Origin of the sequence: Nonomuraea sp. JJY05 (assembly GCF_043496855.1) — a bacterium.
Lineage (GTDB): Bacteria > Actinomycetota > Actinomycetes > Streptosporangiales > Streptosporangiaceae > Nonomuraea.
Map to the genome: position 1 here is coordinate 112,418 of NZ_JBIEIS010000007.1, position 227,886 is coordinate 340,303.

The window sequence follows — 227,886 nt, forward strand, 5'->3', positions numbered from 1 at the left end:
GGCCCGCTCGGCCACGTCGTCGGGGCAGATCGCCACCACCGCCACGTCGTGCGGCACCCGCCGGTTGAGCTGCCGCAGCGCCGCCAGCACGTGGCTGACGGCGGCCTCGTTGTGCACGACCAGCCCGGACAGGCCGGGGCGGTCGAGGAGCAGGCCGCGTACGGTCTCGTACACCTCGTCGAACGTCTCCTCGCACGGCAGCGCGACGCCCTGCAGGCCGTGGGCGGCCACCGCCTCCACGAACCCTTCGCGCGTCCGGCGGGCGAACCCCGTCCCCCGCTCGTACACCACCGAGGGCGCCCCGAGCAGCGCGATCTCCTCGTGGCCGCGTTCGGCCAGGTGATCGACGCACCGCGCGCCCGCGGCGGCGAAGTCGAGGTCGACGCAGGTCAGCCCGGCGGGCTCGGCGGGGAAGCCGATCAGGACGCTCGGCTCGGCCAGCTCGCGCAGCAGCGGCACCCTGCGGTCGTCCAGCTCGACGTCCATGAGCACCAGCGCGTCCACCAGCGCGCTCGCGGCCACCCGCCGGATGCCCTCGGGGCCCTCGTCCGCGGTCAGCAGCAGCACGTCGTGGTCGAACCGGCGCGCGGCCGTCACCACGGCGCTGGCGAAGCGCATCAGGACGGGCACGTGCATGCCCGCCCGCAGCGGCAGCACCAGCGCGATCACGTTGGAGCGTTTGCTGGCCAGGGCGCGGGCGCCGGCGTTGGGGTGGTAGCCGAGCGCGCTGATGCTGTCGAGCACCCGTCGCCTGGTGTCGGCCGAGATCGTCCGCTTGCCGCTGAGCACGTAGGAGACCGTGCTGACGGCCACGCCCGCGTGCTTGGCGACCTGGGCGATCGTGACCGTGCGCCCGCTCAAGCCCCGGCTCCGAAGTCGAGCCGGGTCAGCGTCACGCCGTCGTTCTCGAACACGACGTAAAGATCGTGTACGCCGTCCGCGGCCGCGAGCGAGGAGGTGACGGCGTGGTAGCCGTAGCGGTCGGTCCTGGGCACGGGGAGGGTGGCGAGGGCCTCGCCGTAGAGGGGGTCGCCGCGGCGGATGGTGATCATGCCGCCTTCCGTGCTGCCCGCCGTCGCCGCGCACGTCGTGGCCCCGCTGAGGTCGACCTGCCGGAAGAGGATCCAGGCGCCCTCCGCGTCGGACCTGACGGCGTCGCCGTCCATCTTGGTCTCGTCCACGAACGTGATCGCGTCGTACTCGTCGTGCGCCGCGGCGCGCAGCAGGCCCGACTGGGGCGGCACGGTCTCGCCGTCCACCTCGAAGCGGGCGCTCAGGCGCAGGTCGGTGGCGCTGCGGCCGACCATGAGCTGGTGCGGCGCGCTCTCCACGACGAACCTGCTCCTGGTCACGTCCCAGAACGCCAGCTCCGGCACCGGCAGGGTCAGGCTGACGGCGCGGCTCTCACCGGGCGCCAGGCGGACCTTCTCGAAGCCACGCAGGCGCCGCAGCGGCTGCTTGACGCGGGAGCGCTGCTGGTGGGTGTAGAACTGGACGACCTCCACGCCCGGGCGCGGGCCGGTGTTCGTCACGGTGACGCGGGCCCGCACCACGTCGCCGTCCAGCTGGACGCGCAGGTCGGCGTACTCGAACGTCGTGTAGCTCAGGCCGTGGCCGAACGGGTGGAGCGGAACGCCGCGGAAGTACAGGTACGTGGCGTCGGAGGCGATGATGTCGTAGTCGAGCAGGTCGGGCAGCTCCTGCTCGGAGCGGTACCACGTCTGGGTCAGGCGGCCCTCCGGGTCGGCGTCGCCGAAGAGCACCTCGGCCAGGGCGTGGCCGTACTCCTGGCCGCCGTGGGCCGACCACAGCACGGCCGGGACCTCGTCGTCGGTCCAGGTGAGCGGGTAGCCGCTGGTGATGACCATGACGGTACGGGGGTTCGCCTTGCGCACGGCCCGCACCACGTCGTCCTGCCCGGGGGCGAGGGCCAGCGTCATGCGGTCCTCGGTCTCGCGGCCGTTCACGAGGGGGTGGTCGCCGACCACCACGACCGCCACGTCGGCCGCGGCGGCCAGGCGGGCGGCCTGGTCGGTGCCGCTCCTGACCACGTCCATGGCCAGCCAGACCGCCTGGTCGGCGTCGTCGACCAGGCGCAGCACGCCGTCGTCGCCGGCGCCGACGTAGCAGCCGGTCGAGATGTGGCGCAGGGCGAGCGTGCCGCGCGGCCGCTCCTCCGTCCGGAACGTCTGGCGCACCTCCCACCCGTTGGGCCCCGGCTGGTCGTTCACCAGCGTGACGCCGTCCACCGACACGAACCGGCCGGTCGCCACGGCCCGCAGCGCGTAGGCCCCGCCGCCCCAGTCGAACAGGTCGAACGTGCCCGCCTCCGATCCCAGGCTCAGCGGCCCGCCGGCCGGATCGGCGGACACCGGTCCGGCCTCGGCGGTCAGCGTCACCCGGTCCACGGCCTCGCAGAACACCGTCTCGCACCGCTCGCCCACCCCCTGGCGGGCGGTGACCGCGTACGGGAGGGTGCCGCTGTACCAGTCCTCCAGGAGCGCGTCGCCGAGCTGCCCGATCACCGCGACCTTGGTCACGCCGTCGAGCGGCAGCAGCCCGTCGTTCTTCAGCAGCACGAACGAGCTGCGCGCCGCCTCCCTGGCCAGCGCCTGGTGTTCGGGGCAGTTGACCACGTTGTCGCTGATGTCGTCGTACGGCGTCGCCGGGTCGAACTCCCCCAGCCTGAACCTGATCGACAGCGCGTGCCGCACGGCCTGATCGACGTCCTCCTCGGCCAGCAGGCCCTGGGAGAGCGCGGCGCGCAGGTGGCCGAGCGTGGCCTCGGAGCGGTCGTCGTCCTGGGTGAAGCTGTCGAGCCCCGCCTTGATCGCGTGCGCGTACGCCTCGGGCAGGGTGTCGTGGTAGCCCTGGAGCGCGGTGAGGTTGCCCGGCGCGTACGCGTCGCTGACCACCAGCAGGTCGTCGGGCGCCCACGCGCGCAGCGCCTGGCCGATCAGCGGGCTGAGGTGCGCGGGGCGGCCGTTGACCAGGTTGTACGACGGCATGACCGCCACCGCCACGCCCTCCTCGATGGGAGGCCGGAAGGCGGGCAGCTCGTACTCGCGCAGCACCCGCGGCGGCAGGTTGCTGGAGGTCGTGCAGCGGTCGGTCTCGTTGTTGTAGGCGAGGAAGTGCTTGAGCGTGGGGGCGGTCTTGAGAACGTCGGGAGCGCTCCCACTCAGTCCGCGCGCGTAAGCCGTGGCCATCACGCCGGTCAGCCACGGATCCTCGGAGTAGCCCTCCTCGTTGCGCCCCCAGCGGGGGTCGCGCAGCGGGTTGACCACCGGGGCCCACACGTTGCGCCCCGCGCCCGCCGGGTCCTTGTGGTGGAAGGCCAGCACCTCGTCGCTGGTGGCCTCGCCCACCCTGCGCACGAGGTCGGGATCCCACGTCGAGGCCAGCCCCACGGCCTGGGGGAACACGGTGGCCGGTCCCAGCCAGGCCAGCCCGTGCAGCGCCTCGGTGCCGGTGCGGAACGCGCCGAGGCCCAGCCGCTCGACCGGCGCCTGGTACTGGTGCAGCAGGCTTACCTTCTCCTCAAGGGTGAGGCGGCGCACCAGGTCGTCGATCCGGTCGGCAATCGGGATCTCTGGGTCGAGGAAGGGTTCTTGCATGGTCATCCCTCTGAGAGTGTCGAAGCGCTTCGACGACCGGCCTGGGGAAGTTACACGGACATTTCGATGGGTTGACTGAAGAGTGCACTTCCCGGTGACCCAGGTCAAGGGACTCGGGGCAATCTCCCCGAATCAATGGAGTCGAGCACCCTCGCGGCGCCGCCCAGCGCGGCCGCGTCATGGCCCAGCGTCGAGGCCACGACCTGGCAACCGCCCGACTCGGAGGCGATCACGCGGTCGTCCATCTCGTCCTGGACGGCGGGCAGCAGCCACGGCGCCAGCGGGACGTAGTAGCCGCCGAGGATGACCACCTCGGGATTGAGCAGGTTGGCCAGGATCGACACGCCCCTGCCCAGGCTCCGGCCCACCGACTCCAGCGTGGCCAGGGTGGCCGGGTCGCCGGCGCGGGCGAGCCGTACGGACTCCTCGATCTCCACCTGGATCTCGGCGGGAGAGGGGTCCTTGCCCAGCACGGCGCCGATCCCGGCCATGACCTCCAGGCAGCCGCGCCGCCCGCAGTGGCACTCGGGACCGTCGGGATCGAGCTGGACGTGGCCGATCTCGCCGCTGTAGCCGAGGCGGCCGCGGCGCAGCCGCCCGTCGAGGATGATCCCCGCTCCCACGCCGATCTCGCCGGTGAGGTAGACGAGGTCGGAGGCCCCCGCGTGCGCGCCGAAGCGCTGCTCGGCCAGGGCTGCGAGGTTGGCGTCGTTGTCGACCTGGATCGGGAAGCCGGGGTCGCGCAGCGCCTTGGTCAGGTCTCCGCCGAGGTCGGCGTCGCGCCAGCCGAGGTTGGGCGCGATGCGTACGGTGCCCTGCACGTCGACCAGCCCCGGCACGGCCACGGCCAGGCCCAGGACCTGGCGCTCCTCCCTGGCCATGCGGTTGACCACCCGCCGGATGATCGCGCCGACGCCCGCGATCCCCTGGTTGACGGACTCGCCGCCGCCGAACGAGCGCCGCCACGTCAACAGCCGCTCGCCCGCCAGGTCGGTGGCCACGGCGGAGACGTAGTCGACGTTGATCTCGACCCCGATCGCGGCGTACGGCGAGCCGTCCAGCACCAGCATCGTGGCCGGCCGGCCGACCCGGTTCTCGGTCAGCCCCGTCTCACGGACCAGCCGCCGGTCGATGAGGTCCGCGACGAGGCTGGAGACCGTCGCCTTGTTGAGCCCGGTGGAGGCCGCGATGTCGGCCCGCGAGCAGGGCGCGTGCTCCCGGACGAACCGCAGCACGACCGCGAGGTTGGTGGCCCGTACGTCGGCGAAGTCGGCCGGCTGAGGGCCGGTCGTAGAAGTGATCAAAATCAGCCCCGTTCCCGCCAAGAGATGACCCCAGCATGCCGCATCCCGGGCTCCCTCCACCAACAGGAGTCGATGCCGCGGATCTTCTCATCGGCACCAACTGTGACGTCGCGATCCCTTGTGGTCACGGTCACAGTCTACTAATTTGTTTGGTCGCAATACCAACTAATTTTCATGAGGCCATCCCCACTTGGAGAAGGGAGCGGGCCATGGCAACCAACACGTCCCGCCGCGGATTCCTCGGCCTGGTCGGTGCGAGCGTCCTGGTGGCCGGCTGCGCCGAGAAGAAGCAGCTGTCCAAGGGTACGGCCGTGGCGGCCGACAAGCTCAAGAGCCTGGTGCCCACTCGGATCCCGTTCGAGATCCCCGGGCTCAAACCCGATCTGCCCGGCAGCGAGTTCGTCGCCCCCGGCTTCCTGACCCGCCCGGCCGACATGGTCCAGGCCGTCACCACCAAGCCGCTGACCAGCGGCAAAGAGGTGACCGCGATGACGCCGCTGTGGGGCACCGTGCCGCCCGGGCCGGGCAGCAACTCCTACTACGACTACATGACCGAGCGCCTCGGCGGCGTCGTGCGCTTCAATATCTCGGACGGCAACACGTACGGGCAGAAGCTCAGCACCCTCCTGGCCAGCGGCGACGTGCCCGAGATGGTCTGCGTGCCCCAATGGGAGCTCATCAAGATCGCCCACTTCACCGAGGCGGCCAACAAGCTCTTCGCCGACCTGGGCCCCTACCTGGCCGGCGACAAGGCCAAGGAGTTCCCCCTGCTGGCCAACTACGACACGGCGGCCTGGCAGTACAGCGTCTTCGGCGGCATCCTGCAGGGCATCCCCTGGCAGAACGCCCCGTTCCCGTTCGCCACGTTCGTCCGCGGGGACCTCCTCAAGGACCTTGGCCTGGAGCACCCCAAGAGTGCAGACGACCTGATGACGCTGGGCAAGGCCATCACGGACCCGAAGAAGAAGCGCTGGGCGTTCGGCAGCATCGACGACGAGGTCCAGCGCGCCTTCGGCGCTCCGCGGGAGTGGCGGAAGAAGAGCGACGGCACGCTCGAGTACAAGTACGAGACCGCCGAGTGGGCCGCGCACGTCGAGTTCATGGCCAAGCTCTTCTCGAACGGGTACGTCCACCCGGACGTTGTGGCCAACAAGGACGCCGACAACAAAGCCATCTTCGGCAGCGGCCAGACGGTCGTCTACTGGGACGGCCTCGGCGCCTGGCACGAGAACCTCAACCGCTTCCTGCCGGACAACCCCAAGTTCAAGATGGAGATCGTCAACCCCTATCCGGCGCACGCGGGCGGCACGCCCATCGTGTGGCGCAACGAGCCCGCGAGCATGTTCGCCTTCATCAGGAAGGGCCTTGGGGACGCGCGCACACGCGAGCTGCTCGCCCTGGCCAACTGGACCTCGGCACCGTTCGGGACGCAGGAGTACGACCTCGTCACCAACGGCGTCGAAGGCAAGCACTACACGGTCGACAACGGCGCCATCAAGCAGACGGCGCTCGGGCGCAAGGAGGTCGCGCCCACGTACATGTTCCTGTCGGGCCGCCCGAACGCCAACGCGACGAGCGAGTACAAGGAGCTCGTGCAGTCGCTCTACGACTGGCAGGTGGGTGCCGCGAAGCTCCTGTCCAACGACCCGTTCGTGGGGCTCCGGGTGGAGACGCCGTCGAAGATGGCCGGGCTCGTCACGCCCATCGAGGACAAGATGCAGGAGATCTACCGGGGTAAGCGGCCGGTCTCCGAGTGGCCGAAGGTCGTCAAGGAGTGGCAGGAGCAGGGCGGGAACGAGGCGCGCGAGTTCTACATGAAGGTCGCGCGGGAGAACGGCAGGCTGTGACGTTGGGTACCACAAGGGGCCTCTCATGGGCGTGACGACCGCCAGGCGGACGACCCGGCGCCCCCTGAGCGTCGCGGCCAAGCCCCACGAACTGACCTGGCGGGCCAAGCTCCGGCGGGACTGGCCGCTGCTCGTGATGAACCTCCCGATGCTGCTGCTCGTCCTCGCCTTCTGGTGGATCCCCGCCCTGGGCAACGTCATCGCGTTCCAGGACTACAACCCGTACACCGACGGGATCGCCGGGTCCCCGATCATCGGCTTCACCAACTTCGCGCTGCTCTTCCAGGACCCGCAGTTCCTGCGCGCCATCGCGAACACCCTGTCCATCACGGCCTTCCAGCTCGTCTTCTACTTCCCCGTGCCGATCATGCTGGCGCTGCTGCTCAACAGCATCGTCTCGGCCCGGCTGAGGGCGTTCGTGCAGGGCGTGGTCTACATGCCGTTCTTCTTCTCCTGGGTGCTGGTCATCGCCATCTTCCAGCAGATGTTCGGCGGGGCGGGGCTGCTGGCCCAGATCCTGCGGGAGCAGGGCCACCAGGGCGTCGACTGGATGACGAACTCGGACACGTTCATCCTGCTGATCACGTCCCAGACCGTCTGGAAGGACGCGGGCTGGGGGGCGATCATCTTCCTGGCCGCACTCAGCACCATCGACCCCAACCTGTACGAGGCCGCCGCCGTGGACGGGGCCCGCCGGTGGCGTCGCATGTGGCACATCACGCTGCCCGGGCTGCGCCCGGTGATCGTGCTCCTGCTGATCCTGCGGCTCGGGGACGCGCTGAACGTTGGATTCGAGCAGTTCATGCTGCAACGCAGCGCCGTCGGCAGCCAGGCGTCCGAGGTCTTCGACACGTTCGTGTACTGGTCGGGCCTGCGTACCGGGGACCTGGGCTACGGGGCGGCGGCCGGGCTGTTCAAGGGCCTGGTCGGGCTGCTGCTCATCGTGGCGGCCAACCGGGTCGCGCACACGTTCGGCGAGCGAGGGGTGTATTCGCGATCATGACCGTACTCACCTCCCGGAAGCCCTCCCGGCTCGCGCCGTGGGAGGAGCGCCCGTCGCCGGTGGGCCAGCTCGGCAAGGGCACGCTGATCACGCTGATCGTCGGGGCGATCCTCGGCCCCCTCTACACCATCGTCCTGACCAGCCTCAGCTCGGCCGCCACGGTCAACCGCGCGGGCGGGCTGGTGCTGGTGCCGGAAGGGATCACGTTCGAGGCGTACGAGCAGATCTTCTCCGACACGGTCGTCAGCAGGGCCGTCCTGGTCAGCACGGGTGTCACGGTGGTCGGGACGCTCATCAGCGCCGGCGTGAGCATCCTGGGCGCGTACTCGCTCTCGCGCCCGGGCTCATTCCTCCACCGCCCGCTGCTGTTCAGCGTGCTGCTGATGTTCGTCTTCTTCCCCGGCATCATCCCGGTCTACCTGATGGTCAGCGGCCTGGGCCTGAAGGACAGCTACTGGTCGCTGATCCTCCCGACGGCCGTCTCGGCGTTCAACGTGGTGGTGCTGCGCTCGTTCTTCATGAGCATCCCGGGAGAGGTCCTGGACAGCGCCCGCATCGACGGGGCGGGCGAGTTCCGCATCCTGTGGCGCATCGTGCTGCCCATGTCCAAGGCGGTCACGGCCGTGGTGGCGATGTTCTACGCGGTCGGCTACTGGAACTCCTGGTTCAACTCGATGCTCTACATCGACGACACCAGGAAGTGGCCGCTGGCGTTGATCCTGCGCCAGTACGTGGTGGACTCCAACCCACTGCCCAGCGCCACGGCGGGCGTGACCGGCGACGCCCCGCCGACGCTCGCCATCAAGATGGCCATCGTGGTCATCGCCGTGATCCCCGCCCTGATCATCTACCCCTTCGTCCAGCGCCACTTCACCAAGGGCGTGATCGTCGGCGCCATCAAGGGCTGAAAGGAAGACCTCGCCAGGGGGACAGAGCCGGTCGGGCGTCGCCGAACCCCTGTGGCACAGTTTCACTGTGGCGTTTGACGAGCTGCCGGACTGGCTACCGGCGTGGTGTCTGGACCATCTCGGGGACCGGCCCGCCGGCGTGCTGTTCCGGCAGCAATCGATGTCGACGGTGTTCGGTCTCCGGTTGGCCGGCGGTACGGACGTCGTGGTCAAGGCCCGCGACGACGACGGCCGGGCGGGGGCATGCGTTGCGGCGCAGGCCCGGCTGGCCGGGAACGGGTTCCCTTGTGCCCGCCCGCTCACGCCGGTCGTCGGCGTCGGTCCCCTGGCCGTGCACGCGGAGGAATTCCGCCCTGGAGGAGAGGTGTTGCGCGGGGACGCGCCGGACGTCGCTGTGCGCTACGCGGAGGTCTTCGCCCGGCTGATGACCGCGCTGGCCGACCTCGCCGTCACGCCGCCGCTGCCGAATCCGCGCTGGGTGCGGTGGGATCACCCGGATCCCGGGCTGTGGCCGTCGATCGAGTCGCTCGACGAGAAGGACCAGAGTCTCGTGCCCGCCTACGTCATGGATACCGCCGAGCGGGCCCGCCGGAGGATGCTGGCCGCCGACCTGCCCCGCGTGCTGGGCCACGCCGACTTCGAGGCGCACAACCTCCGGTGGCACGACCAGCGGGTGTGGACGGTGCACGACTGGGACAGCCTGGCCTGGCAACCGGAAGCCGCCCTGGTGGGAGCCGCGAGTGCGGTGTTCCCCAAGATGGGACCGGCCACCCTGCCGCCGATCGAGAGTACCGAGGCGTTCCTGGCCGCCTATCAGGACGCCCGGGCCCGCTCGTTCACCGCCGAGGAGCAGCAGGTCGCATGGGCGGCCAGCCTGTGGCCGGCGGCTCACGACCTCCGATGGGAAGCACTCCACGGCTACACCGCGGTGTCCGGCAAAGCACTCTGGGCACAAGCGGCCGAACGCCTCCGCCGGGCGGACGCCTGAAGACCGCCTGCGCCCGAACGGGTAGGTTCCCCTTAGATTCGTTCGACTTCGAGCACGAGCTTGCCGGTGGTGTGGCCGGACTCGATGCGGCGGTGTGCCTGTGCGGCCTGCTCCAGCCGTAGCGACTCGACCTGCACCCGGAGCTCCCTGCCGGCGGCCGCGGCCACCGCCCGGTGCAGCGCCCGGCCTGTCTGTGCGGGGAAAGCGGCGGAGAAGGCGGCCAGGTTGAACCCGGAGACCGTCTTGTTGGTGAACCACAGTTCGTTGGCCGAGATTCCGACGTCCTCGGCGCCGGAGGCGTTGCCCATCACCACCATCCGGCCCATCGGCGCGAGCAGGTCCAGGCTGCCGCGTCGTGCCGTACCGCCGACCATGTCCACCACGACGTCGAACCGCCCGGCCTCGGCCACCTGCTCGCGCAGGACGACCTCGTCGTAGCCGAACGCCCTGGCTGTCCCGATCTTGGCGGGGCTGCCCACGGTGCCCACCACGCGACCCGCGCCCAGCAACCGGGCGACCTGACCGAGCTGGCTGCCCACGCCCCCGGCGGCGGCGTGCACGAGCACGCTTTCCCCCGGTTCGATGCGGGCCACCCGGTCGAGCACGAGGAACGCGGTGGTGCTGTTGGAGGGCAGCGCCGCCGCGACGCCCAGCCCCAGCTCGTAGCCTTCCAGCGGGGCCACCAGGTCGGCGGAGGTGACCACCGCCTCCGCGTAGCCACCGCTGTCCACGATCGTCAGCGCGGCGACCGGCTGGCCCACGCGCAGCCCCTCGACGCCGGGACCGAGCGCCCGGATGCGGCCGGACACCTCGATGCCGGGCACGAAGGGCAGCGGTACGTCCACCACACCCTGCCGGTAGAGGATCTCGGCGAAGTTGGCGCCGGCGTAGGCCACGTCTATGGAGACCTGCCCCGGTCCGGGCTCGGGGAGCTCGACCTCGTCGAGGCGGAGGACGTCCGCGCTGCCGAATTCGGGAATCGTGATCGCCTTCATGCCGTCCATCGTGCTGGAACGGCATGGGGCGAAACAGTGTCAGCTCATCCTGGGTGTGCCACCACCAGGCTTTCCACCTTCGCCTTGGTGTCGGTGTCGGGATGCGGCGTGTGCAGCACCACGTTGAGGTCCGCACGATCCGGCAGCCGGAACAGCGAGTACTCGAAGACGAGGTCCCCCACTTCGGGGTGAGTGATCGCCTTGATCCCCTGGGAGCGGGAACGGACCTCCGGCCGGGCCCACAACTCGGCGAACTCCGCACTGGCGTCGCACAGCTCTGCGGCGATCTGCCCGAAGATCGGATCGTCGGGATAGCGGGCCGCGCCGGCACGGAAGTCGGCCACCATGTCCGGGGCGAACTCGTGCCACGCGGTGAACCTGCCGCGGTAGATCGCATGGGTGAAGAACGCCACCATGCAGTTGCGGACATCGCCGTCGAATCCGAACACCCACCTGGCCGCGTCGTTCATCGCCACCAGGTTGTAGTGCCGATCCAGCACGTGCGCCGGGTTGGGCATCCAGGCGTCCAGCACCGCGCGCAGCTGCCGGCTCACCGGCGCACCCGGCCGGCCCGCGGGGTCCGGCGGGTTCAGCCCGGCGAGCACGTACAGGTGCGCCCGCTCCGCCTCGTCGAGCTGCAGCGCGCGGGCGACCGCGTCCAGCACGGCATCGGAGACCTTGATGTCGCGACCCTGCTCCAGCCAGGTGTACCAGGACACCCCTACTCCGGCGAGCACCGCCACCTCTTCCCGGCGCAGTCCCGGGGTACGGCGGCGCCCGCCGGCGGGCATACCGGCGTCGGCGGGGGTGAGGGCCTCCCGCTTGCCACGCAGGAACTCTTTGAGCTGGTCGCGGCGGCCTTGACTGGCAGTCACAAACACACCATAAGCGACCAAATCGCGAGCCCCGTCACGCTCGTGCGCTCAGCCCTCGTACTCGACGACGGGCCGCACGTCCACGCTGCCGTAGCGGGCGGTGGGGATCTTCTCTGCCCATGAGGTGGCGGCGTTGATGTCCGCGACGTCGACGACGTACAGGCCGGCGGCGATGTCGCCGGACGTGGACGTGACCCCGTCGTCCACGACCGTGGCATCATCGCGCACGCTCACCGTCCGGCCGGCGCCGGCCTCGTGGAAGCCGGCCTCGTACACGAAGACGCCGGCGTCTCGCACTTCCTTGTCGTAGGCGAACCAGGCCGGCACCTCTGCGTCCGTCGGGCCCGTCGCGGCGGGGTCGTACCGGTAGACGAGGGCGAACTTGGGCATGGTCCAGCTCCTGTGCTCACTGAGGTGGGTAGGCGGTTGCCCTCACGCTATGAGAGATTCACCCGCCGGACTTGTACAGAAGCGACAAGGGCTCGTCCGGGTCCGGGTGCTGCAGTTCGGTCGCCGTACGGCCCATGAAACGGGTGAGTGAGCGGGAGAGGTGCGGCTGGTCGTAGTAGCCGAGCCGGTGCACCACCTCCAGCGGCGCGACGTCCTCGCCGAGGAGCATGGCCGCCTCCCTGGCGCGCTCGATCTGCCGGATCGCCCCCTGCGTCAGCCCGGTGGCGGCGACCACCCGGCGCTGCACCGAGCGGGTGCTCAGCGGCGGGGCGTCGTCGCCCGCGACGACCTCGGTCACCAGGGGGTCGCGCACCAGGATGCCGGCCCGCACGAGCCGGTTCACGAAAGTCTCGGCGTTGTCGAAGTCCGGCAGCTCCCACTTCTCCCCCTGCAGCACGAACGCGTCCGAGGTCACGTGCGGGGACAGCACGGCCGAGTCGACCAGGCGCTGGACCGGCAGGTGCGGCATGGACGAGCCGTGGGCGAAGATGATCCCGAACGCGGAGCCCTCCGGAGCCATGTCCACCGTGGTCGGCTTGGTCTCCGGCCCGCGGATCGCGACGTGCGCGCGCCCGCGGTGCTCCCAGACGACCAGCTCCCAGTTGGAGTTCGCGACCGAGTGCATCCGCTTGGCCGTGGTGACGCCCTCGCTGCGGTAGACCCGCTCGATGTAGGGCGAGTCCGACGACCGATCCTCGTTCTCCAGCACCACTGCATTCTCGCCAGATCACCGCAGAACACGCTACTCAGGCCGCTGGGAGGGGGTTCTGGCCGAGCAGGCGGTGGCCGTTCTCGGCGGAGGTCCGTACGGCGGCGAAGCCGTAGGCGGTCATCGCGGACTCGTACTCCGCCAGCGCCTGGGCGAGCGGCCGGCCGGCGGCGGCCGCGCCGAGGGCGGCGGCGAGCTCGCTCGCGTCCCGCAGGGCGGTGTTCGCGCCGATCCCGCCCGCGGGGCTCATCGCGTGGATGGCGTCCCCGAGCAGCGTGACGTTGGTGGCCGGCCAGGGCTCGATCGGCACGCTGGTACGCAGCACCAGGGCGAAGACCGTGGACGTGTCCCAGTGGTCGATGATCGCCCGGACCCGGGGGTGCCAGTCCTCGATCGCCCGCAGGGTCAGGGCGCGCAGTTCGGTCCCCGGCATGGCGCGCAGTTCGTCGTCGGGCGGCAGGAGTTCGTGGCGGGCGCCGAAGGAGCAGGTCATGTAGTCCTGGGTGGCGGCCAACCCGGCCTCGGGAGCGAGCCTGGCGGTGGCCTGCGGCACGGGCTCGGGGAACTCCACCGGGGCGACGCCGACGAAGCTGCCTTCAGGGCCGATGATCGGGGTGAACACGGCGAACATGTCGTCCAGGAACAGCTCGCGGGTCCGCGCCGTGAGCGGCACCTTGCCGTACAGCTGCCGCAGGCCCGTGTCCACTACGCGCGCGTGCGGCAGGTACTGCCTGCGCACCGGGGAGTTGACGCCGTCCGCCGCCACGAGCACGTCTCCGGTCGCGGTGGTGCCGTCGGCGAAGTACGCGGTGACCCGGCCGTCGGCGCCGGCCCGGTAGTGCGTGAACCGCTTGCCGAACCGGAGCGCGTCCGTCAGGCCCGAGAGCAGGATCCGCCGCAGCGTCAGCCGGTCGACCGCCAGGTGCACGCCGCCGTCGGACGGTTCCAGGAGCGTGAGCCGCTCCAGCCGGTGGTCGAAGACAGGCGTGCTGGTACGCGGCAGCCCGGCCGTGGCGCGGAACAACCGGTGCAGCCGTTCGGGCAGGTTCGCGGCCAGGGCCCGGTCGCCGTGCTCGTCGATGTGGATGCGGTAGCCCTGCTGCCGGGAGGTCAGGGAGTCGTCGCTCTCGTACACGGCGACGCCGACGCCTGCCTGCCGCAGCCCTTGCGCGAGGCACAGCCCGCCCAGCCCCGCACCGATGACGATCACGTGCATGTCCCGCTGTCCTCTCGTCCGATCTTCCCTAGCAGTGCGAGGGAGACTCTAACACTGCTAGGGAATGCCTTGCACTGCTAGATTGATGGACGGCAGACGGAGGAGTTCGCGCATGGCACGTCAAGAACCCGGTTTTCCCGGTGGCATCGAGGAGACCGAGCCGAGGCTGGACCGCGCCCAGATCGCCCAGGCGGCGCTCGACCTGCTGGACGAGCACGGCTTCGACGCGTTCAGCATGCGCAAGCTCGCCGTGGCGCTCGACATCAAGTCGCCGTCGCTCTACTGGCATGTGCGCAGCAAGGACGAGCTCTTCGACCTGCTGATCGACGTGGTCCTGGGCAAGTGCCGGCTGCCGGCCGACGGCGACCGCCCCTGGAGCGAGCGGCTCGCCGGCATCGGGCTCGAGCTCCGGCAGGTCCTCCTCGCCCACCCCGCGGCCACCCGCCTCCTGCCGGGCAGGGTGCCCTTCGGGCCGAACGGGCTGCGGCTGGCCGACCACATCCTCGGCATCCTGCGCCAGGCCGGGTTCGACGACCGGCTGGCCAGCTACGGCTACCTGCTGCTGCTGTTCTACGTCACCGGTTTCGCCGGCCAGGAGATCGCTTTCGGCAAGGGCCCCGACAACCCCACCCGCCTCGCCCAGATCACCGGTTTCCTGCGCGAGCTGCCCGCCGACCGCTACCCCCACGTGAGGGCCGTGGCCGACGAGCTCACCGGCACCCCCGGCCTCACCCGCCGCTTCGAGCTGGGCCTGGCCGGGATCCTCAACGAGCTGGACCGCGAACGTGGCGAATGACCACCGAACACGAAGACCTGGCCACCTCGGGCGGCCAGGTCGTCCTCATGAAACAGCAGGAGCGAAGCCCCTGCCGATCAAGCCTCGCTCAGCGGCGACGGCGGTTGGAACGGCTGCTACTGTCGCTGTTGATCTTCTTCTTCGGCCCGAGTGGATTCGGCCCAGGAGGCTCCATGACCACGGGCAAGATCCTCGCAGCGGACATGTAACGCGGGAAGATCATGGTTCGCTCCTTTCCAGAATACGTTTGGAGCGGTCGAAGGACTGGAGCGCACATCCCGACCAACTATTCGGACATACCCCTCATACAGCCACGTTACCCCGCAAATCATTCCTTGGCTCGGCCGCGTCCGATGCTCCGGCCTCGGGGGCCCTTGGGACGTTCAGCCCACTGCAATCCGATTGCATGGCCGGTTAAAAATACTCCCAAACGTCACTGCCGGCGGAGGAGGATACGACGGATGCGGTTCGCGGTGCTGGGGCCTGTGCGCCTCTGGCGAGGAGACGTCGAGCTGAACTCGGGTCCTCCGCAGCAACGCGCCCTGCTGGCCCTCCTGCTGGCGTACGCGGGACGGCCCGTGAGCCTGGACGAGCTGGTCGACGCCCTCTGGGGGCAGGACCCGCCGTCCAGCTCGGTCAACGTCGTCCACAGGTACGTGGGCAATCTGCGCCGGTTGCTGGAGCCTGGGCTGCCGCCCAGAGCGGAGGGCGGCTGGCTGCTGCGGGGCGCGGGCGGCTACCGTCTGAAGGCCGACGCCGGCACGCTCGACCTGCTGCGCTTCCGCCACCTGGCCGAACAGGCCCGCTCGGCCGCCCCGGCGCAGGCGGTGGAGCTGTACGCGGAGGCGCTGGCCGTATGGCAGGGGGAGGCGGCGGCGGGCATCCCGGCCGAGGTGCGGTCCCGGCCGGTGTTCGCCGCTCTGGAGCAGGAACGGATCACGGCCGCGCTGGCGGCGGCCGACGTGGCGCTGGAACACGGCGGGATGGTCGGGCTGCTGCCCGCGCTGCGGGCGGCGGCCACCCGGCATCCGCTGGACGAGCGGCTGCAGGCCAGGTTGGTGCTCGCCCTGGCCGGCACCGGCCGCCAGGCCGAGGCGCTGGACACCTGGCAGGCGGTCCGCGACGAGCTCGCCGAGGAGCTGGGCATCGAACCGGGGCCCGAGCTGCGCGCCGCCCAACAGCGCGTGCTGACCGAGACCGCCGGGCCCTTGAGGGAGACGACCGCCCTCGCCGTGTCGCCGGCGGGCGAGGTGACCAGGCTCGCGATGGCCCCGAAGGACGAGGCGCGTGCGGCGGGCGAGGCGGGCGCCGTGGTCCGGCCCGCGCAGCTGCCCGCCGATCTCGCCGTCTTCGCGGGCAGGCGGGCCGACCTGGTCAAGGCCCTCGCCGTGCTCGACGGTGACGCGCTGAGGACGGTCGTGATCAGCGCCATCGGCGGAATGGCGGGCGTCGGCAAGACGACGCTGGCGGTTCACTGGGCGCACCAGGTGGCCCACCGTTTCCCGGACGGCCAGCTGTACGTGAACCTGCGCGGCTTCGACCGCCTGGGCTCCGCCATGGACTCCACCGAGGCCCTGCGGAGCTTCCTGGAGGCGCTCGGCGTGCCGCCGCACCGGATCCCGGTCGCGGTGGACGCCCAGGTCGGGCTGTACCGGAGCCTGCTGGCCAGGCGCCGGGTGCTGATCGTGCTGGACAACGCCCGCGACGCCGAGCAGGTACGCCCGCTGCTGCCCAGCAGCCCCGGCTGCCTGGTGCTGATCACCAGCAGGGACCGGTTGCCGGGCCTGCTGGCGACGGAGGGGGCGCTTCCGATGACGCTGGACCTGTTCCCGGCCGAGGACGCCCGGGAGTCGCTGGCCAGGCGGCTCGGCGAGGAGCGAGTCGCGCGGGAGCCGGAGGCGGTGGACGAGATCGTCGAACGCTGCGGCGGCCTGCCGCTGGCCCTGGCCGTGGTGGCCGCCCGCGCCGCCGCCAACCCGGCCTTCCCGCTCGCCGCGATCGCCGCCGAGCTACGCGAGACGCACGGAACGCTGGACGCCTTCGCGGACGGCGATCCGGCCGTCGACGTGCGGGCGGTGTTCTCGTGGTCGTACCGGTCGCTCAGCGCGGCGGCGGCCCGCCTGTTCCGGCTGCTGGCGCTGCATCCGGGGGCTGATGTGAGCGCCGGGGCGGCCGCCGCTCTCGCGGGCGAGCCCGTACGGCGGGCGCTGAACGAGCTGACCAGGGCCAGCCTGCTCACCGAGCACGCTCCCGGCAGGTACGCCGCGCACGACCTGCTGCGCGCGTACGCCACCGAGCTCGTGGAGGGCTCCGAGGACGATCGGGACGCGGCCGTACGGCGGCTGCTCGACCACTACACGCAGCAGGCGCACGGGGCCTGCAGGAAGTTCGCCCCGTTCTGGGTACGCCCGGAGCTGGGCCTGCCCGTGCCGGAGTTCGACGACGACCGGCAGGCGCTGGCCTGGTTCACGGCTGAGCACTCCGTACTGATGTCCGTGGTGGAGCTGGCGGCCAAGGGCGGGTTCGACACGCACAGCTGGCAACTGGCCTGGGCGCTGGAGCGCTTCCTCGATCAGCAGGGCCACTGGCGCGACTGCGCCGCCGTACAGCGCCACGGACTCGCCGCCGCCCAGCGGCTGGGGCACAAGACCGCGCAGGCGCACCTGCATCGGGCGCTGGCCCGCGCCTCCGCGCGGCTCGGGGAGTATCACGTGGCCTGGCCCGGCCTCCGGCGCTCGCTGGAGCTGTACGAGGAGCTGGGTGACCTGGCAGGGCTGGCCACCGCCCACCGCAGCCACGCGTGGCTGCTCGACCGGGTCGGACGGTACGAGGAGTCGATCGCACAGGCCGAACGGGCGCTCGACCTGTACGCGATCACCGGCAACCCCGCCGGCGAGGCCAGCATGCTGCACGCGCTCGCCTGGACCCACATCAGGCTGGACCAGGACTGCCGGGCCGCCACGTACCTCCAGGACGCATTGATCAAGCTGAACGGCCTGAGCAACCGCTACGGCGACGCGGGGGTCTTGGACGGCCTCGGCTACGCCCTGCACCGGATGGGCGAGCACGACCGGGCCGTCGTGTACTACCGGCACGCCCTGGCCCTCTACCGGGACGTCGGCGACCGCTACAACGAGATCGGCACCCTACGCCACCTCGGCGACAGCCACCGCGCGGCCGGCGACCACGACGCGGCCCGGGACTCCTGGCAGCGCGCCCTGGACCTGGTCGACGAGGTCGTCGATCCGGCGACGGCCGACGAGATCCGCGACAAGCTCCTCCACCTCGACCTGCCCGACCTGGTGGCCGCCGAGCGCCGCGTCAGACGCTCCTGCCGCGGCGGCCCCTGACCACCTCGGCGATATTTTGCTACTTGTGGAGCGCCAGATCGAGCGTGACCTCCTGGAGGAGGCGCTGCAGGAACGAGGCGACTGCCGGCCCGATCCCGCAGCCGTTGCGGGATGAGGCGGCGGAGCTGTTCCGCAGTGCCAAGTCGGCGCCCGAACTCCAGGGGGACAACGAACGGCGCGCACGAAATGGAGGCGCAGGACCTCCATACGAAGAACGATCGCCGGAGTCTGATACAGCTCCCTGCTGAACGCCACGGCGTCAGAATGCCGAAGCCTCGAGCTGAGCCGGGGTGCGGTGACTACCGGCGTTCGCCGCGCTGGTGTGGCGTGCTTTCAGGCGGCGAGCTGACTCGAAGCAGGTGTCCGTCCGGATCGTGAAGACGCATCTCGTACATTCCCCACGGACGTACGGCCGGCGTCCGCGATGTCCACGCCCCGTGGGTTTGTGCCCGGTGCCGATGAACGTTAGTGGACATGCCCTTCTTCTGCTCGCGGGCCGGCTCGTCGCTGCGGGCGACAAGGCACGTGACCGACCGTTCGGCTGAAACGGCCCAGCGCCGGGAGAGCGCGAGAGGGCTGGGACGCCCTCTCGCCCGGGGGCTCGTGGCGAAGCTGCGAGCCCCCGATGGACACGTCCGAGCGCCAGCGAGGGCCGCTCGGGGCGGGCTCCAGCGGGCCCACCCGGTAACCGGGTAACGGGTGGGTGCTGGAGCGCAGCGAGCGGGGGTTTCGGTTTACGCCGGGGTGCAGGTGAGGGTGGTGGGTGGGGTGTTGGTGCCGGTGTAGGTGCCGGTGAAGCCGAACGACGTCGTCCCGTTGGGCGCCAGGGTGCCGTTGTAGCCGGCGTTGACGACGCTCACGTTGGCGCCGGTCTGGGTCGGGGTGCCGCTCCAGAGCTGGCTGATCTTCTGGTCTCCCGGCCAGGCCCAGGTCACCTTCCAGCCCGTGATCTGCGCCGCGCCCGTGTTCTTGACGGTGACCTCAGCCTGGAAGCCGCCCGACCACTCGTTCACTCCCTTGTACGTCGCCGCGCAGCCCGACCCCGTGGTGGGGGTGACCGTCGGGGTCACGGTGGGCGTAACAGTGGGGGTCACGGTGGGCGTGACAGTCGGGGTCACGGTCGGGGTGACGGTGGGTGTGACGGTCACCGGCGGGCCCGTGCGGTCGCCGTACAGGATGCCGCGGCCGTTGGTGCCGACGTAGACGCGCCCGTACACCCGGGGGTCGCCCGTCAGGGCCTCGCCCATGTTGCCCCACTGGTGCTTGTCGTCGTTGATGCGCGCCCAGTTCGCCCCGGCGTCGTCCGAGCGGTACAGGCCCGTGACGCCGCCGATCGTGGCCACCGCGAAGACCGCCATGTACGTGCCGCCGGGCGCAGCCTTACCGAAGCCGACGTTCACCGAGCTGGTGATGCCCGGCAGCTTCGTGAAGGACGCGCCGCTGTCGGTGGAGTGCCACAGGCCGCCGTCGCCGGCCAGCCACACGTCGCCCTCCTTGCCCGGCACGGCCTTGATCTTGCCGCTGGTGGGCAGGCCCGAGGCGGCGGTGGCGGTGAAGGTGGCGCCGCCGTTGGTGCTGACGTAGAGGCGGCCGCCGTTGAAGCCGTAGAACTTCGTCGCGTTGACGCGGTCCGACTCCACGATCGCCCCCGTGGGCAGGCCGGACGCCTGCTGCCAGGAGTTGCCGTACCCCACCGAGTAGACCGGCGTGACGCCCTTGGGCGCCCAGACGAAGCGGGAGCCGTCGGCGGCGGCCGCCACCGTGCCGCCCTCGTCGATGCCGCCCGGCTCCGTGCCCTGGAACCAGTTGGCGCCGCCGTCCGTGGAGAAGGCCACGTGGCTGTCGTTCGGGCGGTCGGAGTCCTTGAAGTTGCCCGCCCTGACCATGATCGACGGGGATTTCTCCGCGTAGTCCAGGCTGGTGGTCGAGGTGAAGATCGGGGCCGTGAACATCATCGACGGCACGGCGTCCAGGTTCGTGTGGCGGAAGCCGCCGATGTCGCCCAGGGCGCTGACCAGGGACGCGCCGCTCGGCGGGCTGATCAGGTCGAGGACGGCCGTCTCCTCCAGGCCCTTGGCCATGGGCTTGATGGTGAACTGGGTGCCCGAGTCCCACTTGGTCAGGTCCTCGGTGCCGTAGAGCGTGGCGCCGGTACCGTACATCATCCTGTTGGAGTCGAGCGGGTCGATCTCCAGGGACTCCGTCATCCAGCCGAGCTTGGGCGTGACCTCAGGGGGCTGCGGGTTGGTGCCGAAGGTCAGCCACGGATTCTCCGAGATGTCCTGCTTGTAGCGGAAGCTGCGGTTCGGGTACGAGGTCCAGTCCCACACGCGGGTCCAGGTCGCGCCGGAGTCCGTGGACCGGAAGAAGATCACGTCCGGCCACCAGGAGATCTGCGTCGCCACCATGATCGTGCCCGGCTTCTGCCGGTCGACGGTCAGGCCGCTGTAGCCGAAGTAGTCGTCGGAGCTGGACGACGGGATGGGGCTGATCTGGGTCCAGGTGCCGGTCGCGGTGGCGTAGCGCCACACGTCGCCCTTGGCGCCGTCGTACGGGCCGCCGGTGTCGCTCGTCGCGATGTAGAGGTAGCCGTTGGCGGTGTCCAGCACGCCCTTGTGGGCGAGGTAGCCGGTCGGCTGCCCGGCCACGCGTGACCAGGTGGCGCCCGCGTCGGTGGTGCGGTAGACGCTGTTCTCCTTGTCGGCGACGCCCACGTAGATGGTCTTGGTGGCGGTGCCCTTGGTGGACGAGCGCGGGTCGTAGGTCACCCAGACGACGCCCGGTTTGTGGCTCAGGTAGCCGGTGGAGTCGTTCGGGTCCTGGGCGTAGTTGCCCGGGTTCGGGAAGCTGGCCACCTTAGCCCAGGTGGCGCCGTAGTCGGTGCTGCGCCAGAGCCCGTTGCCGTTGGGGGTGCCGAGATAGAGGACGCTGTTGTTGTTCGGGTCCACCGACAGGGCCTCGCCCATGCCGCGGCCGGGCATGTTCCCGCCCAGTTTGAAGGGCAGCGGAGTGACCTGCCAGTTGTCGCCCTTGTCCGTCGAGCGCAGGATCGCGCCGTTGTTGGGGTCCCAGCTGTTGGTGTACATGCCGACGGCGGCGTACACCCGGTTGGTCTGCACGGGGTCGGTGGCGAGGCTGATCACGCCGTTGTAGCCCCACTTGTCCCAGCCGGCCCAGTCCAGCAACGGGGTCCAGGACCTGGTCGACTGGCTCCACCGGTACGCCCCGCCGATGTCGGTGCGGGCGTAGATGAGGTTCTTCTCCGTGGGGTTGAAGATGATGCCGGGCACGAAGCCGCCGCCGTCGATCCTGACGTTCTTGTACGCGTACGGATCCGAGGCGACGGCCGAGACCGGTGACATCCGCACGATCGCCGCCACGAGCAGGACGGCGGCGACCGTGAACATGACCAATAATCTTCTTCGCATGCGCGGCTCTCCCTTTCCAGGCACGCCGGACCGGCGCCCCAAAGGCTTCAGATGACCGCCATGCACGAGCAGAGTGCAGGGACCCTGACCGTCACCGCGCCTTCGCGCATGAGCTACTCAAGAAGGCTCACACACGGGCGCGCCGACGGTCAATAGTTTGGACGTGCAACGAATTAAGGAAGCAACCATGGACTTTCCTGAATTCCGGGTCGACGGGAAGGTCGCCCTGGTCACAGGGGCGGCCAGGGGCCTCGGGCGGGCCGTCTCGCTGGCTCTCGCCAACGCCGGGGCCGACGTCGCCATCGGCCTGCGGGACATCGGCGAGGACGGCGGGCTGACCGGCGAGATCACCGGGCTGGGACGCGCCGCGCTCCCCCTCCAGATGGACATGACGGCGCCCGGCCAGATCTCCCAGGCGGTGGAGGAGACGCTCGGCCGGTTCGGGCGGATCGACATCCTGGTCAACAACGCCGGCGTCGCCCCGGGCAACCCCGCCGAGGACGTCACAGAGGAGGACTTCGACCGGACGCTCGCGGTCAACCTGAAGGGCACCTTCCTGGCCAGTCAGGCCGTGGGCCGGGCCATGATCCGGCAGGGGCACGGCCGGATCGTGAACGTCGGCTCCCAGGCCGGCGAGGTCGCCCTGCCCGGCGAGTCCGTCTATTGCATGACGAAGGCGGCCATCGCCCACCTGACCCGCTGCCTGGCGGTCGAGTGGGGGCCGCACGGCATCACCGTCAACAACGTGGCCCCGACCTTCATCCGCACCCCGGGCACGGCCGAGGCCCTGTCGGACCCGGCGTTCGAGGCGGACGTGATCGAGCGGATCGCGGCGCTGCACCGCATCGGCGAGCCCATGGACGTGGCCGGCGCGGTGCTGTTCCTGGTCTCGCCCGCGGCCTCCCTGGTCACGGGGCACACACTGGTGGTCGACGGAGGGTGGACGGTCCGATGAGCAAGGAGTTCGAGGACGCCTTCGAGGGCGACCGGCTCGACGAGACGAAGTGGGTCCCCTCCTACTTGCCGCAGTGGACGACCCGCGAGGCCGCGGCGGCCCGCTACCGGCTGGGGGACGGCCGCCTGACGCTGCTGATCGAGGAGGACCAGCCGGCGTGGGCACCCGAACGGGAGGGCGGCCTGCGGGTGTCCTCACTGCAGACGGGCCTCTTCTCGGGGCCGGCCGGCAGCCGGATCGGGCAGCACGGCCGCGGCGCGGTGGTCCGGGAGGAGCAGCCCGAGGCCCGGCTCTACACCCCTCGATACGGCCGGATCGAGATGCGGGCGAAGGCGATCGACGACCCGAACTGCATGGTCGCCCTCTGGATGATCGGCTTCGAGGACACCCCCGAGCGCTCGGCCGAGATCTGCGTGGCCGAGATCTTCGGCCGCGACGTCAAGCCGGACGAGGCACGGATCGGCATGGGCCTGCACCCCTTCGGCGATCCCCGCATCACCGACGACTTCACGGTCGAGACCTTGCCGATCGACGCCCGGGAGTTCCACGTGTACGCCGCCGACTGGACCCCCGACCACGTCTCCTTCCACGTGGACGGCGTGCACGTCAGGACCGTGAACCAGTCGCCGGACTACCCGATGCAGCTCATGCTCGGCATCTACGAGTTCCAGCCGGGCGGCACGTACCCCAAGGAGTTCACAGTCGACTACGTTCGCGGGTCCTCGTAGCCGCGGCCCACAGCGCGATCGCGATGTAGAGGACCTGCTCGGGGATCCGCTCCCAGAGCGGGGTCACGTCCTGGCCGGCGAGGGCGGCGTACACGTTCGCCGGCAGCAGGGCCACGAAGAGCAGCGCCAGGCAGATCCCGGCGGCCCTGCGGGTCCCTTCGAGCACCAGCCCGGCCGCGCCGGCCAGCTCCAGCACGCCGGTCAGATAGACCACCAGGGCCGGAAACGGCACGAACGGCGGCACCATGGCCGCCAGGTCGGCGTGGTTGGGCATGAAGGTCACGCCCGCAGGGACGAAGTGCGCGCTGGCCGTCATCACCAGCATGACCGCCAGCCCATGAGCGGCGCTGACGCGCCAGGTGACGAACCTGGCCACGCCCAGGGCGCCCAGCAGCCGGAACACCAGTGTGGCGACCAGCAGAACGATCACTGTCATCACAGCCCCCAATTGGATAGTTCAGTTATCTAGAAGAGATAGATAGCACAACTATCCAATGGAAGGCAAGTGGGGTTCCGTGGCGGCCATGACCATGCTCATGGCCGCCACGCAACGTCATCGGGCGAGCGCGAAGTCCTTGATCCGCAGGTCACCCTTGAACACGAGGTACAGGTTCCCGCCGCCCGCCTTGACCGTGGCGGTGGCCGTACCCCACTGGTAGACGCCGCCGGTCGCGGGCACCTGGACGGTGCCCAGCAGGGCGCCGGTCGGCGAGCCGGAGCGCAGCTCCAGCGAGCCGCCGCTCACCGAGGACACGCCGGCCGTGAAACGGGAGCCGAAGGAGGCGCCGGTGAAGGAGATCCAGTCCCCCGCCGACCCTTCCACGGCGTCGCCGCCGGCCTTGGTCTCGTCCGCGAACGTCACGCCCGCGTAGTCGTCGAAGTCCATCGCCCGCGTGGTCTTGGCCAGGTCACGCACGGGGATGGTCTCGCCGGAGACCCGCAGCGTGGTGGACTGGCGGATCTTGTCGGACGCCGAGCCGACGAGCACGTCGTGGGTGGCGCTCTCCACGGCCCACTTGCCCCGCGTGTAGTCCCAGACCGCCAGGTCGGACTTCTTCAGGTTGAAGGTCACCGTACGGCTCTGGCCCGGGTTCAGCGTGACCCGCTGGAAGCCGCGCAGCTGCTTGACCGGCTGCTTGAAGCGGGACTCGCGCTGGTGGGTGTAGAGCTGGACCACCTCGTCGCCCTTGACCTTGCCGGTGTTGGTGACCTTGACGCTCACCTTGTTGCCCTGGACGGCCAGTCCCTGGTAGCCGAACGAGGTGTAGCTCAGGCCGTGCCCGAACGCGTAGAGCGGCTTGTCCTTCCCGTACAGGTACGTCATCCCGGTCTTGGCCAGGTCGTAGTCGTAGATGCTCGGCAGGTTGTCGGTGGCGGGCCAGGTCTGGGTGAGCCGGCCGGCCGGGTTGACGGCGCCGAAGAGCACGTCGGCGACGGCATGGCCGGTCTCCGGGCCCGCGTGCGTGGTCCACAGCAGGTTCGGGGCGTCCACGATGACCGGGTAGCTGGTCTCCAGGACGACGACCGTGCGCGGGTTGGCCTTGCGCACGGCCTCGATCAGCCGCCGCTGCCCCTCGCCGAGCTGCAGGTTGGAGCGGTCGTGGACCTCGCGCCCCGCGACGAACGGGTTGCTGCCGACCACCACGACCGCCACCTCGGCCTTGGCGGCCTGCGCGGCGGCCTCGGCGACGCCGTCGGAGACGACCTCCTTGCCGAACTTCGCCGCCTGCTCCTTGGTGCCCAGGCCGAGCGTGCCGTCGGCGGAGACCGTGACGTAGGGCTCGGGCAGGCCGTACCAGCCATCGCCGGTCTCGTAGCCCGCGTACCTGATCAGGTAGCTGCCGTCGGCCTGTGCCTGGAGCTCGAATTGCTGCTGCACGTACCAGCCGTGGGGCTGGTCGTCGTCGGTGTCGAGCGAGCGCCAGTCGCCGCCGAGCAGCTTGCCGTTGCCCGCGTTGCGCAGCGTGGACACGCCGCTGGTCCAGTCGGTCAGGTCCCACTCGGAGGCCGCGGTGGGCGCCGTGTCGGCCAGGGCCGCGTTGTCGTCGGGCCCGGTGCCGGTGGCGGTGATGTACTTGCCGGAGGCCAGGTGCTTGAGCGCGATCCGCTCCAGCCCGGTGCCGGTGCTCACGTCGGCGACGCGCTCCTTGATCCCGTCGAGCGGCGTCACCTGGTACGGCATGGTGCCTCCGTACCAGTCGTGGTACAGCGTCCCGGCCAGCGGCCCGACGACGGCAGCCGACTTCGGCCCCTTGAACGGCAGGGCGCCGGAGTTGCGCAGCAGCACCGCCGCCTTGCCCGCCGCCTCCCGGTTGAGCTTCTGGTTGGCCGGGCTGTTGATCACGTCCTTGGTGATCTTCTTGTACGGCCCGCCGTCCGGGTCGAAGTGCCCCAGCCGGGTGCGGATGGTCAGGACGTTCCGTACGGCCCGGTCCACATCGGCCTGCGTGATGAGCCCCTTGTCGAGGGCGGCCGTGAGGTGCTCGGCCAGCGGCCCGGGGTTGTTGTCGTCGATGGTGAAGCTGTCGAGCCCGGCCTTGAGCACCGCGGCGAAGGCCTCGGGCTTGGTGTCGTAGTACTTCTCCAGGTCGGTGAGCGCGTGCGGCCCCCAGGCGTCGCTCACGTTGTAGAGCGTCTTGTCCGTCCACGACCTGACCGTGGTGCCGAGGTCGGGGTTGACGTGGTTGGGCCGCCCGTTGACCAGGTTGTACGACGCCATGACCCCGGTCGCGGCGTTGGCCGAGATGGCCGCCTTGAAGGCCGGCTCGTAGTACTCGTGCTTGAGCTTCGGCGTCAGGTTGGAGGAACTGAGGCTGCGGTTGGTCTCGTTGTTGTAGGCGAGGTAGTGCTTCAGCACGGGCGCGGTCTTCAGATAGAAGGGGTCGTCGCCCTGCAGGCCCTTGCCGTAGGCCGTGGAGATCGCCCCGGTCAGGAGCGGGTCCTCCGAGTAGCCCTCTTCGTTACGGCCCGCCCGCGGGTCACGCAGCAGGTCCACGACGGGCGCCCACACCTGTAGGCCCCACACGGTCGGGTCCACGGCGTTGTAGCCGCGGGCCTCGTCGCCGACGGCGGAGCCCACCTTCTTGATCAGCGCCGGGTCCCACGTGCTGGCCAGCCCCACGGCCTGCGGGAACATGGTGCCGCTGGCGAGCTTCTGGCTCCACTTGTCGTTGAAGTCGTTGGACCAGGCAACGCCGTGCAGCGCCTCTGTGCCGTTCTTGTGGTAGGCGATGCCCAGCCGCGGGATGGCCGCCTGCGACTGGTGCAGCAGGCCCAGCTTCTCCTGGAGCGTGAGCCGGCCGAGCAGGTCGTCGACGCGCTGCTCCACCGGCAGGGCCGGGTTCTGGAACGGGAAGCCGTCGGCCTGCGCGGGAGGTACGGCCAGCAGCGAGGCCGCCAGCGTGAGAGTGGCCAATAGCGGGATTTTTCGCATCAATGGTTCTCCATCACTTGATGGCGCCGACCGTCACACCTCGGGTCAGCGTGCGCTGGAAGATCAGGAAGAAGGCGACCGCCGGCAGGAGGCCGAGCAGCGCCGAGGCGCTGGACATCGTGGCGTCCATGTACTTCTCGCCCTGCAGCACGGCGAGCGCGACGGGCACCGTCTGGGTGTCGTTCGAGATCAGGAAGATGAGCGGTAGGAAGAACTCGTTCCAGGTCCAGATGAAGAAGAAGATCAGCAGCACGTTGAGGGTGGGTCTGCTGATCGGCACCACGATCCGCCACAGGGACCGCAGCCGCCCCGCGCCGTCGATCGCCGCCGCCTCCAGGATCTCCTTCGGGAACTGGCCGAGGACCGCGCTCAGCAGGTACGTGCCGAACGCCGCCTGGATCACCGTCATGACGATGATCACCGACAGCTGCGTGTCGTACAGGCCGACGGCCTTGGCCATGTAGTACAGCGGGTAGGCCAGCGCCTCCTGCGGCAGCGTGTTGGCCACCAGGAACAGCGCGAGGATCGACAGCCGGCCCTTCACCCTGCCGATGCCCAGCGCGTACGCGTTGAGCACCGACAGCACGACGGCGAGCACGGCCACGGACGCGCTGATCAGGAGGCTGTTCCAGAGTTTCGTGCCGAAGTCCACCCGGTTCCAGAAGTCGACGAGCCCCTGGAGGTAGAGCCCGTCGGGCAGGCTCAGCGGGCCGTCGGAGCTGTACTCGGCCGGCGACTTGACCGCGTTGATCGCCACGATCGCGAACGGGAACACCATCGCGACCGCCAGCACGACCAGCGAGAACAGCACCGCCCAGCGCCCCGGGCCCCTCATTGCTCACGCTCCTGGACCCGCAGGAACAGGAACGTCACCACGATGATGATCAGCGCCAGCACCGTGGCGATCGCGGAGCCGTACCCGACGTTGCTCTTCTGGAAGAAGTTCAGGTACGAGAAGTACGACGGCACCATCGTCGCGTTGCCGGGCCCTCCGCGGGTCAGCACGAAGATCGGCCCGAACACCTTGAGCGCGGCGATCGTACACGTCAGCAGCACCACGAAGATCTCCGGCCGGATCTGCGGGATCGTGATGTGCCAGAATCTGCGCCACCACGAGGCCCCGTCGATCTCGGCCGCCTCGTAGTAGGCCGGGTCCACGCGCTGCAGGCCCGCCATGAAGATCACCACCGGGTATCCGAGCTGGAACCAGACCATGACCGCCATGACCGTGGCCAGCGCCAGGTCGGGATCTCCGAGCCAGTCGAGGTCGAGGCCGAAGATCTGGTTGATCGCGCCGTACGACGGGTGCAGCATCCAGCCCCACACCACGCCGGCCACCGCCACCGGCAGCACCTGCGGCAGGTAGTACATGGCCCGCAGCGCCGAGGCCGTGCGCGCTCCGAACTTCTTGCCGATGTAGTCGAACAGGGCGGCCGCCAGCACGAGGCCGATCGCGGTCGGCACGATGGCCATGGCCACGATCAGCCCCACGTTGTGCTGGAACGACTGCCAGAACCGCTCGTCCTTCAGCAGCCTGGTGTAGTTGTCGAACCCGATCCACCTGGGCGTGCCGACCCCCGACCAGCGGGTGAAGCTCGCGCCCACGTTCATGAGGAACGGCACGACGATGACGACCAGGAACAGCAGCAGGCTGGGGACCAGGTAGAGCCAGTATCCCCTCGTGCGTACCCTCATCTAGTTGCCAATGTCGGCGAGGTTGTCCTCGTACGGCTTGGCGATCTCGTCCAGCACCGCGGCCGGGGCCTTGCTGCCGTTGATGAGGTTCTGGATCCCGGCGACCAGCACGTCGTAGTAGCCGGGCGCCGGCCAGTCGGGGTAGAAGGCCAGGCCGTCCTGACTGGTGAGCTTGTTAAACGTCTCGATGAGCTCCTTGCTCTTGGCGTCGGTGATCGCGGTCGGGTCCGCGGCCACGGGGACGCCGCCGGAGTTGCCCAGCAGGTTCTGGATGTCCTTGCTCATCGTGATGTCGATGAAGTCGTAGGCCAGGTCCTTGTTCTCCGACTTCTCGGGCACGACCCAGAGGTTGCCGCTCGAGCCCGGGGACATCGTGGCGCCGGGGAAGAGGAAGTGGCCCCACTCGAACTTCTTGATCTCCGAGGCGAAGCGGCCGTACCACCAGCTACCGCTGATCATCATGGGGAACTTGCCGTTCATGAACGCCACGCCCATGTCCTCGGCCTTCAGCCCGGACGAGTTCTTGGCGATGTAGCCCTTCTTCACCCAGTCGGCGAAGGTGTCGGCGCCGTAGGTGAACTCGGGGCCGTGGAAGTCGACCTTGCCCTTGTAGGACTGGAAGGCCTCCAGCCACGGCTTCTGCGCCTTGGTCAGCGCGAGCTGGTAGAAGATCTGCTGGGCCGGGTACTCGGCGCCGGCGGTGCCGATGGGGGTCACCCCGGCCTTGACGAACGTGTCCATCGCGGCCGTGAACTGCTCGAACGTCGTCGGCACCTGGACCTTGTGCTTGTCGAACAGGTCCTTGTTGTAATAGACCATCACGAACTCGCCGTAGTTCGGCACGCCGTACCACTTGCCCGAGCCCATGACGCCGCGGTCGTCGTACTTCGCGGTGGTCTGCAGGCCGCCGGGCAGCAGCTTGTCCCAGCCGCGCTTGGTGGCCTCCTCGCTCAGGTCGGTGAGCAGCCCCTGCTTGGACAGCAGACCGGCGGTGGCGTTGCCCTTGTTGTACTCCATGATGTCGGGCGCCTCGTCGGAGTTGAGCACCATGCTCGCCGTCTTCTGGATCTGTTCGAAGCCCTTGGCCTCGAACTTGATCTTCACGTTCGGGTGCGACGCCTCGAATTTCTTGATCGCTTCGGTCCACGCCTTGCCCATGGCGCTGTCGGCCGACTCGTAGTGCCAGAGTTTGAGAGTCCGCGGCTGGTTGCTGCTCTGGGCGGACGGAGCCTCCGAGCCGCCCGAGCCGCACGCCGACAGGACCAGGACCGCGACGGCGAGCGCCGCCGCGGCTCTTGACTTCACCATGATCCCTCCAGGGGGTGTTACGAAATTTCGGCCCGCGCGGGAGCACCGGCCACCGGGGCTATCTCGACCCCGGTGACGCGCTTCGGGCCGGTGACGGCGACGCGCAGCACATCGCCGTCCCTTGTGGCGACGGCGACCGTCACGCCGTCCGCGTCGTGGATTTCCGCAGTCGCGTCGCCGCCCCCGAAGGCGACGAGAGTGATCTCGGCCGGCACGTCCACCGTGTCCCCTGGGTCGGTGACCATCGGGATGAGCGCGCCGTGCCGGACGAAGAGGGGGATCTGGTCGAGCGGCTTGCCGACCGTGACGTAGCGGGAACCTTCCAGCACCTCACCCGTCCAGTAGTCGACCCACGTGCCGCGCGGAAGGTACACCTGGCGGGTGCCCTCGGGCGCGATCATGGGGGCGACGAGCAGGTCCCGGCCGAGCAGGTACTGCAGGTCGGCCTGCCAGGCCACCGGGTCGTCGGGGTAGTCCACGCACAGGGCCCGCATCATGGGCGCGCCGGTGCGGGCCGCCTCGACGGCCGCCGTGTAGATGTAGGGCATCAGCCGGTAACGCAGCTTCAGCGCGCTGACGGCCTGCTCCTCGACGGCCGGGAACTCCCACGGCTCGCGGGTGGTCGTGCCGTGCAGGCGCAGCAGCGGGGAGAGCGCGCCGAACTGGGTCCAGCGCACGTACAGGTCGTCGGTGGGCCGGCCGGTGAAGCCGCCGGCGTCGTGGCTCCAGAACGGCACGCCGGACAGGCCGTGCGCGAGGCCGCCCCTGATCGTGCTGCCCATGGCGGCGTAGCTGGTGTAGGTGTCGCCGCCCCACTGGGCGCTGTGGCGCTGGCCGCCGAGGTAGGAGGAGCGGGCCCAGACCAGCTCGTGGCCGTGCACCTCACGGGTCACGGCGGCGACGGCGTCGTTGAACAGCAGGGTGTAGACGTTGTGCAGGTCGGTGCCGCTCATGCCGTTGAAGGCCACGGAGTCGGCGGGCACGCCCTCGGCGAAGTCGGTCTTGAACGTGTCCACGCCCTGGCGCAGGAGGTCGCGCAGCAGGCCCTGGAACCATTCGACGGCCTGCGGGTTGGTGAGGTCCACGATCCCGCACGCCGGGAAGGAGCCGTGCCAGCAGTCGGCGACGTAGGTCTCCCCCGCCTGATTCTTCAAGAAATATCCGGCATCAGACGCCTGCGCGAAGGCCGGGCTCAGGTGGGAGATATACGGATTCATCCACAGACAGACCCGGAACCCCATCCCCTTGAGCTCGGCCAGCATCGCGTCCGGGTCGGGGAAGTTCACGGGGTCCCACTGCAGGTCCGACCAGTGCCCGTCGCTCTGCCAGTACGTGTCCAGGTGCAGCACGTCGCACGGGATGCCGCGCTCCCTGATCGTCCGTGCCCTGGCCAGCACCCGCTCCTGGCTGTCCACGCAGAACCCCGAGGAGATCCACGTCCCGAACGCCCACTTCGGCGGCAGCGAGGGGCGGCTGGTCAGCAGGTCGTAACGGTCCAGCACCTCCGACGGCGTCGGCCCGGCGATCACGTAGTAGTCCATCACGTCGTCCGGCACGAGGATCTGCACGACGCTGTGCGTGGACTGGCACACGTCGAACTCCGTCGGGGCCCCGCTGTCGACCAGCACCCCGTAGCCCTTGCTGGAGACGTACAGGGGGATGTTCTTGTACGCGCGCTGCGACTCGGCGCCGAAGGCGTCGAAGTTCCACATGAGCGGGCGCTGGCCGCGCTTGTCCAACCGTGTGAACGACTCCCCGAACCCGCTGAAGGCCTCGTCGGGCGCGGCGGCGAAGCTCTCGTGGTAGGCGACGGGGCCGTCGTTGACGCTGGAGCGGCCGAAGGGCAGCGTACGCAGCCGTCCGCTGATGTCGGTGTGCCCCCGATCCTGCTCGACCAGCGTCCTACCGGTCGCGTCCGTGAACCTCAGGTGCCACGGCGCCAAGCTGATCTCGGCCCGCAGCGAGCCCGCGTCGATCACGATCGGCTCGCCCGGCGCGACCCCGGCACGTGCCCCTGGATACGTGCCGGGGGTCACCAGGGAGATGGCCCCTTCCGAGCGCGGCCTGGCGGTCGCGTCCTCCGACAGCCGCACCCGGATGACTCCCTCACCGGCCACTCCCACCTGGACGACCAGCGTCTCCTCCGCCGTGGTGACCGCTTTCACCATCACCTCGGCGCCGTCGGCCGCGACCAGCTCCGCGGTGGTCACCGCCGACAGACCACCCTCGCCTCGCCCGCGAACCGGAAGCTCGGGCGGATCCGCGACGAAGTACTCATGCGCGACCAATGGGGGGCGATAGGGCATGGAAGCTCCTTATGAACAGCTGCGCCAAACTCGTGAATTAGTTTGCTGTCCATACCAACAAACGTCAACGGTATCCGCCCCATCACGTCCCCAAGTCAAGAGAGACACAGGTCACATCCGGTGGGTGTTACATCTCCGCCGGGCCGTGTGTCTTGGGGGTGAAAACAGCAGACAGAAGGAACGGAAAGACATCATGAGCAAGGTCTGGTTCGTCACCGGTTCGTCGCGCGGCCTCGGCCGCAACTTCGTCGAGGCCGCCCTGTCCCGGGGCGACAAGGTGGCCGCGACCGCGCGGACCACCGGAAGCTTTGACGAGCTGGTCGCCGCCTACGGCGACGCGGTGCTCCCGCTCGAGATGGACGTGACCGACAAGGCCGCCGTCTTCGAGAGCGTGAAGCGGGCCAAGGAGCACTTCGGCCGTCTGGACGTCATCGTGAACAACGCCGGTTACGCCCAGGTCGGCGCGATCGAGGAGCTGACCGAGCAGGAGCTGCGCGACCAGATGGAGACCAACGTGTTCGGCGCGGTGTGGGTGATCCAGGCCGCGCTGCCCTATCTGCGCGAGCAGCGCTCGGGGCACATCATCCAGCTGTCCTCGGCGGCCGGGGTCATCGCCATGCCGCTCGGCGGCGCGTACCACGCCTCCAAGTGGGCCCTCGAAGGCTTGAACGAAGCCCTCGCCGGCGAGGTCGCCGACTTCGGTGTCAAGGTGACCATCATCGAGCCCGGCGGCTTCGCCACCAGGTCCGGCAAGAACCCGGACCCGCTCGCCAACGGCCACATGGCCCAGGCCGACCCGGCCTACGACGGTCTCCGCCGGCGCCTCGGCGCGATCGCCGGAAAGCAGCCCGCAGGCGACCCCGCCGCCGCGGCCCAGGCGCTCCTCAAGCTCGTCGACTCCGACAATCCGCCCCTGCGGGTGCTCTTCGGCCAGGGCTTCTACCCGATGATCCAGCAGGCCTACGCCGACCGGCTCAAGACCTGGGCCGACTGGCAGGATCTTTCAGCACAGGCGCAGGGCACGCCGGCCGCCGGCACCCAGCGCTCGGCCACGGAGAAAGACGACAGATGAGCGATCAGACCACCAACCCGGCGACCGAGACCTTCCTCTCCTACCGCAACCTGCTCTTCACTGTCGCCTACGAGATGCTCGGCTCGGCGGCCGACGCCGAAGACGTCCTGCAGGAAACCTGGCTGCGCTGGGTCAAGGCCGATCTGGATCAGGTGCACGACCAGCGCGCCTACCTGATCCGGATCACCACCCGGCAGGCGCTCAACCGCCTGCGCAGCATGAAGCTCCGCAGGGAGGCGTACGTCGGCTCCTGGCTGCCCGAGCCGCTGCTCACGACGCCGGACGTGGCCGAGGACGTCGAGCTCGCCGAGAGCGTGTCGATGGCGCTCATGCTCGTCCTGGAGACGCTGTCGCCGACCGAGCGCGCCGTCTTCGTGCTGCGCGAGGCCTTCGCCGTCGGCTACGACGAGATCGCGGCCGCCGTCGGCAAGAGCCCGGCGGCCGTCCGCCAGATCGCCTACCGGGCCCGCCAGCACGTCGAAGCCCGCCGCCCGCGCGAGGCGGTCTCCCCGAGCGAGACCCGGGCGGCCCTGGAGTCGTTCCGGCGCGCGCTCGAAGCCGGGGACCTGCAGGGGCTGCTGGACGTGCTGGCCCCCGACGTCGTCCTGGTGAGCGATGGTGGCGGCATCAAGCAGGCCGCGCCCCGGCCCGTCGTCAGCGCCGGCAAGGTGGCCCGCTTCATCGTCGGCGGCATCGGCAAGGCCGGCGTCGCGCTCACCGGTGAGCCCACCGTGGTCAACGGCAGCCCGGCACTCATCCTCCGCGTGGACGGCGAGATCGACGGCGTCGTCGCGATCGGTGTCGGGGACGGCCGCGTGACCGGCCTCTACTACGTCCGCAACCCGCACAAGCTGACCCGCATCGCGTCCGAGACCCCGCTCACCCTGCACTGAAGAGACCCATGACCGGGAGGTCGTTCATGACGAAGAGCGTTACCGGCCTGCAGTTGCCGGTCGAACGCGGCTGCCCGTTCGCCCCGCCGGCCGAGTACGAACGGCTGCGCGAGCAGGCGCCGATCAGCAAGGTCCGCCTGGCGAGCGGCACTGAGGTGTGGTGGGTGTCCGGGCACGAGGAGGGCCGTGCCGTCCTCGCCGATCGCCGCTTCTCCTCCGACCGGCGCAAGGACGGCTTTCCGCTCTTCAACGTCGATGCGGAGACCCTGGAGCAGCTCCGCAGCCAGCCGCCGTTGATGGTCGGCATGGACGGCGCGGAACACGCCGCGGCCCGGCGTCCGCTGATCGGCGAGTTCACCGTGAAGCGGCTGGCCGCGCTGCGCCCGCGGATCCAGGCCATCGTCGACCGGTTCGTCGACGACCTGCTCGCCACCGGCCATCGCCCGGTCGACCTGGTGCAGGCGCTGTCCCTACCGGTGCCCTCACTGGTCATCAGCGAACTGCTCGGCGTGCCCTACACCGACCACGACTTCTTCCAGAGCTGTACCGCCGTGGCGGTGCGCCGGACCTCCTCGCCGCAGGACCGCCGGCGAGCCTTCGCCGAACTGCGTGCCTACATCGACGACCTGATCACCCGCAAGGAGGCCGAACCCGGCGACGACCTGTTCAGCCGGCAGATCGCCAGGCGACGCCAGGAGGGCACCCTCGACCACGCGGACCTGGTGAGCATGGCCTTCCTGCTGCTGACCGCCGGCCACGAGACCACGGCGAACATGATCTCGCTCGGCGTGATCGGGCTGCTCACCCGCCCCGAGCAACTGGCCCTGATCACGGCCGACCCCGGCAGAACGCCCCTGGCCGTGGAGGAACTGCTGCGCTACTTCGCCATCGCCGACACGGTCGCCGCCCGGGTGGCCACCGAGGACGTGCGGATCGGTGGGGTGAGCATCAAGGCCGGCGAGGGCGTCATCGTCTCCGGCCTGTCGGCCAACTGGGACCCGGCGGTGTTCAAGAATCCGGCCGAACTGGATGTCGAGCGCGGAGCCCGCCACCACCTCGCCTTCGGCTTCGGCCCGCACCAGTGCCTGGGCCAGAACCTGGCCCGGATGGAACTGCAGATCGTCTTCGACACGCTGTTCCGCCGCATCCCCACCCTGCGGCTCGCCGTACCGGTCGAGGACCTGCCGTTCAAGACCGACGCCGTCATCTACGGCGCCTACGAACTCCCGGTCACCTGGTGACCGGCCCTGCTGCCGTCAGGGTTTGAAGGCGGCCGCGTGCTCCTGCGCCCAGGTGGCGAACGTGCGGCCGGGCCGCCCGATCAGCCGCTCGAGGTCCGCGGTGACCTCGGTCGGAACGCCGTCGTTCGCGCGCTGCCAGTCCAGCAGCGCGTCGGCGAGGGGGCCGGACACGTAGTCGGCCATCTCCGCCTTCCACTCCTCGCGGGTGACGTGCCGGATGGCGATGTCCTGGCCGGTCACCCGGCCGAGGATGTCGATCTGCTCGGCGCAGGTGATCGACTCGGGGCCGGTCAGCGCGTAGGTCCGGCCGCTCACGGCGGGGTCGGTCAGGACGGCGGCGGCCGCTTCGGCGAGGTCGGCCTCGTGGATGGGATCGTTGTAGGACCCCGGGTAGGGCAGGCTCACCGGGGCACCGGCCTTGATGGGCCAGGCCCAGGCCATGGCGTTGCCGGCGAAAGCGCCAGGACGCAGCAGCGTGCTCCGGACGGGGGCGGCGGTCAGGGCCCGCTCGACGTCGAGGTGGGGCCTGGCCAGCGGGTGGGTCTCGGCGTCCGGGGCGAGCACGGCGGACGACGAGAGCAGCACGATGTGCTCCACTCCGGCGGTGACGGCCTCCTTCACGAAGGCGTCGATATGCGAGGGCTCGGCGTACAGGAAGATCGAGCTGACACCCGCGAGGACGCCGGGGAAGGTGGCCGGGTCGGTGAGGTCGCAGGTGGCGATCGACGGGTCGCCCGGACGGCTTGAAGCAGGGCGGACGGGCAGGCCGCGCTGACGCAGGAGGGCGATGAGCTCGGTGGCGACAGCGCCACGAGCCCCGGTAACAAGAATGGTCATATCGGGACATGCCTTAAGATGTGAGCATGACGCAAAAAGTGCGTCACGCAAAGGTTGTGTGACGCACATAAATGTGAGGCATGGGACTGTCAGGTGTCAAACCGAGCCGAAACGCTGAAGCAGATCATGGACGAGAGCCAGCGGCACTACGCGGCGTACGTGCTGTTCAACCAGGCATTGGCCGACCACCTGCGGATTCACTCCACCGACCTGCAGTGCGTGGCGCTGCTGGATCTGGAGTCGGGGCCGGTCAGCACCGGCGAGATCGCGCGGCTGACCGGCCTGACGCCCGGCTCCGCCACCCGCCTGGTGGATCGGCTGGAGAAGGCGGGCCTGGTGGTGCGGCACCCGGACCCGGCCGATCGCAGGCGGGCCCTGGTCGCCCTGGCGCCCTCGGCGCAGGAGAGGATCGGCGCGGCCTGGGAGCTACCGGGCAAGGCGTTCGGCGAGGTGCTGGAGCGGTACAGCGACACGGAACTGACCGTCATCGCCGACTACCTGCACCGGGCCGCCGAAGTGGGCCGCGCCCAGGCCGATCGCCTCGCCAAGGAGAGCTGAAGGGGTCAGATGGCGACGCCCGGCTGCATGAGGCGGCGGGCGGCCTCGGTGATGGAGCCCGAGAGCGACGGGTAAACGGCGAACGTGTGCGCGAGCTGATCGACGGTCAGCCGCTGCTGCACCGCCACGGACACCGCCAGGATCAGCTCGGAAGCGCGCGGCGCCACCACCACGCCGCCCAGCACGATCCCGGTGTGCGGCCGGCAGAACAGCTTGACGAAGCCGTCGTTGAACCCCTGCATCTTCGCCCGCGCGTTGGTGGCCAGGGGCAGTTTGACCACGTTGGCCTCGATCTCGCCCGCCTCGATGGACTGCTGGGCGACCCCGACGGCCGCGATCTCCGGGTCGGTGAAGATGTTGGAGGCCACCGTGGCCAGCCGCAGCGGCTGGACGGCCTCCCCGAGCGCGTGCCAGACCGCGATGCGCCCCTGCATGGCCGCCACCGAGGCCAGCATGAGCACGCCCGTGCAGTCACCGGCCGCGTAGACGCCGGGCGCGGAGGTGCGCGAGACCTTGTCGACCTTGATGAAGCCGCCCTTGTCGAGCTGGACCCCGGCCTCCTCCAGGCCGATGCCGGCGGTGTTGGGGATCATGCCGACCGTCATCAGCGCGTGGGACCCCTCGGCGGTGCGGCCGTCCTCCAGGGTCACGACCACGCCGTCGTCCGTGCGCTTGACCGAGGCGGCGCGCGAGCGGCCCATGACGTTCATGCCGCGCCGGCGGTAGACCTCTTCGAGGACCTCGGCGCCGTCGGCGTCCTCGTTGGGCATCATCCTGTCGCGGCTGGAGACCAGCGTGACCTCCGAGCCGAGCGAGCGGTACGCGCCCGCGAACTCCGCGCCCGTCACGCCCGAGCCGACCACGATCAGGTGCTCGGGCAGCTCCTCCAGGTCGTAGAGCTGGCGCCAGGTGAGGATGCGCTCGCCGTCGGGCTCGGCGCCGGGCAGCACGCGCGGCGTCGCGCCGGTGGCCACGATCACGACCTCGGCCTTGATCGTACGGTCGCCCGCCCGGACCACCTGCGGGTCGACCAGCCGCCCGCGCGCCCTGATGATCTCGACGCCCTCGGCCTCGACCCGGGTGGCGATGTCGGCGGACTGGGCCTGGGCCAGCTCCTTCACCCGTTTGTTGACCAGCGGCAGGTCGACCCCGACCACGCCCGCGTCGCCGTCGGGCCCGCCGGAGAACGCCACGCCCAGCGACGGCGCGTCGAGCAGCGCCTGCTTGCGGACCGAGGTCGCGATCAGCGTCTTGGAGGGCACGCAGTCGGTCAGCACGCACGCGCCACCCGGGCCGTCCTGCTCGATCATCGTCACCTGCGCGCCTAGCTGCGCGGCCACCAGCGCCGCTTCGTAGCCGCCAGGTCCGCCACCGATGATCACGATCCTCGTCACGTAACCCATTGTCCCGCATGGTATCGGTAAGGCTGCAACTGGGCCGTTGCCACCCGCACACGCCCGATACAGGGCGGACAGCGGGTTCAAGATCAGGTCGGCTGCTATCATGCCGCTCGGTGACGGAGGGATGACACGTCGTCCCCACATCCGAAGGGATGGACCGAGTCGGCCGCCCAGCGTGGCAGGATGGCGCGGTAGCCGGATGACGTGCAGCACCCGCCGAGAGGGGTGGACCGTGGCGTGGCTTTCAGGTCCTGCAGGAAAGCCGAATGAGCCCAGGCTTTATGCCGCGTACGGCTCGAACATGGACCCGGAGCAGATGGCCATGCGCGCTCCGCACTCCCCCATCTGGGGTGTCGGCTGGCTGACGGGCTGGCGGCTGACCTTCGGCGGCAGCGACCCCACCTGGGAGGGCGCGATCGCCACGATCGTCGAGGACCCCGACGAGCACGTGTTCGTGGTGCTCTACGACGTGCCCGACTGGGAGGAGACCTCACTCGACCAGTGGGAGGGCGCGCTGCGCGGGGCGTACCACAAGGTGCGGCTGCGGGTGCAGACCCTCGACGGGGAGGTCGTGGCCTGGTTCTACGTGCTCGACGGCTACGAGGGCGGCCTGCCGTCGGCCCGCTACCTCGGCAGCCTGGCCGAGGCGGCGGAGCGGGCGGGCGCCCCCGACGACTACGTCAAGGAGTTGCGGGAGCGCCCCTGCACCTCTTACGGCGGTTAACGCAGCGGCTGGTCCTTGGTCTCCTTCAGCACGAAGATGTAGACCAGCGTCGAGATCAGCGCCAGCGCCGACATGTAATAGGGGAACACCCCGACGTTGCCGGCGTCCTTGAGCGCGGTGCCGATGAGCGGCGCGGTGCCACCGAAGATCGCCACAGTCAGCGAGTACGGGAAGCCGGCGCCGGCCGCGCGCACCCTCGTCGGGAAGAGCTCGGAGTTCACCGCGGCCGAGATCGAGGTGAAGCAGCCCAGGAACAGCATGCCGATCAGCTGCACGGCCAGCAGGCTCCCGAACGAGTTGCCCAGCGTGCTGAGCAGCGGAACCGGCAGGACCACGAACGCGACACCGAAGGTGATCAGCATCGGCTTGCGCCCGATGCGGTCCGACAGCATGCCGAGCAGCGGCTGCAGCACCATGAAGACCAGCAGCGAGATCGTGCCGACCAGGAGCGACTGCGCCGGGTCGAACTTGACCGTGATCTGCGCGTAGATCGGCAGGAAGCTCGTCCAGGTGTAGTACGCCACGGTGCCCGCGATCGTGATGCCGACGATCGTGGCGGCCGCCCTCGGGTAGCCCACCAGGAACTCGAACAGCTTCGGCCGCTTGACCTCACCGCGCTGGATCTCCTCGGCCACGGCCGAGGTCTCGTCGGCGCCCTTGCGGATCCACAGGCCCACGAGGCTGATCACGGCGCCCACGATGAACGGGATGCGCCAGCCGTAGGAGGCCATGTCCTCCTTGATGAGGATGGAGGCGAGCAGCGCGGCCAGCCCGGAGGCCAGCAGCTGGCCGATGGTGGTGCTGACGTACTGGAAGCTCGAGTAGAGGCCGCGCCGGCCGGGCGGGGCCGACTCCACCAGGAACGTGGTCGCGGCGGCGAACTCACCGCCCACGGACAGGCCCTGGATGAGCCTGGCGAGGGTGAGGATGATCGGCGACAGGAGGCCGACGGCCTCGTACGTCGGCGTCACGCCGAGCAGCAGCGACCCGACACCCATCAGCACGATCGTGAAGGTCATCGCGGCCTTGCGCCCGAACCTGTCGGCGAACGCGCCGACCAGCAGGCCGCCCAGCGGGCGCATGAAGAAGCCCACCGCGAACACCCCGTAGGCGCTCAGCAGCGCCACGAGGCCGCCCTCGCTCTTGGGGAAGACCTGGGCGGAGAAGTACGTCGCGAGGAACGTGTATGCGTACCAGTCGTACCATTCCACGACGTTGCCGATGCTGGCCGCCATGAGCTGGCGGACACGACTCTTCGGAATGCCGACCGGTGATTGTGCCACGGGGGAGGTCGCCACGGGGGGCTCCTTTGCTGCAAAGTGCGGAGATGGCTTACTGTGCAGTTGGACGACCGAAACAGTCAAATCTCTGGCCAGATATTTACAAACCCGACACAGAACAGGTTGCAGGTGGACGTTCTCGACCGGCGCCTCGTCGCCGCGCTCCAGGTCAGCCCGCGCGCCTCATGGGGCGAGATCGGCCGGGTCGTCGGCGAGCACGAACGCACGGTCGCCAGGAGGCTGCAGCGCCTGATCTCCGAGGGGATCGTCCGGGTCACGGCCATTTACGATGACCTGCGCACCGGCCACGGGCGGCCCGTCCACCTGCACGTTCACGTACGCCCCGGCACGGCGGGCAAGGTGGCCGAGGCGCTGGCCGACCGGCCCGACACGCGCTCGGTCTACGCGCTGACCGGCGCCGCCGACATCGGCTGTGAGCTGGTCTCCCCGTCCCGCGAGGATCTGCACCACGTACTGGCCACGCAGATGTCCGAAATCTACGGCGTGCGGCAAACGCAGGCCCAGGTCGTGCTCCACACGTTCAGGACCGTGGCCGAGTGGCACGCGCCCTACCTCAGCGAGGAGGAGGTGCTCGAGCTACGGCCCGCGCCCCCACCCGAGTGCCTGCCCGACGAGGAGGGCCTGTCGCCCCTGGAGGAGGAGATCGCCCGGCTGCTGGCCGCCGACGGCAGGATCGCCTTCACCTCCGTCGCCGAACGCCTCGACGTCTCTGTGCCGACCGCGCGCAGGCGGGTGACCTCGCTGATCGAGCGGCGCCTGCTGCTGCCGCGCGCCGAGGTGGAGCCCGCGCTGCTCGGGCTCGAGGTCGAGGCCATGCTGTGGCTGAAGGTCCGGCCGTACGGGCTGGACCTGGTCGGGCAGCGGCTGGCCGGACACCCCAGCGTGCGTTACTGCGCCGCCACCTCGGGCACCCATTCCCTCATCGTGCAGGTCGTGGCCGCGCACGAGGCCGACCTCTACCGCTTCATGACCGGCGTCGTCGGACAGTACGACGAGATCACCGACAGCGACCTCACCCTGATCACCCGCGCCTACAAGCGCGGCCACCTTCACAAGTCCGGATTGCTCACGTTGGATCACCGTTGGGAGAAGACGCCATGACACCCGCCGAGAACGAGGTCGCCGACCTTTGCGCAGAGCTGATCCGCGTGGACAGCAGCAACTACGGGGACGGCACGGGCCCCGGCGAACGGGCCGCGGCCGAGGTCGTCATGGCCAGGCTGGCCGAGGTCGGGATCGACTCGACGTACATCGAGAGCGAGCCCGGCCGCGGCAACGTGATCACCCGGGTCGAGGGCACCGACCCGTCGCTGCCCGCCCTGCTCGTGCACGGGCACCTCGACGTCGTGCCCGCCAACGCGGCCGACTGGTCCGTCGACCCCTTCGGCGGCGAGGTGCGCGACGGCTACATCTGGGGCCGCGGAGCCGTGGACATGAAGGACATGGACGCGATGATGCTGGCCGTGCTGCGCCAGCTCAAGCGCGACGGGCGCCGGCCGCGCCGCGACCTCGTGTTCGCGTGGGTGGCCGACGAGGAGGCCGGCGGCGTCTACGGCGCCAAGTACCTCACCGCGAACCACCCCGAGCTGTTCGAGGGCGTCACCGAGTCGATCAGCGAGGTCGGCGGCTACTCGCTGGAGGTGGACCCGTCGCTGCGGCTCTACCTGATCGAGACGGCCCAGAAGGGCCTGGCCTGGATGAAGCTCATCGCCGACGGCACGGCCGGGCACGGCTCGATGCTCAACTCCGACAACGCCGTCACCGAGGTCGCCAAGGCCGTGGCCAGGATCGGCGACCACGACTGGCCGCTCACGTACACGCCGACCGTGCGGCAGTTCCTCACCGAGGTCGCCGACGCGTTCGGGATCCCGTTCGACGAGGACGACCCGCAGCCGATCCTGGACAGGATCGGGCCGCTCGTCCGCTTCGTCGGCGCCACGCTGCGCAACACCACCAACCCGACGCAGCTCAACGCCGGTTACAAGTCGAACGTCATCCCCGGCCAGGCCACGGCGGTGGTCGACGGGCGGTTCCTGCCCGGGTTCGAGGAGGACTTCTTCAAGACCGTCGACTCGCTGCTCGGGCCGAAGATCCGGCGCGAGTTCGTGCACCACGACATCGCCCTGGAGACGACGTTCGACGGGGCGCTGGTCGAGTCGATGATCGCGGCGCTCAAGGCCGAGGACCCGGCGGCGCGGGCGATCCCGTACTGCATGTCGGGCGGCACCGACAACAAGACGTTCTTCGCGGACCTGGGGGTGCGCGGGTTCGGCTTCGTGCCGCTGCGGCTGCCCGCCGACATGGACTTCGCCTCGATGTTCCACGGCGTGGACGAGCGGGTGCCGGTGGACGCCCTGCAGTTCGGGGTGCGGGTCCTGGACAGGCTGCTCCTAAACTACTGAGTTGTGACCAACGACGCATACACCCTGGCAGATGAGGCCGCCGCGGCTCTCAAGAGCGCGACCGGCCTCGGCACCTTCGACGTGGCGCTCGTCATGGGGTCGGGGTGGGTGCCCGCCGCCGATGCCATCGGCGAGACGGTGAGCGAGGTCCCGTTCACCGATCTGCCCGGTTTCCGCGCGCCCGCCGTGGCGGGGCACGGCGGCAAGATCCGCGTCGTGCGCACCCTGGCGGGGCGGCACGCGCTGGTGTTCCTCGGGCGCACGCACCTCTACGAAGGGCTCGGGGTGGACGCGGTCGTCCACGGAGTGCGTACGGCGGCTGCGGCCGGCGTACGCACGCTCGTGCTCACCAACGCCGCCGGCGGCCTGCGCCCCGAGACGCAGGACGTCGGCGACCCGGTCCTGATCAGCGACCACATCAACCTGACCGGGGCCAACCCGATCACCGGCACCACGTTCATCGACCTCACCGAGGTCTACTCGCGCCGCCTGCGCGAGCTGGTGCGCGAGGTCGACCCGAGTCTCTCCGAAGGGGTGTACGTGGCCTTCCGCGGGCCCACGTACGAGACGCCGGCCGAGATCCGCATGCTGCGCACGCTGGGCGGCGACATGGTGGGCATGTCCACCGTCCTGGAGGCCATCGCCGCCAGGGAGGCGGGCCTGGAGGTGCTCGGCCTCTCCCTGGTCACCAACCCCGGCGCGGGGCTGGCGGGCGAGCCGCTCAACCACGAGGAGGTCCTGGAGGTCGGCCGGGCCACGGCGGCCCGCATGGGCGTCCTGCTCGCCAAGGTGGTGGACCGGCTGTGAATGCCGACCTGGTGGGTGCGGCCCGGGAGTGGCTGGCCCAGGACCCGGACCCGGAGACGCGCGACGAGCTCTCCCTGCTCCTGGACGCCGGCGACCTGGAGGCGCTGCGCGACCGGTTCGGGGCCAAGCTGGAGTTCGGCACGGCGGGTCTGCGGGGTGAGCTGGGCGCGGGTCCCAACCGGATGAACCGCGTCACCGTCATGCGCGCCGCCGCGGGCCTGGCCCAGGTGCTCGGGCCGGGCAAGCACGTGGTCATCGGCTACGACGCCCGTCACAAGTCCGATGTGTTCGCCCGTGACACGGCCGCCGTCCTGACGGGCGCCGGGCTGCACGCGTCCCTCCTGCCGGGTCCGCTGCCGACGCCCGTGCTGGCCTTCGCCGTACGCCACCTCGATGCGGACGCCGGGGTCACGGTCACCGCCAGCCACAACCCGCCGCGCGACAACGGCTACAAGGTCTACTGGGGCGACGGCTCCCAGATCGTGCCCCCGGTCGACAGCGAGATCTCGGCGGCCATCGACGCCGTCGGCCCGGTGGACCGGCTCCCGCTGAACGGTCCCGGCACGCTCACAGTCCTCGGCGAGGGCATCGTCGAGGACTACCTCGCCGCCGTGACCTCCCTGCCCCTGGGCGAGGCCCGCGACCTGCGCGTGGCGTACACGCCCCTGCACGGCGTGGGCGCCGCCACGCTCACCGGCGCCTTCCTGGCCGCCGGCTTCGAGACCCCGGTGGCCGTCGAGGAGCAGCGCGACCCCGACCCCGACTTCCCCACGGTCTCCTTCCCCAACCCGGAGGAGCCCGGGGCGATGGACCTGGCCATCACCCTGGCCGCCAAGCTGGACGCCGACCTGGTCCTGGCCAACGACCCCGACGCCGACAGGTGCGCGGTGGGGGTCCCGCTGCCGGGCGGGACGTGCCGCATGCTGACCGGCGACGAGGTCGGCGGCCTGCTGGCCGAGCACGTGATCACCCAGACCACGGGCGACCGCATGGTGGCCACCACCATCGTCTCCTCGACCTTGCTGAGCAAGATCGCCCAGGCGCACGGGGTCCGCTACGGCGAGACGCTGACGGGCTTCAAGTGGATCATCAAGGCGGGTCCGGGGCTGGTCTTCGGCTACGAGGAGGCCATCGGCTACAGCGTCGGCTCCGACGCGGGCCTGCCCGTCCGAGACAAGGACGGGATCGGGGCGGCCCTCACGGTCGCGGCCGTCGCCGCGGCGGCCAAGCGCTCCGGCCGCACGCTGCTGGACCTCCTGGACGACCAGGCCCGCCGCTACGGCCTGCACGCGACGTCGCAGCTCTCCTTCCGGGTGTCCGACCTGTCGCTGATCGCCGACGCCATGACGCGCCTGCGCGCCCACCCTCCGGCCGCGCTGGGCGGCCGGGCGGTGACGCGTACGGACGACCTGTCGAAGGGCGACGGCGGCCTGCCGCCCACGGACGGGCTGCGATACCTGCTGTCGGGGGACGGCCGCGTGGTCGTCCGCCCTTCGGGCACGGAGCCCAAGCTGAAGTGCTACCTGGAGGTGGTCGTGCCGGTGACGGGAGAGGTCGCGCAGGCCCGCGAGCAGGCCGCCCGCGACCTCGCCGCCCTGAAGGCCGACCTCTCCACTTCTCTGGGCCTCTGACCCGGTTCCCGGGGTCACCCACCAGCACCGTCCTTCAAGGGGGATTCCGGCAGCGCCCTCTGGGAGCACCTCGATCTGAAAGCCGGCGACCATGAGCTTCGGTGAGAGCTGCCGATGCCCGCGGCCAACGGCATCTTCATCGGCGGGCTGAGTCGCGTGACGCCGCCAAGTCTCATTCGTGAGACCAATGCAGATACAAGGGCCATGAAGTCCATGCACTAGTACCAAAGTCTCAGTTAGTCTCATTCCTGAGACCATAGGGAGGAGCGATGGAGCCGTTCATCGGCAGGCGACGAGAGCTCGCCGTTCTCGGTCGGGCCCTTGAGAAGACGACTCGTCATCGGTTTGACCGACCTGGGCGCGCGCTCCTCATGCGGGGGCGCCGCCGAGTCGGGAAGTCCCGGCTGGCAGAGGAGTTCATCCGGCAATCACAGTTGCCCCACGTCTACTACACAGCCACCGGTCAGACGCTCGGCAGGGAACTCCGCACCTTCATTGAGGAGGTCCGCGCGTCGAACCTGCCCGCCGCGTCCGTCTTCGACGACAAGCAACCCGAGTCATGGCATGACGCTCTGTCCCTCCTGGCCCAGGCCCTGCCGGAGCACTCTCCCAGCATCGTGGTCATCGACGAGCTTCCGTACCTCATCAAGGCTGATCCAACGTTGGAGGGTGTGCTCCAGAAGCTCTTCGACAAAAAATTCTCCAGACGGCCTGTCCTGTTGCTCCTCATCGGCTCGGACCTGTCCATGATGGAGGCGATCAACACCTATAGCCGCCCCTTCTACCAGCGAGCCGCCGATTTCGTAATCAACCCTCTCACGCCATATGACGTTGGGCAGGCGCTCGACCTGCCCTCGGCGGATGCGTTCGACGCACATCTGGTTTCGGGCGGACTGCCGATGATCTGTGAAGAGTGGCCCAAGGGCGGTTCGCTCTGGACGTACCTGCAGCAAGCACTCGAAGACCCACTCTCGGCCTTGATAGTCAGCGGAGAGCGCGCTCTGGCTGCCGAGTTCCCGCCCGAAGCGCACGCTCATCAAGTCCTCAATGCCATCGGCTCCGGGCAGCGCACGCACTCCAATATCGCGGCCGCCACCCAAGACATCCCCCGTGCGACGATGAATCGCGCACTCCAACTGCTCCTGGAGAAGCGCATGATCGCCGTGGACAGACCGCTGTCGACGCGCCCATCGCGTGACTCGCGATATCGCGTGATCGACTCGCATCTGCGGTTCTGGATTTCCTTCATTGGATCCCGCCTGACCGACATCGAACGTGACCGGGGAGACAAAGTCCTGGAGCGGATCCGCCTTTCGTGGACATCATGGCGAGGAACGGCCATCGAACCCCTGATCCAGGAATCTTTCCGCCGCATGGATGACCTGCCCGACGGGACCGGGGCGATCGGCGGATACTGGACCAGGACCAACGATCCCGAGATCGATATCGTCGGGGCCGATCGGGAGCCGGTTGCGAAGGCGATCACCATGGTGGGCTCCGTGAAGTGGCTTGAGGACCGGCCGTTCGACCATCATGATCTGAGCGAGCTCATCATCCACCGCTCCAAGATGCCTGGAGCGGACACTTCCACGCCTCTCTACGCGATCTCCCGCAGCGGGTGCCGCGTGGAAGGCATCGCCCACATCACTCCAGAGAAACTGCTCGACGTCTGGCGATGAGGGCGCCCTTGGTCCAACCCGCGCGGATTCCGTCCTTCGGATCCGGTACCGGAGGCGACCATAGCCTCCGTCCAGAGACGAACTCGGGCGGTGTCCCCTCGGTTCTGGCGATGAGGGTCTCGATTTGACCGTTTTGCTGGGCGGGCTTGCGACCGGGGAGCGTGAGGGGAAGGGAGTCCCCTCACGGGGGTGGTGGTTCTTCCCCCCACATGGCGCTGGCTGACCCTCCACGCGCGAAGCGCGCCCCTGGCGAAGGCGATGCTTTTGGGCTGGGGGTGTGGGGGGCCGTGCCCCCCCCACAAGGCGCTGGCTGAGCCCTCCGCGCGAAGCGCGCCCCTCGGGAAGGCCGTGCTTTCAGGCCAGGCGGAACTGGAGGTCGGTGTCCCAGTTGTTCAGGTCGGGCTCGGCCAACGGGTTGGTCTTGTAGAACTCCAGGCGGCAGCCCCAGTGCTCCGTCCCGTCCTTTTCGGTCATGTCCCAGGTCAGGCCCTGCTCCTCGGCCCATTTCAGCAGCCCGGAGGTGACGTCCATCAGCTGGTCCGGGTGGCCGTGGTGGGAGGTGGTGACGTAGCGGCCGGCGGGCAGGACGTCGGCGAAGATCTCGCCCTCGCCCGCCACCGGCGCCGGAACGGGCACTCCCGCCTGCACCACCAGCCGGTCCTCCGGCATGTTGATGCTGTCGTACCTGAAGAACGGGGCGTCTGCCGGGGACACCCCGCGCTCGGCGAGCCAGCCGATGAGCTCACCGATGCGGTCCCCGACCAGGCCGAAGCTGGTCATGGTGATGGTCTTGCGGATCCCGATGTAGGGACGCTCGGGAAATTCGACGATCTGTGGCATGTCGTGTTCCTCCTTCATCCTTCTGTACGGAGCGCGGGGTCGAAACTCATCGGCAGGTCGAAGAAAGGGAACAGGCCAGGGTCCAGGTAGGTGGTCGCGCCCGCTATGCGACCGTCCGCGACGTCCAGGATGACCAGGGCGAAGGCCTGGCCGTCCACGTACTGCCCGAAGGCCGGGGAGCCGTTGGCGCGCGTGGGCACGAGGTGGGCACCGGCGCACGGTGCTCCGGAGGCGAGCAGGACCGCCCGGATGTGCTCGCGCCCGCGCAACCACCACGTGAACGGCGGCATCGACATCGTCGCGTCCTCGGTCAGGAGCGACACCAGGGCGTCCACGTCGTAACGCTCGAAGGCCTCGACGTAGCGGGCGAGCAGTTTCTCGTCCTCCACCTGGCGGTCGGCGGGCTCCATGGTGGGGAGGCGGGCGTACGCCCGCTGCAAGGTGCTGTTGACGGACGTGACCGTGGTGGACAGGAGGGTGGCGGTCTCGGCGGCGGTCCACTTCAGGACGTCGCGGAGGATGAGCACGGCCCGCTGCCGGGGTGGGAGGTGCTGCAGAACCGCCACGAAGGCCAGCCGGACGGTCTCCCTCGCGACCGCCAGTTCCTCGGGGCTGAGCCGGCTGTCCGGGATGGGGTGGATCCAGCGTTCGGGAGGGAGCGGCGCGCCGAGGTCGGTGCCCGGGGTGGCGGCCGGGGTCAGGTCCATGGCGCGGGCGCGGCGCTGCGGGCCCCGCAGCATGTCGAGGCAGATGTTCGTGGCGAGGTGGAAGAGCCAGGCGCGCAGCGGCCCGCGCGCGGCGTCGTACGTACGCCACGCTCTGACGAACGCCTCCTGCACCGCGTCCTCGGCCTCGAACCCCGAGCCGAGCATGCGGTAGCAGTAGCCCGTCAGCTCGGCCCGATGCCGTTCGAGCTCCGTCGTGTCCACTATGCCGGCGTCACCTCGATCTGGAGCTCGGTGACCCATTCGTCGAGGTTCTCGGGGCAGTGCAGAGAGATCTCCCTGGCCAGGCCCAGGGAGCGGTAGCCGTTCTCCTCGATCCAGTGGGCCAGCGTCTGGAACGTCGGCCCCACCGCCTCCATCGGTCCCTCGTGGATGATCGCGGCCGCGGTCTCGATGGGAGGCAGGTCGACGATCTCGAAGTCGTAGGGGCCGGGCGGGACGGCGACCGGCAGGCACGTGTGCACCATGACGGAGCCGTCGTCGTCCGGCACGTAATAGGCCAGGGCAGGGGCCACGATACTCACTCCGGCGGCCTCCACCCGGCGGCAGGTCTCCTGGAACAGCGGCTTGATGACCGGGCCGATGTCCTCCCCCTCGTAGCTGGCCGCCCTGGCGCTGAGCTCGGCGACCCGGACCGGGCCCACTCTCTTGAGCATGACCTCGGCCGTCCTCATGTACCCCTCGGTCTCGATCGTGCGCAATCGCGTCTCGACGCCTCGGAGCCTGGCCAGGTCGGCGCTGATCTGGGCTTCGAGCTGGGCGCGGCGCAGCCGTACCATGCCGTGCAGTTCCTCCGTGCTCACCTTCTCGTCGAGGATGGCGCTGACCTGCTCCAGCGTGAAGCCGAGGTCCTTGATCGCGACGATGCGGTTGAGCCGGGACAGCTGCGCGGCCTGGTAGGACCGGTAGCCGGTGACGGGGTCCACGTGCGCGGGGCGCAGCAGGCCGATGGCGTCGTAGTGACGCAGCATGCGTACCGAGACCAGCCCGAGCCTGGCGAAATCTCCGATGCTGAACATGACGGCTCCAGGTGTAGGGCCTGACACGGTGTCAGGGTCAACCTATGGCGATTTTGGGAAGCATGGGGTATTTTTCCTGCCATGGACGACCGAACGTTCGGTAGGACCGAGGATGCCAACCGGCGGATCAGGACGGCGGCGGTCCTGCTGTTCGCCCGGCGGGGTTACGCGGCCACGAGCATTCGCGACCTGGCCAAAGCGGTCAACATGACAAACGCCGGGATATATCACCACGTGACGAGCAAGGAATCCCTGCTCGCCGACCTCATGCGCGTCGCCCAGCAAGGGCTGATCGACGCCACGGAACGCATGCTGGAGAGTGTCCGCAGCCCCACCGACCGCCTCGCCCTGCTGATCGGCTCCCTCACCTCCGTCCACGCGCTCAGCCCCATGACCAGCCGCGTCATGGACGGCGAACTGCGCTCCCTCACTCCGGGCTCCGCCGCCCACGACGAGATCATCGCCCTGCGCGACGCGTACGAGGCCCACTGGAAGGACGCCCTCGCGGACGGCGTCGCCCAGAGCGTGTTCCGCGTCGCCGACCAGAAGCTGACCCGCCTCGCCCTGATGTCCATGTGCACCGGCACCAGCGAGTGGTACCGCCCCGACGGGGACTCCACGCTGGAGCAGGTGTGCGCCGAGTTCGTCACGATCGGCCTGGCCGCCGTCCGCGCGCCCGCCCCGGCCGAGGCCACCCTCGACCTCTCCCTGCTGCCCGACTTCCCGTGGGAGCCGCCGGATGCACGCAACGATCCCCGACCTGATGAGGCACGCCGCTAGCACGTACGGCACGCGCGAGTTCCTCCGCTTCCCCGACACCTCGCTCACCTTCGCCGACGCCGACGCCCGGTCCGACGGCCTGGCCGCCGCCCTGATCGACAAGGGCGTCCGCCCGGGCGACCGAGTGGCGATCATGATGGACAACATTCCCGACTGGCCGCTGAGCTGGCTGGCGGTGCTCAAGGCGGGCGCGGTCACCGTGCCGGTGAACGTCCGCTACCGGGCCGCCGACCTGGAGCACGTCCTGCGCGACTCGGGCGCCGTGGCCACCCTGACCACCGAGCAACACGCCCCGCACATCCCGGGTACGGTCTACGTCCTCGACGCGGAGTCCCGTGACCAGCGCCCGGCTTTGACCCACGAAATCGCGAATTTTCAGTACACGTCGGGGACCACCGGCTTCCCCAAGGCCTGCATGCTCACCCACGACTACTGGCTCAGGACCGCCCGGCTGATCGCCGAGCAGGCCCGCCTGCGCGACGACGACGTCATGCTGATCGCCCAGCCGTACTCGTACATGGATCCGCAGTGGGCCACCCTCTTCTGCCTCGTCGGCGGCATCCCCCTCGTCGTGCTCCCCCGCTTCTCCGCCTCCGGCTTCTGGGCCTCGGCCCGGGAACACGGGGCGACGCTCACGTACGTACTCGGCTCGATGCCCCTCCTCCTGCACAAGCAGCCGCCCCACCCCCACGACCGCGACAACCGGATGCGCCTCGTGCTCTGCTCGGGCATCCGGCCGGACCTGCACCAGGCGTTCGAGGAGCGCTGGGGCGCGCCGTGGCGCGAGCTGTACGGCTCCACGGAGAGCGGTCCCGACCTGGGGGTGCCCATCGACGCCGTGGAGACGGTCGGCACCGGCGCCATGGGGCTCCCGTACCCGGGCAAGGAGGTCACGCTGGACGAGGAGACCGGCGAGATCCTGGTCAGGGGCACGCCCATGATGAACGGCTACTGGAACCATCCGGAGGCCACCGCCCACGCGTTCAGGGGAGGCTGGTACCACACGGGCGACCTCGGCTTCCGCGACGAGCACGGATACCTCCACCATGCCGGGCGATTGAAGGACATGGTGCGCAGGGGCGGCGAGAACATCTCGTGCGCCGAGGTGGAGGGCGTGCTCACCCAGCACCCCGCGGTACTCCAGGCCGCCCTGGTGCCCATCCCCGACGACCTGTTCGGCGAGCTGCCCAAGGCGTTCATCCAGCTCCGCCCGGGGCACGCCCCCGACGCCGAGACGGCCGGGAGCATCATCGGCCATGCCAGGGAGCGGCTGGCCCGCTTCAAGATCCCGGAGTACGTGGAGTTCGTGGCGGAGTTCACGCTCACCCCGTCGTCCCGCATCGAGAAGCGCCACCTGCTCGATCCCGGACGGGACCAGCGCGCAGCCCCCGCGGTGTTCACGGGCCTCACCCCGTGAGGCCGGCTCGGTCGCCGAGGAGCCGCCACCTTCCCTCGTCCCTCTGGTCGCTACGCTCCCGCCGCTCCTCAGTCCAGGCGGCGGCGCTCCCTCGCAGCGTTCACGGGCCTCACCCCGTGAGGCCGGCTCGGTCGCCGAGGAGCCGCCACCTTCCCTCGTCCCTCTGGTCGCTACGCTCCCGCCGCTCCTCAGTCCAGGCGGCGGCGCTCCCTCGCAGACCCAAGGAGAGATCATGATCGAAGTGACCGAACGCGACGAGGTGGCCATCGTCACGCTCGCCCGCCCGGAGAAGCTCAACGCCCTCACCGCGGGCATGCGCCGCGACCTGGCGGCCGCGATCCGCGCGTGCGGCAAGGACGGCAGGGGCGTCGTGGTCACCGGCACCGGCCGGGCGTTCTCGGCGGGAGAGGACATCCACGAGGCCGCCGGAAAGTCGCTGGTCGAGGAGGTGGAGCTCTTCCACGACATGACCAGGGCGGTGCTGGAGACGCGGGTCCCGGTCGTGGCGGCGGTCAACGGCCTGGCCGTGGGCGGGGCCGCCGAGTGGACGCTGTGCTTCGACACCCGCATCGGCACCCCGGCGACCGAGTACTTCCTGCCGGAGAACCACATCGGCCTATCCGTCTCGAACGCCTCCAGCTACCTGCTCCCCCGCCTGGTGGGCGCCAGGGCGCTGAAGATGGTGCTCGACTCGACCCGGATGACCGCCGAGCAGGCCCTGGCCACGGGCCTGCTGGACGAGATCGTCCCGGCGGAGCGGCTGCTGGAGGCGGCGATCGAACGCGTACGCCACTGGACACGGCCGGGCACGGCCACGGCGGTCCACCTGGCGCTCCTGCGGCCGTCCCTGGACGAGGTCGAGCGCGCCTTCGCGAGGGAGACGGAGGCCGCCAGGCAGGTGGAGGAGTCGGGCATCGCCCATGAGGGCATGTCGCGCTTCGTCAACCGGGCTAGGCGATGACGATCGCCACAACCAGCAGGACCACCGCCGCCACCAGCACCGCGATGGAGTCGTAGGACCACGTGACCCGGGCCGGCGCCGCCTCGTCCGCACGGTGCCTGGCCGACTCGGCGCGGTCGCGGATCTGGTCGCCCACCCAGTCGGCGTGCGTCTTGCCCGCGAACGCCTCCACGGCCGCCTGCTCGGCCTTCGACAGCGTGGGCTCGGTGCTGAAGCGCCCACGCTGCTGCCTGGGCGCTCCGCGCCGCTGCGCCTTGGCCCGCTCGCGCGCGCTGCTCATCGGCGTCCACAGCCGCAGCACGCGCTCGTCGCCGTACTGGACGTTGATCGAGTGGGACACCGTCACGTCCTCGACCGAGGCCCACGGCAGGAACGTCGTGCGCAGCGGGTTGCGCCCGATCAGCCCCGCCTCCGTGAACACGGTGGCGGGGCGCATCGCGATCACGTAGACCAGCGCGGTCAGCGCGCCGAGCACGGCCAGCGCCACCAGCGACGACTTGCCGGTGTAGTGGGCGATCAGGTCCCAGACGTTGAACGCGACGAAGGCCAGCCACACCCAGGCGAGCACGAACGCGGTCTTGGACCGGTAGGTCTGTTTCACGGCTGCCACTTGAGCTGCGCGAACCCCGGCTTGATGACGCCGTTGATCAGTGCCAGCCGCTCGTCGAACGGGAGGAACGCCGACTTCATCGCGTTGACCGTGAACCACTGCAGGTCGTCCCAGCCGTAGCCGAACGCCTCCACCAGCTTGGCGAACTCCTGCGACACGCTCGTCGAGCTCATCAGCCGGTTGTCGGTGTTGACCGTGACCCTGAAGTGCAGCCGCCGCAGCAGCCCGATGGGGTGCTGGGCGATCGACGGGGCGGCCCCGGTCTGCAGGTTGGAGGTGGGGCACATCTCCAGCGGGATGCGCTTGTCACGCACGTACGCGGCCAGCCGTCCCAGCTTGGCGGAGCCGTCCTCGGCCACGGAGATGTCGTCGATGATCCGTACGCCGTGGCCGAGCCGGTCGGCGCCGCACCACTGGATCGCCTGCCAGATCGACGGCAGCCCGAACGCCTCGCCCGCGTGGATGGTGAAGTGGGCGTTCTCCCGCTGGAGGTATTCGAACGCGTCGAGATGCCGCGTGGGCGGGTAGCCCGCCTCGGCCCCCGCGATGTCGAACCCCACCACGCCCACGTCGCGGTAGCGCACGGCCAGCTCGGCGATCTCCATGGACCGCGCCTGGTGCCGCATGGCCGTCAGCAGCGTGCCGACCCGGATGCCGCGCCCCTCCGAGCCCTGCCTGAACCCTTCGAGCACCGCCTCGACCACCTGGTCGAGGCTCAGCCCGCGCGTGGTGTGCTGCTCGGGCGCGTAGCGCACCTCGGCGTAGACCACGCCGTCGTCCGCGAGGTCCTGAGCGCACTCGGCGGCCACACGGACGAGCGACTCGCGCGTCTGCATGACCCCCACGGTGTGGGCGAACGTCTCCAGGTAGCGCTCGAGCGAGCCGGAGTCGGCCGCCTCCTCGAACCAGTGGCGCAGGCGGTCGGGATCGTCAGTGGGCAGCCGATCGTAGCCGGTCTCCCTGGCCAGCTCGACGATCGTCTCGGCGCGGAGCCCGCCGTCGAGGTGATCGTGCAGCAGCACCTTGGGAGCCCGCCGGATCTCGTCAAGCGTGGGACTCATCTGGCCATGATAGGGCGTCCCTCGCGTACGGTTCAGTCACGCCCTGCGCTCTCCGCGGAGAAGGCCGGCAGGCACACCGCGATGTACTCGGCGCCCTCGGGACCTGCGCTGTAACGGACCTTCTCCCCCGGCGAGGTCACCACCGACTGCCCGGCCGCGACCTCCGTCGTGCCCTCGGCGTGCTCCACCATCACCAGGCCGCGCAGCACCACCGTGTACTCGGTGAACTGCGGCCGCTGAGGCGGCTCCTCCCAGCCGGGCGGGGCGGTCATGTGCGCTATGGAGATCCCGTCGTCGCCGCTGCTGACGCGGCCGATGTGCTCGTCGATGAGCTTGCCGCCGGGTACGGGTATGCGGGCCGGGCCCTCGATCTTTCTCACCACGACGTCAGTGTGCCACGTCGATGATCAGGCGGCTGGGACCGCCCTGCTCCTTGACCTGGAACGCGGCCTTCCTGGCCAGCACCAGGCCGATGCCGACGCGGCCCTCGAAGTCGCCGGTCCTGACGACGTCGGTGAGGTTGAGCAGGCCGGTGCGGAACACGGGACCGCCGTTCCAGGTGGGCTTGCCGTCCGCGTCGTGGGCGTTCGCCGGGAAGAGCGTGACCTGCAGGTACGCGCCGCCGCTCACGTCCATGGGCTTGCCCGAGCCGTCCTCGACAAATTCGTCCACCCACTGGACGCCGTAGCCGGGAACCTTGCCCTTGAGATCGATGACCAGGCGGTCGTAGGTGTCATGACCGGCGAACCGGACGGCCGTGACGACGGCGGGCTCGATCCCGTCGCGCTGGACGTCCACCTCGGCCGTGCTCGTCGGCGTGTCGGGCCCTGGCCGGTCCGTCCGGGTGGCGGCCGGCTGCTCCGGCACGGCGGTCTGGGTGACCTGGCCGCAGGCGGTGAGCAGGGCCAGGCAGGCGAGCGGAGCGAGAACACGGGAGCCGGACGGGCGCATACCTCCAAGATGCCCGGCCTGCGGTCCCGCATGCGACCGGGCTTCCTGCCCTGCCGAGTACCCTGATCACCCCACGAGGAGTTATATACGTGAAAAAGTCTGGCGATTTATCGATCTTTCTGGCCAACTACTCGCCGTCGTTCGCGCGGACCGCGTACCTGCTGACGGGTGACGCGGACCGGGCCCGCGAGCTGGCGGTCGAGGCGCTGGTCACGGCGTGTCGCCGCTGGTCCGCCATCCGCTGGGGCCGGCCGGCCGTGGGGGTGCTGCGGGAGCTGTACGCGCGCTTCCTGGCCGCCGCGCCGCCTCCCTCACCCGAGGAGCACCCGCTGGCCACGCTGCCGCCCACGGCCCGGGCCGTGCTCGTGGCGCGCTACCACGACGCGCTGCCGCCGGAGCAGGTGGCCATGGTGACGGGCCTGTGGACCGCCGCCCTGGACGAGGAGACGCACCAGGCCCTCGCCCACCTCCGGGACGCGCACCCCGAGCTCTTCACCCGCGACGAAACGCCGGATCCCCCGGAGCAGGACGGCGACGCGCAGGAGACGCCGCGGACCGCCCCCGATCCGGATGGCGGTGACGCGCAGGAGACGCCGTGGACCGCCCCCGATCCGGATGGCGGTGACGCGCAGGAGACGCCGTGGGCCGCCCCCGAGCCGGATGACGCGGCGGAGACGGCCCCGGTCCAGGGGGCGGACACCGACGAGCCCGGCCTGCGTGCCGCCCTGATCCGCATCGCAGCCGGCATGCCGCACACCAACCTCTCCGAGCTCGTCCTGACCCGCATCGGCAGGCGGCGCAGGACCCGCCTCACCCTGTGGGCGGCCGCGTCGGCGGGGGCGGTCGGCGCGTTCGCGGCCCTGGCCGTGATCGCCGTGAGCAGCCTGGCGGGCAGCCTGGAGAGGGCGGCCGGTGACAGCAGCGCCGCCCTCACGCCGCCGGACGAGGTCCCGATGGCGCTGCCGGACAAGCTGAGCGACCCCATCCGGTACGCGTACACGGACTACTGCGAGGACGTCTCGTCCGACCCCGGTGACCCGCGGCCCTGCGGCCAGTGGCGGCTGATGACCCTGGCGGGCAAGGAATGGCGGCTGCACACCGCGCGGGCCGGCTACGACGAGGAGACGCTCGTCCCCCTGCCCCTCGCCATCAGCCAGGACGGCCACCGCCTGGCCTACCGGCATCTCGACGGCTCGTACGTCGTGCACGACCTGCCGACGGGCGTCGTCAAGAAGATCGGCATCGAGCACGCGGAGACGCCCTCGCACCTCACCTCCTCGCCCGACGGCCGGTACTTCGCCCTCGACTTCGGCGCCGCCGACGGCGCGATGCTCGACTTCGACACCGGCGCGACCCAGCACGTCAGCGGAACCAAGATCAAGATCCTGGCCGTGGGGGACAACGGCACGTGGGTGGTCAGCGACGAGGTGGACGTGAACGACGTACCGGGCCACGCGTCGGTCGCCACCCTCACGGTCCAGGGCGCGAAGCGCCGCACGGGCGGCTACCGCATCGACCCCGGCCTGTTCGGGCACGGCGCCGCCCTCTCCCCGGACGGCCGCACGCTGGCCCTGGTGTCGGCGGACGAGCGGCTCGTCACCATGAACGCGCGCACCGGCCGCGTCTCCGGCTCCCGCGCGGCACTCGACGACTACGGGGTGATCGCGGTCGAGCGCTGGCTCAGCGCCGACGAGGTTCTCGTACGACAGCCCGACGAGGACGACGAGGACGCCTACCTGACCAGGGTCGACGTCCGGTCGGGCAAGAGCGCGGGCTACGGGGAAGAGGAGGAGGTCGGCTACGACTTCCCGCTCGGCGCGCTGGAATGACGAGAAGGGCCCCGCCGAGGCAGGGCCCTTCTGTGAACAACGCTGGTCAGACGGTCTCGTAGACCTTGACGTTCTCGCTCTCGACGGCCTGCGCCTTGCGGGCGCGCAGCCCGGTCGCCGAGATCGCCAGCCCGACCAGGGCCAGCACCAGCGAGACCACGATCGCCGAGCGCAGCGAGCCGATCGAGAGCGTCTCACCGCCGCCCGAGGTGAGCACGGCGGTGACCACGGCCAGCACGATCGCGCCGCCCACCTGGCCGGAGGTGTTGAGCAGCCCGGAGGCCAGCCCCTGCTCGTCGTCGTCCACGCCGGTGGTGGCCTGGATGTTCAGCGAGGGGAAGGACAGCGCGAACGCGATGCCCATCAGGAGCATGCCCGGGATGACCATGCCGCCCAGGCTGGGGTCGCGGTCGATGCCGAGGAACATCGCGTACCCGCCGGCCAGCGCGGCGGAGCCGATGACGATCAGCTTGCCGGTGCCGAACCTGTCGGCGAAGTCGCCCATCTTGGTCGAGGTGAGCGCGACCAGCAGGCCGGCGGGCAGGAACGCCAGGGCGGTGCCCAGGGCCGACCAGCCGAGGAGGTTCTGGAAGTACTGCATCGCCACGAACTGGAAGGCGACGTACGAGCCCATGAGGATGAGCAGCCCCAGGTTGGCGCGGACGATGTGACCGGAGCGCAGGATGCCGAGGCGCACCAGCGGGTGCCGCATCCGCAGCTCGGCGAAGACGAACAGGCCGAGCAGGACGGCCACCGCCACCAGCGAGCCGATGGTCTGCAGCGAGGCCCAGCCGGCCTCGGGCGCCTGCACGACCGTGAACACCAGCAGCAGCATGGACGCGGTGATCAGCACGGCACCGAGCAGGTCGTGACCGCCTTCGGCCCGCTCGTCACGGCCGCGCAGCACCTTCGGCGCGATCAGCAGGGCGATGATCGCCACGGGGACCGGCATCAGCAGCGTCCAGCGCCAGCCGATCTCGGTGAGCAGGCCGGACATCACAAGGCCGAGCGAGTAGCCACTGGCGCCGCAGGCGGTGAAGATGCTCAACGCCCTGTTGCGCTCGGGCCCCTCCGGGAAAGTCGTCGTGATGATCGACAAGGCCGCGGGGGCGGTGAACGCGGCGGCCACACCCTTGACGAACCGGGCCGCGATCAACAGCCCGCCGTCGTCCACAATGCCACCGAGCAACGACGCCACGGCGAAGACACCCAAAGCGACCAGGAACACCCTGCGCCGCCCGAGCAGGTCGGCGGTCCTGCCCCCGAGCAACAGAAGACCGCCGTAGCCGAGCACGTAGCCGCTGACCACCCACTGCAGAGATGAGGTACTCAGGCCCAGATCATGCTGAATGGCAGGCAGGGCGACACCGACCATCGAGACGTCAAGGGCGTCAAGGAAGATCACTGCGCAGAGCACGGCAAGCGCGCCCCAGCGGGATGAGGAAGAGGACATGGGACAGAACAATACATGCGGTTGCATCTAATGCAAACGCATTTAATGCCGTTGCATAAGTTTTAGCGAAGTGGTAACCTCCGCGACATGGACGAGGAGTTCGTGGTCGACACCTGGCATTACGTCCTGGCCAAGCACGCCAAGGCCATGTGCGCCCTGGAGCGCGAGCTGGGGGATCGGCATGGGCTGGGGCCCAGCGAGTTCGAGGTGCTCGACCGGATCGTCCATCATGATCGGAAGCTGCGCATCCAGGAGCTCTGCGACGAGGTCCACCTGAGCCAGAGCGCCCTGTCCCGGGTGGTGGCCCGCCTGGAGAAGGCCGCGCTCGTGTCGCGCGGGGTCTGCGACGCGGACCGGCGGGGGGTGTTCGTGTGCATCACGGACGAGGGACGCGCCCGCCACGCCGAGGCGCTCCCGACGCAGCGCGCCGTCCTCTCGGAAATCTTCGCCGACGCCCCGGCCCTCGCCCGCTGACACCCCCGCGCCTAGCCGCAGCGCCCCTTCCCGAAGACCCCCACCCGCAACGGCCCCGCCGAGCGTGGCTGGTGTCCTTTGGGGTGAGAGGGGGGATGCGGCGAGACGGCCCGGTCGGCGAGGCGTTCCTCGGGGGCGGAGTGTCAGGGTGCGGTGATGCGGTCGATGACCAGGGGCAGGTGTTCCTCACTCGCCGAGCCCACCGCGTAGCCGCCCTCCAGCGCCTCCAGAGCGCGCTCGAACCGAGCCGTCTCATCGGCGTGCAGCGTCATCAGCGGCTGCCCCGCCCGCACCAGGTCCCCAGGCTTGGCGTGCAGGGTGATCCCGGCCCCGAACGACACCGGGTCCTCCTTGCGCGCCCGGCCGGCGCCCAGGCGCCAGGCGGCCAGGCCCACGGCGTACGCGTCCAGCCGGTTCAGCACCCCGGATGAGGGCGCCTCCACGGTCAGGGTCTCGGCCGCCCGGGGAAGCAGGGCGTCCGGATCGCCGCCCTGCGCCACGATCATCCGCCGCCACGCGTCCATGGCCGACCCGTCGGCGAGGGCCTTCGCGGGGTCCTTGCCGGACGACACCCCGGCCGCCTCCAGCATCTCGCGCGCCAGCCGTACCGTCAGCTCCACCACATCGGCGGGGCCGCCGCCGGCGAGCACCTCGACCGACTCCGCGACCTCCAGCGCGTTCCCCACGGCCAGGCCCAGGGGCCGGTCCATCGCGGTGAGCAGCGCCACCGTGCGCACCCCGGCGTCCGTCCCCAGGGCGACCATGGTCTCGGCCAGTTCGCGAGCCGCCGAAGGCGTCTTCATGAACGCCCCGGAGCCCACCTTCACGTCGAGGACGAGCGAGCCGGTGCCCTCGGCGATCTTCTTGGACATGATCGACGAGGCGATCAGCGGGATCGACTCGACGGTGCCGGTGACGTCGCGCAGCGCGTACAGCTTCTTGTCGGCGGGTGCCAGCCCCGACCCGGCCGCGCACACGACCGCGCCCGCCGAGCGCAGGACCTGCAGCATCTCGTCGTTGGAGAGCGAGGCCCGCCAGCCGGGGATCGACTCGAGCTTGTCGAGCGTGCCGCCGGTGTGCCCGAGCCCGCGCCCCGAGAGCTGCGGCACGTACGCCCCGCACGCCGCCACCAGGGGAGCCAGCGGCAGCGTGATCTTGTCGCCCACGCCGCCGGTCGAGTGCTTGTCGGCGGTGGGCCGGTCGAGCGCGGACCAGTCCATGCGCTCGCCCGAGCGGATCATGGCCTGGGTCCAGTCGGCGATCTCGCGGCGGTTCATGCCGTTCAGCAGGATGGCCATGGCCAGCGCGGACATCTGCTCGTCGGCCACGCCGCCGCGCGTGTAGGAGTCGATCACCCAGTCGATCTGGGCCGTGGTCAGCTCGCCACCGTCCCGCTTGGCGCGGATGACCTCGATCGCGTCCATTCAGGCGCTCCGGCTGAGATCCTGGGGGCCGAACGCGTACGGCAGGATCTCCGCCATCCGCTTCGGCCCGTCCACGGTCTCGACCAGCAGGTCCTCGCCGCCGAACTCGTACAGCACCTGACGGCAGCGCCCGCACGGCATCAGCAGCTCACCGTGCCCGTCCACGCAGGTGAAGGCCACCAGCCGGCCGCCGCCCGACGCCTGCAGCGCCGACACCAGGCCGCACTCGGCGCACAGGCCCAGGCCGTAGGAGGCGTTCTCGACGTTGCAGCCGGTGACGACCCGCCCGTCGTCGACCAGGGCCGCCGCTCCCACGGGAAACTTCGAGTACGGCGCGTACGCGTTCCGCATGGCCTCCGCGGCCTCGAACCGCAGGCCGTCCCAGTCGATGGTGCTCAATGTTGTTCTCCCCGGCGGTAGCGCACGCCGTCGGCCTTGGGCATTCGCAGTCGCTGCGAAGCCACCAGGAGCACGAGCAGCGTGAGCACGTGTGGTGTGATGTAGACGAACTCGTTCGGCAGCTGGTCGACGGTCAGCCAGAGCCAGAAGAGCACGACCATGCCCGCGGCGGCGGCCGCCATCAGCGTATATTCCCTGGCACTGCCGGCCGCGAGCTCGGCGGGCCGGTCGGGCGACAGCATCCGGCGGACCCTCATGATCAGGTAGATGAGCAGCAGCACGGCGCCGAACAGGAGGAACGAGGTGATCGCCCCGGTGCTGCGCAGCTGCAGACCGTCGGCGTAGCCGAACAGCGAGGCGCCGATGGCGAGCCCGCCGGGGCGCCAGTTGCCGAAGATCATGGCGGCCAGGCCGATGAAGCCGCGCCCTTGCGTCTGGCCCTCGACGTACTTGGTGGAGACGAAGACCAGGAACACGCCACCGAGCCCGGCGAAGGCACCGGAGATGACGACCGCGATGTACTTGATCCGGTAGACGTTCACGCCCAGCGACTCGGCCGCCCACGGGTTCTCGCCCGCCGAGCGCAGGCGCAGCCCGAACGCGGTGTGCCAGAGCACGAAGTACGTCACGGGCAGCAGCAGGACCGCCAGGATGACCAGCACGTTCACTTCGTGCGTGAGCCCGCGCAGGATGCCGGCGAGGTCCGAGAGGAGGAACCAGTGGGTCCCTTCCAGCTTGCCCAGGAGGTCGGGCCCGTCGGAGAGCAGCGGCAGGCTGGGCTCCGGCGCGGGCGAGATGATCGCGGGCGAGCTGGTGATGCCCGCGCCCGCCTCCGCCGCGGGGGTGCCCTCCTTGTAGAACACCTCGGACAGGAAGCGGGTGATGCCGGGGCCGAGCAGGTTGATCGCGACGCCGCTGATGATGTGGTCGACACCGAATGTCACGGTGGCGACGGCGTGGATGAGGCCGCCGAGCGCGCCGCCGAGCAGCCCGGCCAGCAGCGCGGCCACCGCGCCCCACTGGTATCCGGCCCAGCCGGCGAACCAGGTGCCGAGCACCATCATGCCTTCGAGGCCGATGTTGACCACGCCGGCCCGCTCGGCCCACAGGCCGCCGAGGCCGGCCAGGCCGATCGGCACCGCCAGCATCAGGGCCGCGGCGAACGTGCCGGACGAGGTGATGTCGTTCTGGCCGGACACGACGCGGACCAGCGACATCAGCAGGATGAGCGCGGCGACTCCGATGAGCGCCACGTGGTACTTGCCAAGCCTGGTCATGCTGCCACCTCAACCGGGGTCTTCCTGCCGAGCTCCTGGGCGGCCCGCCGCTCTTCGAGTCTGAGCGCGAGCCGGTTCGTCACCTCGTTGGCCACGACGACCAGCAGGACGATGACGCCCTGGATGATCGTGATGACGGACGGCGGGACGTTCGCGATCTGCAGCGCGCCCTGCGCCCGGTCGAGGAAGGCGAACAGCAGCGCGGCGACCGCGATGCCGACCGGCTTGTTCCTGCCGAGCAGCGCCACCGCGATGCCGAGGAAGCCCAGGCCGGCGGTGAAGTTGGAGTTGAAGGCGCCCTTGTCGCCGAGGATCTCGGGCAGGCCGATGAGCCCGGCGATCGCGCCGGACAGCACCATCGCCGCGATGACCATCTTCTTGGGGTTCACGCCGGAGGCGAGCGCGGCCGGGCCGTTGAGGCCGCTGGCCTTGACGTTGAAGCCGAATCTGGTCCGCTCCAGCACCACCCAGATCACCACGCCGAGCACGATCGCCACGAGCAGGAAGCCCCACAGGCCGCCGCCGCGCGTGGGCGGGAGCAGGCCGAATCCGTCGAACAGGAAGTTCAGGTTGGGGAACATCGCCGACTCGGGCAGCTGCGGAGTGGTCGTGGTGAGCTGGCCGGCGGCGCGCTGGCCCGCGAAGGGGCCGCGTACGAGGTAGGACGCGATGTTGATCGCGATGTAGTTCAGCATGATCGTGGCGATGACCTCGTTCACGCCTCTGGTCACCTTCATGACCGCGGGGATCAGCGCGTAGAGGCCGCCGACGGCCGCGGCGACCACGATGATCACCGCGATCTGGATCGGCGCGGGCGCCTCGAACGTCGAGCCCACATACGCGGCGACGATGGCCGCGAGCCGGTACTGGCCCTCCACGCCGATGTTGAAGAGGTTCATGCGGAAGCCGACGGCCACCGCGAGACCGGCGATGAACAGGGGCACGGCCCGGTTGAGGAAGGTCGCGATGCCGTTGGAGACGGCCCGCGGGGTGGCGCCGAAGTCGAAGAAGGCGGCGAACGCGTCGAGCGGGCTGGCGCCCGCCGCGACGATCGCCACGCTGGAGATCGCGATCGCGAGGACGATGGCGACGACGGCGCCCGCCACGGTGAGCAGCGCCCGGTTGAGCCCGGCGGGCATCACGTCTCCTCATTGCCGGCGATGGCGCCGGTCATGTAGCCGCCCAGCCGCTCGGGCGTGATGTCGGAAGGGTCGAGCGCGGCTACGAGCCGCCCGCGGTAGATCACCCGGAGCGTGTCGGACAGGCCGATCAGCTCGTCGAGGTCGGCGGAGATGAGCAGCACGGCCAGCCCGGCGGCCCTGGCGTTGCGCAGGTGGTCCCAGATGGCGGCCTGCGCGCCGACGTCCACGCCTCTGGTGGGGTGGGCGGCGATGAGGAACTTCGGCTCGCCGCTCATCTCGCGGCCCACGATCAGCTTCTGCTGGTTGCCGCCCGACAGGGCCAGGGCCAGCGTGTCGACGCTGGGCGTGCGGACGTCGTAGTCCTTGACGATGCGCTGGGTGTCGGCCTTCGAGGCCCGCCGGTTGATCCAGATGCCGCTGCGGGCGGGCTTCCTGGTCTGGTGGCCGAGCACGCGGTTCTCCCACAGCGAGGCCTCCAGCAGCAGGCCTTGGCGGTGCCGGTCCTCCGGGATGTAGCCGATGCCGGACTCTCTGCGCTTGAGCGTGGTCCATTGGCTGATGTCCTGGCCGTCCAGCTCGATGCTGCCGTGCGCGGGCCGGATGCCCATGATCGCCTCGATCAGCTCGGACTGGCCGTTGCCCTCGACGCCGGCGATGCCGAGGATCTCGCCCCGGTGGATCTCGAACGACACGTCGTCGAGGAGCAGCCGCTTGCCTTCTTCGCGCAGCTTGGCCAGGTCGGCGGACGGGTGGTAACCGTCGGCCTCCATGGTGACCTGGGCGACCCGCAGCGTCACGGCGTCGGTGACCGTGGACTCGCGGGTCTCAGGCGTGGGCAGCTCGCTGCCGACCATCAACTCGGCGAGCTGGCGGGCGGTGACCTCGCGGGGGTCCACGCTCGCGACCGTGGTGCCGCGCCGGATCACGGTGATCGCGTCGGCGATGCCGAGCACCTCGTCGAGCTTGTGGGAGATGAAGATGACGGTCAGGCCGTCGGCCTTGAGCTCGCGCAGGTTCTGGAAGAGCTCCTCGACCTCCTGCGGCACGAGCACGGCCGTCGGCTCGTCGAGGATGAGGATGCGCGCGCCCCGGTAGAGGACCTTGAGGATCTCGACGCGCTGGCGGTCGCCGACGCCGAGGTCCTCCACGAGCTTGTCCGGGTCGACCCGCAGGCCGTGGCTCTCGGCCAGCTCGGTGATGCGCCTGCGTGCGGAGGCCGTGTCGAGCATGCCGGCCTTCTTCGGCTCGGCGCCGAGGACGATGTTCTCCAGCACGGTCAGGTTGTCGGCCAGCATGAAGTGCTGGTGGACCATGCCGATGCCGACGCCGATGGCGTCGCTCGGCGTACGGAAGCTGACCTCGGCGCCGTTGATCCTGATGGTGCCCTCGTCCGGCTTCTGCATGCCGTACAGGATCTTCATCAGCGTTGACTTGCCCGCGCCGTTCTCCCCGACGATGGCGTGCACCGTCCCTGGTTCGACGGTGATGCGGATGTCGTGGTTCGCGACGACACCGGGGAAACGCTTGGTGATGCCCTCCAGCTCTACAGCGGGTTTCGCCGTGGCCAGGGTGTCAGCACTCATTTCGCCTCTCCTAGCGGGGGGCGGGGGATAGACAGAAGGCCCGAAGTGGGGACTCCGGGCCCTCAGCTGTCACTCCTACCCCGATTACGGCTTCGACGGAACCGTGATTTTGCCGTCGACGATGTCCTTCTTGGCCGCGTCGAGCTTGTCCTTGATGTCGTCGATCTCGCCGCCGGTGGTGGACAGGCCCACGCCGTCGACCTTGAGGTCGTACGTGATGTTGGAGCCGCCCTTGGCACCGCCCTGGAAGGCCTTGATGAACTCGAACACGCCGACGTCGACGCGCTTGAGCATCGAGGTCATGATGACGCTCTGCAGGTCGGTCTCCTTGACCGTCTGGCGCTGGTCGGAGTCGACGCCGATGGCCTTCTTCTTGGCCGCGGCCGCCGCCTGGAAGACGCCCAGGCCCGAGTCGCCGGAGGCGTGGTAGACGATGTCGGCGCCGTCCTGGTACATCTTCTCGGCCGCGACCTTGCCCTTGTCGGGGGCCTTGAAGCCGGAGAAGTCACCGTCGGGGGTGAGGTACTTGATGTCGATCTTGGCGTCCGGCTTGACCGACTTCACGCCGGCCACGAAGCCCGCCTCGAACTTCTTGATCAGGTCGTTCTCGACACCGCCGACGAAGCCCACGTGGTTGGACTTGGACTTGGTGGCCGCCGCGACGCCCGCCAGGTAGGAGCCCTGCTCCTCGGCGAACAGCAGGCCGGTCACGTTGGGCCCGTTGGAGGCGGAGTCGACCACCGCGAACTGGATGTCGGGGTACTCGGCCGCCGTCTTCTTGATGTCGTCGCCGTACGCGAAGCCGACGCCGATGATCGGGTTGTAACCCGCGTCGGCGAGCTGGCGCAGCAGGTCACCGCGGTTGGAGCCGTCGGCCGCAGGGCTCAGCTCCTTGATGTCCGCCTGGAGGTCCGTCTTGGCTTTCTCCAGACCGGCGTAGGCCGCGTCGTTGAAGGACTTGTCGCCCCGGCCGCCGACGTCGAACGCCAGACCCACCTTGAGCGCGCCCTTCGCCGCCTCACTGCTCGCGCCGGCGCTGCTCGGCGCCTCGCTGGCCGTGGTGCCCCCGCCACCGCCGCCACAGGCGGCAACTGCCATGAGCATGACCCCGGCTACCGAGCCGATCGCCATCCTGTTGAATCGCTTGCCGAGCAAGGCGACTCCCTTCCCTTTCCCCGTCGTCTTCGCCGCTGTCGATACTTCATCGCACGCGCGAAGCACGTACGGCACCTGCACGGAAGATAGTTGCTTGACCAGGGCGAACCAAACCAGCACACAGGGTCGCAACCGCTCCGTTATCGACATCACTCGCGTCCGTGACCTGAAGGACGAATCCAACGCAATCCCAGACACATGGAAAGTTTTGCCCAACTTTGACCCCTTGTGCCGGCGCGGATCATGACGGAGATTCCGACAGACGGTGGAAACCTGATCTCGGAGCCCCGTATGCATCCTTGGAAGGCATTGACCGTGCCGCTGGCCACGCTGCTCGTCGTGGCCCTGAGTGGAACCACGCCCGCCACGGCCGGCACCCCGGCCATCAAGATCGAGAACAACGCCACCCAGCCCGTCTTCTCCCGCGCGGACGCCGTCAAGCAGACGGTGTTCGTCGATGTCGAGGGCACCGACAGCGACAACGACGGCAAGCCCGACCGGGTCGCCGTCGACATCCTGCGCCCCAAGGAGACCGACCAGGGCCTGAAGGTCCCGGTCATCATGGAGGCCAGCCCGTACTACGCCGGCGGCAACGACGTCCCCAACCACCCCGTGGACGTGGACGCGAACGGCAACCCGCTGCCCGCCCTCGCCGCGGCCAGGAACAAGCTGGCCGCCGAGCCCTTCGACGGCTACTACGACAACTACTTCCTGCCCCGCGGCTACGCCATCGCGCTGGTGGAGAACCTCGGCAGCGGCCGCGCCACCGGCTGCCCCACCTCCGGCGACCGTAACGAGACGGCCGGCCCGAAGGCCGCGATCGACTGGCTGAACGGCCGCGCCAAGGGCTTCGACGCCGACGGCAACCCGGTCGAGGCCACCTGGTCGACGGGCAAGGTCGGCATGATCGGCGTCTCGTACAACGGCACGCTGCCCAACGCGGTCGCCACGACCGGCGTCGAGGGCCTCAAGACGATCGTGCCGATCGCCTCGATCTCCAGCTGGTACGACTACTACCGCGCCAACGGCGGCGTGCTGGCACCTGGCGGCTTCCAGGGCGAGGACCTGGACGTGCTCGCCAAGTACGTGCTGACCAGGCAGGACGGCCAGGCCGCCTGCGGCGCGCTGATCGACGGGATCACCACGGCCCAGGACCGGATCACCGGCGACTACAGCGCGATGTGGGACGCCCGCAACTACCTGAACGACGTCGGCAAGGTCAAGGCCAGCGTCTTCCTGGTGCACGGCCTCAACGACTGGAACGTCAAGACCAAGCAGTTCGCCCAGTGGTGGTACGCCCTGGCCAAGCGGCACGTGCCGCGCAAGATCTGGCTGCACCAGGGCACCCACATGAACCCCTTCAACCTGCGCACGGTCGAGTGGCTGCGCCAGCTGCACGGCTGGTTCGACCACTGGCTGTACGGGATCGACTCGGGCATCATGCGCGAGCCGCAGGCAGACGTGGAGATCGCGCCCGGCCAGTGGGACCGGCACGCGTCATGGCCGCTGCCCGGCGCGGCCACGGTGCCGCTCCGGCTGGGCTCGGGCTCGAAGCTGGGCCTGCTGCCCGGCCCGCACTCGGCCAGGGAGTCGTTCGTGGACCAGAAGGCCAGGACGGCCGAGCAGCTGGTGGAGGCCACGGGGTCCGATCCGAACCGGCTGGCGTACGTGACCGGCGATCTGCCCGCCGACGTGCGGATCTCCGGAACCCCGACGGTGTCGGTGCGGGCCTCGTTCAAGGACGGCGCGTCGCCGTACCTGACGGCGCTGCTCGTGGACTACGGCACGGACGTCCGCGCGAACGGCTCGCTGGTCTCGACCGGCCAGTCCTACTGCTACGGCGAGGGCGTCCCGGGTGACACGGGCTGCACGACGCTCAGGACGCTCGGCACCGCCACCACCCCGTACAAGATCGTCACCAGGGGCTGGCTGGACGTCCGCAACCGGCACCGCCCGGACCGGACCGAGGCCCTGCGCCCGGGCAAGGAGTACACGTTCACGTGGGACTTCCAGCCGACGGACTACCTGTTCAAGAAGGGCCACCGGCTGGGCCTCGTGATCATCTCGACCGACTTCGACTACACCCTGCGTTACCCGCCGGGCACGAAGATCACAGTCTCGCCCGGGCAGTCGTCGCTGCGACTGCCCGTGGTCTTCGGCAAGCTGCTGTAGGGACTAGGCCATCGCGGTGGTGGTGACCGTGTCGAGCGGGCCGACCTCCCACAGCGCGGTCAGCGCCGTGGCGGCCATGACGCGCACGCCCATCGCGATGGCCTTCTCGTCGACGTCGAAGGTGCCCTGGTGGATGTCGTACGTCACGCCGTCGGGCGAGCGCGTGCCCAGGCGGGCGAACGCGCCGGGGATCGACTCGAGGTACCAGGCGAAGTCCTCGCCGCCGAGCGACTGCTGGGTCGGGACCACCGCGCCCGCGCCGAGCACGCGCTCGGCGGCCTCGGCCAGCATCTCGACGCTGACCTCGTCGTTGACGACCGGCGGCACGCCACGCGTGTAGTCCATCTCGGCCTCCACGCCGTAGGCGCCGGCCACCGACTCCAGCAGCGACTTGATCAGGTCGGGCGCGGCGTGCCAGGCGCCCTCGTCGAGGCAGCGGACCGTCCCGGCGGCCAGGCCGTCGTCGGGGATCGCGTTGGCCGCCGTGCCGGCCTCGACCTTGCCCCAGACCAGGCTCAGCGAGGAGCGCGGGTCGACCCGGCGCGACAGGGCGGCGGGCAGCTCGGTGAGGATCTTGGCCAGTGCGAAGACCAGGTCGGCGGTCAGGTGGGGACGGGCGGTGTGCCCGCCGGGACCCGACACCCTGACGACCAGCTTGTCGCATGCCGAGGTGATCGGGCCGGCCTTGAGCCCGACCTGGCCGACGTCCACGCGCGGGTCGCAGTGGAGGCCGAAGATGCGGTCGACGCCGCTGATGCCGCCCTGGGCCATGACCTCGAGCGCGCCGCCGGGCAGCTCCTCAGCGGGCTGGAAGATCAGGCGCACCCGGCCGGGCAGCAGGCCGGCGGCGGCCTGCTGGGCAAGGAAGAGCGAGGTGCCGAGCAGGACCGTGGTATGCACGTCGTGGCCGCACGCGTGGCAGACGCCGGCCACAGTGGAGCGGTAGGGCGCGTCCTTCTCGTCCTGCAGCGGCAGCGCGTCGATGTCGGCGCGCAGCGCGACGGTCGGGCCGTCGCCGCTGCCCACGTCGCAGATCAGCCCGGTGCCGCGCGGGAGCACCGAGGGGGTCAACCCGGCGGCGGTGAGCCGCTCGGCGATCCGCTGCGTCGTGCGATATTCCGCGAAGGCCAACTCAGGGTGCATGTGCAGGTCGCGGCGGAACGCCACGAGATCCTGCTCGGTCTCCGCCAGGAACGCGTCGAGTTCCCCCCGAAGCTCACGTCCCCGCATATGTCACCGTCCCGTCCATGCCGCGCGCACCAATATGTCTGACCACCGCGGCTCATCCGCTGTGAAAGCTCGTCATCCCGCCGTGGCCTCCCGGTCGAGCGGCCACTCGGCGGATCAAAAAACACACCCACTGGTCGGGGTGCGCGAGATCGTCAGCATGGGCTTTGCGTTCGCCTGTCGCGAGCGCCGCTGCAGCCCGGGAGCACAGCGGTCGGCCGTGAGCCCGATGGCGATGCTTCGACTTTATCGCCCCGGCGCAAGTCCGCGGTGACAGATACTCCAAAAGTTCCTGCGAGCATGTCCGTAACCCCAGGTGGTCACGGTCTGTGAACATTCAGGTGATCCGGAAATGGTCACAACGGATCAGTAGATCATGACCCAACGCTGCCAGTTCAAACGTGGTCAGCGATTCCGAAACCTGTCACCTTCTGTCATGGTCATGACACTTCGGCGATGGCTGCATTTGAGAAGAATGCGTGTTTCACTCGCAATATGATCACTAATATCCCGTTCGGGGAGAAGTATGCTGGGTTGAGCATCTTCAAGCCGAGCGAGGGGACCCTGGTGGTCGTACCCTCGCTCTCCCTTCCACAGGATGAGCTCCGCCGGATCACTGGGGCCAGGTCCTACGAGGAGCGGCTGCTGTTCCTGCTGCTCACGCTCCGCGAGCCCGGGGTCAAGGTGGTCTACCTCTCCTCCGCGCCCATCGATCCCGACATCGTCGACTACTACTTCGCCTTCCTGCCGGATCCGGATGACGCGGCCAAACGGCTCACGCTGATCAGCCTCGACGACCCTTGGTCTCAGCCGCTGACCAAGGCCCTGCTCGCCCGTCCGGACGCGCTGGAGCAAGTGCGCGCGGCTGTCGAGGGCGACGCCTGGCTGGTGCCGTTCGTCCTGAGCGAGCTCGAGGAGGAGCTCGCCTCGTTACTCAACGTCCCCCTCTACGGACCGGCCACCGCCCTGGCCTATTACGGCTCCAAGAGCGGGGCGCGCGAGGTTGGGCACGAGGCGGGCGTGCCGATGGCGCGGGGCTTCGGCGACGTCCGGCACGTGCTGGAGATCGAGGAGGCGATCGAGGCCCTGCCGGGCGAGCGGGTGATCGTCAAGCTGAACGACGGCTACTCCGGGCTCGGCAACGCGATCGTCACCAAGGCCGACAGGTCGCTGACCAGCTTCTCGGCCTCCGGCGAGACCTGGGCCAGCTTCACCGCGAAGATCAGGGACCGGGGGGCGGTGGTCGAGGAGTTCATCGAGCATCGGCCGCTGTACTACCCGAGCGCCCTGGCCTGCATCACGCCGGGCGGCACCGCGCAGGTGCTGGCCACGCACGACCAGGTGCTCGGCGGGCCCAACGGCCACGTCTACCAGGGCTGCACGTTCCCCGCGGCGCCCGAGTACCGGGCCGAGGTGGGCTCGGCCGCCGAGCGGATCGCCGGCGTCCTGGCCGATCGGGGCGTGGTGGGGATATTCGGAATGGACTTCTTCGCGCTGAAGGCCGACGCCGGGTACGCGGCGCTGCTGTGCGAGATCAATCTGCGGATCGGCGGCACCACGCATCCGTTCGGCGCCGCCGTGCTGACGACCGGGGCCACGTACGATCCGGCCACCGGCCTCCTCATGTCCGGAAATCAGCCGAAGTTCTACACCGCGACCGACAATTGCTCATCGACTTGCCTGCGCGGGCGCGGCCCGGGCGAGGTCGTGCGCATGGCCGATCGGCTCGGGATCGGGTTCGACGCGGAACGGCGTACCGGGAACGTCTTCCACCTGCTCGGGGCCGTCCCCGAGCACGGGAAGCTGGGCTTCACCTCGATCGGCGACTCCCGGGAGGAGGCGGACGAGCTGCACGCCCTCACCCGGCGTCTCCTATGCGGCCCGTGACCCCCTTGCCGCTGCTCCCGCGCAGCCCCCGCCAGCCGATGATCCCCAGCACGACGGCGAGGATGATGTTCACCGCGATCAGGATTCCGTGCACCACGTAGAAGCTGGTCGGATGCCCGTCGGCCAAGTTAAACCCGAGGTTCACCCACTCGAAGATCATGAATGCGCCCAGGATGATGAGGAATCCGGCGATCTTTCGTGACATCAGCGCCTCTCTAGTATCGAAGGTGGATCAACGGGGGATGTGTCGCCACATGGGCATTCACTCGAAGCTACGCTGAGATCGCCATGTGGACGAAACTCGTGCCGGTCACGGCACTCATCGCCTCGGTCTCGCTCACCGGCGGGACCGCATATGCCGCTCCGACGACACCCGTCGGAGGTGAGGCGCTGGGCAGCCGCGGCCTGGTGGCGCCCGAGGGCGTCAAAGCACCACCCAAGACTCAGGCTACGTCGTACGTCATCGCGGACGTGGACACGGGTGAGGTGCTCGCGGCCAAGGACCCGCACGGGCGCTACCTGCCGGCCAGCACGCTCAAGACGCTGACCGCGCTCACGCTCATCCCCAAGCTCGACAAGGACCGCAAGATCCGGCCCAGCCAGAACGCCTGCAACCAGGAGGGCACGGCGGTCGGCCTGTCGGTCAAGGCGACGTACAAGATCGACGACCTGTTCAGGGCGCTGATGATGTCGTCGGGGAACGACGCGGCCATGGCCCTGGCCGAGACGAACGGCGGCCTGGCCAAGACCATGAGCGACATGAACGCCACGGCCAAGCGGCTGCAGGCGTACGACACCGTGGCCAAGACGCCCAGCGGGCTGGACAAGCCGGGGCAGAGCAGCTCGGCGTACGACCTGGCGCTGATCGCCCGCGCCGGCCTCGCCAATCCTGCTTTCCGGGGATATATCAGCACGAAGACTTCTAAGTTCCCCGCGCCCAAGGGCTACTACGAGATCAGCAACCACAACAAGCTGCTCTGGCGCTACAAGGGCATGATCGGCGTCAAGAACGGCTGGACCTCGAAGGCCCAGGGCAGCTTCGTCGGCGCGGCCACCCGCGGCGGGCACACGATCGTCGTGAGCATCATGCGGCACGAGGGCTACTTCTGGGAGGAGGTGGCCAAGCTGCTCGACTGGGGCTTCTCGGTCAGGGGCAAGACCCAGGCGGTCGGCCGGCTCGTCGACCCGCTCCCCGAGGTCCAGGCCGCCCCGCGCTCCTCGGCTGCGCCGGCCTCCAAGGTCACGCCCGCCGCCCAGCCGCCGCTGCTGGACACGGCCGCCTCCAAGCAGACCGACTCCACGAAGACGATCGGGGCCGCGGTGATCGGCGGGGGGCTGCTGTTCGGGTTGATCTGGCTGGGATTCGGCATCCGCCGCCGGCGCGGCCGCTCACGCACCTGACGTGCCCCTTCGCAGGGCCCAGGTGTCCGGGTTCAAGGACGGGACCGGGGACGGAGAAGGCGGCGGGCAGCGGCCGGCGGTGGCCGTCCAGGCGGCCACGTAGAGCACGAGCCTGGCCGAGAAGTTGATCCAGACGAGCAGCCCGACGATGACGGCGAACGTCCCGTAGACCGGGTTCGTCAGCGTCTGCCCGAGCAGCAGCGTCGCGGCCTGCTTGAGCACCCCGAACCCGATCGCGCCCAGCAGCGCCCCCCTGGCGATCAGCCGGAACGGCCGGGTCGGCCGGTCCACCCACCCGAGCAGGATCAGGAACAGCAGCCAGTCGGCCCCCACGCTCGCCGCCACGCCCGCGAACCGCAGCCCCCAGGTGGCCGGCGCCGACTCGCTCCCGAAGACGAACTCCATGACCTTGTCCGTGGCCGTGGTGGCGAACCCGGCGACCAGCACGGACGCGATCATCGTGGTCCCGATCAGGATGATCGAGGCCAGGTCGCGCAGCTTGCCGACGAGGAAGTTGAGCGGCGGCGCGGTGGTCATCGACATCTCGCGCAGGGCACCGCGCAGCGCGTCGAGCGCGCCGAGCCCAGCGTAGAGCAGACCGAGCAGACCGATGGCCCCGGCGGTCTGCCTGGCCGTGGCGATGGCGTCGAGGTTGAGCTGGGTGGCGATGCCGGGCAGCCGTTCGATGATCGCCTTCTCCAGCGCGTCCCTGGTGGCCTGGCTGGTCGCCACCACGAACCCGAGCACCGCGTACGAGAGCGCCACGAGCGGGAAGAACGACAGGAACGCGTAGTAGGTCACGGCGCCCGCCAGCGTGTCGCCGGACTGGTGCTGGTAACGCCGCACCGCCCTGACCAGATGGTCTAACGCCGGTCGCCGTTCCCGCCAGCGGCGCACCTTGCCGCGACCCCAGGCCTTGACCGCCCCGATCCGCTTCATCACGCTCGCCATCACGCGCCTCCTGGGGACCCACTACCCCGGCGCCAGGGCGACGATCAGGGGTTCGCCACCATATCCGCCGATTCGATCAGTGTGGAGAGGACCGCCGTCAGATCGTGGTGGAGCAGCCGCCCGTCGCGCTTGACCACCCGCCCGCCGACCAGCACCGTGTCCACGGCGCTGGTGTCGGCGTTGAGCACGACGGCGCCGATCGGGTCGTGCGCCGCCGCCATGCCGAGCGTGTCCGTACGCAGCAGCACCAGGTCTGCCTGCTTGCCCGGCCGCAGCGAGCCGATGACGTCCGCGAGGCCCAGCACCTGGGCGCCCTCGAAGGTGGCCATGCGCAGCGCGTCGCGGGTGGTGAAGCCCATCCCGGCGCCGTCGGGGAGGCCGCGTTCGAGCAGGTGGGTCGTACGCATCAGGCTGAACATGTCTCCCGGCGCGCACACCACGGTGTCCGCGCCGAGGCCCGTCGGGACCCCCGCCGCCCGCAGCCGCCCGGTGGCGGGATAGCCGAGGCCCAGGTTCATCTCGTCCACGGGGGCGAGCGAGGCGGAGCCGCCGGCGGCGGCGATGCGACGCAGCGCCTCGTCGGTGTAGTGCAGCGCGTGCACGAAGGTCGTGGGGGTGGTCAGGAGGCCGTTCGCCTCCAGGAACGCGAGCCCGCGCTCGGCGCTCTCCTGGCCGTGACCGCCCAGGTGCGCGGTGACGGGAAGGCCGAGCTCGGCCGCCACCCGCCACTCCTCCAGCGCGCGCTCCTCCCCCACGATCTCCGGGCCGAGCGCCGCGACCACCATCGTGACCAGCCCGGACGCGCAGAAGAGCGAGTCGTGGACCCGCCGGGTCTCCTTGGTCAGCTCACCGGAGTCGCCGCCGTAGCAGTAGCCGAACACGGCCCTGATGCCGGACTCGCCCAGCGCCCGTACGGCCGCGTCGGTGTGGTCCGGGCTGAACTGGACGTGCGACCAGTCGAGCAGCGTGGTGATGCCCGCGTCCAGGCACTCCAGCGCCCCCGCGAGGTTGCCCGCGTAGACGTCCTGGGGGCGGTGGCGGGGGGCGAGCTCGGCGAGGACCCGCCGCAGGTAGGTGTCGAACGTGATGTCGGGCGCGACGGCCCTGATGCCCGCCTGCCAGGTGTGGCGGTGGGTGTCGACGAATCCGGGAAGCACGATCCGCCCGGTCGCGTCGATCACCTCCGCACCCGGGACGTCCGGCAGGCCGGGGCCCACTTCGGCGATGAGGCCGTCCTCGATCCGCACGTCCACGTCGCCCAGCACGACGGGCTCGGGCTCGGTGTCCACGACGACGCCGTTCCTGATCAAGATCGTAGATGTCATGCTCGAAAGCTTAATAAGAAGCTTTTCAGAAAGCAATATTGCGACAGGTATCCTCGATGGCGTGAATAGCGATGAGGTCGACGCGCTGGTCCCCCGCTGGAAGGAGGCGGGCCTGTCGCCGTCGCTCATCGCCGCCCTGGAGCTCAGCAAGCGGGCGGCGCGGCTGCACCTGGTGTTCGACCAGGCGATCAAGGCCGAGCTGGCCGAGCTGGGGCTGACGTACGCCGAGTTCGACGTGCTGGCCGCGCTCAGCCGGGCGCCGGCGTACCGGATGAAGCCGAGCGAGCTGTCGAAGGCGCTGTTCCTCACGTCGGGCGGGATCAGCAACGTGCTGCAGCGGCTGGCTGCGGCGGGATACGTCGAGCGCGAGGCCAACGCGGGCGACGCGCGCAGCCGCTGGGTCCAGCTCACCGAAGAGGGGCGGCGCATGGCGGAGGCCGCGCTGGTGGCCTCGGGGCGGGCGCACGAGGAGGTGGCGGGCGGGATCCCGGACGAGGCCGTGCGGGAGGCGGCCGACGCGCTCCGCGAGGTCCTCTCCCGCGTCGGCCGCCGCCGCTACCGCTGACCCCGGCTAGGAGGTGCTCTCCCGCAACCCGTGGCGGGCCGCCCAGCCGGCGATCGCGGCGGCGATGGCCTCGGGGCGGTCCTCGGGGGCATGGTGGCCGGCCGGGCCGCAGTGCGCGGCCTCCAGGGCGGCCATGTTCGCGGCGCACCAGGCGGCCACCCCCTCCCCGATCAGCAACGTCGGCGAGGAGTCGAAGGTCAGCAGCAGCTTGGGCACGTCAGGGCTGGCCGCGAGCCACTTCCCGTAACCCTCGACCCGCTCGGCCACGTCCGCGGGCTCGCCGTCCAGCGGCAGGGACCGCGCCCACTCCAGCAGCGGCCGCCTGCTCTGCCTGGTGGGGTACGGCGACAGGTACGGCTCCTTCTCCTCCTCGCTCAGGCTCGTCAGCACCCCGCCCGAGAACGCCGTCTCCACGAGGAAGTTCTGGTCGAGCGCCAGCGCCTCCCCTTGGGCGCTCCGCAGCGTCTCGGCGCGGGCCCGCGGGGCCTCGCCCAGGTCGTCCCAGCTCATCGTGCGGACGATGGTCTCCATGAACGCCACCCCCCGGACCCGCTCCGGGTGCCGGGCGGCCCAGTCGAACGCGAGCGCGCCACCCCAGTCGTGCCCCACGAGCACCACCTCGTCCAACCCGAGCGCGTCGAACCACGCGTCGAGGTAGCGGGCGTGGTCGCCGAACCGGTACGGGATGTCCGGCTTCCCCGAGCGCCCCATGCCGATGAGGTCGGGGGCCAGCAGGCGGCCGTCCAGCCCCGGCAGCACTTTCCGCCACAGATAGGACGAGGCGGGGTTTCCGTGCAGGAACACGAAGGGCAGGCCGGAGCCGCCGGAGTCCTCGAAGTACATGGTCGAGTCGAGCACGTCGATCGTCGGCATGACGGTTCTCATTTCGGTCGTAAGTGCGACTAACGTTTATGGCACTAACGAAATTACATCGTTAGTGCCACTAACGCAAGAGGCTATGATCGGGAGCATGACGGACGACCTCAGCGCCACCCCCGCCCCGCTGCGGGCCCTGCCCAGCCGGACGCTGTCGCTGGTCGCGATGCACGCCGACCGGCTGGTCAACGAGGGCCTGGCCGCCGTCGACGCCCGCAAGTGGCACTACGCGGCGCTCGTCGCGCTGCGCGAGTCGGGCCCGGTGAGCCAGGCCGAGCTGAGCAGGCGCACCGGCATCTACCGCAGCGACATGGTCGCCGTCATCAACGAGCTCGCTGAGCGCGGCTTCGTCGAGCGCGCCCCCGACCCCGCCGACCGCCGCCGCAACGTCATCACCATCACCCTCGAGGGACTCCAGCAGGTACGACGGCTGCACACGCTCATCGCGAGCCTTCAGGACGAGCTGTTCGCCCCTTTGAGCCAACCGGAACGCGAGCAGTTGTCAGGTCTGCTGACCCGTCTCCTGGAGCATCATTCGCGCCCCGGCGGCTCCTCTGAGCAGGGCTGAATCCAGGACAGGCGATCTCCTGGAGCCCTAGCCTGTGGGATGTCGGGACCCACCCAGGAGGCCTCACGTCCATGTCCGAAATAGCCACCGGGCAGATGATCAGGCTCCAGCGCGAACGAAGGGGCATGAGCACCACCGCGCTGGCGACCCAGTCCGGCTGCACCCCGAGGCACATCGAGCTGATCGAGCACGGCAAGCGAACCCCCTCGCTCCCCCTGCTGCGGGAGATCGCCAAAGTGCTGGGCGTACGCACCGCCGTGCTCTTAGGGGAGACCCCGCGCGACTCGCACGAGCCCAGCCGGCCGCAGATCAGCGACATCGAGCGCGCGTTGTTCACGTGGCGCTCGCTGGAGCCCGACATCGAGCCGCCCGACGCCGACCAGCTCTCCGAACGGGTGTCCACGGCCCGCAACGCCTGGTTCACCTCGGCGCACCGCTACTCGATCCTGATGGCGTCCCTGCCGTCCCTGATCTCCGACGCCGAGAACCTCGCGCTCGCGGACACGCCGCAGGCCCACCGCGTCGCGTCCGACGCGTACATGCTGGCCAGGGGCGTGCTCAAGCACCTGCGGCGGGTCGACCTCGCGCATCTGGCCGCCGACCGGGCCATGCGGTTCGCGGAGGAGTCGGGGGATCCGCTGATCCGGGCGTGGGCGTACTGGAGCCTGGGGCAGTCGATGTTGTCGGACGACATGCACCAGATCGCGTACGACGTCGGCCGGCGCGGCATCGAGATGCTGGAGCCCCACGTCGCCGACGGCGACGACCGCCACGTCAAGGCGCTCGGCGCGCTGCACCTGCTGACCGCGATCGGCGCGGCACGCGGGGGCGACGACGACGAGGCCAGGGAGATCGTACGCGGGCCGGCGGCGCGGCTCGCGCAGCGCGTCGAGGACGGGGCCGACGTCTACGACCTGGCCTTCTTCGGGCCGACCAACGTCGCCATCCACATGGCCAGCATCGAGAACGACATGGGGCGCCCGGAGGCGGTGCTGCAGATCGCCGACGACATCGACCTGCGGCGCACCCCGTCCATCGAGCGGCGCGCCACCCACCTCAGCCAGGTCGCCCGCGCCTGCGAGGACGTCGGCGACGACGCCGCCAGCCTGCTCCACCTCCTGCGGATCGAGCGCGAATGCCCGGAGGAGCTGGATCACAAGCTGCTGCTGAGGGAGATGGTGCGGTCCCTGGCGCGGCGGGCGCGGCCGTCGTGGGCACCGGAGGTCCGCTACCTGGCCGAGCGCCACGGCATCGCGAACTGAGAGTTCGGTCCGTACGAACGGGGAGTTCTTCGGCCCGAGTTCGTCACGGAGCGGGATGCGGGTGACACGCTGCGTTAATGACCACAGCGCCGAGTGCCGAGTTCGTCATGGAACGACTGCTTCAGGAGGCGACGCGGGAGTTCCCCGGGTGGTCGTTCCAGCGGGATCGCTCAGGCTGGACGGCCACTCATGGGGAGACCCGGCTCACCCGCCCCAGCCTGGCGGCCCTGCGCGCCCTGCTGCGCCTGCACCGGAGCGCCCGCCGGAACTGACTCGAGGGCCGGCGGGCCTCGGCGGCTTCGACACCTCAGCGGCGGCTCGGCGAATCCGGCGCCTCAGCCGCGGCGGGGCTCGGCGGGTCCGGTGCCTCAGCGGCCGGGCCGGTCGAGCACCTTGGCGGCGAAGTCGTCGATGACGGCGGCGACCTGATCGGGAGCCTTGAGATGGGCGGAATGCCCCTGCCCGCGCAGCACCACCCGCTCCACCCGCGGCATCGCCCGCTCCAGCGCGTCGAGCCTCTCCCCGAGATGCGCCGGACTGCGCTCACCCCCGAGCAGCACGGTGGGCACCTCGATCCCCGAGTAGGCGTCGAGCCGCACGCCGAGCGTGTCCATGCCCACGTTGTCCTCGATCTGCGACGGGACGAGCGCCCGCATCCTCGGCACCACCGTCACGAACGCTCCGGCCAGGACCGCCACCCACGCGGGCACCCGTACGGAGCCCCGCAGGAAAACCCTCATCGCCTTCCCCGGCCGACCGGCCGCGATCGCGGCCCGCGCCCGCGCGTGCACCTCACCGTGCGGCCCTCCGAGCGGCGCCCCGATCACGGTGGGCGGCTCGTACAGGACCGCCCCCGCGAACGCCGACGGGTCGGCCACCAGGGTCTCCAGCGCGATCACCGCGCCTGAGGAGTGCCCGGCGAGCACCATCGGCCCGCCGCCCAGCGCCGCCGCCACGGCCAGGACGTGCTCGACCTCCTGAGCGACCGTGCAGGACGCGCCGTCGAGATCGAGCCGGTAGCGGCGCCGGTGCAGCCGCACGACCCGATGGCGCGCGGCGAGCCGCGCGGCCACCTCCCGCCAGGACGAGCCGTCGTCGAGGCCGGGATGGAGAACGAGAACGATCGGCCCCCGCCCCTCATCGATGGCCCGCGCCTCGGTCCCGTCGGCCGTCATCGCCTTGATCATCAGCCAGCCTCCTTAGCGACGCTAAGGCCAATTTAGCACCGCTAAGGCAGCGCGGCTACCGGGGATGCCGTCACCGACGTCCGTCCTCGGAACGCGGCACCTCGTGACGGTGGCTGCTCGGTGCGGATGACCGGTGCGATGACCGGGGCGTATGGGCTCACCTACCGGCGGCGACCGGCTCGGCGTCGGGGCTGGCGGCTGGTGTGGCGGCGCTGCGCAGCGGGAGCTGGCGGATGAAGAAGGCCAGGACGATGCCGACGGCGGTCACGGCCGCGCCCCAGGTGAACAGGGTGGTGATGCCGTTGGTGACGGCTTGCTGGAACAGGTGCTGGGCCGCTTCGGGGAGGGCGCGCAGCGCTTGCGGGGTCATCGAGGTGGCGGAGGCGGCCACGCTCTGCGCGGCCGGTCCCGCCTGCGCCAGGGAGTCGGCCAGTTGGTTGGCGTAGACGGCGCCGAGCAGGGAGACGCCGAGCGAGCTGCCCATGTTGCGCAGGAAGGTCGACACCCCGGTGCCCGCGCCCATGTCGCGCAGGTCGAGGCTGTTCTGGGCGATGAGGGTGCTGGTCTGCATCAGCGCGCCCATGCCGGCGCCCAGGACCACCATGTAGAGGGCCGTCATCGTGGTGGTGGTGCCGAGGTCCACGGTGGCGAAGAGTGCCAGGCCGGCGGTGACGAGGATGGAGCCGATGATGGGCAGCGACTTGTAGTGTCCGGTCTTGCTGATCAGCGAGCCGCCGGCCAGGCTGACGACCATCGCGGCGATCATCATCGGCATGAGCAGCAGGCCGCTGTTGGTGGCCGAGGAGCCCTGGACGAACTGCTGGAACTGCGGAAGGAAGCCCGTGGCGCCGAACATGGCGAAACCCGAGATGAAGGCGACGGCGCCGGCAAGGGAGAAGTTGCGGCTCCTGAAGACGCGCAGCGGCATGATCGGCTCGGCTGCCCGCCGCTGGACGATCACGAAGGCGACGAACCCGGCCACTGCCAGCGCCGCCAGGCCGAGGATCTGCGGCGAGCCCCAGTCGTACTGGGTGCCGCCCCAGCTGGTGATGAGCACCAGCGCGGTGATCCACACCGTCAGGAGCGCGGTGCCCCACCAGTCGATCACGGCCTTGCCGGTGCCCTTGGGCAGCTTGGCCAGGGTGATCCAGCACAGGATCAGGGTGATGACGCCGAGCGGCAGATTGACGTAGAAGGCCCAGCGCCAGCTGAGGTTGTCGGTGATGAAGCCGCCGATGAGCGGGCCGCCGATCATCGCCACCGGCATGGCGGCCATCATCACGCCCTGGTACTTGCTGCGATCCCGCGGCGGGATCATCTCACCGATGATCGACAGCACGCCGACCATCAGGCCGCCCGCTCCCAGGCCCTGCAGCGCACGGAAGCCGATCAGCTGCGCCATGTCCTGTGACATCCCGCACAGGACCGAGCCGAGCAGGAAGAGCGCCACGGCGGCGACGAAGACGATGCGCCGGCCGTACAGGTCGCCGAGCTTGCCCCAGATCGGCGTGGCCACGGTGGAGGCAAGGATGTAGCCGGTGGTCACCCACGCCAGGTGGTTCAGCCCGCCCAGCTCGCCGACGATGGTCGGCAGTGCCGGAGCGACGATCATGTTGTCCAGCATCGCCAGCAGCATGGCGATGACCAGGCCGCTCATCGTCACGAGGATCTGGCGGTGACTGAACCCCAGTCCGGCCTGCTGCCCCGCCGCCGGGGGACTCGTCGCGCTGTCTCCTGCCATCATTGCGCTCCCATTGATGCAATAGAACTTACCGGTCGGTCGGCAAGCTTACTTGCTAACCGGCCGGTAAGCAATTGCGCGAGTAGCTGTTTCGAGGGGACGGGCTACTGACCTCCAGGCGGATCCGCGAGGTGGTCGCTCATCCGGGCCCGCATGTCGGCTGTGGTGTTCTCGTGCGGGAACGGCTCGTCGGGAACCGGGAGGTCGAGTGCGGCGCACAAGGGCTGCCAGCCGTCGGCCGGCTGCCATTCCAGCAGCCGGTGCGCCGGCACGGTGGCACGGACCTCGGCAAGGTGGCGCTCGTAGGCCGCGATGACCTTGTCGCGGTCGTGGGGGTCGCCGAACGCGCCGCCGAACATGGCCCGGATCATCTCCTCCATGGCGCGGGCCTGCCCGGGGGTGCCACCGGCGTGCAGAGGCGGCCGCGCGCCGGCGAAGTCGCCGCGCGTCAGGCGGCGCGCCCCTTCCAGCACCGTACGATCCATGCTCTGGTACCAGCGCTCGACACTTTCCCGCCGGGACAGCAGCACCAGCGTGTCCGGGAACGCGGCGGACAGTTCCCGCCAGAACCACGACATCGGCCAGTCCACCCCGGCGGCGTATCCCGCGAGGAATCGCTGCCAGTCAGGCATGACACCCGCGCAGGCGTCACGCCAGACGGCCGCGTCGTCCGGCCGCCCGAACAGCTCCTGCATGTGGTAGCAAGGCGCCCCGAGCAGCCGTTCCAACGCCACCTTCAGCGACGTCGTCCCCGTACGCGGAAATCCCGCTCCTACGACTCGCAAACTCATGCCAGCCCTTCCTTCCTCGATCACGGCGATCTCGGTCACCTCCGGGCCGGCTCCGTCCCGGAGGCGCTTGCTTACCGGCCGGTTAGCAAGGTACTTGCTGACCGGCCGGTAAGCAAGCGGGTGTAGACTTTCCGGAGAGCTGAGCCTGGGAGCAAGAACAGCGATGTCAAAGACGGAACAGGTGACGGCCCCGCGGCGCAAGGGCAGCCAGACGCGGGCCGAGATCCAGCAGGCCGCGCTGTCGCTGTTCACCGAGCGCGGCTACGAGGCCACCTCGATGCGCGAGATCGCCGAGCAGATCGGCATCACCAAGGCGGCGCTCTACTACCATTTCGACAGCAAAGAGGCGATCATCCTCAGCCTCTTCCAGGACAATATGCGCGCCCTCGACGACCTGCTGGACTGGGCCGCGGGCCAGGCGCTCACGCCGGAGCTGTCCTCCGAATTCCTGGGCCGCTGGATCGCTCTGAGCGGCAGGCGGGGACTGCGGGTCATGCGGTTCGCCGCCGCCAACCACGCCACCCTGCGCAAGGTGATGCCGCTGCGGGACGGCGGCCCGCTGGAGCGGATAGGCAGGGCCACACAGCTCCTCCTCGGCCCCGACGCGCCGCTGACCGACCGGCTGTGTGTCCGGATGGCCCTGCTCAGCGTGCACAACGCCGTGCTGGCCGCCCAGGGCACCGAGGCCACGGACGACGACATCCTCGCCATCGCCACGCAAGCGGCGACGCTGCTGGTCGGCGATCTGTTCCCGGCGCCGCGGCTGCCCGCCCCCGAGTAAGCACGCGGCTGCCGGCCCGCGCCGGAATATACCTCCCGGGAGAGCCCGCCACTGCGCGCTCACCGGTACATGGGCCCAAAGACCCAGTGCCGTCGTCCTCCCGAAGGAGCCGCCGGTCCATACTTGCGCCCGATTCACAGTCGTCCGGCGGCCGTTGAAGATCAGAGCATGCGAAGACTCACCGCATTGTTGTTCGGACTCCTCTCGCCGCTCGTCTTACTCACGCCGGTCGCGGCCGCCACCACGCAGGCCGCGCCGCCACGGGACACGATCTCGTGGGCGCCGTGTCCGGAAGAGCCGGCCGTCGAATGCGGAACGCTCACCGTACCCATCGACTGGAACCAGCCGTCGAGCGGCACGTTCGAGGTGGGTGTGGCCCGCCGCAAGGCCACCGATCCCGCCGCCAGGATCGGCGCGCTCGTGCTGGGAGCGGGCGGCCCTGGAGGATCGGGGGTGGGGCTGGTCCTCGGCAGCCCGCGCAGGTTCAGTCCCGAGATCCTGCGCCGCTTCGACATCGTCGGTCTCGACCCGCGGGGCACCAACCGCAGCCACCCCGTGGTCTGCTCCACGGACGTGCTGACGCAGGCCCCGGATCCGCTCCTGAAGAGCCAGGCCGACTTCGACAGGATGCTGGCCTACAACGACCGTCTGCGTGCCGACTGCCGGGCCCGTACCGGTCCGCTCTTCGACCACGTCGACTCGCTCAGCACCGCGGCCGACCTCGACGCCTTCCGCGCCGCGCTCGGCGAGAAGAAGCTGACCTTCTGGGGCGGCTCCTACGGCACCCTCCTCGGCCAGCTGTACGCCGAGCGTTACCCGTCGCGGGTCCGCGCGTTCGTGCTCGACAGCACGATGGACCACAGCCTGGACACCCGGGGTTTCATGGACACGGAGACCTGGGGCGCGCAGGACGCCTTCGACGAGTTCGTGGCCTGGTGCGACCGCGACAGCCGCTGCGTCCAGCATGGCAAGGACGTCAGGTCGATCTGGAAGGGGCTGCTGGAGCGCGCCGACCGCGGCGAGCTGTCCGTCCCAGGAGAGCCGGACACCAAGGTGACCGCGTTCATGTTGATCAACAACGCCCTGGGCGCCTTCTACGATCCGGCCAACTGGCAGCCGCTCTCCCAGCTGCTCGCCGCCCTGGAGGCCGGTGAGACCCCGCGCCCGGGCGCGCTCCCCTTGACGATCGACCGGACGGAGGAGGTCAGCCCCAACCCGTTCCAGATCTTCTGCCTGGACTTCCGGCTGCCCGTACGCGACTACCGCGAGTTCAGCAAGCACCTGCGCCGCCTGGCGAAGATCGCGCCCGACATGCGTTACAGCCCGCTGGCGATCGGCCCGGTCATCTCGTGCCTCGGCCAACCTGACCCGATCCCCAACCCGCAGCACCGCCTGAAGGTGCGGACGAACACGCCGCTGTTGGTCCTCAACTCCCTGCACGACCCGGCCACCACCTACCCGTGGGCCCTGAGCACGGCCCACCAACTGGGCCGGTCGGGCCGGCTGCTCACGTACGAGGGCTGGGGCCACATCGTCTACGGGCGTGGAGCCTGCGCCACGGAGGCCGTCGACACCTACCTGATCTCGCAGACCCTCCCGGCGCCGGGGACCCGTTGCCCGGCCGTCCCGCCCACCGACGTCCAGACGCTCAGGGAACCCGTCACCCCGCTACCCGGCACACCGGGCTGGACGCCTTCCGGCCTCTTCAGATGATCTTCGGGTGATCTCTTGGTGAGGGGTGGCTCGTGCTCGTACGGGCCACCCCGCTGTCGGCTGTCAGGCAGAGCGGGCAAAGGCCGATGTGGAACCGCCTGCCACGACTGAGCGCTATGGGCCGGCCGGCCAGGCCATCGCCGAGGTCGCTCGCACCGCCACCAAGCCGATCGCCTGGTTCAAAGTCCGCAAGCCTCAGGGCTGACGGAAAGACGGCACCGGGCGGATGGAACTGCGTCCTACCACTATCCTTCCGGCGTGATCTCCGCGTTTCTCGGCACCGCCGAGGTTGTGTCCGGGCTGCTGCACTCGCCCGTACTGACCGAACGCTGGGAGCGGCCAAGCGCGCTGGCCCGGTTCCGGGTCAGCGGCCTGGCGGGGCACCTGGCTCGAGCGGTCTTCAACGTCGAGCGCTGGGTGGCCGAACCGCCGCAGGCGGACGGGGCGCCTATCGATGCGGTCGCATACTTCCTGGCCGGCACCGGGCCGGCGCCGGACCTGGACGATGCGGTGCCACGTCGGATCCGCGCGGCGGGCGAGCAGGAGGCAGCCGGTGGACCTGCCGCCTTGGCCGGGGAGTTCGACGCTGCCCGCAACCGGCTCACAACATTGCTGCCGACCCTGCCGACCGACCGGCCTGTCGGCGTGTTTTCCCATGTCCTCCCGCTCGACCAGTGCTTGCTGACCCGGCTCGTGGAACTCGTTGTCCACCTCGACGACCTGGCTGTCAGCCTGGAGGTGCCCACACCACCGGTGCCGGTCGAGGCCACCGACGCGGTCACCGACTGCTTGACCCGCATCGCGGTGGCTCGTCACGGTTTCCTGCCGGTGATACGCACCCTGTCCCGCCGCGAACGCGCCACCGATCCGATCGCAGCGTTCTGAAGCCCCCCGCTTCCGGAACTCCGGCGCGGAGCAAGAGACAGTTGCGGCCCGAAAGTGAGCAGCGCCCCAAGTGGACCTGCGCCCTCGCGGCTCACCCGCCGAGCACCGAGCTCCTCAGCCGCTTGCTGATCCTCCGCATAGCCGACGATCACACGCTGACAGCTCTCGGGTGGTTGAGAGCCCCCTGTGGGGAACAGCTGCTCAATTCGCCCGTGCCCCTATGGTCGACCGGTCGACGAACTGGCCCGGACGACAGGGCGGCCTTGGGCGACAGCGCGGCCGAAGGCCGCCCGAGGAAGAGCAGCCCGAGCGACAGCGAGGACCGCTCGGGGCGGGCTCCAGCGGGCCCAGCCGGTAGTCGGGCAACGGGTGGGTGGAGTTGCGTGACCTACAGCGTGGGGAGGAAGCCGACCTTGTCGCGGACCTCGGCCATGGTCTGCTTGGCCACCGCCGCGGCGCGCTCGGCCCCGATGGCGAGCAGGCGGTCGAGCTCGGCCTCGTCCGACAGCAGCTTCTCCGTGCGCTCCCTGATGGGCGTGAACGTGTCGGCCACCGCCTCCGCCACGTCCTTCTTGAACGTGCCGTAGCCCTGCCCCTCGTAGCGGGCTACGAGGTCGGGGATGGGGGTGCCGGTCAGGGCCGACTGGATGCGGAGGAGGTTGGAGATGCCCGGCTTGTTCTCCTCGTCGAAGAGCACTTCGGAGCCCGTGTCCGTGACCGCTCGCATGACCTTCTTGCGCAGCGGGCCGGGCTGCTCCAGGACGTCGAGGATGCCGGCGGGGCTCGAGGAGGACTTCGACATCTTCGCCGTGGGGTCCTGGAGGTCGGTGATCTTCTCGACCTCCTTGAGGATGTACGGCTCGGGCAGCGTGAACGTGTCGCCGAAGCGGTGGTTGAAGCGCTGGCCCAGGTCGCGGGTGAGCTCCAGGTGCTGCTTCTGGTCGGCGCCCACCGGGACCCGGTTGGCCTGGTAGAGCAGGATGTCGGCGGCCTGCAGGATCGGGTAGGTGAAGAGGCCGACGCTGGCCGCGCTCTCCCCGAACTTGGCCGACTTGTCCTTGAACTGGGTCATCCGGCCCGCCTCGCCCATGCCGGTGAGGCAGATCAGGATCCAGGCGAGCTCGGTGTGCTCGCGTACGTGCGACTGCACGAAGACGGTGGACCGCTCCGGGTCGAGGCCGGCGGCGAAGAGCTGGGCGGCGGCGATGCGAGTGCGGCGGCGCAGCGCGGCGGGCTCGGTCGGCACGGTGATCGCGTGGAGATCGACCACGCAGTAGAAGGCGTCGTGGGTCTCCTGCAGAGCGACCCACTGCCGGACGGCACCCAGGTAGTTGCCCAGGTGGAAGGAGTCCGCTGTGGGCTGGATGCCGGAGAGTACACGAGGTCTGGCCATAGAAAGCAATTGTGTCAGGAATCTTGCTCGGGCGGCGACTCGACCGCCGGGCCGCGTTTCACTCTCACCCTCGCGATACGGCGCCCGTCCAGCCCCGTGACAGTCATCTCAAATCCCGCTATTTCCACCTTTTCGCCGACAGCTGGCACATGCCCCAGCATCGCCATGACAAATCCGGCAAGCGTCTCATAGGGGCCGTCCGGCAGCCGGATGCCGGTCTCGGTGGCGAAGTCGTTGAGGTTCGTGAGGCCGTCGATCTCGATCTCGCCGGCGGGCAAAATCACGATGTCCTCCTCCTCGTCGTACTCGTCCCTGATGTCCCCGATCAGCTCCTCGACCAGGTCCTCCAAGGTCACGATGCCCGCCGTGCCACCGTACTCGTCCACCACGATGGCCAGGTGCTGCCCCTCGTCCCGCATCTCGTTCAAGGTGGTGAGCAGCCGCTTCGAGGCGGGCACGAACTTGGCCGCCCGGATCGGCACCACCGCGCCGATCGGCTCGGTCCGCCCGATGAGCTCGGGGTCCAGCAGGTCCCGTACGTGTACGAACCCGATGACCTCGTCGTAGGTCTCCCGATAGACGGGGAAGCGCGAGTGCGGCAGCCCCGCCGCGAGGCGGGCCGCCTCGTCCAGCGGCGTGTCGGCGTCCATGAACTCGACCTCGGTGCGCGGCAGCATCACCTCCCTGAGCTGCCGTTTCCCCGCCGCGAACACCTCGGCGATCAGGTGGCGCTCGTCGGCGGTGAGGTCGGTGTGCCCGACCACCATGTCACGCAGTTCCTCCGTGGTGACCTCCTCGCGGTCGGCCTCCGGATTGCCCCCGAGCAGCCGGACCACGAGGTCGGTGGACTTGGACAACATCCAGATGATCGGCCGCGACAGGGACGCGATCCGGTCGAGGAACGGCGCCACGTACAGCGACAGTCCCTCGGCCCGCTGCAGCGCCAGGCGCTTGGGCGCCAGCTCCCCGAGCACGAGCGACGCGTACGAGATCGCCAGCGTCACCAGCACGAGCCCGAGCACCGGGGCGACGGCCTGGGGCACCTGCCAGCGCTCCAGCACGGGCACGAGCTGCGCGGCCAGCCGGTCGGCGCCGAACGCGGCCGACAACATGGTGGCGACGGTGACGCCGATCTGCACGGCGGACAGGAAGCGGTTGGGGTCACGGGCGAGTTTGGCCACCCGCTCACCCCGGCGGCCCCGGTGGGAGAGCTTGCGGACCTGGCTTTCCCGGAGGGAGACCATGGCGATTTCGGCGGCGGCGAAGAACCCCCCGATCAGGATGAACACCAGAACCAGGGCGATGTTGGCCGCGAGGGTGTCAAACATGGTGGTTGGCAGCGTACTCGGCGGCTTCCGCGCGTATGCTGGGCAGCAAGCCGTACAAAATCCAACATATTTGCACAGGAGTACACATGAGACTATTGGTCACCGGGGGTGCCGGATACGTCGGCAGTGTCGTGGCGGCGCAGCTCATCGAGGCAGGGCACGAGGTGACCGTACTCGACGACCTGTCAACCGGGCATCAGGACGCAGTGCCGGAAGGTGCCCGATTTGTCCAAAAAAGCATCACCGAGGCACACGACGTGCTGGACGGCATGGACGCGGTGCTGCACTTCGCGGCCAAGTCGCTGGTGGGCGAGTCGGTGGAGAAGCCCGGGCTCTACTGGTCCCACAACCTCGGCGGCACGCTGGCCCTGCTCGACGCCATGCGGGACAAGGGGGTGAACAGGATCGTGTTCTCCTCGACCGCGGCCACGTACGGGGAGCCCGAGCGCTCCCCCATCGAGGAGGACGACCCCACGCGCCCGACCAACCCCTACGGCGCCTCCAAGCTGGCCGTCGACACCGCGCTGAGCGCCTTCGCGCAGATCCGCGGGCTGGGCGCGGTGAGCCTGCGCTACTTCAACGTGGCCGGCGCCTACGGCCGTTACCGCGAGCGGCACACGATCGAGACGCACCTCATCCCGAACGTCCTGAAGGTCGCGACCGGCGAGCGCGAGTCCGTGAGCGTCTTCGGCACCGACTACCCGACGCCCGACGGCACCTGCGTGCGCGACTACATCCACGTGTCGGACCTGTCGCGGGCGCATCTGCTGGCGCTGGAGGCCGTCACGCCGGACGAGCACAAGATCTACAACTTGGGCAGCGGCACCGGCTTCACCGTGCAGGAGGTGATCTCGGTCTGCCGCGAGGTCACCGGGCACGAGATCCCGGCCGTGGTCGCGGACCGGCGCCCCGGCGATCCCGCCGTGCTGGTCGCCTCGTCCGCCAAGATCCAGCGCGAGCTCGGCTGGAAGGCCGAACGACCTGCGCTGCGCGACATCGTTCGCGACGCGTGGGACGCGCTTTCCGCAAACGCGTGATACCGCACCGCAAAATGTGCTGTGATACCGAAATGTGAGGAACTTTTCACCAAGGGTCACGAAGCTGCTCTTCGGTGTCCTCATCGTGACGGGTAGTCTTCTGGCCGCCGCAGGCGTGATCTTCGCCACCCCGCCGGCCGTCCCCGCCGTGCAGCCCGTGCCCTGCCCGCCCTGACGCCCCCCGCCTCGCGCGGGGGGCCGGACGGGGCCGTCAGATGAGGCCGAGCTCCTTGACCGCGTCGCGCTCCTCCGCCAGCTCGCGCACGCTGGCGTCGATCCGGTCGCGGGAGAACGCGTCGATCTCGAGCCCCTGGATGATCTCGAACTTCCCGTTCGCCGCACGCACGGGGAACGACGAGATGAGCCCCTCGGGCACGCCGTAGGAGCCGTCGGAGACGACGGCCGCGGAGGTCCACTCGGTGCCGTTGACCCAGTCGTAGACGTGGTCGATCGCCGCGTTGGCGGCCGAGGCGGCCGAGGAGGCGCCACGGGCCTCGATGATGGCCGCGCCGCGCTTGGCCACCGTCGGGATGAACGTCTCGCGCAGCCACTCGCCGTCGACCTGCTCGGCCGCGATCTTGCCGCCCACCTCGGCGTGGAACAGGTCCGGGTACTGCGTCGCGGAGTGGTTGCCCCAGATCGTCATCTTCTTGATCTCGGTGACCGGGACCTGGAGCTTGGCGGCCAGCTGGGACAGCGCGCGGTTGTGGTCGAGCCTGGTCATCGCGGTGAAGCGGTCGGCGGGCACGTCGGGCGCGTTCTGCTGGGCGATGAGCGCGTTGGTGTTGGCCGGGTTGCCCACGACCAGGACCTTGATGTCGTCGGCGGCGTGGTCGTTGATCGCCTTGCCCTGAGGGCCGAAGATGCCGCCGTTGGCGCCGAGCAGGTCGCCGCGCTCCATGCCGGCCTTGCGCGGCATGGCGCCGACCAGCAGCGCGACGTTGGCCCCGGAGAAGGCGACGTTGGGGTCGTCGGTGATCTCGATGCCGGACAGCAGCGGGAACGCGCAGTCGTCGAGCTCCATCGCGGTGCCCTCGGCCGCCTTCACCGCCGCCGGGATCTCCAGCAGGCTGAGCTTGACCGGGACGTCGGCGCCGAGCAGCTGCCCCGAGGCGATGCGGAACAACAGTGCGTAGCCGATCTGACCGGCTGCTCCGGTGACGGTTACCTTGACGGGCCCGTTGGCTGACGACGCCATGGCCTTCCCCTCACTCGCAGGATATTGGTTGACTTTGGGATGCTACCTGCTCGTCATCCGCAGGTTTCCATCGCGGGCACCTTCAGCTCAGGAACGAAGTCGACCTTGGCGAAGTGCTTGCTCAGAAGCTGCTTCATGAAGCCCGTTCGATAGAGGTCGGCGATGACCGCCTTGACCGCCTTGCAGGTCTTCACGTCGCCGTTCCTGATGCCGACGGCGTACCGCTCGTTGTTGAGCTTGGCGCCGAGGACCTTGTAGCGCATGTTCTCGCGGGCGGCGAAGCCGGCCAGGATCAGGTCGTCGCCCGGGACAGCGTCCACCTTGCCGTCCCTGAGCAGCTGCATGCAGACGGCGTAGTCGCCGGCCGAGACCGGCTCGACCTTGACCTTCGTCTGCACCTCGCCGACGGACGGGCTGTCGGGCGCGCAGAGCTTCTTGCCCTCCAGGTCGTCCACGGAGTCGATGCCGCTGCCCGCGCGCACGAGGACGTCGTGGTGCGCCACGTAATAGGGCCCCGCGAACTGGGTCTCGGACTTGTCGACTGAGTAGGTGGCCACCACCAGGTCGACGCTGCCGTCGGCCAGCGCGTCGGCCCGGTCGCCCCTGCTGACCTTGACGAGCGCGGCGTCCTTGGCCCCTAACTCGGCGGCGATGCGCTTGGCGAACTCGATGTCGAAGCCCTGGAAGTCGTGGCCGTTCTGCAGCGCGATGCCGGGCAGGTCGCCCTTGACGCCGATCACGATCTTTCCGGTCTGCGCCACCTTGTCGACCACAGTGGCGAACGCGGTCGAGGGCGCCTTCTGCTCGGCCGTCTTCGTGGGCTCGGACCCCTCGCTGAACGTGATCGACCAGCCGCCGTTCATCGCGAGCGCGATGGCGGCGGAGGCGAGCAGGACGACGGCGGTGCCCACCGCGATCCACACCCTCGCTCGGCGCGACCGCCCGGGCAGGGAGGGCTCGGTCATCGGGTACGGCGCCCCGCCGCCCTCGGGCTGCCCCGTCGCGGGAGAACCCGTCACAGACGAGACCGTCGCGGGGGGTGCCGGAGCGGGCGGTGTCGTAGCGGGCGGTGCGGACGCGGAGGGTGCCGACGCGGAGGGCGCCGACGCGGAGGGCGCCGACGCGGAGGGCGCCGACGCGGAGGCTGCCGTGGTGGAGTGCGGCCGGGGCAGGTCCGTGATCGACCCCGCCGACACCCTGCTGAACGGCGTCGTGTCGTCGCTGGCCACCTGCACGCCCCGGGTGAGCACCGCCGTGGACGCCCCCACCGTGGACGGCTGCCCGAGCAGCCGCAGCAGGATCTGGTCGGCGGACGGCCGGTCGGCCGGGGATTTGGACAGCGCGGAGCGCACCACGCCGCGCAGCGGCTCCGGCATCATGCCGACGTCGACCTCGTGGTTGAGGATCCGGTTGAGCACCACGGCGATGGACTTGCCCTCGAACGCGGGCTTCCCCGTGGCCGCGAACGCGATGGTGGCACCCCAGGAGAACACGTCCGTATAGGGCCCGACGTCGTCGCCCGCGATCTGCTCGGGCGCCATGTAGGCGGGCGTGCCAATGGCCCGGCTGGTGATCGTGCCGGTGGAGTCGATGATCCGGGCGATGCCGAAGTCCACCACGCGCGGCCCGTCTGCGGCGATCAGCACGTTGTCGGGCTTGAAGTCCCGGTGGACGATCGAGGCGTGGTGGATCGCGGTGAGCGCGGTCGCCGTGCCGATGGCCAGCCGGTCGAGCACCGTGCCGGTGAGCGGCCCGTCGGTCTCGATGATGTCCCTGAGCGCCCGGCCGTCGATGTATTCGCTGGCGATGTACGGCGTGTTGCCGTCGAGATCGGCCTCCATCACCCTGGCGGTGCAGAACGACGCCACCCGCTGCGCCGCCTTCAACTCCCTGGCGAACCGCGACCTGGCGATCGTGTCACCGGTGAACTTGACGTGCAGCAGCTTGATCGCCGCCTGCTCCCCGCTGTCGCTGACGCCCAGGTAAACGATGCCCTGACCGCCTTCCCCGATCCGTCCGGACAGCCGGAAGGACCCCAGCTGTGTGGGATCGCCGGCGACCAACGGCGAGATTTGCGGCATTCGTCATCCCCACGTGTGCTAACCCCAACGACGCAAACTTTACGACGTTCAGCAACTCCTCAGGGATCCGTTAACCGTTCGTGACGTCACGGTTTTACCCGGAGTGGAGTTGCGCGCGGGGGCCGTCGCGGGGAGGCTCGGGATCATGGACCGCCCCTACGACATCGTACTTTTCGGAGCGAGCGGCTTCACCGGCGCGCTCACGGCCGCCTACCTCGCGCAGGCTGCCGGACCCGGCACGCGGTGGGCGCTGGCCGGACGCGACCGCGCCAAGCTGGAGCGGCTCGGGCTCGACGTACCGATCCTGCTCGCCGACGCCACGGACCCCGCCTCGGTGGCCGCGCTCGCCCGCCAGACGCGCGTCCTGGCCACGACGGTCGGCCCTTACGTGGCGTACGGCGAGCCGCTGGTGGCCGCGTGCGCCGAGGCCGGCACCCATTACCTGGACCTGACGGGCGAGCCCGAGTTCGTGGACCTGGTCTACGTGCGCCACCACGACCGGGCGGCCAGGAGCGGCGCCAAGCTCGTGCACGCCTGCGGCTTCGACTCCATCCCGTACGACCTGGGCGTGCTCCACACCGTCAGCCACCTCCCCGAGGGCGTGCCGCTCAGGGTGAGCGGCTTCCTGCGGGCGAGGATGACCCCGTCGGGCGGCACCCTGGCCACGATGATGTCCATCCTCGGCCGCGCCCGCCAGACGGTCCGGCAGGGCACGCAGCGCCGCTCCGCCGAGCCCCGGCCCGCCGGCCGCAGGGTGAGCTCGCTGCCCGGCGGAGTCCGCTACGTGGGCGGCTGGGCACTCCCGATGCCGAGCCTCGACCCGTTCGTCGTCGGCTACTCGGCCCGCCTCCTCGACCGCTACGGCCCCGACTTCACCTACCGCCAGCACTACGCCGTCCGCACCCTTCCCGAGGCCCTGGCCACCGTGACGGCCGCCGGCGCCTTCGCCGCGCTCGCCCAGATCCCGCCCGTGCGCGGCTGGATCCAGGACCGGCTGAAGCCCGGCGACGGCCCGTCGGCCGAGCGCCGCGCCCGGAACTGGTTCAAGGTCACGTTCCTGGGCGAGGGCGGGGGCGAGCGCGTGGTCACGGAGGTCGCGGGCGGGGACCCGGGCTACGGCGCGACGGCCGCGATGTTCGCGGAGTCGGCCCTCTGCCTCGCCTTCGACGACCTCCCGGACCGCGCCGGCCAGCTCACGACCGCGTCGGCCATGGGCCGGCCACTCATCGACCGCCTGCGCGCCGCGGACATCTCGTTTGTCAGGAAGCTTTGATGCGGCAGGCGCCGCTTCCGTCGAGGATCACCGATCGGAGCGTGAGACCGGCCGCGCGCACCCCCACCGCTCGTCCAGGTGACCCCGGCGACGAGCACCGCGATCCCGGCCAGGAGCCAGCGTCCGTAGGCGAACCGGCGCACCATGCCCGTCCGCGGATCCAGGCGCGCCCAGACTTCATCGGAAATCACTCGAGCCCCTATTTTGGCGATTCCGCATTCTGCTACTTTTCCGCGCGGCGAAAGACGACTGTTGTTGCCGACCGTTTTCCTGGTGTTCCTGTTACTGGTGACACCGATGGCCGCCGCGGCCGCCAACTCACCGCTGCACCGTGTGGACGCGGACCGATTCGGACACCGCCAAATGCTGGACATCACCGCGTTCAACGGCCCTCACGTCCTGCGATATCTACAGGTGACGCGGCGATACCGGTGGATGGGGATCAGCGCGGGACTGGCCACGGGAGTTTTCAGCGCAACGTCCGGCTCAATGATTCTGGCTCCTTACTCCGTGCTGGTCGGCCGGCTCCTGGGAGTCATGGCCGGTGAAATCGCATCCGGCCGCCCGCGGGGCCCAATTCGGCGCGCGCCGGGAATACGGCTCGCCCCGCCGCCGCTCGCCGCGACCTGGCTGATCTGCGCTGCCGCGGGGCTCATGACCATGACGAGCCGGCGTACGGACAGCCTGCCCGGGCACACCACGTCGGCCTCGTTCACCGTCTGGTCACCCAAGGGCAAGGTGGCGGTTCACGTTGCCCGACAACCTGGCGGACAGCGCCATGCCGTCGCCGTCCGGGCGCACGACCGCCACGCTCGCCCGCGAGGTCACGCCCGACGGCGTCGCCGGGCACGGCATCGTGCTCACCGACACGTCGACCGGCCGGCCGGCCACGAGTATCCTGCGCTGGGACGGCGAGGACGCCGTCGTCGTACGGACCTCCGGTCCCCGTGCCGAGACGGCGTACCACGTCGTGGACCTCGCCACCGGGGCGGCGCCGCAGCTCGACGTACGCATGAGTAACGTGGCCGACCGGCTCTGCGGCCCGCCGAGCTCGGAGTGGCCCTCGGGAAGGCCCGTCAGTAGGGCAGACCCCACTTGACGAAGGACTTGCGCAGGTACGGGTTCTTGAACTTCGGGTACGCCACGGTCCGCACGTCCCCGTCCGAGGTGTAGCGCATGTCCGGATTGTTCTTGAGCCAGTCCAGCCACGCCTCCGAGCAGAACTGCTTGCAGTCGCCCTTCTTCTCCATGACCTTGATCCGCGGGATCCCCTGCGGCTCGAACGCCTTGCTGAACGGCGCCGGCGCGGGCGTGTAACCGGCCAGGAACGCGCCCTGGTGCTTGTAGCCCTTGCCGTGCATGGCCCATTCCTTGTTGCTCGGCTGGTTGCCGTAGGGCAGGGCGATCGTGGTGGGGTGGACCCCGGACAGCGAGTCGATCTGCTGGGCGATCGTGCTGATCTGCTCGTCGACCTCCTTGTGCGAGCGTCCGCGCAGGTTGATGTGGTCGCGGGTGTGGTTGCCGATCTCGAAGCCGTTCTCCTTGAGCCAGCCCAGCATCTGGGCCTGCTCCTCGCGGACGGTCTTGCCGAACATGTCGCGGGTCACGTAGAAGGTGGCCTTCGCCGGGAAGCCCGGGTGCTTGGCCGCCACGTCCTTGAGTATGGCGACGGCGGTGTTCGGGGCGGGGACGCCCACCTCGTTGAGCGTGAGCTGCGACGGCGACGAGTCATCAAATGTCAGCACCACCGGGTGCTTGCCCGCCGGAACGTCGATCTTTCCGGCCACCATCTCGGCGGCCGTGATCGGCACGTACCCCTCCCTGGCCAGCCGCTCCAGATCCGCGCGGAACTGCTGCGGCGACCTGTCGTCCGTCGTGGCCGGCTTGTCGATCACCCGGTGGAACATCAGCACCGGGATCTGCCCCAGCTCGTTCGCCTTGACCTGGGCGGCGAGCTTGGTCCTGGCCGCCTGGCTCGCCTTCAGCCTGGCGGCGGCGTCGGCCTTGGTGTCGGCCAGCTTGACGGTGCTGGGCTGCGAGTCGCAGCCGGTCAGGAGGACGGCGGCGGCCAACAGCCCCACTCCACTGAAAATACGCAGTCGCATCCGAACCCCCCGAGACGCGTACGACTGTTACGAGGTGGCTCTTACCCAGCTGATCAACTGCGCCACGCCGCGTCACCGTCAAGAGATGGTCTGGGAAGCGGGAAAGCGAAAGGGCCGCCCGCGGGCGGCCCTTTAAGCTGAAACGGTCAAACGGCCATCTTCTTCTTGAGGTTCTCGTCAAGTGCGGCCAGGAAGTCCTGGGTGGTGAGCCACTTGGCGTCGCCGCCGACCAGGAGCGCCAGGTCCTTGGTCATCTGGCCGCCCTCGACGGTCTCGATGCAGACCTCCTCCAGCTTGGAGGCGAAGTCGGTCACGGCGGGGGTGTTGTCCAGCTTGCCCCGGTGGGCCAGGCCGCGCGTCCACGCGAAGATCGAGGCGATGGGGTTGGTGGAGGTGGGGTTGCCCTTCTGGTGCTCGCGGTAGTGGCGAGTCACGGTGCCGTGCGCGGCCTCGGCCTCGACGGTCCTGCCGTCGGGGGTCATCAGGACCGAGGTCATCAGGCCGAGCGAGCCGAAGCCCTGGGCCACAGTGTCGGACTGCACGTCGCCGTCGTAGTTCTTGGCGGCCCAGACGTAGCCGCCCTCCCACTTCAGCGCCGCGGCGACCATGTCGTCGATGAGGCGGTGCTCGTACGTGAGCCCGGCCTTCTCGAAGTCGGCCTTGAACTCGCTCTCGTAGACCTCGGCGAAGATGTCCTTGAAGCGGCCGTCGTACGCCTTGAGGATCGTGTTCTTCGTCGACAGGTAGACCGGGTAGTTGCGGGCCAGGCCGTAGCGCATCGACGCGCGGGCGAAGTCACGGATCGACTCGTCCAGGTTGTACATCGCCAGGGCGACGCCGCTGCTGGGGAAGTCGTACACGTCGAGCTCGATCGGCTCGGAGCCGTCCTTCGGCGTGTACGTCAGGGTCAGCGTGCCCTCGCCGGGGATCTTCAGGTCGGTGGCGCGGTACTGGTCACCGAACGCGTGACGGCCGACGACGATCGGCTTGGTCCAGCCGGGGACGAGGCGCGGCACGTTCGACATGATGATCGGCTCGCGGAAGATCACGCCGCCGAGGATGTTGCGGATGGTCCCGTTGGGGGACTTCCACATCTTCTTGAGACCGAACTCCTCGACCCGCGCCTCGTCCGGGGTGATGGTGGCGCATTTCACACCGACGCCGTACTTCTTGATGGCGTTCGCGGCGTCGATGGTGACCTGGTCGTCCGTCTCGTCCCGGTACTGGATGCCGAGGTCGTAGTACTTGAGGTCGACGTCGAGGTAGGGAAGGATCAGCTGGTCCTTGATGAACTGCCAGATGATCCGGGTCATCTCGTCGCCGTCAAGCTCGACGACCGGACCCTCCACCTTGATCTTGGGCATGCGAATGGTTCCCCTTCAATGTTTTGATGCGTTGAGGCTATCGGACCGTCCGGTCATCAGGCGAAAAGGGACAGTATCAACGCTTTGAGCTCGTTGTTGTAGAGCAGGAGCGAGGTCAGGACCAGCACGAACCCGAACCCGGCCAGCGTGATGACGTCGACCTTCTTGCTGCGGATGGACAGCTGCCCACCGTAACCGGCGAAGCGGAGGGCGGCGGCGATCATGATGACGGCGCCCAGCGTGAACCCGCCCCAGCGCGGGTTCACGAAAAAGATCACGAGCACGCCGATGACCGCACCCGCCAGAATCAGCGGGTACGGCCCCCAGCTCTCACGCTCAGTCCCGGTGCTCAACGTTCTTCTAGTGGCTTCCACTTCTGATCGGTCTCACCGATGTACTCACTGTCGGGCCGGATCAGCCTATTGTCTGCGTGCTGCTCTATGACATGGGCAGTCCAGCCAGACATACGGCTGATCGAGAAGACCGGCGTGAACAGGTCCGTCGGGATCCCGAGATAGTGATAGACCGAAGCCGCGTAGAAGTCGACGTTGGGGTAGAGGCCCTTCGTCTCGAAGACGACCTCCTCCATCTCCTTGGACATCCGGTAGTAGGTGTCGTCGCCACCGGCCTCGGCCAGCTCGGCGGACATCTTGCGCAGATGGGTCGCGCGCGGGTCCTCCGTCTTGTAGACGCGGTGACCGAATCCCATGATCTTCTCGTGGGCCGCCAGCTTGTCGCGTACGACCTGGGCCACCTGGCCCGGCGGGATCGACTCCAGCAGCTTCATGACCTGCTCGTTCGCTCCGCCGTGCAGCGGGCCCTTGAGGGTGCCGATGGCGGCGACGATCGCGGAGTGCATGTCCGAGAGGGTCGCGGCGCAGACGCGGGCGGCGAACGTGGAGGCGTTCATGGTGTGGTCGGCGTGCAGCACCAGGCACTCGTCGAAGATCTCGACCGCGCGGGGGTCGGGGACGCGGCCGGTGACCTCGTGCAGGAAGTTCGCGGCGATGCTGAGCGACGGGTCCGGCTCGGGAACGCTCCCGCCAGTGCGGGCGGCGTGGTAGCGGGCGACGAGCAGCGGCTGCTGCGCGGTCAGCCGCGCCGCCTTGCGCAGGTTGGCGTCGGGGGCGATGGAGTCCTTGTCCGCGTCGTCCGCGCCGGACAGCGACACCAGGCTGCGCAGCGCCTCCATCGGTTTCTGTTTCTCGGCGATCTCGGCGATGTTCGCGGAAGCCAGGGCGCCCAGCTCCCGGCCCTGCGCCAGCTCGTCGACGTACGCGTCGAGCTCGGACCGGTTGGGCAACTTGCCACGCTGGAGCAGGTGTGCGGTCTCCTCGAACGTCGCGCGGCCGGCCAGGTCGTGGATGTCGTATCCACGGTAGAAGAGCCGACCGGCCTTTCCGTCAATGTCGCTCAGCGCTGTGGACGCGGCAACGACATCGGCCAGACCTTTCGTGGGCTTGTCCGCCATGAGTGTTTCCTCCGCTTATCTTCGTCCGAAGTCTACCCGTGAGCAGGCAAAACCGGCCTCAAAGGTCCAGACCAATTTCACGCCGGATTCTCCTTTCGGCAAAGGCGATTCCGCATCCCCTCGTTTGGGTAAGCCGGAGCTGTAGTAATAGTTACGGCGGGCTACCTGGGGAGGAACTGCCGTGGAGGGGCCGTTCATACGCATCGAGGACACTGGCGAGGTGGTCCCGTTGCGCCCCGAGATCACGACGGTCGGGAGGGGACGTGGGGTCGACATCCGGCTCACCGATCCCAGCGTGTCTCGACTCCATGCCGAGTTCGTCAGACGAGGACCCTACCTGTATGTCGTCGACCTGGGGCTGTCCAGGAACGGCACGCGGGTGAACGGCAGGCCGATCGCCCGGAGGGTCCTTGACGACGGCGACGTCGTCTCCTTCGGCGCGGCGCGGGGTCGCATCGGTGGAGTCCCCCGTGAGGACTTCACCCCCGAGGTCGAGCTGCGCAGGGCGGCGGCGCCCGAGCTGACCAGGCGCGAGGTCGACGTGCTGACCTCGCTCTGCAGGCCGGCGCTGTCGGACGAGGCGTTCGTCGCCCCGGCGACCGCTCGCGAGATCGCCGACGACCTGGTCGTGACCGAGGCCGCGGTCAAGCAGCATCTGCTGCGGCTCTACCAGAAGTTCAGGATCCCCGAGGGCACCAACCGGCGCACGCGCCTGGCCAATGAGGTCGTCGCGCTCGGTCTGGTCCGTCCGACCCCCGTGGTGCCACCGCAGCGGTCGACGGGTGCCCCGGCCGAGCAGCCGTCGGCGGCTGGGCGAAGGGCTTCTTGACGACGGTTCTCAGGGCCTGATCGCGACCGGGGCTTCGGCGAGGGGTTCCGGCAGCGTCGGAACCCGAGCGTCAGCGTGCCCGCGACCCACGGGAAACGGGCACGTCGCCGGCCAGGAAGCCGGCCGGCGACAGGTGCCGGCGAAGCATGCTCTCAGATCACCCTGAAGCCGTTGCTCGGCTTGCTGGTCCGGTTGGCCCGGTCCACCGCGACCACGTAGTAGTGGTCGCCGCGCTTGCCGTCGGGGTCCGTCCAGCGGACCTGGCGGTCGCCGGGCACGACCGCGACCAGGTTGCGGGCGTCGGCGAAGTCGCGCGAGGACGCGTGCCCGCCGAAGCGGAAGATCGCGAACTGGAAGGGCTCGTCCCTGCCGGTGGCCACCGCGCGCACCTCGACCCCGCCGGGCTTGCGCAGCGCGTAGGCCAGGACCGGCCGGCGCGGCGGCTCGCCGTTGGCCAGCCGGGGCAGCACGGGAGCCAGCGCGGGCCGCTGGTAGTGGTCGTTGACGGCGGTCGTGATGGAGCCGATCCGGTCGACCTTGACGTCGTTGGCGTTGTACCAGATGTCGCCGCTGATCTCGGGGTGCTCCCGGTTGAGCGTCAGGTGGGCGGACAGCTCGCCGGGAGCCTGCCACTGGGCCGCCTGGGCCGGGTCGCCCGCCTTGTAGGCGGCCTGGCCGATCCACAGCAGCGTGTTGGTGCCGCTCGCCACGTCGGACCACCAGGGCACGAGCTTGGAGTAGTCGGCCGGCGGCTGCCCCATGTACCAGTAGAGCTGGGGCGCGATGTAGTCGAGCCAGCCCTTCTTGACCCAGCCGCGGGTGTCGGCGTGCAGGTTGTCGTACGACTGGCCGCCGTTGGTGTCCGAGCCGAGCGGGTCGGAGGCCTTGTTGCGCCAGATGCCGGACGGGCTGATCCCCCACGCGATCTCCGGCTTGGCCGCCAGGACGCGCTGCTGCATCTCCTGGACCATCAGGTCGACGTTGTTGCGCCGCCAGGTGGCCAGGTCGGGGAAGCCGGCGCCGTACTTGGCGAACGCGGCGCCGTCGTCGAAAGCCGTGGTGTTGGTGGGGTAGAAGTAGTCGTCGAAGTGCAGGCCGTCGATGTCGTAGCGGGTGACCGCGTCCATCATCGCGTCCTGGCAGAACTTCCGTACCTCCGGCAGGCCCGGGTTGTAGTACAGCTTGCCGCCGAACGGCAGGACCCAGTCGGGGTGCTTGCGCCCGGGGTGGTCGGGGTGCAGCTTGGCGGGGTCGGGCTGCATCGAGACGCGGTAGGGGTTGAACCAGGCGTGGAAGGCCAGGCCGCGCTTGTGCGTCTCCTCCACGGCGAAGCCGAGTGGATCATAGCCGGGGTCCTGACCTTGGGTTCCGGTCAGATACTGTGACCAGGGCTCGAACGGTGACGGCCAGAACGCGTCCGCGGTCGGCCTGATCTGCACGAACACCGAGTTGAGCTTGCGCTGCACGGCCACGTCCAGCCAGGCGACGAACTCGGCCTTCTGCTCGTCGGCGGTCAGCCCTGGCTTCGACGGCCAGTTGATGTTGACGACCGAGGCGATCCACATACCGCGCATCTGACGCAACGGCGGCACGTAGTCCTGCGCCAAGGCAGGCATCGGAACGGCGGAAGCGGCGGCGGCGAGGGCGAGGCCCTTCAAGAGAGTCCGTCTGCTCGGCATGGGGGGGTGGCCTCTCGGAAAGTGGTTGTATCGAAGGCGACGATGACAGAAAATTACCTTCAGATCAACAACCGTGAAGGAAAGTGCCGATGAGCGGTGAGCTGTCCAGACTGGCGATGACAGTGTTGCACCCAGGGTACGAGGGGACCTCGGTCCCCGACTGGCTGCGCCGCGCGCTGGGCGAGGGTCTGGGCGGGATCGTGCTGTTCGCCCGTAATGTCATAGATGCGCAGCTCGTACGGCATTTGCGGGCCGAGAACCCGGACACCGTCGTCGCGATCGACGAGGAGGGCGGCGCGGTCACCCGGCTCGAGGTCCTGACCGGCAGCTCCTTCCCCGGCAACCGGGCCCTCGGCGTGGTGGACGACGTGACGCTCACCGAGCGGGTGGGCCGCCAGATCGGCCGGATGCTCGGCGAGCTGGACATTACGCTCAACTACGCGCCCGACGCCGACGTGAACTCCAACCCGGCCAACCCGGTCATCGGCATCCGCTCCTTCGGTCCCACGCCCGACCTGGTCTCCCGGCACACGGTCGCGTACGTGAACGGCGTCCAGGGCGCGGGCGTGGCCACGTGCGCCAAGCACTTCCCCGGCCACGGCGACACCGTCACCGACTCCCACCTGGCGCTGCCCACCGTGCACGCCTCACGCGAGGTGCTCTTCGAGCGCGACCTGCCGCCGTTCCGGGCCGCGATCGCCGCCGGGGTGCGCTCGATCATGTCGGGCCACCTGCTCGTCCCCACTCTCGATCCGTCGATGCCGGCGACGCTGAGCCGTACCGCCATGACCGAGCTCCTGAGGGGCGAGCTCGGTTTCGACGGGATGCTCGTCACCGACGCGATCGAGATGCAGGCGGTGGCCGCCATGTTCACGCCGGGCGAGATCGCGGTGCGGGCCCTGGGCGCCGGCGTGGACGCCATCTGCGTGGGGCTGGCCACCGAGGAGAGCCTGCACGCGATGCGCGACACGATCGTGGCCGCCGTACGCGCCGGGGAGCTGCCCGAGGAGCGGCTCGCGGAGGCGGCCGCGCGGGTGCTCGCGCTCTCCCAGTGGTACGGGGCGCACGCCGCGCTGCGCGACAAGGCCCGGGGCGACGTGGACGAGGGCGTGGGCCTGGAGGCGGCCAGGGCGGCGCTGACCACGTCCGGCACCGCCCGGCTCGACCGGGCTCCGCTGGTGGTCGAGGTCAACACCCGCTTCAGCAAGGCCGTGGACCCCTCGACGCCGACCGGCATCACGGCGGCGCTCGCCTCCCTGCTGCCGAACACGGCCCGGCTGCAGCTCGAACCCATGGGCGATCTGCCGGACCTGGCGTCCGACGGGCGGCCGGTCGTGCTGGTGGTGCACGACGCCGCCCGCTACGACTGGGTGCGTTCGACGGTGGCCAAGGCGCTGGCGGTGCGGCCCGACGTGATCGTGGTGGACACCGGCGTGCCGGCGCCGCCCGGCGGGGCCGTCCACGTGGCCACCCACGGCATCTCCCGCGTGTCCGCGCAGGCGGCGGCAGAATGGCTGACCCAGTGACCGCCGAGCCCGCGAACCCGGTCGCCGCCGTACGCGCCGTGCTGCCCTCCCTCACCCCGGCGGCGCAGTCCATCGCCCGCATCATCCTGGACGACCCCGGGCTGGTGGTGCGCAGCACGATCACCGAGTTCAGCGCGGTCTCCGGGACGAGCGAGGCCACCATCGTGCGCACGGCCCGGGCCCTCGGGTTCGCGGGATACTCCCAGATGCGCTTCGCCCTGGCGGCGGCCGTGGCCAAAGAGCCGGAGCGGCTGGTCCCCGGCGACCTCGGGCCCGACGACCCGCTGACGGACGTGATCGCCAAGGTTGCCCGGGCCGAGTCGGAGGCGCTGGCCGACACCGCCGCGCAGCTCGACCCCGACCAGCTGGGCGACGTGGTGAAGGCCATCTCGGTGGCACGGCGGGTGGACGTATACGGGGTGGCGGCCTCGGGGCTGGTGGCGGCGGACATGTCGCAGAAGCTGCTGCGGATCGGGGTGTCCAGCCATCCGTTCAGCGACGCGCACCTGGCGCTGACCAGCGCGGCGCTGCTGCGGGAAGGCGACGTGGTGGTGGCGATCAGCTGCAGCGGCGAGACGCCCGACGTGCTGGTGCCCGCCCGCACCGCGGCCGACACCGGGGCGCTGGTCGTGGGCATCACCAACAATCCGCGGTCGTCGCTGGCGGAGTTGGCCGATCACACGCTCGTGTCGGCGGGGCGGGAGACGGCGTTCCGGCCCGGGGCGCTGGCCAGCCGGATCAGCCAGTTGCTGATCGTGGACTGCATCTTCGTGGGGCTGGCGCAGCGGACGTACGACACGGCCGACGCGGCCATCCGCGCCACCCGCAACGCCACGGACCGCTACCGCAACCGCTGACCCACCGCCCCGAAGCAACCACCGCCGTTGGTCGCTGTCCCTTGAGGGAAAGGGGTACGCAGATGCGACCGCCGCCGTTGGTCGCTGTCCCTTAAGGGAAGGGATGCGCCAATGCGAGCGCCGCCGTTGGTCACTGTCCCTTAAGGGACAGTGATGCGCCGATGCGAGCGCCGCCGTTGGTTGCCGTCCCCGGGGAAAGGGGCGTGCTCGTGCGGCCGTCGTTGATGATGATGGCCGTCCCTTAGAGAGGGGCGACGGTCAGGCGCGGGCGACCGACAGGGCGGCCAGGTCGGCCTCGATCTTGGCGGCCGTGGCCAGCAAGGGCGGCAGGAGGTCGCGGCGGGCCGCCTGCAGGGTCGTGCGGCTGGCGTGGGTCGAGACGTTCACGGCGGCCACCGTCCGCCCCGAGCGGTCGCGGATCGGCGCGGCGATCGAGCGCAACCCCTCCTCCAGCTCCTGGTCCACCATCGCCCAGCCCCGCCCGCGCACCTCGGCCAGCTCGGCCCGCAGGGCGGCGGGCAGCACGATCGTGTGCGAGGTGAGGCGGCGCAACGAGGCCCGCTCCAGGTACGCCTCCAGCTCGGCCGGCGGGAGGGCGGCCAGCAGGACCCGCCCCATCGACGTGCAGTACGCGGGGAACCGGGTCCCGATGCTGATCGTCACGCGCATGATCCGGGCCGTCGCCACCCGCGCCACGTAGACGACGTCCTCCCCGTCCAACACCGCCACCGAGGCCGACTCGTGCACCTCGGCCGCCAGGCGTTCCAGGTGCGGGTCGGCGACCTCGGGCAGCGACAGGCTCGACAGGTACGCGTACCCCAGCTCCAGCACCCGGGGCGTGAGCGAGAACAGCCGCCCGTCGCTGCGCACGTACCCCAGGTCCTCGAGCGTGAGCAGGAACCGCCTGGCCGCGGCCCTGCTGAGGCCGGTCGCGCGGGCCACCTGGCTGAGCGTCAGCTCAGGGTCGACGGCGCTGAAAGCCCGGATCACCGCGAGCCCCCGGGCCAGCGACTGCACATGATCGACCATCGTGATCCCCTTGACATGGGCTCGCAAGAGCGTAAGTTCCGCGATACGGGGTTGTTCGGTCAGAGAATATATGTGCGCATCGCGAACAAATAGGAGCAGCCGTGCGTCGCGCTCTCATCGTCCTCGCCGCCTTGTTCACGGCCGCCTGCGGCGGCACCCAGCCCGCCACCTCGCCCGGCCAGGCCAAGCAGGGGGGCAAGGTCGACGCCGGAGTGATCGCGATCGTCGACACCGCTCCGATCCACCTGGGCAAGGCCAAGGGCTTCTTCACCGAGCAGAACATCGACCTCACGATCACCCCGGTCCAGGGCGGCGCCGCCGCCGTCTCGGGGGCGGTGAGCGGGCAGTTCCAGTTCGCGTTCGCGAACACGACCTCACTGCTGACCGCCAAGCAGCAGGGCCTCGACGTCAAGGTGGTCGCCAACGGCGTCTCCTCCACCGGACAGCAGGGCAAGGACTTCAGCGCGGTGCTGGTCAAGCAGGACAGCCCGATCAGGACGGCCAAGGACCTGGCGGGCAGGAAGATCTCCGTCAACCAGCTCAAGAACATCGGCGACACGACCGTACGCGCCTCCGTGCGCAACGCGGGAGGGGACCCGACCGGCATCGAGTTCGTGGAGCTGCCCTTCCCGGACGCGCCCGCCGCGCTGCAGAGCAGCCGGGTGGACGCGATCTGGGTGGTCGAGCCGTTCGTCAGCCAGGCCATCAGCCAGGGAGCGCGCCCCGTGGCCTGGAACTTCGCCGACGCCGCCCCCGACCTCACCGTCGCCATGTACTTCACCACGGGCCGCACCGACGCCGACCTGACCAGGCGGTTCACGGCGGCGATGCGCAAGTCGCTGGAGTACGCGGACGCGCATCCGGACGAGGTCAGAGAGGTGCTGAAGACGTACACCAAGATCGCGCCCGAGGGGATCGCGAAGATCAACCTGCCGAAGTGGCCGGTCGAGGTCAACAAGGCCTCCGTGCAGACCGTGGCCGACCTGGCGCTGGCCGACGGGGTGCTCAAGCAGAAGGTCGACGTCTCGGCGCTGGTGCCGTGACCGGCCCGCTGAACCGGCTCGGGTACGGGCTCGCCGGGCTCGGCGGGCTGCTCGTGCTGACGGAGGCCGTGCCGCGGCTGGGCCTGGTCGACGAGCGGTTCCTGCCGCCCGCCTCGCGCATCCTGGGCACGCTCGCCGCCGAGCTGGCCACGCCCGAGCTGTGGATCGCGCTCGGCGAGACCATGCTCGGCTGGGTGCTGGGGCTGGCGCCGGCGTTCTGCGCGGCGGTGGTGGCCGGGGTGGTCATCGGGATCGTGCCGGGCCTGCGCGCGATGACGAGCTCCACGGTCGAGTTCCTGCGCCCGATCCCGTCGGTCGCGCTGGTGCCGCTGGCGACGCTGCTGTTCGGGCCGTCGCTGGGCTCGACGCTCCTGCTCGTGGTGTACGCGTCGTTCTGGCAGGTGCTCATCCAGGTCCTGTACGGCGTCGCGGCCGTGGACTCCGTGGCCTACGACACCGCCCGGTCGTACGGGCTGTCGGCCTGGTCGAGGGTCAGGCACCTGGTGTGGCCGACGGCGCTGCCGTACGTCATGACCGGGCTCAGGCTGGCGGCGGCGGTGGCGTTCATCCTGGCGGTGACGGCCGAGCTGGTGATCGGCAGCCCCGGGCTGGGCGCCGAGATCCAGGTGGCGCAGAGCAGCGGGGCCGTGCCGACCGTGTACGCGCTGATCATGCTGGCCGGGCTGGTCGGCATCGGGGTGAACGCGGCCGTGCGGCTGCTGGAGCGCCGGGTGCTGGCCTGGCATCCGAGCGTCCGGTCGGAAGTGGCCGCATGACGCGGGTCGTCAGGCTGCTCGCCCTGCCGGCGGCGCTGGTGCTGGTCTGGTGGGCGGTCAGCGGCAGCTCGTTCTACCTGCCGAACCCCGGCCTGGTCGGGCAGGCGTTCGCGGAGACCTGGTTCTCCGAGCGGGTGGTCGAGGACGTGCTGCCGAGCGTGGGACGGCTGCTGGCGGGCTATGTGGTGGCGGGGCTGCTGGGCGTGGGTCTCGGCGTGCCGATCGGGCTGTCGCCGCGGCTGCGTGCCACCCTCGAACCGGTGCTGGAGTTCTTCCGGGCCATCCCGCCGCCGGTGCTGGTGCCGCTGATCATGCTGCTGGCCGGGATCGACACCCCCATGAAGGTGCTGGTCATCGTCTCGGGCTGCCTGTGGCCGATCCTGCTGAACACCGTGGAGGGCGTACGGGCCCTGGACGAGGTGCTCGCCGACACCTGCCGCATGTACGGCGTACGCGGAACCTCCAGATTGCGGCGGTTCGTGCTGCGTGGCGCCAGCCCGCAGATCATGACCGGGCTCCGGCAGGCGCTGTCCATCGGGATCATCCTCATGGTCATCAGCGAGATGTTCGCCAGCTCCAGCGGGTTGGGGTTCACGATCCTGGTGTTCCAGCGGCAGTTCCAGATCGCCGAGATGTGGAGCGGGATCCTGCTGCTCGGGCTGATCGGCCTGACGCTGTCCGTCCTCTTCCGCCGCGTGGAGCGGCGGGTCCTGGCCTGGTACTACGGCAGTGGAGCCGCCCGTGCTTGAGATCTCCTCGTTGAGCAAGGTCTACGAGAGCCCCGGCCGCACCGTCGAGGCGATCCGCTCGATCACCTTCGGCGTCGGAGCGGGCGAGCTGGTGTGCGTGGTGGGGCCGTCGGGGTGCGGCAAGACCACGCTGCTGAGGTGCGTCGCCGGGCTGCTGCCGGCCAGCGGGGGCGAGGTGCGGGTGGACGACGTGCTCGTGACCGGGCCGCCGCCGCGGATGGCCGTGGTGTTCCAGGAGTACGGGCGCAGCCTGTTCCCCTGGATGACCGTGCGCGAGAACGTCGAGCTGCCGCTGAAGGAGAAGAAGGTGCCCGCCGCACAGCGGCACGAGCTGGTCGCCGGCTCCTTGGACGCGGTCGGTCTCGGCGACGCCGCCGACGCCCATCCGTGGCAGCTGTCCGGCGGCATGCAGCAGCGGGTGGCCATCGCCAGGGCGGTGGCGTACCAGCCGCAGGTGCTGCTGATGGACGAGCCGTTCGCCGCCGTGGACGCCCAGACCCGGGCGGACCTGGAGGACCTGATCCTGCGGCTGTGGCGTGAGTTGGAGGTGACCACGCTGTTCGTCACCCACGACATCGACGAGGCCGTTTACCTGGGGCAACGCGTGATCGTGCTGTCCTGCTCGCCGACCGTGGTCCTGGAGGACCTGAAGGTGGATCTGCCGTCCGAACGCGATCAGCTGACGACCCGTTCGCTCCCCCGCTTCGGCGAGTTGCGCGGGCACGTCTACCGGCAGATCCAGCGGGCCAGGGACCGGCGATGACGACCGTCCGCGACGCCGCGTTCGACGTGCTCAGGCGGTACGGGCTGACCACGGTCTTCGGCAACCCCGGCTCCACCGAGGTGACCCTGCTGACCGGGCTCCCGGACGACCTGCGTTTCGTGCTCGCGCTCCACGAGGGGTCCGTGGTGGGGATGGCCACGGGGTGGGCGATCGGCCACGAGGCGCCCGCGCTGGCCGTGCTGCACACCACGGCCGGGCTGGGGAACGCGGTCGGGGCCATCGCCACCGCCCGGGTGAACCGGGTGCCGCTGGTGATCCTGGTCGGCCAGCAGGACCGGCGGCATCTGGCGCTGGAGCCGTTCCTGACCGGGCACCTGAGCGGGCTGGCCGGGGACTACCCGGTGCGGGTGGACCAGCCGGTGCGGGCGCAGGACGTGCCCGGAGCGCTGGCCCGGGCCTTTCACGAGGCGACCACCTTCCGCGGGCCCGCGCTGGTCGTGGTGCCGATGGACGACTGGGAGGCGCCCTTTTCGGGGGAGACGGTGGCGGCGCCCGCGCGGATGGTGCGACCCGCCGGGGTCTCGGACGACGACCTCGCGCCGCTGGTGGAACTGCTGTCGGGGGCCCGGTCGCCGGCGATCGTCGCGGGCGCGGGGGCCGGGTGGGACCCGCTGGTCGCGCTGGCCGAGCGGCTCGGGTGTCCCGTGTTCCAGGAGTCGTTCGGGGGGCGGGCCGGGTTCCCGCAGGATCATCCGCAGTACGCGGGAGTGCTGCCCGCCGACCGGTCCCGGCTGCGGGAGACGCTGGCGGGGCACGACGTGGTGCTCGCGGTGGGGGCTCCCGTCTTCCGGCAGTACCCGTACGCGCCCGGTCCCCTGGTGGCGCCGGGGACGTCGGTCGCGGTGGTCACGGACGACCCGGCCGAGGCCCATCGCAGCCCGGCCGACCTGGCCTACCTCGCCTCGCCGCCGGCCGTCTGCGCCCGGCTGGCCGCGCTGCTTCCCTCGCCCTCGGCCGTCCGCGCCCGGCTGGCCGCGCTGCTTCCCTCGCCCTCGGCCGTCTGCGCCCGGCTGGCCACGCCGCTTCCCTCATCGTCACCGGCCGCGAGGCGGGCCCCCGCGCCGGACATTCCCGAACTACCGGCCGAGGGACGGGCCCCCACGGCGGACGTCCCCGAACCGCCCGCCACGGGACGGGCTCCCACGGCGGACGTTCCCGAACTGCCGGCCGCGGGGCGGCCGTTGCGGGCGGCGCACGTGCTGCGCGAGCTGGCGCTGCGGCTGCCCGCCGACACCGTGCTCATCGAGGAGACCCCTTCCTCCCGCCCCGACCTGCACCGGCTCGTGCCTGCCAGGACCCCGCTCGGTTTCCTGTCGGCGGCCATGGGCGGGCTGGGGTTCGCCCTGCCGGCCGCGGTGGGCCTGCGGATGGCGCTCCCCGACCGGCCGGTGATCGCGGTCGTGGGCGACGGGTCGGCCCTCTACGGCGTGCACGCCCTCTGGAGCGCCACGCACTACCGGGTGGGCGCGCTGTTCGTCGTGCTCTCCAACGGCCGGTACGCGATCATGGACCGGCTGGCCGACAAGCAGGGCGGCAAGGCGCCGTGGCCGCCGTTCACCGAGGTGGACATGGGCGGCCTGGCCAGGTCCTTGGGCTGCCCCGCCAGGCGGGTGGACTCGTACGACGAGCTGACGGCGGCGCTCGACGAGGTGCTGCCGTCGCTCGCGTCCCGCGAGGAGCCCCTGCTGCTCGACGTGACCGTGACCGTGGATCCGGACTTCCAGCCTTAGGAGGCTCACCATGACGTTCCTCGACCCCAAGATCTGGACGGGATCGATCTTCGACGGCGGATGGACGGCCTCGCGCGCCGGGGACGCCCCCGTCGTCGAGCCCGCCACCGGCGACGAACTCGGTCGCGCGGGCACCGCCGGCGCCGACGACGTGGCGGCTGCCGCGGTTCGAGCCCGGTCCGAGCAGCGGGCGTGGGCCGCCACGCCGTACGAGGAGCGGGCGGCGCTGCTGCGGCGGGCCGGACGGCTGTTCGAGGAGCACGCGCAGGAGATCCAGGACTGGATCGTCCGGGAGTCCGGCGGCGTGCCGGGAAAGGCCGGGTTCGAGACGCACGTGGCGGCGCAGGAGTGCTACGAGGCGGCGGCGCTGGCCTCGCAGCCCCTGGGCGAGGTGCTGCCGACGACCCGCAAGCGGCTCAGCTTCGCCCGGCGGGTGCCGGTCGGGGTCGTGGGGGTGATCGCGCCCTTCAACTTCCCGCTGATCCTCGGCATCCGGTCGGTCGCCCCGGCGCTGGCGCTGGGGAACGCGGTGGTGTTCAAGCCGGACCAGCGTACGGCCGTGTGCGGGGGGTTCTCGATCGCGCGGGTCTTCGAGGAGGCCGGGCTGCCGAGCGGGCTCCTGCACGTGCTGCCCGGCGGTCCCGAGGCCGGTCAGGCGCTGGTCGCCGACCCGAACATCCCCGTGATCTCCTTCACCGGCTCCACCGCCGCCGGGCGCAAGGTCGGCGAGGCGGCGGCGCGCCTGCTCAAGCGGGTCCACCTCGAGCTGGGCGGGAACTCGGCGCTGGTCGTCTTCGACGACGCCGACCTCGGGGCGGCCGCGTCTGCGGGCGCGTGGGCGTCGTTCTTCCACCAGGGGCAGATCTGCATGACCTCGGGACGGCACCTCGTGCACGAGGACGTGGCCGAGGAGTACGTCGAGCGCCTGGCCGCCAAGGCCACGGGCCTGCCGGTGGGCGACCCCGCCACCGGGCAGGTCGCGCTCGGGCCCCTGATCGACGCCGGGCAGCGCGACCGGGTGCACCAGTTGGTCACCGCGAGCGTCTCCGCCGGGGCCCGGCTCGCCGCCGGGGGGACGTACGAAGGGCTGTTCTACCGGCCGACCGTGCTGGCCGAGGTGCCGGTGAGCGCGCCGGCGTACGCGGAGGAGGTCTTCGGGCCGGTGGCGCCGGTGACGACGTTCTCCACGCTGGAGGAGGCGGCGGCGCTGGCCGCGGACTCGGAGTACGGCCTGTCGCTGGGCATCCTCACGCGGGACGTGATGAAGGGGCTGGCGCTGGCCGACCTGGTGCCGACGGGGATCGTGCACATCAACGACCAGACCGTGGACGACGAGGCCGTGGCGCCGTTCGGCGGGGTGGGGGCCTCAGGGACGGGGGCGCGGTTCGGCGGCACGGGGGCGAACGTCGACGCCTTCACCGAGACGCAGTGGGTCACCATGCAGGGGGACATCGCCGCGTACCCGTTCTAGGGGCGACGACCCGCCACCCCGGCCGGCCCGCTTCTCGACCGGCCCGGGCTCTGCTGACGACTCACGCGGGGCGCCGCGGGGCGCGGCGCTCCGCACTTCGGGGAAAGCTCGCGCGGGCTCCCCCGCTTCGGGACAGCTCGCGCGAGGCGCCGCAGGCGGGCGGCGCTCCCCGCTCCTGGGGAAAGCTGGCGCGGGCTCCCCCGCTTCGGGACAGCTCGCGCGAGGCGCCGCGGGTGGGCGGCGCTCCCTGCTTCGACGGACGGCTCGCGCTTCCGGCCGTTTGTCAGGCGTGTTCGGCCGCCTCGACCACGTTGGACAGCAGCAGGGCGCGGGTCATGGGCCCGACACCGCCCGGGTTGGGCGTCAGGAACCCCGCGACCTCCGCCACGTCCAGCGCCACGTCACCGGCGATCTTGCCGTTGACCCGGGAGACCCCCACGTCGAGGACGGCCGCCCCGGGCTTGACCATGTCACGGGTGATCAGGCCGGGCACGCCCGCCGCCGCCACCACGATGTCGGCCCGGCGCACGTGCCCGGCCAGGTCCTGGGTGCCGGTGTGGCAGAGGGTCACGGTGGCGTTCTCGCTGCGGCGGGTGAGCAGGAGGCCCAGCGAACGGCCCACCGTGATGCCGCGCCCGACCACGGCCACCTCGGCGCCCTTGATCGGCACGCCGTACTCCTGCAGGAGCAGCACGATGCCGTGCGGGGTGCACGGGAGCGGGGCGTCGACCATGTGGACGAGGCGGCCCAGGTTGATCGGGTGGAGGCCATCGGCGTCCTTGGCCGGGTCCATGCGCTCGAGCAGGGCCATCGCGTCGAGGTGCTTGGGGAGGGGCAGCTGGACGATGTAGCCGGTGCACTCGGGTGAGGCGTTGAGCTCGTCGATGGCCGCCTCGACCTCGGCCTGGGTGGCGGTCGCCGGGAGGTCGACGCGGATGGAGGCGATGCCCACTTCGGCGCAGTCGCGGTGCTTGCCCGCGACATAGATCTGGCTGCCGGGGTCGTCACCCACGAGGACGGTGCCCAGGCCGGGCGTGATGCCGCGTTCCTTGAGCGCGGCCACTCGGGTCGTGAGGTCTGCCTTTATCTTGGCGGCGGTCGCCTTGCCATCGAGTTTCACTGCGCTCATGCGGCAATCCTTCCATGCCCCTTCATTCCCTCAACACGCCACTCCCAGCAGCAGCCACCCATGCTTGCCAATGCCCCCAAGAGGCCGCCCCGGCCCACCCTCCCCCCGCCTGGCCCACGGGCCGGGTGGAGCGGGGACACCCGAGAGTTATCCACAGACACCAGGCAGTCAGCTCCAGTTATCCACAGGCAATCGTTGACATCGTTGTCATTGATCTTGGAAGGGCCTAGTGTTGCGGGCGCCAGCAACATGCTCACGGAGGCCGGAGGTCACCTTGCCTTTCCGCCTGTTGTCCGCCGAGTCGACCGATCTGTTCGTGGGCTCGCCCGACGCCCCCAGCCAAGTGCTGCGCGTCGCGGTCGCCGAAGGAGAGCACGAGGCGTCGCTGGAGCTCCGTGGCGAGGGCGTGCGGCTGGCGGAGCCGGTGACCGTCCCGGCGGCCGCCGGCGTTCTGGAGGTGCCGCTGACCGTGTCGGCGCCCGCCGGCAGCACCGTGCCCTGCGTGCTCACCCTCGGCGCGGAGTCGCTGGAGGTCGCGGTCACGGCCGAGGAGCCGGGCTGGACGATGTTCATGGTCTCCCACTTCCACTACGACCCCGTGTGGTGGAACACGCAGGCCGCCTACACCAGCCCGTGGGAGCTGCTCTCCGCCGGCGGCACGACCAGGCCGCTGTGGGAGCGAAACGCGTTCGCGCTGGTCGAGGCCCACATCGAGCTGGCGCTGCGCGACCCCGACTACCGTTTCGTGCTGGCCGAGGTCGACTATCTCAAGCCGTTCTTCGACACCCGTCCCGAGCGACGGGCCGACCTGCGCGCCCTGCTGGCCGAGGGCAGGGTGGAGCTGATCGGCGGCACGTACAACGAGCCCAACACCAACCTCGCCGGCGCCGAGACGACGATCCGCAACCTCGTCTACGGCATCGGCTACCAGCGCGACATCCTGGGCGGCGACCCGCGCACCGCGTGGCAGCTCGACGTGTTCGGCCACGACCCGCAGTTCCCCGGCTACCTCGCGGCGGCCGGGCTGACCGGCAGCGCGTGGGCGCGCGGCCCGTTCCACCAGTGGGGCCCGATCAGCAAAAACTTCAAGCAGGCCAAGAACGACGCCGCGCTGATGCAGTTCCCCAGCGAGTTCGAGTGGATCTCACCGTCCGGGCAGGGCGTCCTGACCCACTACATGCCGGCCCACTACTCGGCGGGCTGGTGGATGGACTCCTCCCCGTCCCTGGAGGACGCCTGCCAGGCCGTCTACGACCTCTACCGCTCGCTCAAACCCGTGGCCGCGACCAAGAACATCCTCCTGCCGGTCGGCACCGACTACACCCCGCCCAACAAGTGGGTCACCGACATCCACCGCATATGGGCGAGCCGTTACCTGTGGCCGAGGTTCGTCTGCGCAACCCCTCGCGACTTCCTGGACGCCGTCCGCGCCGGCAGGTCGTCGCTCAGCCCGCAGACCCGCGACATGAACCCCATCTACACCGGCAAGGACGTCTCCTACATCGACACCAAGCAGGCCCAGCGCGCCGCAGAGGTGGCCGCCCTGGACGCCGAGCGCCTGTCGACGTTCGCGGCCCTGCTCGGCCTCGGCCGCTATCCGCACACGGCGCTCGACAAGGTGTGGCGCCAGCTGGCCTACGGCGCCCACCACGACGCGATCACCGGCTCCGAGTCCGACCAGGTCTACATCGATTTGCTGACCGGCTGGCGAGAGGCACACGACCTGGCCACGACCACCCGCGACAACGCCCTGACGGCCCTGACCGGCCAGATCGGCGTCGACACGAGCAGCGTAGTGGTGACCAACACCCTCCCTTTCCCCCGCGACGGCCTGGTCCACGTACGCCTGCCGCCCGGCCGGACACTCGCCGACCCGACGGGCGCAGAGGTCGCCGCCGTCATCGAGAACGGCACCCTGTCCTTCCTCGCCCGCGACGTCCCGTCGATGGGCTGGCGCACGTACCACGCCGTATCCGGCTCTCCCGCTCCCTGGCAGCCCACTCCAACCAGCGACCCGGCCTCCGCAGACAAGCCCCCGACCACCGTCACTCCTGAGAGTCCCACCCCCGCAACCGAAGCTCTCCCCACCCTCTCGGCAACGGACCTCACCACCCCACCTGGAGAGCTGACTCACCCCGAAGGAGTGACCCCACCAGGCGAGCTGACCCAGCCGGGAGAAGTGACCCCACCAGGAGAGCTCGCTCGCCCCCAGGGGCTCACCACGCCCGCCCCCGAAGAGCTCGTCACCAGCAACGCCACACCCCTCAACCTGGGCCTCAACCTGGGCCTCAACCTCGACCTCATAACCATCCAGAACCATCGATGGCGGGTCACAGCGGACCCCTCCCGGGGTGGCGCCCTGACCTCGATCCTCGACCGATCCTCCGGCCAGGAGCTCCTCACCGGCCTCGGCAACGAGCTGCGCCTCTACAACGAATATCCCCAGCATCCGGACATGGGTGAGGGCCCTTGGCACCTCATTCCCACAGGCCACGTCGTGGGCTCCGCCGACACGCAGGCCCTGACCGCAAGCGCCGACACCAGCCCCATCGGACAGCGTCTTACGGTCTCCGGCCAGGTCGGCGAGATCGCCTATGAGCAAACCGTCACCCTCCTGACTGGCTCGGACCGCATTGACTTCACCACCCGCGTCCTCGACCACACCGGCGCCGACCGCCTGCTCCGCGTCCGCTTCCCGGCCCGCGTCGAAGGGGCGCTCCCCGTGTCCGACGTCTCAGGCGCCGTGGTGGGCCGAGGCTTCGCGCTCCCCGACGTGGACTCGGCCGAACACCCGTGGACACTCGACAATCCGGCCAACACCTGGTTCGGCCTGTCCTCCGCAGCGAAGGTCGATCTCGGCGAGGCGGGCGCGCGAGCGTTGGGGGTGGCCGAGGTCGTGGTCCCCACCCTGGATGACGCCCCTCGGGCCCGCGACCTGGTGGTAGCCCTGGCCCGTGTGGGCGTGACCGCCACCACGTCTTCCGCCTCGGGTACGAGATACGGCTGGCTCGACGTCGACTCGAACCTCCCGGACGTACGCATCGTCCTGGGCGGCCCCGACACCAACCCGTTGGCCGCCGAGATCCTCGCCCGCGCGGACCCGGCCTACCTCGACGTCCTGAAGTCAGGCGCTTCCCGAGTCTGGGTCCCCGCCGAGCGCCCACTCACGGAGGTCTGGCAACCAAGCGCCGACCTACGCGACCTGCGCGCCCTCCCGGCCCTGATCGTCGCTGGCCCGATCGCCGACCTGGTGACCGACCTGGCAGACGCGACGATCGAGGCCGAATGCCCCTTGGGTGCCGAGCTCCTGGACGACCGCACGGTCGCGCTCCTCACCTACGGCTTACCCGGCTTCGCCGTAGACCCTTCAGGCGCGCTGCACCTGTCGCTGATGCGCTCCTGCACGGGCTGGCCGTCGGGCATCTGGCTGGACCCTCCGCACCGCTCCACGCCGGACGGCTCAGGCTTCCAACTCCAACACTGGACCCACGAGTTCTCATACTCCTTGGTCGCCGGCAGGGGCGACTGGCGAGCCCAGCAACTCCCCGCGAAGGCCCAGGAACACATCACCCCACTGCTCTCCCGCACCATCACCACCGCCCAAGCAGGCCACCTCCCCCAGACCCACTCCCTCTTCGCCATCACCCCCGCCCGCGACGTCCTCCTGAGCACCCTCAAAGTCGCCGGCAACCCCCACGCCCACGGCCAAACCACGCCACCCGCCGAGGCCGTGACCATCCGCCTGATCGAATCCACCGGTCTGGGCTCCACCGCCGAGCTCAGCTCCCCCCACCTCCCCCTGCACTCCCTGACCCACGCCAGCCTCCTGGAACACCCCGGCGCCCCGATCACAACCCCGGCCCTCACCTTGACCGGCTCCGAAATCGCCACTTACCTGGCCCACACCCCCACCGAAGAAGGCACCGCCCCTCAATCAGGCTCAGACAGCACCGCTCCTCCACCAGCCACGCCCGAACTCGGGCCCACACCCGAACTCCGCCCCACACCCGAACTCGGCCCCACAACGGAGCAGGCCCAGCCGGTCTTCACGCGCTACTGGCTCCACAACAAGGGCCCGGCCCCCCTCGGCTACCTACCGATCTCCATAGCCATCACTCCCGGCCTGGTCACCCCACCAGCCGGCGAGCCCTTCAACGTAGAAGTAGTGCTCTCCTCCCACCTGACAGACACCCCCCACGAGGGCCTGGCAACCCTCCACGTCCCGAAAGGCTGGACCGCCACCCCGGCCCAACGCGCCTTCCGCCTCCCCCCAGGCGGCCACCTCCGCTTCCCGGTCACCGTAACGCCGCCGCCCCCTCCCGCCGGCGCCGAGCGCGCTCACCCAGCAATGAGCTCCGGCCTGCACTTCATCTCCGCCCGCACCTCCGCAAGCGGCGGCCAACTCATCGAAGACGTCACCACGGTGGCCCTCACCACCGTCCCTGAGCTCCCCTCCCCGGTCCCATCTCCAGCCTCCGCCGCCATCACCCAAGGCACCACCTCGGCCGAGGCCCACCCCACGGGCCTGTCCATCTCCCCTCTCACCGAAGCCCTCACCCTCCACCCCGGCACCCGCACCTCTCTCGTCCTGAGACTCACCAACACCACATCCGACGAGATCCGCGGCGAATCCCAACTGGCCTCACCTTGGGGAACGTGGCACCTGCTCCCCGAGGTCATCCGGGGCTTCACGATCGCCCCAGGCGAATCCACCGACGTGTCGTTCCCGGTGGAGGTGCCCGAGAACGCCCCGAACGGCCACGCCTGGGCCCTGGCCAAGGTCATGTGGTTCGGTCGCTGCCAGTACTCCCCGGCCATCCGCCTGGAGGTAACCCGGTGACAACCCGTCTACGCCCATCCGGGGATGATCCGGCAACGCTCGGCACACCTCCACCCAGCGCTCTCTCGGACACACTCCACGAACACCCATCCAACGACAAGCCACAAACGGCCCCCGCGCATCCGCTCCCATCCGAGCCGGCGCCAGGTGCCAGCACAGTGGCCGGGTGGGTTGACAACCGCCCCATCCCACGCGAACGGCTCGAAACCCGCATAGCCGACCTACGCCACGGCCCCTTCCGCGCGACGCTGCCCCTACCGGGAAGCTCCGAAGACCGCCAGCTCGCCAGGTGGCTGACCCAGGTCATCCTCACGGAGGCGTTGTGCGAAACCGTGGCTTCTGACCTGGGACTGGACCCGATGGAAGCCGAGCCGCTCGACGGTGTGGCCGCCGTCGAACTGGGCTCCATCAATACCGCCGCCTACAACGCCAGCCCATGGGTACGCGCCGTCTTCGAGCACGTCACCGCCGCTGTGACACCCCCACCCGAATGGCGATCCCCCACGCCCGCCACGCGGTCCCCCCACCCCCACATCTGGCACCGCGTCTTCCCTGACTATTCAAGCGCCCAGCATGCGACACCCAACGCCCTCGACTCCCTCGGCCCGGCACCCATCGACTCCCTTCCGAGGGCAATAGCCGAAGCGCTCCAAACCCATCCATACGGCACACTTGTCGGCCCGGTGCATGACCCCTTGGGCTGGCACGTAGCCCTCGCCACCCCCACCCCTAGCCCCATCGCCACGGCAACGCAGCCACCCTCGACCAGCACTCCCACCACCAGCCCAGAGCCGACCAACACGCAGGGACCGGCGCCGTCCTCGCACCACCCGACCTCCGACTCATCAACAAACACCCAACCCCGCCCACCCACCCCCTCGACCCCAACCGACGTCAGACCACACCAACCCGGCCCCCACTCAACCCGAACCGACGCCAGACCACACCAACACGACACCCACTCAAACCCAGCCGACGCCAGATCACATCAACCCGCCATCACCAGCCCAGAGCCGAACAACACGCACTCGCACCACCCCACCACCGACTCACCGACAAACACCCAACCCCGCCAATCCACCCACTCGGCTCCAACCGATGCCAGACCACACCAACCCACCATCACCAGCCCAGAGCCGAGCAACGCGCAATTGCACGCACACCCCAATAGCCCACAATCAACCGACGTCCAGCTCGGCCACCCATCACGCCGAGAACCGGTCAGCCGTCAGCGGAACCGTGCGGTCGTCGCCGTACCTGGGACCCCACCGCCATCATCACCAGAACGAGGAGTCGCCGTCCGATCAGATCCAAGAACCCTCCGACCGTCTGCTTATGACGCATCCACCGCAGTACCTCGAACCACCCTCCATCCCCCTCCTCGGCTGAACCGAGGTGGAGTGACGCTGCTGGATGCCGCGCGGCGGAGAGCCTTCGCGCGGTGGTTGGATGACATGCGCGCCAAGAAGGTCGAACTCGTGCCCGGACTGGAACACCCTGGCGATCCCCGCCAGCCCGACAACCACCACAAACATTGATGAATTACGTACTTGCCATTGACATCGGAGGAACCAAGCTCGCCGCCGCGCTGGTGGACGAGGAAGGTTCCGTGTTGCGTTCCGGTACACGGCCCACGCCGCGCACGGACGTCATGTCCGCCCTGGCGGCCCTCGTCACGGAAGTGACCGAGGGCGGCCCGCCGCCGGAAGCCGTCGGCATCGGATGCGCCGGGCCGCTGGACCTGGCTGCAGGAACGGTGAGCCCCGTGAACATGCCCAGCTGGCGCGGGTTCCCCTTGCGCGAGGAGGTGCGGAAGCTGACAGGGCTGCCCACCGTGCTCGCCGGCGACGCGCAGTGCTTCGCGCTCGGCGAGCACTGGTTGGGAGCGGGACGCGACAGTACGTCCCTGCTCGGCATCGTCGTGTCCACCGGAATCGGCGGTGGATTGGTGATCGACGGCATGCCGCTTCTAGGGCCGACGGGGAATGCCGGACATGTCGGCCACATGTCCATCGACCCCAACGGCGAGCGCTGCGAGTGCGGGGGCCGGGGCTGTGTCGAGCGCTACGCCAGCGGGCCCAACCTCGCCCGCTGGGCCTTGGACAACGGTTGGGCCCCCAACCTTGATGGACCGGAGGAGAAGGCGGACGCCCGAGCACTCGCCAGGGACGCGGCAGCGGGCGATCCGGTCGCGGTGGCGGCGTTCGAACGCGGCGCCCGAGCGCTGGCCGGAATGATCGCCTCCACAGCGGCCGCCGTCGAGATCACCACCGTGGTCATCGGGGGTGGCGTGTCGGCGGCCGGGAAGGTGCTGTTCGATCCCTTGGCGCGCATCCTCGATGACGTGGCCGGACTGGCGTTCGTCAGGGCGGTGCAGGTCCATCAGAGCACTCTTGGCGTGGACGCGGCCCTGGCAGGAGCAGCCCGTTTGGCAACAATGGCCCGTTAGGCGACCCCTTGAATGCCTCCCGCCGGTAGGTGATCGATCGATGACGTACCGGCGGCGGGCGCCGGCCCTGGCGGGAGCAGCCCGTTCGGCGGCAACGGCCCGTCAAGCGACCCCTCGAACACCTCCCACCGGTACGTGATCGATCGATGACGTACCGGCGGCGGGCGCCGGCCCTGGCGGGAGCAGCCCGTTCGGCGACAATGGCCCGTCAAGCGACCCCTCGAACACCTCCCACCGGTACGTGATCGATCGATGACGTACCGGCGGTGGGCGCTGGTCCTGGTGGGGCAAGCAGCGCTGGATGTCGGAGGTCCTGAGGGCATAGACCTCAGGACCAGCGAAGCTTGCCCTCCGGGGCCGGGCCATCAGTTAAGCCTGGTCAATGCCGTGATTGGAACGGCCCACCGGGGATGCTGGGCTGTGCTTCGGCCCTTGTCGGCTGAAGCGTCCGTGGCCCTCCACCCGCTGTGCCCTGTGCTGCCGAAGCCAGGGAGCGGGCGATGGTTCTGGACGGCTGGAGCTCCGCCACTGTGCGCTCCGGCAAGAAGCACGGAGCCGGTGGTGTGGCGGGCCGAGGGACGTGCACCCAGCTGGCGGGGGACGCCGGCCACGTTCAGCCCTTGGGGATGGTGGAGCGGTGGGTTACTCGCGCTCGGCGGCCTGGGCTTCCCGGCGTTCGATGATCCGGCGGGTGATCGGGATGATCTCCACCACGCGGCTGCCGAGGTAGGCCCCGATCAGGGCGAGCACCAGGAGGACGAAGGGGCTGGTGGCAAAGCCGTTCATGGTGACGAAGACCTGCAGGATCAACTCGAGCAAGAGGGGCTCCGTGGGATTGGGCGAGAGAGGAGTGGCACTCAGGGTAACCGCAGCCGGCGTGTGCTCGCCCATAAAACGACCAAACGGCAACATGATCGTCTATCTCACTATTTAGCGGACGAACGCGCCACCTCCGGACGATCATCACCGGCATTTGCGCCGAAACCGCGGCTCGGTTGCGGTGGCGGACCCCGCCCGCTCGCGTTGCAGTGATCGTCGGGGCCGCCGACTCGTGCGCGGCAACGAACGAGCACCCCTCGTACGGCGATCGCCCTGCGGGATGACAGCACGATCCCGTGAGTTACACAGCGACTGCCGTACTCAAGGACGCGATGCGGCCACTGCCGCAGCTGAAGCCATAGCCGATCCCTACCCGCATGCGGCAATGGCCCAAGAGCGGCACAGCGTCCCCTCATTGCGCGACAAGCGTCCCCAGCGCGACAGCTGATGCCGCCGTGAGCAGGACTGCCGGGACGATGATGCCGTCAACCCGAGCCGTACGCAGCAAGCGCTCCTGCGCGAAACAGCGCCCCCGCCGGACCGACAAACGCCCACGGGCGGCACGGCAGCCCCTCGCCATACCCCGCGAACATGCAAGAGCGGTGCAGCACCCGCCATACCCCGTGAACACCCACCAGCGGTACAGCACCCGCCGCACCCGACGAACACCGCCGAGCGAAGCGGCGGGTTCCCCACCGCACCCAACAAACACCCACGGGCAGTGCGGCAGCCCTTCGTGGTATCCGGCGAGTGCCCACAGCGGTACGGCAGCACCCTCCCGTACCCGATGAACACCCTCAGGGGTACGGCAACACCCCCGCCGTACCCGACGAACCACCTCCGAGCGAAACGGCGGTCTTCCCATCGCGCCCAACGGACGCGCTCTGAGCGACGCGGTGACCCATCGCCACTGCCGGTCCATGGACGCACCCTAGCAGTTGACACCGGTTGAACTAGTGTTGCAGGCTGACACCTGTTCAAACGGTGTCACAAAGGAGGGGTCATGCGCGCTGTAGTGGTGGAGGCGTTCGGAGGTCCGGAAGTCCTCAAGGTCGTCGAGGTACCCGATCCGTCACCCGGCCCCGACCAGGTACTGGTCCAGATCGAGGCTGTGGGGGTGAACCGGGCCGACGTGCTCCTCCGGTCGGGCCGTTACCACCGGGCCGACCCGCCGCCCGTGATCCTCGGTCTGGAGGCGGCCGGAACGATCAGCGCCTTGGGGGAGCGCACGCGCGGCTTCCACGTCGGGCAGAAGGTGTTGATGAGGGGGGAGCCCAACGCGCCTGGTTTCTACGCCGAGCAGGCTGCGGTCCCGGCCGAGCGAGTGCTGGCGCTGCCGGACGGCGTTGATCCGTTCCACGCGGCGGCGCTGCCGGTCGCATGGCTGACAGCCTGGTACTGCCTCACCACCCTTGGACAGATCCGACCCGGTCAGACGGTGCTGATCCATGCGGCGGCCAGCGGCGTGGGGAGCGCGGCGGTGCAGATCGCCGTGGCGGCCGGGGCACGGGTGATCGCGACGGCCGGCACCAAGGAGAAGACCACGTGGGTGGCCGAACTCGGCGCGCACGAGGTGCTCGACTCTGGGCAGTTGTCCGGCGCCGACCTCCTCGACCACGTCAAAGCCTTGACAGGCGGACGTGGGGCCGAGGTGGTGCTCGACACGGTCGGCGGCGACGTCTTCCCGCTGAGCCTCAAAGCCGCCGCGCCGGGCGGTCGGGTCGTGGCCTTGGCGAACGTCGCGCTGGCGCCAAGCGTGATCGACACACGCGACTTCTATCCGAAGAACGTGAGCATCCACGGCTACCAGTCCGCCAACCTCATCGCGCTCGGATACGACCCGCGTGCCGACCTCGAGCAGCTGATCGCGAAGGTGGCCCACGGCGAGCTGCGCGTACCGGTGGATTCCGTCTTCGCCCTGCAGGACGCAGCGGGAGCACACCGACGTTTGGAGTCCCGCGCCAACCGCGGGAAGGTCATGCTCAGCGCCGGCGATGGACTGGGGCTGCCTGGCTGACAAGCCGCTGCGCTGCCGATGAGGGAGAGTGGAGGTTCCCCGCCATATCGCATGAGCCGAGCCGGACGCCGAAAGGCTGGAAGCCGACTGCAAGGCACGATCGCGGGTGGGGGGCCGCCGAGGCTGAGCGTGTGGATGTGAGCGGTTTCTGCAGCCAGCCGGATATGCGCGGAGCTCGGTGGAGTATGACCGGACGTAGGTCCGCCGGTTCTATGGCGTTCGCCAGCCGGCGGTCGCTATTGCGTCGCGGCGTCCGCGCCAGGCTCGCCCGCGACGCATTGCCGCCTCCTGTTTCGTCGCGCGCTCGAGACCGCCGCGGTGCGCGACGCTCTCTCCGAGCGAAAAGGTGACCACGTGACCGTTCCCATGGCACTGACCTGCCCGGTGTTCGCGGGCCCGATCCGGCCCTCACCCCGTGGCCGCCCCTCCGCCTACTGCGGCAAGCCCTGCTGTCTCGCTCACGCCCGGCGCGACCCTCCTGGTCGGGCGCCGGCCGGCTGGGCCGCGGCGGAAAGCTGCGGCTCGGCCAGGCCGCCCACCGTGCGCCTGTAGCGGACATGATCCGTAAGATCACCGCAGTCCTCGACGCCGCATGACGGGATGGCCCGGGGTCCTCGCCGGACCCCGGAAGGCGGCGGCGTGCCGGGCCAGGCAGGGGCCGATCCCCGCCAAGCGCGACGAACGCTCCCCCGCGTGGAAACGGCGCCCCCGTCGCACCCAACGGCACGGTGCCGGGAGCGCCCAAACGGCACGGTGCCGGGGGCTCTCAACGGATCTCCCGCGAGCGCGAGTGTGAGCGGCACGGCGCCCCTCGCGCCCGACGGACCACCCCGAGCAGGACGGCAGGTCCCGCCGTTCGCGGTGGTCACGCCCTGAGTGGCGCAGCGTGACGGCCCGTGTCACCGGAGCCGGCGTGCGCGTCGCCCCCGTTCAGGAGCGCGATGCCCGGCCCGTCCCCCGGTGAGGGCCAGAGGGAAGCTCTGGCCCTGGGGTGTGGCGGAGGTGCGGAACGCCGGCGGTGGGTCAGTGGAAGAAGTGGCGGGTGCCGGTGAAGTAGAGAGTGATGCCGGCCCTTTCGGCGGCCTCGATGACTAGTTCGTCCCGGATTGAGCCGCCGGGCTCCACGATGAACCGAACGCCGGCGTCGATCAGCACCTGCGCCCCGTCCGGGAACGGGAAGTACGCGTCCGAGGCCGCGACCGCCCCCTCCGCACGCTCGCCCGCCCTGGAGACCGCCAGGCGGCACGAGTCGACGCGGTTGACCTGCCCCATGCCCACGCCCACGGTCGCCCCGTCGCTGGCCAGCAGGATGGCGTTGGACTTCACCGAGCGGCAGGCGCGCCAGGCGAACTCCAGGTCCGCCAGCTGCTCGGGCGAGGCCGGGGTGCCGGTCTTGAGCTCCCACTGCGCGGCCGAGTCGCCCGATGCGTCCACCTTGTCCACGGACTGCGCCAGGACGCCGCCGTCGATCTCGCGGAGCTCCACCTGCCGCGAGGGCCCCTGCGGGCACTGCAGCAGGCGCAGGCTCTTCTTGGCCCGCAGGACCTCCAGCGCCTCCGCCGCGTAGGACGGCGCGATGACGACCTCGGTGAAGATGTCGGCGATCTGCCGGGCCAGCTCGGCCGTGACCTCGCGGTTGACGGCGATCACGCCGCCGTACGCCGAGACGGGGTCACAGGCGTGCGCCTTGCGGTGTGCCTCGGCCACGTCGGCGCCGATGGCGATGCCGCACGGGTTCTGGTGCTTGATGATGGCCACGCACGGCTCGCTGAAGTCCCAGGCGGCCCGCCAGGCGGCGTCGGAGTCGAGGTAGTTGTTGTACGACATCTCCTTGCCGTGCAGCTGCTCGGCGTTGGCCAGCCCGCTCGTGCCGGCCGTGTAGAGGGCGGCGCTCTGGTGCGGGTTCTCGCCGTAGCGCAGCGTGGCCTTGCGCTCGTACGTCGCCCCCGTGAACGCCGGGAACCCGTCCTCCCCGTACGTCCGCGTGAACCAGTTGGCCACCGCCACGTCGTACGAGGCCGTGTGCGCGTACGCGATGCCGGCCAGCCGCCTGCGCTCGGCCAGCGTGAAGCCGTCCTCGGTCAGCGCGTCGAGCACGTCGCCGTAGAACGCGGGATCGACCACGACCGCGCAGGTGTTGTGGTTCTTCGCGGCGCCGCGGATCATGGCGGGCCCGCCGATGTCGATCTGCTCGACGCACTCCTCGTCGGACGCGCCGGAGGCCACCGTCTCCTGGAACGGATAGAGGTTGACCACGACGAGCTGGAACGGGTCGATCTCCAGCTCCTCCAGCTGGGCCACGTGGTGCGGCTTGGTGACGTCGGCCAGCAGGCCGGCGTGCACGCGCGGGTGCAGCGTCTTGACCCGCCCGTCCAGGCACTCCGGGAACCCGGTGAGCTGCTCGACCTTCGTCACCGGGATCCCGAACGACGAGATCGCGGCGGCCGTGCCACCGGTCGAGACGATCTCCACCCCGGCGCCGTCGAGGGCTCTGGCCAGCTCCTCGAGCCCGGACTTGTCGTAAACAGCGATCAGCGCGCGCCGGATGGCGATGCGAGTCACGTGGATTCCCCTCCTGTTAGGTTGCCGATGCGGACGTGACGTCCGCTGACCGTCCAGCCCTCGCGAGCCATCCGGCCGACGATCTCGACGAGCAGGCGCCGCTCGACGCTCTTGATGCGCTCGTGCAGGACCGCCTCGTCGTCGTCCGGAAGCACGGGCACCGCCTCCTGGGCGACGATCGGCCCGGTGTCGACGCCGGCGTCGGCCAGCATCACCGTGCAGCCGGTCACCTTGGCCCCGTGGGCGAGCGCGTCCCGCACGCCGTGCGCGCCGGGGAACGACGGCAGCAGCGCCGGGTGCGTGTTGAGCACGGGGAAGGCGTCGAGGGTCGGCGGCCCCAGAATTTTCATGAAACCCGCCGACACCACCAGGTCAGGCTCGTACGCTGCGATTCTGGCCGCGATGGCGGCATCCCATTCCGCCCGCGTCGCATAATCGCCCAATTTTTCAACAAAAGTTGGGACTTGTGCCCTCGCCGCCCTGGCCAGCCCCTCGATCCCATCCCTGTCCGCGCCGACCGCGACCACACGAGCCCCGTATGACGGGTCGGCGGAAGCGTCCAGCAGGGCCTGTAGGTTGGTTCCAGAGCCGGAGACGAGGACGACGAGCCGCCCAGCCTTAGACACGCACACTCCAAAAGAGGAAACAGGGTGGGGGTGCCAGAGTATCTGTTCCTCGCCCGGCGACGCAGAGGAGGTCAGGTGTCGACACCGGTGCAGGCACCGGCAGGCCAGCAACCCGCCGATTCGGCGGGCCGCCGAGCGATCTGGTTGTCCATCGCAGCGCTGGCCATGACGTTCATGTTGCCGCTCGCAGGCCTGGTCATGGCGCTGTTCGCGCTCGCGGCCGGGATCCGGGCGCTGCCACGGCTGAGGTCCGCGGGCCGGTCCACGGGCATCGCCGTGGGCGGCATCACGATCTCCTCGATCGCGCTGGCGCTGTCGGCCATGGCCACGGGGATGCAGCTGTACCTGATGGACGAATACTCGGCCTACCAGGAGTGCATGAAGGGCGCGGGGACCGTCTCGGCGCAGGGCGAGTGCTTCACGCAGTTCAGGGACGCGGCCCAGCGCAAGCTGCCCGCCGACGTGCTGCAGCTGCTCGGCACGGTGCAGCCCTAGCCGGACGCGGATCAGTCGCGGTCCCAGGCGTAGGGGTCGAGGTAGATGACGTGGCCGCCGCGGTCGTCCGACTCGTCCACGATGTCCTTGCGGGGCGGGCGGTCGGGCTCCGGCAGGCGAGGGCGGGCCTGGGCCAGCGTCTCGGCCTCGGCTGAGGCGTGCTCGTCCTGCCAGTCGTCCCTGATGACCGGGATCTCCTGAGTGTCGGCCTCGGTGGCGTCCATCCAGTGGCCGGGCAGCGGGCGCGGGTCCGACTCGGCCAGCCCGACCTTGCTCGCCGCCTTGGCGATGGCGGCCCCGGCCTTGCGTACGGGGGCGGCCGCCTTGTCGAGCGGCGTGCGGGCGCGCTTGTTGAGCAGCAGCAGGTTGGCCACGCCGGCGGAGATGCCCGCGGCCACGCCGACCTCCACCGCGACGGAGAGCGCCACCTCCCAGGGCGAGGGCCCGATCGTGGCCAGCCGCCCGCCGCCGATGGGCCCGCCGGACAGCGCCGCCAGCAGCCCCGCCACGAGCCCGGTGACGACCCCGCTCAGGAACCCCCACATCGGCGCCGCCTCGTAGGAGGGCGACGGCGAGATCCGGGCCACCATGACGCCGGCGACGGCCCCGGCCGCGAACGGCACCGCGACCACCGCCATCATCCAGCCCGGCACGGGCCCGCTCTCCGGCAACGCCCCCAGCAGCGGCAGGCTCGGCACCGTGCCGAGCTGCACCCCCGTGGGCGCGACCAGGGTGTCGGCGCCGATCGCGAACCCGGGTCCGGCGATGTAGGAGGAGGCCCAGACGACGGCGTTCAGCAGGTAGAGGAGCTGCAGCAGCAACAGCAGCACCCCGCCGACGAGCCCCGGCGAGAGCACGTCGGACAGCTCCTTGACCTGCCCGAAGTTCAGCCCGATGGCGACCAGCACGAGCACGAGCCCGGCCACGAGCAGCAATGCCGTGGCGACCGCCGTGCCGACGGTGAGCGCGCGCACCCGCTCGGGCAGCAGCCGCAGCATCACCCGCCAGGGTCCGATCATCCGCGCCGTGGCCAGCGACCCCGCCAGGAACGCCAGCACGAAGTGGCTGAGCAGCGCCTCGCCGATGAACGGCTGCGTGATCTCGTTGCTCGCCGCGAGCGCGATCAACCCCGCGAGCAGCGCGTACGGCGCCGCCAGCGACACCCCGGCCTGCACGACCACGGCGAGCTGGGCGCGGCGACGGGCCCCGGCCTGCTCCTTGGGGCTGTTCTTCGGCAGCCGGGCGGGCAGCCGAAGCCGCAGGTCGGCGTCGCGGGCCATCCAGCGCCCGGCGCGGTAGAGGAGCACGGCGGGCAGCACGATGAGCCCCAGAGGCAGCAGCCCGACCCGGCCGTCCTTGATCGCGAACCCGGCGTGGTGCGCGGCCAGCCAGAGCTGCGCCGCCGTGCGGAAGACGCCCGGCAGCCCCGTGCCCAGCGTGCCGCGCGGCGCGGCGATCCAGCCGACGAGGGTGAGCGTGGTGAGCGCGGCCAGGCCGACGCCCAGGGTGGCGGCGGCGGCCAGCATCCCGGACACGGGTAGCGGCCGCCTCGTCTCGTCGTCGTCGCCTGAGCTCCCGGGGAGCTTGCCTAGCATCGACCGGGGGGCAGCACGCAACTGGTCGAGAATCGCCGTCACAGTAGGCGATTTTCTCAAGGTTTCCCGACCGGCGCTTGGTTGACGCGCCGCCGCCCATCCACTTTGTGACGTCGAACTACACCTGATTTGTCCCCCGGCCCCGGATCTGGCACGGAGACGGCCCACGGGGCGGCGTAACGGCGGCCGGCTCCGCGCGCCTCGTGACCGTCTCCCTGGACAGGGGCCGGCCAGGTGCGGCGGGTGGGGTTGCCCGCCGTGAGCGTAAAAGGTGGGAGAGGGAAAGCCCCGTGCGGGAGGACCCGCACGGGGCTTTCGAAGAGCGGAAACCCGATGATCAGCGCGCCTGCATGATCTCGCGCATGAGACGGGCGGTCTCGGAGGGGGTCTTGCCGACGCGGACGCCGACCTTCTCCAGGGCCTCCTTCTTGGCCTGGGCCGTGCCCGCGGAGCCCGACACGATGGCGCCGGCGTGGCCCATGGTCTTGCCCTCGGGGGCGGTGAAGCCCGCGACGTAGGCCACGACCGGCTTGGTGACGTGCTGCTCGATGTAGGCGGCGGCCCGCTCCTCGGCGTCGCCGCCGATCTCGCCGATCATGACGATCGCGTCGGTGCCCGGGTCCTCCTGGAACGCCTGGAGCGCGTCGATGTGGGTGGTGCCGATGACGGGGTCGCCGCCGATGCCCACAGCGGTCGAGAAGCCGAAGTCACGCAGCTCGTACATCAGCTGGTACGTCAGCGTGCCCGACTTCGAGACCAGGCCGATGCGGCCCGCGGTGGTGATGTCGGCCGGGATGATGCCCGCGTTGGAGGCACCGGGGGAGGCGATGCCGGGGCAGTTGGGGCCGATGATGCGGGTCTTGTTGCCCTTGGAGACGGCGTACGCCCAGAACGCGGTGCTGTCGTGGACCGGGACGCCCTCGGTGATCACCACGCACAGCGGGATCTCGGCGTCGATGGCCTCGATGACCGCGTCCTTGGTGAACGCCGGCGGCACGAACACGACCGACACGTCGGCGCCGGTCTTCTCCATGGCGTCCTTGACCGTCCCGAACACCGGCAGGCCCTCGTGCGTGATGCCGGCCTTGCGGGCGTTGACGCCGCCGACGACCTTGGCGCCGGAGGCGAGCATGCGGCGGGTGTGCTTGGTGCCCTCGCCACCGGTCATGCCCTGAACGATGATCTTGCTGTTCTCAGTCAACCAGATGGCCATGGGTCACGCACCTACCGCAGCGAGCTCGGCGGCACGCTTGGCCGCGTCGTCCATCGTGTCTACCAGCTCGACCCGCGGGAGCGCGGCGTCGGCCAGGATCTGCCGCCCGAGCTGGGCGTTGTTGCCGTCGAGGCGGACCACGAGGGGGTGGGTCACGGCCTCGCCGCGGCTCTCCAGCAGCTTGAACGCCGAGACGATGCCGTTGGCGACGGCGTCGCAGGCGGTGATGCCGCCGAAGACGTTGACGAAGATCGACTTGACGCTCGGGTCGGAGAGGATGATCTCCAGGCCCGCGGCCATGACCTCGGCAGAGGCGCCGCCGCCGATGTCGAGGAAGTTGGCGGGGGACGGCTTGCCGGGGAACTGCTCGCCCGCGTAGGCCACCACGTCGAGCGTGGACATGACCAGCCCCGCGCCGTTGCCGATGATGCCGACGTCGCCGTCGAGCTTGACGTAGTTGAGGTCCTTCTCCTTGGCCTTGGCCTCGAGCGGGTCCTCGGCCGCCTTGTCGGCGAGCGCCTCGTGGTCGGCCTGGCGGAAGCCGGCGTTGTCGTCGAGCGTGACCTTGCCGTCGAGGGCCTTGACCTGGCCGTCAGCCGACAGGATCATGGGGTTGACCTCGACGAGCGTGGCGTCCTCGTCGACGAAGCAGCACCAGAGCTTCTCGATGAGGTCGGCGGCGCCGTCGAGCGCCTTCTCCGGCAGGCCGCCGGCCACCGCGATCTCGCGGGCCTTCGCGCGGTCGATGCCGGTCAGCGCCGAGACCGGCACCTTGGCGACCTTCTCGGGCGCGGTGTGGGCGACCTCTTCGATGTCCATGCCGCCCGCGGCGGAGCAGATGGCGAGGAAGGTACGGTTCGCGCGGTCGAGCAGGAAGGAGAAGTAGTACTCCTCCGCGATCGCGCTGGCCTCTTCGACGAGGACCTTGTGGACCGTGTGGCCCTTGATGTCCATGCCGAGGATGGCTTCGGCCTTGGTCACGGCGTCGGCCGCGTCGTCGGCCACCTTGACGCCTCCGGCTTTGCCTCGGCCACCGGCCTTGACCTGGGCCTTGACGACAACGCGGCCGGTCAGCTCCTCGGCGGCCGACCGCACCTCCTCCACGTTGTGTGCGACGATGCCGCGTGGCACCGGGATGCCGTAGTCGGCGAAGAGCTCCTTCGCCTGATGTTCGAACAGGTCCACGAGGGTCCGTCCTCTTCCGTTTGGTCGCTCACCCTCTGTCGGGTTCGCGCCCTGCTTTTCCGACTGATGTTCGACGGCCCGGGCAACCCCGTGCGTGCCGGGCGTTTCCGCCGGTAAAGCCTAGCCCGAAGCTTGACCTGCCCAGGTCATGGGGGCATGGTTCTTCCGCTCTGTGACGGTCATCTCACTTCTCCAGGACGGACCCTGCACGAAAAATGCACCGTTTCGGCATCGCCTGCCCCGGCCGTCGATATATGGTCGTGATCTTCTATTGGCAGGCTTCTGCTCCCTCTCCTTTTGAATCGAACGGGGAAATCGTATGAAGCGGATTCTCGCGGGCTTGGCGTTAACCACGGCCGCCGCGCTCGTTGCCGCCACACCTGCCGCGCAGGCCGCGCCGGTGGACCCGGTGAAGGCGCTCAAGAAGCAGTTCGTCGCGGGGCACGGGGTACGGATCTCGGAGAAGACCCGGATGTCCCTGGACGGCAAGAGCGCCGGGGTCAGCACGACGCTCGGCTCTTTCGAGTTCGGCAAGTCGGGAATCGTCGCAAGCGATCTCCGGAGCCGCCGGCCCGGCAAAGACAAGAGCCTTGCGGCCGCGTTCGCGCCACCGCGCATCATCACGGTCGGCGGCTACAGCTACGTTCAGGGCGGGCTGTTCAGCGAGGACCTGCCCGAGGGCAAGAAGTGGGTTCGCTACGGCGGCGGTGAGGCGACCGGCGGCACCTACAACCAGATTCTCGACATCTTCGAGCCGAAGGTGCTGAAGACGCTGGTGTCGCGCGCCAAGAGCTTCAAGGGCGGCACCTACAAGGGCGCCCTCACCTACAGCGAACTGGCCAAGGCCTACGGCCAGAAGCTGTCCGGCACGGTCGGCAAGATCAAGATCGACTACTCGCTGAAGGTCAACTCCAAGGGTCTGGTCACCACGCTCACGTCGGGCTGGACCCTGGACTTCGGCGTCCTGGGCAAGACCCGTTCCGTGACCGAGACCCGGTACCTCGGGTGGGGATCCAAGGTCAAGATCAAGGCTCCGGCCAAGGACCTGTGGGTCGCCGTGGACGACCTCGGTGAGGACAGCGAGGTTCCGCTGGAGATCCCGAACAACTCCCTGAACTCGCTCACCAACTAGCAGCTCTGCCTTGCCTCCTTCCGCCCGCCGGGCGGGGGGAGGCCTTCTCCTTCTGAAGAAGGCTTTCGCCTTGCGAAGGAAGGCTTTCTCCTTGTGGCGGCGGTGGTGGCCGCCACGGCGCCGGTCGCCACCGCACCAGTACGGGCGGCCTCCACCCGGAGACCCAACCGAGGAGCTCGCCTCCAGGTGAGGCGTCCTCAGCCCGCGCGGCCCAGGTGAGGCTGTTTGGTGTAGTCGGTCAGGCCGATGACGTTCCCCCAGGGGTCGGCGACCTCGACCGTCCAGCCCGTGAACACCTCGAACGGCTCGATCCCCAGCGCATCGGCCGCCGCGCGGGCGTCGGGCACCTCCAGCCAGACGCGCATGGAGCCCGGGGCGCCCTCCTGGACCCGTACCAGCAGCCCCGGGGTCTCCTCCCCGATCGCGAACAGCGCCAGCTCCCCCGTCGCGAACTTCTCCTCCAGCCCCAGCACACCCCCGTAGAACTCCCGGGCCCGCGCCAGGTCTCCCACCCCGACCAGGATGTTGTCGACGCCGAGGATCCTCATGACGCGTGCCTCCGGTGGTCGTCGGCGGTCGGCATCGGCATCCCGCGGCGCTGACAGTTCACGGCTCGTCCTCTCCTGGATCTTCACCCTGAGGAGCGCCCGGAGCTCAGTGACGAGTCCTTCGCGCTCCCAGGGCATTATCCGACACCTTCGCCGCCGGGCGGAGGCCTACCCGAGCCTGGACTCCCGCAGGCTCGCCCATTCGAGCGAGTGCCTGATGCCCTCCTCGACGGAGAAGCGGGCCTGCCAGTCCAGCAGGCGGCGGGCGCGGTCGCTGCGGGTGTAGGCGCCGGCCACGTCGCCGGGGCGCGGGTCGGTCTCGACGATCTCGATCGGGCGGTCGACGACGCGGTTGAACGCCTCGGCCAGCTCGCGGACGGTGGTGCCCGCGCCGGTGCCCAGGTTGATCACGTCGACGTCCAGCTCGTCGAACCGCCGCAGCGCCGCCACGTGAGCCGTCGCCAGGTCCCAGACGTGGACGTAGTCGCGGATGCCCGTGCCGTCCCTGGTCGGGTAGCCGGTGCCGGTGATCTGGAAGGGGACGCCGTCCTCGTACGCCTCGATCATCTTGCCGAGGGCGTGGCTGGGCCGCCGCAGTTGCAGACCGGTGCGCATCCCGGGGTCGGCGCCGATCGGGTTGAAGTACCTCAGGGAGAGGATCCTGATCGGGCGGCCTGCGGCGATGTCGGCGAACATGGCCTCGCAGACCGCCTTGGTCCGCGCGTACGGGCTCTGGGGGTCGAGGGCGGAGTCCTCGTTCACCGTGTGGTCGTCGCCCGTGCGGTAGATGGACGCGGAGGAGCTGAAGATCATCCGGGTGCAGCCGTTGCGGATCAGGTGATCGACGAACTCGAGGCTCTTGGTGACGTTCGCGCGGTAGTAGCCGATGGGGTCGGCGACGGAGTCCGGGACCACGATGAGCGCGGCGCAGTGAACTACGGCCTCAATATCCGGATATTCGGCAAATATCTTGTCAATCAGCGGGCCGTCGCTGATATCCCCTTCATAGAACGCCCGCCCCTTCGCGAACTCGCGCCTGCCCGTGATGAGGTTGTCGAGAATGACGGGCTCGATCCCGGCATCGAGGCACGCCGACGCGACCGTGCTCCCGATATATCCCGCCCCGCCAGTAATCAATACACGCATCCCAGCACCCTAAACCCATAATCATCTTGTACGGCGGGCTCCCGCAGACTCCCGCCCGGCGCTCCATCACCGCCTCATCGCGCCCGGCCCGAGCGCCACCCGTCACCCGCCGCCCGCCGCCCGGCGCCCCGGAGCGGCACGATCCGGAGCCAGGAGACCTCACGCTCCCGCGCAGGCACGCCCTCCACCCGCAGCCGCACCCGCCGCCGTGGCTCGCCACGCTGGCCGTGGCCCACCACTTCCGCCGTCGCCACCAGACTTCGGGAGCCCGCCACCCCAAGGAGCCCCGCGCACCCTCCGCGGGCGCGGCTCCGAGCGCGCGGCAGTGCTCGGTTACGGGCCGGGATCGCCCGGGGCCGGGGTGGTGGGGTCGCCCGGCTGGGGCGGTGGCGGAAGGGGGACGGTGGCATGGGGCTTGTTGGGGTTGGTGTTGGCGTGCGACATTTCCTGATATGGGCAGAGACGTGCCAAGCGTCGTCTTCAGCAGGGACGACCGCCGGAAATATCGGGAAAAGGTGTATCGATGCCTCGACGTCTTCGCCCAGATGTTGCGCGAGTCCCGCTTTGAGGTCGAGCGTCCCCTCGCCGGCCTGGAGATCGAGCTCAACATCGTGGACGCGTACGGCGAGGCGGCCATGCGCAACGCCCAGGTGCTGGCCGCGATCGAGCAGCCGGACTGGGCCACGGAGCTGGGACAGTTCAACATCGAGATCAACATCGAGCCGCAGGAGCTGGGCGGCGACGGCGCGCTCCGGCTGGAGAACGACGTCAGGGCGCGGCTCAACCACGCCGAGGAACGCGCCCGCTCCCAGCACGGCCACCTCGTCCTGATCGGCATCCTGCCCACGCTGCGCGAGCAGGACATCGGCGAGGGCACGCTCTCCGCGAACCCCCGCTACCGCCTGCTCAACGAGCAGATCTTCGCGGCCCGGGGCGAGGACCTGCACCTGGCCATCGAGGGAGTCGAGCGCCTGGACACCCACGCCGACAGCGTCGCCCCCGAGGCCGCGTGCACGAGCGTGCAGCTGCATCTGCAGGTCAGCCCCGACGCGTTCGCCTCGCACTGGAACGCGGCCCAGGCCATCGCCGGGCCTCAGGTGGCGGTGGCGGCCAACTCCCCCTACCTGTTCGGCAAGGAGCTGCACCGAGAGACCAGGATCACCCTGTTCGAGCAGGCCACGGACACGCGGCCGGCCGAGCTGAAGGCGCAGGGCGTGCGGCCGAGGGTGTGGTTCGGGGAGCGGTGGATCACGAGCGTCTTCGACCTGTTCGAGGAGAACGTCAGCTATTACCCGGCCCTGCTGCCCCTGTGCGAGGACGAGGACCCCCGTACCGAGCTCGAACAGGGCCGCATCCCCCAACTGCACGAGCTGACCCTGCACAACGGCACGATCTACCGGTGGAACCGGCCGGTGTACGCGGTGGTGGGCGGGGTGCCGCACCTGCGCGTGGAGAACCGCGTGCTGCCCGCCGGGCCCACCGTGGCCGACATCGCGGCCAACGCGGCGTTCTACTACGGGTTGATGCGCATGCTGCCGTACGTCGAGCGGCCGATCTGGAGCCAGATGTCGTTCCAGGCGGCGGAGGACAACCTCGGCGCGGCGGCCCGGCACGGGCTGGACGCGCGGCTGTACTGGCCGGGCATGGGCGAGGTGCCGGCGGCGGAGCTGATCCTGCGCCGCCTGCTGCCCATGGCGCGGGAGGGGCTGGCCAGGTGGGGCGTGGACGGTCCCGTGGCCGACCGGCTGCTCGGGATCATCGAGGGGCGCTGCCTGACGGGCCGTACGGGGGCGAGCTGGCAGGTGGAACGCGTACGCGCGCATGAAGGCGACTCAGGGGACCGGCACGAGGCCTTGCGGTCCATGACGCTCGAGTACATCGAGCGAATGCACAGCAACGAGCCCGTGCACACTTGGGACGTATGAAGCCCGTGCAGCGCATCCTGGTCCTCGCCCTGGTCCTCCTGGTCGGCGCCTGCGGCCTCACCGGCCGGCCGTCCATGGACGCGCAGGGGGCCGACTCGTTGGAGGACGACCTGCGGACCGCCCGGACGCTGACGGAGGCGTTCTGGACGCAGCAGTTCCAGCAGAGCGGTCGGACTTATCGGCCTATCGCCGACTTCATCCCCTACTCCGGAAACTCCGGCCCCAGCTGCGGCAACGAGCCCGCCGTCCCGAACAACGCCTTCTACTGCCCCATCGGCCACTTCATCGCCTTTGACCAGACCTGGATGGATTCGCTCTGGAACGAGATGGGCGACGGGTCGGTCTATGTGATCATCCCCCACGAGTTCGGGCACGCGATCCAGGCCCAGCTCCAGACGAACTTCCAGCTCAACGTACAAATGGAGCTCCAAGCCGACTGTTACGCGGGCGGGACCCTCTCGGCGCTCGTGCGCTCGGGCGCGCTCGACACGGATGCGGGCGACGAGGACGAACTGCTCACGAGCCTGGAGGCGGCGGGCGACCCGACGGACGACTGGCTCAACCCGTCGGCTCACGGGACGGCCGAGCAGCGCCAGGCGTCGTTCGCGACCGGCTACCGGGACGGCGTGAACGCGTGCTGACCGGGGGCGTACACGGGAAGCGCGGATCGGACTCCAGGATGTACGCGCGGGTCAACCCAGAGGATGATGTATCCGATCATGCCCACGCTCTACCGTTGACCCATGCCATTGGAGGAGATCGGCTGGCTGCGACGGGGTGCGTGCAGATCCAGCGACCCTGACCTCTTCTTCCCCCTCGCCCCCACGCCCTTGCAGGAGGCCCGCGCCAAGGCGGTCTGCGCGCGCTGCCAGGTCATCGAGGAGTGCCGCGCGTACGCGTTACGCTCCGGCGAGTCGGAGGGCATCTGGGGCGGCCTCACCCCGGAGGAGCGCCGCCGCAGTCGCTTCCCCACGGGCTGGCGCCGCCCGGCCGCCTCCTGACGCCGATCGACCGGCGGCGCGGGTGAAAAGAGGGTGAGCGACGTAGCCTGGCAAGGGTGTTGCTCCGCTCGATCGCGATCCTCGCCGCAGCCAACGTCCTCAACAACAAGGTGGCCCCCCGCCTGGCCCCCCTGACCTCGGCCGCCGCGACCGCCGCCCTGGTGGCGACGGCCCGCCGGTCCGGCCTGTCGTGGAAAGAGCTCGGGTTCGAGCACGGCCGGCGCGGCGCCGTGGCGGGAGGCGCGCTGGCGGCTGCGGTGGCGGCCGTCTACGCCGTCGGCATCGCCAATCCCCGCACCAGGCGGCTCTTCCAGGACGAGCGCGCCCTGTCGCTCTCGCGCGCCCGCGTCCTGGAGGAGGCCCTGCTCCAGGTCCCGCTGGGCACGGTCCTGCTGGAGGAGGTGGGTTTCCGGGGCGCCCTGTACGCGATGCTGCGCAAGGATCACGGCACGGTGGCCGCCACGGCGATCTCGTCGTCCCTGTTCGGCCTCTGGCACATCCTCCCGGCCATCGACATGGCCCACGCCAACCCCGCCCTCGGCGCCCTGACGTCGGCCGACTCCCCGGCCGGCCTGGACACGGCGCGGGTGGTGGCGGGGAGCGTGGTGTCCACGGCGGCGGCCGGGGTGCTGTTCTGCGAGCTCCGGCGCCGCGGCGGCCTCCTGACCCCGGCCATGCTGCACCTGGCCACCAATTCCCTCGGCTACCTCTTCGCCCGCCTCGCCGCCAAACGAAAGTGACGGAACGTGAGCATTTCCGGCACTCCGGTGGAGCTTTGATCAGCCGGGGAGGAGGATTCTCGCCTCGCCTGAGGAAGATCCTCCCCTTGAACTGGAGCGTTCCAAACGCGTGCTTTAACGTCTCCAGCGCGTACTTCCCGAGACCGCGCAATGCCGGGAAAGGCGTATATCAAGATCACGAGTTCTGATATACGATGGAGGCACGGAGGTGGTGTTGCATGCGTACGGTAATCGACATCGACAAGGATCTACTGGAAGTCGCCCAGCACGAGTTGGGGACTTCGACCATGAAGGAGACGGTCAACGCGGCCCTGGAGGAGATCGCCGAAAGGGCAAAGCGTCGCGAAGCGTTCGAATACTGGCGCACCCGGGACAATTCCGATCTTCTGGATCCGGAGATCATGAAGCATGCGTGGTAGCCACCGGCGTGGTCTATCTCATCGACAAGAGCGCGCTGGCGCGCATGCCGCACCCGGCGGTCCACCGCGCACTCGAGCCGCTCATGCTCGACAAGATGCTGGCCATCTGCGAGGTCACGCAACTCGAGGTCCTCTTCAGCGCGCGTGACCCGGCGGGCTACGAGCGCGACGCCCACTACCTGCGCGAGGGCTTCCGCCTCCTGTCGATCCACGAGAAGGAGGCGGCCGCCCGGGCGCTGGACGTCCAGGCGATCCTCGCGCGCAAATCGCACCACCGAGCCGTCGGACCGAGCGATCTGCTGATCGCCGCCTGTGCCGAGGTGCACGGGGCGACGATCCTGCATTACGACCGGGACTTCGACATCATCTCCGAGGTCACCGGCCAACCCTCGCTCTGGGTCGTGTCCCCGGGATCCGTGCCCTAGGAAGGGTCAGCCCGTCGGGACGACCTGGAAGGCCTCCGCGTAGTGGCCCGAGGGGAAGCCGGCCTGGTCGGCCCAGGCGGCGAAGCGGGTCTTGACGAAGTCGATGAAGCCTTCCACGTGAGCGACCTGGCTCACATGTGACTGCAAGGCCGCGAGCTTGCGGTCCATGGCCTCGGTGACGTCCACCCAGTGGTTGGGGGTCGAGCCGCCCGTCAGCCACACCTCGCGCACGGTCCACGCCTCCAGGCCCTCGTCCCGCAGCAGTTCGGGGAAGGCGTAGGGGTTGCGGGCGTCCGGGTAGACGGCGTCCAGGGCGGAGCCGCCCACCGCGCGGTGGTCGGGGTGGCTGGGGGCGACGTTGTTGTAGTTGCGGTCGGGGTGGTGGGTGATGACCAGGTCCGGCCTGACCTGGCGGATCACGCGGGAGATGTCGCGCCGCAGCTCGATCGAGGGCACCACGAGCCCGTCCTTGTGGCCGAGGAAGCGCACGTCGGTGACGCCGACCGCCTTGGCGGCGGTGCGCTGCTCGGTCCTGCGCAGCTCGGCCATGCCGGAATTGTCCAAAGTACGTTCGTTGCCGCCCGCGTCGCCATCCGTGACCAGCAGGTACGTGACCTCGACGCCCTTGTCGACGAACAGTGCCACGCTCCCCGCCGCGCCGAAGTCGACGTCGTCTGGGTGGGCGGTAACCACGAGGACCCGGTTGATCTCGGCTTCCGGCAGCATGGCTCCCCTTTCTGATGTTCTACGAAAAGACAACCGGCGCCCTGCCGAAGGCATTCCGGGCGCCGAATGTCGGTGGGGCGTCTTAACCTAGACAGGTGCCGACCCAAGTCTCTGTTGACCACCCTCTGCTCGACGGCCTCAACCCTCAGCAGCGCGAGGCCGTGATCCATCATGGCAGTCCGCTGCTCATCGTGGCGGGGGCGGGCTCCGGGAAGACGCGGGTGCTCACGCATCGCATCGCGTACCTGCTGGCCGAGCGTGAGGTGCACCCGGGCGAGATCCTGGCGATCACCTTCACCAACAAGGCCGCCCGCGAGATGAAGGAGCGCATCGACAAGCTGGTCGGCCCGCGGTCCAGGGCGATGTGGGTGATGACGTTCCACAGCGCCTGCATGCGCATCCTGCGGCGGGAGGCCAAGCGGCTGGGGTTCCCGTCGAGCTTCTCGATCTACGACCAGGCCGACTCCCAGCGGCTCATGGCCATGGTCTGCAGGGAGATGGAGCTCGATCCCAAGCGTTACCCGCCGCGCTCGTTCTCGGCCCAGGTCAGCAACTTCAAGAACGAGCTGATCGACTACGAGACCGCGCTCGACCGGGCGGGCTCGCACCTGGAGAAGACGCTGGCGCAGGCGTACAAGGCCTATCAGCTCAAGCTGACCGAGGCCGGCGCGATGGACTTCGACGACATCATCATGAACACGGTGACGTTGTTCCAGCTCTTCCCCGAGGTGGCCGAGCACTACCGGATGCGGTTCAGGCACGTGCTGGTCGACGAATACCAGGACACCAACCACGCCCAATACATCCTGATCAGGGAGCTGGTCGGGCACCCCGAGCTGCGCACGACCGACGGCGAGCTGGTGCGGTCGGGCGCCGACATGTCCGAGCTGTGCGTGGTGGGCGACGCCGACCAGTCCATCTACGCCTTCCGCGGCGCCACGATCCGCAACATCCTGGAGTTCGAGCGCGACTACCCCGACGCCCGCACCATCCTGCTGGAGCAGAACTACCGCTCCACCCAGAACATCCTGGCCGCCGCCAACGCGGTCATCGCGCGCAACGAGTCGCGCAAGCCCAAGAACCTCTGGTCCGACCAGGGCGACGGACCCAAGATCATCGGATATGTCGCCGACAACGAGCACGACGAGGCCATGTTCGTGGCCCAGGAGGTCGACCGGCTCAGCGACGAGGAAGACGTCAAGCCGGGCGAGGTGGCCGTCTTCTACCGGACCAACGCGGCCTCCCGCGTGTTCGAGGAGATCTTCATCCGCACCGGGCTGCCGTACAAGGTGGTCGGGGGCGTGCGCTTCTACGAGCGCAAGGAGGTCAAGGACCTGCTGGCCTACCTGCGGGTGCTGGCCAACCCGGCCGACGTGGTGTCGCTGCGCCGCATCCTCAACGTGCCCAAGCGCGGCATCGGCGACCGCGCCGAGGCGATGGTCGAGGCGCTGTCGTCGCGCGAGCGCATCTCGTTCTGGGACGCGCTGCGCAGGGCCGACGAGGCGTACGGGATGGCCACGCGCTCGCTCAACGCCGTGCGCGAGTTCGTCGCGATGCTCGAGGAGCTGATCGGCAAGGCCGCGGGCATGCCGCCGTCGGCGCTGGCCGAGGAGGTGCTGGTGGCCACCGGCTACCGCGCCGAGCTGGAGGCGTCGGAGGACCCGCAGGACGAGTCGCGCCTGGAAAACCTCAACGAGCTCATCTCCGTCGCCTCCGAGTTCGAGGAGGCCAACCCGGAGGGGACGCTGGTGGAGTTCCTGGAGCAGGTGTCGCTCGTGGCCGACGCCGACCAGATCCCCGACGCCGACGGCGGGCAGGGGGTCGTCACGCTGATGACCCTGCACACGGCCAAGGGCTTGGAGTTCCCGGTCGTCTTCCTGACGGCCATGGAGGACGGGGTGTTCCCGCACATCCGCTCGCTCGGGGAGCCCAAGGAGCTGGAGGAGGAGCGGCGGCTGGCGTACGTGGGGATCACCAGGGCGCAGCAGCGGCTCTACATCACGCGGGCGGCCGTGCGCAGCTCCTGGGGGGCGCCGTCGTTCAACCCGGCCTCGCGGTTCGTGAACGAGGTGCCGGGGCAGCTCATCGACTGGCGTACGGATCCGGAGAAGTCCGCCTGGAGCGCGGCCACCCGCAAGGAGCCCGCCGCCCGCCCGGCGCCCGCCAAGAGCGGCGGGCGGAAGGTGCCTTCGCTGGCGCCCGGCGACCGGGTGACGCATGACGCGTTCGGGCTGGGCACGGTGGTGTCCGTGGACGGCGTGGCGGAGAAGACCAAGGTCAAGATCGACTTCGGCAGCGGCGGGGAGAAGACGCTGCTGCTGGCCTACGCGCCCATCGACAAGCTCTGACGGCCGCTGGGCCGCCCTCCCCGATCTGGGGAGGGCGGCCCTGATGTCCTACGGGGTCAGCCCTTCAGGGCGCTGCCCTTCTTCCACTGGGTCCAGTTCAGCTGCCAGTAGCTCCAGCCGTTGTTCCACTGCAGCTTGCGCTTCGTACCGGTGATCTTGACGACGTCGCCGCGCTGGGCGATGCCGTAGAACCACTTGGCTCCGGCGGGGGTGGCCCGCACGCAGCCGTGGCTCTGGTTCGAGCGACCGAGGAACTGGTAGTAGCCGGCGCTCTGGTGGACGTACTCACCGCTGTCGGAGATGCGGACCGCCCACGGGATCTCCTCCTTGTAGTAGCGCGGATCCTTGGGATCCGTCACGCCCATCCAGGAGGAGGTCATGGTCTCGACGGCCTTCTTGCCCATGGTGAGGTGAACACCGCTCGTGGTGAGGTAGACGTCCACGCCGTTCCTGATCAGCCCGCCCCTGCCTGCGCTGATCGGGATCTTCTTGGCGAGCTTGCCGTCGCGGTAGACCTTCATCTGGTGGGTACGGGTGTTGACCACGGAGATCTGCGACGTGCCGACGGCGAAGCGGCGCGAGACGTCCTTGGCACCCTTGTTGCCGGGGAGCTGCGACAGGCGGGCGGTGAAGAGGACCTTCTGGTGCGGCTTCCAGTACGTCTTCGTCCGGTAGATGACCTTACGCGCCGACACCCAGCGCCAGGCGCCGTCGACCGGCTTCTCCGCCTCCACCTCCAGCAGCGCCTCCACGGCCGCCCGGTCCTTCACGTCGCGGTCGAACGTGACGATGATCGGGAAGCCGACGCCTACCTTCTCCGACTTCTCCCCCATCGGGGTGATGTCAGCTATATCGAGCCTGACCTTCTTTTCCGGGGCCGTGACCTTCACCGGGGTCGTGACGCTCGCCGCACCGGCGGCCCGGACCACCGAGGCTTGCTGCACTTGGGGAACGTGGACGCTCTCCGCCGCACAGGCCGTCACGGCGACCAATGCGACAACGGCCGGCAGCATCCGGGGGACGCGATTCAAGGGGGCTACTCCTGGGATATGTGCTTTTTCTCCTTTATGTGTGACAACTGAGGCGTGAGTTTTGTGGGCACACCCACGATAACTATCCCGTAACGTTCCAAACCCGGCACGGATGAACCCCCGCCCCACGGGGAACCCACGCCCCTCGGCATCGCTGGGTGCTGGGTGCCGCGATTACGGGGGCGCAGGAGGACGGGGGCACGCGGTGGGAGAAGCGGGGTGCACGGGACGGCGCGGGCAGCGCGGCACGGCGGTGGGCGATGCGCGGTGCATCGGCGGGCGCTGCGGTGCACGACGGCGTTGGAGGGCGCAGGGAGCTGCGGTGCACGACGGCGTTGCAGGGCGCGTCCGTGCCAGTGAGGCTGGACGCGGCGGGCGCGCCACTGCGGCGGGAGTGAGGGGCAGGACGCAGTGAGGTGGCGGCGGGTTGAGGTGCCAGCCGCAGTGACGGATGCCCGTGATGAGGGGGAAGGAGGTGATGGGCGACCGTGGTTGGGGCCGACCGCCGTCAGGGACGACCGCCGTGAGGGGCGGCTGCGGTGAGGGGGAGGGAGTGGGGGTTAGACGAGGCGGCGGGCGGTGGCCCAGCGGGAGAGTTCGTGGCGGTTGGAGAGCTGGAGCTTGCGCAGGACCGAGGAGACGTGGGTTTCCACGGTCTTGACGGAGATGAAGAGCTCCTTGGCGATCTCCTTGTACGCGTACCCCCGCGCGATCAAGCGCAGCACCTCGCGCTCGCGCTGCGTCAGGGAGTCCAGCTCGGGATCGATGGACGGCGCCTCCGACGAGGCGAAGGCGTCCAGGACGAACCCGGCCAGCCGCGGCGAGAAGACCGCGTCCCCCTCCGCCACCCGGCGGATGGCGTCCGTGAGCTCCTTGCCGCTGATGTTCTTGGTCACGTAGCCCCGCGCCCCGCCCCGGATCACGCCGATGACGTCCTCGGCGGCGTCGGAGACCGACAGGGCGAGGAAACGCACCTGGGAGCCGGCGCCCAGGACCCGGCGCAGCACCTCCTGGCCCCCGCCGCCCGGCATGTGCACGTCCAGCAGGACCACGTCGGGCTGGTGCTCGGCGATCGCCTTGACGGCCGTCTCCACGTCCTCGGCCTCGCCCACCACCTCGATCGAGTCGCCGAGCTCGGCGCGCACGCCGGAGCGGAAGAGCCGGTGATCGTCGACGATCAACACGCGCGTCATGCCTTCTCCACCTTCATGGTCAACATCACTTCCGTGCCCTCACCGACGGAGGCGCGCACCCTGGCCGTGCCTCCGTGGCGTTCCATTCTCCCGATGATGGACTCCCTGATGCCCATCCGGTCGAGTGGCACCGCATCGAGGTCGAACCCCTTGCCACGATCCTTCACGAAAATCGTGACCTCTTCACCCTCTACTTCGGCATAAACGGAAATGGATGGACTCTCAGAGTATTTGGCCGCGTTGACCATCGCCTGCCGGGCCGCCTTGAGCTGGGCGGCCAGCCTACCCGCCGGGTCGAGGGCGATGTCGCCGACGCAGACGACCTCGATGGGCACCCCGTGGGCGTCCTCCTCCTCCGCCGCGATCCTGCGTACGGCGGCCGCCACGGTGGCGTCGGCGTCCTGGGCGGGCTGGTAGAGCCAGTTGCGCAGGTCGCGCTCCTGGGCACGGGCCAGCCGGGTGACCTCGCGCGGATCGTGGGCGACGCGCTGGATGAGCGTGAGCGTGTGCAGCACCGAGTCGTGCACCATGGCGGCCACCTCGGCGCGTTCTTCCTGCCTGATGCGCTCGCGCCGCTCCAGCTGCAGCTCTTTCCACAGGCCGGCGAGCCAGGGCGCGGCGATGACGGCCAGGCCGCCGACCACCACGACGGTGAACAGGAGTCCGGGCCTGGCCTGAGCCAGCTGGCCTTCGGCGTACAGGAAGCCCGCCGCGCCGATCACCACGAGCGTCACGCCGAGCAGGGTGCGAACCCGGTTCTTCCTGATGCTCGTGGTGGCGCCCTGGACCCAGCTCTTGCGGCGTTCCGGGTCGGCCTGCTGCCAGAGGATCAGCGCCCCGATCCCGCCCACGGCGAACGGCAGCATGCCGATCCCGCCCTGGGACGCCCCCGTGAGCCAGCCGAACGCGAACAGCGCCACCCCGATCGCGCTGAACGCGGCCAGCTGGCTCCAGTCCCGCTGCGGCGGCTGCCCCTCGTACGGTTGCCGGGGCGTGACCATCCACAACACGGCGTACGCCACCATGCCGACCCCGTCGACCACGCTGAGCAGCACGAACATCAGCCTGACCACCACGGGATCAAGCGAGAGCTGCGCCGCGAGGCCCTGGGCGACACCGCCGAGGAGGCGGCCCTCCATGGGGCGAATCAGGCGCCGATAAGGTGCGTCGCCGGTCGGCTCGGCGAGAGTCTTCTGGTCAGCCATAACATCGCCATAGTCACATGTCGGGGGCACTTGGGGCATCAGGGAACAACCCCCGGGTCGGGTCAGGGGTGTCCCGGATGCGAGCACACCACGCGTAGGTCCACGATGGTGACATGACAGAAGCTCCGCCCAAAGAACCGGCCGCGCCGCCCCGGTCGCTGCGACGCAGCAGCGAGGGACGCTTCCTCATGGGGGTCTGTTCCGGTCTTGGGCGGCACACCGGCATCGACCCCGTGGTGTTCCGCGTGGGTTTCGCCCTGCTTCTGCTCGGCTCCGGCATCGGCCTGTTCCTCTATCTCGCGGCGTTCCTGCTGATGAAGGAGCCGAACGGCAAGCCGGGGATCATCGAACAGTGGACGCGCCGCGACTTCGACGCCGAAACCGTGATGGTGCTGCTGACGGCGGTGCTGGCGTTCGGGCTGGCGCTCAACCTGGCGACCGTGTGGCTCGACGCCAGCACTCTGGTGGTGGGCGTGCTGCTCGCCGTCTCGCTGCTCGCCGCCCATTCCAGCGGGGTGGATCTGCGGGGGCTGGCCCGCTCGATGCCCGAACGGCTGAGCAGGAGGCAGAGGCACACGACCGCGGCTCCCGAAGCCCCGCCGGTCAGGCCCACGACCGCGGCTCCCGAAGCCCCGCCGGTCAGGCCCATACCCTTCCCGGAAGCATCGCCGGTGACGCCCGTGCCCTCCGCGGGGCCACCGCCGGTCAAGGAGCCCGCCGCCCCGGAGCCGATCAAGGAGCCCGCCCCGTTCAAGGAGCCCGCCCCGGTCCAGGACGCCGCCGCCCCGGAGCCGGTCGAGGAGGTCGCCGCCCCGGTCAAGGAGCCTTCCGAACGCGAGCCGGTTCAGGAGGCCGCCGCCCCCGAGCCGGAGCCGACGACCCGCGTGCACGAGGCCGCCCCGCCCGCCGGTGAGGACACCAAGGTCACCGCCGAGCACCGGGTCCCCTCCTACCAGTCGCAGCCCCGAACCCGCCTCGACTACACCCCCTATGGCGAGCCGTTCGCGCCGAAGGGCCCCTACCAGCCGCTCGACCCGGCCAAGCGGGCAGCAGGCTACTCGCCGTACGACCCCGTCATGTACGGCCGCCCGGTCCCCAAGAAGGAGCGGAAGCCGCGCCCGAGGTCGTTCATCGGCGCCATCACCATCCTGCTGGCAATCATCATTGGAGGGATCGTCGTGGCGGTCCAAGCCAGGTCGGCCGCCGGAGTGAGCCCGACCATCGTCGGCGGCGCCGTGCTCATCACGATCGGCGCCGGGCTGCTGATCGCCGCCTGGTGGGGACGCGGGGCCGGACTGGTGGCCGCGGGGACGCTCGTGACGGTCATCGTGGCCCTGGGCTTCGTGCTCGGGGGCATCCCGCGCAACATCGGCGAGTCGGACTGGACGCCGACCAGCGTGACCCAGTCGAGCATGCTGTACGACGTCGGCGTCGGTGACGGGCGGCTGGACCTGTCGGAGCTGAAGCTGGAGCCGGGCACCAAGGTGACGTTCAACGCCGCGGTGACGATGGGCGAGCTGATGGTGATCGTGCCGCCGACGGCCAGGATCGAGGTGCACGCCACCAACAAGGTCGGCGACGTCAAGCTGGACCATTCGGTCAGGGGCGGCGTGGACGTGCGGTATGACAAGGTGCTGGAGCCCGAGGTCGAGCCCGACGGCAAGGTCTCGACCATCGTCCTCAATCTGCGGGGCGGGCTCGGCGACATGGAGGTGCGGCGTGCCGCGTGACGTCGAACGACCGCGACGCTTGCATCGCACCGACTGGATGGCGCTGCTCAGCGGTGTGCTCTTCGTGGTTCTGGGCATTCTCATAGTGACACGCGCGATCACGGATCCGCTGGTCCTGATCGGGGTATTGGTGCTGGGATTGGCGTTCGCGGGGCTGGTGGCGATCATCGCCAGGGTGATTCGCGGTAAGTAACCCTTGACCGGGAAAAACACCGGCGTAGGTTCGGGTGTGTCCGCCAATCCCCTGCTCCTGAGGGAGGACGTATGCCCCGAATCACCGTCACCGTCGACGGGATCAAGTACGAGGAGGACGTGGAGCCGCGGCTCCTGCTCGTACATCTGCTACGAGAGCGGCTGGGCAAGACCGGCACCCCCATCGGGTGTGACACCAGCAACTGCGGCGCCTGCACGGTCATGCTCGACGGCAAGAGCGTCAAGAGCTGCTCCCTGCTCGCCGTGCAGGCCGACGGCTGCGAGGTCCTGACGATCGAGGGCCTGGGCGTCAACGGGTCGATGCACCCGATGCAGCGGGCCTTCCACGAAGAACACGCGCTGCAGTGCGGTTACTGCACGCCCGGCATGGTCATGGCCGCGATAGACCTGCTCAGGGAGGACCCAGAGCCGTCGGAGGAGGCGATCAGGGAGGGCCTGGAGGGCAATCTCTGCCGCTGCACCGGCTACTGCAACATCGTCAAGGCCGTACGCCGGGGCGCGCAGGAGATGGGGCGGGCGGTGACGACGCCATGAGCGAGATCGACACCGGCATGGTCGCCGAGCAGATAGAGCAGAGCGATCAGATCAGCGAGCCGGCGGGCACGTCCGAGGTGGGCAGGCCACGCCGGCGCAAGGAGGACGCGCGGCTGCTCACGGGCCGCACGCAGTGGACGGACAACCTCTCCCGCCCGGGCATGCTGCAGGTGATGTTCCTGCGCAGCCCGATGGCGCACGCCCGGATCACCAGGGTCGACGTGTCGGGAGCGCGTGAGCTGCCCGGGGTCGTGGCGGCCTTCAGCGGCCAGGACTTCGCCGCCGAGCAGGGCAGCCTGCCGTGCGCGTGGCCGGTGAGCGAGGACATCGTCATCCCCGACCACCCCCCTATGGCGGTGTCCGAGGTCAGGTACGTCGGCGAGGCCGTGGCCTGCGTGATCGCGACCGACCGCTACCGCGCCGCCGACGCGCTGGAGGCCATCGACGTCGAGTACGAGCAGCTGCCCGCGGTCCTCGACATGAACGAGGCGCTGACGGACGGCAGCCCGAAGGTGCACGAGGCGGGCAACAAGGCGTTCAGCATCAAGATCAACTCCGGTGACATCGAGGCCGCGTTCAGGGACGCCCCCGTCGTCATCGACCGGACCTACATCCAGCAGCGGCTCATCCCGAGCGCGATGGAGCCGCGGGCGGTCCTGGTCGACACCGACGGCGACGCGTTCACGCTCTGGTCGGCCACGCAAATCCCCCACATCCTGCGGGTCATGCTGGCCGTGGTGACCGGGATCCCCGAGCACAAGATCCGCGTGATCGCCCCCGACGTGGGCGGCGGGTTCGGATCGAAGCTGCAGGTCACCGCGGAGGAGGTGCTCTGCCTGCTGCTCGCCCGCAAGCTCGGCAGGCCGGTCAAGTGGACCGAGTCCCGTTCCGAGGGCAACCTGACCGTGCACCACGGCCGCGACCAGATCCAGCACATCCGGCTGGCCGCCGAGGCCGACGGGCGCATCCGCGGGCTGCAGGTCGACCTGCTGGCCGACATGGGCGCGTACCTGATGCTGGTCACGCCGGGCATCCCGCTGCTCGGCGCGTCGATGTTCAACGCGATCTACAAGATGGACGCGTACGAGTTCGGCTGCACGGGCGTGTTCACCACCAAGATGCCCACGGACGCCTACCGGGGCGCGGGGCGGCCCGAGGCCACCTTCGGCATCGAGCGGGTGATGGACGAGCTGGCCGCCGAGCTGAAGATGGACCCGGTGGAGGTGCGCAGGCGCAACTGGATCAAGCACGACGAGTTCCCCTACACCACCATTTCCGGCCTGACGTACGACTCGGGCAACTACGAGGCGGCCACGGAGAAGGCGCTGGCGCTGTTCGGCTACGACAAGCTGCGCGCGGAGCAGGCCGACCGGCGTGACCGGGGCGATCCGGTGCAGCTCGGCATCGGCGTCAGCACGTACACGGAGATGTGCGGCCTGGCCCCGTCGAGGATGCTCGGCGAGGCCAACTACGGCGCGGGCGGCTGGGAGCACGGCTCGGTGCGCATGCTGCCCACGGGCAAGGTCGAGGTCATCACCGGCACCTCGCCGCACGGGCAGGGTCACGTGACGTCGTGGAGCCAGATCGTGGCGGACGCGCTCGGCGTGCCGTTCGACGACGTCACGGTGCTGCACGGCGACACGGCCATCGCGCACAAGGGCATGGACACCTACGGCTCGCGCTCGCTCGTCGTCGGCGGCATCGCCGTGCTGAAGGCGTGCGAGAAGGTCAAGGACAAGGCCCGCAAGCTCGCCGCGCACGTGCTGGAGTGCTCGCCCGACGACCTGGAGTACGCGGCCGGGGCGTTCAAGGTGCGGGGCACGGACTCGCAGAAGACCATCCAGGAGCTGGCCTTCGCCGCGTTCCTGGCGCACGACCTGCCGGAGGGCGTGGAGGCGCGGCTGGACTCCGACGCCACGTTCGACCCGGAGAACTACTCCTTCCCGCACGGCACCCATCTGTGCGCGCTGGAGGTGGACACCGAGACGGGCATGGTGAAGATCCGCTCGTACGTGGCGGTCGACGACGTCGGCAAGGTCGTCAACCCGCTGATCGTCGAGGGCCAGGTGCACGGCGGCATCGCGCAGGGCATCGCGCAGGCGCTGTTCGAGGAGGCCGTCTACGACGCCGAGGGCAACCTGCTGACCACCACGATGGCCGACTACCTGCTGCCGTCGGCGGCGGACCTGCCGGCGTTCCAGCTCGACCGGACCGAGTCCCCGGCGACCAGCAACCCGCTGGGCGTCAAGGGCGTGGGCGAGGCGGGCACGATCGCCTCGACCCCGGCCGTCGTGAACGCCGTCGTGGACGCCCTGCGCCCGCACGGCATCCACGACGTGCAGATGCCGTGCACGCCTGAACGCGTCTGGAGAGTGCTGGAAGGAGTTCGGCGATGATCCCCGCGCAGTTCGACTACGCGCGCCCGGGTTCGCTGGCGGAGGCCTGCCGGGAGCTCGCCTCCGACGAGGACGCCAAGGTCCTGGCGGGCGGGCAGTCGCTGCTGCCGCTGATGCGGCTGCGGATGGCGTACCCGTCGAAGCTGGTCGACGTCGGCCGGCTGCCCGAGCTGAAGGGCGTGCACGACCGCGGCGACCACGTCTTCATCGGCGCGATGACCACGCACGACGAGGTCCTGCACTCCGGCGTCGTGCGGGCCGGCTGCCCGCTGGTCGCGCTGGCCACCGCGCAGGTGGCGGATCCGGCGATCAGGCACCGCGGCACGTTCGGCGGCTCGCTGGCCCACGCGGACCCGGCGGGCGATCTGCCCGCCGTGGTGCTGGCGCTGGACGGCGTGTTCGTGGCCAGTTCGGATGAGGGCGAACGGGAGATCCCGGCCGCCGAGTTCTTCGTCGACTACTGGGAGTCGTCGCTGCGTCCCGGCGAGATCCTGGTCGGGGTGAAGCTCCCGAAGCTGGGCGAGGGCTGGGGCTTCCACTACGAGAAGTTCCACCGGACCGCCCAGGCGTGGGCCATCGTCGGCGTGGCGGCCGCCGTCAGGCGCTCCAACGGGTCGATCGCCGAGGCCAGGATCGGGCTGACGAACATGGGCTCGACGCCGCTGCGCGCCCACGCCGCCGAGTCCGCGCTGGAGGGCGTGGAGCTGGGCGACCAGGTGCGCCAGGCGTGCGAGGAGGCGGCGGCCGGCACCTCGCCGCCGTCCGACCTGCACGGGCAGCCCGACTACCGGCGGCACCTGGCCAGGGTCCTGACCCACCGCGCGGTACGCACCGCGGCCGGATCGCCCTGACCACCAGCCCAGGCTGCGGTTTGAGTCAGAGGGGGCGCCTCTTCCGGGGCGCCCCCACCGCGACGTAGTGTCGCAACCAGCGGGAAAAGGAGCGGATCGATGGCGATGCGGTTCGAGCACCAATTCACTGTTCCAGTTCCGATCGAGCAGGCGTGGGCGGTGCTGCTCGACGTCGAGCGGGTCGCGCCGTGCCTGCCGGGGGCGACGCTGGACATCTACGAGGGCGACGAGTTCACCGGCAGGATGAAGGTCAAGGTCGGCCCGATCGTGGTGACCTACAAGGGCTCGGCCAGGTTCGAGGACGTCGACAAGGACTCCTACACCCTCACCATCCAGGCATCCGGCAAGGAGGCCCGGGGCTCCGGCACAGCCTCGGCCACGGTCAAGGCGCGGTTGACGCCGGCCGACGAGGCCACGGAGGTGACCGTGGAGACGTCGTTCAACGTGACCGGCCGGCCCGCCCAGTTCGGGCGCGGCGTGATGGCCGAGGTCGGCGGCAAGCTCATCGAGAAGTTCGCGGCCAACCTGGCCGGGCTGCTGTCCGAGCCCATGGTGGAGCCCGTCGCCCCCGCGCCGGGCTCGGAGGAGGAGCGGCACCTGACCGCGGTGCCGACGCCGGCCGAGCCGGAGTCGCGGCCCGCGGGCACGACCCGCACGTCGCGCACGCCCGACGAGGAGGCGCTGGACCTGCTGGAGATCGCTGGGCAGCCGCTGCTGAAGCGCCTGGCGCCGGTCGCGGGCGCGCTCGTGGCGCTGCTGGTCATCGTGTGGGTGATCCGCCGGCTGCGGCGCTGACCGCCTGAAGGGCTGATTTTCAGCAAATACTCCATCAAGTCCGGACACTTCGCCCAAGCTGGGGGAAGTCCCATTTCCGCAGGTGGTTGGACCAGCGGGGGGACATGGGATGCCGGACTGCACCGTGATCGTGATCTCCTACAACGACGCGGCCCGCCTGCCCAGAGCCGTGCGTTCGGTGCTCGGGCAGTCCCTGCGCGACCTCGAAGTGATCATCGTGGACGACGCGAGCACGGACGGCACGCCGGAGGTGGCCGCCCGGCTCATGGACAGCGATCCGCGCGTGCTCTACCTGCGCAGGCAGGTCAACAGCGGCGGCTGCGGCGCGCCCAGGAACGACGGGATCGACGCCGCGGCCTCGCCGTACGTGATGTTCCTCGACAGCGACGACGAGCTGCCCAGGCACGCCTGCAAGAGCCTGCTCGCCGAGATCGAGCGGACCGGGGCCGACTTCGTGTCGGGGCAGATCTCGCGGCTGTTCGAGTCGAGCGGGCGGGTGAGGCCGTACTATCCCGGGTTGTTCGCCAGGCGGCGGGTGGTGGAGGGGATCCGCCAGGAGCCCGACCTGTTCCTCGACTGCTTCAGCACCAACAAGCTCTACAACGTGGGCCGGCTGCGGGACCACGCGCTGCGCTTCCCCGAGGACATCCACTACGAGGACCACGTCTTCTCGACCGGGCTGTACGCGATGTCGCGCAGGTTCGCGATCGTGCCGTGGACGGTCTACCTCTGGCACCGGGCGGCGACGAACGACTCGATCTCGCTGAGCGTCGACGACCTGGAGAACGTGCGGCAGCGGGTCATCGCCGCCCGGCTGAGCGACGACGTCCTGCGCGCCCACGGGGCCGGGGACCTGGTGCCCCAGCGGCAGCGCCGGTTCGTGCGCCAGGACCTGCGGGTCTACCTCAACCCGCTGCCGGCGCGGGACCTGGTGTGGATCAAGGAGTTCGCCGCGGTGGTCCGGCCGTACATGGAGGAGATGCCCCGCTGGGTGCTGGAGGAGCTGGAGCCGCTGGACCGGGTCTGCTGCCAGCTCATCCTCGACGACCGGGCCGAGGACCTGCGGGTGGCCGCGGCCTCGCTCACCGGGCCGAGGGCCGCCCCGCGGTCGGCGGTGCGGTTGAACGGGCGCACGTACTGGGGGACGACGGTCTCGCCCGGCATGGACATCACGAAGCTGCGGCTGGCCGAGCTGCCCTTCTCCGAGTCCAGGCTGCGGCACGAGCTGACGGAGATCATCTCGGACGGCGAGCGGGTGCGGATGACCGTGCGCACGTACGACCCGTTCGGGTCGCTGCCGCTGGACTGGACGGCACACCTGGAGCTCGGATCCCTAAAAATCCCGATAAAGCCGCATCCGTCCGGCGGCGGCGGGTACGTCACCGACGTCGTCTGCAAGCCCGTCGGCAGGTGCGAGCCGCGCATCGTCTTCACCAGGACCTCCGACGGGCACACCACGGCCGACCGCATCCTCGCCGACCCCCGGCTGCGGCCCGTCGAGCTGCCGGGGTGCAGGGTAAAGACCGAGGGGTACGCAGCGTACCTGTGCGTGCGCCCCGACTCCGTCACCCGCTCGGTGCTGCGGCGGGTCAAGCAGGCGGTGATGAGCCGGCTCAACACGCCGGCGAACAAGCTGCGCGCCTACAAGCTGCTCATCAAGGTGGTGCCGCCCCGGCAGAACCTCGCGCTGTTCGAGTCGGACGTCGGCAAGGGCTACAGCGGCAGCCCCCGGGCCATCTACGAGGAGCTGCGCCGCCGCGGCCTGCCGATCGACGTGGTCTGGTCGGTGGCCAGGGGCCGCCGGAACTTCCCGCCCGACGCCCGGCTCGTCCGGCGCGGGAGCTGGGCCTACGTCTGGACGATGGCCAGGGCCGGGGTCTGGGTGGACAGCCACGGGTTCCCGCTGGACTACCCGAAGCCACACGGCACCCGCTACCTGCAGACCTGGCACGGGCAGGGGATCAAGTCGATCGGGTTCGACGCGCCCGACCTGCGTACCGACTTCGACGGGCCGCGGGCGCAGTGGCGGGCCGCGGTCGCGCGGTGGGACGCTCTGGTCTCGCCGAGCGCGGAGTTCTCGCGGGTGTTCCTGCCGTCCAACGGGTACGCGGGGAAGGTCTACCGGTGCGGGACGCCGCGGTGCGACGCGCTGGTGCGAGCGCAGCCGGCCGATGACGTGCTGGAGCGGCTGGAGATCCCACCCGGCCGAAAAATCCTGCTTTATGCGCCTACGTACAGGGATCGCGTCAAAGGCAGCGGCCAGTCCGTACGGGTGGATCTGGAGCTGCTGGCCGACGAGCTGGCCCGCGAGTGGGTGGTGATCCTGCGGACGCATCCGGTCGAGCGCTACAGCCCGCCCGAGCACCTCAGGCACTTCGTCCGGTCCGCCGGCTCCTACCCCGAGATCAACGACCTGATGCTGGCCTCGGACGCGCTGCTGACGGACTACTCCTCGGTGATGTGCGACTACGCGCTCACCGGCAAGCCGATGCTGTTCTACATCGACGACTGGGACGACTACCGGCTGGCCGAGCGCGGCGTGTACCACGACCTGCCCGCCATCGCGCCGGGCCCGTGCGTGTCGACCACCGCCGAGCTGGTGGACGCGCTCAGGCGGCTGCCCGACCTGCACGCCGCCTACGCCGGCCGGTACGCGGCCTTCCGCGACCTGTGGTGCGCCGACGAGCGGGGCGACGCGGCCGCCAGGATCGTGGACGACTTCTTCGAAGGTGCGCGATGAGCGTCGTCTTCGCCTGCGTGGACGCCGACACGCTCGGCGGCGTCCAGCGGGTGACGCACACCCTCGCCCAGGGGCTGGCAGCGCGCGGGCACGAGGTGCACGTGATCGGGCTGCACCGGGCGGCGGCGCCGTTCCGGTACGTGGACCGCCCCCTCTACCACCACCACGTGATCAGCCGGCGGCCGATGGAGTCGCAGGGCCGCCTGGCCCGCAAGCGGGCCGCCTGGCGGCTGAAGGAGCTGCTCGGGCAGATCAGACCCGGCTACGCCGTCATGACCTCGCCGTCCGTGGTGGCCCGGGTGTCGGGGCTGCTGCCCACGGCGTTCCGGCCGATCGGGCAGTATCACGGCTCCTACGACCACGCCCGCGGCTGCTGGCACCTCGGCTCCATCAAACGGCACTACCCCGGGCTCGACCAGGCGGTCTTCCTCAGCGAGGACGACGCCCGGCTGTTCTCCGAGCACGCGCTGCTGCCCAACGCCTGGGCCCTGCCGAACCCCCTGGCCCACTGGCCGGCGGAGCTCTCCGCGCTCGACGCGCCCCGCGTCCTCGGCGTGGGCCGGCTGGAAGGGGTCAAGCGGTTCGACCGGCTGATCAGCGCGTTCGCCCGCTCGGGCGCGCCGCCCCCGTGGGAGCTGCACCTGATCGGCGACGGCACCGAGCTGGACCGGCTGCGCGAGCACGCGCGCGGCGAGGGCGTCGGCGACCGCGTGGTCTTCAAGGGCCTGGTGCCGAGCGACCGGATGCCCGCCGAATACCTGAACGCTTCCGTCCTGGGCCTGACCAGCGGGCACGAGGGGCTGCCCGTCGTGCTGCTGGAGTCGGCCGCGCACGGGGTGCCGTCGGTGGCGTTCGACGTGTCGGGCGGCGTGCGCTCCGCCGGGTCCCTGCTGGTGCCGCCGGGGGACGTGGACGCGTTCGCGACCGCGCTGGGCGGGCTGATCGCCTCCCGGGAGGAGCGGCGGCGGCTGGGGGCCGACGCCCGCGCACGGGCCGAGGCGTTCCGCCTCGACCACGTGCTCGACGGCTGGGAGCGGCTGTTCGCCCACATCCAGCGCTAGACGGGCTCGGCCAGCTCCGTACGTTGCTGCGGCACGCCCGCCAGGGACCGCTGGCGCGCGGTGAGCATCGCGGCCACGGGGCTCGGCTCGCGCAGCCGGTTGAACCGGTCGCGCATCTGCTTGCGCATGCGGCTGGCCTTGCGCTTCTGCATGGTCTTCTGGCAGGCCGTCACGTGCTCCTTGGCCGGCTTGGGCGCGCCGGTCAGCTCGTACCCCATGGACTCCAGGCGGTCGCCGAGCATGTGCTCGCACAGCGCGATCTCCCAGTCGTCCAGCCGGTTCGCCCAGCTTCCGACGCGGGTGCGGATGACCTCGCCGTGCGTGTTGCTGTGCCAGACCTTGTGCTGCGGCACCGCCACGCTGGCGGCCTCGCGCGGGGAGACCATCGAGACCGAGAACTCCTCGTCGAGGAAGTGGCAGAGCTTCTTCAGCTCGGTCATCGGGTCGTCGGTGAGGTCCTCGTACCGCAGCTCGTAGTACGTGTCCTCGCCCAGCGTGCGCTTGAGCCGGCCGCCCGCGTCGATGGCCTCGGCCCAGGTGGCGACCGCGTGGAAGGAGTCCAGCGTGTACCAGGGCATCTCCTTCAGCGAGGCCACGCAGTCACGGCCGTCCCTGATGAGGTGGATGAACTGGGCGTCGGGGAAGAGCCTGAGCAGCAGGTCGACCTGCTTGACGTAGCTGGGCCGCTTGTCGCCCCAGCGGACCTTGTCGAACCGGTCGGCGTACATGCGGAAGGCCGTCCCGATCACCGATCCCAGCGAGCCGGGCCCCTCCACGGCCTGCCTGACGAAGTCGTCCTTGTCGATCTTGAGCTCGCGGAACTTGGTGCTGCGGTCGGTCGCGATCCACTGCGCCAGCGCGCGGCGGCGGGCGACGATCCGCAGGTCGCCCCACGTCCGGCGGCGGTAGTAGGCGGGAATGAGGAACCGCGTCTCCGGAGGCACCGCCATGCGGGGGTGCGAGTGGAGCATGAGCTGGAGCATCGTGGTGCCGGACCGCGGACATCCAATGACGAAGACTGGCCGGTCGGACATTTCGTAGTAACCCCCGAAAACTAGACGAGAACGTGCTCTCGGCTCTCCTGAGAGGAGGGCACGCCGTGCCTGCGCGTGAAGCGCCACATCCGGTAGACAAGGAAGACCTCGTTGACCAGCAGCAGCACCCCGGCCACCGCGGCGAGCGGGATCAGCGCCCATGCCCCCGCAAGGGGCGCGACCACGAACACCGCCGCGTGAAACTCGATGCCGCTGATCAGGTGCGAGCGGACCCGGTGCCGGGCCAGGAACCTGTTGAACCGCCTGGGGAAGCTGCGCGGCCGGCGTGCCCTTGGGGCGAGCGCCACCCGCTCGAGCGAGTCGATGTCCTCCTCAGACTCGGGCTCCGGCTCGCGCTCCCCCCGCTCCTCCTTGACGGCCTCGCGGACGCGCTTCATCTGCGGCGCGTTGACGTACCGGAAGAGGTCCAGTACCGCCACCGCCGCCCCGAGCACGACGTAGCGCACATCCGAGGTGAGGGCGTACTGCCCATATGCCAGCCCCCCGGCACACAGGACCACCCTGACCCGGTCCCCCACGTAGTCGAGCCAGAGGCCGAACGGCGTGCCCGTGCCCTTCAGCCGGGCGATTTTGCCGTCCACGCAGTCGATCATGAAGCTGAGATAGAAAACCACGGCGCCTGCTACGTGGTGGTTCAGGGCGAAACAGGTGGCCGACACCGCACCGAGGACCAGCGAGATCACGGTGAGGGCGTTGGGCGTCAGCCGGGTGTGGTTGGCGATGGGAAGGGCGACCCGGCAGGCGACCGGATCCACGAAATAGACGGTCCACCAGGAGTCTCTCCGCTTGCGTGTCTCGAAGACGTCATCGAGCGAATAGGTCCTCATGGACTCCAGCATGACCACGCGACGCGCCTGATCGATTACAGTCTGGAACTACTGGGTGATGTCCATGCCGCTTCTTGACCAACCCGGCACGGAAAACCGCCACGCGGAGTTCGCGTCACCGTCCCTGAACCAGCTCTTGAGCACGAGGCCGCGGGTCTCGGCGCGCACCATGAGCCGCCAGGTCGGCCCTCCCCCTTCGAGCCGCTTGGGGTCGAAGGCCGCGCAGACGCCGTAGCGGCCGGCGCGCCGCACCTCCAGCGGCACCCGGCGGCGGCCGTCGCTGAGCCACAGGTTGAGCTTGCCGACCTTGCGGTCCACCCGGTGGATCGCCACCTGCCCGCGCAGGCGGTATTCGGACCCGGTCCACGCGCACTCCTCGACCCTGGCGACCAGCTTGAGCTCGTCGCGGGCGTCGAACACCTCGTCGGGGATCCGGAGCCGGCGGCGCTTGCGGAAGAAGGGATAGTCGCCGTACCAGTTGGTGACGCGCAGCCCCCGCGGCACGATGCGGGTGCCCTCCTCGCAGGTGCGCCGGAACTCGCGCACCTTGCGCAGCTCGGCCACCAGGCCGCGCCTGACCAGGTGCAGCTCCAGGCGGCGCAGCGACGGCGCGGTGGCCAGTGCCTTCGGGCTCAGCGTGGCCAGCCACGCGTCCGCCAGCTCCAGCAGCGCCCCCGGCTCCGCGCTCCCCTCCAGCGCCTGGAACAGGAACACGATGTCCTTCTCCAGCACCAGCGCGTCGAAGCCGTCGAGCAGCTCGGGCGCCCGCTCGTCGAGGAAGGTGCGGACCGCGCGGATGGCGGCCAGCCGGTCCCAGAGGTTGGGCAGCTCGGCCCGGCGCTGCGTGATCGAGGTCTCCCCCGCGTCCCGCTTGCGCCAGTGGTAGACCACGTCGCCGACCATGTCGACGCTGCCCGCCAGGACGTGCGCCTGCATGGCGACGGGCACGTCCTCGTAGATGCCGGCGGGGAAGGCCAGCGCGTTGCGCTCCCAGAAGTCGCGCCGGTAGACCTTGTTCCACACCGTGCGGTCCCTGACCAGCACCTGCTTGTCGGTGATGTGGGTGCACAGCTCCGGCCGCCTGAACACCTTCTCGTGCAGGATCGACTCCTCCAGCACGCCGTCCACGAGCCGCGCCACCGCGCCGCATGCCAGGGCGGAGCCGGTCTCCGCGAGCGTGCCAACGAGCCGCGCGTACGCCTCGGGCGGCACGACGTCGTCGCTGTCGGCGAAGGCGAGATAGGTGCCGCGGGCCTGCCGGATCCCCACGTTGCGCGCGGGACCCGGCCCCAGGTTGTCGCGCTGGTCGATGAGGACGAAGCGGCCGTCCCGCGCGACGAAGTCGGCGGCGACGCGCCGGCTGCCGTCGTCGGAGCCGTCGTTGACCAGGATGACCTCTATGTCGTCCATGGTCTGGGCGGCCAGCGACTTCAGGCATTCGGTGATGTACGGCTCGACGTTGTAGATCGGGACGACCACGCTGAGCAGGGGGATCATCCGATTTGCTCCTTGGCTCTCGGGATGTGGGTTCGAGGGCAGCATGCCTTGACCACTCCGCGGATTCCGTGTCCCTGATCAGCTCTTTACCGGACGCATAATCGGCTACGTTGAGCAATTGATTGGACACCAACAGTAGGGGTAGCGGTGCTGAGAGGCGTCGAGGACAAAGATCTGCCGTCCATGCGGCGATGGCGCAACCATCCACGTGTACGAGCGGCCAGCTTCGCCACGCACAAGATCGGAGAGGACGAGCACGCCCAGTGGTGGGAGGCCACCCGGGCCGACACGCGCAAGCGCGTACTGATCTACGAGCACGACGGAGAGCCCGCAGGTGTGGTGACCTTCTTCGGCCTGTCGTCCGAGAGCGCCTCCTGGGGCTTCTACCTGGACCTGGAGGGCCTGGAGCAGTCGGGGGAGCTGCTGCGGGCCTGGATCGGCCTGGAGCGGGCGGCCATCGACCACGCCTTCGGGACGCTCGGCCTGACCACGTTGCGCGGGGAGGTGCTGGCCTGCAACCAGGCGGTCAGGCGGCTGCACAGGCGGTTCGGCTTCCTGGAGGTCGGGACCTACCTGCGGGACGTCGACGGCGAGTCCCGCGACGTCGTGGCCATCCGGCTCGTGAAGGAGCAGCCGTGATCACCATCGAGGGGCGGCCGATCGGGAGGAACGACCCGCCGTTCATCGTCGCCGAACTGTCCGGCAACCACAACGGGAGCCTGGAGCGGGCCCTGGCCATCGTGGACGCGGCGGCGGCGGCCGGGGCGCACGCGGTGAAGCTGCAGACCTACCGGCCCGACACGCTGACCATCGACTGCGACGGGCCCGCGTTCCGCGTGGGCGACGGGCACGACCTCTGGGGCGGCGAGAGCCTCTACCGGCTCTTCCAGCGCGCCCACACGCCGTGGGAGTGGCACCAGCCGATCTTCGAGCGGGCGCGCGCGCACGGCCTCACCGCGTTCTCCACGCCCTTCGACCCCACGGCGGTCGACTTCCTGGAGAAGCTGGAGGTGCCGGCGTACAAGATCGCCTCCTCGGAGATCGTGGACCTGCCGCTGATCAGGCTCGTGGCCGCCACGGGGAAGCCGTTGATCATCTCCACCGGGATGGCGTCGCTCGGCGAGATCCACGCCGCGGTGGCCGCCGCGAAGGAGGCGGGCTGCACCCAACTGCTCCTGCTGTCCTGCACGGCCAGCTACCCCGCCTCCCCCGACGAGAGCAACCTGCGGTCGCTGATGGTGCTGAGCGCGCTCACCGGCGTGGCGGTCGGGCTCTCCGACCACACGCCGGGGATCGGGGTGCCGCTGGCCGCCGTGGCGCTGGGTGCGTGCATCATCGAGAAGCACGTCACCCTGTCGCGCGCCGACGGCGGGGTGGACGCGGCCTTCTCGCTGGAGCCGGACGAGCTGGCGGCGCTGGTGGTCGAGAGCCGGCGGGCGTGGCTGTCGCTGGGTGACCTGATCATCGGGCCCCGGCCGTCCGAGCTCGAGGGGCTGCGCTTCCGCCGGTCGCTCTACGTGGTCCAGGAGGTGCGCAAGGGCGACGTGGTGAGCCCGGACAACGTACGGTCGATCCGGCCCGCGGGCGGCCTGCCCCCGGACATGGCCACGGTGGTCATGGGACGGCAGTTCACCAAGGACGTGCCCTACGGCACGCCGCTCACCTGGGATCTGATCTAAGGAGCGCGTCGGCGACGCGTTCCCTGCCCTTGCCGTCCACGAGGCCACGGCCCCGCCGCCCGTGCTCCTCGCGGGCGGCGGGGTCGGTGAGCAGGCGGGCGAGCACGCCGACGGCCGCGCTGTCGGCCACGCCGTCGGCCGCGCGCCCGAGCCCGGCCGCGACGCCCCGGCCGACGAGCTCCTCGTAGCCGATGAGCTGGTTGTCCGCCACCCAGGTCAGGGCGGTGGGGGCCCCGAGGTGGAGCAGCTCCCAGACGGCCGAACCGGCGGCGGTGACCACGAGGTCGGCCCCGGCCATGAGCTCGGGCAACCGGTCCGTCGGCGCGATCACAGTGATCGGCCCGCCCGCCTCGAACGGCGTGGGGCTGACGACCGTGGCCTCGAACGGCGCCCCGGTCGCCAGGAGCGCCCCGGCCCAGGCGGGGGCCACGCCGGCACTGTCGGTACCGCCGAAGAAGCACAGCACGCGCGGCACCGGCCCCGCCGGCCGCATCCGCCCGCGCCCGCGCACGCTGTCACGCAGGAGCACGTAACGCGCCCCGGCCAGTCGCCGGGCGCGCGGAGGGAAGGGCCGGCGCTCCGCGCCGAGGTTCTGGTCCAGGTACAGATCGGCCTCCTGGCCCAGCGGGTCGCCGTCCACGATCGCCAGCACGGTCAGGCCCGCTCCCCGCAGCGCCGCTCCCGTCCCCTCCGCCAGGTCGTACGAGTCGAGGACCGCGGCGTCCAGCCCGAGCTCCCGGGCCAGCGCCGCCAGCCGGGCCGGCTCCTCGGGGGCGGGCACCAGCGGCAGCGCGCGCTCGCGCAGCTGGGCCAGCGCCCAGGCGGACCCGCGCACCTCTCCGAGGAAGACCACCTCGACGCCGCGAGCGCACAGCTCCTCGGCCAGCGCCACGCACCGCACCAGGTGGCCGACCCCGCTGCGCACCCCGGCGTCACACCGGAAGCCGACCCGGGTCACGCGTCCTGGAGCTCCTTCTGCCGTACGTGGGCGTTGAGCCCGCAGGCCTCGGGGCGCTCCCGCAGCCAGCTCACCAGCGTCCCGAACGGCACGCACCGGTCGCCGAGGCCGTCCACCACCCGGGAGATGAGCCGCCAGTCGTCCTCGGTGTCGAGCGTCACCCGCAGGTCGCCGGCGACCGGCTGGTAGGCGAGCCCGAGCAGCCGCGCGTCGTCCGGATGCGAATAGACGTAGGAGGTCACGTGGGTGCGGTGGAAGTCGGCGGCCTCGGCGTCGGCCCGCTCCAGCGCGCCCCGGCTCACGATCTCCACGTCGAGCCCGCGCGGCAGCGTCCGCGTCAGAGCGGTGCTCAGGTAGTCGAGCCCGCGCACGGCGCGGAACACCAGCGCCGCCTCCCTGATCACGGCCGGGTCCAGCAGCGGGCAGTCCGCCGTGAACCTCATCATCGCGTCCCACCTCCGCCCGGCCAGCGCCTCCATGAACCTCGTCAGCACGTCGTCCACCGGCCCCCGGTGCCACGACACGCCGAGGCGGCGGCACTCGGCCACCACCGCGTCGTCGGCCTGCTCCGTCGTGGTGGCCACCACCAGCTCGTCGAGCGTGCCCGCCTCGCGGGCGGCGCGGACCACCCATTCCAGCACCGGCCGTCCGCCCAGCTCCCGGAGCACCTTGCCCGGCAGGCGTGTCGAGCCCATCCGTGCCTGAACAATCCCGACAATGCGCACCGATGCCCCAATCCCCCGTGTGACAGTGTGTCGCCGATCGATCGCGCTATGCTACCGCCCTGCTCGAACGACTACGGCGCGTAAGCGCGAATCCAGGGGGCCACGTGAGCATTCTCAGTGGATCGTCGATTCTGATCACCGGAGGCACGGGGTCCTTCGGCAAGGCGTTCATCCGCAACGCACTCGACTCGCTGGGGGTGCGGCGCCTGGTGGTCTTCTCCCGCGACGAGCTCAAGCAGTACGAGACCAGGCAGCTCTTCGGCGACGACGAGCGCCTGCGCTGGTTCATCGGCGACGTCAGGGACCGCGACCGGCTGGCCCGCGCGATGCACGGCGTGGACTACGTGGTCCACGCGGCGGCCCTCAAGCAGGTGGACACGGCCGAGTACAACCCGTTCGAGTACGTCCGCACCAACGTCGCGGGGTCACAGAACGTGGTCGAGGCCGCCATCGACAGCGGCGTGCGCAAGGTCGTCGCGCTCTCCACCGACAAGGCCTCCAGCCCGATCAACCTGTACGGGGCCACCAAGCTGGTCGCCGACAAGCTCTTCGTCTCCGCCAACCACTACGCCGCCGCCTACGAGACCCGCTTCTCCGTCGTCCGCTACGGCAACGTCGTCGGCAGCCGGGGCTCGGTGGTGCCGCTCTTCCTGCGCCTGGCCGAGCAGGGCGCCAGCCTGCCGATCACCGACAAGCGCATGACCAGGTTCTGGATCACGCTCGACCGGGCGGTGCAGTTCGTGGTGGACTCGTTCGACCTGATGCGGGGCGGCGAGCTCTACGTGCCGCGCCTGCCGAGCATGCGCATCACCGACCTGGCCGAGGCGCTGGCGCCGGACAGCCCGATCTACGAGATCGGCATCAGGCCGGGCGAGAAGCTGCACGAGGAGATGATCGGGCCGGACGACGGCCGCAGGACGCTCCGCCTGGCCGACCGCTACATCGTCCAGCCGACGATCGCCACCTGGGGCTACACGCCGCCGCAGACCGGCGAGCCGCTGCCCGAGGGCTTCTCCTACCGCTCCGACACCAACGACGAATGGCTCGCGGTGGACGACCTGCGCGCCATGGTGGCCCGCTGATGCTCCCCTACGGGCGGCAGTCGATCACCGAGTCCGACGTCGAGGCGGTCGCCGAGGTGCTGCGCGGCGACTGGCTGACCACCGGGCCCGCGGTCGGCAGGTTCGAGGCGGAGCTGGCCCGCTGGACCGGCGGCGTGCCGTGCGTCTCGGTCACGTCGGGGACCGCCGCGCTGCACGTCGCCTACGTGGCGGCCGAGGTGCGGGCGGGCGACGAGGTGGTCACCTCGCCCCTGACGTTCGTGGCCACGGCCGCCACGGCCGCGCTGCTGGGCGCGCGGGTGGTCTTCGCCGACGTGCAGCCCGACACGGGCAACCTCGACCCCGACGCCGTCGCCGCCCTGGTCACCCCCAGGACGCGGGCCGTCACGGCGGTGGACTACGCGGGCCATCCCGCCGACTACGACGAGCTGCGCGCGGTCGCCGGCCCGGCCGGGGCGGTGCTGGTGGCCGACTCGGCGCACTCGATCGGGGCCGCGTACAAGGACCGGCCGGTCGGGGCGCTGGCCGACCTGACGGCCTTCTCGTTCTTCCCGACCAAGACCGTGACCACGGCGGAGGGCGGGGCGGTGGCGGCGGCCGACCCCGAGCGGTTCCGGCGGGCCGCCCGGTTCAGGAACCACGGCCTGGTCAGGGAGCCCGCCGACCAGCGCGATCCGGACGTGGGCGGGTGGCACCAGGAGGTGCACGAGTTCGGGCTGAACTACCGGCTGCCCGACGTGCTGTGCGCGCTGGGCGTCAGCCAGCTCCGGCGGTTGGAGCGCTTCCGCGAGCGGCGCTCCGAGCTCGTCGCGCGCTACAACGCGCTGCTGCGCGACGTGCCGGGGCTCACCCTGCCCGCGCAGCGCGCGTACGTGCGGCCGAGCTGGCACCTCTACCCGGTCAGGGTCCGCGACGGCCGGCGGCGCGAGGTCTACGAACGCATGCGCGCCGCCGGCATCGGCGTGCAGGTCAACTACCTGCCGGCGTACTGGCACCCGGTGTTCGAGGACCTCGGCTACCGGCGTGGGCTCTGCCCGCGGGCCGAGGCGTACTACGCCGAGGAGCTGTCGCTGCCGCTGTTCCCCGACCTGACCGACGCCCAGCAGGACCGGGTCGTGGAGACCCTGGCGGCCGTCCTGCGCTAGCGCTCCGCCAGCAGCAGGCAGCCGTCCTCGCCCCGGTCGACGAGGAAGCGCCGGGCCGCGACGGTCGCGACCGGCCGCTGCCCGGTCCGCACCAGCGGGCGGATGGGTTTGCCCTGGTCGATGACGACCTCCCACCACGACTCGTGGCCGATGCTCTCGTCGATGTCGGCCAGCGGCACCCGCGCGTGGAAGTCGCGCCCCGCCAGCGCCACCGGGAAGTACATCTCCTCGCCGTCGCTCCTGCGCCGCAGCCGCAGCACCGGCTCGCCGTCGCCGATGTCGGTGATCTCCCCCGAGAACACCAGGTCGCCGCCGTCCACCCGGCACTCCCCGATGGTCGCCCGCGCCTTGCGCAGGCGCAGGCCCCACGCGCCCTTGGCGCTGCGGATCGGCACCAGCCACACGCCGGACCTGCGCCTCGGCGCGGGAACCACGGGCGGCAGCCAGCGCGGCCCGGCCACCCGGCCGTCGAGCCGCAGCCCATGGCCTCTGAGCTGAACGCGCAGGTCCCAGCGACCGCGCCGGGCGAGCTGCGCGGGCTTCAGCGCGGCCGGGTCGAACGCGAAACGGAACGGGAACGCATGCTCCGGCAGCGTGCCGCCGTCCTCCTGCACCACGTTCTCCCAGGTGGGCGCGCTCTCCTCGTGGGACAGCGGGATGGTCTCGCCGGTCCTGCGCTCCTCCAGCCAGACCCGCACCCGCATGCGGCGCAGCTCCCCCAGGTCGAACCGGCCCACCGCCACCCGGCCCGCGCCGCAGAGCACGCTGTCCCGCCAGTCGAGGTCGACCAGCCGGGCGGCCAGGGCCAGCTCGCCGGAGACCTCCGACAGGTGCGGCGGCATCGCCGGGTGCCTGCCGTACCAGCGCCTGCGCAGCAGCCCGGCCGCGCCGACGCGCGGCTGCAACTGCCCGCAGCGGTCCTGGGTGAACACGTACGCCAGCTCGCCCAGGCGCCGCCGGTGCAGCAGGTGGACCTGGAGACGCTGCGCGAACGGGATGCTCTGCCAGGCCTCGCGCGACACGCCGTCGAGGTAGCGGACGATCATGTCGAGCAGGGCCGGGTCCGCCGTCGTGCCCATGGCGGCCATGGCCTCCACGGCGACGGCCATGTCGATGTCCAGCGTGTCGCGGTCGAAGTCCGCCTTGAGCCCCGGCGCCCCGCGGACCAGCACGGAGGCGGTCTCCAGCACCGACAGGAAGCGGTCGCGCAGGTTGTCGGGCTCCAGGCAGCGCTGGGTGATCGAGGTGCCCGGCTCGTCGCGCTGGCGCCAGTGATAGACGATCGAGGCCAGCACGTCGACCGACCCGGCTCCCACGTGGGCCGCCATCGCGACGGGCTGGTCCTCGTACATGCGCTCGGGGAAGCTCAGGCCGAGGCGTTCCCAGAAGGAGCGGCGGTAGACCTTGTTCCACAGCATGCGGTCGCGGACCAGCAGCGGGTGGCGGGTGATGTGGGTGCTCTTCACGGGCTTGGCGAACGCCTCCCGGTGGGCCCACGACGGGATGAGCAGGTTGCGGTAGAGCCGCATGACGTTGCCGCAGGCCAGATCGGAGCCGGTGGCTTCGAGCGAGGTCACCAGGCGTTTGAACGCGTCGCGCGGCACGGTGTCGTCACCGTCCACGAAGGCCAGGTAGCGGCCGGTCGCCCGGCGTACGCCCACGTTGCGGGCGCGGCCCACGCCCAGGTTGTCCTGCCTGATGAGGCTTATCCGGCTGTCGTCTGCCCGCCTGGACTCGACGACCGCCGGGCCGCCGTCGCCGCTGCCGTCGTCGACGCAGATCACCTCTAGATCGCCCAGCGTCTGGGCGGCGATGGAATCCAGGCAGGGTCCGATGTACTTCTCGACGTTGTAGAACGGAACGATCACCGAAAGAACCGGCACACCTATTCCTCTTCCTTTTGTCCTACGTCCTTTTGTCTGCGTTCAGCCGGACAGGAGGCGGATGACCCTGCGGGCGACCTTGCCGGGGCGCGCCAGGCGGCGGGAGAGGCGATATCCGAGCGTCCTGCGGAAGGCGCTGGCCTTGCGCTGGGTCCTGCGCAGCTTGGCCTTCGCCCTGACCAGCTCGCGTTCGCGGTAGGAGAGCTTGGTCTCCAGGCGCGAGATCCTGGCCAGCGCCGCGGTGAGCTGGTCGGCCAGGCGGTCTCGGGCGCCCAGCAGATCCCGGTACGTGGGCGCGTGCTCCGCCACCTCGGCGGGGCAGCCCAGCTCCGCGTCCAGCTTGCGGGCGCGGTCGAGGTCGCCCTGGTCGCAGGGGCGGCCGGCCATGCCGCACAGGGTCAGCGCGAGCTGGTCGGCCTCCAGCGGCCACGGCCACGGGTGGTGGTGACCGGCCGCCAGCAGCCTGACCGCGAACCGCCACAGGATCCGGCACAGGACGACTCTCGGGGCGGGCGGGGTGGACGGGCCGGCCGAAGGGCTGATGGCGGCGAACCGCTCGCCGTCGTACACCAGGCTGTCGGTCGCGGCCGACACGTCGCCGCCCGCCTCCAGCCATTCGGCGAGCCGGGCCAGCAGCTCGCGCACGGTCCTGACGTCCTCGCGGGCGCACGCCTCGACGAGGATCTCCTCGACGACCCGGCCGGCCGGGACCGGCCGCTCCTCGCCGTCGGGCAGCCGCCTGGCGCCGCCGCCGGTGAGCTCGTACAGCGCGGAGCCCTCCTCGACCAGCCCGAGCGGCAGCTCCGCGCCGTCATCGTCGCCGGGCGCGGCGGTGGCCACGGCCAGCCAGAGCGGCGCCAGGTCCTCGCCGAGCCCGTGCCGGAACACCAGGCGGGTCAGCCGGAGCGGGTCGGCCACCAGCATGCGGTCGCCGCCACGCGCGCTCAGCGGGAACGTGAGGGCGTCCGGCAGGTCGGCGGCCAGCGCCTCGCGGGACAGCAGCGCCCGGGGCGCCTGCCTGCCCGGATATGCCGCGTAGCACCGCCGCACGCGCAGCCCGGCCGACTCCAGCCCGCGGTCGAGCGCCTCGGGACCGCTGGGGTAGCTCGGGTCGAAGCCGTGCGGCGCCCACTGGTCGTCGGCGCCCTCCCGGTCGGCGGGCCTGGCCTCCAGGAACCGGTCGACGCCCAGGTCGTTGCGTACGCCGAGCACCAGCCGCCCCCCGGGCGCGACCAGCTCGGCCAGCGCCGCCAGCGACTCGCTCCACGCCGCCGCCGGAGCCTCCGCGGAGTGCGTGCGCAGCAGCCCGTCGAGCGCCAGCACCAGGTCGTACGGCTCCTCGGCGGCGAACACCTCCAGCCGCCCGCAGAACACCGCCAGCCCCGGGTGCCGTTCGCCCAGGGCGCAGGCGTCAGGATAGGAGCGCAGCAGCGCGGCCGCCGACGGCGCCCGCGCGACCACGTCGTCCACCAGCACCTGCGGATGCGGGCCGACCAGCAGCACCCGGCCGCTGTCCGGGACGAGCCGGCCGACCAGCTCCAGCGCCGCGCCCCGCCAGTCCGTGATGCCGCCCATGTTGGACATGTCGGACCACAGCAGCATCTCCCCGCCGATCAATCGAACGTTCTCGGGCGCCTCCCCGTTGATCACGTGCGCGCCCCCCGCTTCCATCCGAACATTCGCCGTAGCTCCTCCGGTGTCGCCTGATACTCGAATCCCAGCTCACGCCGCGCCACCTCCGACGCCAGCTCGGTGTCGACGCGTGTGCCGTGCAGCTCCGGCCAGAGCCGCATGCGGCGCGCCGTCCCCCCGTACTCGGGACGCTCGTCCTCGAACTGCATCGGATCCCCGTACACCGCCACCTCGCATCCCACCGAGGCGCCGTAGAACAGCGCGCTGCCGAGCCGGTTGGAGGCCACCCTGCGGTGGCGTCGCAACTGGACCAGCTGCTTGCGCAGGAAGTCGCGTCCCTTTCCCTCCCACCGGGAGCCGCGCTCGCCATGGCAGATGACCCGGAATCCCCTCGATTCGTACGCCCGCCGAATGTCCGGATTCGCGAATTCCAGCCAATAAAGGCAGACCGTGACCGGACCGGTCTCGACATTTCGGATTTCGTCGGCCAACCGGGCGTGGTCACCGCTGACGGAATGCTTTTCCCAGCCATGAAAGGGATACCAGATCGTACCCTTGCGTTCAGGGACCACGCCCAGCTCAGGCTCCAGATGAAGGAGGTAGATCCACGGCGCACCGATGAGGTAGTGCCCCCTGCGGCCCATCGACCAGCCTCGGCGACGTAGCACGTCAGACCAGACGAAACGGGGATATCCGGGGCTGCACCAGTGGTCGTTGGGCGGAAATCCGTGGAGATAGTTCCATCCGTGCTGAAGGAAGCCCTGGATGCGTTTCGGCGTCTCATCCGGCAGGCCGCAGTATCGGCCGATTATGCGAGAGTGCCCGTACCAGTGATTGGATTCGTCCATCATTTCCCCCGTACGGTGGACCGTGTCCCGTCCGACATTCCCAGCCCTCAACGGGTGCCACGCCTCGTTATACGGTTCCATTACCCGAGAGGGGGCCTTGGTTTTCTCCTGGCTCGCAATTCCCGCTACACTACGTCGTGGCTTGAGGACAGAGAGTGAGTGATCATGAGTCATCTCGACCGCCTGCGGGCCGTCTTCCGCGGTGCGCTCAACCTTCCGGCCGACGCCGACGTCGACGGGCTCGAATACCGCGCCATCCCCCAGTGGGACTCGCTGGCCCACATGGCGTTGATCGCCGCGATGGAGGACGAGTTCTCCGTCATGATCGACACCGACGAGATGATCGACATGAGCTCGTTCGCCGAGGCGGCCGGGCTGCTGGAGAAGCATGGCATCGGCGCCGCCGCCATCTGAGGCCAGGGTCGTCCTGGTCACGGGCTCGACGGCGGGCATCGGCCGGGCCGTGGCGACCACGCTGGCGCGGGCGGGCCACGACGTCGTGCTCCACGGCCGCGACGAGGAGCGCGCCGCGAAGGCCGCCGCCGAGGTCGCGGAGGAGGCCGGCGGGGTGACCGACTCGGTCGCCTGCGACGTCGGCGACGCCGCCGCCGTCTCGGCCGTGATGCGGCAGATCTACCAGCGCCACGGCCGCCTCGACGCCCTCGTGATCAACGCCGGCATCCACGCGGCCGGCCCGCTCGGCATGGCCCACCACGACACGGTCGAGCGGCTCTTCCAGGTCAACGCGGTCGGCGCGACGTACACGCTGCAGTCCGCGCTCAGGCTGCTGCGGCGGGGCAGCTCCCCCGCGGTGGTCCTGGTCTCCTCGATGATGGGCCGCATGGGCGGCCCGGGCCAGGCGGTCTACTCCGCCACCAAGGCGGCCGTGATCGGCCTCACCAAGGCCGCCGCCAAGGAGCTGGGGCCCACCGGCATCCGGATCAACGCCGTGGCCCCCGGCTACATCCAGACCGACATGCTCGCCACGCTCGACAAGGAGAGCCGGGCGGCCACGGCCGCCGCGACCCCGCTCGGGCGGCTCGGCACACCCGCCGACGTCGCCCGCGTGACCGCGTTCCTGCTCTCGCCCGACGCCGGTTTCGTCACCGGCCAGATCATCGGCGTCGACGGCGGGCTGGTGCTGTGATGATCCCGCACCCACAGGCCCGGCTCGTCGTCGCGGGAGAGGCGGCGGGCCTCGGCGGCGACGAGCTGGCCGGCCACGTCGCGCGCACCGCGGAGGCCCTGACCCGGCTGCGGCCCGGGCTGCTGTTCTGCGGCATGCGCAACAACCTCACGTCCGTCCTGCGCTACCTCGCCGCCTGGCGGTCGGGCCGGCCGATCGCGCTGCTCGACCCAGACCTGGCTCCCGGGGCGCTGGCCGAGCTGATCGGCCGGTTCCGGCCGGCGGCGCTGGTCGGGTTCACGCACGCGGCCGACGGCTCGCCGCCGCGCCGCGACGCGCCCGAGCCGCATCCCGACCTCGCCGTGCTCCTCGCCACCTCGGGCTCGACCGGCAACCCCAAGCTCGTCCGCCTGTCGCGCCAGGCCGTGCTGGCCAACGCCACCGCCATCGCCACGGCCCTGTCCATCGTCCCCGACGAGATCGCGCCCACCAGCCTGCCGCTCCACTACAGCTACGGCCTGTCCGTGCTCAACAGCCACCTGGTCGCCGGGGCGACGGTGATGCTGACGGAGGCGGGGCTGCTGGAGCGCTCGTTCTGGACGCATCTGGACGCCCACCGGTGCACGTCGCTGGCGGCCGTCCCCTACCAGTACGAGATGCTGCGGCGGCTGCGTTACGACCGCTCAGAGCACCCCGCGCTCGCCACGCTCACGCAGGCCGGCGGGCGGCTCGGCCAGGACCTGGTCCAGGAGTTCGCGGGCCAGGCCGACCGGTTCTTCGTGATGTACGGGCAGACCGAGGCCACGGCCCGGATCGCTGTCCTGCCTCCCGACCGGCTGGCCGACAAGCCGGGCTCTGCCGGGCTGGCCGTCCCCGGCGGGCGGCTGAGCGTCGACGAGGGCGAGGTCGTCTACCACGGGCCCAACGTCATGATGGGCTACGCCGAGACGGCCGCCGACCTGGCCAGGGGCGACGACCTGGGCGGGGTGCTGCGCACGGGCGACCTGGGCCGGCTCGACCCCGAGGGCTTCCTCTACCTCACCGGGCGGCTGAAACGCATCGCCAAGATCTTCGGCGTGCGGGTCAACCTCGACGACGTCGAGCGCCTGCTGCGCGGCTCCGTCCCGGTGGCGGCGACCAGCGGCGACGACCGCGTGACCGTGTGGGCCGAGGGCCTCGACGCGGCCGGCTGCGCGGGCCTGGCCCGCAGGCTGGGGGCCGAGCTGCGGGTCCATTGGAGCGGGTTCGACGTGCGCGCCGTCGACAGCCTCCCGCTGCTGGCCACCGGAAAGATCGACTATCGCGCCCTGGAGTCCCGCACATGACGGCGCCGCCACGCTCCGCGGGCGGCCGCCCGGCGCGGCGTGCCGGGCTCACGGGCGGCTCCGGCCGGGCGGAGGGTGGCGGATGAGCGTTTTCAGTCTGGCGGAGCCTCAGCGGGAGGCGGCGCTGGTGGGCGAGCTGGCGGCGCTGACCGAGCGGCATCGGCGGGCGTGCGCCCCCTACCGGCGGGTTCTCGACGCCATCCGGGCCAGCCCCCCGTACGAGCGGCTCGCGGACCTGCCCTGGCTGCCGGTGCGGCTGTTCAAGACGCACGAGCTGCGCAGCGTGCCCGAGGACCAGGTGTTCAGGGTGCTGACCTCCAGCGGGACCACCGGGCAGCGGCCGAGCCGGGTCTACCTCGACCGCGAGGCCGCCGCGACGCAGCCGCGGATGCTGGCGGCCACGCTCAGGGAGGTGCTGGGCGGGCGGCGGCTGCCGATGCTCATCGTGGACAGCCGCTCGGTCGTCCGCGACCCCACGCTGAGCGCCCGTGGCGCCGGGGTGCTCGGGATGATGAACTTCGGCAGGGACCACACGTTCGTGCTCGACGAGCAGGGACGGCTGGACGCCGAGGCGGTCAAGGGGTTCCTGGCGCGCCACGGCGGCGAGCGCTTCCTGATCTTCGGGTTCACGTTCATGGTCTGGCTCCACCTGCGCGACCTCGGGGCCGACCTGTCGCAGGGGGTGCTGGTCCACTCCGGCGGGTGGAAGCGGCTGGCCGAGCAGGCGGTGGACAACGCCGAGTTCCGGCGGCGGCTGGCGGCCGAGTGCGGGCTGACCCGGGTGCACAACTTCTACGGGATGGTCGAGCAGATCGGGACCGTCTTCCTGGAGGGGCCAGACGGCGACGGGCTCTACTGCCCCGACTTCGCCGATGTCGTGGTCCGCGACCCGGAGACCTGGCAGGAGGCCCCCGTCGGCGAGCCGGGCCTGATCGAGGTCGTCAGCACGCTGCCCACCTCCTACCCGGGCCACGTCCTGCTGACCGAGGACCTGGGCGTGGTGCGCGGCGTCGACGACGGGTGCTGGCCGGGCAAGCGGTTCGAGGTCCTGGGCAGGCTGCCCAGGGCCGAGGCGCGCGGCTGCAGCGACACCATGGGGCGTGGCTGATGCTGGACGACCCGAAGCTCGACGTGCGCTTCCCCGCCGCCGCGCCGGCCTCCGCCGAGGACCTTCTGGGTGAGCTGCGCGGCGGGCTCGACGTGGGCGACGAGCGGATACGCGAGTTCCTCGCGGCCTTCGGCAAGCGGCTGCTGCGGCCCGCGCTGGCGCGGCGCCACCCCGAGCTGGGCTCGCTCGGCTTCTTCCTGCGCCCCAGCGAGCTGGCCCGCACCGTCGACGGCCTGGCCAACGAGCACGTACGCGTCCCGCGCGGCATGGTCTTCCACATCCCGCCCGCCAACGTCGACACCGTCTTCGTCTACTCCTGGGCCCTGTCGGCCCTGATGGGAAACCGCAACGTCGTACGCCTCTCGCCGCGCTCCGGCGCGGTCGCCGAGGTCATCCTGGAGACGCTGCACGACGCGCTGGCCGACGCCGACCCCGTCATCGCGGCGACCCAGCGCATCGTCTCCTACGGCCGCAGCGACTGCGTCACCGCCGCCCTGTCCGCCGCCTGCGATTTGCGGGTGGTGTGGGGCGGCGACCGCACCGTGCAGGAGATGCGGCGGCACCCCCTGGCCCCGCACGCCCGCGACCTGGTCTTCCCCGACCGATCCTCGTTCGCCGTCGTGGGGGCGGCGGCCTGGCTGTGCGCGCCCAGGTCCGCGCGGGTCACCGTGGCCGAGGGCTTCGTCAACGACACCTACTGGTTCGACCAGGCCGCCTGCTCCTCGCCCAGGACGGTGTTCTGGGTGGGCGCGGAGGGCGACTGCGACACGGCCCGGGCCGACTTCTGCGAGCACGTGTCGCGCGTGGTCGCGGTGCGCGGGTGGGGCGTCGACGCCGCGATGGCCGTGGAGAAGCGGGTCTCCACCTACGGCCTGGCCGCCGACGGGCTGGCCGAGAGCATCGAGTTCCGGGGCAACGCGCTGGCCAACGTGACGCTGTCGGCCGCCGCCGCCGTGCCCAGGCAGTGGCTGGGCGCCGGGACGTTCGCGCACGCCAGGCTCGGGTCGCTGGCCCAGCTGGCCTCGCTGGTCGAGCGGCGGGACCAGACGATGACGCACTTCGGGTTCGCCAGGGCCGAGCTGGAGCAGCTGGCCAGGGAGCTGGGCGGGCGCGGGGTCGATCGCATGGTGCCGATCGGGAGCGCGCTGAGCTTCCACCGGGTGTGGGACGGGTTCGATCTCCCGGCCGAGTTCACGCGACTGGTGACCGTGATCAGATGACGTTCGCGCCACCCGCGGCCTGGCTCGCCCGGCGGCCGGCGTCGTCCAGGCGGTGGCTCGGGTGGTTGCCCACCGCGGTCGTGTGCGCCGGTGCGGTTGCCGTGTTCCTGTGGTGCGGGGTCTCCGCCCGCGACCTGGCCGTTTTCGCGGCCTATCTCGGGGCGGGGGTGGCGCTGCCCGGCACGCTGCTGTGGCGGGCGCTGACCGGCGGCGGGAGCTCGACGGCCGAGGACGTCGCGGCGGGGCTGGCGCTGGGGTACGCGGTCGAGGTCCTGGCCTACCTGCCGGCGAGGGCGGCCGGGGCGCCGCTGCTCGTGCTGGTGCCGCCCGCGGGGGTGCTCTGCGCGTTCGCCTGCGTGCCCCGGCTGCGGCGGCACTGGCGGGGGCGGGCCGGCAGGGAGCGCGTGCCCGCGTGGTGCGCGTGGGCGCTGGCGACGGCCGTCGCCTACCTGATCGCGTGGAGCACGGTCCAGCTCTACCGCGTGCCGATCTCCGCCGCGTACGTGGACCTGCCCTACCACCTGGCGCTGGTCGGCGAGATCAAGCACCACGTGCCGCCCACGCTGCCGTCCGTCCTGGGCGAGCGGCTCTCCTATCACTGGTTCGTCCACGCCGAGCTGGCCGCCACGAGCTGGGTGACCGGGATCGAGCCGGTGACGCTGGTCTACCGGCTGGCCACGCTGCCGATGACGGCGGCCATGGTCGTGCTGGTGGCGGTGCTCGGGCGGCGGCTGGGCGGGAGCTGGGGCGCCGGGGTCGCGGCGGCCGGGGTGGCGTACCTCCTGCTGGGCCCGGTCCTCCGGGAGGACGTGGTCTTCACGACGCGGCCGATGTTCACCGCCTGGGCCAGCCCGACGCAGACGTTCGGGGCGCTGCTGTTCGCGCCCGTGGTGCTGCTGCTGACCGGCGGGCGGCGGTGCTGGGCGGCGCTGGTCGTGCTGCTGCTGGCGCTGACCGGGGCGAAGGCCACCTTCCTGCCGCTGCTGCTCGCGGGACTGCTGGTCGTGGTGGCCGTGCGGTGGGCGGTGGAGCGCCGGGTGCCGGGGGCGTGGCTCGGCGTGGCCGGGATCACGCTGGCGTGCCTGCTGGTCGCGCAGTTCGTGGTGTTCGGGCGGGGGGCCCAGGGGACGACGATCGCGCCGTTCTCGGCGATGCGGGGACTCTATGGGCTGGTGACGGGGGTGAGGGCGCCCGAGCTGGCCGCCGTGCCGGTGACGCCGCTGCTGGTCCTGGCCGTCGTGCACCTGTTCTGCCTGCTCTGCGTGTGGGGCGGGGTGGCGTCGCTGGGCGGGCGGGCGCTGGAGCCGTCCATGTCGCTGCTGCTCGGCATGGGGGCGGCGGGGGTGGGCGCGGCGGTGGTGCTCGGGCATCCGTCGGACTCGCAGCTGTACTTCCTGGAGAGCGTGCGGCCCTACCTGTCGGTCGTCGCGGTGTGCGGGGTGGCCGGGCGGCGGGTGCCGTGGGCCTTGGTCGCGGCGGGGGCGGGGGTCGCGCTGGTCGCCGCGTGGATCGAGGTGCCGGGGGGCGCGATGGCGCGGGTGGTGGTGCCGTACCTCGTGCTCGCGGTGGTGGCGGCGGCGGTGCTGCTGTGGCGGCGCGGGGCCGTGCTGGCGGTGGTGGCGCTGCTGGCGGGGTACGCGGTGCCGGCCTCCGCGGGGGCGCTGGCCCTGCGGGTGGTTCCCGAGGACCGCGAGATGGAGATCCCCGCGGGGGCGCTGCGGGCGGGGCGGTGGTTGCGCGCGCACTCCTCGCCCGGCGACGTGGTGGCCACCGACCTGCACTGCCGCCCCGTCGAAGCGCCCGGGTGCGACAGCCGGCACTACTGGGTGTCGGGGTTCACCGAGCGGCGGGTGCTGGTCGAGGGATGGGCCTACGCCGAGAGCACGCTGTCGCGGGCCGAGCTGTTCGTCTCGCCGTATCTCGAGGTGCCCTTCGCGGATCCCGCACGGCTGGTGGCGAACGACGCGGTCTTCCGGGCGCCCACGGCGGAGAACGTCCGGCGCCTCGCCGCGGACTACGGCGTCAAGTGGCTCTTCACCGGGACGAACCCGGAATTGGGGAAATACGCGCGACTGCGCTTCCGCAATTCGACCTGCTCCGTTTACCAGCTCACCGCCCGGTAAAGGTCTCTCCCTCTCCCGGAATGCTGCAAGAGAAACGGCGCGCGCCCCGCTGGACGGCCCCAGGAACATTTCCGTGGACGTACGGCCACCGATCAGGATCAGGGACTCCTATGCAAACGCGTGCCGCGACGGAGCCGAGCCCCCGCGTTCTCGACACCACGGCCCGGCCGGCGAGCGTCGACATCGTCATCCCCGTGCTCAACGAGGAGCGCGCCCTGCCCGGCTGCGTGCGCACGCTGGCCCGCTTCCTCGGCGACGGCTTCCCGCTGCCGTGGCGCATCACGATCGTCGACAACGGCAGCACGGACGCCACGTGGCCGGTCGCCAACGAGCTGGCCGGGCAGTTCGAGCGCGTCCACGTCCGCAGGCTCGACATCCGGGGCCGGGGCGCGGCGCTGCGCGCGGCCTGGCAGGACAGCCCCGCCGACATCGTGGCGTACATGGACGTCGACCTGTCCACCGACCTCGGCGCCCTGTTCCCGCTGGTCGCCTCGGTGGCCAGCGGCCACTCCGAGATCGCCATCGGCAGCCGGCTCGCGCGCGGCGCGCGCACCCGCCGCTCGGTGCGCCGCGAGGTGGTGTCCCGCGCCTACAACGCCCTGCTCAGGTACGGCTTCGGCGTCCGCTTCAGCGACGCCCAGTGCGGCTTCAAGGCGGCCAGGGCCGACGTGGTCAGGCCGCTGATGGCCAAGGTCGAGGACGACTCGTGGTTCTTCGACACCGAGCTGCTCCTGCTGGCCGAGCACAACGGCCTGCGCGTGCACGAGGTGCCCGTGGACTGGATCGAGGACACCGACTCGCGGGTGAAGATCTTCAGGACTGCCGTCGACGACCTCAAGGGGCTGGCCAGGGTCGCCTGGTCGATGTCGATGGGCCGGGCCCGCGTCGAGGTGGCGCGGTCCGAGCTCGCGCCCACGCATCCGGACGCGGTCGTGGCGCGTCCCCGAGCGGTGACGATGGCGAAATTCACCTCGTTCGCCGCGGCAGGCGTGGTTTCCGCGATTCTGTACGCGCTCGTTTACCTGCCGCTGCGCGATGTCTGGCCGCAGGCGGTGACGAATTTCGCCGCGCTCGTCCTCGCCGGAGTCGTCGGCACCGAGGCGAACCGCCGCTGGACATTCCACCGGCGCGCCGCCACGCACGTGCGGGCGGCGACGTTCTTCCTGGCCAACTACGCCCTCACCACCATGGCCGTGCTCGCGCTGCCGCGCGGCGCCGGGCGGCTGACCGAGGTCGGCGCGGTCGCCGGCACGTACTGCCTGCTCACCTTGATCCGCTTCACCGCCCTGGACCGCTGGGTCTTCTCCCGTACGAGGAACTGATCGATGGAAACCACTGAGATCCGCCGCCTGATCGCGCTCGAGGACACCCACTGGTGGTACCGCGAGCGCCGGGCCATCCTGCGCAGGGAGCTGCGCGGGCTGGGCCGTCCCGGGCGGGCGCTGGACATCGGCGCCGCCGGCGGCGGGAACACCCGAGTGCTGGTCGAGGAGGGCTGGGAGGCGACCGCTACGGACTCGTGCGCGACGGCGGTCGAGGTGGCCAGGGACCGCGGGCTCAAGGCGGTGCGCGCCGACGCGCGGGCGCTGCCGTTCGAACCGGGGAGCCTGGACCTGGTGACCGCGTTCGACGTGCTGGAGCACGTCCGCGAGGACCACCTGGTCGTGGAGGAGATCGCCAGGGTGCTGGCGCCCGGCGGGCATGCGCTGATCGCGGTCCCGTGCGACATGGCGCTGTGGTCGGCCCACGACGACGCGGTCGGGCACGTGCGGCGCTACGCCCGCGAATCGCTGACCGTCGTGGTGGAGCACGCGGGGCTGAAGGTCGATCGCGTCTGGAGCTGGAACGTGCTGCTCCGCCCCCTCGTCGCCCGGCACCGGCGCCGGTCCAGGGGCAGCGACCTGCGGAAGATGCCGCTCCTGGTCAACGCGGGCCTGTCGGCGGTCGTGCGAGCCGAGCGGTACCTGCCGGTCAAGTCACTCAAGGGCGTCACGCTGTTCCTGCGGGCCCGGCTCGGGAGATGAGCGTGTTCAGACCGAGACGTCTGGTGTTCCACGGTCTGCGGGCATTGGCCATAGGCTGTGACCCGTGGTGATTCATGCCCTGCTGGCGGCCGTACTGGCCACGACCTCGCTGCCCGCCCAGGCGGCGACGGTCGACTGTGACCGGGTCAAGTGCCTGGCGCTGACGTTCGACGACGGTCCGGGCGAGGGCACCCCGACCCTGCTCAAGATTCTCAAGCAGGAAGGGGCCAAGGCCACGTTCTTCCTGGTCGGCAAGCAGGTGGAGCAGCGGCCGAAGATCGCCAAGCAGACGCTGGCGCAGGGACACGCGATCGGCAACCACACCTGGTCGCACGCCTCCCTGCCGGCACTGCTCGACGAGGAGATCCTCGACGAGCTCAAGACCACGCAGGACGAGATCCAGCAGGCCACGGGGCTGCGGCCAGCGATGTTCCGCCCGCCGTACGGGCACACCGACGACCGCGTGCTGGGCGTGGCCGACGAGGTGGAGCTCGCGCAGGTGCTGTGGACGGGCACGACGCTCGACTGGAAGCTGCGTGACGCCAAGAAGATCAAGGCCGCCGTCCTCAGGCTGGCCAAGCGCGACGGAGTGATTCTCATGCACGACACGGTCCCGGCGACCGTGAAGGCCATGCCCTCCATCCTCAAGGAGCTCAAGAAGCAGGGCTACCACCTCGTCACGGTGCCGACCCTGCTACGCGGCCAGAAACCCGAGCCCGGAGTGAGCTACCCCTGACAGCCCATGGGCACCGCGAAGCCAAGGCCGTGGGTCGCGATCCCGACCTTCCTGATCGTCCAGGCCGTCCTCGCCTGCTGGTGGGCGGCCTTCTACCCTGGCCTGTTCAGCCGCGACTCGGTCCTGTACCTCAGCCACACCGTCGTCGGTCCCTGGGTGAGCGACCACTCGGTGCTCTACGACGCGCTGCTGTCTCTGAGCTTCACCAAGACGGGTGACCTGGGCGCGGTCACGTTCGCGCAGACCACCGCCATGGCGGCGGCGCTGACGTACCTGGCGCAGTCGCTCAAGGCGCTCGGCGCGCCGCGCCTGCCGACCACGCTCGTGGCGATGCTCATGCCGCTGGCGCCGCCCGTGGGCGCGTTCTCGGTGACGCTGTGGAAGGACGTGCCGTTCACGATCTGCGCGATCGCCGTCGCGGGCGTGTGCGCGCGGATCGCGGCCAGACGCGCCGTCACCGTGCCCACGCTCGTCGGGCTCGGGCTGCTCTTCACGGCATTGGGGCTGTTCCGGGCGAACGGCTTCCTCGTCGTGGGCGTCGCCGTCCTCGCGCTGCTGGTGATCGTCAGGACCATGCGCGTACGGCTGCTGCTCGCCGGCACCTTCGCCGCTGCCCTGCCGCTGGTGCTCACGAATTTCGTGTTCCCGCAGTTCGGCATCATGGCCCCGGCCAAGACGTACGTCTACCACACGGCCTTCGGCGACATCGCGGTGGCGTACCGGGACCGTCCCGAGCTGTTCACCGAGCAGGACAAGGCGTTGATGGCCACCGTGGCGCCGCTGACGCGGTGGTGGGACGGCGGCACCTGCTACACGATCAACCCGCTGATCTGGCGGGGGGACTTCAGCTGGCCGCAGGCCGACGCGCATGCCTCCGAGCTGCTCGACCTGTGGAAACGGCTGCTGGTCTCCGAACCCCGCATGATCATCGAAACCCGGCTGTGCCGGGGGGCGATCGCGTGGCGGCCCGTGCAGGACGAGTTCGCCATCGGGGGGATGACGTACCGGTTCTCGCGGCGGCCCAACGCCGACACCTACGTCGGGCCGAACAAGGTGCCCGACTTCCCCGGGCGGTGGGTCTTCTCGCTGCGGCCGAAGTCGTGGGAGCTGAACCAGGTGGCCGACCCGTGGCTGACCGGGGCGCTGGCGCCGCAGTACGACTGGGTGCTGTGGCGGGGGGCGTTGTGGGCGTACGTGTCGTACCTGGCCGTGGCGCTGGGGGCGCTGGCGCTGCGGAACCGGTACGTGCTGGGGGTGGCGGCCGTGGTGGCCGGGCAGCAGCTCACGGTGCTGGCCAACATCTCGGCGCAGGACTTCCGGTACATGGCCTCGCCCATCTTCGTGGGGGTGCTGCTGGTGCCGCTGCTGGTGGGGGGTGCGGGGCGGGTGGTGGTCGCTTCGGTACGGGGGGTCGGACGCGCGCTACGCCCCAAGCCCCGGGCCCCGCTCACGCCGCCGGCACTTGCTCCGGACGCCACCGACACCGTCCCGGACGCTCTTCCAGCGATCGCCCCCGTGGCGGATGGTGCTTCGGCGGACGAGGCGTTGCCGGGCGAGCCCACGGTGAACGCCTCTACGCCGAACGCGCCGTCACCCGCCACGCCCGGGCCGGACGAGCCGGAAACCCCGGGCGAGTCGGGCGGGCCGGAAGCGCCGGGCGAGTCGGGCGGGCCGGAAGCGCCGGGCGAGTCGGGAGCGTCTGGGCGAGGGTGATGTCGCTGTTACGCGGCGGCGGGGCCGTGACAGCGCGCGGTCAGCGTGGGAGCAGCGGTGGTCGGCATCGTCTTCCTCATCGAAGAAGCACACCCTATGCACCGCTGAGGAGCCCCCGCCATGATGACCTTCGCCGCCGTTCTGCAGTTGCTCGTCGCCCTCGCCTTCGTGAGCATCCCCCTCGTACGCCACCGCTACGGCCGCGACGCGGGGATCGCCGCGGAGCGGGAGCTGGAGCGCCAGGGCGCCCCCGTCCGCGTCCTTGAAGAGAACAACATCAACTTCGACGCCGGCGGCCACGAGACCATCGTGCCCGCCACGGTCGCGCTGATCATGACGGTCCTGGCCGTGCTCAACCTCATGGGAAACCACTGGGGGCCGGTCCTGTCCTGGGTCTTCCAGCCGCTCGTGCTCGTCGGCAACGTCCTGATCCTCTACAGCCAGCTGACCGCCGCCAAGTCCGTGCAGAAGGCCTTCGAGCGCAAGGGCGACCCGATGTTGCGGCGCATCGACGTGCCGGCGCTGCTGAAGGCGGGTGGGAGCGTCTTCCCGAGCTGGGTGATGCCGGGTCTGCAGAACGTCCGGCACACGGTGGTGATGGGCGGTTCGGTCCTCGTCCTGGTGGCGTTGATCAGCGCCTGAGCCGGGACACGCGAACGCCGCGCGGGTGGGATCCCGCGCGGCGCGTTCGTGTGCGCTGTTACCAGCCGCCGTTGTGGAGCTGGCCGCGCACCGCGCCGCCGGGGAACTCCGCGGTGTGCAGGTTGACGTACCAGCCCTTGGGGTTGTTTCTGATGCCGGCGGCGACCTTGGCCGAGGCGGTGCCGGTGCCGGCGATGCCGTTGACGCCGGCCGGCAGGCCCTTCGCGGCGGCGAAGAAGTCCACGACCACCGGGCCGTTCTTGCCTTTCACGCCGCGGTGGACGTGGCCGTTCGTCGGCGGGGCGACGCCTTTCCAGGCGGTGGCGAAGTGCACCTTGGTGCCCTTCACCCAGACGAGCCACGCGGCCTGCCCGTCCTTGTCGCCGACCTTGGTGCCGGGCGCGGGCACTTCCTGGCGGCCGTCGGCCAGTGCGGTGAGCGTGTGGTGGGACGAGCCGGCGGCCAGCACCGATTCGAGCGAAACGGGGCGTACGCGGTGGAGCTGGGCGCGGACGGCGCCGCCGGGGAACTCGCCCGTGTGCAGGTTGGCGTACCAGCCCTTGGGGTTGTTCGCGATCCTGGCGAGCAGGCCGGGGTCCTTGACCGTGACGGTGCCCTTGACGGCGCTGAGCGAGGCGGGCAGCGCCGCGCCGAAGAACGGGATCTTGACGTCGCCGTTCTTGCCGGCCTTGCCCTGGTGGATGTGGAACGCGGTCGGAGCGGCCACCTTCTGCCAGCGGATCGCATAGTCGACCTGCTGCCCATGGACGCGGAACACGGCGATCGCGCTGCCGTTCCGGTCACCCACCTTCGCGCCGGGGGCGGGCACTTCGTTCGTGCCCAGCAGCGTGGCCGCCAGATAGACGTCGGTGCTCGACTGCGTGTCCGCCTGTGCCGTGGCCGGGCTGACGGAGGCGGCGATCAGCGCGGTGGCGAGCGCGAGGCCGGAGGCGGTGAGGATGCGCTTCGTCATGATTGACCCTTTCGGTTGCCTCAGGGGTGAGGCTCGGAGCGGTGTTCGACGCCCGGTTGTACGACCCGGGGCTCGTGCCGGGTTCAATCCGCGAATGTGTATAAATACGCGTTCGCGCTGGTAGGAGGCGGTTTGGCGGCTTCCTCCGGGCGCAGGCGGTGAACCCTCCCGTAAACACCCCCGTACCTGTCGAAGATCGGACTTTCCTTGCCCACGTCACGAAACCGGAGGGAGTGGTCGCATGTGGAGTCCATCGGGGGAAAGACGGTTCAGGCCGTGGTTGGGGGCGGTTTGCCTGAGCGGCAGCGTCGCGCTCGTCCTGTCAGGCTCCCCGCCGTACGCGCAGACCGGGGCGGTGGATGTCTATCTGAGCACGGTCGCGGCCGAGGGCATCGTCTGCCCGAGCGTGGCCGACAAGCTGCCTGAGGTGCCGGCCGCCGCCAAGGCGGAGGTCGACCGCAACCTCGCCCAACTCGACAAACAACTCCAGGAGGCCAACAACCGACTCGCCACCTCGACAGGACAAGGAGGCCCCAACTTCGTCCAGAACGCCATCCTGGGCCCACTCACCGACAAACGCGCCGCCGCCATCGACCGCATCGCCATAGCCATCGGACGCGTCGCGGAACGCCCCACCGGCCTCGACGAGCTCGCCACCTGCGCGCTCGGCGACTCCACCGCCCCATCCGGGGAGCCCAGCCCGACCGACCAAGCCACCCCGACCGACCAAGCCACCCCGACCGATCAAGCCACCCCGACCGACCAGGCCACCTCGCCGGAACAAACCACCGCACCCCCGGCTACCGGCTCGGCCACACCTGAGCCCAGCGGCAGCCAGACGGCGGATTCGGCGGCGCAGACCATCGTCTGCCCGAACGTGGCCGACAAGCTGCCCGACATCCCGGCCGCCGCCAAGGCCGAGGTCGACCGCAACCTCGACCAACTCGACAAACAACTCCAGGAGGCCAACAACCGACTCGCCACCTCGACAGGGCAAGGAGGCCCCAACTTCGTCCAGAACGCCATCCTCGGCCCACTCACCGACAAACGCGCCGCCGCCATCGACCGCATCGCCATAGCCATCGGACGCGTCGCCGAACGCCCCACCGGCCTCGACGAGCTCGCCACCTGCGCGCTCGGCGACTCCGCCCAGAACTCGGCGGACGCCGGGCTGTCGGCCGACGACTTCGTCGACATCCGTGACGTCCCCAAAGCGGAACAGCCGCAAGCGGGCGATAACGCCTCGACGGGCACGTACGTCTCCCAATGCGGCACCAACAGCGGCGGTCACTCCAACACCGACAATCTCATCCTCGCCCCGGGCATGTCGGACGGGGCCCAGCTCAAGCAGGACTACGTGGGCAACACGTCCACGGACGCGTTCTCGACCAACGAGAGCCTGGCCGCCGCGGACACCACCTGCCGCACCAGCGACGACCGGTCCGCCTACTTCTGGCCAACCCTGCGCGTACGCGGATCCGCCGACAAATCCGCCGACGAATCGGCTGACGAATCCGCCGACGAGGGCGACACCAACAACGTCGGCACCCCCGTACAGCCCACGTCGGTGCGGCTCGAATACCGCGGCAACCTGACCTCGGAGGTGACGGCGGCGCCGCGATTCCTCAGGATGGTCTCCGGCGACGCCAGGGCAGCCAGCAACGGCGCCGAGAACGCCCGCCCGACGTTCACCTGCACGGGCTTCACCGACCGGCTGACCGACAAGTATCCGATCTGCCCTTCGGGCAGCGACCTGGTCCGGGTCTTCGACATGCCCAGCTGCTGGGACGGACAGAACCTCGACAGCGCCGACCACCGCACGCACCTCGTCTTCCCTGACGAGAGCGGCGCCTGCCCCAGCGGCACCGAGGCCGTACCGCAGCTCCGGATGACGCTGACCTACGACGACGTGCCCACCTCGGGAGACGTCCCCTTCGCGGTGGACGGATTCGCGAGCGAGCAGAACGACCCGAGCACCGACCACGCCGGCGCCATCGGCGTGATGTCGCAGCGGCTCATGAACACCGTCGTCCGCTGCGTCAACAACGGCAAGAACTGCTGACAGCGACAGCATCGAGCCCGACCTGTGGGGAAGCAGGTGGACATGGCTCGGAGCAGCGCGCCGGCGGGTGACCGCCGATGGAGTTCGAGACGCTGGTGAAGGCCGCCCAGTGGGCGGGGGTGGAAGATCCCCGGCTGCTGGCGGCCCTCGCCACCACACCGCGCGACCGGTTCGTGCCGCCGCGCCACGCCGACCGCGCCCCTTTCGACGAACCGATCCCGATCGGCCACGGCCAGCCCACCTCGCAGCCGTCCCTGATCGCGCAGATGATCGACGCCCTGCGGCTGTCGGGCACGGAGAAGGTTTTGGAGATCGGCACCGGGTACGGCTACCAGACCGCCCTGCTCGCCCGCATGGCCCGCCAGGTGTACTCGATGGAACGCCACGCCGACCTGGCCCGGCACGCGCGGGCCAACCTCGCCGCGGCCGGCGTGACCAACGCCGAGACAGTGGTCGGAGACGGCACCGCCGGCCTGCCCGAGCACGCGCCCTTCGACGCCATCGTCGTGTCCGCCACGGCCCGGACGGTGCCCGCCCCGCTCGCCGAGCAACTCGCCGAGGGCGGACGGCTGGTCATGCCGATCCACGAGGAGCTGAACGAGACCGTCGTGCTCTTCGGCAAGCGACACGACCGCCTGGTCCAGGAACGCCTGCTGACCCCCGCCCGGTTCGTCCCCCTGATCGGCGAACACGCGGACGACCCACCGCCCGAGCCTTAGGCTCCTCGACCCCTCAGCCGGTCAAGTGCCGATGAATACGTAATGACGCGAATGACTCCGACTGACCACCGGACAGGTCCGGTAAATGTGCGAGTCAGCGAAAATGCCGCGCGCTTGTGGCAGCTTCGGGCGGCTTACGGTCATATATCGGCATCAAGGGGGTTCTGTCGCGGCTGTGCCACCCCGACCGCTACGGTATGGGGCTGAGCGCCGCCGTCGAGGCGGCGACCTCGGACGATCAGCAAAGATCAGGGGAACATTTCGAGGGAAGTTGAAGTAACGACTGCGGCCTCGCCGCGTCCCCCTACTCCTGCCGAGACCCTGGCGCGCCCGCTCTGAGGGCTTTGTGCTGGATCGCCATTTGGGCGATCGGATGGGGTCGATCCGCACTGCCCTCCAGCGGCCAATAATCTTGTCAATTAACTCCCACACTCCGTCAAACAGGCATGGATTCCGATTTATCATGACTTATCAGTCTTACCCGTTAGATCAGCCGATTCCGGCTGAGCCGCTGCCGCAGGACGCTCCCCCGGCCGAGGCCCCGAAGGCCACGCCGGAGGGCGAGGAGGACAGCGGCGGCGTCCTCGACGTACTCGAGAAGATCGGCTCGGTGGTGGTCCCGGCCGGTGTCACGCTGTACGCGCTGCTGTACATGGGCTTCAAGGAGATGTACAGCGTCTTCGGCATCACGCCCGAGCAGGCCGGCATGGACCAGTCCGTGCTCTTCGGGCGGCTCCTCGGCACCCTGCTGCCGCTGATACTGATCAGCGCCTTGTTCATCGGCCTCGTCATCGGACTGGGCTGGCTGCTCAACCTCATCACCCGCGGCTGGGCCGGACGCCTGTTCCAGGCCGTCCGGGCCCGCCCGTGGATCGTCGCCGTGATGGCCGCGATCTGGGCCGGTCTGTCCTACCTGGGCTTCCTCTATTACGTGTACACCGCGGCGGGCGAGCACCTGGGAGGCGGTGAGGTCGTCTTCGCGATCGCGCTGGGCTTCCTGGCCTACGTGGTGCCCTTCCGGCTGCTGCGCCGCAGGTCGATCGGCCGCGCCGGGATGAAGGTCCTGATCGGGGCCTTCACGGGCGTCGGGCTGGGATACCTGCTCATCATCCAGATGGTCTTCGGCGCCGTGCAGGTGCAGGAGACCGGGCAGGCCAACACGCTGCTCGACAGCCTCGGCTTCCAGGACCAGTGGGCCAGGCTCCAGGACAGCAGCGGCAAGACGCTCTACGACGGGCGCTGGATGATGCTGCTGGGCGAGTTCGAGGGCGGTTACGCCTTCTACGACTGCGACAAGTTGATGACCTTCCGCAAGTTCTCGGAGAGCACGATCCTGGTCGACATCCAGCTCGATCCCGACCGGGAAAAGGGCTTCACCTGCGGCACCCTCGCGGAAAAGGACAAGAAAGGCAGCTGACGCCTGAAAAACCCTCGTCCTGTACGGCGAGCGCCGCCGTACAGGACCGCAGGACCTCGGCATTTCCCCAAACCCCGTTAAGACGCGGTCACGACCGGTTAATGTCCAACCCACTCGCTGGGGGGCCGGTATGACGACGATGGGGGCCGAGGTGGCTCAGCACCTACACGCGGCGCTGGCGGAGCTGGTGATCCTCCGTCGGTTCCGCCGGAGGAAGGTCCGGTTCGGCCGCCGAGCCGGACCTTTGGTCTTTCAGCTCGAGCCCTCGGACGAGCACGCGGCCGGCCTCGATGCGATTCGATCGTGGCCCGAGGAATACTACGAGGAGTATTCGAGCGTCCTGCCGATCAACGAGCCGTGCAAGACCCCGCCGGACGCCGACCCGTCGCAGTTCGCGGCGGAACTGCGGGCCGTCGCGCACAGGTTCTCGCGTCCCGCCTGCCGGCTTCCCCTCGTCTTCCCGCGCTTCGAGGCCGCGTACGCCCTCACGGAGTGGAATCTCCGGGATCCGGAGCAGAAACGCCTCGCCGAGCTGGGCGAACTGGACGCCGAGCTGAAGGAGAAGATCAGAAAGGCGAGCGACAAGGCCCGGCAGCAGATCCTTCGGGAGGTTCGCCAGGCGATCAGAGAGGTGCTCGCCAACGCCCATCTAGGAAACCTGGCGAACGGCGTCGTCGGCGTGGTGATCGGCGTGTTCGGCGCTTTCAAGGGACGCGGCCGCCGCACCCTGCGCTGGTTCCGGAAGAAGGCGTTCAAACGGCCGCTGGACACCACCGAGGAGCTCGTCAGGGAGCTGCGCCGGTTGCTGATCGAACCGCCGTCCAAGGGCATCGACGAGAAGGAGCTCCTGCTCGTCAAGGCCCTGCTGGCGGACATCAACGCGCACTACGGGCTTTTCCGCCGGCTCAACCGCGCGCGCCGCCCCGTCATTCTCCTGCCCGACGTCGACCTCGTCCCGGCGCGGCGGAAGATCAGGGACACCCTGCTCGCCGCCTACGATCACGGATCCCGCGGCCTGCGCGTACCTCCCGTCGTCGTGGCGACCTCGGCGCGGGGCGGAGCACCGGTCGCGAGAGGAGCCAACCCGCCCGTGCCTCCGGGCGAACTCGCCGAAGAGATCCCGGCGCTGTTCGCCCGGCGGAAAGAGGCCGTCGAGAACATCGTCGCCGGCGGCACCGAGCCGGTGCCCAGCCGGCTGCTGCCGGTCACCGTGGGCTCGGGCCCGGCGCCGAAACCGCCCCGCAGGGGGCCGGGACCGCTGACCCTCGCCACCGAGGTGTTCGCCATCGCGGGCGTCCTGAGTTTCGTCGCGTACACGGTGATACTCCCGCCGCCCGAGCCGGCGAGCTGCGGTGAAGGGCTCGTGGTGGTGGGCGCTGACTGCATCGGCGTGTCGGACGGCACAGGCGTGTTCATGCCGGAGGTCGACGGCATGCCGGAGGTCTTCGCGCGCATCGAGGCGGAGAACGATCGGATCGCGGCGAAGCCGTACGCCACCGTGGCGTTGATGATCCCCATGCAGTCGGACATCCCGGCCGTGCGCAAGCAGATCCTGAGCGAGGTGCAGGGCGCCTATCTGGCCCAGCTGCAAGCCAACACCCCCGACGCCGCGAAGCCGCCGATCCGCCTCGTCCTCGCCAACCCCGGCCGCGACTACTGGCATTGGCAGCAGACCGTGAACTATCTCACCAGAAGGGAACCGCAGCTCCGCGTCGTCGCCGGGTTCAACCTCAGCCTGACCAACACGTGGAACGCGATGCGCCACCTGACGAGAGACCTGGGCATCCCCGTCGTCGCAGGCTTGGTCACCTCGACCGATTTCGCCAATCCGGAGAGCCAGGACCGCGGCCAGGATCCGTTCCCCGGCCTGGCCCGCGTGGTCTCGACCTCCAAGGAGCAGGCCGAGGCACTGCTCAAGTCCGACCCGAAGCTGGCGGGCGCCGAGAGCGCGCTCATCGCGGACACCCGGCCCAAGGACAACTACGACAAGTCTCTGCGCGACGCCTTCACCGAGGCCCGGAAAGGCAAGAGGGGCACCGGGGTCCAGGACATGACGTACGAGTCACCCGGCCTTGAGGAGCCCGGCCGCACGCCCAACCGGTTCCAGGACTTCGCCCTGAACATCTGCCAGTCGAACGCCCGTTTCATCTATTTCGCCGGCCGGGCCTTCCATCTGAAGCTCTTCGTCAAGACGCTGGCGAACACCTACTGTGCCGGCAAGAAGTCCTACACCGTGATCACCGGCTCCGACGCGACGACACTCGACAGCCGCCTGGACGCCGAGGACCTCGAACTCCTCCGGGGCGACCCGGGCGGCGGCAGGCCGTCCGTGTCCGTCGAGTACGCCGCCCCGGCCCATCCCGGCACCTGGACCGTCGAGGTGGAGAAGTGGTGGCGGAACAACCAAGGCTCCAAGCCGAAGCGGGAAGACCTCCCGCGCTATCTCGCCGAGCCGCAGGAGTCCCTGGCGCGGCTCCAGCACCTCATCGCCACCGCCAAGATCGGCCCTGTGGCACTCGAGGACGGGCGTACGATCATCACCCATGACGTGGTCCTGACCGCCCACCGGGCCCTGGCGAAGGCGGTCGCGCTCAGCCCCACAGAGGTCCCCTCCCGGCAGGACGTCAAGGACGTGCTCGCCGATCTGCACGCCGCCTACCGGATCCAGGGCGCGAGCGGCTTGATCTGCCTGACCGGCGCGGGCAACCCGTACGACAAGGCCCTCCCGGTCGTCCGGCTGGACCCGGCGTCGGGAAAGCTGACGTTCAAGGGCGTCGCCTGGCCGGAGGGCAAGCCTCCGGGCAACAACTGCGTGGTGCCCCAGACCACCTCATAGAGCCTCCCTCGTACCAGAAAGCACACCGGCCCCTGCCGTGGGGCTGCCTACGTACGGGGAATAGGTACCTATGCGGGGAGTTTTCACCTCTTCGTGATGCATCTCACTGAGGCATTCTCGACGGTGTGAGCAACCCAGGCTCACTGGTCGAGAGGCAAGGGAGAGGACCCACTCGGGGTAGGACATGAACAGGCTTTCGATGAGCAGCATCCTGACCGCGGTGACCGGCCGCCGCCAGACCACGTGCCGCACGGCGTCGTGGTGGCTCTCGCCTGACCTCCGCTCGGTGCGCGCTGCCCGCCGGCTGACCCGCGAGAAGCTCGCCGACTGGGGCCTCGACGACCAGGCGGAGGCCGCGGAACTGCTCGTCAGCGAGCTGGTCGGCAACGCCGTGAGGCACGCGTACGGGCAGGTCCGCCTCAGCCTCTCCGCCGAGGACGGCCTGCTGCGCTGCGAGGTCGAGGACGAGAACCCCGACCTGCCGCGCATGCGGGTCGTCGACGCGGACGCGGAGAGCGGGCGCGGGCTGTTCCTCGTCGACTTGCTCTCCTGCTGCTGGGGCGGCGAGCGTACGGCTCGCGGCAAGGCCATCTGGTTCGAGCTGTCGGCGTTCGCCCACGCCGGGACCGACTGCCCCATCGGCGCCCTCACCCCGGTCGCCGCCTGAGCCCGGATCGCCGCCTGAACCCCCGTAGGCGCCTGAGCCCCAAGCACCCCGCCTGAGCCCCGAGCTCTCCCGCCCCGGCTAGCCCTCCCCGCGAACTACTCCCACTCGATGGTGCCCGGAGGCTTGCTCGTCACGTCGAGCACCACCCGGTTGATCTCCCGGACCTCGTTGGTGATCCGGGTCGAGATGCGCGACAGCACGTCGTAAGGCACCCGCGCCCAGTCGGCCGTCATCGCGTCCTCGGACGTCACCGGCCGCAGCACCACCGGATGCCCGTACGTACGCCCGTCCCCCTGCACCCCCACCGACCGGACGTCGGCCAGCAGCACCACCGGGCACTGCCAGATCTGCCGGTCGAGGCCGGCCCGGGACAGCTCCTCGCGGGCGATCGCGTCGGCCTCGCGCAGCAGGGTCAGGCGCTCGCGGGTGACCTCGCCCACGATGCGGATCCCGAGACCGGGACCCGGGAAGGGCTGGCGCCAGACCATGGCGGACGGGAGCCCCAGCTCCTCGCCCGCCCGGCGCACCTCGTCCTTGAAGAGCGCGCGCAGCGGCTCGACCAGCTTGAACTGGAGATCGTCAGGCAGGCCGCCGACATTGTGGTGGGACTTGATGTTGGCGGTGCCGGTGCCGCCGCCCGACTCCACCACGTCGGGGTAGAGCGTGCCCTGGACCAGGAACTCCACCGGCCCGTCGGCCATGATGGCGCGCTGCTCGTCCTCGAAGACGCGGATGAACTCGCGGCCGATGATCTTCCGCTTCTCCTCCGGGTCGGAGACGCCCTCCAGCGCCTTCAGGAAGCGGTCGGCGGCGTCGACCACGCGCAACTTCACGCCCGTGGCGGCCACGAAGTCGCGCTCCACCTGCTCGGCCTCGCCCTTGCGCAGCAGGCCGTGGTCGACGAAGACGCAGGTCAGCCGCTCGCCGATGGCGCGCTGAACGATCGCGGCGGCCACCGCGGAGTCGACGCCGCCGGACAGGGCGCAGATCGCGCGGCCGTCGCCCACCTGGCGGCGCACGGCCTCGACGGAGTCTTCGACGATGTTGAGCATGGTCCACGAGGGCCGGCAGCCGGCGGCGTCGAGGAAGTGCTTGAGCACCACCTGGCCGTGCTCGGAGTGGAGCACCTCCGGGTGGAACTGCACGCCGTAGAGCCCGCGCTCGGGGTGCTCGAAGGCGGCGACCGGGGTCTCGCTCGTCGAGGCGGTCACCGTGAAGCCCTCGGGGGCGGCGGCGACGCTGTCACCGTGCGACATCCAGACCGTCTGGGCGGCCGGCAGCCCGGAGAAGATCACGCCCTCGTTGAGCACCTCGAGCGCGGTGCCGCCGTACTCGGCCACGCCCGTGCGGGCCACCTCGCCGCCCAGCGCCTGCGCCATGGCCTGGAAGCCATAGCAGATGCCGAACGTGGGCACACCCGTCTCGAACAGCCCGTGGGGCACCGGCGGGGCGCCTTCGGCGTAGACCGAGGAAGGGCCGCCGGACAGGATGATCGCCTTGGGGTTCTTGGCCATCATCTCCTCGACCGGCATGGTCGAGGGCACGATCTCGGAGTAGACGTGGCATTCGCGCACACGCCTGGCGATGAGCTGCGCGTACTGTGCGCCGAAGTCGACCACCAGCACTGTGTCGAATTCAGACACCGTGAGAACCCCCCAAAGGCGAAATGCGGTGACTACAGTCTATCGGCCTTGTGCATTACACCTGGCCTGCCACCGGCACTCGTGCTAACACAGAACAATGGATCTTGTCTGGCCGGCGACGGCGTGGGCCCTGTGGGCCGCCACGCTGGCCGCCGCCTTCAAGGTGTCCAGCCGCGACCGCCCGCGGGGAGCGCCGCGACACGAGGCGCCACTGCCCGTGGTCGAGCTGTTACGCGGCATGCGGGCTCAGGAGGTGTTCCACACGGCGCTGTTCGAGCTGGCCGGGCGCGGGTGGCTGACGATCGAGGACGAGCGCCTGTCGCTGGCGCCCCTGAGGCAGGAGCCGCTCCTCCCGTACGAGCGATGGGTCCTGGAACGGGTGGGCGCCCGCCTGGCGGGCAAGCCGTACGCGCCCGTCATGGCGGTCATGCCCGAAGGGTCCGAGCTGGACGGCGGCCTGGTCCCGCTGGCCCGGCAGACCGCCATCGACCTGGGCCTGGCGCGGCGGCGCTGGCCGACCATGATCGTTCCGGTGCTCCTGGCCGCCGCGCTGGTCATCCCCTGGTACGCCACCATCTCCGCGGCCGGGCTGTCGTGGCCGGGGATGATCGCGACGATGGTGTCGTTCGTGGCCGGGGTGGGGCTGCTCATGGCGGGACGGGGATTCCTGCTGACCCCGGCCGGACGGGAGGTCGCCGGGCCGGACGCCGAGCCGACGGATCCGCAGCAGGAGTGGATCTTCACGGGCAGCGGCTGGCACGGCGTGGGGATCGAGCCGCCCGGGTCCGCCCCGCCGGGCCCCAAGCGGCAGGAGGTCTCCGGCTACGTCGTCAAGCGCTGGGCCGTCGTCGATGTGGACCCCGAGACGATGAGCAGCACGCGCGCCTACCACGTGGCCGTGCACGACGGCAGCTCGGAGAAGGCCCGGTCGTTCCTGGTCACGCAGGGCCTCTACCAGGACGTGCTGCCCGGCGACCACGTCCGGCTGCTGGTCAGGCCGCACAGCGGCACCGTGGTGCGGGTGCTGGCCCACGAACGTCACTGGTAGGGCGGCAGGTTCCCGGTGAGCAGGGTCTCGGTCTGCAGGCGCAGCCGAGCGGCGTACCGGGGATCGGTCAGCACCAGGAACCGCTCCTCGCGGATGGCCGCCACGACCAGGCCGGCCACCTCGGCCGGCTCGATGCCGCGCTCGGACGCCCGGCCGACCCACTCCTGCGCGTCCACCTCGTCCTGGGTGGGGGTGGTGACCAGGCCGGCCGGGCGTACGCGCTCGGAGTCGGCGATGCGGGTCCTGACCGCGCCGGGGCAGAGCGCGGTCACCCGGAGCTTGGAGCCCGTGGCGGCCAGGTCTTCGGCCAGGGCCTGGGACGCGGCCATCGCGGCGTACTTGGTGACCGCGTACCCGCCCGAGCCCGGCGTGGTGAACAGCCCGGCCACCGACACCGTGTTGACGATGTGCCCCTCGGTGTCCTGCTCGATCATGCGCGGGACGAACTCGTGGATGCCGTGGAGCACGCCCCACAGGTTGACCCCCAGCAGCCAGGCGAAGTCCTCCTCGCCGCGGGTCCACATGCGGCCGCCCTGGAAGACGCCGGCGTTGTTGCAGAGGACGTGCACGGCGCCGAGCTCGCCGAAGCAGCGGTTGGCCAGGTGCCGTACGGCCACCGCGTCGGAGACGTCGGTGACCTGCGTGAGCACCTTGCCGTCGCCTGCCTGGTGGGCCGTCTCGACGAGGCCGCCGGGATCGACGTCGGCGAGCATCAGCGCCATGCCCTCGGCCGCGAACCTGAGCGCCAGCGCCCGCCCGATGCCGCTGGCCGCGCCGGTCACCACGGCGACCTTGCCGGAGAGCTCCCGCACAGGATCATCCTCCCCTCGCTCGCGACCGACGCTACCGGACGTGCCACCGCCGCCCCAGGGTCCCTTCCGGAGGGAAGGGGACGATCTAGAGGATGCGGTCGATCAGGCCCAGGGGCGGCGAGCCGAGGTCGAGCAGGGCCTTGTGGTAACGCTGCAGGGTGAAGCCCGCGCCCCACTCCGCCCGCGCCCGCTCCCGCAGGTCGAGGATGAGCAGCTTGCCCCAGGTGTAACGCCCGTACGTCGGGTCGAACGACGCCCGCCTGGCCTCCGACAGCGCGGCCGGCCCGGCCAGGTGCGTGTCGGACTCGAAGCGCCTGGCGCCCTCCTCGACCGTCATCTGCCCGGTGTGCACGCCGATCGCGCAGGCCAGCCGGGTGACGCGGAGCAGCGCCTCCACCCAGACGCCGATCTCGAACCGCGGGTCGCCCGACTCGAAGCCCTCCTCCACGCACAGTTCCTCGGCGTAGTGCGCCCACCCCTCGATGAACGCGAGCGACTGCAGGAGCCGGCGCACGTCCGACTTCGCCCGCCGCAGCGCGCGGGCGTGCGAGAAGTGCCCGGGCGCGACCTCGTGCACGTTGATCGCCGGCAGCGTCACGTTGCTGAAGACCTCCAGCCACTCCTCCTGGTCCTGCTCCGGCCATGAGGTGTCCGGCGGCGTGATGTAGTACCAGGACGGGCCCTCGGGCTCGCCCGGCGAGTTCCACGCCATCATGGCCATCGCCCAGCGCCGCGACTCGGGCGCCAGCCCCACCAGGCATTCGCCGTCGTGGTAGGGCACGAGGTCCTTCTCGCGCGTGAACGCGATGGCCTTCTCCGTACCGATCCGCGCCGCCTCGATGACCCCGTCGGCGTCGGGATGCTCTTTGACCAGCTCCCGTACGACGTCCAGCGGCGCCCGGTCCCGCTCACCCAGCTTGGCGCAGGACTCGGCGAGCAGCCCCATCAGCCGGTCCCGCTCGGCGTCGGCCCGCTCGGCGAGCCTGCCCAGGTCGACGGGCAGCCCCTCGGCCGTGCCCATGAGCCTGGCCAGCGCCTCGCCGCCGAGGGCCGCGTCGGGGTCGCCCTCGGCCGCGGCCCGCTCGACGTGGGCCACGAGCAGGCTGTGCGCCTTGAGCGCGGCCTCGTCGGTGACCCCGGCGGCCAGTCCCCTGGTCGCGGCGAGCAGGGACTGCGCGACGGGGGCCGGAACCTGGTCGAGCGAGGCGATCGCCTGGTCCACCGCCTCGGGCCAGAGCGCGAGGTGGGCCGCCTTGGCCGCCGCGCGCTCCTCCTCGGGGGCGTAGTCGCGGTCGTAGCAGGCGAGGTCGAGGTTCGAGAGGTGGACCAGCGGGTTCTTGCGATGCAGCTCCAGCTCGCCGAACTGAGTGCGCAGGCTCTCCTCGAACACCTGAAGGTGCTCGGCGTCATGCGCTTCCGCGGGCAGCGGCCCCTCGCCGAGTCGCGCCAGCCCGGACCGCACGCCCGAGGGCGAGAGATCCTGGATCCGGCCGTCGTACTCGTGCCTGCCGCCGCCCTCGCGCGCCTCGGCCACGATCAGGTCGGTGATGGCGCGCAGCCTGGCGTCAAGTTCTGTCATGCGGCCGACGCTAGCGCACGTCATTCGCCCTGATTTATACAAGCGCGTACCGGTCGGCCGTAATGTGAGAATGATTCTCGTGGCCCTCAAGATCACGACGCTCGCGGAGCGTCCCGAGTTCGCGCCGTCGCTGTTCGAGATGGACCATACGTGGCACGATTTCGTGCTCGAGGATCCGATCGCGGACCTGTTCTATCCGTTCGCCACCACGACCTACGCCGACTACGTGCTGGTGGCCGACTCCGACGAGGAGCCGGGACGGCTGGCGGCGCGGGGGTGCATGATCCCGTTCCCCTTCAGGGGCTCCGAGCTGCCCGACGACGGGTGGGACGGCGTGATCAGGCACGGCTGGCTGGCCCGCGAGCGCGGCGAGCGGCCCGACAGCATCTCCGCCCTGGAGATCTCCGTCCGCCGCGATCTCCAGGGAACGGGGCTCTCCTCCCTGATGCTCGCGGCCATGCGCGAGCGCGCCGCCGGCCTCGGCTATTGCGAGCTGGTGGCGCCGGTCAGGCCCAACAGGAAGCACCTCGAACCGCGTACCCCCATGACCGAGTACGCCTTCAGGACCCGAGCCGACGGCCTGCCCCATGACGCCTGGTTACGGGTGCACGTGCGGGCGGGCGGGAAGATCGTCAAGGTGGCGCCGCGCTCGATGGTGGTGTCGGGCACGCTGGCGGAGTGGCGCCGGTGGACGGACCTGCCGTTCGACCGCCCGGGCCCGGTGGAGGTGCCCGGCGCGCTCACCCTGGTGCACTGCGACCTGGATCAGGACCACGCCGTGTACGTCGAACCGAACGTCTGGGTCACCCATCCCCTGGCCTGAGCGCGACCCGGCGCCGCAACTCATCGATGTGTTGCCCGATGTCCAGCCCCTTGGCGGCGGCCCACGCGTCATCGTGAAAGGTCGCCAGATGCCGATCGGCGGCGTCCCCGACCAGCGACACCACGGTGCCGGTCTCGCCCCTGGCCCGCATGCGCCCGACCAGCTCCAGCGCCGCCCAGAGCGCCGTGCCCGACGAGCCGCCCACCGCGAGCCCCGTGACCGCCCGGAGGTGCCGGGCCGCCGCCACGCTCGCCGCGTCGGGCACCGGGACGACGAGGTCGACCAGGTCGGGCCGGAACCCCGGCTCGACGCGCGGCCGCCCGATGCCCTCGATCCGCGACGGCATCCCGGTCGCGTAGTCGGGCACGTCGAGCGTCCATCCAGGGAAATATGCCGAATTATCGGGATCGGCCACCGCGACCCGGCAGGGCAGGTCGTGATCGCGGATCCACCGCCCGAGCGTGGCGGAGGTGGCACCCGTGCCCGCGCCCGTCACCACCCAGTCGGGCCGCACCTGGGCGAACAGCTCCTCCCCCAGGTCGTGCTCGGCCGCCCGCCCGAACTGATCGAGGAAATGGCCCGGGATCCGACGCGCCGCGTCGTAGATCGCCAGCGGCGGCGTCACGAACCTGCACTCCCCGCCCAGCGCCTCCACCGCCCGGGCCCGCGCCTGGCTGCGCTCGCCCGGCATGACCACGATGTACGGCAGCCCGAGCCGCCGCGCGAACCAGGCCTGCGCGACGGCCGCGTTGCCGCCCGTGGCCTCCACCACGGTCGTGCCCTCGGTGACCAGCCCGTCGAGGACGGCCTGCCGGAACAGCGCCCTGGCGTGCCGGTGCCGCAGGCTCCCGGTCGGCTGCGCGGACTCGTCCTTCAGCAGCAGCCTGATCCCGGGCGCCTGGATCGGGAAGTCGATCAGCGGGGTGGGCTCCCCCGCCGCCAGCACGTCGAGGGCTCGCGCGTTCCAGCTCATGGCTCCACCCTGCCAGGGCGGGACGGGCCTGGGTGGCGCCGTTCGCCACGAGCCGACCGATCCGGCGGGCGACCGGCGGATGCGGGGGCCGCCGCCCAGCGCCGGGCGGTCAGGGGACCCGGGCGCCGCCGCCCACGTGGTCAGGGGATCCGGGTGCTTTCGCCCGGAGCGAGCAGCCGGAGCCGGTCGCCGAACCCGGCGAACGCCTGCTCCACGGTGTCCCGCCCCTGCGTGAAATGCGCCCAGTGCTCGAAGTGCAGCGGCACCACGTGCCTGGCCCCCAGGATCTCGGCCGCCGTCACGGCGTCGTCGCTGGTCAGCGTCAGGTAGCCGTCGACCAGCGGCGTGCGCGCCCCTCCCGCGAACAGCAGCGCCACGTCCACGGGGCCGAACCGCCCGGCGATCTCCCGTACGACGTCCAGCGAGGCGTTGTCCCCGCTCACGTAGACGGTCGGCAGCCCGTCACCGCTGAGCACGAACCCGGTCACCTCGCCCACCAGGTGCTCGGTGCCGTCGGGCCCGTGCTGGGCGGGGACGCCGGTCACCCGCAGCCCGTCGCTCACCGTGACGGACGTCCAGTTGGGCAGCGCCTGGACGGAGGCCCCCAGCCGCTCGGCCGCCGACCCGGTGGAGAGCACCAGCGGAACGGACGTCAGGTAGTCCCGCCCGGCCCTGTCGAGGTTGTCCGGGTGCTGGTCGTGGGAGAGCAGCACCGCGTCCACGGCCTCGAGCTCGGCCGTGCCGAGGGCGGGCCCCACGGTCTTCGTGAGCGCCCGGTTCCCGATCGGGTAGTCACCGGGCGTGTCGAACGTGGGATCGGTCAGCAGGCGCACCCCGCCGATCTCCAGGACCGCCGTCGGCCCTCCGAGATAACGAATCTCCATGGACGTCAACTACACCGGCTCAGGACGGGTTATTCCACACGAGCCCGTTGACGATCCGCCCGATCGCCGTGCCCTGATCGTTCGCGTCTGCAGCGCGGACATCACTTCAACCGCAGCCGCCGCATCGTCTTGAGCGTGGTGGCCAGGGTGGCGGCCCACTTCTCGTACGGCAGCCCGAACGGCGGCTCGAACCCCAGCCAGCCCGCCTGCGAGGCCACGGTCTTGGACTCGGTGTACCGCAGCAGGCCCTCCGACCCGTGCCGGCGACCCAGCCCGGACGCCTTCATGCCGCCCATGGGGGCGTCGTAGGAGGCGTAGGCCGAGGCGTACCCCTCGTTGATGTTGACCGTGCCGGCCTTGACGCGGGCGGCGAGCGCGCGGCCGCGCGGGAGGCTGGAGGTCCAGATGGAGGCGTTCAGGCCGTAGATGGTGTCGTTGGCCAGCTCGACCACCTCGTCGTCAGAGGTGAACGGGTAGAGCGCGACCACCGGCCCGAACGTCTCGTTGCGGCACAGCTCCATGTCCTCGGCGACGCCGGTGAGCACGGTCGGCTCGTAGAACAGCGGCCCCAGGTCGGGCCTGGCCTTGCCGCCGGTCAGCAGCCGCGCGCCCTTGGCCAGGGCGTCGTCCACGTGCGCGCTGACCGTGTCGAGCTGGCGCCGCGAGGTGAGCGAGCCCATCTGCACCGACCAGTCGTGCCCCGCGCCCAGCTTCATGCCTCGGACCTGCTCGACGAAGCGCTCGGCGAAGGCGTCGAACACCGACGCGTGCACGTACAGGCGCTCGATCGACAGGCAGAGCTGCCCGGCGTTCGTGAAGCAGGCGCGGATGGCCCCCTGGACGGCCACGTCGAGGTCGGCGTCGTCGAGCACCACCATGGGGTTCTTGCCGCCGAGCTCCAGCGAGCAGCCGATGAGCCGCTTGGCCGCCTCCTCGGCGATCTTCCTGCCGCCGCGCGTCGATCCGGTGAACGCCACGTAGTCGGCGTCGTCCAGCAGCACGTCGCCGATCTCGGCCGGCTCGCCGAGCACGACCTGCCAGATCTCGCGCGGCATGCCCAGCTCGGCCAGCAGGTCGATGGTCCACAACGTGGACAGGGCGGTCTGCGTGTCCGGCTTGTGCACGATCGCGTTGCCGGCCAGCAGCGCGGGCACCGCGTCGGTGACGCCCAGCGCGAGTGGGTAGTTCCACGGGGAGATCAGCGCGACCACGCCCTTGGGCCGGCGCAGCTCCACGACGCGGGTGGCGCCGGGGAAGACGCCCTTGCGGGCGCGCGGCGCGAGCAGTCCGGGCGCCCGGCGGGCGTAGTGGAGGGCGCAGCCCGCGACGTCGAGCACCTCCTCGAAGGCGTGCTTGCGGGCCTTGCCGGTCTCGTTCTGGACGATGTCGAGGATCTCGGCGCGCCGGTCGAGGATCGCGTCGTGCAGCCGCAGGAACGGTCTCGCCCGCTCCGCCGCGGGCCTGCGGACCCACTCGGCCTGGGCGGCCCTGGCCTTCTCGTACGCCCTGCGGACGTCGTCGACGTCCGAGACGGGCAGCTCGGCGAGGGTTTCGCCGGTGAAGGGGGCGACGATGTGCCGTGTCCTACCGCTGGACGTCACGTGCATGCCAGAAGGATATTCCGCTCGGCTACCGACGGGTAGTTTTTGCGGATTCGCGCCGTAGCGACAGAATCCCTACATGGCAACCTTCGCTCCGCTACGCCCCGGAGATCCACAGCGGCTGGGGGGCCTGGATCTCCTCGGCCGGCTCGGCGAGGGCGGTCAGGGCGTCGTCTACCTCGCCAAAGGCCACAACGACTCCCGCGTGGCGGTCAAGTGGCTGCGGCCCGACCTGTCGGGCGACCAGGTGAGCACCGAGAGGTTCATGCGCGAGGTCCAGGTGGCCCAGCAGGTGGCGCCGTTCTGCACCGCCGCCGTCCTCGGCACCGGGGTCGAGCAGGACCGGCCTTACATCGTCAGCGAGTTCATCGAGGGGCCTTCGCTGCACCGGGTCGTGCAGGAGGACGGGCCGCGCACGGGCACCGTCCTGCACCGCCTGGCCATCGGCACCGCCACCGCGCTGGCCGCCATCCACCAGGCCGGCATCGTCCACCGCGACTTCAAGCCGGCCAACGTGATCATCGGTGCCGACGGGCCCCGGGTGATCGACTTCGGCATCGCCAGGGCGCTGAACGCCACCTCGACGATCAGCAGCATGGTCGTGGGCACGCCGGCGTACATGTCGCCCGAGCAGATCATGGGGCACACGGTCGGCCCGGCCGCCGACATGTTCTCGTGGGCGAGCGCGATGGTCTTCGCCGCCTCCGGGCAGGCGCCGTTCGGCAGCGACACGATGCCCGCGGTGATCAACCGCGTCCTCAACCAGCATCCCGACCTGGGCATGCTCGACGGGCAGCTGCGTGACGTGGTGGCCGCGTGCCTGTCCAAGGACCCGGCGCAGCGGCCGACGGCCGAGCAGGTCATCATGCAGCTGCTGCGGCACCCGGCGCCGGGCGCCACGCCCGGCTCCGGGCCGCAGCACGCGCCCGGCTCCGCGCCCGGCTCCATGCCCGGCTCCGTGCCCGGCTCGGGCATCCTCGCGCAGGCCGCCGCCGAGGCCGCCCCCGCGCCGTCGTCGCCCTTCGCGTCCCCGTCAGGGCCGTCGGGCCCGCATTCAGGCCCGCACTCGGGGCCGCACTCGGGCCCGCCGTCAGGGCCTCTGTCCGGTCCCCTGCCGGGTCCGCCGTCCATGCCCTCGTCGGGTCCGCACTCCGTCCCGCCGTCGGGTCCCGTCCCGTACCCGGGGCCCGGCGGGCACTCCGGCCCGGTCCCGCACACCGGCTCCGTCGCCCCGTCCCCCCAACCGCCGTGGCAGCCTCCCGGAGGCTACGGCCAGCCCACGCACCCGAGCTGGGGCGAGCAGCGGCCGAAGAAGAGCAGGGCGCCGCTGGTCGCCGGCATCACGGTGGCGGTCGCGCTGCTGATCCTCGCCGGCGTGGTCGTCTACATCCAGGCCGACAAGTCGTCGACGCTGGCCGGCCCGGCCGCCACCCCGACGTCGGGCTCGACGAGGACCAGGACGACCACCAGCCCGTCCCCCACCGGGCAGGCCGTGCCGAGGCCGGGCATCAAGAAGGCGCTCCCCGGCGCGAAGATCTCGCTCTACGAGGACCCGGGCGACGCGATCGTGCTGACCTCCTACGAGATCTACGACAAGAAGAAGGACGACTGGATCGACTACGCCAGGGGGTCGCTGCGCGGCTCGTTCACCAAGTACGCCGCCAACTGGGAGTCGATGGTCTCCCCCGACGGCCGCTACCTCGCCGAAAGGGGCAGGAGCTACAGCTCCGACGACTACGACTTCATCGTCCTCACCGACCGGCAGTCAGGCGAGCGTTCGACGATCAAGACCGTCAAGGAGCCGCTGATCAGCAGCATCAGGGCATGGTCGAGGGACGGCTCGAAGATCCTGCTCAACACCGAGCGCAAGGTCGGGAACAAGTGGCTCTACCTGGGCTTCGTCCTCGTCGACGTGGCCAGGAAGGAGGCCACCCAGGTCGACGTCAGCGACACCTCCGTGCGCCAGACGGCCTTCGGCTTCGACGGCGCCGAGGACGGCACCGTGAACGTCTACGGCAACGAGAAGAACCGCAGCCTGCGCTTCTTCAACGCCCTGGGCAAGGCCACGCACTCGGCGAGCGAGATCGGCACGCTGTCCGCCGGCACGCAGGACATCTTCTCGCCCTCGGGCAAGACGTTCGTCACGAACTGTCCCAACGGCGGCGACGGCGACCACTGCATCTGGGACACCAAGTCGGGCGAGCGCCTGCGCAAGTTCTCCTCACAGTGCGACAAGGTCCTCGGCTTCTACGACGAGAGCCACCTCTACTGCTGGGAGCAGGACAACGGCGCCGACGACGAGGTCCAGGTGGTCGACTTCACCGGGAAGCTCGTGCGCAAGCTGCTCGAGGTGCCCGACGAGATCGACTTCAGCCCGGTCTTCACCGCCAACCCGAACAAGGGCTCCTGAACCATCCGGCCGGAGCAGCCGTCATGAGGGCATGAAGACGCTGATCCGCACGGCCGCGACCGTCGCGGCGCTCGCGGCGGCCGCGGTCGCCTGCACCTCCACGACCGCCGCTGCGCCGCCGGAGCCCAAGGTGAGCTCGCTCGGCGCGATCCGCCTGGTGGCCTACACCGGCTGCGACGACCTGCTGTCCGGGTTGCGCGAGCACGCCGCCCAGCGCGTCACCCCGTACGGGTTCGACAACGTCATGCCCCTCGCGTACATGGAGGACTCCGCCCGCTCGGTCACCGCGAACGCCAAGACGAGCACTTCCGAGCACTCCACGACGAACGTGCACGAGGCCGGCGTGGACGAGCCCGACGTCGTCAAGACCGACGGCGACCGGCTCATCACCGTCAAGGACGGCGTCCTGCGGATCATCGACACCGCCACCAGGAAGGTCACGGGCTCGCTCAAGCTGACGGAGGGCGAGAACGGGCGCGCCGTGCCCGCCGACCTGCTGGTCTCGGGCGACCGCGCGCTGGTGCTGATGCGCGGCGGCGACATCATGTACAAGCGGATGGCCGGCTTCGCCCCGCCGGGCGACACCAGGTACGTGCTGGTCGACCTGTCGGGCCGGCCCAAGGTGCTGAGCACGATCAAGCCGCAGGGCTCGTACGTGGACGCCAGGATGGTCGGCTCAACGGTCAGGCTGGTCACCCGCAGCCAGCCGGACATCGCCTTCCCCGAGTTCAAGGACGACGTCTCCGAGGCCGAGCGCGTCAAGCGCAACCAGGCCGTGGTCCGCCAGGCCCCCGCGGACGCCTGGCTCCCCAAGATCGAGATCACCGACGCGTCCGGCACCGTCAAGAAGGACTCGGTGAAGTGCGAGCGGATCAGCCACCCGGCCGACTACACCGGCACCTCGCTGCTGACCGTGCACACCATCGACCTGGCGCAGGGCGTGACCGCCGCGGGCACCGACCCGATCAGCCTGGCGGCCGACGGCGACATCGTGTACGGCACCGGCAGCAGCCTCTACGTGGCCAGCAACCCGCGCTGGTGGATGCCGGTGGTGATCAGCGAACCGGCGGTGGAGACCCCGACGACCGCACCGTCCACGGGAGACGCCGCTCCGGCCGTGGAGCCGACGCCCACGAGCCCCCCGGTGCCGGACACCCCCACGCCCGGCCCGGAGCCCACGATCCCGCCCGAGGAGACCGAGGTCCACCGGTTCGACATCGGCTCGCCCGGCGCACCCTCCTACGTGGCCTCTGGCAAGGTCCCCGGCCGGCTGCTGAACCAGTACTCGCTGTCGGAGTACGACGGCCACCTGCGCGTCGCCACCACGCTCACCTCCCCCGACGGCAAGAACAGCTCAAGCGCCGTGTACGTGCTCAAGGCCGACACCATGGCCAAGACCGGCGAGGTCGGCGGCCTCGGCGAGGGCGAGCGCATCTACTCGGTCAGGTTCATCGGCCCGGTCGGCTACTGCGTCACGTTCAAGCAGGTCGATCCGCTCTACACGCTCGACCTGCGCGATCCGGCGGCGCCCAAGGTGACGGGCGAGCTGAAGATCACCGGCTACTCCGCGTACCTGCACCCCGGCGCCGAGGGCCGGCTGATCGGCATCGGCCAGGAGGCCAGCGAGAAGGGCCGGACGCTGGGCACGCAGGTCTCGCTGTTCGACGTGAGCGATCCCGCCAGCCCGCGCAGGCTGTCGCAGCTGTTCCAGAAGGACTCGGGCTCAGCGGCCGAGTGGGACCCGCACGCGTTCCTGTACTGGCCCAAGACCGGCCTGGCGGTGATCCCGCTGACCCAGCAGACCGAGTCGGGCGGGCTCGTCCTGAAGATCGACGACTCGGGCGTGACGAAGCTCGGCATGATCAAGCACCCGGCCAAGGAGGAGTACCAGGCCGGGATCGACCGTGCGCTGGTCATCGGCGACTCGATCTGGACGCTCTCGTACGACGGCATCCAGGTCAACGACGCCGCCACGCTGGCACGACAGGCGTGGATCCCGCTCAGCTGACCACAAACCCAACCAATCAAAGGTGCTGATTTCGTACGAAATTGGCACCTTTTTCCATGGACAGGATCCGACAACTGATGAAAACTTTACTAACCATGTAATGTCGGACTCAGCGGATTTGTCATGACATGGGTCCCCTGGGTCCGCGACACAGGAAGGGCTCACGCCGATGCGAACACGCACCCCCCTGCTCGCATTGCTCGTCAGCGCCGTGGCGTTAGCCATGACGCCGCCGCCCGCCTCCGCCGGCACGCAAGAGGCCCGGGCCGCGGAAGGGACGTACATCGTCGAGCTCAAGCCGACCATGCGGGCGGCGCCCCGCACCGCCGCCCAGGACCAGGTGTCCCAGGCCGGCGGCCAGCTCGTCGGCGTCTACGAGCACGCGTTCAAGGGCTACACGGCCCGGCTGAGCGCGAGCGCGGCAGAGCAGCTCAAGCGGAACCCGAACGTCCTCAGCGTCGAGCCCGACGCCGAGGTGACCGCCTTCGCGCAGACCACGCCCACCGGCGTGCGGCGCGTCTTCGGCCCCAGCAACCCGAACCTGGACATCGACGGCACCGACGACGTGCGCATCGACACGGACGTCGCCGTCATCGACACCGGCGTCGACCACACCCACCCCGACCTGAACGTGGTCGCCCGCGCCAACTGCGTGCTCGGCGTCTGCACGAACAATGCCGGGGTCGACGACAACGGCCACGGCTCGCACGTCGCGGGCATCGTCGGCGCGATCGACAACTCCATCGGCTCGGTCGGCGTCGCGCCCGGCGCCCGCATCCACGCCGTGAAGGTGCTCAACTCGGCCGGCTCCGGCACCCTGGCCGGGATCGCCGCCGGCATCGACTGGGTGGTGGCCCGCGCCTCCACCATCGAGGTCATCAACCTGAGCCTGGGCTGCAACGGCTGCACCAGCAGCGCGATCAGCAACGCGATCACCAGGGCCGTCAACGCCGGCATCGTGGTCGTGGTGGCCGCGGGCAACAACCACGCGAACACGTCCTCGTTCTTCCCCGCCAACCACCCCGACGTGGTCACCGTCTCGGCGCTGACCGACAACGACGGCCTGCCCGGCGGCGCGGGCGGCAGCACGCTCTCGTGCCGCAGCGAGACCGACCAGGACGACACCTCGGCCTTCTACTCCAACTACGGCGCCACCGTCGAGATCACCGCACCCGGCACCTGCATCTACTCGACGTGGATGAACGGCGGCTACAACACGATCAGCGGCACCTCGATGGCCAGCCCCCACGTGGCGGGCGCGGCCGGCATCCTCACCTCGGGCGCCCGCAAGCCGACGACCAGGGCGGGCTCGCTGGCCGTACGGACCAAGCTGATCTCCACCGGCAACTCCAACTGGACCGACGACTCCGGCGACGGCGTCAAGGAGCCCCTGCTCGACGTGCACGACGCCACGCAGTACTGACAGACCATCCTGGACAGGGCGGTACGCGGACCCGCAGCGCCGCGTGCCGCCCCCTCCCCTCTTCAGGCCCGTGTTGACGACTCGGCCAGCTCCCGGGCGATGTCGAGGTGGCCGGCGTGGCGCATGTACTCCTCCAGGACGTGGAACATGATCCACCCCAGCGTCGGCGGCTCCTTGGGCCGCTGGAACCGGCCGATCCGCGAGGCCAGGTCGGACAGTCTCGCCCCCGCCACCACCTGCCGGGACCGCTCGCACTGCGCCAGGTAGAAGTCCTTGATCTCCTCGAACGACTCGGCCGCGACGAACACGTCGTTCTCATCGCGGTCACTCCACGGGTCCTCGACCTGTTCCCCCGCGAAGTCCCACACGAACCAGCGCCGCTCCATGTACGCCAGGTGCTTGAGCATCGCCAGGGGCGTCCACCCGGACGGCAGCCGGCTCACCTCGGGCTCGGGGAACCCGTCCAGCTTGCGCAGGATCTCCTCGCGGTAGTGGTCGAGATAGCCTTCCAGCAGCGCGCGGGGGTCGGACAGCTTCTGCGAGGGTTCACTCATGACTGCTCCGGGGCGACGACGGGGACGATCTCCGGCGCGCCGAGCCTGATCGCGTCGGCTTCCTGGTCGGAGACCTGCTCCTGCGAGCGGCGTTCGGCCTCGACACGCTTCGTGTAGTATTCCACCTCCCTTTTCACCTGCTCGCCGTCCCAGCCGAGCGGCCCGGCCATCAGCTCGGCGGCCTCCTGCGCCACGGCCAGGCCGCGGTGGAAGGTCTCGATCGAGATGCGGGTGCGCCGGGTCAGCACGTCGTTGAGATGCCTGGCCCCCTCGTGGGTGGCGGCGTAGACGATCTCGGCGCGCAGGTAGTCGTCGGCCCCCGCCAGCGGCCTGGCCAGCGACGGCTCGCGCTCGACCAGCTCCAGCACCTCGTCGATCATGGAGCCGTGGCGCTGCAGCAGGTGCTCGATCCTGGCCACGTGCAGCCCCGAGGTGTGGGCGATGCGGTACCTGGAGTTCCACAGCGCCTGGAAGCCCTCGGCGCCCGCGAGCGGGATGCGGTCGGTGCACGAGCGCGGCACCCGTTGGTCCAGCCCGTGCGCAACCGCGTCCACCGCGTCCTTGGCCATGACCCGGTAGGTCGTGTACTTCCCACCCGCGATCATGACCAGGCCCGGCACCGGGTGCGCCACCACGTGCTCCCTGGACAGCTTGGAGGTCTCCTCCGACTCGCCCGACAGCAGCGGGCGCAGCCCCGCGTAGACGCCTTCGACGTCGTCGTGGTTCAGGGGCACGGACAGGACGGAGTTCACGTGGTCGAGCAGGTAGTCGATGTCCGCGCGGGAGGCGGCCGGGTGGCTCTTGTCGAGCGTCCACTCGGTGTCGGTGGTGCCGATGATCCAGTGGCGCCCCCAGGGGATCACGAAGAGCACGGACTTCTCCGTGCGCAGGATGATCCCGGTCAGCGAGTGGATCCGGTCCCGCGGGACCACGAGGTGGATGCCCTTGGACGCGCGTACGTGGATCTGGCCCCGGCCTCCGACCAGCTCCTGGATGTCGTCGGTCCATACGCCGGTGGCGTTCACCACCTGCTGGGCGCGTACGTCCAGCTCGTCGCCCAGCTCCAGGTCGCGCACGCGTACGCCGGTGACCCGCTCGCCCTCCCGCAGGAACCCCAGCACCTGCGCCCGCGGCGCGATCTGGGCGCCGTAGGTGGCGGCGGTGCGCAGCAGGCTCACCACGTAACGAGCGTCGTCCACCTGGGCGTCCCAGTACTGGACGGCGCCCGTCAGGGCGGACTTCTTGAGCGCCGGGGCCAGCCGCAGCGCCCGCGACCTGGACAGGTGCCGGTGCCCCGGCACGCCGCGGGTGGTCCCGGCCGCGGCGCCGAGCGTGTCGTAGAGCGCCACACCGGCGCCGACATAGACCCGCTCCCACACGTAGTGCGTCAGCGGGAAGAGGAACGGCACCGGTTTGACCAGGTGCGGGGCGATCCGCTGGAGCAGCAGCGCCCGCTCCCGCAGGGCCTCACGCACCAGCTCGAAGTTGAGCTGCTCCAGATATCGCAGGCCCCCGTGGATGAGCTTGGAGGAGCGCGAGGAGGTGCCGGAGGCGAAGTCCCTGGCCTCCACCAGGGCGACGTCGAGCCCTCTGGTCGCGGCGTCGAGCGCGATCCCGGCGCCCACGATGCCACCGCCGACCACGACCACGTCGAAGTCCTGCCCGGCCATGCGCTCCAAGGCCGCGGTCCGCTCCGCCGGCCCGAGCTGAGCCGCGCACCTTCCCGACGTCATATCTCCCCCTGGTAAGGCTTTGTCGCCTGCGCCTCGATACCTACCCTCAGGGCAGTCAGGCTGTAACGCGGCGCGGGGGTCAGGCGCGGGGGTCAGGCGCGGACGACCTTCACTCCCGCCTCCGTCAGCTCCCCGGCCAGCGCGTCGGAGAGCTGGGCGTCGGTGACCAGCGTGTCGATCTGCCCGATCGGGCAGATCCGGGAGAAGGCCCGCTTCCCGATCTTGGAGGAGTCGGCCACCACGACCACGTGCGCGGCCCGGCTGATCAGCAGGTGGTTGACGCTCGCCTCCCCCTCGTGGTGGGCCGACGCGCCGAGCTCGACGTCGAGCGCGTCCACCCCGAGGAACGCCACGTCCAGCGTCACCTGCTCCAGCACCCCGGTGGCCAGCGGCCCGATGAGCTCGTACGACTGCTGCCTGGCCACCCCGCCGGTCACCACGATCTTGACGTGCTGGCGCACGGTCAGCTCGGCCGCGATGTTCAGGGCGTTCGTGACGATCGTGAACCCGCTCTCCAGCGTGGACAGCGTGGCGAGCGTGCGCGCCAGCTCGGAGGTGGTCGTGCCGCCGTTGAGCCCCACCACGGCGCCGGGTGTCACCAGCTCGGCCGCCGCCGTCGCGATGCGGTGCTTCTCGTCGGCGTGCCTGGCCGTCTTGTAGCGCAGCGGCAGGTCGTAGCTCACGCTCTGCGCGACCGCCCCGCCCCGCGTGCGCATGAGCATCTGCTGCTGGGCGAGCTGATCGAAGTCCCGCCTGATCGTCGCCGTGGAGACGCCGAGGGCCTGGCTGGCCTCCTCCACCGACAGCCTGCCTTCCTGGGCGACCAGCTCGAGGATGGCGTTCCAGCGGTCGTAGCGGGACACAAGGCCTCCTAGGCGATGGCGACAAGGGCAAGCGTGGCACAACCAGCCAGGCCAGGGCCAACAGTGTCCATTAATGCACTTTCCTGGTATAAAACCAGCAGAAACAATCAATCGCCCGGGGAGGCAAGTGGTGACCACCCACACCGAGGCCGAGATCGCGTCCCAGCCGGAGTGCTGGCGCCGCGCCATCGCGAGCGTTCCCGCCGACGCGCTGCCGCGGCAGGGCGAGCGGGTGGCCGTGGTCGGATGCGGCACGTCGTGGTTCATCGCGATGGCGTACGCCGCCCTGCGCGAGCGGGCCGGGCACGGCGAGACCGACGCCTTCGCCGCCTCGGAGGCGCCGATCGGGCGCTCGTACGACCGCGTGCTCGCGCTGACCCGTTCCGGCACCACGACCGAGGTGCTGGAGCTGCTGGCCAGGACGACCACCAAGAGCACGGCCATCACCGCCGACCCGAACACGCCGATCATGACGGCCGCGGACGAGGTCGTCGTGCTGGACTACGCCGACGAGCGGTCGGTCGTGCAGACCAGGTTCGCGACCACGCAGCTCGCCCTGCTGCGGGCCAGCCTCGGCGAGGACCTCACCGAGGCCGTCGAGGACGCCGAGGCGGCCGTGGCCGCGCCGCTGCCGGACGAGCTGGTGCGGGCCGAGCAGTTCAGCTTCCTCGGCACCGGCTGGTCGGTCGGCCTGGCGCAGGAGGCGGCGCTGAAGATGCGCGAGGCGTCCCGCTCGTGGACGGAGGCGTACCCGGCGATGGAATACCGGCACGGCCCGATCAGCATCGCCGGCCCCGGGCGCGTGACGTGGATGCTCGGCACCGCGCCCGAGGGCCTGCGCGCGCAGGTCGAGGAGACCGGCGGGACGTTCTTCGAGACCGCGCTCGACCCCATGGCCGAGCTGATCCGCGCCCAGCGGGTGGCCGTCGCCCGGGCCTTCGCCCAAGGACTGAACCCCGACGAGCCCATGCACCTCACGCGATCTGTGATCCTTTCTTCATGAGCCTTACTCTTGCCGACGCCAGGATCGTGACCCCCGAGGGGGTCCACGAGGGGTGGCTGACCATCGAAGACGGCCGCATCACGCATGTCGGCCGCGGATCCGCCCCCGGCCAGGGTCTGAGCGTGGGCGGGCGGCACGTCATCCCCGGGTTCGTGGACATCCACAACCACGGTGGCGCGGGCGGCTCGTTCCCGACCGGCGAGCAGGACAAGGCGCGTGAGGCCGTCGAGCTGCACCGCCGCCACGGCACCACCACGACGATGGCCAGCCTCGTCACCGACTCGCTCGACGGGCTGACCAGAGCCGTGGCGGCGCTGGCCGAGCTGTGCGAGGAGGGGCTGCTGGCCGGCGTCCACCTCGAAGGCCCCTACATCGCCAAGGCCCGCTGCGGCGCGCACGACCCCACGCTGCTGCGGGAGCCGTCGCGGCAGGAGCTCTCCGAGCTGCTGAAGGCCGGGCGCGGGCACGTCCGCATGGTGACCATCGCGGCCGAGCTGCCCGGCGCGCTCGACGTCATCCGCATGGCCGCCGCCGAGGGCGTGATCGCGGCCGTGGGGCACAGCGACGCCGACTACGAGACGACGATCCAGGGCATCGAGGCGGGCGCGAGCGTGGCCACCCACCTCTACAACGCGATGCCGCCGCTGGGCCACCGCGCGCCCGGCCCCGTGGCCGCGCTGCTCGACGACGAGCGGGTGACGGTCGAGCTGATCAATGACGGCGTGCATGTGCATCCGGCCATGCTGCGCCTGGCGTACGAGGTGGCGGGTCCCGGCCGGACGGCGCTGATCACCGACGCGATGTCGGCCACCGGGCTCGGCGACGGCGACTACGTGCTCGGCCCCATGCGGGTGCGGGTGGAGGACGGCGTGGCCAGGCTGGTCGAGGGCGGCTCGATCGCGGGCTCCACGCTGACCATGGACGTCGCCTTCCGGCGCAGCGTCGATGAGGTCGGGATGTCGCTGCCCGACGCGGTCCAGGTGGCCTCCCTGACGCCCGCGCGGGTGCTGGGCCTGGCCGACCGGATCGGCTCGATCGCCGTGGGCAAGGCGGCCGACCTGGTGGTGCTGTCCGACTCGCTGGAGGTGGCCGGGGTGATGAAGGACGGCGTCTGGATCATGGAGCCCTGATGATCCTCACCGTGACGCTCAACGCCGCCCTCGACGTGACCTACCAGGTCCCCGACGTCGACTGGGACGGGGTCAACCGGGTCAGCGCCGTGCACCGGCGCGCCGGCGGCAAGGGCGTCAACGTCGCCCGCGTGCTGGCCGCGCTGGGCCAGGACGTGCTGGTCACGGGGTTCGCGGGCGGCCCCACGGGGCAGGCGATCGAGGACGACCTGCGGGCGGCCGGACTGCCCGCCGCCCTGCACCCCGTCGCCGCCGACTCCCGCACGACGCTGGTCGTCTCGGAGCAGGCGGGCACGCGTACCGCGCTGTTCAACGAGCCCGGCCCGGAGGTCACCCCCGCCGAGCTGGCGGGCTTCGTGCGGCGTTACCGATCGCTCCTCGACGCCGCCGGCGCGGTCGTCATCTCGGGCAGCCTCCCGCGTGGGGTCCCCGCCGACACCTACGCCACGCTGGCGGCCATCGCCGCCGAGGAGGGGGTCCCGGCCATCGTGGACGCCGACGGCGACCCTCTCCGCCACGCCCCCAGGGGGCGTCCCTCCGTGGTCAAGCCCAACCGGGAGGAGCTGGCCAGGGCCGTTCCCGGCGGCACCCCGGCCGAGGGCGCGCAGGCGCTGCGCAGCCAGGGCGCCGGGGCCGTGGTGGTGTCCATGGGCGCCGACGGGCTGCTGGCGGTCACCGGGGAGGGCACCTTCACCGCGCGCATGCCGTACACCGTGCGGGGTAATCCGACGGGGGCGGGCGACTCGCTGGTCGCCGGGCTCGCGCTGGGCCTGCTGGAGTCGGCGCCATGGCCCGACAGCCTGCGGCGGGCCGCCGCGCTCGGCGCGGCCGCCGTGGCCGCGCCCGTGGCCGGCGACTTCGACCCCGACGTCTACGCGGACATACACCCCCAGATCATCGTCACGTAAGGAGCACGCCATGCCCCTCGCCGCCATCGGCGACATCGTCCGCCAGTCGCCCGCCGGGGTGGGCGCCTTCAACGTGATCCAGCTCGAGCACGCCACCGCCATCGTGGCCGGCGCCGAGGCCCTGGGCCTGCCGGTCGTGCTGCAGATCAGCGAAAACTGCGTGCGCTACCACGGCGCGCTGGAGCCCGTCGCGCTGGCCTCGCTGGCGGTGGCCAGGCGGGCCGAGGTGCCGGTCGCGGTCCACCTCGACCACGCCACCGACCGCGCGCTCGTGGAGGAGGCGGTGGCGCTCGGGCTGGGCTCCGTGATGTACGACGCCTCGGCCCTGCCCGACGACGAGAACGTGCGCACGACCGCCGAGGTGGTGGCCTGGTGCCACGAACGCGGCGTGTGGGTGGAGGCCGAGCTGGGCGAGGTCGGGGGCAAGGACGGCGTGCACGCGCCCGGCGCGCGCACCAAGCCGCACGAGGCGGTCGACTACGTGGCCAAGACCGGCGTCGACGCCCTGGCCGTGGCCGTGGGCACCTCGCACGCCATGACGACCAAGGACGCGGTGCTGGACCTCGGGCTCATCGCCGAGCTGCGGGCCGCGGTGCCGGTGCCGCTGGTGCTGCACGGCTCGTCGGGAGTGCCGGACGACGTGCTGCGCGAGGCCGTGCGGAACGGCATGAAGAAGATCAACATCGCGACCCACCTGAACAAGGCGTTCACCGGCGCGGTGCGCGACTACCTGGCCCACGACGAGCGCGTGGTCGACTCCCGCAAATATCTCAAGGCCGGGCGCGACGCGGTGGCCAGGGAGGTCAGCCACCTCCTCGGCGTCCTCACGGGGTGAGCTGTTTGCGCATCATGACGGCCGAGCGGCCCTCGACGCCCATGCGGCCGGTCTCGACGTAGCCGAGCGACTCGTACAGGGCGATGTTGGTGGTCATCCTGGTGTTGGTGTAGAGGCGCAGCGCGGGCAGCCCCAGCCGGCGCGCCTCCTGCTCGGCGTAGGCCATCAGCGCCCGCCCGAGCCCCTTGCCCTGGCGGTCGGGCCGTACGGCGACGTTCTCCACCAGCAGGACGCCGTCCTCGGGGACGAGCACGATGAGCGCGTCGAGCGCGTAGGTGACGTGCACCCGGCCGGCCGCGATGAGCGCGCCGTAGTCGGCCTCCATCGGCAGCGGCCGCATGCCGACGACCTCGATCCAGGGCGAGTAGGCGTCGTGAACCAGCCGCTCCACGGCCGCCTTGTCGGTGTGCTCCGCCAATCTCATGCGCCCAATGTTGCCAGCACGCGTTCGACCTGTCGCTCGAAGGTGCCCGGCGGGTTGCGCGGATGCTCGTGCGAGAGCAGGAACAGCCACACGAGCCCGTGCAGCTTGCGGCAGTCGCGCATCCGCCGCTCCTCCGGCGGGCTCAGCTCGAACCGGTGCGCGATCTCCACCTCGCCGTCCACCCACATCGACACGTGCTCGGCCAGCTCGGCCAGCTCGAACGCCACGTCGCTGCGTCCCGAGTCCTCGTAGTCGACGATGCGGACGCGGGTGCCGTCCCACAGGAAGTTGGCCAGGTTGCCGTCGCCCGCCCCGAACGCCGGCGTGACCCCCGACTCGCCCGGCGACCAGCCCCGCAGCCACCGCGTGCCCTCCCTGACCGCCCGGTCCGCCAGCGGATCCCTGGGCTGCCAGCGCGCGCCGCGCCGGTCGGCCCAGTCGGCGAGCGCCTCAAGGTGCCACGGGCGCAGCGGCACGGCCCGGAGCACGTGCGGCGGCACCGCGGTGTGCAGCTCGGTGAGCGCCTCCACCAGGGCCGCCACGTGCACGGCCGTCGCGAGCAGCCCGCGCAGCGACACCCCGTCGATCCGGGACATCGTCACCACGCCGTCCTCGTAGCCGATCGGCTCGGGGGCCAGGCCGGGGGCGTGCTCGGCCAGCAGGTTCAGCGCGCGCCACTCGCGCTCGGCCGCGCCGGGCTTGCTGTCCATGTAGCGCTTGATGACGACGTCGCCGGCGAAGGCCAGCTCGTGCGTGTGGCGTAGGTCGGCCATGCCCGCATGCTAGGGCACCAACCGCTCAACGGCGCTGGTCACGAGCTTGTGGATCTCTTCCTCGCCGAACACGTCGGGCAGCGTGAGCCGCTCGACGACCAGCCAGTTCATGGCGAGGTAGAGCAGCAGCACGCTCGTCTCGTCGCCGGGGAGGCCCGACTCGAGGTGGTTGCGCACGTTCGCGTCCACGTCGGCGCGGATCCGCTCGGTCAGCACGGCCCGCAGCTCCGGCCGCCGGGTGGCCTCCAGGCGCAGCTCCAGCAGCGCCAGGTAGCCCGATCGGTACGACGCCACGCGATCCACCACCTCGTGCATGAGCGCGACCACCCGGTCGCGGTCGCGTGGCCCGCTCAGGTGGGCGGCGGTCATGGCCGCGTCCGGCTGCAGCAGCTCGTAGATCCGGCCGCCCGCCTGCGTGAACAGCTCGTCGCGACTGGGGAAGTAGTTGGACGCCGTGCCCGGCGGCACCTCCGCCTGCTTGTCCACCGCCCTGAACGTCAGCCCGCGGGCCCCTTCCCTGGCCAGCACCTCGATCGCGGCATCGACCAGCGCCGCCCGCCTGGCGACGTTCTGCCTGACCACGTTGACACCACTCCATCCGTAGTACTACGGTTAAACCACTTCAATCATAGTACTTCATCTGGAGTCATTTTGCGGAAGCTCGCGTACTTCGTCGCCACCTCCATCGACGGCTACATCGCGGGGCCGAACGGCGAGTTCGACTTCTACCCGTGGGCCGACGACATGACGGCCGACATCAACGCCCGTTACCCGGAGACCGTCCCCACCCACCTGCGCGCCACGTTCGGCGTCGACGCGCCCAACCAGCGCTTCGACACGGTGCTCATGGGCCGCGGCACCTACCAGCTCGACGAGAGCGTGACCAGCCCCTACGCCCACCTGCGGCAGTACGTCGTGTCCGGCACGATGAAGGTCGAGGACCCGGCCGTCGAGCTGGTCACGGGCGACCCGCTCGGCCTGGTGCGCCGGCTCAAGCAGGAGGACGGCCTGGACATCTACCTCTGCGGGGGCGGCAAGCTGGCCGGCACCCTGCTGCCGGAGATCGACGAGTTGATCATCAAGTGCTACCCGGTGGTGGCCGGGGCGGGCATCCCGGCGTTCGACGGCGAGTTCCGGCCGACCCTGTTCACGCTGACCGGCTCGAAGACGTACAGCAACGGGGCGGTGGTCATGACGTACGCCCGCCAGTGATCAGCCGCGCAGGGCGCGCCTGCGCAGGAAGTCCCGTTCGACCTCGTTGCCCGCGCGCGTGGCCGCGGCCCCGTGCGCCGCCGCGGCCGCCTCCTCGCGCCCGAGCCGCCGCAGCAGGTCGGCCCGCACCGCGTGGAACATGTAGTAGTCCTCGGGCCCCTCGATCAGCCCCAGCGCCACCTCGGGTCCCTCCACCTCGGCCACCGCCACCGCCCGGTGCACCGCCACGACCGGGCTCGGGTCGAGCTGCGCCAGCAGGTCGTACAGCCGCACGATCTGTCCCCAGTCGGTGTCCTTCGCGTTCGCCGCGTCGCTGTGCACGGCGTTGATCGCGGCCTGGATCTGGTAGGGGCCGGGCTCGTCGCGCCGCAGGCACCGCCGTACGAGCTCCTGGCCCTCCTCGACGAGCCCGCGGTCCCACAACCCGCGGTCCTGCTCGCCCAGCAGCACCAGCTCGCCCTCCTCGGAGGTACGGGCGGCGCGGCGCGACTCGATCAGCAGCATCAGCGCCAGCAGCCCCATGGCCTCGGGCTCGTCCGGCATGAGCTCGACCAGCAGCCGCCCGAGCCGGACGGCCTCGGCGCACAGGTCCGCGCGGACGGCGGTGTACCCCTCGTTGAAGATCAGGTAGACCACGGCCAGCACCGCGCGCAGGCGTTCGGGCAGATCGGCCTGCTCCGGGATCCGGTACGGGATCCCGGCGGCCCGGATCTTGTTCTTCGCCCGCACCAGCCGCTGCGCCAGCGTCGCCTCGGGCACCAGGAACGCGCGGGCGATCTCGGCCGTCGTCAGCCCGCCGAGCAGCCGCAGCGTGAGAGCCACCCGCGCGTGGACGGCCAGCGCGGGATGGCAGCACGTGAAGATCAGCCGCAGCCGGTCGTCCTGGACGGGGCCCACCTCCACGGGCTCGTCCTGGGCGTGCAGCAGCGCGGCCTGCGCGTACTTGCCAGGCCGCGCCGACTCCCTGCGCAACCGGTCTATGGCCCGGTTGCGTGCGGTCGTGATGGTCCACCCGGCGGGGCTCGGCGGCACCCCGGCGGACGGCCACTGCCGCACCGCCACGCTGAACGCCTCCTGCACCGCCTCCTCGGCGACGTCGATGTCACCGAAGATCCGCACGAGCACGGCGACGGCCCTGCCGTACTCCTCGCGGAAAACCCGCTCGACCGCGCTCTCCGGCATGGACGTCAGCGCTGGATCGGGGCCACCACGACCTCGACGCGCTGGAATTCCTTGATGTCGGAGTAGCCGGTGGAGGCCATCGTCCGCTTGAGCGCGCCCATCAGGTTCATCGAGCCGTCGGCCACGCTCGACGGCCCGTGCAGGATCTGCTCCAGCGTGCCGACCGTCCCGAACTCGACCCGCCGGCCACGCGGCAGGTCGGGGTGGTGCGCCTCCGAACCCCAGTGGAACCCGTGACCGGGCGCCTCGGCGGCCCTGGCCAGCGGCGAGCCCACCATCACGGCGTCGGCACCGCAGGCGATGGCCTTGGCGATGTCACCGGAGGTGCCCATGCCGCCGTCGGCGATCACGTGCACGTAGCGCCCGCCGGACTCGTCCATGTAGTCGCGCCGCGCCGCCGCCACGTCGGAGATCGCCGTGGCCATCGGCACGGCCACGCCCAGCACGTTGCGGGTCGTGTGCGAGGCGCCGCCGCCGAAGCCCACCAGCACGCCCGCCGCGCCGGTGCGCATCAGGTGCAGGGCCGCCGTGTACGTGGCGCAGCCGCCCACGATGACCGGCACGTCCAGCTCGTAGATGAACTGCTTGAGGTTGAGCGGCTCGGCCCGGCCGGAGACGTGCTCGGCCGACACGGTGGTGCCGCGGATGACGAAGATGTCGACGCCCGCGTCGATCACGGCCTTGTGGTACTGGACCGTGCGCTGCGGCGACAGCCGCACGGCGGTGGTCACGCCGGAGGCCCGGATCTCCTCGATCCGCCGGCCGATCAGGTCCTCCTTGATCGGCGCCGCGTAGATCTCCTGGAGCCGCTTGGTGGCCGCCGCCGCGTCGAGCGCGGCGCACTCCTCCAGCAGCGGCGAGGGGTCCTCGTACCGCGTCCAGAGCCCTTCGAGGTCGAGCGGCGCGAGGCCGCCGAGCCTGCCGATCTCGATCGCGGTCGCCGGGGACACCACGCTGTCCATGGGGGCGACCACTACCGGCAGCTCGAACCGGTAGGCGTCGATCTGCCAGGCGATCGAGACCTCCTCCGGGTCCCGGGTGCGCCGCGAGGGAACCAGACCGATCTCGTCAAGCGAGTACGCCCGCCGTCCGGCCTTGCCCCGGCCGATCTCCACCTGCTGAGTCATGAACTTACCTTCTGTGATAGTTCGGAGCTTCCACGGTCATCTGGATGTCGTGGGGGTGGCTCTCCTTGAGGCCCGCCGCCGTGATCGGCATGAGCTCGCAGTCGGTGTGCATCTGCGTGATCGTGCGGCAGCCGGCGTACCACATGCCCTGGCGCAGACCCCCGATGAGCTGGTGCGCGACGGCCGCGACCGGGCCGCGGTAGGGCACCTGGCCCTCGATGCCCTCGGGGATGTACTTGTCCTCGCCGCCGACGTCGGCCTGGGCGTAGCGGTCCTTGCTGAAGGAGGTGCCGCCGCGCTCGCGGTTGCGCACCGCGCCGAGGGAGCCCATGCCGCGGTACGACTTGAACTGCTTGCCGTTGATGAAGATCAGCTCACCCGGCGACTCCTCGCACCCGGCGAGCAGCGAGCCGAGCATGACCGTGTCGGCGCCGGCGGCGATGGCCTTGACGATGTCGCCGGAGTACTGCAGGCCGCCGTCGCCGATGACCGGCACGCCCGCGGGGCCGCACGCCTTGGACGCCTCGTAGATGGCCGTGACCTGCGGCGCGCCGACCCCGGCCACCACCCGCGTGGTGCAGATCGAGCCGGGCCCGACGCCCACCTTGACCGCGTCCGCGCCCGCGTCGACCAGCATCTGCGCCCCGGCCCTGGTCGCGATGTTGCCCGCGACGACCTGGACCTTGCTGTTGGCCTTGATCTTGCCGACCATGTCGGCCAGGCCCTTGGAGTGACCGTGGGCCACGTCGATGACCACCACGTCGACGCCGGCCTCGATCAGCGCCTTGGCCCGCAGCTCGGCGTCGCCACCGACGCCGACGGCCGCCCCCACGATCAGCCGGCCGTCGGCGTCCTTGGTGGACAGCGGGTACTGCTCGCTCTTGGTGAAGTCCTTGACCGTGACCAGGCCGCGCAGCCTGCCGTCGGAGTCGACCAGCGGCAGTTTCTCGATCTTGTTCTTCCGGAGGAGGGCGAACGCCTCGTCACGCGACACCCCGACCGGGGCGGTGACGAGCGGCATCTTGGTCATGACCTCGCGCACGGGGCGCGACTGGTCGGTCTCGAAGCGCATGTCGCGGTTGGTCACGATGCCGAGCAGCGTGCCGTCCACGTCCGTCACGGGCACACCCGAGATCCGGTACGTCGCGCAGAGCTTCTCAACGTCGGCCAGCGTGTTGTCGGGGCTGCAGGTCACCGGGTTGGTGACCATGCCCGCCTCGGACCGCTTGACCAGGTCGGCCTGCTGGGCCTGCTCCTCGACCGACAGGTTGCGGTGCAGGATGCCGATGCCGCCCTGGCGGGCCATGGCGACCGCCATGCGGGCCTCGGTGACGGTGTCCATGGCCGCGGAGACCAGCGGGATGGACAGCGTGATGCCACGTGACAGCCGGGCCCGGGTGTCGGCCTCGCCTGGCTGCAGGTCTGAATAGCCGGGCACCAGCAGCACGTCGTCGAAGGTCAAACCTGTCTCGGTGAACTTGGACATGCTGCGGCCCCCTCTTGCCGTTGCTCTGATTGAGCCAAGTCTAGGCCCTGCCTCCAAACTGCGCCGCAGCACCCACACCCGCCACGCCCACTGCCTTCTCCACCCCAAACCCCCCGTCGGACGATCACCCCCACCGCCCCACCACCGCCGCGCCGGGTGCATCACCGCCGTCTCGGGCCGCACCGCCGCCCCGGGCGTGCATCACCGCCGTCCAGCGCGCCCCGCAGGATGCCCGCCACCCACCCCCGCCAACGGGACCCCCGGAGCCACCGCGACAACAGCGATGCCGGGAGCACGATGACCCCCACGGTCCGTCGTACTCCCGGCATCGAAAAGTGCCGAGGCACGGGACGGTCGGTGATCCGTCCCGTGCCTCGGCCACCGGCACCCGGGCCAAGGCGACGCTTTTGCGCCACCGAACCCCCCTCCGCGTCCTGATGGCCCGCCGTCGCTTCAGCCCTCGCAGGATGCCGACGCTAGGTAAAGCCTGCGTTACTGAACGGAACAACGCAATGTGAAAACGTGCAATTGCACGAAGTTGCACGCCGCGCTCCGACCAGTCATCGCAACGGGGGGACACGAGCGTAATGCGGGGTTATCCTCACGGCACGCCCGTGTCCCCCCAACGGAGCCGCCCATAATGCGCAACGAGCCCCGTACCATGCCTGATCCTTTCGAGACGCTGGGCCTTGACCCGACGCAGACCGCGCTGTACACCGCAGTGCTGCGCCTGCACCGCGCGACCCGCACGGATCTCGCGCAGGCTCTGGACGGTCCCGTCGAGAAAGTCGGCCGCCAGCTCGACGACCTCGTCAAGCTGGGCGTGATCGACGAGCAGTCGGGGGAATACCTGGCCAGACACCCGGCCGCGGCCCTCGGCAGGGTGATCGCCGACCGGCTCGACCGGCTGGCGGAGGAGAGCCGCAGGATCGACTCGGCGCTCGGCTCCATCCGGTCGCTGATCCGCGACTACGACGCCGGCCGCGACTACCAGAGCGGCACGTTCACGGTGGAGATGGTGAACGGGGCCGACGTGCTGTACGAAAGCGTGGTCGGCATAGCCGTCCAGTCTCCGCCGATGGAATTACTTACCGCGGTTCCCGACGAACGCACCATGATTGATTTTGCGCGCAAATTTGCGGAACTATGGATTGACGCGCAAGAACGAAAACTTCTCACGGTTCACGCGATCATCCCGGTTTCGACCCTGGTTCTGCCCGGCGTACGCGACCAGCTCACCCGGGTGCTGGAGACGGGCGGCAAGGTACGCACGCTGGACCGGGTGCCGAGCTGGTTCATGACCGCGGGCCCCGAGGTCGCGGGCCTGCCCCCGTTCTGGGGCGGCAACCTGCCCGACCACGCGTACAACTTCTATCTGATACGCACGCCGATCGTCGTGGGCATGCTCCGCACGCTGTTCAGGGAGCTGTGGGCCAGGGCCGTGCCCCTGCCGTGGGGCCGCAGGAGCGACGGCATGGTCCAGGTCCTCCGCCTGGCCGCCCAGGGCATGTGCGACGACTCCATAGCCCGCCAGCTGGGCGTATCGGTGCGAACGGTCCGGGCGAGGTTCGCGGACGCCATGTCCGAACTGGGCGCTCAGTCGCGTTTCCACGCGGGCGTGGAGGCCGCCAGGCGCGGATGGCTGAGGTAATGTCCACCGCTCGGGCCGCTTCGGTCATATGGTGGGAAGGTGCTGGAAGACGTCCCCCGCGACCCGTTCGCGGACGACCCGAACGACCCTTCCTCGGCGATGGGCGCCCTCGACGACGCCGAGCCACTCACCGCGGCCGAACGTGACGAGGCCATCACGGACCTCGCCGACGTCGAGGTCTTCCGCTCCCTGCTCGAACCGCAGGGGGTGCTGGGCCTCGTACTCGACTGCCCTGAATGCGGCGAGCAGCACTTCTTCGACTGGGAGCTGCTGCGCGGCAACCTACGACAAATGATCGAGAAAGGCCAGCCACAGGTCCACGAGCCGGCCTTTCACCCCGACCCCGCCGACTACGTCAGCTGGGAGTACGCCAGAGGCTACGTCGACGGCGTCATCGACACGGAGGAACGCCGCTGACCGACATCATCGAGCAGCACGGCCAGCAACCGCACGGCTGGATCGCCTGAGTCAGGCCTGTCTCCACGACCGAGCGCGTCGAGCAGCGCGTCGGTCTCCTCCTCTGGCGTCAAGCCGACTCCAGCTCGGCCATCTGCCGCAACCTGGCCAGCGCCCGATGCTGGGCGACACGAACCGCACCCGGTGACATACCGAGTACATTACCGGTCTCCTCAGCCGACAACCCCGACACCACCCGCAACAGCAGCAACTCGCGCTGGTTCTCGGGCAACCTGGCCAGGAGCCTGCGCGCGTGCTCGACCTCGATGTAGCGGACCACGGTCTCCTCGGGCCCCGGCCCGTCGTCCGGCCCATCGGGCAGATCCTGAGTCGGTACGGCCGAGCGCACCGAACTCCGTAGCGCGTCGGCCACTTTGTGCGAGGCGATCCCGAACACGAAGGAGGCGAACGGCCGCCCCATGTCGCGGTATCGCGGCAGCGCGGACAGGACCGCGATGCACACCTCCTGGGCTACGTCATCGGCAATGTGATATTGCCCTGAAACCCTGCCCAGCCGGGCGCGGCAATACCGCACCACCATCGGACGCAACTCACCGAGCAGAGATTCGATCGCACTGCGATCTCCCTGTACGGCGAGGCTCGTCAGTTCCCTAAGGTCGGAGTCATCCGTCCGTGCCGGAAGTCTCGACGCGAGCCTTACCCCAATTTTGGCGTCGGCGACGCTTCCCTCGCTCACGATAGGCATGATGCCCGCACTGATCCGGCCTGTCGTCATGGCGAACGGCTACGGATTGGTCACATTGAAGCGACGATAACGGGCAGTAATCAAATGACCACACTAAGGCTTAACTAGTGACATAATGTTTCATCCCATAACCTGGAATGAACGACAATTGTCAGATCCCAGACGCTTATCACCCGCTCCCGGTTTACTCCAATAATCCACCTTTTCCACCCACTTCTCCCCAACCGCCCGCTCACGGCGCTGCAGCATGCCGATGATCTCTTCCCTCCCGCGGGCCCGGCTCGTCATTCCGTCCCCCCGTCCGAGATGAGCACCATCAGCTGCGGACGACTACGAAGCTCGCGAATGAACCCGTCCTCGCCGGCTTCCCAGCGCGTGCGGCTGACGACCACCGTGTTGAGCTGACGTCCAAGCCTGGATCTCGCCCGTTCTGCGGCATCGCGTAGATCATCGCGATCGGGACGGCCGATCACCAGAAGGTCGATGTCGACCGGAGACGGGCCGGGCTCCCCGCGCATCCGGGCCGCCCACGAGCCGAAGACGAGGGCCTTCTCCATACCACCGACGCCCGCCAGTTCCTCGGCGAGGACCTGGGCCGGGCCGAGGATGATCGTGACGAGGTCGCGGAGCGGACCGTAAAAGGGCGCGCTGCGGTTGGCGCTGCGCGATCGGCTTGCGCTGAGCCGTCCCCCGAACGCCGAACGGCCCGCAACCCTTTCGGGTGCGGGCCGTGGCGAGAGAAGAGACGGGTCAGTGGCCGTGGCCGTGACCGTGGCCCGCGCCGGCGGCCGGGGCCTCCTCCTCGGGCTTTTCCACCACGAGCGCCTCGGTCGTGAGGAGCATGCCCGCGATCGACGCGGCGTTCTGGACGGCCGAACGCGTGACCTTGACCGGGTCGATGACGCCCTGCGCGATCAGGTCGCCGTACTCGCCGGTCGCGGCGTTGAGGCCGTGGCCGGCCTCCAGCTCGGCGACCTTGTGGGTGACCACGTAGCCCTCGAGACCGGCGTTCTCGGCGATCCAGCGGGCGGGCTCGACCAGGGCGCGGCGCACGACGCCGACACCCGTGGCCTCGTCGCCCGTCAGGCCGAGGTCGTCGAGGGTCTTGGAGACGTGGATCAGCGCGGAGCCACCGCCGGAGACGATGCCCTCCTCGATCGCGGCGCGCGTCGCGGAGATCGCGTCCTCGAGGCGGTGCTTCTTCTCCTTCAGCTCCACCTCGGTGGCGGCGCCGACACGCAGCACGCACACACCGCCTGCGAGCTTGGCCAGGCGCTCCTGCAGCTTCTCGCGGTCCCAGTCGGAGTCGGACTGCTCGATGGCGAGCCTGATCTCCTTGACGCGGTCCTCGATGGCCTGCGCGTCACCGGCGCCGTCGACGATGGTGGTGTTGTCCTTCGTGACGACGACGCGGCGGGCCGTGCCGAGCACCTCGAGACCGACGTGCTCCAGCTTGAGGCCGACCTCCTCGCTGACGACCTGGCCACCGGTGAGGATGGCGATGTCCTGCAGCATGGCCTTGCGGCGGTCGCCGAAGCCCGGGGCCTTGACGGCCACGGAGGTGAAGGTGCCGCGGATCTTGTTGGTGACCAGGACGGCCAGGGCCTCACCCTCGACGTCCTCGGCGATCACGAGCAGCGGCTTCTTCGTCTGGGCGATCTTCTCCAGCAGCGGCAGGAAGTCCGCGATGGAGGCGATCTTGCCCTGGTTGATCAGGATGTAGGCGTCCTCGAGGACCGACTCCATCCGCTCGGGGTCGGTCACCATGTACTGCGACACGTAGCCCTTGTCGAACTGCATGCCCTCGGTGAACTCGAGCTCCATGCCCATGGCGTTGGACTCTTCGACGGTGAGGACACCGTCCTTGCCCACCTTGTCGAACGCCTCGGCGATCAGGTCGCCGATCTGCGCGTCCTGAGCGGAGATCGTCGCGACATTGGCGATCTCCTTCTTGTCGGCCACCTCGCGGGCGCTGTCGAGCAGCTTGTCGCTGATCGCCTTGGCGGCCTTGTCGATGCCGCGCTTGAGCGACAGCGGCGAGGCGCCGGCGGCCACGTTGCGCAGGCCCTCGCGGACCATGGCCTGGGCCAGCACGGTGGCGGTGGTGGTGCCGTCACCGGCGATGTCGTTGGTCTTGGTGGCAACTTCCTTGGCGAGCTGGGCGCCGAGGTTTTCGTAGCGCTCCTCCAGCTCGATCTCACGAGCGATGGTCACACCGTCGTTCGTGATCGTCGGCGCACCGAACTTCTTGTCGATGACGACGTTACGGCCGCGCGGGCCGAGGGTTACCTTGACGGCGTCGGCGAGGGCGTTCACACCGCGCTCGAGCGCGCGGCGGGCGTCCTCGTCGAACTCCAGGATCTTCGCCATTGCTTGAAAGTCCTCTCCTAGCGTCGAAAGCCCCGGCCGCCCTCAAGAGCGCCCGGGGCTCGACACATCCGGCTTACTTCTCGATGATCGCGAGAACGTCGCGGGCGGAGAGCACGAGGTACTCCTCGCCGCCGTACTTGACCTCAGTGCCGCCGTACTTGCTGTAGAGGACGATGTCGCCCTCAGAGACGTCGAGCGGAATCCGCTTGTCGCCGTCCTCGTCCCAGTTGCCGGGGCCCACCGCGAGGACCTTGCCCTCCTGCGGCTTCTCCTTGGCGGTGTCAGGGATGACCAGGCCGGAAGCGGTGGTCTGCTCGGCCTCAAGCGGCTGAACCACAATGCGGTCGCCGAGCGGCTTAACGGGAACCTTGGTGGCGGTCGTCACGATCGGACCTCCCCTTCAGATTTGAATGATCTAGAAGAGGCGACCAGCTGGGCCTGCCGTCGCGGGTGTCAGACCTGCCTCGTCGCACGTTGGCACTCTCAAGGGGAGAGTGCCAACAGGAAACATATGCAAGAGGGGCTTGACAGTCAACACGAACGCGTCTGCTGAGAGCGATCAGACCGAATCCGCCCCCCTCTGGATACGGTACGCCCTTGGTCCGACCGGGTCGGACGTGGCGCTAACGTCGGGTGATGTGGACCTTGACGCCTTCGACGAGCTGTTGACACCGCGCGGGCAACGCGCACTCGCGGAGGCCGTGGAGCTGGTGGGCACGGATCCCGTGGCCGCCGCCACAAAGCTACGCAAGACGTACGACGCCGCCCTGACCTCCGCCGCTCTCACCCAGGCGGGGCTGCGGGAGCGCGCCAGGGCCAAGTTCGGCGAGGACGCCGGGCGGATGTACTTCACGCCACACGGCCTGGAGCAGTCCACGCGGACGGAGGTCGCCGAGCACCGCGCCCGCCGCCTCGCCGGGACACGGGCGGACGCGCCCCCGCAGGGGCTCGGCGTCGCGGGCGCACTCCCGGCGGGCGCGTCCCCGGCGGGCGCGTCCCTGCATGGGCTGAGGGTTGTGGACGCCTGCTGTGGCGTCGGCGGCGACTTCCTCGCGCTGGCCCGCGCCGGCTGCACCGTGGCCGCCGTGGACACCGACCCGCTGACCGTCGCCGTGGCCAGGGCCAATGCCGACGCGCTCGGGCTGGGCGGCAGGGTGACGGTGTCCGTGGGGGACGCGGCGGAGGTCCGGCCGGAGGAGTACGACGTGCTCTTCGCCGACCCGGCCAGGCGGACGAGCCGGGGCAGGACGTTCGACCCCATGGCCTACTCCCCGCCCTGGCCGGTGGTGCTCGACCTGGTCTCCAGAGCCTCCCGGGCGTGCGTCAAGGTCGCCCCGGGCATCCCGTACGAGTTCATCCCCGAAGGCGCCGAGGCCGAGTGGGTCTCGTACAAGGGCGAGGTCAAGGAGGCCGCCCTCTGGATCGGCCAGGAGGGAGCGCGGCGCCGCGCCACCCTGCTCCCCGGCGGCCACACGCTGGCCCCCACGGGCGCCGAGGCCCCGGTCGGCCCGGCCGGCAGGTACGTCTACGAGCCGGACGGCGCGGCCATCCGGGCGCACCTCGTGGGCGAGGTGTCGGAAATCGTGAACGGACGCCTGCTTGACCCGATGATCGCCTACATCACCGGTGACGACCTGATCGACACTCCATGGGCGACCAGATATGAAATAGAGAGCGTTCTCCCCTTTTCCGGGAAAAAGCTCCGCGCCGCACTCCGCGAGCGACAAGTCGGAAATGTCACCATCAAGAAGCGTGGCTCCGCCGTCGACATCGAACGCCTCCGCTCAGATCTCCGCCTAAATGGCGAAAAATCAGCAACTATCATCCTTACGCGGATCCTCGATAAGCCATCGGTCATCATCTGTGACACCTCTCCACCTGCCTGAACCGGTCATTCTGCGTTAACCTCGATCTTTCACTTCGCCCCTGACGGACCTTGATCGAGAGGCTAAGGTGGGCGGACGGGAGTTCTCCCCTGATGCGGTTTCCGCGTTCCCGCTCGTTCATCTGAAAATCGACCTATATACCACCGCTGCGCGGCAGACCGTCGGCGAGCCAAAGGAGCTTTCGGTGGACCATTCCAACCACACCACCCTTCTCCAGGCAGGAGGCCAGTCCGGCATCTCCGAGAGGATGCGGGACCTGCTGGCGCGCGCCTCGCAGGATCATGTGTACGAGCAGCGCACGCAGGGAGCCGTGCTGGACGAGATCCGCCAGCGGCTCGAAGGCATGGAGTGGCTGCTGCGCGAGGTGCGCGAGCGGGAGCTCGGCGGCCTCAGCGGCACGCTGCAGGCGGTCAGCGGGCGGCTCGACGACATCACCGCCAAGCCGCCGATGTGGGCGGAGGGGCTGGCTCAGCACGTCGAGGCGGTACGCGACCATGTGGACACCGTCGGGGAGCGGATCGGAGAGGTGGACGCCCGCGTCGCCCCGTTGGCCGACCTGCCCGGCCTGCGGGCCGACCTGGGCACCATGGGCGAGGGTGTGGACGAGGCGCTCACCCGCCTGAAGACGGTGCTCGACACCACCGACGGCCTCACGAAGGGGATGTCCGACTTCGCCGCCAAGCTGGCCACGCTCAACACCAGCATGGAGGCCGCCGCGAGCCGCTTCACCAGGCTCGACAAGTCGATGGCCGACCTGACCACTCGCACCGACCGGGTCGAGGTCGCGGTCGGCGACCTGTCGGAGCACCTCACCGCCCGGCTGAGCGCGCAGGACAAGCAGCTCGCCGTCCGGATGGACGAGACGGACCAGCGGCTGACCACGCGCCTCGACGAGGCCGACCAGCGCCTCACGGCCCGCCTCGACGAGGCCGACCAACGGCTCTCCGACCGCCTCGACGACACCGACCAGCGCCTGTCCGACCGGCTCGACGAGACCGATCAGCGCCTGTCCGACCGCCTCGACCAGACCGGCCTGCGGCTGACCGCCCGGATGGACGAGACCGACCAGCGCCTGGCCACCAGCCTCGTCGAGGCGGACGAGCGGCTGGCCAGCCGCCTCAAGGAGTCCGACGAGCAGCTCGGCAGCCGCCTGTCCGACGTGGAGCTGCGGCTCGCCACCAGGCTCGACGAGGCCGACCAGCACCTCGCGGTCCAGCTCGGCGAGAGCGAGCAGCGCCTGAGCGCCCGGCTCAGCGGCGTGGACGCCCGGCTCGACCGGGTCGAGGGCAGGCTCACGGGGCTCGACTCGAGGCTCACCGGGTTCGACAGCCGCCTGGAGTCCGCCGACGAGTGCCTGGCCGACATCGACACCAGGCTCGACGGCCTCGACGGCAGGATGGCCGGCGTCGACAAGCGCCTCCTGTCCGTGGACAACCAGCTCGGCGGCGTCGACAAGCGCCTGGGGACCGTGGACGGCCACCTCGGGCGCCACGATGACAGGTTCGACGCGCTCGACGTACGCATCGACGCCCGCTTCGGCGCCCTCGACGAGCGCATGGCCACCTCCGACCAGCGCCTCGGCGAGCTGTCCACGCGCAACGAGGGCCGCTTCAACAAGCTGGACACCCAGATCGACTCCATCGACGAGCGCCTGGTCGAGGCCGAGGAGCACCTGAGCAGCCGGTTCGACGGCATCGACACCCGCTTCAACGGCCTCGACACCCACCTCAACGGCCTGGCCACCCGCGCCGAGCAGGCCAGCGCCCACCTGGAGTCCGTCGACGACCGCATCGAGACCGTCAGCGAACGCGTGGGCCGGCTCCCCGAGGCCCTGTCGGGCCAGAGCGAGCTGCTCCAGGCGCACGCCGGGGACCAGGCCGAGCGCCTGACCGCCGCCGCCAACGCGCTCACCGAGCTCGTCACGGCGCGTCCCGACCGCGACCAGCTCACGGAGACGGTCACCGGCATCGTCCAGCCCGCGACCGACGACCTCACCAAGCGCCTCGGCGCCCTGGAGGAGACCATGCTGGCCCTGGCCGAGGCCCTCCTGCGCCCCACCAGGGTCAAGGACTGAGCCCCTGGGCCGTGTCCCCGGCGGCACGGCCCAGCCGTCTCAGCCAGAGCCTGACGGGCCGAAGTCCCTCACCGCGGCCGAGGTCGCTTGGGGAGACCCGGGACGCGGTGAGCGCCGCCTGGGGCCGTGCCGTCGAAGGCACGGCCCCAGGAGCGACACTCACACGTGAACGGTCGTGATCGGCAGCGAGGAGTCGGCGGGGATCTCCAGCGTCGACGGCGTGATCCCGGCCGCGACCAGGTTGGAGCCCAGGGCGGCGACCATCGCGCCGTTGTCGGTGCACAGACCGGGTCGGGGCACCCGCAGCCGTACGCCGGCCGCGTCACAGCGCTCCTGGGCCAGCGCGCGCAGCCGCGAGTTGGCCGCCACACCGCCCCCGATCAGCAGGTCGTGCACGTCGTACTTCCGGCATGCCTGCAGCGCCTTGCGGGTCAGCACGTCGACCACGGCCTCCTGGAACGAGGCCGCCACGTCGGGCACGTGGATCGACTGCCCGGACGCCTCGCGGGCCTCGACCCAGCGCGCCACGGCCGTCTTGAGCCCGGAGAAGGAGAAGTCGAGCGTCCCGTCGTCGATCTTGCCGCGCGGGAACGTGATCGCCGCGCCCGAGCCGTCGCGCGCGGCCCGGTCGATGTGCGGCCCGCCGGGGAACGGCAGCCCCAGCACCCGCGCGACCTTGTCGAACGCCTCGCCGGCCGCGTCGTCGACCGTCGAGCCGAGCGAGATCACGTCCGAGGCCACGTCGGGCACGAGCAGCAGGGACGAGTGGCCGCCCGACACGAGCAGGGCGATGCACGGCTTGGGCAGCGGCCCGTGTTCGAGCTGGTCGACGGCCACGTGGGCGGCCAGGTGGTTGACGCCGTAGAGGGGCACGCCGAGGCCGAGCGCGTACGACTTGGCGGCGGCCACGCCCACCAGCAGCGCCCCCGCCAGCCCGGGGCCGGCGGTGACGGCGATGGCGTCGATGTCGGAGAACTTCAGGCCTGCCTCGGCCAGCGCGGCCTCCACGGTCGGCGTCATGGCCTCCAGGTGGGCGCGCGAGGCCACCTCGGGCACCACGCCGCCGTAGCGGGCGTGCTCGTCCATGCTGGAGGCGATCGTGTTGGCCAGCAGGGTGTGGCCCCTGACGATGCCGATGCCGGTCTCGTCGCAGGAGGTCTCGATGCCCAGGACCAGTGGTTCGTCAGTCATCAAGATTCCTTCTCATCATGATCGCGTCGGTGCCGTCGTCGTAGTAGCGGCGGCGGGTGCCGATCTCCTCGAACCCGTAATGCCGGTAGACGGCCTGCGCGCGCGGGTTGTCGGCGCGTACTTCGAGGAAGATCTCCCGCGCTCCCCGGCGGCCCGCCTCGGCCAGCAGCTCGGTCAGCAGGGCGCCGCCGACGCCGGTGCCCTGGTGCTTCTCCAGCACCGCGATGGTCTGCACGTCGGCCTGGTCGACCGCGGCGGCGAGCCCGGCGTAGCCGATGATCTCGTCGTCCACGAGGGCCACCACGTAGTGGCGCGAGCGCGGCATGTCGGCCAGCTCGCCGCGCATCATGCCCTCGCTCCACGCGTCGAGCGGGAACGTGGTCCGCTCGATCGACATGACCGCCGGCAGGTCGGCCTCGGTCATCGGCCTGAGCTTCACGCCGTCACCCGCTTGGGCGCCCCGGGCACGGCGGCGTCGGGTCTGCGCAGGTAGATCGGGCGGGGCGGGTCGAGCGGCGTGCCCTCGGCGAGCCGCTCGGCCGCCAGCGCGGCCAGGGCCCCGGCGTAGGGGTATGGGGGCGCGTCGCTCTCGCCGAGGATCTCGGCGTAGAGGCCGGCGCCTGCGCCCACCACCGGCAGCCCGTCCACGGGCACGTCGGCGGGCCGGTCGACGAAGGGGCCGTCGAGTCTGGTGCGCATGTCGGCGTAGCGCGCCCAGAACACCTCTTTGCGGCGCGCGTCGGTGGCCACCAGGAACGGCTCGGCGAGCCCGCTGCCGTAGGCGACGGCGTCGAGCGTGCAGATGCCGTACGCGGGGACGCCCAGCGTGGTGGCGAGCCCCTGGGCGGTCATCAGCCCGACGCGCAGCCCGGTGTAGGGGCCGGGGCCGCTGCCCGCCACGATGGCGGTCACGTCGCGCAACGCCGCGCCCGCCTCGTCCAGCACGTGTTCGATGGTGGGAACGAGCAGCTCGCCGTGACGCCGGGCGTCGATCGTCGTGTGTTCGGCGAGCACCCGCCCACCGTCGTGGAGCGCGGCGGTGACGGCGGGTGTCGCGGTATCAAAGGCCAGGACCAGCACGGCTGTCTAGCCTACCCGCCGCGCGGCCCGCCGCCTCCAAAAGTCAAGACCAGCCCGTACGACGCTTGAGCCAGTCGAGCGCGACCACCCCTTGCGCCCGCTGGAACGCTCTGACCGTGGGCAGTCCCGGCGGGTCCGGCAGACGGCCGTGGCGGACGAAGTAGCCGCAGAGCCCGGCGACGAACGCGGTCACCGCGGGGTCGGGATCGGTGAACAGCTCGTGCGGCATGGGGCCGCCCTGCATGCCGACCGAGGGCAGCATGGCCACCAGATCGATCCAGGGCGCGCCCACGCAGGCCCACGGCCAGTCCACGACGTAGACGCGCTCGCCGCTGAG

General features: G+C 70.4%; 195 protein-coding genes (2 of these 195 only partly in view). 100 read left to right on the forward strand and 95 right to left on the reverse strand.

Going from position 1 to position 227,886, the window contains the following annotated elements; genetic code table 11:
• The 3 genes from ACFKCF_RS12000 to ACFKCF_RS12010 all read right to left on the reverse strand — a co-directional run.
• Positions 1-861, reverse strand: partial view of a LacI family DNA-binding transcriptional regulator gene (locus tag ACFKCF_RS12000; protein ID WP_394493072.1) — the 5' portion only. It extends 144 nt beyond the left edge of the window; only the first 861 of its 1,005 coding nucleotides appear in the window; it begins with the start codon at positions 859-861; the stop codon falls past the left edge of the window.
• On the reverse strand, positions 858-3,617 hold the full coding sequence (locus ACFKCF_RS12005; RefSeq protein WP_394493391.1) for a glycoside hydrolase family 3 C-terminal domain-containing protein: 2,760 nt from the start codon (positions 3,615-3,617) through the stop codon (positions 858-860). The genes ACFKCF_RS12000 and ACFKCF_RS12005 overlap by 4 nt, the downstream gene beginning before the upstream one ends.
• 104 nt (positions 3,618-3,721) lie before the next feature.
• Positions 3,722-4,921, reverse strand: a complete 1,200-nt coding sequence (locus ACFKCF_RS12010) for an ROK family protein (RefSeq protein ID WP_394493073.1) — start codon at positions 4,919-4,921, stop codon at positions 3,722-3,724.
• Between the two features lie 209 nt (positions 4,922-5,130).
• On the opposite strand from ACFKCF_RS12010, the gene ACFKCF_RS12015 reads away from it, so the two are divergent.
• The 4 genes from ACFKCF_RS12015 to ACFKCF_RS12030 all read left to right on the forward strand — a co-directional run bounded on the left by ACFKCF_RS12015 (position 5,131) and on the right by ACFKCF_RS12030 (position 9,667).
• On the forward strand, positions 5,131-6,768 hold the full coding sequence (locus ACFKCF_RS12015) for an extracellular solute-binding protein (RefSeq protein ID WP_394493074.1): 1,638 nt from the start codon (positions 5,131-5,133) through the stop codon (positions 6,766-6,768).
• 25 nt (positions 6,769-6,793) lie between these two features.
• Entirely contained in the window at positions 6,794-7,771 is a 978-nt protein-coding gene (locus ACFKCF_RS12020; protein WP_394493075.1) for an ABC transporter permease, read from the forward strand.
• Positions 7,768-8,679, forward strand: a complete 912-nt coding sequence (locus tag ACFKCF_RS12025; RefSeq protein ID WP_394493076.1) for a carbohydrate ABC transporter permease — start codon at positions 7,768-7,770, stop codon at positions 8,677-8,679. Before ACFKCF_RS12020 ends, ACFKCF_RS12025 begins: the two co-directional genes overlap by 4 nt.
• A gap of 67 nt (positions 8,680-8,746) precedes the next feature.
• Positions 8,747-9,667, forward strand: coding sequence for a phosphotransferase (locus ACFKCF_RS12030; RefSeq protein ID WP_394493077.1), 921 nt, complete (start codon positions 8,747-8,749; stop codon positions 9,665-9,667).
• A gap of 32 nt (positions 9,668-9,699) precedes the next feature.
• On the opposite strand, the gene ACFKCF_RS12035 is transcribed toward ACFKCF_RS12030, so the two are convergent.
• The 5 genes from ACFKCF_RS12035 to ACFKCF_RS12055 are packed head-to-tail and all read right to left on the reverse strand — an operon-like array spanning position 9,700 to position 13,912.
• Positions 9,700-10,662 (reverse strand): zinc-binding alcohol dehydrogenase family protein, encoded by a 963-nt coding sequence (locus ACFKCF_RS12035; protein ID WP_394493078.1) that lies wholly within the window; start codon positions 10,660-10,662, stop codon positions 9,700-9,702.
• Positions 10,663-10,706: 44 nt separating this feature from the next.
• Entirely contained in the window at positions 10,707-11,537 is an 831-nt protein-coding gene (locus ACFKCF_RS12040) for a helix-turn-helix transcriptional regulator (protein ID WP_394493079.1), read from the reverse strand.
• A 48-nt stretch (positions 11,538-11,585) separates the two neighbouring features.
• Entirely contained in the window at positions 11,586-11,927 is a 342-nt protein-coding gene (locus tag ACFKCF_RS12045; protein ID WP_394493080.1) for a YciI family protein, read from the reverse strand.
• 58 nt (positions 11,928-11,985) lie between these two features.
• Positions 11,986-12,696: a helix-turn-helix domain-containing protein gene (locus ACFKCF_RS12050; RefSeq protein WP_394493081.1), complete on the reverse strand. Its 711-nt coding sequence runs from the start codon at positions 12,694-12,696 to the stop codon at positions 11,986-11,988.
• Between the two features lie 37 nt (positions 12,697-12,733).
• Complete coding sequence (locus tag ACFKCF_RS12055; RefSeq protein ID WP_394493082.1) at positions 12,734-13,912, reverse strand: FAD-dependent oxidoreductase; 1,179 nt, start codon at positions 13,910-13,912, stop codon at positions 12,734-12,736.
• 112 nt (positions 13,913-14,024) lie between these two features.
• Here ACFKCF_RS12055 and ACFKCF_RS12060 point away from each other — a divergent pair, with 112 nt between their 5' ends.
• Positions 14,025-14,708 carry a TetR/AcrR family transcriptional regulator gene (locus tag ACFKCF_RS12060; protein WP_394493083.1) on the forward strand — a complete coding sequence of 228 codons (684 nt, stop codon included), beginning with the start codon at positions 14,025-14,027 and terminating at the stop codon, positions 14,706-14,708.
• 461 nt (positions 14,709-15,169) lie between these two features.
• The gene (locus tag ACFKCF_RS12065; RefSeq protein WP_394493084.1) at positions 15,170-18,058 is read left to right on the forward strand and encodes a BTAD domain-containing putative transcriptional regulator; all 2,889 of its coding nucleotides are present in this window, start codon (positions 15,170-15,172) and stop codon (positions 18,056-18,058) included.
• Between the two features lie 734 nt (positions 18,059-18,792).
• Here ACFKCF_RS12065 and ACFKCF_RS12070 read toward each other — a convergent pair.
• On the reverse strand, positions 18,793-21,486 hold the full coding sequence (locus tag ACFKCF_RS12070) for a cellulose binding domain-containing protein (protein ID WP_394493085.1): 2,694 nt from the start codon (positions 21,484-21,486) through the stop codon (positions 18,793-18,795).
• Positions 21,487-21,673: 187 nt separating this feature from the next.
• Between ACFKCF_RS12070 and ACFKCF_RS12075 the strand changes: the two genes are divergently transcribed.
• Together ACFKCF_RS12075 and ACFKCF_RS12080 are read left to right on the forward strand one after the other, a co-directional pair.
• Positions 21,674-22,441, forward strand: coding sequence for an SDR family NAD(P)-dependent oxidoreductase (locus tag ACFKCF_RS12075; protein WP_394493086.1), 768 nt, complete (start codon positions 21,674-21,676; stop codon positions 22,439-22,441).
• The gene (locus ACFKCF_RS12080; protein ID WP_394493087.1) at positions 22,438-23,169 is read left to right on the forward strand and encodes a glycoside hydrolase family 16 protein; all 732 of its coding nucleotides are present in this window, start codon (positions 22,438-22,440) and stop codon (positions 23,167-23,169) included. The genes ACFKCF_RS12075 and ACFKCF_RS12080 overlap by 4 nt, the downstream gene beginning before the upstream one ends.
• On the opposite strand, the gene ACFKCF_RS12085 is transcribed toward ACFKCF_RS12080, so the two are convergent.
• The 6 genes from ACFKCF_RS12085 to ACFKCF_RS12110 all read right to left on the reverse strand — a co-directional run bounded on the left by ACFKCF_RS12085 (position 23,138) and on the right by ACFKCF_RS12110 (position 31,911).
• Positions 23,138-23,605, reverse strand: a complete 468-nt coding sequence (locus ACFKCF_RS12085) for a hypothetical protein (protein ID WP_394493088.1) — start codon at positions 23,603-23,605, stop codon at positions 23,138-23,140. The two genes, ACFKCF_RS12080 and ACFKCF_RS12085, sit on opposite strands and share 32 nt — an antisense overlap.
• Positions 23,606-23,722: 117 nt before the next feature.
• A complete protein-coding gene (locus ACFKCF_RS12090; protein ID WP_394493089.1) occupies positions 23,723-26,602 on the reverse strand; it encodes a glycoside hydrolase family 3 C-terminal domain-containing protein in 2,880 nt (959 codons plus the stop codon).
• Between the two features lie 13 nt (positions 26,603-26,615).
• On the reverse strand, positions 26,616-27,437 hold the full coding sequence (locus ACFKCF_RS12095) for a carbohydrate ABC transporter permease (protein ID WP_394493090.1): 822 nt from the start codon (positions 27,435-27,437) through the stop codon (positions 26,616-26,618).
• The gene (locus tag ACFKCF_RS12100; RefSeq protein ID WP_394493091.1) at positions 27,434-28,297 is read right to left on the reverse strand and encodes a carbohydrate ABC transporter permease; all 864 of its coding nucleotides are present in this window, start codon (positions 28,295-28,297) and stop codon (positions 27,434-27,436) included. The genes ACFKCF_RS12095 and ACFKCF_RS12100 overlap by 4 nt, the downstream gene beginning before the upstream one ends.
• Positions 28,298-29,605 (reverse strand): ABC transporter substrate-binding protein, encoded by a 1,308-nt coding sequence (locus ACFKCF_RS12105; protein ID WP_394493092.1) that lies wholly within the window; start codon positions 29,603-29,605, stop codon positions 28,298-28,300.
• Between the two features lie 17 nt (positions 29,606-29,622).
• Positions 29,623-31,911 carry a TIM-barrel domain-containing protein gene (locus ACFKCF_RS12110; RefSeq protein ID WP_394493093.1) on the reverse strand — a complete coding sequence of 763 codons (2,289 nt, stop codon included), beginning with the start codon at positions 31,909-31,911 and terminating at the stop codon, positions 29,623-29,625.
• Positions 31,912-32,104: 193 nt separating this feature from the next.
• Here ACFKCF_RS12110 and ACFKCF_RS12115 point away from each other — a divergent pair, with 193 nt between their 5' ends.
• From ACFKCF_RS12115 to ACFKCF_RS12125, 3 genes are read left to right on the forward strand one after another with little or no spacing between them, the layout of a single operon-like run.
• Positions 32,105-32,983, forward strand: a complete 879-nt coding sequence (locus ACFKCF_RS12115; protein WP_394493094.1) for an SDR family NAD(P)-dependent oxidoreductase — start codon at positions 32,105-32,107, stop codon at positions 32,981-32,983.
• The gene (locus ACFKCF_RS12120; protein ID WP_394493095.1) at positions 32,980-33,876 is read left to right on the forward strand and encodes an RNA polymerase sigma-70 factor; all 897 of its coding nucleotides are present in this window, start codon (positions 32,980-32,982) and stop codon (positions 33,874-33,876) included. Before ACFKCF_RS12115 ends, ACFKCF_RS12120 begins: the two co-directional genes overlap by 4 nt.
• A 26-nt stretch (positions 33,877-33,902) precedes the next feature.
• The gene (locus ACFKCF_RS12125) at positions 33,903-35,117 is read left to right on the forward strand and encodes a cytochrome P450 (protein ID WP_394493096.1); all 1,215 of its coding nucleotides are present in this window, start codon (positions 33,903-33,905) and stop codon (positions 35,115-35,117) included.
• A gap of 15 nt (positions 35,118-35,132) precedes the next feature.
• Here the strand turns inward: ACFKCF_RS12125 and ACFKCF_RS12130 are convergent, their stop codons facing one another.
• Positions 35,133-35,954 (reverse strand): NmrA family NAD(P)-binding protein, encoded by an 822-nt coding sequence (locus tag ACFKCF_RS12130; protein ID WP_394493097.1) that lies wholly within the window; start codon positions 35,952-35,954, stop codon positions 35,133-35,135.
• A 93-nt stretch (positions 35,955-36,047) separates the two neighbouring features.
• Between ACFKCF_RS12130 and ACFKCF_RS12135 the strand changes: the two genes are divergently transcribed.
• Positions 36,048-36,512, forward strand: a complete 465-nt coding sequence (locus ACFKCF_RS12135; protein WP_394493098.1) for a MarR family winged helix-turn-helix transcriptional regulator — start codon at positions 36,048-36,050, stop codon at positions 36,510-36,512.
• Positions 36,513-36,517: 5 nt separating this feature from the next.
• On the opposite strand, the gene ACFKCF_RS12140 is transcribed toward ACFKCF_RS12135, so the two are convergent.
• Complete coding sequence (locus tag ACFKCF_RS12140; RefSeq protein ID WP_394493099.1) at positions 36,518-37,906, reverse strand: NAD(P)H-quinone dehydrogenase; 1,389 nt, start codon at positions 37,904-37,906, stop codon at positions 36,518-36,520.
• A 238-nt stretch (positions 37,907-38,144) separates the two neighbouring features.
• Here ACFKCF_RS12140 and ACFKCF_RS12145 point away from each other — a divergent pair, with 238 nt between their 5' ends.
• The gene (locus tag ACFKCF_RS12145) at positions 38,145-38,636 is read left to right on the forward strand and encodes a gamma-glutamylcyclotransferase (RefSeq protein ID WP_313044612.1); all 492 of its coding nucleotides are present in this window, start codon (positions 38,145-38,147) and stop codon (positions 38,634-38,636) included.
• Here ACFKCF_RS12145 and ACFKCF_RS12150 read toward each other — a convergent pair.
• Positions 38,633-39,934: an MFS transporter gene (locus ACFKCF_RS12150; protein WP_394493100.1), complete on the reverse strand. Its 1,302-nt coding sequence runs from the start codon at positions 39,932-39,934 to the stop codon at positions 38,633-38,635. The genes ACFKCF_RS12145 and ACFKCF_RS12150 overlap by 4 nt on opposite strands.
• 111 nt (positions 39,935-40,045) lie before the next feature.
• On the opposite strand from ACFKCF_RS12150, the gene ACFKCF_RS12155 reads away from it, so the two are divergent.
• The 5 genes from ACFKCF_RS12155 (at position 40,046) to ACFKCF_RS12175 (ending at position 46,456) form a co-directional block, all read left to right on the forward strand.
• Positions 40,046-41,038, forward strand: a complete 993-nt coding sequence (locus tag ACFKCF_RS12155; protein ID WP_394493101.1) for an Lrp/AsnC family transcriptional regulator — start codon at positions 40,046-40,048, stop codon at positions 41,036-41,038.
• Positions 41,035-42,339 (forward strand): M20/M25/M40 family metallo-hydrolase, encoded by a 1,305-nt coding sequence (locus ACFKCF_RS12160; RefSeq protein ID WP_394493102.1) that lies wholly within the window; start codon positions 41,035-41,037, stop codon positions 42,337-42,339. Before ACFKCF_RS12155 ends, ACFKCF_RS12160 begins: the two co-directional genes overlap by 4 nt.
• 3 nt (positions 42,340-42,342) lie before the next feature.
• On the forward strand, positions 42,343-43,146 hold the full coding sequence (locus ACFKCF_RS12165; RefSeq protein WP_394493103.1) for a purine-nucleoside phosphorylase: 804 nt from the start codon (positions 42,343-42,345) through the stop codon (positions 43,144-43,146).
• Complete coding sequence (locus ACFKCF_RS12170; RefSeq protein ID WP_394493104.1) at positions 43,143-44,777, forward strand: phospho-sugar mutase; 1,635 nt, start codon at positions 43,143-43,145, stop codon at positions 44,775-44,777. The genes ACFKCF_RS12165 and ACFKCF_RS12170 overlap by 4 nt, the downstream gene beginning before the upstream one ends.
• Positions 44,778-45,046: 269 nt before the next feature.
• Positions 45,047-46,456, forward strand: coding sequence for an ATP-binding protein (locus tag ACFKCF_RS12175; RefSeq protein ID WP_394493105.1), 1,410 nt, complete (start codon positions 45,047-45,049; stop codon positions 46,454-46,456).
• A gap of 354 nt (positions 46,457-46,810) precedes the next feature.
• On the opposite strand, the gene ACFKCF_RS12180 is transcribed toward ACFKCF_RS12175, so the two are convergent.
• The 3 genes from ACFKCF_RS12180 to ACFKCF_RS12190 are packed head-to-tail and all read right to left on the reverse strand — an operon-like array spanning position 46,811 to position 49,040.
• Positions 46,811-47,296: a GyrI-like domain-containing protein gene (locus ACFKCF_RS12180; RefSeq protein ID WP_394493106.1), complete on the reverse strand. Its 486-nt coding sequence runs from the start codon at positions 47,294-47,296 to the stop codon at positions 46,811-46,813.
• A gap of 14 nt (positions 47,297-47,310) precedes the next feature.
• Positions 47,311-48,225, reverse strand: a complete 915-nt coding sequence (locus ACFKCF_RS12185; protein ID WP_394493107.1) for a sigma-70 family RNA polymerase sigma factor — start codon at positions 48,223-48,225, stop codon at positions 47,311-47,313.
• A complete protein-coding gene (locus ACFKCF_RS12190) occupies positions 48,225-49,040 on the reverse strand; it encodes a MerR family transcriptional regulator (protein ID WP_394493108.1) in 816 nt (271 codons plus the stop codon). Before ACFKCF_RS12190 ends, ACFKCF_RS12185 begins: the two co-directional genes overlap by 1 nt.
• An 81-nt stretch (positions 49,041-49,121) precedes the next feature.
• On the opposite strand from ACFKCF_RS12190, the gene ACFKCF_RS12195 reads away from it, so the two are divergent.
• From ACFKCF_RS12195 to ACFKCF_RS12205, 3 genes are all read left to right on the forward strand, one after another.
• Positions 49,122-49,820, forward strand: coding sequence for a TetR/AcrR family transcriptional regulator (locus ACFKCF_RS12195; RefSeq protein ID WP_394493109.1), 699 nt, complete (start codon positions 49,122-49,124; stop codon positions 49,818-49,820).
• A complete protein-coding gene (locus tag ACFKCF_RS12200) occupies positions 49,780-51,237 on the forward strand; it encodes an AMP-binding protein (RefSeq protein ID WP_394493110.1) in 1,458 nt (485 codons plus the stop codon). The genes ACFKCF_RS12195 and ACFKCF_RS12200 overlap by 41 nt, the downstream gene beginning before the upstream one ends.
• 232 nt (positions 51,238-51,469) lie before the next feature.
• Complete coding sequence (locus ACFKCF_RS12205; protein WP_394493111.1) at positions 51,470-52,198, forward strand: enoyl-CoA hydratase/isomerase family protein; 729 nt, start codon at positions 51,470-51,472, stop codon at positions 52,196-52,198.
• Here ACFKCF_RS12205 and ACFKCF_RS12210 read toward each other — a convergent pair.
• From ACFKCF_RS12210 to ACFKCF_RS12225, 4 genes are read right to left on the reverse strand one after another with little or no spacing between them, the layout of a single operon-like run.
• Positions 52,188-52,799, reverse strand: a complete 612-nt coding sequence (locus ACFKCF_RS12210) for a PH domain-containing protein (RefSeq protein ID WP_394493112.1) — start codon at positions 52,797-52,799, stop codon at positions 52,188-52,190. The genes ACFKCF_RS12205 and ACFKCF_RS12210 overlap by 11 nt on opposite strands.
• The gene (locus tag ACFKCF_RS12215; protein WP_387571245.1) at positions 52,796-53,869 is read right to left on the reverse strand and encodes an adenosine deaminase; all 1,074 of its coding nucleotides are present in this window, start codon (positions 53,867-53,869) and stop codon (positions 52,796-52,798) included. The genes ACFKCF_RS12210 and ACFKCF_RS12215 overlap by 4 nt, the downstream gene beginning before the upstream one ends.
• Positions 53,870-53,901: 32 nt before the next feature.
• Entirely contained in the window at positions 53,902-54,252 is a 351-nt protein-coding gene (locus ACFKCF_RS12220; protein WP_394493113.1) for a cupin domain-containing protein, read from the reverse strand.
• Positions 54,253-54,256: 4 nt separating this feature from the next.
• Positions 54,257-54,820 (reverse strand): hypothetical protein, encoded by a 564-nt coding sequence (locus ACFKCF_RS12225; RefSeq protein WP_394493114.1) that lies wholly within the window; start codon positions 54,818-54,820, stop codon positions 54,257-54,259.
• Positions 54,821-54,909: 89 nt separating this feature from the next.
• Between ACFKCF_RS12225 and ACFKCF_RS12230 the strand changes: the two genes are divergently transcribed.
• On the forward strand, positions 54,910-56,649 hold the full coding sequence (locus ACFKCF_RS12230) for a hypothetical protein (protein ID WP_394493115.1): 1,740 nt from the start codon (positions 54,910-54,912) through the stop codon (positions 56,647-56,649).
• A gap of 46 nt (positions 56,650-56,695) precedes the next feature.
• Here ACFKCF_RS12230 and ACFKCF_RS12235 read toward each other — a convergent pair whose 3' ends face one another.
• Positions 56,696-58,102 (reverse strand): MFS transporter, encoded by a 1,407-nt coding sequence (locus ACFKCF_RS12235; RefSeq protein WP_394493116.1) that lies wholly within the window; start codon positions 58,100-58,102, stop codon positions 56,696-56,698.
• Positions 58,103-58,189: 87 nt separating this feature from the next.
• On the opposite strand from ACFKCF_RS12235, the gene ACFKCF_RS12240 reads away from it, so the two are divergent.
• Positions 58,190-58,576, forward strand: coding sequence for a MarR family winged helix-turn-helix transcriptional regulator (locus ACFKCF_RS12240; RefSeq protein ID WP_394493117.1), 387 nt, complete (start codon positions 58,190-58,192; stop codon positions 58,574-58,576).
• Between the two features lie 143 nt (positions 58,577-58,719).
• On the opposite strand, the gene ACFKCF_RS12245 is transcribed toward ACFKCF_RS12240, so the two are convergent.
• The 6 genes from ACFKCF_RS12245 to ACFKCF_RS12270 all read right to left on the reverse strand — a co-directional run bounded on the left by ACFKCF_RS12245 (position 58,720) and on the right by ACFKCF_RS12270 (position 65,556).
• Entirely contained in the window at positions 58,720-60,000 is a 1,281-nt protein-coding gene (locus ACFKCF_RS12245; RefSeq protein WP_394493118.1) for a thymidine phosphorylase, read from the reverse strand.
• Positions 60,001-60,399 carry a cytidine deaminase gene (locus ACFKCF_RS12250; protein WP_394493119.1) on the reverse strand — a complete coding sequence of 133 codons (399 nt, stop codon included), beginning with the start codon at positions 60,397-60,399 and terminating at the stop codon, positions 60,001-60,003.
• Complete coding sequence (locus ACFKCF_RS12255) at positions 60,396-61,676, reverse strand: ABC transporter permease (protein WP_394493120.1); 1,281 nt, start codon at positions 61,674-61,676, stop codon at positions 60,396-60,398. The genes ACFKCF_RS12250 and ACFKCF_RS12255 overlap by 4 nt, the downstream gene beginning before the upstream one ends.
• Positions 61,673-62,815: an ABC transporter permease gene (locus ACFKCF_RS12260; protein WP_394493121.1), complete on the reverse strand. Its 1,143-nt coding sequence runs from the start codon at positions 62,813-62,815 to the stop codon at positions 61,673-61,675. The genes ACFKCF_RS12255 and ACFKCF_RS12260 overlap by 4 nt, the downstream gene beginning before the upstream one ends.
• Entirely contained in the window at positions 62,815-64,401 is a 1,587-nt protein-coding gene (locus ACFKCF_RS12265; protein WP_394493122.1) for an ABC transporter ATP-binding protein, read from the reverse strand. The genes ACFKCF_RS12260 and ACFKCF_RS12265 overlap by 1 nt, the downstream gene beginning before the upstream one ends.
• 84 nt (positions 64,402-64,485) lie before the next feature.
• Complete coding sequence (locus ACFKCF_RS12270; RefSeq protein WP_394493123.1) at positions 64,486-65,556, reverse strand: BMP family protein; 1,071 nt, start codon at positions 65,554-65,556, stop codon at positions 64,486-64,488.
• Between the two features lie 291 nt (positions 65,557-65,847).
• Here ACFKCF_RS12270 and ACFKCF_RS12275 point away from each other — a divergent pair, with 291 nt between their 5' ends.
• Positions 65,848-67,728 carry a Xaa-Pro dipeptidyl-peptidase gene (locus tag ACFKCF_RS12275; protein ID WP_394493124.1) on the forward strand — a complete coding sequence of 627 codons (1,881 nt, stop codon included), beginning with the start codon at positions 65,848-65,850 and terminating at the stop codon, positions 67,726-67,728.
• A gap of 3 nt (positions 67,729-67,731) precedes the next feature.
• On the opposite strand, the gene ACFKCF_RS12280 is transcribed toward ACFKCF_RS12275, so the two are convergent.
• Positions 67,732-68,958 carry a M20 family metallopeptidase gene (locus ACFKCF_RS12280; RefSeq protein WP_394493125.1) on the reverse strand — a complete coding sequence of 409 codons (1,227 nt, stop codon included), beginning with the start codon at positions 68,956-68,958 and terminating at the stop codon, positions 67,732-67,734.
• A gap of 492 nt (positions 68,959-69,450) precedes the next feature.
• Between ACFKCF_RS12280 and ACFKCF_RS12285 the strand changes: the two genes are divergently transcribed.
• Positions 69,451-70,842 (forward strand): peptide ligase PGM1-related protein, encoded by a 1,392-nt coding sequence (locus tag ACFKCF_RS12285; protein ID WP_394493126.1) that lies wholly within the window; start codon positions 69,451-69,453, stop codon positions 70,840-70,842.
• Here ACFKCF_RS12285 and ACFKCF_RS12290 read toward each other — a convergent pair.
• Positions 70,814-71,047, reverse strand: a complete 234-nt coding sequence (locus ACFKCF_RS12290; protein ID WP_394493127.1) for an SCO4848 family membrane protein — start codon at positions 71,045-71,047, stop codon at positions 70,814-70,816. The two genes, ACFKCF_RS12285 and ACFKCF_RS12290, sit on opposite strands and share 29 nt — an antisense overlap.
• Before the next feature lie 83 nt (positions 71,048-71,130).
• Between ACFKCF_RS12290 and ACFKCF_RS12295 the strand changes: the two genes are divergently transcribed.
• Positions 71,131-72,243, forward strand: a complete 1,113-nt coding sequence (locus ACFKCF_RS12295; protein ID WP_394493128.1) for a D-alanyl-D-alanine carboxypeptidase family protein — start codon at positions 71,131-71,133, stop codon at positions 72,241-72,243.
• On the opposite strand, the gene ACFKCF_RS12300 is transcribed toward ACFKCF_RS12295, so the two are convergent.
• Both ACFKCF_RS12300 and ACFKCF_RS12305 read right to left on the reverse strand, forming a co-directional pair.
• Positions 72,232-73,194 (reverse strand): YihY/virulence factor BrkB family protein, encoded by a 963-nt coding sequence (locus ACFKCF_RS12300; RefSeq protein WP_394493129.1) that lies wholly within the window; start codon positions 73,192-73,194, stop codon positions 72,232-72,234. The two genes, ACFKCF_RS12295 and ACFKCF_RS12300, sit on opposite strands and share 12 nt — an antisense overlap.
• A 44-nt stretch (positions 73,195-73,238) precedes the next feature.
• The gene (locus ACFKCF_RS12305; RefSeq protein WP_394493130.1) at positions 73,239-74,519 is read right to left on the reverse strand and encodes an amidohydrolase family protein; all 1,281 of its coding nucleotides are present in this window, start codon (positions 74,517-74,519) and stop codon (positions 73,239-73,241) included.
• 61 nt (positions 74,520-74,580) lie between these two features.
• On the opposite strand from ACFKCF_RS12305, the gene ACFKCF_RS12310 reads away from it, so the two are divergent.
• Positions 74,581-75,084 (forward strand): MarR family winged helix-turn-helix transcriptional regulator, encoded by a 504-nt coding sequence (locus ACFKCF_RS12310; protein ID WP_394493131.1) that lies wholly within the window; start codon positions 74,581-74,583, stop codon positions 75,082-75,084.
• Between the two features lie 6 nt (positions 75,085-75,090).
• Here ACFKCF_RS12310 and ACFKCF_RS12315 read toward each other — a convergent pair whose 3' ends face one another.
• Complete coding sequence (locus ACFKCF_RS12315; RefSeq protein WP_394493132.1) at positions 75,091-75,969, reverse strand: haloalkane dehalogenase; 879 nt, start codon at positions 75,967-75,969, stop codon at positions 75,091-75,093.
• Between the two features lie 85 nt (positions 75,970-76,054).
• Here ACFKCF_RS12315 and ACFKCF_RS12320 point away from each other — a divergent pair, with 85 nt between their 5' ends.
• From ACFKCF_RS12320 to ACFKCF_RS12330, 3 genes are all read left to right on the forward strand, one after another.
• The gene (locus ACFKCF_RS12320) at positions 76,055-76,528 is read left to right on the forward strand and encodes a MarR family winged helix-turn-helix transcriptional regulator (RefSeq protein ID WP_394493133.1); all 474 of its coding nucleotides are present in this window, start codon (positions 76,055-76,057) and stop codon (positions 76,526-76,528) included.
• A gap of 71 nt (positions 76,529-76,599) precedes the next feature.
• On the forward strand, positions 76,600-77,790 hold the full coding sequence (locus tag ACFKCF_RS12325) for a helix-turn-helix domain-containing protein (protein ID WP_394493134.1): 1,191 nt from the start codon (positions 76,600-76,602) through the stop codon (positions 77,788-77,790).
• Positions 77,791-77,867: 77 nt separating this feature from the next.
• Positions 77,868-78,062 (forward strand): hypothetical protein, encoded by a 195-nt coding sequence (locus tag ACFKCF_RS12330; protein ID WP_394493135.1) that lies wholly within the window; start codon positions 77,868-77,870, stop codon positions 78,060-78,062.
• A gap of 96 nt (positions 78,063-78,158) precedes the next feature.
• On the opposite strand, the gene ACFKCF_RS12335 is transcribed toward ACFKCF_RS12330, so the two are convergent.
• The 3 genes from ACFKCF_RS12335 to ACFKCF_RS12345 form a co-directional block, all read right to left on the reverse strand.
• Positions 78,159-78,977 carry an alpha/beta fold hydrolase gene (locus ACFKCF_RS12335; protein ID WP_394493136.1) on the reverse strand — a complete coding sequence of 273 codons (819 nt, stop codon included), beginning with the start codon at positions 78,975-78,977 and terminating at the stop codon, positions 78,159-78,161.
• Between the two features lie 157 nt (positions 78,978-79,134).
• Positions 79,135-80,718 carry an MDR family MFS transporter gene (locus ACFKCF_RS12340; protein ID WP_394493137.1) on the reverse strand — a complete coding sequence of 528 codons (1,584 nt, stop codon included), beginning with the start codon at positions 80,716-80,718 and terminating at the stop codon, positions 79,135-79,137.
• Positions 80,719-80,822: 104 nt separating this feature from the next.
• Positions 80,823-81,509, reverse strand: coding sequence for a sulfotransferase family protein (locus ACFKCF_RS12345; protein ID WP_394493138.1), 687 nt, complete (start codon positions 81,507-81,509; stop codon positions 80,823-80,825).
• Between the two features lie 163 nt (positions 81,510-81,672).
• Here ACFKCF_RS12345 and ACFKCF_RS12350 point away from each other — a divergent pair, with 163 nt between their 5' ends.
• From ACFKCF_RS12350 to ACFKCF_RS12360, 3 genes are all read left to right on the forward strand, one after another.
• Positions 81,673-82,290, forward strand: coding sequence for a TetR/AcrR family transcriptional regulator (locus ACFKCF_RS12350; RefSeq protein WP_394493139.1), 618 nt, complete (start codon positions 81,673-81,675; stop codon positions 82,288-82,290).
• 168 nt (positions 82,291-82,458) lie between these two features.
• Positions 82,459-84,003, forward strand: coding sequence for an alpha/beta hydrolase (locus ACFKCF_RS12355; protein WP_394493140.1), 1,545 nt, complete (start codon positions 82,459-82,461; stop codon positions 84,001-84,003).
• A gap of 258 nt (positions 84,004-84,261) precedes the next feature.
• Positions 84,262-84,888, forward strand: a complete 627-nt coding sequence (locus ACFKCF_RS12360; RefSeq protein ID WP_394493141.1) for a maleylpyruvate isomerase N-terminal domain-containing protein — start codon at positions 84,262-84,264, stop codon at positions 84,886-84,888.
• 388 nt (positions 84,889-85,276) lie between these two features.
• Here the strand turns inward: ACFKCF_RS12360 and trpS are convergent, their stop codons facing one another.
• The gene (trpS, locus tag ACFKCF_RS12365; protein ID WP_394493142.1) at positions 85,277-86,281 is read right to left on the reverse strand and encodes a tryptophan--tRNA ligase; all 1,005 of its coding nucleotides are present in this window, start codon (positions 86,279-86,281) and stop codon (positions 85,277-85,279) included.
• A 14-nt stretch (positions 86,282-86,295) separates the two neighbouring features.
• Entirely contained in the window at positions 86,296-87,609 is a 1,314-nt protein-coding gene (locus tag ACFKCF_RS12370) for a hemolysin family protein (protein WP_394493143.1), read from the reverse strand.
• An 86-nt stretch (positions 87,610-87,695) separates the two neighbouring features.
• Here ACFKCF_RS12370 and galE (ACFKCF_RS12375) point away from each other — a divergent pair, with 86 nt between their 5' ends.
• Complete coding sequence (galE, locus tag ACFKCF_RS12375; RefSeq protein WP_394493144.1) at positions 87,696-88,646, forward strand: UDP-glucose 4-epimerase GalE; 951 nt, start codon at positions 87,696-87,698, stop codon at positions 88,644-88,646.
• 211 nt (positions 88,647-88,857) lie between these two features.
• On the opposite strand, the gene ACFKCF_RS12380 is transcribed toward galE (ACFKCF_RS12375), so the two are convergent.
• Together ACFKCF_RS12380 and ACFKCF_RS12385 are read right to left on the reverse strand one after the other, a co-directional pair.
• On the reverse strand, positions 88,858-89,844 hold the full coding sequence (locus ACFKCF_RS12380; RefSeq protein ID WP_394493145.1) for a malate dehydrogenase: 987 nt from the start codon (positions 89,842-89,844) through the stop codon (positions 88,858-88,860).
• A gap of 53 nt (positions 89,845-89,897) precedes the next feature.
• Positions 89,898-91,925, reverse strand: coding sequence for a serine/threonine-protein kinase (locus ACFKCF_RS12385; protein ID WP_394493146.1), 2,028 nt, complete (start codon positions 91,923-91,925; stop codon positions 89,898-89,900).
• A gap of 145 nt (positions 91,926-92,070) precedes the next feature.
• Between ACFKCF_RS12385 and ACFKCF_RS12390 the strand changes: the two genes are divergently transcribed.
• Positions 92,071-93,198: a saccharopine dehydrogenase family protein gene (locus ACFKCF_RS12390; protein WP_394493147.1), complete on the forward strand. Its 1,128-nt coding sequence runs from the start codon at positions 92,071-92,073 to the stop codon at positions 93,196-93,198.
• 751 nt (positions 93,199-93,949) lie between these two features.
• Positions 93,950-94,297, forward strand: coding sequence for a hypothetical protein (locus tag ACFKCF_RS12395; protein ID WP_394493148.1), 348 nt, complete (start codon positions 93,950-93,952; stop codon positions 94,295-94,297).
• Here the strand turns inward: ACFKCF_RS12395 and ACFKCF_RS12400 are convergent.
• The 4 genes from ACFKCF_RS12400 to ACFKCF_RS12415 form a co-directional block, all read right to left on the reverse strand.
• Positions 94,275-95,279: a polysaccharide deacetylase family protein gene (locus tag ACFKCF_RS12400; protein WP_394493149.1), complete on the reverse strand. Its 1,005-nt coding sequence runs from the start codon at positions 95,277-95,279 to the stop codon at positions 94,275-94,277. The two genes, ACFKCF_RS12395 and ACFKCF_RS12400, sit on opposite strands and share 23 nt — an antisense overlap.
• 170 nt (positions 95,280-95,449) lie before the next feature.
• A complete protein-coding gene (locus tag ACFKCF_RS12405; protein ID WP_394493150.1) occupies positions 95,450-96,667 on the reverse strand; it encodes an NADP-dependent isocitrate dehydrogenase in 1,218 nt (405 codons plus the stop codon).
• A gap of 56 nt (positions 96,668-96,723) precedes the next feature.
• Positions 96,724-97,020 (reverse strand): DUF3017 domain-containing protein, encoded by a 297-nt coding sequence (locus ACFKCF_RS12410; RefSeq protein ID WP_394493151.1) that lies wholly within the window; start codon positions 97,018-97,020, stop codon positions 96,724-96,726.
• Entirely contained in the window at positions 97,017-98,138 is a 1,122-nt protein-coding gene (locus ACFKCF_RS12415) for a citrate/2-methylcitrate synthase (protein ID WP_394493152.1), read from the reverse strand. The genes ACFKCF_RS12410 and ACFKCF_RS12415 overlap by 4 nt, the downstream gene beginning before the upstream one ends.
• Positions 98,139-98,319: 181 nt before the next feature.
• Here ACFKCF_RS12415 and ACFKCF_RS12420 point away from each other — a divergent pair, with 181 nt between their 5' ends.
• A complete protein-coding gene (locus tag ACFKCF_RS12420) occupies positions 98,320-98,967 on the forward strand; it encodes an FHA domain-containing protein (protein ID WP_355378381.1) in 648 nt (215 codons plus the stop codon).
• 152 nt (positions 98,968-99,119) lie between these two features.
• On the opposite strand, the gene ACFKCF_RS12425 is transcribed toward ACFKCF_RS12420, so the two are convergent.
• Positions 99,120-100,583: a glycoside hydrolase family 10 protein gene (locus ACFKCF_RS12425; RefSeq protein WP_394493153.1), complete on the reverse strand. Its 1,464-nt coding sequence runs from the start codon at positions 100,581-100,583 to the stop codon at positions 99,120-99,122.
• A 152-nt stretch (positions 100,584-100,735) separates the two neighbouring features.
• On the opposite strand from ACFKCF_RS12425, the gene ACFKCF_RS12430 reads away from it, so the two are divergent.
• Positions 100,736-102,172 (forward strand): glycoside hydrolase family 3 protein, encoded by a 1,437-nt coding sequence (locus ACFKCF_RS12430; protein ID WP_394493154.1) that lies wholly within the window; start codon positions 100,736-100,738, stop codon positions 102,170-102,172.
• Complete coding sequence (locus tag ACFKCF_RS12435; protein ID WP_394493155.1) at positions 102,157-103,029, forward strand: MurR/RpiR family transcriptional regulator; 873 nt, start codon at positions 102,157-102,159, stop codon at positions 103,027-103,029. Before ACFKCF_RS12430 ends, ACFKCF_RS12435 begins: the two co-directional genes overlap by 16 nt.
• A 258-nt stretch (positions 103,030-103,287) precedes the next feature.
• Here the strand turns inward: ACFKCF_RS12435 and ACFKCF_RS12440 are convergent, their stop codons facing one another.
• Positions 103,288-104,058, reverse strand: a complete 771-nt coding sequence (locus ACFKCF_RS12440) for an IclR family transcriptional regulator C-terminal domain-containing protein (protein WP_394493156.1) — start codon at positions 104,056-104,058, stop codon at positions 103,288-103,290.
• 101 nt (positions 104,059-104,159) lie between these two features.
• On the opposite strand from ACFKCF_RS12440, the gene ACFKCF_RS12445 reads away from it, so the two are divergent.
• From ACFKCF_RS12445 to ACFKCF_RS12470, 6 genes are read left to right on the forward strand one after another with little or no spacing between them, the layout of a single operon-like run.
• On the forward strand, positions 104,160-105,101 hold the full coding sequence (locus ACFKCF_RS12445; protein ID WP_394493157.1) for an ABC transporter substrate-binding protein: 942 nt from the start codon (positions 104,160-104,162) through the stop codon (positions 105,099-105,101).
• Positions 105,098-105,877 (forward strand): ABC transporter permease, encoded by a 780-nt coding sequence (locus ACFKCF_RS12450; RefSeq protein ID WP_394493158.1) that lies wholly within the window; start codon positions 105,098-105,100, stop codon positions 105,875-105,877. Before ACFKCF_RS12445 ends, ACFKCF_RS12450 begins: the two co-directional genes overlap by 4 nt.
• Positions 105,874-106,626 (forward strand): ABC transporter permease, encoded by a 753-nt coding sequence (locus ACFKCF_RS12455; RefSeq protein ID WP_394493159.1) that lies wholly within the window; start codon positions 105,874-105,876, stop codon positions 106,624-106,626. The genes ACFKCF_RS12450 and ACFKCF_RS12455 overlap by 4 nt, the downstream gene beginning before the upstream one ends.
• Positions 106,619-107,389, forward strand: coding sequence for an ABC transporter ATP-binding protein (locus ACFKCF_RS12460; protein WP_394493160.1), 771 nt, complete (start codon positions 106,619-106,621; stop codon positions 107,387-107,389). Before ACFKCF_RS12455 ends, ACFKCF_RS12460 begins: the two co-directional genes overlap by 8 nt.
• Positions 107,386-109,140, forward strand: a complete 1,755-nt coding sequence (locus tag ACFKCF_RS12465) for a thiamine pyrophosphate-dependent enzyme (RefSeq protein WP_394493161.1) — start codon at positions 107,386-107,388, stop codon at positions 109,138-109,140. The genes ACFKCF_RS12460 and ACFKCF_RS12465 overlap by 4 nt, the downstream gene beginning before the upstream one ends.
• A gap of 10 nt (positions 109,141-109,150) precedes the next feature.
• On the forward strand, positions 109,151-110,611 hold the full coding sequence (locus ACFKCF_RS12470; protein ID WP_394493162.1) for a benzaldehyde dehydrogenase: 1,461 nt from the start codon (positions 109,151-109,153) through the stop codon (positions 110,609-110,611).
• 283 nt (positions 110,612-110,894) lie between these two features.
• Here the strand turns inward: ACFKCF_RS12470 and ACFKCF_RS12475 are convergent, their stop codons facing one another.
• Positions 110,895-111,740, reverse strand: a complete 846-nt coding sequence (locus ACFKCF_RS12475; RefSeq protein ID WP_394493163.1) for a bifunctional methylenetetrahydrofolate dehydrogenase/methenyltetrahydrofolate cyclohydrolase — start codon at positions 111,738-111,740, stop codon at positions 110,895-110,897.
• A gap of 274 nt (positions 111,741-112,014) precedes the next feature.
• On the opposite strand from ACFKCF_RS12475, the gene ACFKCF_RS12480 reads away from it, so the two are divergent.
• From ACFKCF_RS12480 to ACFKCF_RS12490, 3 genes are all read left to right on the forward strand, one after another.
• Entirely contained in the window at positions 112,015-116,580 is a 4,566-nt protein-coding gene (locus ACFKCF_RS12480; protein WP_394493165.1) for an NEW3 domain-containing protein, read from the forward strand.
• Positions 116,581-117,980: 1,400 nt separating this feature from the next.
• The gene (locus ACFKCF_RS12485) at positions 117,981-118,118 is read left to right on the forward strand and encodes a hypothetical protein (RefSeq protein WP_357725878.1); all 138 of its coding nucleotides are present in this window, start codon (positions 117,981-117,983) and stop codon (positions 118,116-118,118) included.
• On the forward strand, positions 118,118-119,029 hold the full coding sequence (locus ACFKCF_RS12490; protein ID WP_394493167.1) for an ROK family protein: 912 nt from the start codon (positions 118,118-118,120) through the stop codon (positions 119,027-119,029). The genes ACFKCF_RS12485 and ACFKCF_RS12490 overlap by 1 nt, the downstream gene beginning before the upstream one ends.
• A gap of 642 nt (positions 119,030-119,671) precedes the next feature.
• Here ACFKCF_RS12490 and ACFKCF_RS12495 read toward each other — a convergent pair.
• On the reverse strand, positions 119,672-119,848 hold the full coding sequence (locus tag ACFKCF_RS12495; protein WP_394493169.1) for a hypothetical protein: 177 nt from the start codon (positions 119,846-119,848) through the stop codon (positions 119,672-119,674).
• Between the two features lie 1,015 nt (positions 119,849-120,863).
• Between ACFKCF_RS12495 and ACFKCF_RS12500 the strand changes: the two genes are divergently transcribed.
• Positions 120,864-121,865, forward strand: a complete 1,002-nt coding sequence (locus ACFKCF_RS12500; RefSeq protein WP_394493171.1) for a zinc-binding alcohol dehydrogenase family protein — start codon at positions 120,864-120,866, stop codon at positions 121,863-121,865.
• Positions 121,866-122,888: 1,023 nt separating this feature from the next.
• Here the strand turns inward: ACFKCF_RS12500 and purH are convergent.
• Positions 122,889-124,427, reverse strand: a complete 1,539-nt coding sequence (gene purH / locus ACFKCF_RS12505) for a bifunctional phosphoribosylaminoimidazolecarboxamide formyltransferase/IMP cyclohydrolase (protein WP_394493173.1) — start codon at positions 124,425-124,427, stop codon at positions 122,889-122,891.
• Positions 124,424-125,053, reverse strand: coding sequence for a phosphoribosylglycinamide formyltransferase (gene purN / locus ACFKCF_RS12510; RefSeq protein ID WP_394493175.1), 630 nt, complete (start codon positions 125,051-125,053; stop codon positions 124,424-124,426). The genes purH and purN overlap by 4 nt, the downstream gene beginning before the upstream one ends.
• Positions 125,054-125,128: 75 nt before the next feature.
• Between purN and ACFKCF_RS12515 the strand changes: the two genes are divergently transcribed.
• Positions 125,129-125,548 carry a hypothetical protein gene (locus ACFKCF_RS12515; RefSeq protein WP_394493177.1) on the forward strand — a complete coding sequence of 140 codons (420 nt, stop codon included), beginning with the start codon at positions 125,129-125,131 and terminating at the stop codon, positions 125,546-125,548.
• 11 nt (positions 125,549-125,559) lie between these two features.
• Here ACFKCF_RS12515 and ACFKCF_RS12520 read toward each other — a convergent pair whose 3' ends face one another.
• The 3 genes from ACFKCF_RS12520 to sucC form a co-directional block, all read right to left on the reverse strand.
• Complete coding sequence (locus ACFKCF_RS12520; RefSeq protein ID WP_394493178.1) at positions 125,560-127,143, reverse strand: DUF6350 family protein; 1,584 nt, start codon at positions 127,141-127,143, stop codon at positions 125,560-125,562.
• Between the two features lie 337 nt (positions 127,144-127,480).
• The gene (sucD, locus tag ACFKCF_RS12525; protein ID WP_394493180.1) at positions 127,481-128,356 is read right to left on the reverse strand and encodes a succinate--CoA ligase subunit alpha; all 876 of its coding nucleotides are present in this window, start codon (positions 128,354-128,356) and stop codon (positions 127,481-127,483) included.
• 3 nt (positions 128,357-128,359) lie between these two features.
• Entirely contained in the window at positions 128,360-129,541 is a 1,182-nt protein-coding gene (gene sucC, locus ACFKCF_RS12530; RefSeq protein WP_394493181.1) for an ADP-forming succinate--CoA ligase subunit beta, read from the reverse strand.
• Positions 129,542-129,860: 319 nt separating this feature from the next.
• Between sucC and ACFKCF_RS12535 the strand changes: the two genes are divergently transcribed.
• Entirely contained in the window at positions 129,861-130,673 is an 813-nt protein-coding gene (locus ACFKCF_RS12535) for a hypothetical protein (RefSeq protein WP_394493183.1), read from the forward strand.
• A gap of 197 nt (positions 130,674-130,870) precedes the next feature.
• Here ACFKCF_RS12535 and ACFKCF_RS12540 read toward each other — a convergent pair whose 3' ends face one another.
• Both ACFKCF_RS12540 and galE (ACFKCF_RS12545) read right to left on the reverse strand, forming a co-directional pair.
• On the reverse strand, positions 130,871-131,221 hold the full coding sequence (locus ACFKCF_RS12540; RefSeq protein WP_394493184.1) for a VOC family protein: 351 nt from the start codon (positions 131,219-131,221) through the stop codon (positions 130,871-130,873).
• A 168-nt stretch (positions 131,222-131,389) separates the two neighbouring features.
• Positions 131,390-132,367 (reverse strand): UDP-glucose 4-epimerase GalE, encoded by a 978-nt coding sequence (galE, locus tag ACFKCF_RS12545; RefSeq protein WP_394493186.1) that lies wholly within the window; start codon positions 132,365-132,367, stop codon positions 131,390-131,392.
• Between the two features lie 452 nt (positions 132,368-132,819).
• On the opposite strand from galE (ACFKCF_RS12545), the gene ACFKCF_RS12550 reads away from it, so the two are divergent.
• The 6 genes from ACFKCF_RS12550 (at position 132,820) to ACFKCF_RS12575 (ending at position 136,877) form a co-directional block, all read left to right on the forward strand.
• Entirely contained in the window at positions 132,820-134,292 is a 1,473-nt protein-coding gene (locus ACFKCF_RS12550) for a glutamate--cysteine ligase (RefSeq protein WP_394493187.1), read from the forward strand.
• The gene (locus ACFKCF_RS12555) at positions 134,289-134,933 is read left to right on the forward strand and encodes a neutral zinc metallopeptidase (protein ID WP_394493189.1); all 645 of its coding nucleotides are present in this window, start codon (positions 134,289-134,291) and stop codon (positions 134,931-134,933) included. Before ACFKCF_RS12550 ends, ACFKCF_RS12555 begins: the two co-directional genes overlap by 4 nt.
• Positions 134,934-135,035: 102 nt before the next feature.
• Positions 135,036-135,293 (forward strand): WhiB family transcriptional regulator, encoded by a 258-nt coding sequence (locus tag ACFKCF_RS12560; protein ID WP_192790004.1) that lies wholly within the window; start codon positions 135,036-135,038, stop codon positions 135,291-135,293.
• A gap of 56 nt (positions 135,294-135,349) precedes the next feature.
• Positions 135,350-136,033 carry a CPBP family intramembrane glutamic endopeptidase gene (locus tag ACFKCF_RS12565; RefSeq protein ID WP_394493190.1) on the forward strand — a complete coding sequence of 228 codons (684 nt, stop codon included), beginning with the start codon at positions 135,350-135,352 and terminating at the stop codon, positions 136,031-136,033.
• 218 nt (positions 136,034-136,251) lie between these two features.
• The gene (locus ACFKCF_RS12570) at positions 136,252-136,452 is read left to right on the forward strand and encodes a type II toxin-antitoxin system VapB family antitoxin (protein ID WP_394493192.1); all 201 of its coding nucleotides are present in this window, start codon (positions 136,252-136,254) and stop codon (positions 136,450-136,452) included.
• Positions 136,446-136,877 carry a PIN domain nuclease gene (locus ACFKCF_RS12575; RefSeq protein WP_394493194.1) on the forward strand — a complete coding sequence of 144 codons (432 nt, stop codon included), beginning with the start codon at positions 136,446-136,448 and terminating at the stop codon, positions 136,875-136,877. The genes ACFKCF_RS12570 and ACFKCF_RS12575 overlap by 7 nt, the downstream gene beginning before the upstream one ends.
• Positions 136,878-136,883: 6 nt before the next feature.
• Here the strand turns inward: ACFKCF_RS12575 and ACFKCF_RS12580 are convergent, their stop codons facing one another.
• Entirely contained in the window at positions 136,884-137,603 is a 720-nt protein-coding gene (locus ACFKCF_RS12580; RefSeq protein ID WP_394493195.1) for a PIG-L deacetylase family protein, read from the reverse strand.
• Positions 137,604-137,728: 125 nt separating this feature from the next.
• Between ACFKCF_RS12580 and pcrA the strand changes: the two genes are divergently transcribed.
• Positions 137,729-139,951 (forward strand): DNA helicase PcrA, encoded by a 2,223-nt coding sequence (gene pcrA, locus ACFKCF_RS12585; protein WP_394493393.1) that lies wholly within the window; start codon positions 137,729-137,731, stop codon positions 139,949-139,951.
• 56 nt (positions 139,952-140,007) lie between these two features.
• Here pcrA and ACFKCF_RS12590 read toward each other — a convergent pair whose 3' ends face one another.
• The 3 genes from ACFKCF_RS12590 to ACFKCF_RS12600 all read right to left on the reverse strand — a co-directional run bounded on the left by ACFKCF_RS12590 (position 140,008) and on the right by ACFKCF_RS12600 (position 143,380).
• On the reverse strand, positions 140,008-140,982 hold the full coding sequence (locus tag ACFKCF_RS12590) for a L,D-transpeptidase (protein ID WP_394493197.1): 975 nt from the start codon (positions 140,980-140,982) through the stop codon (positions 140,008-140,010).
• Positions 140,983-141,542: 560 nt separating this feature from the next.
• Positions 141,543-142,175 (reverse strand): response regulator transcription factor, encoded by a 633-nt coding sequence (locus tag ACFKCF_RS12595; protein WP_185070757.1) that lies wholly within the window; start codon positions 142,173-142,175, stop codon positions 141,543-141,545.
• Positions 142,172-143,380 (reverse strand): PspC domain-containing protein, encoded by a 1,209-nt coding sequence (locus ACFKCF_RS12600; RefSeq protein WP_394493198.1) that lies wholly within the window; start codon positions 143,378-143,380, stop codon positions 142,172-142,174. Before ACFKCF_RS12600 ends, ACFKCF_RS12595 begins: the two co-directional genes overlap by 4 nt.
• Positions 143,381-143,493: 113 nt before the next feature.
• Between ACFKCF_RS12600 and ACFKCF_RS12605 the strand changes: the two genes are divergently transcribed.
• The 8 genes from ACFKCF_RS12605 (at position 143,494) to ACFKCF_RS12640 (ending at position 153,700) form a co-directional block, all read left to right on the forward strand.
• The gene (locus ACFKCF_RS12605) at positions 143,494-145,110 is read left to right on the forward strand and encodes a PspC domain-containing protein (RefSeq protein ID WP_394493200.1); all 1,617 of its coding nucleotides are present in this window, start codon (positions 143,494-143,496) and stop codon (positions 145,108-145,110) included.
• Positions 145,100-145,303 (forward strand): hypothetical protein, encoded by a 204-nt coding sequence (locus tag ACFKCF_RS12610; RefSeq protein WP_394493202.1) that lies wholly within the window; start codon positions 145,100-145,102, stop codon positions 145,301-145,303. Before ACFKCF_RS12605 ends, ACFKCF_RS12610 begins: the two co-directional genes overlap by 11 nt.
• Positions 145,304-145,374: 71 nt before the next feature.
• Positions 145,375-145,857 carry a (2Fe-2S)-binding protein gene (locus tag ACFKCF_RS12615; protein ID WP_394493204.1) on the forward strand — a complete coding sequence of 161 codons (483 nt, stop codon included), beginning with the start codon at positions 145,375-145,377 and terminating at the stop codon, positions 145,855-145,857.
• Positions 145,854-148,253, forward strand: a complete 2,400-nt coding sequence (locus tag ACFKCF_RS12620) for a xanthine dehydrogenase family protein molybdopterin-binding subunit (RefSeq protein ID WP_394493206.1) — start codon at positions 145,854-145,856, stop codon at positions 148,251-148,253. The genes ACFKCF_RS12615 and ACFKCF_RS12620 overlap by 4 nt, the downstream gene beginning before the upstream one ends.
• Positions 148,250-149,104, forward strand: coding sequence for an FAD binding domain-containing protein (locus ACFKCF_RS12625; RefSeq protein ID WP_394493208.1), 855 nt, complete (start codon positions 148,250-148,252; stop codon positions 149,102-149,104). The genes ACFKCF_RS12620 and ACFKCF_RS12625 overlap by 4 nt, the downstream gene beginning before the upstream one ends.
• Before the next feature lie 99 nt (positions 149,105-149,203).
• Positions 149,204-149,899, forward strand: a complete 696-nt coding sequence (locus ACFKCF_RS12630; protein WP_394493209.1) for an SRPBCC family protein — start codon at positions 149,204-149,206, stop codon at positions 149,897-149,899.
• A 109-nt stretch (positions 149,900-150,008) separates the two neighbouring features.
• Positions 150,009-152,639: a CDP-glycerol:glycerophosphate glycerophosphotransferase gene (locus tag ACFKCF_RS12635; RefSeq protein ID WP_394493210.1), complete on the forward strand. Its 2,631-nt coding sequence runs from the start codon at positions 150,009-150,011 to the stop codon at positions 152,637-152,639.
• On the forward strand, positions 152,636-153,700 hold the full coding sequence (locus ACFKCF_RS12640; RefSeq protein WP_394493212.1) for a glycosyltransferase: 1,065 nt from the start codon (positions 152,636-152,638) through the stop codon (positions 153,698-153,700). Before ACFKCF_RS12635 ends, ACFKCF_RS12640 begins: the two co-directional genes overlap by 4 nt.
• Here the strand turns inward: ACFKCF_RS12640 and ACFKCF_RS12645 are convergent.
• From ACFKCF_RS12645 to ACFKCF_RS12655, 3 genes are read right to left on the reverse strand one after another with little or no spacing between them, the layout of a single operon-like run.
• A complete protein-coding gene (locus tag ACFKCF_RS12645; RefSeq protein ID WP_394493214.1) occupies positions 153,697-154,734 on the reverse strand; it encodes a sulfotransferase family protein in 1,038 nt (345 codons plus the stop codon). The genes ACFKCF_RS12640 and ACFKCF_RS12645 overlap by 4 nt on opposite strands.
• A 20-nt stretch (positions 154,735-154,754) precedes the next feature.
• Positions 154,755-155,582, reverse strand: a complete 828-nt coding sequence (locus ACFKCF_RS12650) for a CDP-alcohol phosphatidyltransferase family protein (RefSeq protein ID WP_394493216.1) — start codon at positions 155,580-155,582, stop codon at positions 154,755-154,757.
• Positions 155,583-155,630: 48 nt separating this feature from the next.
• Positions 155,631-157,079, reverse strand: a complete 1,449-nt coding sequence (locus tag ACFKCF_RS12655) for a glycosyltransferase family 2 protein (protein ID WP_394493218.1) — start codon at positions 157,077-157,079, stop codon at positions 155,631-155,633.
• A gap of 147 nt (positions 157,080-157,226) precedes the next feature.
• Here ACFKCF_RS12655 and ACFKCF_RS12660 point away from each other — a divergent pair, with 147 nt between their 5' ends.
• A complete protein-coding gene (locus ACFKCF_RS12660) occupies positions 157,227-157,718 on the forward strand; it encodes a GNAT family N-acetyltransferase (protein WP_394493219.1) in 492 nt (163 codons plus the stop codon).
• A complete protein-coding gene (pseI, locus tag ACFKCF_RS12665) occupies positions 157,715-158,758 on the forward strand; it encodes a pseudaminic acid synthase (protein WP_394493221.1) in 1,044 nt (347 codons plus the stop codon). The genes ACFKCF_RS12660 and pseI overlap by 4 nt, the downstream gene beginning before the upstream one ends.
• Here pseI and ACFKCF_RS12670 read toward each other — a convergent pair.
• Together ACFKCF_RS12670 and ACFKCF_RS12675 are read right to left on the reverse strand one after the other, a co-directional pair.
• The gene (locus tag ACFKCF_RS12670; protein WP_394493223.1) at positions 158,739-159,716 is read right to left on the reverse strand and encodes a PseG/SpsG family protein; all 978 of its coding nucleotides are present in this window, start codon (positions 159,714-159,716) and stop codon (positions 158,739-158,741) included. The two genes, pseI and ACFKCF_RS12670, sit on opposite strands and share 20 nt — an antisense overlap.
• Positions 159,713-160,441, reverse strand: coding sequence for a cytidylyltransferase domain-containing protein (locus ACFKCF_RS12675; RefSeq protein WP_394493225.1), 729 nt, complete (start codon positions 160,439-160,441; stop codon positions 159,713-159,715). The genes ACFKCF_RS12670 and ACFKCF_RS12675 overlap by 4 nt, the downstream gene beginning before the upstream one ends.
• 104 nt (positions 160,442-160,545) lie before the next feature.
• Here ACFKCF_RS12675 and pseB point away from each other — a divergent pair, with 104 nt between their 5' ends.
• Together pseB and ACFKCF_RS12685 are read left to right on the forward strand one after the other, a co-directional pair.
• Positions 160,546-161,523, forward strand: a complete 978-nt coding sequence (gene pseB, locus ACFKCF_RS12680; protein WP_394493227.1) for a UDP-N-acetylglucosamine 4,6-dehydratase (inverting) — start codon at positions 160,546-160,548, stop codon at positions 161,521-161,523.
• Positions 161,523-162,647, forward strand: coding sequence for a DegT/DnrJ/EryC1/StrS family aminotransferase (locus ACFKCF_RS12685; protein ID WP_394493229.1), 1,125 nt, complete (start codon positions 161,523-161,525; stop codon positions 162,645-162,647). Before pseB ends, ACFKCF_RS12685 begins: the two co-directional genes overlap by 1 nt.
• Here ACFKCF_RS12685 and ACFKCF_RS12690 read toward each other — a convergent pair.
• From ACFKCF_RS12690 to ACFKCF_RS12700, 3 genes are read right to left on the reverse strand one after another with little or no spacing between them, the layout of a single operon-like run.
• Entirely contained in the window at positions 162,644-164,530 is a 1,887-nt protein-coding gene (locus tag ACFKCF_RS12690) for a glycosyltransferase family 2 protein (RefSeq protein WP_394493231.1), read from the reverse strand. The two genes, ACFKCF_RS12685 and ACFKCF_RS12690, sit on opposite strands and share 4 nt — an antisense overlap.
• A 42-nt stretch (positions 164,531-164,572) precedes the next feature.
• Entirely contained in the window at positions 164,573-166,201 is a 1,629-nt protein-coding gene (locus ACFKCF_RS12695) for a hypothetical protein (protein WP_394493232.1), read from the reverse strand.
• Entirely contained in the window at positions 166,177-167,013 is an 837-nt protein-coding gene (locus ACFKCF_RS12700) for a hypothetical protein (protein WP_394493233.1), read from the reverse strand. The genes ACFKCF_RS12695 and ACFKCF_RS12700 overlap by 25 nt, the downstream gene beginning before the upstream one ends.
• A 162-nt stretch (positions 167,014-167,175) precedes the next feature.
• Between ACFKCF_RS12700 and ACFKCF_RS12705 the strand changes: the two genes are divergently transcribed.
• From ACFKCF_RS12705 to ACFKCF_RS12755, 11 genes are all read left to right on the forward strand, one after another.
• Positions 167,176-167,424: an acyl carrier protein gene (locus ACFKCF_RS12705; RefSeq protein ID WP_394493235.1), complete on the forward strand. Its 249-nt coding sequence runs from the start codon at positions 167,176-167,178 to the stop codon at positions 167,422-167,424.
• Positions 167,399-168,157: an SDR family NAD(P)-dependent oxidoreductase gene (locus tag ACFKCF_RS12710; protein WP_394493237.1), complete on the forward strand. Its 759-nt coding sequence runs from the start codon at positions 167,399-167,401 to the stop codon at positions 168,155-168,157. The genes ACFKCF_RS12705 and ACFKCF_RS12710 overlap by 26 nt, the downstream gene beginning before the upstream one ends.
• Entirely contained in the window at positions 168,157-169,461 is a 1,305-nt protein-coding gene (locus ACFKCF_RS12715) for an AMP-binding protein (RefSeq protein ID WP_394493239.1), read from the forward strand. Before ACFKCF_RS12710 ends, ACFKCF_RS12715 begins: the two co-directional genes overlap by 1 nt.
• Positions 169,462-169,543: 82 nt before the next feature.
• Positions 169,544-170,569 carry an acyl-protein synthetase gene (locus ACFKCF_RS12720; RefSeq protein WP_394493241.1) on the forward strand — a complete coding sequence of 342 codons (1,026 nt, stop codon included), beginning with the start codon at positions 169,544-169,546 and terminating at the stop codon, positions 170,567-170,569.
• Positions 170,569-171,789 (forward strand): acyl-CoA reductase, encoded by a 1,221-nt coding sequence (locus ACFKCF_RS12725; protein WP_394493243.1) that lies wholly within the window; start codon positions 170,569-170,571, stop codon positions 171,787-171,789. The genes ACFKCF_RS12720 and ACFKCF_RS12725 overlap by 1 nt, the downstream gene beginning before the upstream one ends.
• Complete coding sequence (locus ACFKCF_RS12730) at positions 171,786-173,912, forward strand: hypothetical protein (protein WP_394493245.1); 2,127 nt, start codon at positions 171,786-171,788, stop codon at positions 173,910-173,912. Before ACFKCF_RS12725 ends, ACFKCF_RS12730 begins: the two co-directional genes overlap by 4 nt.
• Before the next feature lie 110 nt (positions 173,913-174,022).
• A complete protein-coding gene (locus tag ACFKCF_RS12735; RefSeq protein ID WP_394493247.1) occupies positions 174,023-175,234 on the forward strand; it encodes a glycosyltransferase in 1,212 nt (403 codons plus the stop codon).
• Between the two features lie 3 nt (positions 175,235-175,237).
• Positions 175,238-175,936 carry a class I SAM-dependent methyltransferase gene (locus ACFKCF_RS12740; protein WP_394493249.1) on the forward strand — a complete coding sequence of 233 codons (699 nt, stop codon included), beginning with the start codon at positions 175,238-175,240 and terminating at the stop codon, positions 175,934-175,936.
• A 64-nt stretch (positions 175,937-176,000) separates the two neighbouring features.
• Positions 176,001-176,672, forward strand: coding sequence for a polysaccharide deacetylase family protein (locus ACFKCF_RS12745; RefSeq protein WP_394493251.1), 672 nt, complete (start codon positions 176,001-176,003; stop codon positions 176,670-176,672).
• 6 nt (positions 176,673-176,678) lie between these two features.
• Positions 176,679-178,385, forward strand: coding sequence for a hypothetical protein (locus tag ACFKCF_RS12750; protein WP_394493253.1), 1,707 nt, complete (start codon positions 176,679-176,681; stop codon positions 178,383-178,385).
• A 120-nt stretch (positions 178,386-178,505) separates the two neighbouring features.
• Positions 178,506-179,027 (forward strand): hypothetical protein, encoded by a 522-nt coding sequence (locus ACFKCF_RS12755; RefSeq protein WP_394493255.1) that lies wholly within the window; start codon positions 178,506-178,508, stop codon positions 179,025-179,027.
• A gap of 58 nt (positions 179,028-179,085) precedes the next feature.
• Here the strand turns inward: ACFKCF_RS12755 and ACFKCF_RS12760 are convergent, their stop codons facing one another.
• Positions 179,086-180,000 (reverse strand): CHRD domain-containing protein, encoded by a 915-nt coding sequence (locus ACFKCF_RS12760; protein WP_394493257.1) that lies wholly within the window; start codon positions 179,998-180,000, stop codon positions 179,086-179,088.
• A 241-nt stretch (positions 180,001-180,241) separates the two neighbouring features.
• Between ACFKCF_RS12760 and ACFKCF_RS12765 the strand changes: the two genes are divergently transcribed.
• The 5 genes from ACFKCF_RS12765 to ACFKCF_RS12785 all read left to right on the forward strand — a co-directional run bounded on the left by ACFKCF_RS12765 (position 180,242) and on the right by ACFKCF_RS12785 (position 187,701).
• Positions 180,242-182,062, forward strand: a complete 1,821-nt coding sequence (locus tag ACFKCF_RS12765) for a DUF1996 domain-containing protein (protein ID WP_394493259.1) — start codon at positions 180,242-180,244, stop codon at positions 182,060-182,062.
• A gap of 77 nt (positions 182,063-182,139) precedes the next feature.
• The gene (locus ACFKCF_RS12770; RefSeq protein ID WP_394493261.1) at positions 182,140-182,781 is read left to right on the forward strand and encodes a protein-L-isoaspartate(D-aspartate) O-methyltransferase; all 642 of its coding nucleotides are present in this window, start codon (positions 182,140-182,142) and stop codon (positions 182,779-182,781) included.
• 463 nt (positions 182,782-183,244) lie between these two features.
• Complete coding sequence (locus ACFKCF_RS12775) at positions 183,245-184,198, forward strand: hypothetical protein (RefSeq protein WP_394493263.1); 954 nt, start codon at positions 183,245-183,247, stop codon at positions 184,196-184,198.
• 130 nt (positions 184,199-184,328) lie between these two features.
• The gene (locus ACFKCF_RS12780) at positions 184,329-187,034 is read left to right on the forward strand and encodes a hypothetical protein (RefSeq protein ID WP_394493265.1); all 2,706 of its coding nucleotides are present in this window, start codon (positions 184,329-184,331) and stop codon (positions 187,032-187,034) included.
• Between the two features lie 199 nt (positions 187,035-187,233).
• The gene (locus ACFKCF_RS12785; protein WP_394493267.1) at positions 187,234-187,701 is read left to right on the forward strand and encodes an ATP-binding protein; all 468 of its coding nucleotides are present in this window, start codon (positions 187,234-187,236) and stop codon (positions 187,699-187,701) included.
• Between the two features lie 95 nt (positions 187,702-187,796).
• Here the strand turns inward: ACFKCF_RS12785 and guaA are convergent, their stop codons facing one another.
• A complete protein-coding gene (gene guaA, locus ACFKCF_RS12790) occupies positions 187,797-189,344 on the reverse strand; it encodes a glutamine-hydrolyzing GMP synthase (protein WP_394493269.1) in 1,548 nt (515 codons plus the stop codon).
• Between the two features lie 97 nt (positions 189,345-189,441).
• On the opposite strand from guaA, the gene ACFKCF_RS12795 reads away from it, so the two are divergent.
• Complete coding sequence (locus tag ACFKCF_RS12795) at positions 189,442-190,392, forward strand: hypothetical protein (RefSeq protein WP_394493270.1); 951 nt, start codon at positions 189,442-189,444, stop codon at positions 190,390-190,392.
• On the opposite strand, the gene ACFKCF_RS12800 is transcribed toward ACFKCF_RS12795, so the two are convergent.
• Positions 190,383-191,204 carry an SDR family NAD(P)-dependent oxidoreductase gene (locus tag ACFKCF_RS12800; protein ID WP_394493272.1) on the reverse strand — a complete coding sequence of 274 codons (822 nt, stop codon included), beginning with the start codon at positions 191,202-191,204 and terminating at the stop codon, positions 190,383-190,385. The genes ACFKCF_RS12795 and ACFKCF_RS12800 overlap by 10 nt on opposite strands.
• 85 nt (positions 191,205-191,289) lie before the next feature.
• Entirely contained in the window at positions 191,290-192,783 is a 1,494-nt protein-coding gene (locus ACFKCF_RS12805; RefSeq protein ID WP_394493273.1) for a DUF885 family protein, read from the reverse strand.
• Positions 192,784-192,853: 70 nt separating this feature from the next.
• Here ACFKCF_RS12805 and ACFKCF_RS12810 point away from each other — a divergent pair, with 70 nt between their 5' ends.
• A complete protein-coding gene (locus tag ACFKCF_RS12810) occupies positions 192,854-193,606 on the forward strand; it encodes an N-acetyltransferase (protein ID WP_394493275.1) in 753 nt (250 codons plus the stop codon).
• On the opposite strand, the gene ACFKCF_RS12815 is transcribed toward ACFKCF_RS12810, so the two are convergent.
• The 3 genes from ACFKCF_RS12815 to ACFKCF_RS12825 all read right to left on the reverse strand — a co-directional run bounded on the left by ACFKCF_RS12815 (position 193,587) and on the right by ACFKCF_RS12825 (position 197,070).
• A complete protein-coding gene (locus ACFKCF_RS12815; RefSeq protein ID WP_394493277.1) occupies positions 193,587-194,579 on the reverse strand; it encodes a PLP-dependent cysteine synthase family protein in 993 nt (330 codons plus the stop codon). The genes ACFKCF_RS12810 and ACFKCF_RS12815 overlap by 20 nt on opposite strands.
• Before the next feature lie 140 nt (positions 194,580-194,719).
• Positions 194,720-195,463 (reverse strand): MBL fold metallo-hydrolase, encoded by a 744-nt coding sequence (locus tag ACFKCF_RS12820; RefSeq protein ID WP_394493279.1) that lies wholly within the window; start codon positions 195,461-195,463, stop codon positions 194,720-194,722.
• A 101-nt stretch (positions 195,464-195,564) separates the two neighbouring features.
• Positions 195,565-197,070, reverse strand: a complete 1,506-nt coding sequence (locus ACFKCF_RS12825) for a succinic semialdehyde dehydrogenase (RefSeq protein WP_394493281.1) — start codon at positions 197,068-197,070, stop codon at positions 195,565-195,567.
• Positions 197,071-197,143: 73 nt separating this feature from the next.
• On the opposite strand from ACFKCF_RS12825, the gene ACFKCF_RS12830 reads away from it, so the two are divergent.
• From ACFKCF_RS12830 to ACFKCF_RS12840, 3 genes are all read left to right on the forward strand, one after another.
• Positions 197,144-199,474: a protein kinase gene (locus ACFKCF_RS12830; protein ID WP_394493282.1), complete on the forward strand. Its 2,331-nt coding sequence runs from the start codon at positions 197,144-197,146 to the stop codon at positions 199,472-199,474.
• Positions 199,475-199,505: 31 nt separating this feature from the next.
• Entirely contained in the window at positions 199,506-201,482 is a 1,977-nt protein-coding gene (locus ACFKCF_RS12835; protein WP_394493284.1) for a beta-propeller domain-containing protein, read from the forward strand.
• 169 nt (positions 201,483-201,651) lie between these two features.
• Entirely contained in the window at positions 201,652-202,905 is a 1,254-nt protein-coding gene (locus tag ACFKCF_RS12840; RefSeq protein WP_394493286.1) for a S8 family serine peptidase, read from the forward strand.
• Positions 202,906-202,967: 62 nt separating this feature from the next.
• Here ACFKCF_RS12840 and ACFKCF_RS12845 read toward each other — a convergent pair whose 3' ends face one another.
• From ACFKCF_RS12845 to ACFKCF_RS12855, 3 genes are all read right to left on the reverse strand, one after another.
• Positions 202,968-203,459, reverse strand: a complete 492-nt coding sequence (locus ACFKCF_RS12845) for a DinB family protein (protein ID WP_394493288.1) — start codon at positions 203,457-203,459, stop codon at positions 202,968-202,970.
• Positions 203,456-205,192, reverse strand: a complete 1,737-nt coding sequence (locus ACFKCF_RS12850) for a glycerol-3-phosphate dehydrogenase/oxidase (RefSeq protein ID WP_394493290.1) — start codon at positions 205,190-205,192, stop codon at positions 203,456-203,458. Before ACFKCF_RS12850 ends, ACFKCF_RS12845 begins: the two co-directional genes overlap by 4 nt.
• A gap of 92 nt (positions 205,193-205,284) precedes the next feature.
• Positions 205,285-206,055 (reverse strand): DeoR/GlpR family DNA-binding transcription regulator, encoded by a 771-nt coding sequence (locus tag ACFKCF_RS12855; protein ID WP_394493292.1) that lies wholly within the window; start codon positions 206,053-206,055, stop codon positions 205,285-205,287.
• 130 nt (positions 206,056-206,185) lie between these two features.
• Between ACFKCF_RS12855 and ACFKCF_RS12860 the strand changes: the two genes are divergently transcribed.
• From ACFKCF_RS12860 to ACFKCF_RS12875, 4 genes are read left to right on the forward strand one after another with little or no spacing between them, the layout of a single operon-like run.
• On the forward strand, positions 206,186-207,058 hold the full coding sequence (locus tag ACFKCF_RS12860; RefSeq protein ID WP_394493294.1) for an SIS domain-containing protein: 873 nt from the start codon (positions 206,186-206,188) through the stop codon (positions 207,056-207,058).
• Positions 207,055-208,188, forward strand: a complete 1,134-nt coding sequence (gene nagA / locus ACFKCF_RS12865) for an N-acetylglucosamine-6-phosphate deacetylase (protein WP_394493296.1) — start codon at positions 207,055-207,057, stop codon at positions 208,186-208,188. The genes ACFKCF_RS12860 and nagA overlap by 4 nt, the downstream gene beginning before the upstream one ends.
• Positions 208,188-209,096: a 1-phosphofructokinase family hexose kinase gene (locus ACFKCF_RS12870; RefSeq protein ID WP_394493298.1), complete on the forward strand. Its 909-nt coding sequence runs from the start codon at positions 208,188-208,190 to the stop codon at positions 209,094-209,096. Before nagA ends, ACFKCF_RS12870 begins: the two co-directional genes overlap by 1 nt.
• Before the next feature lie 10 nt (positions 209,097-209,106).
• A complete protein-coding gene (locus tag ACFKCF_RS12875) occupies positions 209,107-209,931 on the forward strand; it encodes a ketose-bisphosphate aldolase (protein WP_394493300.1) in 825 nt (274 codons plus the stop codon).
• On the opposite strand, the gene ACFKCF_RS12880 is transcribed toward ACFKCF_RS12875, so the two are convergent.
• Genes ACFKCF_RS12880 through ACFKCF_RS12890 form a run of 3 tightly spaced genes read right to left on the reverse strand, consistent with a single transcriptional unit; the run spans position 209,921 to position 211,710 of the window.
• On the reverse strand, positions 209,921-210,355 hold the full coding sequence (locus tag ACFKCF_RS12880; RefSeq protein WP_394493302.1) for a GNAT family N-acetyltransferase: 435 nt from the start codon (positions 210,353-210,355) through the stop codon (positions 209,921-209,923). The genes ACFKCF_RS12875 and ACFKCF_RS12880 overlap by 11 nt on opposite strands.
• Positions 210,352-211,128, reverse strand: coding sequence for a phosphotransferase family protein (locus ACFKCF_RS12885; protein WP_394493304.1), 777 nt, complete (start codon positions 211,126-211,128; stop codon positions 210,352-210,354). Before ACFKCF_RS12885 ends, ACFKCF_RS12880 begins: the two co-directional genes overlap by 4 nt.
• A 9-nt stretch (positions 211,129-211,137) precedes the next feature.
• A complete protein-coding gene (locus tag ACFKCF_RS12890; protein WP_394493305.1) occupies positions 211,138-211,710 on the reverse strand; it encodes a TetR/AcrR family transcriptional regulator in 573 nt (190 codons plus the stop codon).
• A gap of 69 nt (positions 211,711-211,779) precedes the next feature.
• Here ACFKCF_RS12890 and ACFKCF_RS12895 point away from each other — a divergent pair, with 69 nt between their 5' ends.
• Positions 211,780-212,340 (forward strand): dihydrofolate reductase family protein, encoded by a 561-nt coding sequence (locus ACFKCF_RS12895; RefSeq protein ID WP_394493307.1) that lies wholly within the window; start codon positions 211,780-211,782, stop codon positions 212,338-212,340.
• Here ACFKCF_RS12895 and ACFKCF_RS12900 read toward each other — a convergent pair whose 3' ends face one another.
• From ACFKCF_RS12900 to guaB, 3 genes are read right to left on the reverse strand one after another with little or no spacing between them, the layout of a single operon-like run.
• Complete coding sequence (locus tag ACFKCF_RS12900) at positions 212,341-213,522, reverse strand: RNA polymerase sigma factor (protein WP_394493309.1); 1,182 nt, start codon at positions 213,520-213,522, stop codon at positions 212,341-212,343.
• A 5-nt stretch (positions 213,523-213,527) separates the two neighbouring features.
• Positions 213,528-214,649, reverse strand: a complete 1,122-nt coding sequence (locus tag ACFKCF_RS12905; RefSeq protein ID WP_394493311.1) for a GuaB3 family IMP dehydrogenase-related protein — start codon at positions 214,647-214,649, stop codon at positions 213,528-213,530.
• 4 nt (positions 214,650-214,653) lie between these two features.
• Positions 214,654-216,135, reverse strand: coding sequence for an IMP dehydrogenase (gene guaB, locus ACFKCF_RS12910; RefSeq protein WP_394493313.1), 1,482 nt, complete (start codon positions 216,133-216,135; stop codon positions 214,654-214,656).
• Between the two features lie 661 nt (positions 216,136-216,796).
• Between guaB and ACFKCF_RS12915 the strand changes: the two genes are divergently transcribed.
• Positions 216,797-217,786, forward strand: coding sequence for a LuxR C-terminal-related transcriptional regulator (locus tag ACFKCF_RS12915; protein WP_394493315.1), 990 nt, complete (start codon positions 216,797-216,799; stop codon positions 217,784-217,786).
• Positions 217,787-217,825: 39 nt separating this feature from the next.
• Positions 217,826-218,203, forward strand: a complete 378-nt coding sequence (locus tag ACFKCF_RS12920; RefSeq protein WP_090930411.1) for a DUF5319 domain-containing protein — start codon at positions 217,826-217,828, stop codon at positions 218,201-218,203.
• A 109-nt stretch (positions 218,204-218,312) separates the two neighbouring features.
• Here the strand turns inward: ACFKCF_RS12920 and ACFKCF_RS12925 are convergent, their stop codons facing one another.
• The 4 genes from ACFKCF_RS12925 to groES all read right to left on the reverse strand — a co-directional run bounded on the left by ACFKCF_RS12925 (position 218,313) and on the right by groES (position 221,706).
• Positions 218,313-218,948, reverse strand: a complete 636-nt coding sequence (locus tag ACFKCF_RS12925; RefSeq protein ID WP_132334441.1) for a sigma-70 family RNA polymerase sigma factor — start codon at positions 218,946-218,948, stop codon at positions 218,313-218,315.
• A gap of 284 nt (positions 218,949-219,232) precedes the next feature.
• Complete coding sequence (locus ACFKCF_RS12930) at positions 219,233-219,505, reverse strand: hypothetical protein (protein ID WP_394493317.1); 273 nt, start codon at positions 219,503-219,505, stop codon at positions 219,233-219,235.
• A 193-nt stretch (positions 219,506-219,698) separates the two neighbouring features.
• On the reverse strand, positions 219,699-221,318 hold the full coding sequence (groL, locus tag ACFKCF_RS12935; RefSeq protein WP_394493319.1) for a chaperonin GroEL: 1,620 nt from the start codon (positions 221,316-221,318) through the stop codon (positions 219,699-219,701).
• 73 nt (positions 221,319-221,391) lie between these two features.
• On the reverse strand, positions 221,392-221,706 hold the full coding sequence (gene groES, locus ACFKCF_RS12940; RefSeq protein WP_197093639.1) for a co-chaperone GroES: 315 nt from the start codon (positions 221,704-221,706) through the stop codon (positions 221,392-221,394).
• A 250-nt stretch (positions 221,707-221,956) separates the two neighbouring features.
• Between groES and ACFKCF_RS12945 the strand changes: the two genes are divergently transcribed.
• Both ACFKCF_RS12945 and ACFKCF_RS12950 read left to right on the forward strand, forming a co-directional pair.
• On the forward strand, positions 221,957-223,204 hold the full coding sequence (locus ACFKCF_RS12945) for a methyltransferase domain-containing protein (RefSeq protein WP_394493321.1): 1,248 nt from the start codon (positions 221,957-221,959) through the stop codon (positions 223,202-223,204).
• A 184-nt stretch (positions 223,205-223,388) separates the two neighbouring features.
• Complete coding sequence (locus tag ACFKCF_RS12950; RefSeq protein ID WP_394493323.1) at positions 223,389-225,278, forward strand: hypothetical protein; 1,890 nt, start codon at positions 223,389-223,391, stop codon at positions 225,276-225,278.
• A gap of 159 nt (positions 225,279-225,437) precedes the next feature.
• Here ACFKCF_RS12950 and tsaD read toward each other — a convergent pair whose 3' ends face one another.
• The 4 genes in view from tsaD to ACFKCF_RS12970 are tightly spaced (at most 43 nt apart) and all read right to left on the reverse strand, a layout consistent with a single transcriptional unit that may run on beyond the window.
• Positions 225,438-226,469, reverse strand: coding sequence for a tRNA (adenosine(37)-N6)-threonylcarbamoyltransferase complex transferase subunit TsaD (gene tsaD / locus ACFKCF_RS12955; protein WP_394493325.1), 1,032 nt, complete (start codon positions 226,467-226,469; stop codon positions 225,438-225,440).
• Entirely contained in the window at positions 226,462-226,893 is a 432-nt protein-coding gene (rimI, locus tag ACFKCF_RS12960) for a ribosomal protein S18-alanine N-acetyltransferase (protein ID WP_394493327.1), read from the reverse strand. The genes tsaD and rimI overlap by 8 nt, the downstream gene beginning before the upstream one ends.
• Before the next feature lie 11 nt (positions 226,894-226,904).
• Complete coding sequence (gene tsaB, locus ACFKCF_RS12965) at positions 226,905-227,549, reverse strand: tRNA (adenosine(37)-N6)-threonylcarbamoyltransferase complex dimerization subunit type 1 TsaB (protein WP_394493328.1); 645 nt, start codon at positions 227,547-227,549, stop codon at positions 226,905-226,907.
• Between the two features lie 43 nt (positions 227,550-227,592).
• Positions 227,593-227,886 carry the final stretch of an aminoglycoside phosphotransferase family protein gene (locus ACFKCF_RS12970; protein WP_394493330.1) on the reverse strand. It continues 636 nt past the right edge of the window, so the window shows 294 of its 930 coding nt (coding positions 637-930); the start codon falls outside the window, past its right edge; the stop codon is at positions 227,593-227,595.

What these genes read in the sequence shown, in the direction of transcription:
- ACFKCF_RS12005 (WP_394493391.1), bottom strand. Translation starts at nt 3,617, where the DNA reads ATGCAAGAACCCTTCCTCGACCCAGAGATCCCGATTGCCGACCGGATC.
- ACFKCF_RS12015 (WP_394493074.1), top strand. Translation starts at nt 5,131, where the DNA reads ATGGCAACCAACACGTCCCGCCGCGGATTCCTCGGCCTGGTCGGTGCG.
- ACFKCF_RS12020 (WP_394493075.1), top strand. Translation starts at nt 6,794, where the DNA reads ATGGGCGTGACGACCGCCAGGCGGACGACCCGGCGCCCCCTGAGCGTC.
- ACFKCF_RS12025 (WP_394493076.1), top strand. Translation starts at nt 7,768, where the DNA reads ATGACCGTACTCACCTCCCGGAAGCCCTCCCGGCTCGCGCCGTGGGAG.
- ACFKCF_RS12035 (WP_394493078.1), bottom strand. Translation starts at nt 10,662, where the DNA reads ATGAAGGCGATCACGATTCCCGAATTCGGCAGCGCGGACGTCCTCCGC.
- ACFKCF_RS12045 (WP_394493080.1), bottom strand. Translation starts at nt 11,927, where the DNA reads ATGCCCAAGTTCGCCCTCGTCTACCGGTACGACCCCGCCGCGACGGGC.
- ACFKCF_RS12055 (WP_394493082.1), bottom strand. Translation starts at nt 13,912, where the DNA reads ATGCACGTGATCGTCATCGGTGCGGGGCTGGGCGGGCTGTGCCTCGCG.
- ACFKCF_RS12060 (WP_394493083.1), top strand. Translation starts at nt 14,025, where the DNA reads ATGGCACGTCAAGAACCCGGTTTTCCCGGTGGCATCGAGGAGACCGAG.
- ACFKCF_RS12065 (WP_394493084.1), top strand. Translation starts at nt 15,170, where the DNA reads ATGCGGTTCGCGGTGCTGGGGCCTGTGCGCCTCTGGCGAGGAGACGTC.
- ACFKCF_RS12070 (WP_394493085.1), bottom strand. Translation starts at nt 21,486, where the DNA reads ATGCGAAGAAGATTATTGGTCATGTTCACGGTCGCCGCCGTCCTGCTC.
- ACFKCF_RS12075 (WP_394493086.1), top strand. Translation starts at nt 21,674, where the DNA reads ATGGACTTTCCTGAATTCCGGGTCGACGGGAAGGTCGCCCTGGTCACA.
- ACFKCF_RS12080 (WP_394493087.1), top strand. Translation starts at nt 22,438, where the DNA reads ATGAGCAAGGAGTTCGAGGACGCCTTCGAGGGCGACCGGCTCGACGAG.
- ACFKCF_RS12085 (WP_394493088.1), bottom strand. Translation starts at nt 23,605, where the DNA reads ATGACAGTGATCGTTCTGCTGGTCGCCACACTGGTGTTCCGGCTGCTG.
- ACFKCF_RS12090 (WP_394493089.1), bottom strand. Translation starts at nt 26,602, where the DNA reads ATGCGAAAAATCCCGCTATTGGCCACTCTCACGCTGGCGGCCTCGCTG.
- ACFKCF_RS12095 (WP_394493090.1), bottom strand. Translation starts at nt 27,437, where the DNA reads ATGAGGGGCCCGGGGCGCTGGGCGGTGCTGTTCTCGCTGGTCGTGCTG.
- ACFKCF_RS12100 (WP_394493091.1), bottom strand. Translation starts at nt 28,297, where the DNA reads ATGAGGGTACGCACGAGGGGATACTGGCTCTACCTGGTCCCCAGCCTG.
- ACFKCF_RS12105 (WP_394493092.1), bottom strand. Translation starts at nt 29,605, where the DNA reads ATGGTGAAGTCAAGAGCCGCGGCGGCGCTCGCCGTCGCGGTCCTGGTC.
- ACFKCF_RS12110 (WP_394493093.1), bottom strand. Translation starts at nt 31,911, where the DNA reads ATGCCCTATCGCCCCCCATTGGTCGCGCATGAGTACTTCGTCGCGGAT.
- ACFKCF_RS12115 (WP_394493094.1), top strand. Translation starts at nt 32,105, where the DNA reads ATGAGCAAGGTCTGGTTCGTCACCGGTTCGTCGCGCGGCCTCGGCCGC.
- ACFKCF_RS12120 (WP_394493095.1), top strand. Translation starts at nt 32,980, where the DNA reads ATGAGCGATCAGACCACCAACCCGGCGACCGAGACCTTCCTCTCCTAC.
- ACFKCF_RS12125 (WP_394493096.1), top strand. Translation starts at nt 33,903, where the DNA reads ATGACGAAGAGCGTTACCGGCCTGCAGTTGCCGGTCGAACGCGGCTGC.
- ACFKCF_RS12130 (WP_394493097.1), bottom strand. Translation starts at nt 35,954, where the DNA reads ATGACCATTCTTGTTACCGGGGCTCGTGGCGCTGTCGCCACCGAGCTC.
- ACFKCF_RS12160 (WP_394493102.1), top strand. Translation starts at nt 41,035, where the DNA reads ATGACACCCGCCGAGAACGAGGTCGCCGACCTTTGCGCAGAGCTGATC.
- ACFKCF_RS12175 (WP_394493105.1), top strand. Translation starts at nt 45,047, where the DNA reads ATGGAGCCGTTCATCGGCAGGCGACGAGAGCTCGCCGTTCTCGGTCGG.
- ACFKCF_RS12180 (WP_394493106.1), bottom strand. Translation starts at nt 47,296, where the DNA reads ATGCCACAGATCGTCGAATTTCCCGAGCGTCCCTACATCGGGATCCGC.
- ACFKCF_RS12190 (WP_394493108.1), bottom strand. Translation starts at nt 49,040, where the DNA reads ATGTTCAGCATCGGAGATTTCGCCAGGCTCGGGCTGGTCTCGGTACGC.
- ACFKCF_RS12195 (WP_394493109.1), top strand. Translation starts at nt 49,122, where the DNA reads ATGGACGACCGAACGTTCGGTAGGACCGAGGATGCCAACCGGCGGATC.
- ACFKCF_RS12200 (WP_394493110.1), top strand. Translation starts at nt 49,780, where the DNA reads ATGCACGCAACGATCCCCGACCTGATGAGGCACGCCGCTAGCACGTAC.
- ACFKCF_RS12205 (WP_394493111.1), top strand. Translation starts at nt 51,470, where the DNA reads ATGATCGAAGTGACCGAACGCGACGAGGTGGCCATCGTCACGCTCGCC.
- ACFKCF_RS12215 (WP_387571245.1), bottom strand. Translation starts at nt 53,869, where the DNA reads ATGAGTCCCACGCTTGACGAGATCCGGCGGGCTCCCAAGGTGCTGCTG.
- ACFKCF_RS12225 (WP_394493114.1), bottom strand. Translation starts at nt 54,820, where the DNA reads ATGCGCCCGTCCGGCTCCCGTGTTCTCGCTCCGCTCGCCTGCCTGGCC.
- ACFKCF_RS12235 (WP_394493116.1), bottom strand. Translation starts at nt 58,102, where the DNA reads ATGTCCTCTTCCTCATCCCGCTGGGGCGCGCTTGCCGTGCTCTGCGCA.
- ACFKCF_RS12240 (WP_394493117.1), top strand. Translation starts at nt 58,190, where the DNA reads ATGGACGAGGAGTTCGTGGTCGACACCTGGCATTACGTCCTGGCCAAG.
- ACFKCF_RS12245 (WP_394493118.1), bottom strand. Translation starts at nt 60,000, where the DNA reads ATGGACGCGATCGAGGTCATCCGCGCCAAGCGGGACGGTGGCGAGCTG.
- ACFKCF_RS12255 (WP_394493120.1), bottom strand. Translation starts at nt 61,676, where the DNA reads ATGACCAGGCTTGGCAAGTACCACGTGGCGCTCATCGGAGTCGCCGCG.
- ACFKCF_RS12260 (WP_394493121.1), bottom strand. Translation starts at nt 62,815, where the DNA reads ATGCCCGCCGGGCTCAACCGGGCGCTGCTCACCGTGGCGGGCGCCGTC.
- ACFKCF_RS12265 (WP_394493122.1), bottom strand. Translation starts at nt 64,401, where the DNA reads ATGAGTGCTGACACCCTGGCCACGGCGAAACCCGCTGTAGAGCTGGAG.
- ACFKCF_RS12275 (WP_394493124.1), top strand. Translation starts at nt 65,848, where the DNA reads ATGCATCCTTGGAAGGCATTGACCGTGCCGCTGGCCACGCTGCTCGTC.
- ACFKCF_RS12280 (WP_394493125.1), bottom strand. Translation starts at nt 68,958, where the DNA reads ATGCGGGGACGTGAGCTTCGGGGGGAACTCGACGCGTTCCTGGCGGAG.
- ACFKCF_RS12285 (WP_394493126.1), top strand. Translation starts at nt 69,451, where the DNA reads ATGATCACTAATATCCCGTTCGGGGAGAAGTATGCTGGGTTGAGCATC.
- ACFKCF_RS12290 (WP_394493127.1), bottom strand. Translation starts at nt 71,047, where the DNA reads ATGTCACGAAAGATCGCCGGATTCCTCATCATCCTGGGCGCATTCATG.
- ACFKCF_RS12295 (WP_394493128.1), top strand. Translation starts at nt 71,131, where the DNA reads ATGTGGACGAAACTCGTGCCGGTCACGGCACTCATCGCCTCGGTCTCG.
- ACFKCF_RS12300 (WP_394493129.1), bottom strand. Translation starts at nt 73,194, where the DNA reads ATGGCGAGCGTGATGAAGCGGATCGGGGCGGTCAAGGCCTGGGGTCGC.
- ACFKCF_RS12305 (WP_394493130.1), bottom strand. Translation starts at nt 74,519, where the DNA reads ATGACATCTACGATCTTGATCAGGAACGGCGTCGTCGTGGACACCGAG.
- ACFKCF_RS12315 (WP_394493132.1), bottom strand. Translation starts at nt 75,969, where the DNA reads ATGAGAACCGTCATGCCGACGATCGACGTGCTCGACTCGACCATGTAC.
- ACFKCF_RS12320 (WP_394493133.1), top strand. Translation starts at nt 76,055, where the DNA reads ATGACGGACGACCTCAGCGCCACCCCCGCCCCGCTGCGGGCCCTGCCC.
- ACFKCF_RS12325 (WP_394493134.1), top strand. Translation starts at nt 76,600, where the DNA reads ATGTCCGAAATAGCCACCGGGCAGATGATCAGGCTCCAGCGCGAACGA.
- ACFKCF_RS12330 (WP_394493135.1), top strand. Translation starts at nt 77,868, where the DNA reads ATGACCACAGCGCCGAGTGCCGAGTTCGTCATGGAACGACTGCTTCAG.
- ACFKCF_RS12335 (WP_394493136.1), bottom strand. Translation starts at nt 78,977, where the DNA reads ATGATCAAGGCGATGACGGCCGACGGGACCGAGGCGCGGGCCATCGAT.
- ACFKCF_RS12340 (WP_394493137.1), bottom strand. Translation starts at nt 80,718, where the DNA reads ATGGCAGGAGACAGCGCGACGAGTCCCCCGGCGGCGGGGCAGCAGGCC.
- ACFKCF_RS12345 (WP_394493138.1), bottom strand. Translation starts at nt 81,509, where the DNA reads ATGAGTTTGCGAGTCGTAGGAGCGGGATTTCCGCGTACGGGGACGACG.
- ACFKCF_RS12350 (WP_394493139.1), top strand. Translation starts at nt 81,673, where the DNA reads ATGTCAAAGACGGAACAGGTGACGGCCCCGCGGCGCAAGGGCAGCCAG.
- ACFKCF_RS12355 (WP_394493140.1), top strand. Translation starts at nt 82,459, where the DNA reads ATGCGAAGACTCACCGCATTGTTGTTCGGACTCCTCTCGCCGCTCGTC.
- trpS (WP_394493142.1), bottom strand. Translation starts at nt 86,281, where the DNA reads ATGGCCAGACCTCGTGTACTCTCCGGCATCCAGCCCACAGCGGACTCC.
- ACFKCF_RS12370 (WP_394493143.1), bottom strand. Translation starts at nt 87,609, where the DNA reads ATGTTTGACACCCTCGCGGCCAACATCGCCCTGGTTCTGGTGTTCATC.
- galE (WP_394493144.1), top strand. Translation starts at nt 87,696, where the DNA reads ATGAGACTATTGGTCACCGGGGGTGCCGGATACGTCGGCAGTGTCGTG.
- ACFKCF_RS12380 (WP_394493145.1), bottom strand. Translation starts at nt 89,844, where the DNA reads ATGGCGTCGTCAGCCAACGGGCCCGTCAAGGTAACCGTCACCGGAGCA.
- ACFKCF_RS12385 (WP_394493146.1), bottom strand. Translation starts at nt 91,925, where the DNA reads ATGCCGCAAATCTCGCCGTTGGTCGCCGGCGATCCCACACAGCTGGGG.
- ACFKCF_RS12390 (WP_394493147.1), top strand. Translation starts at nt 92,071, where the DNA reads ATGGACCGCCCCTACGACATCGTACTTTTCGGAGCGAGCGGCTTCACC.
- ACFKCF_RS12405 (WP_394493150.1), bottom strand. Translation starts at nt 96,667, where the DNA reads ATGCCCAAGATCAAGGTGGAGGGTCCGGTCGTCGAGCTTGACGGCGAC.
- ACFKCF_RS12415 (WP_394493152.1), bottom strand. Translation starts at nt 98,138, where the DNA reads ATGGCGGACAAGCCCACGAAAGGTCTGGCCGATGTCGTTGCCGCGTCC.
- ACFKCF_RS12425 (WP_394493153.1), bottom strand. Translation starts at nt 100,583, where the DNA reads ATGCCTGCCTTGGCGCAGGACTACGTGCCGCCGTTGCGTCAGATGCGC.
- ACFKCF_RS12430 (WP_394493154.1), top strand. Translation starts at nt 100,736, where the DNA reads ATGAGCGGTGAGCTGTCCAGACTGGCGATGACAGTGTTGCACCCAGGG.
- ACFKCF_RS12435 (WP_394493155.1), top strand. Translation starts at nt 102,157, where the DNA reads ATGGCTGACCCAGTGACCGCCGAGCCCGCGAACCCGGTCGCCGCCGTA.
- ACFKCF_RS12440 (WP_394493156.1), bottom strand. Translation starts at nt 104,058, where the DNA reads ATGGTCGATCATGTGCAGTCGCTGGCCCGGGGGCTCGCGGTGATCCGG.
- ACFKCF_RS12455 (WP_394493159.1), top strand. Translation starts at nt 105,874, where the DNA reads ATGACGCGGGTCGTCAGGCTGCTCGCCCTGCCGGCGGCGCTGGTGCTG.
- ACFKCF_RS12465 (WP_394493161.1), top strand. Translation starts at nt 107,386, where the DNA reads ATGACGACCGTCCGCGACGCCGCGTTCGACGTGCTCAGGCGGTACGGG.
- ACFKCF_RS12470 (WP_394493162.1), top strand. Translation starts at nt 109,151, where the DNA reads ATGACGTTCCTCGACCCCAAGATCTGGACGGGATCGATCTTCGACGGC.
- ACFKCF_RS12475 (WP_394493163.1), bottom strand. Translation starts at nt 111,740, where the DNA reads ATGAGCGCAGTGAAACTCGATGGCAAGGCGACCGCCGCCAAGATAAAG.
- ACFKCF_RS12490 (WP_394493167.1), top strand. Translation starts at nt 118,118, where the DNA reads ATGAATTACGTACTTGCCATTGACATCGGAGGAACCAAGCTCGCCGCC.
- ACFKCF_RS12520 (WP_394493178.1), bottom strand. Translation starts at nt 127,143, where the DNA reads ATGCTAGGCAAGCTCCCCGGGAGCTCAGGCGACGACGACGAGACGAGG.
- sucD (WP_394493180.1), bottom strand. Translation starts at nt 128,356, where the DNA reads ATGGCCATCTGGTTGACTGAGAACAGCAAGATCATCGTTCAGGGCATG.
- ACFKCF_RS12535 (WP_394493183.1), top strand. Translation starts at nt 129,861, where the DNA reads ATGAAGCGGATTCTCGCGGGCTTGGCGTTAACCACGGCCGCCGCGCTC.
- ACFKCF_RS12540 (WP_394493184.1), bottom strand. Translation starts at nt 131,221, where the DNA reads ATGAGGATCCTCGGCGTCGACAACATCCTGGTCGGGGTGGGAGACCTG.
- galE (WP_394493186.1), bottom strand. Translation starts at nt 132,367, where the DNA reads ATGCGTGTATTGATTACTGGCGGGGCGGGATATATCGGGAGCACGGTC.
- ACFKCF_RS12550 (WP_394493187.1), top strand. Translation starts at nt 132,820, where the DNA reads ATGGGCAGAGACGTGCCAAGCGTCGTCTTCAGCAGGGACGACCGCCGG.
- ACFKCF_RS12555 (WP_394493189.1), top strand. Translation starts at nt 134,289, where the DNA reads ATGAAGCCCGTGCAGCGCATCCTGGTCCTCGCCCTGGTCCTCCTGGTC.
- ACFKCF_RS12560 (WP_192790004.1), top strand. Translation starts at nt 135,036, where the DNA reads ATGCCATTGGAGGAGATCGGCTGGCTGCGACGGGGTGCGTGCAGATCC.
- ACFKCF_RS12570 (WP_394493192.1), top strand. Translation starts at nt 136,252, where the DNA reads ATGCGTACGGTAATCGACATCGACAAGGATCTACTGGAAGTCGCCCAG.
- ACFKCF_RS12580 (WP_394493195.1), bottom strand. Translation starts at nt 137,603, where the DNA reads ATGCTGCCGGAAGCCGAGATCAACCGGGTCCTCGTGGTTACCGCCCAC.
- ACFKCF_RS12595 (WP_185070757.1), bottom strand. Translation starts at nt 142,175, where the DNA reads ATGACGCGCGTGTTGATCGTCGACGATCACCGGCTCTTCCGCTCCGGC.
- ACFKCF_RS12600 (WP_394493198.1), bottom strand. Translation starts at nt 143,380, where the DNA reads ATGGCTGACCAGAAGACTCTCGCCGAGCCGACCGGCGACGCACCTTAT.
- ACFKCF_RS12605 (WP_394493200.1), top strand. Translation starts at nt 143,494, where the DNA reads ATGACAGAAGCTCCGCCCAAAGAACCGGCCGCGCCGCCCCGGTCGCTG.
- ACFKCF_RS12615 (WP_394493204.1), top strand. Translation starts at nt 145,375, where the DNA reads ATGCCCCGAATCACCGTCACCGTCGACGGGATCAAGTACGAGGAGGAC.
- ACFKCF_RS12620 (WP_394493206.1), top strand. Translation starts at nt 145,854, where the DNA reads ATGAGCGAGATCGACACCGGCATGGTCGCCGAGCAGATAGAGCAGAGC.
- ACFKCF_RS12625 (WP_394493208.1), top strand. Translation starts at nt 148,250, where the DNA reads ATGATCCCCGCGCAGTTCGACTACGCGCGCCCGGGTTCGCTGGCGGAG.
- ACFKCF_RS12630 (WP_394493209.1), top strand. Translation starts at nt 149,204, where the DNA reads ATGGCGATGCGGTTCGAGCACCAATTCACTGTTCCAGTTCCGATCGAG.
- ACFKCF_RS12635 (WP_394493210.1), top strand. Translation starts at nt 150,009, where the DNA reads ATGCCGGACTGCACCGTGATCGTGATCTCCTACAACGACGCGGCCCGC.
- ACFKCF_RS12640 (WP_394493212.1), top strand. Translation starts at nt 152,636, where the DNA reads ATGAGCGTCGTCTTCGCCTGCGTGGACGCCGACACGCTCGGCGGCGTC.
- ACFKCF_RS12645 (WP_394493214.1), bottom strand. Translation starts at nt 154,734, where the DNA reads ATGTCCGACCGGCCAGTCTTCGTCATTGGATGTCCGCGGTCCGGCACC.
- ACFKCF_RS12650 (WP_394493216.1), bottom strand. Translation starts at nt 155,582, where the DNA reads ATGAGGACCTATTCGCTCGATGACGTCTTCGAGACACGCAAGCGGAGA.
- ACFKCF_RS12655 (WP_394493218.1), bottom strand. Translation starts at nt 157,079, where the DNA reads ATGATCCCCCTGCTCAGCGTGGTCGTCCCGATCTACAACGTCGAGCCG.
- ACFKCF_RS12685 (WP_394493229.1), top strand. Translation starts at nt 161,523, where the DNA reads ATGCTCCCCTACGGGCGGCAGTCGATCACCGAGTCCGACGTCGAGGCG.
- ACFKCF_RS12695 (WP_394493232.1), bottom strand. Translation starts at nt 166,201, where the DNA reads ATGGAAGCGGGGGGCGCGCACGTGATCAACGGGGAGGCGCCCGAGAAC.
- ACFKCF_RS12700 (WP_394493233.1), bottom strand. Translation starts at nt 167,013, where the DNA reads ATGATGGACGAATCCAATCACTGGTACGGGCACTCTCGCATAATCGGC.
- ACFKCF_RS12705 (WP_394493235.1), top strand. Translation starts at nt 167,176, where the DNA reads ATGAGTCATCTCGACCGCCTGCGGGCCGTCTTCCGCGGTGCGCTCAAC.
- ACFKCF_RS12710 (WP_394493237.1), top strand. Translation starts at nt 167,399, where the DNA reads ATGGCATCGGCGCCGCCGCCATCTGAGGCCAGGGTCGTCCTGGTCACG.
- ACFKCF_RS12715 (WP_394493239.1), top strand. Translation starts at nt 168,157, where the DNA reads ATGATCCCGCACCCACAGGCCCGGCTCGTCGTCGCGGGAGAGGCGGCG.
- ACFKCF_RS12720 (WP_394493241.1), top strand. Translation starts at nt 169,544, where the DNA reads ATGAGCGTTTTCAGTCTGGCGGAGCCTCAGCGGGAGGCGGCGCTGGTG.
- ACFKCF_RS12725 (WP_394493243.1), top strand. Translation starts at nt 170,569, where the DNA reads ATGCTGGACGACCCGAAGCTCGACGTGCGCTTCCCCGCCGCCGCGCCG.
- ACFKCF_RS12730 (WP_394493245.1), top strand. Translation starts at nt 171,786, where the DNA reads ATGACGTTCGCGCCACCCGCGGCCTGGCTCGCCCGGCGGCCGGCGTCG.
- ACFKCF_RS12735 (WP_394493247.1), top strand. Translation starts at nt 174,023, where the DNA reads ATGCAAACGCGTGCCGCGACGGAGCCGAGCCCCCGCGTTCTCGACACC.
- ACFKCF_RS12740 (WP_394493249.1), top strand. Translation starts at nt 175,238, where the DNA reads ATGGAAACCACTGAGATCCGCCGCCTGATCGCGCTCGAGGACACCCAC.
- ACFKCF_RS12750 (WP_394493253.1), top strand. Translation starts at nt 176,679, where the DNA reads ATGGGCACCGCGAAGCCAAGGCCGTGGGTCGCGATCCCGACCTTCCTG.
- ACFKCF_RS12755 (WP_394493255.1), top strand. Translation starts at nt 178,506, where the DNA reads ATGATGACCTTCGCCGCCGTTCTGCAGTTGCTCGTCGCCCTCGCCTTC.
- ACFKCF_RS12760 (WP_394493257.1), bottom strand. Translation starts at nt 180,000, where the DNA reads ATGACGAAGCGCATCCTCACCGCCTCCGGCCTCGCGCTCGCCACCGCG.
- ACFKCF_RS12765 (WP_394493259.1), top strand. Translation starts at nt 180,242, where the DNA reads ATGTGGAGTCCATCGGGGGAAAGACGGTTCAGGCCGTGGTTGGGGGCG.
- ACFKCF_RS12770 (WP_394493261.1), top strand. Translation starts at nt 182,140, where the DNA reads ATGGAGTTCGAGACGCTGGTGAAGGCCGCCCAGTGGGCGGGGGTGGAA.
- ACFKCF_RS12775 (WP_394493263.1), top strand. Translation starts at nt 183,245, where the DNA reads ATGACTTATCAGTCTTACCCGTTAGATCAGCCGATTCCGGCTGAGCCG.
- ACFKCF_RS12780 (WP_394493265.1), top strand. Translation starts at nt 184,329, where the DNA reads ATGACGACGATGGGGGCCGAGGTGGCTCAGCACCTACACGCGGCGCTG.
- ACFKCF_RS12785 (WP_394493267.1), top strand. Translation starts at nt 187,234, where the DNA reads ATGAGCAGCATCCTGACCGCGGTGACCGGCCGCCGCCAGACCACGTGC.
- ACFKCF_RS12795 (WP_394493270.1), top strand. Translation starts at nt 189,442, where the DNA reads ATGGATCTTGTCTGGCCGGCGACGGCGTGGGCCCTGTGGGCCGCCACG.
- ACFKCF_RS12805 (WP_394493273.1), bottom strand. Translation starts at nt 192,783, where the DNA reads ATGACAGAACTTGACGCCAGGCTGCGCGCCATCACCGACCTGATCGTG.
- ACFKCF_RS12810 (WP_394493275.1), top strand. Translation starts at nt 192,854, where the DNA reads ATGATTCTCGTGGCCCTCAAGATCACGACGCTCGCGGAGCGTCCCGAG.
- ACFKCF_RS12815 (WP_394493277.1), bottom strand. Translation starts at nt 194,579, where the DNA reads ATGAGCTGGAACGCGCGAGCCCTCGACGTGCTGGCGGCGGGGGAGCCC.
- ACFKCF_RS12820 (WP_394493279.1), bottom strand. Translation starts at nt 195,463, where the DNA reads ATGGAGATTCGTTATCTCGGAGGGCCGACGGCGGTCCTGGAGATCGGC.
- ACFKCF_RS12825 (WP_394493281.1), bottom strand. Translation starts at nt 197,070, where the DNA reads ATGCACGTGACGTCCAGCGGTAGGACACGGCACATCGTCGCCCCCTTC.
- ACFKCF_RS12830 (WP_394493282.1), top strand. Translation starts at nt 197,144, where the DNA reads ATGGCAACCTTCGCTCCGCTACGCCCCGGAGATCCACAGCGGCTGGGG.
- ACFKCF_RS12835 (WP_394493284.1), top strand. Translation starts at nt 199,506, where the DNA reads ATGAAGACGCTGATCCGCACGGCCGCGACCGTCGCGGCGCTCGCGGCG.
- ACFKCF_RS12840 (WP_394493286.1), top strand. Translation starts at nt 201,652, where the DNA reads ATGCGAACACGCACCCCCCTGCTCGCATTGCTCGTCAGCGCCGTGGCG.
- ACFKCF_RS12845 (WP_394493288.1), bottom strand. Translation starts at nt 203,459, where the DNA reads ATGAGTGAACCCTCGCAGAAGCTGTCCGACCCCCGCGCGCTGCTGGAA.
- ACFKCF_RS12850 (WP_394493290.1), bottom strand. Translation starts at nt 205,192, where the DNA reads ATGACGTCGGGAAGGTGCGCGGCTCAGCTCGGGCCGGCGGAGCGGACC.
- nagA (WP_394493296.1), top strand. Translation starts at nt 207,055, where the DNA reads ATGAGCCTTACTCTTGCCGACGCCAGGATCGTGACCCCCGAGGGGGTC.
- ACFKCF_RS12870 (WP_394493298.1), top strand. Translation starts at nt 208,188, where the DNA reads ATGATCCTCACCGTGACGCTCAACGCCGCCCTCGACGTGACCTACCAG.
- ACFKCF_RS12875 (WP_394493300.1), top strand. Translation starts at nt 209,107, where the DNA reads ATGCCCCTCGCCGCCATCGGCGACATCGTCCGCCAGTCGCCCGCCGGG.
- ACFKCF_RS12880 (WP_394493302.1), bottom strand. Translation starts at nt 210,355, where the DNA reads ATGAGATTGGCGGAGCACACCGACAAGGCGGCCGTGGAGCGGCTGGTT.
- ACFKCF_RS12885 (WP_394493304.1), bottom strand. Translation starts at nt 211,128, where the DNA reads ATGGCCGACCTACGCCACACGCACGAGCTGGCCTTCGCCGGCGACGTC.
- ACFKCF_RS12900 (WP_394493309.1), bottom strand. Translation starts at nt 213,522, where the DNA reads ATGCCGGAGAGCGCGGTCGAGCGGGTTTTCCGCGAGGAGTACGGCAGG.
- ACFKCF_RS12905 (WP_394493311.1), bottom strand. Translation starts at nt 214,649, where the DNA reads ATGACTCAGCAGGTGGAGATCGGCCGGGGCAAGGCCGGACGGCGGGCG.
- guaB (WP_394493313.1), bottom strand. Translation starts at nt 216,135, where the DNA reads ATGTCCAAGTTCACCGAGACAGGTTTGACCTTCGACGACGTGCTGCTG.
- ACFKCF_RS12915 (WP_394493315.1), top strand. Translation starts at nt 216,797, where the DNA reads ATGCCTGATCCTTTCGAGACGCTGGGCCTTGACCCGACGCAGACCGCG.
- ACFKCF_RS12925 (WP_132334441.1), bottom strand. Translation starts at nt 218,948, where the DNA reads ATGCCTATCGTGAGCGAGGGAAGCGTCGCCGACGCCAAAATTGGGGTA.
- ACFKCF_RS12930 (WP_394493317.1), bottom strand. Translation starts at nt 219,505, where the DNA reads ATGGAGAAGGCCCTCGTCTTCGGCTCGTGGGCGGCCCGGATGCGCGGG.
- groL (WP_394493319.1), bottom strand. Translation starts at nt 221,318, where the DNA reads ATGGCGAAGATCCTGGAGTTCGACGAGGACGCCCGCCGCGCGCTCGAG.
- tsaD (WP_394493325.1), bottom strand. Translation starts at nt 226,469, where the DNA reads ATGACTGACGAACCACTGGTCCTGGGCATCGAGACCTCCTGCGACGAG.
- rimI (WP_394493327.1), bottom strand. Translation starts at nt 226,893, where the DNA reads ATGACCGAGGCCGACCTGCCGGCGGTCATGTCGATCGAGCGGACCACG.